The organism is Pleionea sediminis, assembly GCF_007570825.1.
Classification (GTDB): Bacteria; Pseudomonadota; Gammaproteobacteria; order Enterobacterales; family Kangiellaceae; genus Pleionea; species Pleionea sediminis.
This window is the reverse complement of the sequence record NZ_SUNB01000001.1, coordinates 807,401-1,038,086: the sequence shown is the minus strand read 5'-3', so window position 1 is coordinate 1,038,086 and position 230,686 is coordinate 807,401. Positions and strand designations below refer to the sequence as shown.

Sequence of the window (230,686 nt, the reverse complement as noted above, 5' to 3'; positions counted from 1 at the left end):
TAATGAGAGGGATTTGTGATTTTTCTTTCCATTTATCTAATGCTTTTTGAATGTCTCGTGTCACTTGATCTTTCGTTTTACCGAAAGGGCGCCGAACATTAATAAAGACTTCCAATTCATTTTTATCATTAAATTTAACTTGAGTTGGAGAGAGAGTCATTGGACCCATGAAAGTATGTGTATAAGCTAGGTTACCAAATTTTTTGCCTTCAATTCCAACGCCAACAAGTTCATTTAGGTATTTAATAGCAAACGCAGGTGCTGAGTCTGCCCAATTAACCACTTTAAGTGATTCGGCTAGAATATTAACCGCATTTATTCCATGTTGTGGAGTGGACGAATGCGCTGCCTTTCCTTTCACCGATATGATAATGCTGTCGTCAATCGCGGTGGTTTCAAATTGAATGGGATATTGTCGCAGTTGATATCGAATATCAGCCAATTGAGTTGATGTTATACCTGTGACTTCTGCAATCGCATCTTCTGGAATCTGACTTCGAAAAGCACCTCCCTTAAAGCTTAAAACAGCCGGACCGTTTGTCTTCTCACTTTTAGAAAATGTTGGAAAAGCAACGTTTATATGGCTCCAGGCTTTTTCCGCTATAACAACAGGGTAATCGGAGTCAAAGGCGATATTAACCGGTGCAGGTTCATAGGTTTTTAAAAATTCTTTTAATGGCTCCCAGTCAGATTCTTCAGCCATATAAATGAGTAATTCTACTTTGCCTTTTAGTGGATAGCCTTTATCTTTAATCGCTTTCATTGCATACAATGCTGCAGCGATAGGTCCTTTATCATCTTCTGTACCACGACCAATTAATTTGTCGGGTGCTGATTCTCGGTCAAGACTGAATGGATTTTTTTTCCATTTGGCTGGATTTGCTGGTTGAACATCGCCGTGAGTAATTAGTCCTAAAACTTTTTCACCTTGGCCAAGAGATATCGTAACAACATAGCCATGGTCTTCGGTTTCCAATCCGAGAGACTGTGCTTTTGTTTTTAACCACTTGCGAAAGTTTATAAAGTTTTTATCTTGCAAATAAGGCACTGCAGGGTCGGCAACGGTTTTGAAACTAATCATTTCGGCTAGCGCATTTTCTGCGGCAAGAAGATACTCTTTTGCTGCATACTCTGATGCTTTTTTCGCTTGAGGAGAAACTTTAGAAGTCGCAAGTGGACTCACGGCGATAATGATAAAAAGTAGGATAATTCGCATAGTTTTTATTGTCAGTGATCGATCCAGTTTAAGGAGTGTTTAGCTACTGGTTCCCAGTTTTGATTCGGAGCCTGAAACCATATTTCGAATATTTTGATGATGTCGAAATACCAGCAATACACACATTAATAACAAAAAAATAAATTGTTTAGGAAAAAAATACCAAGCGTAGAATGGAACCGTCAATGCGGTAATGAGCGCTGATAGGGAAGATATTCGAAACGCCCAGGCGCAAATGAACCAGCAAAGTGCAGAATACATTCCGAGTTGCCAGTTCATAACCATGATGACACCGAAAAAAGTAGCGACACCTTTTCCGCCTTGAAATCGAAAAAAAACGGGAAACAAGTGACCAATAAAAGCTGCAAGTCCGACTAAACCAACGACGTAAATCGGTTGCTCAAGAATGACTGTCGCGGCTACCGGGGCTGCCCCTTTTAAGCTATCGCCAAGCAGGGTGAGAAAGGCTGCTTTTTTGCCGCCAATACGCAATACATTGGTGGCACCTGGATTTCCTGAACCGGAATCTCTAGGATCTCCAAAGCCAAAAAGTTGGCAGATAAGGATGGCGCTGGAGACTGAACCCAGTAAATAGGCTGCAATAATCAAAGAAAAAGCCAGCGCATCCATGAATTTGAGTTAAATGATTGTATAATGCCGCTAGCATTACATTGCGTTGAACAGAAAGCAAGTCAACAATTAACGATAAGGCAACCAATGGATATTGTATTTATAGAAGATCTTGCCGTAGAGACGGTGATAGGTATTTACGATTGGGAGCGGAAAATACGACAAAAAGTTGTATTTAACATTGAGATGGGTACTGACATAAAGCCAGCCGCTACAACTGATACTATTGACGAAGCGTTGGATTACAAAGCCGTCGCGAAGCGAGTAATTAGTTTTGTTGAGCAAAGTGATTTTCAGTTGGTTGAAACCATGGCTGAACGTGTCGCTGAAATTATATTAACAGAATTTGATGTTCGCTGGCTAAGCTTGAAGTTAAGTAAACCAGGTGCAGTTAGAGGTTCGAAAGCCGTGGGCGTAAAGATTGAGCGGAGCAAGTAAAAATGCCGCAAATTTTTGCCAGTATTGGCACCAATCAAGCTCGCGAAACGAATCTAAAATTAGCCATGGATTGTTTGTATGAGACTTTTGGTAAATTAACAATTTCTCCTGTGTACCAAAGTCAGGCTGTCGGATTTTCAGGAGAAGATTTTTTTAATTTGGTGGTAGGGTTTGATTCTGGCGAGTCGATAGAAACGATTAACCAGTATTTCAAGCAAATAGAGAAGCTGGGTGGTCGCGATCACTCTTCCCCAAAATTCAGTGACCGTACATTAGATATCGACCTTTTAAACTACGGCTATGAGGTATGTGATTTACCGATAAGGTTGCCTCGAGAAGAGATATTGCACCATGCTTTTGTTCTTCAGCCATTAAACGACATTGCACCTGATTGGATACACCCTGTTGCTCTAAAAAGCGTGAAGGAATTATGGTCGAGGTTTAGTGATTCCTCTCAAAAACTGTTTCATATACCGGACCCTATTGAAATGAGTTCATACAAGTCATGAAAAAGACGGCGATGATTACCGGCGGAGCAATTCGAATCGGCCGAGCATTAGCTGAGGCTTGTGTCGTTCATCAATATCAATTAATCATTCTTTATAACTCTTCGCAGCAAGAAGCATTAGAGTTTTCAAAGCATTTAAAAAGCTCAAACATTAATCATCACCTTATGCAGTGCGATCTCTCATTACAGGATCAGGTCGTTAATGTGTTTGAAAATATTCCCGATGATTTTAAACCTGTCGACCTACTTATTAATTCAGCTTCCGTTTTTCCTGAGACTGATGATTGGGATAACATTTATGAAAATTGGGAAAGTATCTTGGCGATTAATAGTTTTGCACCACTTGCTTTATGTCAGCAGTTTGCTCAGCAGGCGAAAGCAGAACAAGATTATCAGATTATCAATTTGCTCGATGCCCGATTAAATCACGTTCAAGTAGAGCGACTTGTTTATCGATGGTCGAAACAGCTTCTTAAACATATGACTCTGGATTTAGCAAAAACATTGTCTCCTAAAATTCGAGTCAATGGTATTGCCCCTGGTGCTATTCTTCCTCCTCCAGGCAAAGGAAAAGATCATTTGAATCGATTGGCAGATTCAATACCCCTTAAAAAGACAGGTAGTGTAGAGCAATTAAAACGGGCGGTAGATTATTTAATCTCACAAACTTTTGTTACTGGTGAGATACTAACAATTGATGGTGGCGAGTTTTTGTAACTCGCTCAGTTGGTGGGGGCTCTTATGTTGAATCAATCGCAATATCATGCCTTGATTGCAAATCAGGTAAAAGAGCTCGACTTACCGATGCCTGATGATGAAGAAATAGAGTTTAGTTTTCAAAATTATTTGTACCTTGCAGAAAAAATTAAGGCATCAAGCGATGGTTTAGTCGCATTTTCTGATTTCGTGCAAGGGGCGCTCTATAATGTTCACTCGGGTTATTACACCACTGGTAAGGATCTCCTCGGGGCCAAGGGTGACTTTGTAACCGCTCCTGAAATATCTGAGATCTTTGCAAAGGCGGTGGGAAAACATCTGCAACCCGCTTTAAAAGCAACTGGAGGGAAGCTGATTGAGTTTGGCGCAGGCAGTGGCAAGCTGGCAGCGCAACTTTTGCAAATGTATAGCGACGATATTTGCGAGTATCAAATTATTGATGTATCGCCAGCTCTAAAAGAAATGCAGGTAGAAACATTGCGCAGTCAGCCATTTGCCCTGTCTGATGAGGTTTTAAGTAAGATAAGTTGGCGAAAGGGTTTTCCTGAGGTCGAGCTCGAAGGGGTTATTTTGGCAAATGAATTACTCGATGCAATTCCGGCTCATCGTTTTCGTTTTGCTGAGGGGGTATTTCAAGAGGAAGCCGTTGCCTTAAATGATATGGGGCAGTTCGAGCGGCAGTGGACTTCTCAACTTTCAACTGAATTATCGGATTGGTTATCTTTACACCGGAGTAAAGTGGCTTGGGAAGATAATGTCATTTATGAGGCTGCTCCGTGGCGCAGCGGATGGCTTAAATCTGTCGCTAACAGTTTGTCGAAAGGTATGTTGTTGTTTATCGACTACGGTTATGTGGCCAGTGATTTCTTTAACCCAAACCGTGCCCTTGGCAGTTTACAGTGTTTTTATCGGCATCGGCATCATGACCGTTATTGGTATTTAACCGGCTTACAAGATATTACGACTCACGTTAATTTTTCTGAGTTGTGTCATTCCGCAGAAGCTGCTTCTCTCAATCTGGTTTCATTTTGTTCTCAAACTGATTTCATACTATCTTCAGGTATTTTGAGCCAAGTCGAGCAGTCGGAAAACACAGCTGAAAGAATAAAGCATTCGCAAGCTATTCAACAGCTTATGATGCCTGGACAAATGGGAGAGGTGGTAAAGGCGATTGCTTTTGAGCGAAACATCGGCCAAAATGCCGCTCCGCTAATGTCCAAACAACGGAATTCGAGGTTATAGATGCATTGGTTAAAGGCGTTTTTTGTTGTCTCATTGTTGTGGATTGTTCCATCTTCAATGAATGCCGCAGAGCCACTCGACTGGAAAACTCATGGCTTAATCGCTCTAACCATCGCTATTTGTCTTTCAGTAGGATTGATTTGGAAAAATAAAGAATTGGATACCGCGCCTGCTCGTATCATGGCGTTTGGTGTTTACTTTTGGGTTATAATTTTTTCACAAGCGATTCTTTATGGGTTGTACTACGGATTTGTTCGTTAATTAATATTGATTGAAAAATGAGCTGGTAAAATGGATTGGATTGAAATAATTTTTCTTGCATTAATTCAGGGATTGACGGAATTTTTACCGGTTTCTAGTTCTGCCCACTTAATACTTCCTTCGCAAATTTTAGGCTGGTCTGATCAAGGGCTTGCTTTTGATATTGCGTTACACATGGGAACCTTAACGGCGGTTGTCATTTATTTTCGTGAAGAATTAATCCGTATGACAGCGTCATTTTTTCGGACGGGGTTTTCGCAAAATATGGAAAAAGATGCCAAGCTTGCTTGGGCTGTCATTTGGGGTACTGTGCCGGTTGGTATTTTGGGATTAATATTCAGTTTGTTAGATGTGGTCGATAACTATTTAAGATCGGTATCTGTCATCGCAACAACGACCATTGTTTTCGCGTTGTTACTTTGGTGGGTAGAAAAAAATGTAAAGCATAAGCGAGACGAATACGATATAACCTGGAAAGATATTCTTATCGTGGGTTGCGCACAGGCCTTAGCGCTGATTCCAGGGACCAGTCGCAGTGGGGCGACTATTATGGCCGGATTATGGTTAGGTTTAACTCGAACGGCTGCCGCCCGATTTTCATTTTTATTATCGATACCGGTCATTGTGCTTTCAGGAGGCCTAACTACTCTTAAGCTCGCTCAACAGCCAGAGCCTGTTATGTGGGGAGAGCTTGCTGCTGGATTTGCTATAGCCGCAGTAAGTGCATTTACCTGTATTCACTTCTTCTTAAAGCTCATCGATAAAATTGGCATGATGCCTTTTGTGTGGTATCGCTTGGCGCTAGGATTAGCCTTGATCGGTTTAATTATTTGGGCTTGATCCTTTAAGAATTAAATCAGTTCAAGTGAAATTATTTTAAGCTTTGGCTTTTTGTCCTGACGTTTTGTACTTGAATCGCTACGAATCTAGTTCGATTCTATTTAGTCTTAAGAACTGAGATTTAAAGTCTCCATTGGCTTGGAACTGTGAGAGTTTGAACTCATTACTGTTTTATTTGAATGGGTTTGCTAAAGTTACAGGTATCTTTTTCTTATTAATCAATGGTTATGCAAATTACAGAAGCTGAGCTGGCAGTACTGAATTGTCCCAAAACAAATAGCCCTCTATCTTTGTCTGAGGGGCAACTCGTATCCGAAAAAGATTCTGTCCACTATCCAATAATTAATGATGTTCCCTGGCTGTTAAAAAATCCGCTTCATTCAATGGTTGACTGGACCATTAAACTTAATCACTTTAATCAAGTGCTGACTGACGAAATTCGAGTGTTGGTAAATGAAATTAAAAAGTCGAGCGGAGAAACGGCGAGGCGGTTGACGTTACTGTGTGAAGGGAAAGTACGTTTTCAACAGCAGGTAACGCAATTGGTAGCGCCAATTTTAAAGGCAAAAGTGGCCAGCAAACCGATATATGATGCGCTCAGTGATCGTGCTCCTCATACTCAGAATTTATTAAGTTATGAAGCCAATTTATATCGCGATTGGGTTTGGGGTGGTGAGGAAAATAATGAATCTTTAGATATCATTAAAAAGGTTATCGACGAACAATCAATCAACAACATACTGGTACTGGGAGCTGGTTCATGTCGTTTAGCTTATGATCTTCACTGTTCATTGACGCCTAAATTAACTCTCGCAAATGACATTAATCCACTACTTCTTTTTGCGGCGAAGGAGATTCTTTGGGGCGATGGCCTTACTATTGAGGAATTTCCTCTCCATCCTAAAGCCATTGATTCTGTGGTAGTTACTCACGAAATTGAAAGTATTAAAGACACGCCAGATAATTTTTCTTTGTTATTTAGTGATGCGACTAAGCCAGCAATAAAAGCGGCTTCTATGGATACTGTAGTCACGCCTTGGCTTATTGATATTCAACCCTTTGAATTGAGCCAGTTTTTAGCAGCGGTTAATCATTATTTACCTCGGGGCGGTCAATGGATTAACTTTGGTAGCTTAGTGTTCAACCAAAATCGAGATGCTTTGTGTTACTCCATCGACGAAATTAAAGACGTAGCTCTTAAAGCTGGGTTTGAGATCGAGGATATTAAACAGAATACAATTCCCTATTTAAAATCGCCGTATAACGCGGGCTATCGTATGGAAACGGTATGGAGCTGGCGAGCGGTTAAAGTAAAAGAAGTTCAGCTAAAGAAGGAGCTCGAAAATTTACCAGACTGGCTTATTGATATCGAGAAGCCAGTTCCAAATAACCGAACTTTTCAGTCCTTTGCTTTTAGTCATCAGTTGTATTTAGATATTGCTTCAAAAGTTGATGGTAAGAAATCCATTAAAGATATTGCCAAAAAGTTTGCAAAGGAGCGTTCGATAGAGCCAAATGAAGCGACTTCGATGATTAAAGATTTTTATCTAAAAATTATTCGTGAAAGTCATTAACGCTTAACTTGTTGGGCCCGCTTTTTTATAATGTGAGGGGCATAACTTTTAAATTCGATAGATTTTTTTTTGCTACAAGCACCGGCGCCCATCATGATTGGGTTATCAAATTCATCCAGTGGATCATCTTCGGGGACTGAGTAGCAATTTCCATCAATGCGCACCATTTGCTGACCGCCGATAGATTGAAACTCTCGATATCGGTGTGAGTCAATTTCGGAGCGTATGTGTTCTAATAGCTCGTTATTTCTCTTTTCATCTTCACGTCGCCGAATTTTATCGACTAGTTCTGAATCGAAAATATTGCTGGTGTCTATTCTATCGTTTGAGTTTATCGACGGTTCATTGATGGTTAAAGGATGATTTTCTATATGTTGATTCGCATGTGCTTTTAAGTTGCTATAGATATCCAAACCAATAGTGGTACTTTGTGCTTTTGATACAGAAATAACGCCGTTGTTATCTGTGGGTACCTCTTTAGGACTGGATGTTAGAGTCGAGTTGATGGGCTTTTGAGTTCTTGTCGGCTGAGTATCTGGCTCAGCTTTTTGCTCAGTTGAGGGGACGACAAAGTCTGTTTTTTTCGGAGCGACAGTTTGAGTGTTTTTGGGTACTTCTTTTGATTGTGTTTCGTTCAGTGAACTTTTGGGTTGATGCTCAGTTTTATGACGGGTTAATTGAATATGAATTTGATTATCACTTTGTATTGTTAATTTAGGAGTAAGTTTTTGATTCCAGAGGAAAATTAATAGTAATCCATGCAGCACAAGCGAGCAAGTAGTCGCTAGCCATAGAACATTATGCTTGTGGAATGAATTCGTTAAAGTCACTTATCAAAGTTTAATCAAGAGTGTGGCCATGGTATGACCGACAAAGTCTCAATAAGTTCTAAAATTAACCGGCTTCAAAAAGAGGTACATTGAGAAAGCTCGCCAAAGTTTCTGCATTCTTTCTTATTTTTTCTCGGTTTCCATGATCGATAACATTTAAGCGATTGCCATCCACTAAAATCAAATTGAGTTCGTAGCTGTAATAGGATGATTTATCGCCGCGAATGTATTCGCTAAGAACTTGAATGCCAGCAATATCAGATAGTGCCACGCTTTCTTTTTGAGCTTTTAAACCGGAGAAAGAGTGAAACTGTTGCCTTCCTTTCCAATAAGCATTTGCTCCTTTATCGAAAACTCGAGGTATTGACATAAAGTAATACATGACAATTCCTGATACAAAGAAAACGCTACCTATTAAAGTAGGGATAATCTCTTTTGATTCCATATAGAACATAATACCAACCGCGGCACCAATGAGTGAGAAAAGTGAGCAAAACAAAGTACCGCCAATGGATATTTTAAACTCAAGTCTACGAGGTGTTGTTTGAACGAGGCGATGTGTGCCGAAGTTGGTACCACCCGATTTTATGGGTGTCCAGTCCAGAGTTCTGGCTGTTAATTTAATATCATCGGATTCTATTTTATCAAAGAGATCCTTTTCTCCATCTATATCACGAGTTATTTGTTTGCTTGATAATTTTTTTTTATTTTTAAGATGCTTTGAAATTCCAGCAAGGACAATTCCAAAAATGAACACAAAAGGTGAGTTTTGTTTTATAAATGAGGTAATGTCCTCTCCGAGAAATTCAGTGACTGGTTTAAAAGGGATATTAACAAAAAAGGCTATCGCGAATATCGACAAACCGATAAATTCAAGTATTTGAAAAACTTTTCTGTTCTTGTTATCCGACATGAGGTATACGTGCTGTTTTTTAATTAACTTATTTATAAATAAGTGTAAAGAAGCTCATTTAATTTTCATGCTTCGAGTTTTTAATAAAGTGCTTTGCTTTCTGGACGCGTTCCTGGTGGATTCGTTCACCCACTTGCTTTCCTTTAAATCCTCTCTCAATAATTGCTTTTGTATCGATATCTTGTGTGGCTTCCCTAAGATCGCTTAAAAAGGTTTTTTGCGGATAGTCTCGAGACTCAAAGCCTGTGCGGCCTTTAAAATCCGCTTCACAGGCAAGTAACAAATGTTCGAATCGATCACTGTGGGTGTAAGCTCCCGCTTTTTCGAAAAACTTAATAATTGTTTTGGGGGACAGCTCAAAAGCTTTGTGACTGTGCAGATGATACTCAGATGTAAGGCATGCTAATTGATTGAGTTTTTTAGGAACTCGTAATCGCTCGCAAAGACTTTTAATGACATCGATACCGGCTTTTTCATGGCCTTTATGACTTGGCCATTCTTCTGCTGGTGTTAATCCTTTGCCTAAGTCATGACACAAGGCTGCGAACCGAACATCGATGGAGTCAGACAGAAGAGCTGCTTGATCAAGTACCATCATGGTGTGGATCCCTGTATCGATTTCTGGATGCCACTTTTCTGGATTTGGTATTCCCCATAAGCGATCGAGTTCGGGGAAAAAACAAGAAAGTGCATGCGTGTCGTGTAAAACCTCAAAGTAGACAGCGGGTGACTTTTCTAATAACGCTTTTTCCGTTTCTTTCCAAACTCGTTCAGGAGTTAAAGTATTGAGTTCTCCCGATTGAGCAAGTTGCTGCATTAATTTAAGTGTTTCATCGGCAATGGTAAATCCCAAGGAGGCGTAACGCGCTGCGAATCTCGCAACACGTAAAACTCTTAGTGGATCTTCGACAAATGCGTCGGATACATGGCGTAGTACTTTATCTTCAATGTCTTTTTGCCCATTGAACGGGTCAATCAAAGTACCGTCTTCGGCTTTAGCAATCGCATTTATTGTAAGATCGCGGCGCTCGAGATCTTGTTCAAGAGTGACGTCTGGCGCGAAATAACAATCAAAGCCGTGATAGCCCTGGCCTGTTTTTCGTTCTGTGCGAGCAAGTGCGTATTCGTCTTTGGTTTCTGGATGCAAAAAAACGGGAAAATCTTTTCCGACTTGTTGATAGCCGTCTTTTTTAAGCTCTTCGGGAGTGGCTCCAACAACAACCCAATCGCGATCAACGACAGGGCGATTGAGTAATTCATCGCGAACTGAGCCACCGACCAGATAAATATCCATAAGGTCTTTAATTTACCAACCGAATACTAATGGGGTAGCGGTACATTATTCCATCATTCGCTTTTACTCCGGCAATTATGAGCATAATAAGCCAGAAAATGAGTAGAACTGGAAAAAGAACAATACCTATAAAAACAAACATTAATACGATACAAATGACAGATGCGATTGCCATTGTGATGTTAAAGTTAAGCGCCTCTCGACCATGAAAGTCGATGTAGGCTGATTCATGTTTCTTCATAAGCCACATCACCAGAGGGCCTATAATTGAGCCGAATGGAATAATTAGACCGGCAAAAGCTGCAAAATGACAAAACATGGCAAATTGCTTTTCATCATAGGTAGGTTGGGGTTGCTCAATATGTCCGTAGCCAGACTGGTGTGGTTCTTCACTATCAGGTCTTTCTGTTTCCATAATAAAGGCTCCATAAGATTATGATATATTGAAAGTTTACCCAACGAATGTCATTTCGTCAGCTAGATATCGCTGATTATCTGATCAAGTCTGTAACTAATCCCTTTTCAATTGTGCTGTGCTTGCATAAGATAGGCGCGTAGATAAATACGGACGGATCAATGTACGAAAAATTCTTTGGGTTAAAGGCGCGTCCTTTTTCTATTGCTCCAGACCCTCGATTCTTATTCATGAGTCAGCGCCACAAAGAGGCTTTGGCACACTTAGCTTATGGCATTCGGCACGGCGCTGGCTTCGTATTGCTGACTGGTGAAGTTGGGACGGGCAAAACAACCATTTGCCGACAAGTATTGAGAAAGCTGCCGGAAAACACTCGATTAGCCTTTATCCTTAATCCAATGCTCAACGCGATGGAGTTACTGGCTACTTTGTGTGATGAGCTGGGAGTGGATTATGATGCAAGTGAGTATTCACTAAAACAGCTAACGGATAACTTGACTCAATTTTTGCTGCAGTGCTACCAAGACGAAATCAACGTCGTCTTAATGATCGATGAAGCGCAAAATTTAGCTCCCGAAGTACTCGAACAAATTCGCTTGTTAACTAACCTCGAGACGGATCAACGCAAACTATTGCAAATAATTTTGGTGGGGCAACCCGAGCTACAGTCACTATTAGCGAAACAGGAGCTTAGGCAGCTTTCGCAGCGTGTCACCGCTCGCTATCACCTTAGACCGTTAAACGAGGAAGAAACGCAATCATACATTCATCATCGACTCCGAATCGCTGGAACTCAGAGAGCTTTGTTTAGTAAACAAGCGATTAAGTCGGCGTTTCGCAATTCTGACGGTATTCCCAGGCTCATTAATAATATTTGCGATAGAGCAATGATGGCGGCTTTCGCCGAAGAAAAAAACACCGTGGCCGAGAAACATGTCAAAGTGGCTGCGGCCGAGTCGTTACCGCCTGACCGTGATGTTGTCTCGGCAACACCATGGTTTCGCTCTAAATTAGCGATGAGCGCGAGCTTTTTTATTGTTTTAGCTGCAGGCTATTGGGTTGGTCAAATTTCAGGTGGTGAGCCTCCCAAAACCACTGAGCCACAAGCGCAGTCTAAGCCTGTTATTGAAACGAAACAAACACTAGCCAGTGAAATATCTTCGGACAGTAAGTCAGATAAAGCGCCAGAAGCAGAAAAAGAGCCAGCAGAACAACTTAATTTAAGTGATCGTAACGCTTTATTTGCATCATTAGTTGGCGACTCGAAATTTGATGAATTTGGTTATGTTTCACAAGCTCAGTTAGCCGATCGTTGGCAGTTACCCTACGATCGCTTACGCGATGGTGATTTTTGTCGCTATGTTGCTGATTACCGATTGAAATGTGAATCGGGATCTTCCAGCTGGTTTGAGCTTAAAGAACTTAACCGTCCCGTGAATTTATTATTGGAAAACAATGATGGAGACCAAAGTTGGTTAACCTTACATGCGATTGAAAGCGATCAAGCAGAAATTGAGTCGAGCCTTGGACGGCGGTGGGTCAAACTTGATTGGATATTATCTTTATGGAATCGCGAGTATTTGATGCTTTGGCAAGCTCCTCCGGGATATTCAAAACCGATCTCTTTTGGCGATAGAGGCGATGGTGTAAAGTGGTTAGCTCAGCGCATGGCATTTGTATTTAGTGACGAAAGCCTTAAGAACAGTCAGGTTTTTGATAAGACAATGAAAGACTTACTCGTCGACTTTCAAACTCGTCATGGGCTAAAAGCCGATGGTATCGCTGGTATGAATACATTGATTCAATTGAACTCATCAACAACCAAAGATATTCCAAAACTAAAATAGCAACGAAGGCAACAAAAGATGTCCATTTTGTTAAACGCACTGAATAAGGCAAAACAAAGCGATGATGAGTCTGGTGAGATCGAATCTTTAATCGACTCTCCGATTGATGAGTCTCAACAAAGCGAGGGAACTTCAGTTAGTAAACTGCATGGACTTTTAATTGTTTTATTAGCAATAATTGTCATTTTGTTGGGAAGCATAGTGTATTTACTTATAGATAATCGTTCTGTTTCAGAAAGTAATCAAAATTCAGCTCAAAATATTGATAGAATAATTCAGCCACAAACAGAACAAGTCCCGTCATCTAATAATCCGATAGAACAAAATGCAACGAATAATCTAAATGCTGATGAGTTGAATAACTCATCTCAAGCAAATAGCAATGAGTTTGCTGAATTAACTGAAAGCCCAAAAGGAAGCTCCAAATCTATAAATTCAGAACACTCAGATACAGGCTCATCTGTATCTGAAGAGCGAGAGTACTTCGAAGCTTACAAACCTGAAAGACAGGAAAGAAAAACTCAGCCTAAAACAGCTCGTACAGAACAATCTGAAGCCAAAACTTCAGACTCTTCTAATCATCCTAGTCCCAAATCTATCGAGCCTCGAGATGTATCTTCTGAACTTAATACCAACCTGCCTATCAAGACCGTCGAGCAACTAACTCGTGTTGAACTTATGATGATTGATGAAATAAAAGTTGGAGCACATGTGTACTCCGAAGACTCGGAGCAGCGATTTATTTTTGTTTCTGGTGAGTTGACTCAAGAGGGCGACAAAATCATTAATAGTTGGAAGCTAGAGGCGATAGAGCCAGAAACCATTATCGTAAATAATGGAATCCTGCGCGTTCGATTAAAACCTTAACTTTAATAAGATAACTTTTTGACGCCTATCTTTTTCTCTTTCAGTAAATATTATAAAAATATCTTCATTCTAATCTAATTACTATTGTTGAGTTGAAAAGTAAGCTTTGACGCAGGCTTAGTTTATTCGTTATCTTTACCCAATAATTAATATATCCTTTTCACCGTAAACCAAAATAACAAGGTGACTTTTATGAAAGCGCTTAAAATTCTAACCATTACTCTAATTGCACTGGTTGTAGGTATTATTGTTGTTGGCTTGGCATTGTCTTCGACTTATAACGTATCAAGAAGTATTGTTATTGAAGCATCTCCGGCCGAAGTTTTTTCTAATGTAGCCAATTTTAAGCAATGGAAACACTGGGGTGTCTGGTTTCAGCGTGATCCAGATATGATACTGACTTACTCGGGAGAGCCTGCTTCTATTGGACATAAATCGGTCTGGAAAAGTGATACCCAAGGAAACGGAGAAATGAAGCTCACAGCAATTGAAAAAAATAAGGCGCTTGAATATGACCTCTATTTTCCGGATATTGAAATGAGCTCGAAGGGTTCGATGGTTATTTCTAGCGTTGATAATGGAACGAAAGTTACTTGGGCTGATTCTGGCGACGTTGGATATGACATTGTTGGACGTTACTTTATTTTATTTATTGAAGATATGTTGGGGCCAGATTTTGAACAAGGGCTGAAAAACCTAAAAGAGCGAGTAGAAGCATCTAAAAACTAATAAACGAGTTAGTTTTAAGAAACTTGCTGTCGGAGCGGTGAAAAGTCGATGATTTTTTCTGCGGGAAGAGGCTTACTAAAATAATACCCTTGAATTTCATCGCAGCCATACTCAATTAGATAATCGAGCTGCTCTTTGGTTTCTACACCTTCGGCAATTACGGTGAGTCCTAAATGCTTTGCTAAATGAATTACCGTCTGAATTATAGAGCGGTCTGCGTTGTTTGATGTAATGTTATCAACAAAAGATTTATCGATTTTCAATTTATCTAAAGAGAATGACTTTAGATATGAAAGTGAAGAATATCCTGTACCAAAGTCATCGATAGACAATTTGATATTTTGCTGGTGCAATTGATTTAAAATGCCAATGGAATTATCGACATCATGCATTAGCACGCCTTCTGTGATTTCGAGTTCTAAATTTTGCGGTGGTAAATTATTTTTACTGAGTGCAGTTTCTAAAGTGTGCAAAAAGTTGTGATGCAGAAATTGTAAGGGCGATATATTTACTGCGCAAACAATATCTGAGATACCTTGATCAAGCCACTGACGAGTTTGGCGGCAAGCTTCATCGATTATCCATTCTCCGATTTCAATGATTAATCCACTTTGTTCCGCGACTGGAATAAATTCTGCGGGAGAAATTAGACCTTTATCTGGATGTTCCCAACGCAATAGAGCTTCAACGCCTTTTAATTTTCCGGTAGTACTTTCTACTTTGGGCTGATAGAGCAGATAGAATTGATGTTTGTTTTGAGCGACTCGTAAATCAACTTCCATATCAAGCCATTGACGTTCTTTCTCTGCCATTGAGATATCAAACTCCAAACATTGGTTGCCACCCGAACGACGAGCAATTGTGTAGGCATTGTCTGCGTTTGGGACTAATTTCGAAATGTTATCACTATGAAGTGGATAGTAAGCGGCCCCAAAAGTAAGATGAAGATAAAAATGACCGTGCGTATTAGCAATGAACTTAAGCATTGAGCTTTGTATGTCATCAACAATTTTTTGCGTCCATGCCCGTATATTACTGTCTTGTTTTCTCTCTTGTATCAGTAACACGAATTTTGCACCAGTAAATCGATAGAGTCGAAATATGGGGGCGTTTTCTGGAAGTATATGAACACATTCAAATATACGATCTCTTATTGAAAGTATAATTTGGTCGCCAACTTTAAATCCGTGTGATGCTGTTACTTGGCTAAAACGATCGATCCCAATAACAACCGTTGCGATTGGATAATTAGGATATTCCGCTGCCCACTCATCAAGGTCGGTTTCCATTTTTCTACGATTAGGTAACTCAGTTAAAGGATCATTAAACGCGAGATAGGCGAGTTCTTTTTCAGCTTTTCTTCGATGGGTAATATCTTCAAGGTACAAGGTAAATGTAGAGAAATTATCTTGTTTATGCAGTGAAGCTAAAAAATATTTTTCATCTATGTTCATTTGCCATGTTTTATAGTTCTTATTTTCTTTATCCAGTTCAAAAATAATCTTCTCAAACTCAGCAAATGAAATAGCATGGTCTATTTTATGTTCCAATTCTTTCCAGGCTGGGTTTTTGTAATCAATATCGCCATTAGGATATATACTCGCTACAGGATTGGGATTTTGCTCTAAAAATAGGGCCAGTCGTTTCTTTTCTTTTGCTTCTTTTAGCTGAGTTCGAATTTGTACTCCTCCAAAGAGCATAAAAGATACGATAACAACTGAGAAGCCAAGTACAAATGTTGACATGTTATTTAATGTTTGTGAGCTCTTTTTCTGGCTAATTGCGACTTGATGTTTTATATCGTTAGATAGCTCAACAAGAAAAGAGCGAGCTTCATTGCCAATGGAGGTCATTTTTTTTAATAACCTTCGAGCAGTATCATATTTCTGAGGGTAGGGTTGCTCTAACATTGTTATTCGCAGTTTGTCGGCGATATCCTTGAATTGAATATGAGCATGACTTATTTTAATAATCGTCTCTTCAGGTAAACCATGATTCTCAATGTTGTTTAGGTTTTGGTTAAACTTGGAATAGTTAGCTTTCAGGTTTTGACTGTAATCTTGTAAATTTTCAGCAGAGTAAAATTCATAGAGTATTCTCTCGTGCTCCGTAAATGATTGCCCTAATTCGTAGACACTTTGTAGCAACGGCACGTGCATTTGGAGAAGTTCTTTATTATTTGAGTCTACTTTCTCACTTTGCCTGAAAATAAGAAACGACAAAGTCGCTCCCATAAGGGCAACAAATATAAATACAGTAATGAGATTAAAGCCAGACTTATTCATTCACCGGTTATCAAATTTCGATTTAAAATCAATCAGTTTGATAAAGTATAGTGTTTTTAGTTCAAGTTGCTAACCGGAAGAACATTTGCGCCAAAGAGAAGTGTTTTTGCGGTCTCCATAGGCGCTGTATTAGCGAGAATTTTGGGGTGAATGTAGGTGATAATCTTATATATATCAGCTAGTTAAGGTATATGCGTTGTCTCTTACTAGCGGTCTGGGTAATCGGTTTTTTATTCGATTATTAACAACTTTGCCGAAACCGAGAGGTATTGACCGGTAAGTTAGCAAACATTCGCCCTTATCAGGTAATTGTTGTACTGAAATATCTTTCCCTTGCGAGTAGTCTTTTGCCTGACAGGAGTTGAGCTCAACCAATTGTTTACTGAACTCATGACCATAAACGATAGCAAAATCATGCAACGATTTAATGGTGTTTTTATGCAGTTCGGCGACTTTGAAACCTGCTCGCTCCACTTTAAGCGCACTAATAATTTTTGTCGCTCCTTCGGGAAAATACCAAATAACATTCTCTCGAATCCAAAGTCCATCTTTTAAACCTTGAAGTGAAAAGCCGAAGTGGTTTTGGAAATAAGATTCAATTTGTTGATAAACTTTCTTAGTCAGTTTTGAATAGGGCCAATTTTTTGGAAGTTTCTCAGACGTTGCACTCGATTGGTTCGCTCGCTTTTTTTGAAATGCAGCAACGAAAAAGCCTTCACTGTCATAAATGTGTGGAAACACATGTAAGTATCCTTCAGGAGTAACGCAGCTTTGGGCGCCTGGAAATAGCGTTTCAAGAGAAACGATAGATACAAGCTCTGGAAACTCTTGTAAGAGATAGTTACATATAAATTGATTTTCTTCTTTTGACAATGTGCACGTTGAATAAACGAGAACACCACCTTCGGCTAATGCATTAAAAGCACTAACGATCAATTTTTGTTGGACTGATGCCAGCGTTTTTAGCGCATCCAAGCTCCAATTTTGTAAAGCATCAGGATCTTTGCGAATAGTTCCTTCTCCCCCACAAGGAGTATCCAGTAAAATTGCGTCAAATTTCTCGGGAAGTTTTTCACCAAAAACAGCTGCATCATAATGTGTGAGGCAGGCATTACCAACGCCACAACGTAGAATGTTTGCGTGCAATACTTTAAGTCGACTGGATGCAAGTTCATTGGCAACCAAGGTGCACTCTGGAGCAATGTAATTAGCAATTTGCGTTGTTTTTGAACCAGGAGCTGCTGCCATATCTAACACAAAATTAGCGTTACTTAATGCTAATCGCATTGCTGTCGGTGGTAACATAGAGCTGGCTTCTTGAATATAATATAAACCTTGTAGGTGCTCGACATAATTACCCAAAGAAACGTCTTCAAGTTCTTTCGGTAGGTCAACCCAAAATCCTTCTGGGCACCAGGGAATTGATTTTAATTGCCAGCCAATGGATGACGCCCATTGTGAAAACTTATCAACAGATATCTTTTGGGTGTTAACGCGAATAGACTTTCTCAGCGGTGTTTTGCATGAATGAATAAAAGCTTCGACTTCAGATTTATCGAGTGACTGACTTAAAAGATGGTTGATGAAGTTATCTGGTATCTGGGTCATTAGACAGTGTTTTTACTTTAACAGTTAAGCCAAGATTTGGCCTTTTCTAAGTTTGCACGATAGAGCTCATCGGCTCTTATTCTAGCTCTTTCGATGTCTTCAGGTGTGAGATTGCGTTCAGCTCGCTTTAATTGCCTTTTTGCTTGCGCATAATTATGAATGTAAGTTTCGGCATTCTGGTAGCATCCTATTTTTTTTAACGCTAAATCAAATTGTGCCCACGACCAGGATTCTTCCCAGTTATCCGTTTTTTCGAGTTCTCGATGCAACGTTTGTATTGAATAAGGATCTCCGAACTCGGATGCTTTGGCGAACCAATGTTGCGGTGTTTTAAGTTTATCCTTAAAGTCATCAGGTAAATCTTTGCAGCCTTTTTTTAAACAGAAAGCCATGGACTTATAGGTCTGAGGATTTTGGTTTTGTAGTTCCAAAAATGCATTGACGCCTTGTTGAACATCTTTCGGATCGTCACTAGCCAACAGAGCTTGGCTTAATCCCATAAGTGATTTTTCATTATTATGTTTGTCATGATATTGCTTTACCAACTCAGTCGCTTCTTCTTTATCAATTTTGCCCATTTTTCCTATCAGTTGCGCCATAGGATTTTTGTTGAGTTTAAGTAATTCTTCGCGTCTCGCATCTAAGTCTAATGCTGTTGCCACTCGCATATCATTGCAAGTCTGCAGGGTACGATCGGTATAGTTAATTCTTCGTAATTGGTATTCTTGAAAAAATTGCTGCTCTTCTTCGTTAAACTCTTCGGGCAATCCCTGATTTTCCTCTTGAATTCTTTTTAAGTACGTTTGATCATACTTTAATGAAGCGCAACTGACTTCGAGTAATTCGAGTGCAATTAAATTATCAGGGTTACCTGGATCTGCGGATAAAATACTGGCTGCTCCAAGCAAGTCTCCATTTTTAATCATTGATCGAACGTTTTCGGGTAATTCAAGTTGTTTTAACACTCGATCGAGAATCCTAAAGCTATTTATCTCTAAATCATCAATATTAATGAGTTTTACTTGTTCAATCATAAGTTCTTCGACAGATTCGGTGGTCTCTGCCGTATTATTACTTGGCGACGATATTTTACTTTTTGCCTTAACTTTAGCGCTTTCATTGGATTGTGGTGAATTTTCGATTACAGCTGAGCTTTCATTACCATCATTGGGCTCATCACCTGAATTTAAGTGATAAAAATAAAAAACGAGAATTGCTATTAAACTGCTGTAAATAAAAAGTTTTTTCATTAATGGCTGTTATTTTCCAAGGGTAATACACAGTATTATAATAAACGTCTGCCTATTTAAAACAGGGTAATCACCCAAAAGACACTAAATGAACGATAAAGTTTAAATTAAATGATTAAATGGCTGTATCAGTACCGATTCTCCTTTGTCCATCGGACCTTGTTCAGGTGCAAGAACAATAAAACAATTGGCTCGACTCATGGAGGTTAGGACACCAGAGCTTTGGGGGCCTGTTGTTGTAACGAAGACTTCTCCTGCCTGATTTGTCGTAAAGTAACCTCTTTGAAAATCTTTTCGTCCGGGCTTTTTGCGAATAGGGGATTCGAGTGTTGCTCTAATCACGTGTAAAGATGTGGGTTTTTTCCCCTGCATTTTTTCAATCATAGGTGTCGCCAAGAGATAAAGCGTTGCTAGAGCGGAAACTGGGTTTCCGGGTAAGCCAATAAAGTGCGCGCGATTCAGTTTGCCATAAGCAAATGGTTTTCCTGGTTTAACGGCTACTTTCCATAGTTCCAAGCGTCCCATCGATTCAATGATCGATTTTAAGTAATCGGCTTCACCCACTGAAACCCCGCCGGATGTGATGATGATATCTGACCATTTATCAGCTTCCATGAGGGCGTGTTCAATTGCTTTGGGCTCGTCGGGAAGATTGCCAACATCTCGCATTTCGACCCCTAATTTTTTTAGTAAAGATAAAACGGTATAGCGATTGCTATCGTAAATTTGGCCCGGCCGCAGAGGGATGCCTTGCTGAACCAGCTCGTCACCCGTTGAAAATACAGCAACTCGAAGAGGGCGAATAACAGGAACCGATTGCATACCCAGCGAAGCCAATAACCCAATATCGGCAGCGCCTAAAGATTGACCTTTGGGTAATACTTTGTCTTCCTTTTTTATGTCATTGCCTGCTATTCGGATATTGTCTCCAACAGTTGGAGTTGAGTGAAAGACGATGCTTTCTCCGAGTTTAGCGGTACCTGATTGTGATGTGTTTTCCTGCATAATGACACAATCGGAGCCTTCTGGAATAACAGCGCCGGTCATAATTCGAACACATTCTCCCTCAGTTACAGCTTTGTTGTAAGGGGAGCCAGCAAAAGCTTTGCCTACCATTTTTAATGTTTTTGAGTTATTCAGGCTGCTTGCTTTTAGTGCGTATCCATCCATTGCAGAATTAGCAAAACTTGGCACATCAATTGGTGAAAGTATCGATTCTGAGAGAACTCGTCCGAGAGAGTCTAGTAAAGGAACACTTTCGGTGTCTCTAATTGGTACGACCTTTTGCAGCAAGGTTGTCAAAGCTTCTTCAAATGAAATCAGATTGGCGTGAGAGCAGTTATCAAGAGACGACATTAAAAATCAACCATTTAGATAAATCTCGGATGAGTTTAGCAAAAATTTTATTTCCATATCATTGTTTGTAATGGAGAAATTTCCTGAATAGAGTCTACAATCGTTCCAGGTAAACTATTGCTTTACGTTTCGATGAGCGGCAAACTACTCGCCCTGTAAATGAACTGATTCTATTGTTCCGTCTCAATTGTGGATTATTAAAGTTTGGACGGTGAGGTAAGGGCTATCGTGTCGCTAGATAATCTTTTAAAAAATAATACAGATTGGGCAGAAAAGATGGTCGCTGAAGATGAAAATTTTTTCAAGCGATTATCAAAGCAGCAAAAGCCAGAATATTTATGGATTGGCTGTTCCGACAGTCGTGTTCCTGCCAATCAGATTGTTGGGCTTGCCCCCGGAGAACTATTCGTTCACCGAAATATTGCGAATGTTGTTGTTCATACTGACTTCAACTGTATGTCTGTTGTGCAATTCGCGGTGGAAGTTTTGAAAGTAAAACACATTATTATATGCGGACATTACGGTTGCGGCGGTGTGCGCGCAGCATTAGGCGATAATGAGGTTGGACTGGTCGATAGTTGGCTTAGAAATATTCGAGATATATATTTCAACAATGAGAAGAAGTTAGAGAACTTATCTGAGCGAGAAAAAGTCAACCGCTTATGCGAATTAAACGTTGTGACACAAGTATTTAATGTCGCCAAAACCAAAATGGCTCAGCATGCATGGGATCGTGGTCAAGAGTTATCGATTCATGGCTGGATATATGACATTGAAGATGGCTTGATTAAAGACTTGGACGTCACGCAGCGCAATCGCCAAAATCTTCACAAAATCTATCATATTTTCGAAACCACGTCTTCGACCCGACCCGATATTCCCTTCAGCCCCGTTGAGTTTAATAAAAAGTAATTGAGACGATGGCCTGCTTATAAGGTTTGTAAGCAGGTATATTCCACTATTCCTACTCTGAGATTTGTCTGTTCAAAAATAGAGCGTTAAGTTAACTGTTAGTAAATCAATTCGGTAAATTTGAGATAGATCAAATCTGTTTTTGGTTAATTGTCTAAGATTATATTTTACTATTAGATAACAGCAAAAAATCGATGTTTAATTTTCGCGGCCATAACCAGTCCTCGTTGTTTTCGTCAAAAGCTCTGTTAGATCGACTGGGCTTTTTGTTACGAGCAAAACTTTGGGCTCAAATACTCGTTGGCATGTTCCTCGGTATATTTATCGGGCTTCTATTGTCCCCATCCGGTGGCGCTCTAATAAATGAAACGCATGCATTACTGGCTTCTGAATGGTTAGCTCTGCCTGGTCGTATATTTTTGGCAATGATTCAAATGATTGTTGTTCCTTTAGTGATTGCTTCGATTGTGTTAGGAATTACCAGCAGTGGCGACGGTGAGTTTGTAAAGAAAGCGGGATATAGAATTGCTCCTTATTTTGTCAGTACGACAATTGTTGCTGTCCTGATTGGTTTTGGTGTTGCTGTTCTCATTGAACCGGGAGCCTTTTTGAATCAGGAGCTCATTCGGAAAACTTTGTCTGATGAGGGCGTAAATCTTGCGTTGGCTTCTTCTCAAACCCTGGATGCGGTATCGGTTCCTCAGAGAATCGTTGAGTTAATACCTTCAAATCCAACGCAAACGATTGCTGATAGGGCGATGTTTCAAATTGTTATTTTAGCGATCATTATGGCTTTAGCTGTCTTGGCAATTCCACGTGATAAAAGCCGGCCGGTACTTGAGCTTTTGTCATCTCTACAAGAAATTGCAATGAAAGTCGTTGCCTGGGCTATGTTGTTAGCTCCGTTTGCTGTATTTGGTTTGATGGCCGAAATTAGTATTAAAGTCGGCGTGGATGCTATTTTGGGGATGGGGGTTTACATCGCGACTGTATTATCAGGATTAATTTTGTTACTGATTTTTTATTTGCTGATGGCGTTTTTCGTTTCACAAAAGCGACCTTTGGAATTTTTGAGCGCCATAAGAGAGGCTCAGTTACTGGCCTTTTCTACCTCAAGTTCGGCAGCCGTTATGCCTCTGTCTATCAAAACTGCCCAAGATAATTTAAAGGTCGATCCTCAAGTGGCTAAGATTATTATTCCTTTAGGAGCGACGATTAATATGGATGGTACTGCTTTATACCAAGTGGTTGCTGCTGTATTTCTAACTCAAGTGTTTGGTATTGACCTTTCTGGCACTCAATTTTTCTTATTGGTTGTCACTACCGTTGGGGCATCGATAGGAGCACCTAGTACACCCGGTGTCGGAATTGTTGTTTTAGCTTCCATACTCACTTCTATCGGAGTCCCGGCAACAGGTATTGCATTAATTATTGGCGTCGACCGAATTCTTGATATGTGTCGAACTACCTTAAACGTAACGGGGGATTTAACAGCGTGCGTTGTAATGCATCGTTGGCTAGGCAACTAATCCGAATAAGCGCTTTTTGTAACCCTATTAGTGGACTCTAATTTTCATTATCGGATAGCGAGTGCGACACGTTCGTAAACACAATATTGATGGGTGTCCATTCAGCAACACGTTAATTATCTTTGTATTTTTTTATTCTTCGGTTTTTTAGTGCTGCATGTCGGCTTTGATGATTAAACTGTAAACTTCACTTAGTATAAGATCCGACCAGTTTGTGTTGGTTGATTTATAGTCAGTTCGGTTAATATTACCGGTAAAAATAAGACTCTCGTTACAAAAAGAAACAAATCGGGATTCATCTAAGGGGAATTCTACTCGTATAATACCAGCCTATTACTACGACTTTGCTCAAGTAGCGAAGAAAGAATTAACACAAAGAGTGGACCGACTATGAAACATCTGATTAGCAAAATGTTATCTGCCGCGATGGTCATTTCTGCAGGGACTGCGCTACCTGTCGAAGTTGATGCTGGCGTTTCTAAAAAGCCTGTTATTGTAAGCCCAAGTGATGAAAGAAGTTACGAAGCTTTAAAACTAGAGAATGGTATTACAGTTTTGTTGGTATCTGATCCAACGGTTGATAAATCTGCTGCGGCATTGAGTGTTGGCGTAGGTTTATTGCATGACCCCATGACTCAGCAAGGTATGGCTCATTATTTAGAGCATATGCTCTTTTTAGGTACCGAGCGATTCCCCGATCCTAAAAGCTATAATGAATTTATGACGAAGAATGGTGGTTCTTCAAATGCATATACCTGGTTAGACATAACTAACTACATGTTTCAGGTGAATAACGGTGCATACGAAGAAGCTCTCGATCGATTTTCTGATTTCTTTAAATCTCCAAAATTATATCCCGAATACACTGACAAAGAGAAAAATGCAGTAAATGCAGAATGGTCGATGCGACGTGAAATGGATTTTTTCGGTATTTTCAAACTTAATCGTTCAATGATGGGTGATCACCCTGCCAATCGTTTTTTAATTGGTAACCTTGAAACATTAAGTGATAAAGAAAACGCGAAGTTACATCCTAAGACGGTAGAGTTTTACAATAATTATTATTCTGCCAATATCATGAAAGTTGCTTTGGTCAGCAACTTGCCAATTAAAGACATGAAAGAATTGGCAACCAAATATTTTTCAACAATCAAAAACAAAAAAATCGATAAGCCAAGCGTTAATGATAAAATTGATTTTGAGCAACTGGCTGGAAAGCGAATTCACTATGTGCCAAATGAAGATGTGAAGCGTCTCGTACTTGATTTTACCATTGAAAATAATATGGATGATTTTCGAGTCAAACCGAATTCCTACCTCGGTTATTTGATTGGAAGTGAAATGCCAGGAACACCATCTTATGCATTAAAAAAAGAAGGTTTAATTTCAAGTCTAAATGCAGGTGCATCGCCTAATCAGTATGGTAATTATGGTCAGTTTTCAATTAGCATTGATTTAACTGATAAAGGAATGAAGAAGCGAGAAGAGATCACTCACTTAGTTATGTCATACATTGACAAAATTAAAAAAGAAGGTGTCGATTCTAAATACTTTAAAGAAATTCAAACTTCGCTCAACAATCAATTCCGATTTTTAGAAAAAGGTAATGCTTTTGGGTATGTTTCCCAGCTTGCAGGTCAAATGCAAAACTATCCAGTGCATGAAGTCATTAGTGCGCCCTATACTTACCAAGCGTTCAACTCTAAAGCAATTCAACAAGTATTGAATCAAATGACAGCGGAACGTTTGCGTATTTGGTACATCAGTAAAGAAGAGCCATCAGATAAGAGCATGCATTTTTACGATGGTAAATACAAAATTACCGATATTCCAGAAGCTGAAATTAAGTCATGGAATAAGAAGCCCCAATTTGCTTTATCGTTACCCAAAGTAAATACACTTTTACCAGAGTCGTTTAATATTAAGACTGCAAATTTGGATCTTGAAAAACCGACGATTGCTCATGACAAGAATGGTATTAAAGTATGGCAGTACCCTTCTCAAAAATTTAAAAATCAACCGAAAGGTGTTTTGAGAATTTACATCAACAATCCATCGCGTCAAAAGGATATCGAGTCTCAAGTTCTACTTTCGCTCTGGACTGATATGTATAGCTTACAGCAAAGTGCATTAGCGACAGAAGCATCAATTGCTGGAATGAATATGAACTTGAGAAATGCAAATGGATTAGAATTAATTATTAGTGGATTTACGGATAAGCAACCTGAGCTTCTTAAGAAAAGTTTAAAAGCGTTGACATTTGACATTGATGCTACGAGTTTTTCTCAAGCGGTAGACCGTTATGTTAGAAACTTATCTAATCAAGAAAAGCAATTTCCTATCTATCAACTGTCTGGAAAAATGAACTCTTTGATTACGAGTTATGGCGCGAGGAATGATGACTTGATTGCTGCTGCTAAAAAACTAAAGCCGCAAGACTTGTCGGTGTTTATGGAAAATGTAATGGCGAATAACAACATTCGTACATTTGCGTTCGGTAATTACAATAAAAGAGACATACAGTACGTTGTTAAGCAAATTGAAGGGGTTTTACCTGAGCATCGAAAAGTTGTTGAATATACTCGCACTAAATTTTGGCAGCCTCAAAAAGGTGATGTTTTGACAATGAAAGAAGATCTAGAAGTAGCTGACGTTGCTGTACTCGATCTTCATGTTCATCCTGAGCCGAGTCTTAAGCAAGAAGCGCGTGCGCGAGTTTTAAGTGGTCACTTAAGTACCAATACTTTCAGAACTCTGAGAACCGAAGAGCAGTTGGCGTATGCTGTTGCTGGATTGACACGTCAAATTAAAGACTTTACTGCTGTGGGATTTGCGATTCAAACACCGGTTAAGAGTGTGGAAGAGATGCAAGCTCGTTTCGACTCATTCAAAACAGAGTATCAAGAAATATTAGGTAAGCTTAAGGAAGATGAGTTTGCTAAACTCAAGCAAAGTGTATTAATTTCTCTGAAAGAAGAACCTAAGAACTTATCTGAAGAACAATCTCCAATGGTTAGTGATTGGTATGAAGAGAATTGGAAGTTCGATACACGAGAAAAACTTATCGCTGAAGTTGAAAAGGTGACTCTAGACGATATTAAGGCCTTTTATAAAGAAACAATTGGAAATCCAGAGGCTGCTCGAGTATCGATTCAGTTAAGAGGTTCCAAATATAAAAATAAGCCGTTCGCTAAGGTAAAAGGAGAAACTGAAGTTAGTGATTTAGCTAAGTTCCATGACTCTGCGACTTATCAGCAGTAGAGCTTGAATTTTAAACACTAAAAGCCGGCTAAGAGCCGGCTTTTTTGTTATCATATTAAAACATTAGTACATTCAGGTGGCGCCTTTTATGGGGTTTATTCGAAATCTTTTGGTAGCTCTTTTAATTATCGTTACTTACTCGTCATTCGGATTTTCACTAGATCCTGAGAAAAGTGTGATTAAAGACGATGAGACAGTTATTTTTTTCAATACCGAGGGTTACTATTCAGAGCAGAATCAAACTTGGGCATTGCCGATCCATGGTTGGATTTTTGAACCAGCTGATTCTACGGCTCGCACGTTTTTTATAAAAAACGTGCTTGAAATTAAATACAATTTAAAAGCTTCAGAAATTCATGAAGAAAATTTAACTGAGCGATTAACGTTTTTAATGGCTGATAATGAGCGGGGGAAGTCAATTTCCATTAATCTGTGTGGTAAAATATTCGAGCTCTCAGAGTCGAAAGAAAATGGACATTTTAAGCAGCTTATTCATTTAGACCGTAAATATGTGAATGAATGTGAAAATAGCTCTAAAATTGAGTATTTTGCAATCGCGCAAGATCATCGTGTTTTGGGAGGTGAGACCAGGTTACTCGAAAATTCTGGGTTTTCTATCATTTCAGATATTGATGACACAATTAAACAAACTCAAGTTACCGAGCGGAAGGAGCTCATTAAAAATACGTTTTTTGAAGATTTCGATATTATTGAAGGAATGAATAGTGTTTATCGATGGTTTGCAGATGAGGGTGTTGCTCTCCATTTTGTTTCTTCAAGTCCGTGGCAGCTTTATCCTGCACTGTCAAATATGACAGCAGAGTTTGGATTTCCTTGGGCAACATTTTCTTTGAAAAGTATTCGGTTCCGTGATTCGTCGATAATGAATTTGTTTAAGCCGGGTACAGAAACTAAGCCAGCGCAAATCGCAAACATACTCAGTAAATATCCTAAGCGGAAGTTTATTCTTATTGGGGACAGTGGGGAAAAAGATCCAGAAGTCTATGGCGAGATGATGCGCAAGTATCCAGAACAAGTTGTTGCTTCTGCTATAAGAAATATAGGTGGTGACTCAATTGACAATAGCAGGCTTTTGTCTGCTTTTGATGGAGTCAGCACTGATCGTTATTTACTGTTTGAACAGCCGAGTCAATTGAAAGCTTGGTTTTCAAAAATTAAAAAGACAACTAATTAAATAATTTCAGTTACAAGTAAGCTATATAGGTTTGAATAATTATGAATAGAAAAACATTAATTAATCTTCATCTAATCTCCGCATCATTTTTTGCTCCTGTATTAGTAATAATAGGTCTTTCTGGCGGATTATATCTTTTAGATATAAAAGGAGAAAATGTCGAGACGATTGTTTATAGTGGCGACAATTTTAATATCGATTTTTCTGCCGATGATCGAAATAAAGAAACTGAGAGGGTATTAAAGGCTGCAGGAATTGAACACTCTTTTGATTACACTCGTGGGAATAGTGATCTCACAATTACTCGACCTACTTCGCAAACTCACTTTATGCTTGAATTAAAGAACAGTGAGTTGGTAATAACTAAAAGAGAGCCTAGTTTAATCCGTAGTTTGATTGAACTGCACAAAGGACATGGTCCAACAGAGTTTAAGTGGTTCCAAAAGTTTGTTTCGCTAGCTCTACTTTTCATTTTAATTAGTGGATTATTTTTAGGATTAACATCTCCAATGCTCAGAAACAAAACAATCGTTATATCTGGTGCGGGAGTGGTTTCTGTCATTATTTTAGCCATGTTATAAAAATTAAGGGAGTGGCCAGCGAGATTCGAGATCTTCAGATTGCCTCAGATACTCTTCTATTGATTTAAGTTTTGCAATAGTTGGTTGCTCCATTTCTTCAATTTTGAACTCCAAGCCATACTGGTTACCTGTTTCCATTTCATGTCGATAGCGAATAGTCGCTGGAATATTCATAATTTCGACCGGTGATTCATTATCTAGGGTAAATGACACAAAGCAAATATTTGTCTCTGGCAGTCGAATATGAGAGTAAACGGCCATCCCTGAATTATTAAAGTTAACCGAGATCATTTCATATGCAACATCATCAATAATGATCGTGCTATTCGAAAACTGATCTGAACATAATAGCCTGGGAAATTTCCGCTTCTCATTTTGCATAGGTTAAGTCTCCTGATCGAGCTTTAAGTTTTTATGTAGAAAGTCTCCAATGTCGATACCATAAGTACCGTTCGGTATTTCTTTTGCAATGTTATATAAATTTCCGTCACAATCTTTTGGGCGTTGTTCGAGTTGAATAATCGTTTTTTGAACCGTTTTTTTATCTGACCGTCTTAAAAGTAAAACTCTAGGTCTGAGTTTATGTTCCAGACTCGATGAAATAACAATGCCTATTTCTCCATTGGACATTTCAACAATTGAGCCTGGCGGATACACTCCTATAAACCTGACAAACTCCAAAGCAAGTTGTTCATTAAATTGAAGGTTTCGATTTTTATAAATAATATCAAGCGCATTCATTGAGGAACGTGCACTGTCGTAAATTCTGCTACTGGTTATGGCATCGTAAGCATCTGCAATACTAATAAGTTGCGCATAATAGGGTATTTTCGATGGTTCTAAGCCAATAGGGTATCCATTACCATCCATTCTCTCATGGTGACAGTAAGCGACATCAATAACGTTCATATCATGATCGGGCACTGACATTAATAAATCACGACCAAAAGTTGTATGAAGTTTCATTATTTCCATTTCTTCGTCAGTGAAACGTCCCGGCTTATTTAGGATTTCGTCAGGAATCTTTGCCTTTCCAACATCGTGTAACATTCCACACAAGCCGATGTTTTCAATGTGTTTTTCGTCTAGTCCTAAAAATTTTGCAAAAGCGATCGACAAAATACAGACATTAATTGAATGTTCGGCAGTGTAATCGTCTTTATTTTTAATTCGAGTTAACCAGATTAGCGCGTTGTGATTTCTAAATATCGAGTCAATGACGTCATTAACAACTTCTCGGCATTCATCCATATCAATGTTTCGATTTAAGCGGACACCGTCAATGATACTTTGTACTGCTGATTTGGCATATTTAAAACATAATCTGGCTTGAGAAAATTCTTGTTCAACAGTACAGGTATTTGTATAAGACTTTCTGTGTTTTAGATCGGGAATTTCTGGTACTTTAAGGGGAGGAAGTGTCGGAGTGACATCAAGAGTGCTTTTTCTCGCACTCAGTCCCATTTGAGCAATACGCCTTTCGCCCTCTGTTGCTTTGGTTGCGAAAGTTCTTGTTTCAACATAAACGTAGCGGCATTGTTTGGCTAAAGCGTCGATATCTTCCTGCGAGGTAATTAAAAAACCTTGTAAAAGAAAACTGGTTTCTTCCCAAGGTTTATCTAATCGGCAAACGTACATGCCAACTTTGAGATCGGCAATTTTTACCTTCAGCTCACTCAGTTCAACCGACATATCATACCTAGACCAGCCATTGTTAATAAATTATAGATGATTACTACTCTCTCTCCAGTTGCTAACTAATTTATCAATGTTGCGCTGCATTGCTCTTGTGAGATGTCTGCTGTAGAATTCGCCCTCCATTCAAGGCAAGTGAGCCTAAAGTTTCGAAAGAATGCCGTTGGATTCTCCATTATTGGCAAAAACAAACTACCTTTTGGATAGAGCCTATCTTTATACAGGCAAACGCATTAATTCAGGTTACAAATTACAAGTAGGGTTAATATGCTTTTAAAATCAACCAAAGCTGACTGGGTTGGAAATTTACGCGGAGACATTTTGGCTGGGCTTGTGGTGGCCCTTGCATTAATTCCGGAAGCTATCGCATTTTCCATCATTGCAGGAGTCGATCCAAAGGTCGGTTTGTACGCGTCTTTTTGTATTGCCGTCATAATTGCCTTCATTGGTGGCCGGCCAGGGATGATTTCTGCTGCGACCGGCGCTATGGCCTTATTGATGGTGACGCTGGTAAAAAATCATGGGCTTGAGTACTTGCTCGCTGCGACTTTACTTACGGGCGTACTGCAAATCATTGCTGGATATTTGAAGCTTGGCAGTCTCATGAGTTTTGTCTCTCGCTCTGTGGTGACAGGATTTGTGAATGCATTGGCGATACTGATATTTATGGCTCAATTGCCAGAGCTGACTGGTGCTAGTGTTACTTGGCACGTTTATGCAATGACGGCTGTAGGACTTGGCATTATTTATCTTTTTCCCTACATTCCCGTTATTGGCAAGATGATACCTTCTCCTTTGGTTTGTATTTTGTCATGTACCGCTTTTGCAATGATTGTTGGACTCGATATTCGAACCGTTGGTGATATGGGAGAGTTGCCCGATACTTTGCCAATATTCTTATGGCCTGACGTGCCAATGACCTTTGAAACCTTATCCATTATTTTTCCTTATTCTGCAGCACTTGCTGTTGTGGGTTTGCTCGAATCTTTGATGACTGCGACGATTGTGGACGATTTAACGGATACGCCAAGTGATAAGAATCGGGAGTGTAAAGGTCAGGGCATTGCCAATATTGGTGCTGGCCTTCTAGGTGGTATGGCTGGGTGTGCCATGATTGGTCAATCGGTTATTAACGTAAAATCCGGAGGCCGAGGGCGCTTGTCTACTTTGATTGCGGGTAGTGTATTATTAATTCTCGTTGTCTTTTTAAATGATTGGGTGGCTCAAATTCCAATGGCAGCACTTGTTGCAGTAATGATCATGGTTTCAATTGGTACATTCGACTGGCGTTCCATTCGAAATCTGAAAGATCATCCTCTGTCAACTAATATCGTGATGATTTCAACGGTTGTCGTTGTTGTTTATACCCATAATTTAGCTTATGGTGTCTTCGTCGGTGTCTTGCTTGCGGCGTTGTTTTTTGCGAACAAAGTTAGTCATTTTATGTATTTTGAAAAGTTACTTGATGAAGATTCTAGTACGCGCACATACAAAGTTCATGGACAAGTATTTTTTAATTCTTCGAGTAAGTTTATCGAACAATTTAACTTTAAAGAGGCTGTGTCTAAAGTTATTATTGATTTAAGTCGAGCACACTTCTGGGATATTTCGGCGGTTTATGCGCTGGATATGGCGGTTGTTAAATTCAGGCGCGAAGGTGCAGAAGTTCAAGTCATTGGATTGAATGAAGCGAGTGAAACTATTGTTGACCGATTTGGCGTTCACGATAAGCCTGAAGAACTTGAGCGTGTTTTGGGAGGACATTAATGAAAGAACAAAAACAATATATTTTGTCGTGCATCGATGGTTCGAAATACAGCGAGGCTGTTTGTGATTATTCATCCTGGATCGCGAATAAGGTAGATGCACCGCTAACATTTCTGCATACGATTGAACATACCAAAGTGCCTGCAGTCGCAGACCTAACAGGGGCTATTGGATTAGGCGCATCCGAAGATTTACTCAATGAACTAACCGAAGTTGAGCAAAACCGTTCTCGCTTACTCATTGAAAAAGGCAACATCATGCTAAAGGCAGCCAAGAAAAAGGCTGTAGAGAGTGGTGTTAGTCATGTTGAAATTAGACAACGGCATGGTGCGCTTGCTGAATCGTTAGTTGAGCTTGAAGATGAAATAAGAGTACTCGTTGTTGGTATTCGAGGTGAGCAACATGAAGGTGATGAGTCGGGAGTCGGTACTCAGTTAGAAACAACGATTCGTTCACTTCATAAGCCAATATTAGTCGTTAATAAAAGTTTTTCGACTCCCCAAAAAATTATGTTAGCTTACAACGGTAGCAGTGCATCTAGAAAAGCGTTGTCGATGGTCGGTACCAGTCCGGCCTTTAAAGATGCAATATGTCATTTGGTTTATGTTGGAGATGCCGATCAATCAATTGATACTCTATTGGATGAAGCTAAAAAAGAATTAGAAAATAGTGATATTGAAGTAACGACTGTTAAGCTCGAAGGAGAAATTGATGAGGCGTTAGCTAAGTATCAATTAGAGCAAGACATTGATCTTACTGTAATGGGCGCATTTAGTCATAGTCGAGTTAGAGGTTTTCTTTTAGGTAGCTTCACCGAAAAAATGCTGGAAAAAACGAAGCGTCCTTTATTGCTTTTACGCTAGTTCACAACGATTAATCATAATAAAAATGGCGCGAAAACTCGCGCCATTTTTGTTTCGTTGTTTTGTTAAAGTTTTATAATTTAAAAGCGAACCCTGCTTGTACGTAGGTTCCTAATGTTTGAACTCCATTTTCATTATTCCAAACAGCCGGTACAAAGTTTTCTTCATCAAATATATTTCGAATGCCCAGTTGCAATGTCCATTTTTTAGAGGGAGACCAATCGAGAGTAACATCGGTTGCAAAGTAATCGTCAAGATCATTTGGTGCTGGAACATTGTTAGAGATAGGTCCTTCTTTCGCGTCTTGATGAATACGATTCGTGACAAACAAGTCCAGGTTTTCTTCTTCAAAACGATAACCAAAGTTCAAATTAAATATTTTTTCTGGAAATGCAGCATAATCAACGTTTCCTGTCGCAGAGATTGATTCACTGCTCACAAAAGATGCGCTTAGATCCCAGCGCCAATTGCCGGAGCTTCCTCGATAAGTTATTTCTAATCCATCAGATTCATTTTCACCAACGTTGTTATACTCTGCAGTAAAGTCAGGATCGGTGGTTGGTGTTAAAATGATTCCATTGGTCCATTCACTTTCAAAATAAGTGACGTTAAGTTTCCAGCTGTCGGACTGATACATGTAAACCAGTTCGGTGGTTTCAATAACTTCAGGTTCTAAGTCGGGATTTCCTTTAAAACCACCGGCACCCAGTAATTCTGTAACGATAGGAGCTCGGAAAGCTTCACCGTACAATAGTTTCAATGCTTGTTTTTCTGTAGGCAAAAATATAACGCCGAATCGCGGGGAAGTTTGATTTCCAAAATCAGAGTATTTATCGTACCGACCACCGTAGACTATTTGAAGACGATCATCGATTAATTTAGTTTTAGCCGAAACAACTAAGCCTTTAACGTCACGATCAAATCCCGCAATAATATCTGGAGCAACGAAAATTATGGTCCGGTCTGTTCCACTAGCGGTAAGATAAGTTTGGCTTTTTGACACTTCATTCTTTTTATAATCAATACCAACAGCCCATTGAGTATTTAATGGATTTGTTGGTTGCTTAACTAGAACGCTTACACCAGACACTTCCTCAACACCAACAGAAAGAGAACCTGCTCCACCAAAACCTGGTAAAAGCGAAGTATCTGTAAATTGTTCTACTCGACTTTCCCATAGATAAGCTTTACCTTCCAATGTAATTTCGTTGTCGAAATTAGCTTCGAAATCACCTTTGAGAGCGACCAGTCTATCTTTACCATCGGTAATGTCGGTGTTTAAGAAAATACTGCCGAAGGGGCTTTGGCTTTGTCCACCACTAACACTTTCAATTGAGTCATGTGATTTTAAGTAGATGCCATAATTTGTTTTGAAAGTATCGCTTATTGGAACGCTAATTTTGAATACACCCATGTAAGCATCATATGCGTTAGCACGACTTGATGTTTGAACGGTTGTCGTTCCAGGAACTGTATAAGAATAGGGGATATCTTGATCAGACTGATCAATCGTTGTTATTGAAGCATTTATCGCTATATCGCCCAGTATTGATGTATGGTTGGCGTTGCCTTCCACAAACCCTTCGCTGGAAGCTTGTAACCAAAAATCAGTGTTATTTTCTTTTGATTGATAAGTTTTCATGGAGATTACCCCATGGAAAGCGTCTGAACCATAGAGCGCTGAGCCCGGTCCACGAATCATTTCTATTCGATCCAAGCTAGAAACCGTAAAGCCACGAATATCGTACAAGGCTGAACCTGTTCTTAAATTGTTCATCGGTATGCCATCAAGCACTGTCGCGATACCTCGGACGGATAAGTTTGATGCATAACCGCGAATAGCTACTGCAGAGCCACCCCAAGGCACTGGGTAAATCATTGTACTTGGTAGGTGACCGATAGCATCGCTCACACTTTCGGCACCATAGTCGCGCCACTGGCTTTTTAGAATTGCTTCAACCGTAGAGCCGGACTCCAATTCTGTTTCTTTAAAATTGGAAGCGACGGTTACCTCGATGTTTAAGAGATCCTCCAGAGAAATATCACCGATACCTTCGTCTTCAGAAGCGAAGCTACAAGTACTTCCAAGAATGCATAATAGACAAGCTGTAGATAGTTTTGAGAGACGGAATGTCTTTGAGTTTACGGGTTCAGAATTATTACGAAATAATGTTTCTTCTTGGCTGACGTTCATCGGAATTTTTCCTTTCATTTAGAGGTTCTTATTCTCTAAAATATAGTCAACTCTTTGATTTTAGCTAATAATTAGCCTAAATCTATTGAGGGGTATCTCTTTGTGAGAATTTTTTTTTGCGAATTATAAGCGTATAGATAACCCTGCTTGAAAATAAGTGCCCAGAGTTCGAATTCCATTTTCATTGTTCCAAACTGCGGGTAAGTAATTTTCTTTATCGAAAATATTGCGAATACCGACCTGAATTGACCATTGATTGGAAACCTTCCACTCGAGCGTGACGTCAGTATTGTAAAAATTCTTTAAGGGTCTTGGGTTTGGGACATTATCTGAAATTGGTCCTTCTTTGGCGTCTTGATGTATTCGATTTGTGACATATAAATCGAGATTTTGTTTTTCAAACGTATACCCAAAATTAATATTGAAAATATTCTCTGGAAAGGCGACATAGTCGATATTCCCAGTCGCTGTAATGGCTTTGCTATTCACCATTGATGCACTGAGGTCCCAACGCCAGTTCTCTAAACTTCCACGATAAGTGACTTCTACACCGTTCGATTCATTTTCACCAACGTTGTTATACTCAGCAGTAAAGTCAGGGTCGGTGGTTGGTGTTAAAATGATGCCATTGGTCCATTCACTTTCAAAATAGGTCAGGTTAAGCTTCCAGCTATCAGACTGGAACATATAAACTAGCTCTGTGGTTTCAATGACTTCGGGTTCTAAACCCGGATTTCCCTTAAACCCTCCAGCACCTAGCAATTCGCTTGATATTGGTGCTCGAAAAGCTTCACCGTATAATAATTTGAGTGCTGACTTTTCAGTGGGCAAATAGATTATTCCAAAACGAGGTGAAGTTTGGTTTCCGAAGTTTGAATAAGTGTCATACCGACCTCCGTAAACTATTTGAATACGATCATCCACCAACTTTGTTTTTGCTGAGACCACTAAGCCTGTCACGTCACGATCGAACCCAGTTTGGGGAGGAGGAACAGCAAAAACAATTGTGCGATCTTCGCCGCTTTCGGTCAGAAAATTTTGGCTTTTATCAAATTTATTTTTTTTGTAATCAATGCCAATGGCCCATTGAGTCTTCAAGGGGTTGGTTGGTTGTTTTACAAGAAAGCTGACGCCTGAGACTTCTTCTTTTCCAAGACCTAGAGAACCACGACCATCAAATCCGGGCAGTAGAGAAGTATCTGTATACTGTTTGACACTACTCTTCCATAAGTAGGCTTTTCCCTCGAATGTTATTTCATTTGCAAAGTTAACTTCAAAATCACCTTTTAGGGCAATAAGTCGGTCTTTGCCATCGGTGACATCAGTATCTAAAAAGATACTACCAAAAGGTGACTGACTTTGGCCACCGGAGACACTTTCAATGGAGTCATGGGATTTTACATACAAGCCGTAGTTTGTTTCAAAAGTGTTGCTAATGGGAACACTAATTTTGAAAATACCCGTATAAGCATCATATGCATTTGCTCGTGCTGAAGTTTCTACTGTGTTAGTACCCGGAATGGTATAGGAGTAAGGAATATCTTGGGCTGACTGGTCAATTGTGGTAACTGATGCATTTATCGCTACATCTCCAACTATAGATGTATGATTAACGTTGCTTTCCACGAATCCTTCACTGGAAGTGTGTATCCAAATATCCGTATTGTCTTCTTTTGATTGATAAGATTTCATCGAAATAACGCCATGGAAAGCATCTGAGCCATAGAGAGCAGAGCCAGGGCCTCGAATCATTTCTATCCGATCCAAGCTGGAAACAGAATAGCCTCGAATATCGTATAAAGCTGAACCTGTCCTCAGGTTATTCATGGGAATACCATCGAGAACAGTTGCGATTCCACGAACAGATAAATTAGACGCGAAACCTCTAATGGCTACGGCAGATCCTCCCCATGTGGTTGGATATATCATGGTGCCAGGAAGGTGACTGAGAGCATCGCTCACATTTTCTGCGCCATAGTCTTGCCATTGTGACTTTAAAATGACATCCACCGTTGAGCCTGAAATAAGTTGTGATTCCTTAAAGTTTGATGACACCGTTACTTTTATATTCAACAGCTCGTGCAGCTCTAAACTAAAAAGTTCTTCGTCTTCAAGCTGATCATCTGCCGACACTGGAAAAGTATATAAACTAATGAAAAATATGGGGAAAATGGTTTTAAAGTATTTTTTAGAAGAATATTTATTAGAGAGTATTTTAACTATTGGTGTTAGGTTAAGCATTGAATTTCTAGCAATTAGTTGCAACTGTTTAAAACTATAGCAAAGAGAGCGGATTTTGAGGTTGATCTGGTTGCTATTTATCGGTTGATGGATATGATGTTTACATTGAATCGCGCTTTTAAAATTTTAAATAAGTTCAGAAGATTAAATAAACAATGAATAAAGATACAGTAAAAGGTTTAATGAAGGCATTTCATGAGGCTCCTTCCGGAGAGCTTGCGAGGATTATTGTTTCTTCTTTAGTGGAATTAAACGAACCTAAGGAAGCGGTTAGCTTTTATAATAATTCAGAAAGTCTTTTTACGAGTTCTACGAAACTTTCTATTGCTGATCTAATGATACAAAAAGAACTCCATGAATTTGCTTTAGTATTCTTGGACACCTCATTGGCAGGACACTTGATTAAACGAGCTGAGTGCTATTTATGGTTAGAGCAATTAGAGGAAGCAAAGTCGGCTTATCAGCAAGCTGTTGCTCAAGACGATTCGTTGGTATCCGCAGTATTGGCTCGACAGCTTGGATTGATGAACACGGAGCAAGAGCGACCGAAATTAAAAGTCGTTGAAAAAAGCGATGTTGCTTCGATTACTGATTTAAACCGTTATAAGCAAGAGACAACCGATTTCTCTGATGTTGTTGGCCTGGCTGATATTAAAAAGCAAATTAACAAGAAAATAATTTTGCCTTTTCAAAAGCCATCTTTGTTTCAGAAGTTTAAAAAGAAGGTAGGTGGCGGTGTTTTATTGTATGGTCCACCTGGTTGCGGAAAAACATTGTTGGCAAGAGCTACTGCAGGTGAATGTAAAGCCAAGTTTTTTAACATTGAGATCTCTGATGTACTTGATATGTATATCGGCGAATCAGAGCAAAAGCTTCACGCAATATTTGAAAAAGCCAGAGAAGACACACCCAGTGTTTTATTTTTTGATGAAATAGAAGCTTTGGCTGGCAAGCGCGAACATTCAAGAAATAGCTCTACGGCAAATATTGTCAGTCAGTTTTTAACTGAATTAGACGGATTTGCGCAAAATAATCATGGCGTTTTGGTATTGGCTTCAACCAACGTTCCATGGGCAGTTGATGCTGCGTTCTTGCGTCCCGGACGATTTGATAGAATGTTTTTTGTGCCTCCCCCAGATCGTTCCGCCAGACAAGCTATTCTGGAGCATCATATGAAAGATCGCCCTTGCGAATCTGGTATTAAATACGGTGCAATAGCAGAAAAAGCGAAAGGATTTTCAGGTGCTGACCTACATAACCTCGTTGAAATGGCTGCGGATGAAGCCATTGATGAGGCCATTGAGTCGGGTGAAGATTCTGTGATCACACAACAACACTTTTCCGAAGCACTTAAAGATTCTCGAGCAACGACCATCGAATGGTTAACAACCGCTCGGAACTATGCAAGATATGCTAATGATGGCGGACGTTATGATGACGTTTTGAATTTTCTTAAAAAACACGGTCGTTAATTCTATGTCTACCTATGAAATTATTGATGAGCCTAAAGTAAAAGCGTCTTCACATCTTGTTGTGAATCCAATCGTTATTTTGTTGGCAGCAATGATTGTTCCGATGTTTTTGACTATTCCATTTTTTGGAAGATGGTGGTTACCATTTGTGTGGCTAATGTTTAATGGCTATATCTTGGGAAGTCCTACTCTTATTAAGGAAATTATTCTATCTTTAGTTGGTTTAGTTTCATTGTATTTAGTCTTTGAACTGTCGGCGTATCTTAAACAGATTGAGCCATTTTTAAGCTTTGAATCGTTCTTTTATTATGTAAGAATTATTTTATATGGTGTCTTTTTCTTGTTTCTTTATTTAGTCGTTTTTAGGCAGATAATTCCCTTTGAAATATTTTTATACATGAAGAAAAAGTATTAATGAATAACGATTACAAATACTCGATAGCTGTTGAGCATGCCCATCGTGGTCAGGTTGGTTCTGCAATAGAAATTCTAAAAGAGTTGCTGGCCGATGATCCTAACTGTGCTGAATATCATGGATTACTTGCTTCATGTTTATTGATGCAAAAGAGAATATATGCCGCTGAATACGAGTTAAAGCTAGCTCTTCAGATAAATCCTCAGCAAGCTGACTTATTTGTCCTTATGGCTCGTATTGTTTTCTTAAAAAATAAAATAAATGAAGCCATCGACCATTGTAATCGAGCTTTAGAGCTAGATATTCATAATCTTGAGGCGTATTTGTTAAAAAGCTCTTTATTGCGATTACAAGGTAACACAAAAAAAGCGAAAGAATATATCGACCGAGCGGCAAACTTGTTTCCTAATTCGTCTTCGATTGCCTGTGCTTACGCTGATTATTTTCTTGATTCTGGTCAGTTACAAGAAGCAGAAAAATATACAGTGGAAGCACTTTCGATGAATGCTCAAAGCCATGAAGCTAATCTCTTGATGGGCAAAATAAAACTCAAACAAGGTGAGCTACATGAGGCTGAGTATCATGCAAAGTTTATTATTCGAGATGATCCATCGTCGGAAGAAGCACTCAAGCTTTTTTGTGATATTAAAATGCGTAAAAGTATTTTATTGGGTGTTTGGTGGCGCTTTAATTCTAAAATGGCAACGCTTTCGAATATCAAAGCTTCAATAATTTTAATTGCAGGCTTTTTATTTTTTAATCTAGGTGCGCAAGTTTTAGAGGACTTAGGTTATCCAACGGCTTCTGTAGTAACCTCTTTTGCATGGATTGGATTGGTAGTTTACTCGTGGGTAGGTATTCCGGTGTACTACAAAAAATTAGAAAAAGAGCTAAAGGCATTTCAATTTAACTCTGACTTTTAGTTGTTTATCGGGTCATCTTTTTTACGAAAACAACAACGAAGAGAGCAAGGGTAAAACTACCAACAAAGGCTTCTAAAGCGGCGAGTGCTCTAGCAATTCCTATTGGTGCTAGATCGCCGTAGCCTAATGTCGTAAAAGTAACAACACTGAAGTACAAGCTGCTTAAAAATATTTTGAAATTCTGCCACACAGTTAAATCGGGGTTAAAAGCTAATGAGTCGCCACTAAATGATAACCCAAGTAAGAAATATAGGACCGCAAAAGTTAGAATTGTTGCCAGCGAAAATACAATAACTCGAATAGGCTTTTCGCCATAGCCACAAAAAATATCGACTATCTTTGATATAATTCTTCGAGGGGAGCTTCTTGGCATTTGCTTTCGTCGCATAATCATCTCTTTTTGAAAGAAGTGACCCGCCATTTCGAATAATCCTTGTCGCTCAGCTGTTTTTCTTAAATTTCTGTATATCTCTTCTGACTGTTCATAGTAATCAAGCTTTTCTTTTTTGTTGTTTGCTTTCTTTGCTTGTTTTTCCTGAAATATCTCTTTGCCCCAATTGACATGCTCTATCTTGGCATTTTCAAAATTGGTTCCCAAAAGATTACAGTTTGATAGATTGGCGCAATGTAAGTTTGCATGAGAAAAATTTGCTTTCATTAGTGAAGATCCAGACAGGTCAAGCATGAAGCAATGGGCGTTTTTAAAGTTGGCACGATAGAGATCAGAGTTCTTTAATTGATAACCATAGTTTTTTTTGTGGCGAACTAAATCGATACCTTCCAGGTTACAACGTGCTAGCTTGAATGCAGACATTGGTACGCCAAGACGAGCTCGAGCCTCGAGTTTAGATTTCAAATCAGGTAGGTCTTTCAGGTTATTCGATTGCCATTCTGAGTCGTCTGGCTGATCAATGATTTCTCTGGGCGCAATGTCCATTGTCGGTGCCTCCAGAGATAATCATAGCGTATATTTTTTGAAATGTTAGTCTCGTTTACTCAATGGAAAAATACAGATTATCGGGCGTTGATTCTTACTCTCCGTCTTTTTGTGTTCGCTCGTGAAGAGACCAAAGATGGGTAACCTGCTCAACTTCATCTTCTGTCAAAGGCGCGTAACCTCGACCAAATGGCCAACCATATCCCCATCTAAATCTTGTTGGCCAATGCGGGCTGCCACCCACCCTAACACCGGCAAGCATTAATTTAGCTATTTTAGGCTCTCCGACTGATTCGACACATTGTTTTAACTTGATATCGGCTGCTTTACGTTCGGCTTTTGTACCGCCTGCCCAATAGGCTCTATCGTGCTCAGTGCAGCAATTGAGCCATAATTTTTGTTGTTCGAATGTTCCATCTGGAAACATGGAGCACCCATCACTGGTAAAGGGTGATAATGACTCGCTTTCTGCGAAGGTTAATGTCGAAAACAATAGCAATAGGTAAAACAAGAAGCGTGACATACTGGTCCTAATATTTCTGAATTTAACTATTCTAATGTGTTATTTTCTTAAGTAAAGGATCCCTCTAGCTCGGATCTATTTTTCTTCATTTTAATGAGTTAAATTAACTAATTATTCTAAAAAAAAGTGTCTTGAATTACATTTGGTCTAAATACTCCAGAAAGTATTTAACGTCATATTTAATTCATCAACCAACGAAAGTTGATAAATGCTCGTCGTGGCTCTCCTACAAAATAGCGATATTGTCCAAAGGCATAATCGGCTCGATCAGCATAATTAACATCTGTTGCATTCAAAATATTTAAAGTGAGCTCTAATTTGTCATTGATGCGCCATTGAGCATTGAATGTTAATAAAGTGTGTCCAGGATAAGAGTGCGTATTTTCTGGGTTCAGATAATAATCACTAATGTGCTGTAATTGACCTTGAAACGTTAGATTGTGGGTCGGTAACCATAACAATGTTACGGAATTTAAATATTCAGGAGCAGTATCGATGTCATTACCGCTAATTTCGCTACTCGTTAGCTGATTAGAATTGCTATATTTATGATGAGCGCTTGTGCCTGCTGACTGAAAGATCCAATTTGAGTTAAAATTAATACGTAAAGCCCACTCAATACCATAGTGTTTTGTTTTTGCATCATAAACCCATTCTCTTTCGGTGTTTTGATAAATGACGTTGGACTTTTGCATGTGATAAGTGGCAACTTTCAGGGAAGCATTTTCCCATGACTGACGAATTCCCCATTCAAAACTGCGGACGTTTTCAGACTCTAGTTCGGCTGTTGTTTGACCGTTTTGTAAACGGTACAATTCTGTCGCTTGTGGTAATCGAAATCCAAAGTCGTATTTTAGGTATTGAGTGAGGTCGCTTGAATGTTCCCATCGGTATGAAATGCTATATGAGGGATCGAGAAAGGAATCGTGTCTATCTGCTGGTCGAGTATAACGACAACCACCAAAGTCACACTCTGTTCCATCATCACGCGTTCTTCCTGTTAACATTCGATTATCGTAATCAAACTTTATATAATCTAACCGGAGATTCGTTTTGAGCGTTTGTTCTTCATTGACTTCAAAATTTAGCCCTGAAAAAACGCCAAAAAAATGAGTGTTTATCTGGTAGTCATAGTGTTTGCCTTGAGGTAATACGGCGTCAAGAAAGTCTGAGCCAGAATCGGTTTCACTTTCTTGTATTTGTTTTAGGTAAGCGCTTGTTATTTCACTATCAATGCCAAATTGTAATGAAGTTCTTTCCGTAAGTTGGTTGTAAAAGTCACTAGTGAATCCAATGCTGTCATGGCCATTTTTTTCTACAGGTTGGCCGGGTAAAAAGTGCATTAAAAATGACATTGTATTGTGTCGCACATAAGGTGTGAATATCCAGTTGTTATTATTCTTTGATGTAATCTTACTCTGAATTCGGTAAGAATTTGCTTTACGAAAAGCGTCTGGAAACTGATTTATATATCGAGCTGAATCTGCCCTGTAAGCATTTTCTCCCAGTTGTAGATATCCGGCAGTATCTTGATCTAACACACTGCTAGTCAATATAGTGTGTATATCTAGAGTGTTAGATGAATGTTTTAGTTCTGCCTGAGCTTTCTGCTGCTTGTATCCCGAACTTTCTTTGACACCTGAGTCGTACATACTACTCAGTTTTATGGCATAGTTATCGGCCGAGTGATTCACAGATAAATCATGATATCCAAAGTCGCCAAAAGTCGCTTCTAAAGAGGTATCAGAAGTTCTATTATTAATCAGCTCTGAGGTTGATACATTAATAACACCATGAATAGCACCACTGCCGTAATAAGCTGAGTGAGTGCCTCGTATTACTTCTATTTGCGAAGCTTGTTCAAAATAACTATCAAATAGCTGATTGACATTACAAAAGCCTTTTCCGCGTAATGGAATTGAGTTTTCCATCATTATAAACTCAGCACAGGATCCTGGGCCGGTGAGTACTGGTGAGCGTATTGCGGTCAAGTGCTCTTGACCATTTCCTTTACTAAGCCAGAAGCCTGGCACGTTGGAAGATAGCGTATTGAAATGCTTGGGTTTCAACAGGGACACTTCGAGGCTATCGATTAATGATATGGCACTGGTTGTTTCACTATCAATTGATGATATTCTTTTACTGGTGATAACTATTTTGTTTGATGTTTCATCATCATTATTGTTTGAGCCAAAAATGCTGAGTGAAGTATGCAATAACAGAAAACAGATAAATTTAGGAGTACTCTTCATTTGTATTTGCAAGTATAAGTTGTTATTAATTATTTTATTGGGTCGATGATAACAAACTAATTACTTGACAACATCTTTAGAGAATAAATTTATTTTTTAAAAAAATGAGTTGATATTATGCGAATATTGAAAACTGAGTATACTGATCAAGTTGAAGCATTACTGAATCGTTCTCAATTACCGACTTTAGACCTTCAGGAGAAAGAGAACATTATTTTAATAGGTGCGTTCGAAAACGAAACGGTTGTAGGTGTAATTGGGCTGGAAATCTACCAACATGAAGGCGTACTTAGATCGCTCGCAGTGAAACCTGAATGTCGTGGACAAAATATTGCGGGAGCCTTATTGTCTGAGCTGTATATCGAAGCGCACAACAATAATGTTCAACGTTTGTTTTTGTTAACAACGACAGCAGAGAGGTACTTTTCAAAACAAGGCTTTTACTATGTTGAGCGAGATGAAGTGCCTGAAAAAATTAAACAGTCGTCTCAATTTTTATCTATTTGTCCTGCTTCAGCTAAGTGTCTAGTGAGGGACCTGTCTTCTAAACAATAATCCCTCACTAAACAGTTAACTTTTTAATTAGTACAAAGTTAATTTAATAACTCAGAAGTTCTTAACTTTTTCTATGAGCTGTACATCGCTCAATTGAGAAGTTTTGAGTTGCTCAATGATTTTAATTGCTTTGTCATTTTGTCCGCTAGCTTTCAATAATTGACTTAATCTAAAGGATGCCCACTGTTTGCTCGGTAATTTATCACTGAGCTCCAGTGTTAAATATTGATTGAAAGCAGATATTCCAATATCATACTTTGAGTCACTAATTACTGATGTTCGACCAATTTGGTAAATACTGGCTTTCCAATAGAGAGCGTTGCTTTCAGTTTGTGGTTGTTTAACTATCGACTGAAATCCGATAAATGCATCACCGAATAACTCATTCGACTGTAAAATCATTGCGCTACGAAATTTTACTTTTGCCGAAACATCCTGCGCTTTTAGCAGGTCGAGGGCTATTTGATTTGCATGTTTCTTTTTGTCGGTTTTTTCGTAAAACTTCAATTTTGTCAATTGTCCTTCTTCTCGTGAGAGAGCATTAATTTTGCTAATTAATTTTTTGGCATTTTCTTCTGAGCCACCTGCTATCGAGGGAGCTTCGAGATAAAAGTTAAACAAACCTTTGTACGCCAATAAATGTGAATCATCTTGTTTGATTGCCTGAATGAAGGCATTCTCTGCGTCTTCAGCATATCCGAGCGCTGTAAAGATGGAAGCATTCGTAGCCTGTCGAGAACTCATTCTGCCGAACCAATAGTATTCTTCAGCTGAGTTAGGTTTTAATTCCAGCGATTGCTCGAAATAGTCTTCTGAGAGGTCCAAATCATTTTGTTCATATGCAATACGTGCTAAATAAAATAATGCTTTGTTATTTTGATTGTCTGATTCAAGTGCTTTTTGCCAAATCTCTTTGCTTTCTTCTAGCTTTCCTTGTTCAAAAAACTCCTCTCCCTTTGTAGAACCATGGGCAGACAATGCGAAAGTAATGAATATGAAACTATAGGTGATGATTTTTAATGATCTCATAGTTGCTCTCCTTGAATATTGAACTGTTTTCTGTATTTCTTTTTGAAGATTGCGATGCTGGTGACCCCGATCACACCCGGCAAAATCCAGGGTATTAATTGGAGATTGCCTGTAAGAATTTCGCTAAGCCAATGTCTTCCACCAGCAGCAAAAAATGCGGTGTAGGTTCCTATTCCTGCACCAATGATTGAACTCATATGTTCAATTATCCACTCTTTGGGTTTTATTGACTTCTTGAAAATATAATGAAAATTATTGAAAGAGGTAGTCACTGAAATCATGCCAAAAATTATCAACAAAGGTTTACTAAGATAAATGCCCTTAGCTAAGACTAAAGCGCTAAGCACTCCAAGGATCGCATTAATTACGATATTGCCAGGCGTATAAAGTAACGATCTGTCTGCTTTCGCTTTCAAAACATTTGTCGAGTGTAGAACACTGGCAAAAACAAGTATCGACAATAGCAATAGAAACTCTGTGTTCAACCGATGTTGAGCTATCAAGCGCTCTATTGTTTCGGGGGCAATGCTTTGACCAGGGTAACGAATGTAAATGGGGTCGTACCAAACGATGGTGCACATTAAAACTCCACTCACTGAGACAGCATACATGCAAGAATTAAAAATCTTTCCGGCTTTTTTGTGCAATTGGCTACCCTTTCGTGCAGCAACCGGTAGCCAGAATACAAATAGCGCGATGGCGCCTAATAAAATATGGACATAGAGTGCTGATTTGTGAATAACAAGCATAGGGCTCTCCCTGGTGAAAACGATAAGTTTTGTAGGTTGAGCCTATGTTAATCGATGGAATTTCATTGCGCGTGTGCCAGTGGTCATCAAAATTGATCGTGACTTTTGGCCTATTGGCTAATTTAACAGGCTTTGTCATACTATTGTCTGACTCTTCTTAAGTAACAAGTGACGCATGTATACTCGAAAATCAGTTATAAAATCGTTGGATGCTGGTGATATTGCTGCGCTAGTGACTTGGACTGTGATTTTTGGGCTGTGTGTGGTGCTTATGCCTGAAATTTCGGTTGATAAAAGAGTTCCATTTTATATCTACGCCCCTTTTTTTATAATCTATGCAGTTTGTTTTGTATATTCAACACGACAGGATGGACTTTGGGGAATCACTCCTAAAAGGCGACTTTTGGGAATAATCGTAATGCTCATATCCGCCTTTATTATTGGATACTTACTAGCATTCGACTTTTTAGCCATTTTAACCATAATTTGGGCCGCCGTTTTAGCCCATTTCTTAAAACCTCTGTTGGCAACAGCCGTTACTCTCATTGTAGTTTTCACATGGTTTGCGATGATGAGTTACCTCCAAAATGAACTTATGTGGATACATGCGATTTTGTACGGTACATTTCATATGTTCGCATTACTATTGGCGTCGTCTAACCAAAGGGAAAGAGAGATTGCCAACGAGCTCAAGTCTAAAAACGATCAGCTTGTAGCGACTCAGCATTTATTGACCGAAGCATCAAAGCAAACAGAGCGCACTCGAATTGCTCGAGATTTACATGATTTACTAGGACATCACTTAACAGCGTTATCAATTAAACTTCAAGTCGCCTCAAGAATTACTGAAGGAGAGGCGAAGCGTCATGTTGATGAATGCCATAATATAACCAAGTTACTGCTAAGTGATGTTAGAGAAGCTGTTGATACTTTGAGACATTCACAATACATCAATTTTGAAGAGTCAATTCGACTATTAGTGGAAAATGTACCTAAACTAAATATTCACTTATCCATAGTTGATGAGTTATCTATTGAAAATATCAAAAGTGCGCAAACTCTGTTTCGCTGTATTCAGGAGGCAATAACCAATAGTTTAAAGCATAGTGGTGCAACAAACTTATGGATAAAAATAGATAAAGAAGATGGTAATATTGTCTCAGAGATTTATGATGATGGCGTTGTCGATAATAGCTTCGAAAGAGGTAATGGTTTGAAAGGTATGGAAGAGCGAGTATCGCTTGTTAATGGTAATATCATTTTTTCTACGAAAAATAGCGCTCTTAAATACTTAATTCAGTTACCGGTATAATCCATGACGATTCGTATACTATTGGTTGATGATCAAAAATTAATCCGAGATGGCATTAAAAGTTTATTACAGTTGAGTGATAAAGTTAATGTTGTCGGAGAGTGTTCCGACGGAACTCAAGTCGCTAATGCATTGAACCGATTTAATCCAGATGTAATATTACTCGATTTATCGATGCCAGAAATGGATGGTATTGCGACTCTCGAATATTTAAGTCAGCAAGATAGCTCTCCTCCAGCTTTAATACTAACAACATTTGATGATCATGAATTGGTATTAAAAAGCTTAAAGCTAGGCGCGAAAGGCTTTTTGTTAAAGGACATTTCTCTTGAATCTTTAATAGAAGCCATCGAAACGGTTCATTCTGGAGATTCGTTTATTCAACCTGCAATTACTGAAAATTTATTAAAAAACACACCGGAAACTTCGGAGTGTTTTTCTGCACCAGATATACTTGAACCATTGAGTGCGAGAGAGCTTGAAGTTCTAAGACTAATTGCGAGTGGTTATTCGAACAAAGAGATTGCGGGAGCACTTCATAAGTCAGAAGGAACCATAAAAAATCATGTTTCCAATTTGTTATCAAAACTTGGTGTTAGAGATCGTACGCGCGCGGTCTTGCTTGCTATTGAAAAAGGAATATTGAGATAGGCGAGCTTTAATCTCTGAGGATGCTTCAATTTGGCAGCTCAATCTCTTTGAACTAGACTATTAAGTTCAAGGTAAGGGGGTATCCATGAAAAGTGCACCTAAGCATAAAAAAGAGCGAGAGCGACTGGAAGCCCTAAAAGAATACGATATATTAGATACTCTTCCAGAACAAAATTTTGATGATTTAACCAAACTTGCAGCGACTATATGCGATACCGATATTGCTCTTGTGAGCCTGGTTGGTGATGGCCGCCAATGGTTCAAATCTCGATATGGACTAGATGCTGAAGAAACAGAAAGAGATATTGCTTTTTGCTCTCATGCGATTAATCAAGTGAGCATATTTGAAGTTTTTGATGCACTTAAAGATGAACGCTTTCACGACAATCCTTTAGTGACGGGTGATCCGAATATTCGGTTTTATGCCGGCTCTCAGCTGTATTCTGACGATGGATATCCTCTAGGTACCTTGTGTGTTATTGATTCAAAACCTAAAAAACTGACTGACTCACAGCGTAATGCACTACAAGCACTTGCTCGTCAAGTTATGAGCCAATTAGAGCTAAGAAAAAGTTTGATGAAGACAGAAGCTTTATATAAAAAGTTAAAAGAGAAAAATAGTGAGCTAGAAAAATTAGAAAAACACAGAACAGATTTTATCAACCATATGAGTCATGAGATTCGTACTCCTTTAAATGCAATCCTAGGATTTAGTCGTATTTTAAGCCAAGAAAATAAGAGAGAAGATTTTGATAATACGGTTAGTCAAAAAGAAATGATAGACGCATTGAAATCATCAGCTGAAAACTTAAGTGAAATTGTCAATCATGTGCTTGACCTATCTCGTTTGGAAGCAGGGAAAATGAGGAAGGAGGAAAATGATTTTTCAATAAAAAATTTAGTGCATGATATTATTAGAATGAACTCTGAACGCGCAAAAGAAAAGGCGTTAAAGCTAGATTATGAAGTGTCAACTGAATTACCTTTAATTATTAAAACGGATAAAACAAAGCTCTTGCAGGTACTCACTAACCTAATAGGTAATGCAATAAAGTTTACTCCTTCTGGCGGGGAAGTTGATGTAAAAGTAAGAAGGAAAAATGAATTGATTTGTTTCTCTGTTCAAGACAGTGGAATTGGTATTTCTTCTGAAAACCTGGACAAAATATTCGAGCCTTTTCAGCAGATCGAAAATAGTCAAGCAGAATACTACGTGGGTTCTGGACTCGGACTGTCTATCTGTAAGCAAGTTGTAGACTTTTTAGGAGGCTCTATTAATGTTGAAAGTCAATTGAATAAAGGAACTTGTTTTGAATTAGAAATACCATTAGTGGTAGGCGATACCAATCTAAGTGAAGTAGATACTATCTCTGAAAAACTGGATCTCAGCGATAAGACTGCTTTTGTCGTCGAAGATAACAAAGTGAATCAACTGGTTCTTTCTGCAATGCTCTCTAAAAGTAATTTGCGGCTTGAGTTTGTAGAAACGATAGAGAGTGCACTAGAAAAAGTATCCAATATTGAACCCGATATTATTTTTGTTGATATCCGTTTACCCGACGGTGACGGCTTTTCTTTAATAGAACAGTTGCAGGGATTTGAAAAGTTAGTCGATGTGCCAATTGTCATTTTATCTGGCGACGTTACTAAAGATAGTTACATGAAGGCAAATGCTCTCGGTGTTGTCGATTTTTTAGAAAAGCCAATTGATGAGAAGCGTTTGTTTTTTATTCTCGAGAAGTCATTAGTTAATTAGATCTTTTATATTTTCGATATTCACTGCTGGTAATGGGGCGTAAGTTATCGAAATCTTGATCTTCGTAAGGTTTTGCCCAGCGACGCTTTTGAATTAATATTAATACACGTCGCCGAGCAGTGTCTGACAGTTTGTTCCAGTTTGCTATTTCGTCCATGTGACGATAACAGCCTATACAGATGTCATTTGTATTGAGCTTACAAGTAGAGCGGCAAGGACTTCTTAAGGTTTTTTTAGCACTCAACTTCTATTCTCTCGCACTAGTTCCAGGCTGATCGTTTTTTGCGGCTTATTCTTCCAAAAATAACGCCAATAACGACGCCTACGACAACGGTTAGGCCACCAGCAAAAAACCACTCTTGTAAATAACGGTCATTCATGCGTCTATTTTGTTGTTCTAATGTTGAGTTTTTTGTTTGTAGCTCACTGATTTCTTGTTGCAGAGATTGATTTTTTTCAATTAAATTAGACGCAGAATCGAGTTGTTGCTGCAATTTTGCCATTTCGGCTGAATGCTGCTTTTTTTGGTTTTCAATGGTTAATAACGCTTTTGATAGTTGATCTTGAGTTTCAACTAATTTGATTCGAGCACCTTTTTGATCGGTAATGAATCGTTCGAGGGTCCATCCTTCTCGGCCTTTATCATCTCGAACTTTTATAAATCCATTTTCAGGTTCGTCGTCCAAGACTGTTACCGAAGTGCCCGCTGGAAGGTAATAAATTATTCGATATTCATTGGTCGCACCACTTCGAACGGCGGTACTTAAATTGTCAGTAACATAGGCTGTACGCTCAGCAAAGCTGAATGTAGATACCAAAATGGTCAGGGAAAGCAGATTTATTTTTATTAAACTCACTAAAGCGTCTCCTTTTGCACGGGTGGTAGCATTGTAAGGCAATCGCTCAGCGCTGAACAGAGGCCAAGTTTTAGCAAACTGTGACAGGGTTTGAATTAAAGAGCCGAAGGTTGGAAGCGAGAAGAGCCTCTCGAAAGAGGCTCTTGGTAATAGCTCTGGGACTACAGAAGAATTGTTTTCAGAATTAAGAAGAATACAACGGCTAAGAAAGCACCAATGGGTAAGGTAACAACCCAACTGATAAAGATACTTCTTACGACACCGAGATTTAGTGCTGCGATACCTTTGGCCATGCCTACCCCGAGTACTGCGCCTACGAGAGTTTGCGTAGTTGAAATAGGTAATCCAGTACCGGAAGCCAAAACGACAGTGGTCGCTGCGGCTAGCTCTGCGGCAAAGCCGCGGCTTGGTGTAAGGTGCGTGATGCCTTTTCCGATCGTTGCCATGACGCGAGTACCAAAGATGGCTAAACCTGCGACAATACCAAGTCCCCCAAGCGGAAGAATCCACCAAGCAAGTTGAGCTTTTGGAACGATGACACCATCGTTTGCGATAACACTTTGAATTGCGGCAAGAGGTCCAATGGCATTAGCCACATCGTTTGAACCATGAGCAAAAGCCATACAACAAGCAGTAACTACCATGAGAACAGCAAATATTTTTTCGACGTTGGTAAAGTGCATATCTTTGTCGGCGCTAGGCTCAATTTTTACTCGACGTACAAAAAGTGAACCAATTATGGCAACCGCAACAGCAATTAATGCTGCGTAGACATAAGATTCGGTGGCAGAAATATTTAAAGTGCCGTCTTTCACAATATGTTTCAGGCCTTTCTTGATTGTTACCAACGCGAGAACAAATCCTGCAAGCCCCATGTAGATCGGAACGTATTTTTTTGCGTTTTCAACAGGATTATCGGTGTCGAAAATTAATTTTTGTGCACTCATAAAAATGAGGTAAGCGATAATGCCTGAAATTGCTGGCGTGACAATCCAACTGCCAACAATACCGCCGACTTTGCCCCAGCTCACCGCATCCATTCCAACACCAACGACAGCAAAGCCGATGATGGCACCGACAATGGAATGAGTTGTCGACACTGGCCAGCCTTTAGCTGATGCGATGGCAAGCCAGGTACCTGCTGCTAAGAGTGCTGAGATCATACCCAACACTAAGATTTCTGGGTGTGGGATAAATGGTGCTGAATCGATAATACCTTTACGAATGGTGGAGGTAACTTCTCCGCCTGCTAAATAGGCTCCGGCGAATTCAAAAATTGCGGCGATAATAATGGCTTGTTTTACTGTTATCGCTTTTGAACCGACAGAAGTCCCCATGGCATTGGCTACATCATTTGCACCGATTCCCCAGGCCATAAAAAAGCCGACCAATGCGGCAAAAACCAGGAGCATAACCTGGTAGTTATTAATTAATTCCATAGATGTACCTACTGATATTTTTATCTAATAATTTTGATTTTTAAATTTATTTTCTGGCGAGCATGAGCTCGAGATCAGAACCGACACGTTCAGCTCGATCGCCCAAGTCTCCAATCCAGTCAATGATTTTGTAGAGGAAAATAACATTCACTGGTGGTAGATCGGCTTCAAGCACGAAGAGTTCGCGACGAACTTGTCGTTGTAAGGTGTCGGTGTCGTTTTCGATAACATCGAGCTCTGAAATCATATCGGCAACAAGACTTGCCTCTCTCCCTCTAAAACCAGTTTCAACTAATTCATCAAGTTCATGAATGGCTTTGTGGGCTTGTTGGGAAGCATCAATACAACGTTCGAGGTATTTTTTAAAACTGCCTTGTAGCTGCTCAGGAATTTCCATTTTGCGGCCGGTCATCAGGCCTGCAATATCTTTGGCTTTGTTGGCGAGTTTATCTTGTGCGGTTACTAATCCTAGTAAATCAGTACGCGCGACAGGTAAAAATATTCCATCGCGCAATTTGAGGCGAATTTCTTTTTTGAGGTCGTCGGCCTCATTTTCGAGATCGCTTATCTTTTGTTGAATTTCTTCAACTTTCGTCCAATCTTTCGCGTAAACCGCAGCTAGGAAAGGTTTGAGCTCACTGACACACTCATGAACCTTATCTATGTGGTCTTGCATAGGGCGAAAAGGAGACGCTGCAAATAGGTCGCTAATTAAACTCATGTCAGTCTCATTACATTTTTGTGAAAGAAATATTAAAGCCGCGATTGTAAAATCCTGCGGAACCAATGTCCACTTGATCCAGCATTTGTCGGAAAGCTGGCAAAAAAGCCCGATATATCGCGCCATAGCCGAACTGCGATATGCTTAAATTTGTGCGTGACAGCGTTATTTTAGCTCGGTACACTATTTTTTGTTGGAAATCATTGGAATAGACGTCTGGATGGCTAATGAAATTGAAGTAAAGTTGATTGCCGAGCAAAAGCTCGTGAAGTCATTACTCGATGCCTCATTCGATGATGTAAAAGTCGATAAATGGACGAAAACTGACTTAAAAAATACTTATTTCGATACTGAAAACTTTAAGTTACGAGAGTTAAAGATTGGTCTTCGAATTCGCAATGATGGCGAAAGACTTATTCAGACTGTAAAAGCTTCTGGACGTGCGATTGGCGGATTGCATGAGCGAAATGAATCTGAAACAGAGCTCGATGAATTCAAAACTGATATAGAGAAGGTTGAAGATCCTTATCTGAAAATTTTATTAGAAGAAGCATTAGAAGATGGCGGTGAGTTAGAGCCTGTCTTCATCACTAATTTTTCCCGCCATAAAACACTGTTTCATTATGATGATGGTACAGAGATTGAAGTTGCCCTGGATATTGGGCATATTTTTTATGAAGATGATTCGAGTCCCATTTCTGAAGTTGAGTTAGAGCTCGTTACTGGTAATCCACGTCACTTATTTCGCTTAAGTAGAGAGCTGATCTCCAATTACGGATTCTCTATTAGTAATGCCAGCAAAGCGCGTCGTGGGTATTCATTGTGCTCATCGCTTCCCGTTAATCATCGAAAAATGTCAGTGATCGAATTGAGTCAGGGAACTACCGCTGAAAAAGCCTTTGAAATAATCTGTTATTCAGGATTAAAACACTGGCAGTATTATGAACAATTTCTCGATTCTTCCATGGCTCCCGAATCGATTTTACAGATGTATCGCGCTCTACTTTATGTGCAGCATGTGTATCAAATTTTTGGCAGTTTAATACCGCGGCATGCGACGGCTGACCTGCGATCAAATTGGCATTATGTTGCTGAGTTTATGGAGAAGATTGTTGATATTGCCCGCGAGAGGCATCATCTAAATCAAATGCTCAAAGAAGAACTGGCAACTGAAGAAGAATTAAAAGAAGTTATTGCATCCAACAAAGCGGATCTTAACGATGCAATTGAGAAATTTAAAAAGCTGCAGCTTTCATCTCGATATAATTTAGTTATGTTAGGAATTTCAGAATGGCTCTTTTTTAAAGAATGGCGCGAGTTCATTGAAGAGGGAAAGCGAGAACAATTAAAAGAACCGATAATTGATTTTGCAAAAGCACAACTAGAGCACACATTAAAGGATCTCAAAAGGGAACTTGGTCCGAAAAATAAACTAGAAATAGATGATTACTTCGAACGCTTTGAAGGTTTACGTAAAGCTCTCGATCTTGGTTTGTTTTTTGGTGGATTATTTGATTCCAAAAAACGGCAAAAATATCGGCAGCCTTGGTTGGATCTGATGGCCGGTACTCGTGAACTGGCATACTATCAATACGTGGTAAAGTGTTTTAAAGTTCATGGCATCCGCTCTGAAGAAGAATGTGCAAGATGGTTTGATAAGCGTGTCGAGGCGATCTTAGAAGCAATGGAATTGACACGCAAAGCTATGTTTAAAGCACGCCCCTACTGGTTAATCTAGACGAATTCAAATGACTCAATGGACCGTATTAAAATTTGGTGGTAGCAGTGTTGCTGATCCTAACTTATGGTCGACTATTGCGCGACAGGTTAGTCTGCAATTAAATCAAGATTGCCGCCCTATACTTGTTTTGTCGGCTTTAAAAAATGTATCCAATTTATTAGAAGCCTTATTGCACCAGGCATTGGCGGGTGTTCATCAAAATGCTATCTATCATCTTAAAGAACTGCATTATGGGTTTGCATCACAACTCGGTGTTGATGTCGACCTACAACTGGCACAATTATTTGATCAATTGTCTGCAGACTGTGAGCAAATTTATCAGTCGAAAGAAATTTCACCTGAGTATCATGCGCGTGTGGTTAGTGTTGGTGAGTTATTGTCGACGACTATCGGAGCTGAATACTTAAGACAATATGGACTAAATGCTGAATTAATAGATGTTCGAGAATATTTAAAAACAGAAGACAAGTCTGGCAATGATCCTTGGCATCATTTTACCAGCAACGAAGGAATTTATGAGTTGAATCTTGCAATGCAAGAGCAACTGAAAACACGATCTAAAATATTGGTGACTCAAGGTTTTATTGCTTCTGATCAGTTGGGTCGAACGGTCTTATTAGGTAGAGAAGGGTCGGATACATCAGCAAGCTATTTGGCAGCGATGTTGGGCGCAAATAAAATTGAAATTTGGACCGATGTGCCTGGTGTATTCAGTTTTAATCCACGTATTATTCCTGAAGCTTTGCAAATAATGCATATGGATTATGCTCAAGCTGAACTATTGGCTGCTGCGGGAGCAAAAGTTTTGCACCCCAGAGCAATTCGTCCAGCTCGTGAAAATGGTATTCCTATTGCGGTACGTTGCAGTCAATTATCTGAGCATCCAGGGACTTTTATTTCTGAGAAAGCAGCCCATTGCAGCCAGGTTCTCGCTATGGCGCTCACTTCAAATGTCATTTGTGTCAAAAGTGATAAGCAATCACAAGATCACATCGAAAAATTGTTGTCGCCGATGGGGTTTGATCGGCTCAATATTTTATCTGAGAGCACCAATGTTGGTCTCTACGTTTTCACTCACACTGATTTACAACAGCCCTCGGGAGGCCAGTTGGTCGGGAAACTTGATTCAAATGAAATTTTAATCAACGAGAAGTTGTCTGCCATAACGCTCGTTGGAAGTATTGATTCAACTCAATGGATTGAAGAAGTTATCAAGTATTGTGATACTCAGTATCATCAAAAGTTCCTGAAGTATCTTCCTGAGCCTGATGCGGGCCAATTAACAATACTGGTTGAGACACATGATGAAACTTTGTTTTGCCAGCAATTACACCGTGGCATGATTGAAGAGAATCATACGGACGTTTGTTTTAGTGTTTCCTGGTCTCAATTTGTTTGATGGGCAACATCGTATTTCGCAAGCCAGTTCACCCTAACTTTTCTGAGGCTGCTAGACTTATCAGTAGTCTTACTGGAGGTTGTTATGCGATTATTTTATATTTTTTCGATAGTTACATTGGTTTTCTCATCGAACGTGTTAGCTAAAGAAAAGCAAAAAGATAAACAGAAGAAATTGCCGCCAGGATTACAAAAGAAAGTAGAGAGAGGTCAACCGCTCCCACCTGGCTGGCAGAAAAAGCTGAAGCGCGGTGACATTCTTGGTAACGATATCTATCGTCGTGGTGAAATTGTGGTGCCATTGGATGACCGAGGTCGAGTTACCCTATCGGTTGACGGTACGCTTATTCGTTTGTATCAAAATACAAGAGAGATTATCGATATTCTATCTCACAAGTAAGTTTCTACTTTCCCAAAAAATACTCTTGAGAGCGAATGCCGTATAGGGTTGTCACTCAACATTCATAAAAATGCAACAAATAAAAGACGAGAAGACTCTAAACTAAAATAATGGAGTCTTCTCATCGTACCCCATTTCATCCTCCTGAGCGATCGGCCTCGCTTCAATCTTTAATACGCCACAAATTGCCTGAGCTAGTAGAGTTAGAGCGATTGTTGGCTGAGTTTAATTCGCAAATTACTCATCGCGTTTTAGGGAATGTGACTTACCAGGAGCATTCTTTACCTATTTATGCCATTGATCTCGGGACCCATGATGCTAATAAACCACGATTACTAATTTGTGGAGGTGTGCACGGTGTTGAGCGAATAGGTACGCATGTTGTTTTGGCTCTTTGTCGAGTTTGGTTTCGTCGTATGCAATGGGAAAAGTCTTTACTGGAATGTTTTCGACAAATCTCGGTAACTTTTATTCCTATTGTTAATCCTGTCGGAATGTTACTAGGGCGGCGCTCGAATGGAAACGGTGTCGACTTGATGCGTAATGCGCCAATCGATGCAGAAGATGCTCCATTTATGGTAAGTGGGCAAAGAATATCATCATGGTTACCTTGGTATCGAGGTAAGAATAATGAATTCGAATTAGAAAACAAATTGATCGAAAATGAGGTTCAGCGCTTAACCCAAGAAACGCCATTATTACTTAGTTTAGATTGTCATTCAGGTTACGGTGTTTCCGATCGAATATGGTTTCCTTATGCGTATCGTCGTCGGCCAATGAACGATATTGCTCCTGTAGTTGCTTTAAAATTACTGTGGGAATCTTCTTACCCTAATCACCGATATGTTTTTGAACCACAATCAAATAACTATTTAACTCATGGCGATATCTGGGATTATTTCTATAAAAAATATGGACGAAACAGAGCACTCTTTTTACCATTGACTCTTGAAATGGGATCATGGAACTGGGTGCGTAAAAGACCGTTGCAATTACTTAAATTTGAAGGACTATTCAATCCTTTAGTTCCTCATCGACAACAAAGAACATTAAGGCGGCATTTGCCATTAATGGATTTTTTAAGGCACGCCGTTAATAGTTTTGAAAACTGGGTTCCTAACCCCGATGAAAAACGATCGTTGACTCAAATGGCGCATAGTCTTTGGTACAAAGATATTTAGTCTCCCATTATCGCAACATTGGAACTCTTTAACTTCAACAGCTCACGCATTGTCACTCAAACGTATTAAATCCTTCATAAAGCTGTCATTGTAATTTTCGAGAATTGCCATATACCGATAAAGTGAGGTAAAGCTATGTTACATCGAGTTGTTGTTACTGGTATGGGTACGGTCTCTCCTGTAGGAAATACACTTCAAGAAAACTGGAACTCAATTTTAAACGGACGTTCGGGCATTAGTACCATCAATAAGTTTGATACCGAAAAATTTCCGGTCAAAATTGCTGGTGAAGTTAATATTGATATTGCTGAAAGACTGCAGGACAAAAACGCCAAGCGTTTAGATCCATTTATTCAATATGCATTGATAGCCGCAGAAGAAGCCATTGAACATGCTGGTATCCGGAATAAGAAAGATGTCGGTGTGGTGATTGGTTCTGGACAGGGTGGTATTAGTAATATCGAAAAAGAACATACCAAATTATCTAAGGGGCAACTTAAACGGTTAACACCTTACTTTATTCCATCGTCGGTTATTGGTATGGCCGCCGGTTATGTGTCTTCTCACTTCAGTTTTATTGGTCCAAATTACGGTGTAACCTCAGCATGCGCAACATCAGCACACGCGATTATTGATGCTGTAAGAATGATAGCGCTCGGTGAAGTGGATACCGTTGTTACCGGTGGTTCCGAAGCGACAATTACGCCGCTTTCTTTGGCTGGCTTTTCTCGACTTAATGCTTTGTGTTTAGAAGAAAATCCTCTCCAGGCTTCAAGACCTTTCGATTTAAATAGAAGTGGATTCGTTTCTGGCGAAGGTGCAGGAATTCTGGTTCTAGAAAGTTACGAATCTGCAATAAAACGAAATGCGACGATTTATGGCGAGATAAAAGGTTATGGTGCAACCTCTGATGCTTATCACATAACGGCTCCTTGTCCCGAGGCGACTGGGCAAGCAACAGCAATGGGTAAAGCATTAGCTATGGCAGGCGTTAATCCTGACCAGATTGATTATATTAATGCTCACGGTACGTCAACCAAGCTTAACGACAAGATTGAAACCAAAGCAATTAAGAAAGTATTTGCTGAATCGGCAAGAAGTGTCTCCATAAGTTCAACGAAATCAATGACCGGTCATCTGCTTGGAGCGGCAGGTGTCGTTGAGACAATTTATTGCCTCATGTCTCTACATGATAATGCGATTCCTCCAACCATCAATTTGAATGAACAGGATCCAGATTGCGATCTTGATTACACACCCAATAAGATGAAGCGTAAAAATGTGGATTGGTGTCTTTCAAATTCCTTTGGTTTTGGAGGAACTAATGCGTCATTGGTTTTAAAGAAAGTGGCTTAGCTATTATTGCTTTATCGCTTAATGCCAAGATGAATTGTCTTTTTTCTGTGAGAGTTTAGTTTACATTGAAATGGAGTTTGACATGACTTCGAATCATAAAAGTGGCTGGTATCGAGCTTTGTTTTTATCCGATATTCATCTTGGATACAAAGACTGTAAAGCAGAGTATCTATTAAACCTTTTGGATAATGTGCAATGCGATATTCTTTATCTTGTTGGCGATATTGTCGATCTATGGTCACTTAAGCGAAAGCTGTATTGGCCGAAAGAACATCACCAATTGTTGTACCGCTTACTTAATTTACCCAGAGAGGGAACTCGAGTCGTCTATATTCCGGGAAATCATGATGAAGCGATGCGTGATTTAACGCATTTGACGATGAACGAGATAGAAATTCATCATGATTATTTTCACGAAACGGTTAATGGACATAAATTATTGTTAATTCATGGCGATGCATTTGATAGTGCTGTTTGTGGTGCTCCGATAATGGGGTGGATTGGCGATAGAATGTATGACTTTTTATTATTTTTAAACCGTTGGTTTAACCGAGCGCGACGTCTGATTGGATTGCGTTACTGGTCTTTATCCTCGTTTATAAAAAAAAGAGTGAATGGTGCTCAGCATTTTATAGAACGATTTGTTGATGTAACATCCAGATTTGCTTCTAAAAAAGGATTTGATGGTGTCATTTGTGGACACATACATCAAGCTGAGCTCATTCAAACGCCAAATGGTTTATATGCAAACTGCGGTGATTGGATAGAAAACTGTACCTTTCTTGTTGAAAACCAAATGGGAGATATTGAGTTACAGTACTGGGCAGATCATCAAGAAAAACTGAGTGTCCACAGATTAAAACCTTCCACAGCGCTAAATAAAAAGGCGGCTTAGTTTAGGTTGTAGCTGTCTATGTAGGGAATTTGTATCTGCTATTTTTTAATCAGTGTCATTAAATTGAAATGTGTTTATCAAAAAAATGTCAAGTAACGGAGTTAAGCTTAGGCAAGTTAGATAAAAGAGAATCCGTATGTTTACTGTCGATGACTTTATTAAGAAACGCTTCCCGCAAATTACAGAGAAGCCTGTTGTATTTAAAGCCGTTACAGGTGTTTTACGGTATTTACTGCATGAAAAGGAATTTCGTGAATTTGAGGCAAGCTATCCGCATCTTGATGGATTAGATTTTGTAGAGAGCGTCTTAGATTACTTTAATTTTAGTTACAGCATTTCTCATCGCGACCGTGAAAGAATTCCTGCCCAAGGTCGAGTTGTTATTGTATCTAATCACCCAATAGGTTCACTCGATGGATTAGCGCTTATTCGGCTGGTGAGTGAAATACGCGGTGATGTGAAAATTGTAGCTAATGAAATGTTGATGACTTTAAAACCTCTACACAGCGTTATGTTACCTGTTAATAATATGAACGGTAAAACTCCAAAGCAGAATTTTCAGGCAATTAATGAACATTTAGAAAATGAAGGGGCGGTTATCATATTTCCTGCAGGTGAAGTATCGAGAATGAGTTTTTCTGGTGTGAAAGACGGTCCATGGCGTTCTGGTTTTTTAGCGATGGCTTCGATGGCGAAGGCGCCGGTAGTACCTTTATTTGTTGATGCGAGAAACTCAATTGCATTTTATCTGGCATCAATGGTTTACAAGCCATTAGCAACTGTTTTACTAGTAAAAGAGATGATGAAGCAAGCCAGAAAAACCGTCACTGTGCGTGTTGGAAATCCTATTCCATTTTCGAATTACGATAAATTACCAACCGATAAAAAGGAAACGAGTAAGTTATTTCGCAAACACTTATATCGAATCGCAGCAAATAAAACACCAATTTTTGAAACTGAGTTAGCGATTGCGCATCCTGAGAACCCAACCACTCTCTATGAGTCTCTAAATAAATTTCCACTATTGGGTGAAACTCCTGATGGGAAATTAATTTATTTATGCTCTGAATTAAATGACTCCCCGATACTGCGTGAAATCGGTCGATTACGCGAAATTTCATTTAGAGCCGTGGGAGAGGGAAGCGGGTTAAAGCGAGATACTGACAAATATGACCGCTATTACTTTCATCTTGTCTTGTGGGATAAAGAAGCTTTTGAAATTGTTGGGGCCTATCGTTTTTGTTCAACGAAAAAGGTTATTGAAACCTACGGTAAAGAAGGACTTTATACTCATACGCTATTCGATTTTCAATCAGAGATGGATGAATATTTAGACGAAGCACTGGAGCTTGGTCGTAGTTTTGTTCAACCGAAGTACTGGGGAAAGCGCTCACTCGATTACTTATGGTTTGGAATAGGCGCCTTTATTAAGCAAAATCCTCATTTTAGATATCTTTTTGGTCCGGTGAGCATGAGTGATCAATTTCCAAAGCCGGCTAAAGATTTGATGATTTATTTTTATAAACTTTATTTCTCATCAAAAAAATGTGCGGCGCAGTCAAAAAATCCGTACAGCCTTGAAGCTGAAACACTGGAAGCTCTTAAAGGTAATTTTGTCGGAAACGATTATAAAGCTGATTTTGCTCAATTAAAGTCGTTACTTGCCAATATGGGTGTATCTATACCGACGTTATATAAACAGTACAGTGAGCTCTGTGAACCCGGAGGGGTTCGTTTTTTAGATTTTGGCACTGATCCCGACTTCCAAGGCTGCGTTGATGGATTGGTTTTAGTTGATATTCATCAGTTAAAAGAAAAGAAAAAAAAGCGGTACTTGACTGATAAATAGAAGAGTTACTATGAGAGGCAATTTTGAAGAGTAAGTCGACAGATAAAAAAGTTGCTTTCTCCTTTCTTTCTTCGAGCTCTAAACTGGATAAGTTAAACGATAAGAAAGAAGCAAAAAGAGTTTCTGAGAGAGTCGGTGGAAGTAAAAACAGCATGGATGCTTTTCTCAATTTCTATTACTTACCTGATTAAACATTATATTCTGCTTAAATTATAAATTGGTCACGTAAGTGTCATATTTACGCGCTAGTGTTTGCCAATCTCGAATTAATAATACAAAGTCAGAAAAAGGTAAATCTAATGAATAATACGCTGTTTAAAGTATCGATCGTTAGCGCTTGTGTCGCTCTCGGCGTTGGTTGTTCAAGCGATGGTGAGGACGGTGAAAATGGTAACAACGGATTAAACTCGCTTGTATTACAAACAAGCTTGTCTATCGGTAATGATAACTGTCCCAATGGTGGTACTCGAATCGATTCTGGGATTGATACTAACAGCAACGGTGTTTTAGACGTTGACGAGATAACAAGCACATCTTACAACTGTAATAGTGTCGCATCACAACTTATTCAGCTCGAACAGATAGGTCGCTTTGCTGATGACTTAACTCCGTTTGATGAGTCTGCTGCTGAGATTGTTGCTTATGATAGTGATACCCAAAAATTGTTTGTTGTTAATGCTAATATTGGTGCCGTCGATATTCTCGATTTATCCGATCCAACGACTCCTGTTAAATCAGGTTCTTTAACGGCTTCAGAAAATTGGCCGGAAGCGGGTGAGGTCAATAGTGTTGCGGTAGCTAATGGCATAATTTTGCTAGCCGTTGCCAACGATGATGATATGGCATCTGGTAAAGTACAAGCCTATCGTGCAACCGATAATTCATTTTTGAGTCAAGCGGATGTTGGCGTACTTCCAGATAATGTTGTGTTTGCTCCAAATGGCACTACTGCCCTTGTTGCAAATGAAGGTGAGCCTGCTGATGATTATTCTCAAGATCCTGAAGGTTCTGTTTCTATTGTTGATGTGTCAAACCCAGAAAGTATTACAGTAACGCAAGTTTCTTTTACTGATTTTAATATTGGTGGAGAACGACACGATGAACTGCCTGAATCTTTACGTATCTTTGGAAATAAAAACCGCACAGCGCTTTCAGTTTCTGGATTTACCGATACGGACCCAGCTCAACTGACAGTGAGCGATGCTTCTACTGTAATGGCTGGCCATTGGTTTACTTTAGCGAGTGAAGAAGGTGACCCAATTCCTTATCAAGTTGCAAGTGTATCTGGAAATACCATTACACTAACAACTGATTTTGATGGAGACTCCGAAGTTGACTCTTCAGGAACAGATGGCTTAACGGTCTATTTACACGATGGTCAGTCTTCGGTTGCAGAAGATTTGGAGCCTGAATACATTGCAGTAGCACCTAATGGTGAAAAAGCCTGGGTAACGTTACAAGAAAATAACGCCGTTGCCATTATTGATATTGCCTCTGCAAGTGTCGATGCTATTGTCAATCTGGGTGTTAAGAACCACAATTTACCAGGTAACGGTTTAGATGCCAGCGATAAAGATGATGCCATCAATATTCAGAATCACAATCTTTACGGAATGTATATGCCGGATACGATTGCTTCTTTCGAGCAAGCTGGAGCTACATTTTATGTTACAGCTAACGAAGGTGATGCACGAGAGTATGATGGTTATGTCGAGGAAATTAAATTTGGTCAGGCGTCCTTTGAAGTTGGCGTAGTACCTGATACATCTCCTTTTAGCGACAATAACTTGCTTGGCAGGTTAAGAACATCATTAGCGAATGATACAGATGGTGATGGAGACCTTGATCTTGCGCATGCTTATGGTGCTCGTTCATTTAGCATTTGGTCTCAAGATGGTTCATTAGTATTCGATAGCGGTGATGACTTTGAAGTGAAAACGGCAGAATATTTAGGATTAAATTTTAATAATGACAATGACGAAAATGATGGTGACAGTCGTTCAGACAATAAAGGACCTGAGCCAGAAGCGTTAACTGTTGCTACTTTCAATGGTCATCATTATGCATTTATTGGTCTTGAACGAGTTGGTGGAATTATGGTTTACGAAATAACTAATCCGGCAAGTCCTGTATTTATGCAGTACATTAACAATCGAAACTTTTCTTACGATATGTCTTTGATTGAAGATGGTATTGAACCTGCTCATGCTGCTGGTGACTTAGGACCTGAAGGTATGACGGTAATTTCTGCAAGTGATAGTCCAACAGGTAAACCGTTGCTGGTTGTCGCAAACGAAGTGAGTGGAACCACAACGATTTATCAAATAAGCATCGATCAATAGTATCCATGCGAAATTACAAAGGGGGCTTAAGTCCCCTTTGTTTTTTTTTATACTTAGCAATTGTTGTTGCCAATTAAGAACAAAGTTTCGTCTTTTCTAATTAAAGTATTGTTCTAAGATAGAGCTGTAAATATCGCGTAGTGATACTAAATCATTAACAGAAACGCATTCGTTATACTGATGAATGGTGCTGTTGCAGACGCCAAGTTCATAAACTTCACACCCTAAAGTTGCGGCGAACCTTCCATCGGAAGTACCACCGGAAGTCGATAGTTTGGGATAGTGTCCAGTTGATTTAAATACAGATTTCTCTAATACGGGTAATAGTGATTGTTCATAATTTAAATGATGGGTCATATAAGGAGCACAGGGTCTTTCCCAGGTTAACTGATAGCTAACCGCTTGGCTTTCTAATATGTTTTCAATGATGTCATTGAGTGTTTTCTCACACCAGTGATGACTATATCGAATATTAAAATGAATTTCACAAAACTTCGGGCTAACGTTATCGGTAAAATCACCTGAGTCAATATGAGTAATTTGTAAGCTTGTACCGGGAAAATCGATGCTCCCCTCATCCCATTCAATACTGGTAAGTGATTGAATGACATTACCCATTTGATGGACAGGATTTTTTATATGGTGAGGGTAAGCAACATGGCCGACTTTTCCTAACAATTTTAAGCTACCCGATATCGCACCTCGTCGGCCAATTTTTATGGTATCACCGGTTTGTTTTTGGGCTGTTGGCTCTCCGACAAGGCAAGCATCAAGTTGAATACTTTCCTGTTTTAAATATTCAATGATCGCCCGAGTACCATATTCTGCTTCGCCTTCTTCATCGGAAGTAATCAACCAATAAAATTTACCTTCGGAAAAATCAAAACCAGACTCTAAATATTGTTTTGTTGCGTCAAGCATACAAGCGATACCGCTTTTCATATCTGCAGCACCACGACCATAGATATGGTTATTATGAAACTGAGCTGAAAAAGGAGGGAATAACCATTGCTCGCTATCTCCCTCTGGAACTACATCGGTATGACCTAAGAATGCCAATGATTTAGAGCCTTCACCAATTTGTGCAATTAGATTCGTAATTCCATTCAGTTTAAATAGTTGACATTGAAATCCCATTGGTTCGAGTTGTTCAATTAACCAAGGAATACAGCCACCGTCATTGGGGGTAACGGAAGGCTTCTGAATCAACTCTTGGGTAAATCGTAACAGTCTTAAAGAGTTCGTTTTTGATCGTGAAATGGGGACGATGTTTGATGTCATAATCCCGTCACCTTTTTAATATTAGCAATGATCAAGAGACTAGTTGTCAACTGTGACAGTTTTTAAACATTCATATGAAGTTAATATGACATGATTTAAATTTGAGCAGCAATATACCGTGTACAGCTTCTACCTAAAGCTTCTAAATTGTATCCACCTTCTAAAAATGAGATAAGGCGTCCGTGACAATGCTTTTTTGCCAGAGACGTCAGCTCAGTACCAAAATACTCATAGTCTGAATCTTCAAAGTTTAGACTTGCTAAAGGGTCTTCGGAATGTGCATCAAAACCGGCAGAAACCAGAATTAAGTCCGGTTCAAGTTGATTAACTCGAGGGATTACATCCTTTTCCCAAACTCTTCGTATATCATTACTTCCAGTACCGGCCGGTAACGGGATATTGTGAATGTTGTCTGCGCTTGCTGGAATTCCCGTACCAGGATAAAGAGGGTGTTGAAAGGTCGAAATTAAATTTATCGAAGAATGATTGGCTACGATATCTTCAGTGCCATTTCCATGGTGAACATCAAAATCTATAATGACCACTCTTTTGTAAGCAAACTCCTTAACCGCTAACAAAGCCGTGACGGCAATAGTATTGAAGATACAAAACCCCATGGGGCGGTCTCGTTCGGCGTGGTGCCCGGGAGGACGGACTGCGCAAAAATAGCGGTGACTCTGATCATCTGGATTATTGTTAATATGTTTTAAAGCGGTTACCCCAGAACCCAGTGCGAAATAGGCGGCCTCGAGACTTGATGAGTTCATTTGAGTATCGCCATCTAAAAAAGCGTAACCTTTTGAGGGTGATTTTTTCACGATAGAAGTTACTGTATTATCACTATGAGCAAGTTTTGCGATATCTTCATTTGCTGGTAGTGGCGTTATATGAGTTAACTTTTCCCAAATATGCGCCTGTTTTAGGTATTCTTCAATTGCGCTTAATCGAGCGGGAGACTCTGGGTGAGTCGGCCCCATCTCGTGTTTTTTGCAATAAGGGTGTGATATAAAGTACATAGTATTAACCGTTAAGTTTATTTACTTTATGCAAAGACGAACGCTTATTAAAACTGGAGTAACTTCTGGCATAGTTATGGCTGGAGCAGTCTCTGGCTGGTCGTTATTAAAATCACCCTCAGCTAACGATTTTCAATCACTCCAGTCTATCTCCGAATTTATTGATCTATTGCCAGAAAATTTAATCATCGAATCCAAAGGTGTATGGACTCCTTATCAAGTTATGGCTCATATTCGTCAAAGTATCCAGTTTTCTATTTCTGGATTTCCTGAAGTTAAGTCTGAACTATTTCAAAACACCTTAGGCATTCTAGCATTTCATATATTTGATGCAAAAGGCGCTTCGACCCATGGATTATCAACACCCATTCCTGGGGCTCAGAAGATATCTCCTGATGGCGATGTTATAAATGAAATTAAGCTGTTATCAAAAGATATTAAAGCATTTTTATTAATGAATGAATTTAAGCCTCATTTTGCCTATGGAAAATTGAATATTGAAAACTATCAAAAAGCACATCTTTTTCATATTAATGAACATTTTGAAGAGCTTGATTTTAAAACTTAAATAATAGTTGAATTAGTTCCTAAGCCATACTTAATTTTATTTTCTGATTCTATTAGCGAGTATTAATACGGCCATTAAGTAGGCTCGATCTTTCTTTCAATATACAAAGGCCGTTCCCTAGCTGGAATAGAGCCTCTTTGCTATTTATGAACTTAAAGTCTTAACCAAGGTAGTACTATTTGGAATTTGAGCAATAATGTCCTACCATTTTTTACAGCAATTATTAATTGTTATTTTGCTCATAAAAGAGAGTATTGAACGTGCAGAAGAAAATAAAAGACATGCTCATTTATGCAGCATTATGCGGTCACTTTATGGCGGAAGCGACTCAAGATTTAGATTTAGCAATAACGTTAGACTCGGTATCTAACGTAGATGGTGGTCTTGCTCAAAGTACAGAAACACTGATCAATATTGACTTAATCTATGCGAATCAATTTAGTGAAGATATAGATGGCTTTATTTATGTTATTGCTGATTATGGTGGTGATCCGAGTGTCAATATTGGTGATGCTCAAGTAACAGATAATATTGAATCTGCTGATACGACTAAAATTTACGAAGCTTGGATGCGTTATAAACTGAATGAAAGTTATAGCTTTACTTTCGGACTTCACGACTACAACTCGAAGTTTTATACGATTGAGAGTTCAAGCTCTCTAATCAATTCGTCTTTTGGAATTGGTCCTGATACATCTCAGGTAGGTCCTTCAATATTTTCAACGACGGCTTTGGGATTGATTTCTTCGTTTGAGACGTCATCAAATTATTGGCACCTAGGTATTTATGATGGTGTGCCTGGTGATCCAGATGATGAAAGCGGAACTCATATTAAACTTGGTGGCAATGATGGCGTTTTTACTGGCTTCGAATGGGGAGTTTTGAGTTCAGAAAAATTTCTGAAACTCGGTTTTGGCGCTTGGTATCATACGGCTAAAGTTATTAGTCCAATCGATGGAACTGCATTTGATAGAAATAGCGGAGCTTATGTAATTGCTGAGTCAAAAATGTCGAAGGATGCCTCTTGGTTTTTTCAGCTTGGCTCAGCCAAACCGTCAAAAAATATTGTTGATAAATATTTAGGGCTTGGAATAACGTTTAATGGCGTTTACAAAAGAAGGGATAAGTTAAGTGTTGGCTTAGCACATGCTAAGCCAACGAGTAAAGTTCTCGTTCTTGCTAAATCAGAATCCGCAATTGAATTAACTTATCAATTACCACTTAATAATGGAGTGATATTGCAGCCAGACATTCAATACATTCTAAACCCTGGCTTTTCCAGTGATATTGACAACGCCATCGTTTTTACTTTTCGTTTTATTTACCAAAAGGCGTTTTAAAAAAGATACTGTGAAACGCTAGTCTCGTTATTCTGTGTTGCTTAAGCGCTAGCAAGACCGTGCAAACTTTCCATTAGCATTGATTGTAGTAAAATAGACATATCTTGAAAGTTAGTAACATCAATTTCAAACACCGCCGCATTGTATCCCGTCATAGTAACCGTTTCATTGTATTTTCGAGTATCTATTGGTATGTCAGGGGATGGATTAACTAGTCCAATAGCAATACTTTTTGTTGACAAAAAATCGTGATGCTTGAGTAATAAATCTTCTAAGTATTTTTCTGGTGACTCTCTGTCAGTAGAAACGAAAATTAGAACACCTAATGCGTTATTTTCCCATTTGGGTTTTAATAATTTGAGTTGGGTTTCAGATTCAACTCGAAGTAAATGAACTTTTTGACCATTGTCAAAGTTGATTTTACCATAATGAAAAATGTGCATTGCTGCGACATCATTATCACTACTTGATTGCTTTATTAGTCGCGACTGTTTCATACTATCATCGTGAGTTAAAGTTTTGACGGCTGTGTTTTTTGACTCGATATCATCACCTAAAAAGACGATATATTCATTCGCTTGACTCATAAGCTCACTCCTTGGTTGATATCTTGTGGTGATTCTGTTTGAGGCTTGTTGACTTTACCGAATAGTTTGTGAAGCAGCGATTGTTTTTCTGGTGAATTGCTTTTTGATTCTGGTTCGAACAAAGTATCACTTTGTCGCTTGCTGTTGTTTGCGAGCCCCAAAGTGTGGCAAGCTGTAAAAAATGCTAGAACAAAGCGCAACTCAATCTTCAGTTGTTTAGCAATTTCAACCATCGTTTTATGTGAGTTTTTCATCATTGCTGCGATTGCAATGGCATGAGGGATAGGATGAAGTCGAGTTAAGTTTGGCCATTCTGAAATATGTACCGGTTTACGAATATCAATATTCTTAGGGATTTTTCCACGAGATGTCCAGAGGCTTAATTTCCATAAAAATGCATCCCATGACCACTGAGTAATTTCGTTGGCATGCTCTCGCAATATGGTTTGAAACTTATCTCCCTTATTACCACCTTTAATAATTTTTACAGTGCTAGTTTCACGAAGCTCCATGAGGCATATAGGTCTAAGAACACTTTCTTTTGCAAAGGTATAGATCTTTTTTTCATCCGGATCGATAATTATTCGAGCATTTAAATTGGTTAGGTCGAGCATTTTCTTTTCATAGCTGGTTCGTTTCATTGCTTTGAGAATAGATCCCATAAGATATCGATCTGGATCGAAAACTATTTTCATTACAGAATGAGGGTTATTTTCGTCAAAGCTCTTATGGCTTTCACCACCAACCAGGCAGGTTAGTTGAGGTGATCTTAATTGACTTTGAGATGGATCGTAAGAAGTGGTATTCGAGTCTAGAGTAGCTTCTTTATTCATCTTTTCAAGAAGTAGGGGTCTCAAGTCAATCATAGTTTTTTTGGTGCAATAGTGCTTTGTGAGGCTCTCTAATGTCTTTTTTAAATAGTTGAATTCAAGCGGTTTTTGCAAAGAAATAACTTGATGGTCATTTCTATTGAGGTCTCTTTTCGATAGCAAAATAAAAGGTGTGTAAGGAAGTTTTAGCTTTAAATGGCTTAGTCGGGTTGCTCCTACGACATCATGGTCGGCAATTATTATTTTAGCCGATTCAATCGATGTCGATACTTCAAAATTAGAAGCGCATTTTTCATCAAAGAATGATTTGAAAGAGTCAAGACTGCGGCTATCAAAGCCCTCTAAATAAACAGACACTTTTACTTGTTGCATAATTTTTTCCTCAAATTACAGTACAAATATCGCCTCGTCGCGATGTATGTAACTTTTCCATGTAACGACTTTATTAGTTCTCAAAAGCAATAATCAATGAAGTTGGAGTATAGTCAAAAAATGTACAAAAAAGAGACAAAGGTATAATAACCTCGATTTTTTCAGATATAGCTCACACAAGTAGCTACCCCTTTCTGAGATGAAGATCAGCAAAAGTTATAAAGTTATTTTTTTTTATTCATTTTTTTATCCAATTACGCAGCATTTATCTCAAAATATAATTTATTAATGTTTTAGTGAATGAAAAATATTGTTTGAGCAGTTTGGTCTTAAGAAAAGTAGAAAGATCATTTGCGAGCTTTTGTGCATTGGCTTGAATTACTCTCAGTGCTCTGGTTTTTACAAAGAAAGGTAATTGGTCTATATCTAATTTTGGCGTTTAAAAAGGTGACAACCTATGTTTATGGTTCGCTTGTTATACATTAGTAAGACAAATGGCGGGTTTAATTCAGATGGAATTGAATCGATATTAGCGAGTGCTCGCAAAAATAATGAAAAGATGGATGTGACGGGAATGTTATGTTTTAGCCATAAATACTTCATGCAGTGTCTGGAAGGTGATAGGGATAATGTTAATAAGATCTATCATCAAATTGCTAATGATGAAAGGCATTCTGATATTGTGATTCTTCAGTACAGTGAAATATTCACCAGGGATTTTTCTGAGTGGTCTATGGGTTATGTGCCAGATACTTCTATTACAAAAGAGTTGAACTTAAAATATTCAAATACGGCAGAGTTTCAACCTTACTTAATGGCGGGAGAAAGTGCGCATCAGTTTTTGCTGAGTTTGCGAGACAGTTTGCCAAGCATCTAATAGAGAAAATCTAGTGTTTCTGTATTACGATTATGTAAAATATATCAATTGTTGCTTTGACGGAAATTGGTATTTAGCATTGTGATATTGGTCCTAAGTCTTTTTTGTTACCGTTTAAATATTTATCGAGAATATCTTCAGAGGATAATAAGCGTCGATAAATACAATATAGCTTTTAAAGCTTCTTCATCAGTAGATTTAGGTTTTTTTGACTAATGCTTTAAAATATTAGAAGATCTTTGGAACCGGTGTGTTCAAATAAGTGCACACGGCCCTAATTAATAAAAACTCGCTTTTATGAACCTGTCCGTCACTGGTAATGGAGTGGGCAATGGCTTCTACAACGGGTTGTTTAAGCAAAGGATTAAGTCTGGATAACTTCTTTAATGCTTTATGAAACTGATTAGCATTGAAATTACTTTTTGAATAGTTTGCATTTTTGATTCCAAAAGTGAGACATAAATTTTTAAGAGTCGCTTCTTTATCGTGATTGGAAGCTTGAGTCTGATTAATGAATTCCGATAGCACCAGAGTGATTTCCTCATACACATCTTGATATCGAGTAATTGACTTTTTGAAGGGTGTGTCCTTTTCTAATATTCGGATACATAGTGCGTAGATAACATATTCGCTGAGCGATACATTTTTATCGATGTCAACTAAGCGCTTACAATTACTAAGAAATAACTTTTTATCCGCATCCTCCTGGTTGGTCAATCGAGGTATGGCTAGCTCCAGTAACATATATTGATCGGAAGCTTCGATCTGTGCCATTTGAGGTAAAAGGTTTATTGATTGATTAAGAGTTTTTTCATCCATCCACTTAAAGGCCATTTCAATAATTTCTGATCTTGGCATTGTGTTATTGATAATGATAAGACAGTAGACAAGATGATGTGGAGCAAAATCGTTGTCTAGACCGCGAGCAATGAGTTTTAACTTTTTGGACAATAGAATTAATTGTGCATGAGCTTTATCGATAGATGCCGCATTAATATGGCCTACCTCATGACAAATCTCTTTTGAACTAAATGATTGCTCTACCATGGAGCTGGATACCGAGAGTGCATCATCGATGATTTTACGATGTTCCTCAGAATTTTCGCTCTCTAATTCAGGTTGAGGTTTTGACTCTATTGGTTTAAGTTTCGGTGGAGTAAAGCGAGGGTTGACTTGTTGAATTCGTTTATCAATAGGGGGATGAGTAGAAAGAATATTCTTGAAAAAAGCTATTTTATGTGAGGACTCAAAGCACAGGTGACTCAGTTCTTCTGCTGATTTGGATTCGAGTAACGAACCGTAACTATCAAATTGAATTTTGTATAAGGCATTGCTGATACCTACATTATCTCTTGTGTATTGAACGGCGGATGCATCAGCTAAAAACTCCCTTTGCCGAGAGATAGCTGCTTTAATTAATCGTCCAAAAAACAATCCAATATATCCAGCGAATACCAGCGCAAAACCAATGAGAGCCGCTCTACCATCGGTTCTCCTACTTGAGCGAGAACGAGCTCCAGTCCGAGTTAAAAACTCACCAGCTTGACCGATAACCAAGATACCCGCAAGTACACCAATAAGATAAATATTAAGTTTCATATCACCATTGAATATGTGACTAAACTCATGTGCAATAACTCCTTGCAGCTCTTGCCGGTCGAGTTTTTCAAGGCAGCCTTGTGTAACGACTAAGACAGCATTATGAGGTTCTGTTCCTGCAACAAAAGCGTTGATCGACTGCTCGTGTTTCATCACAAAAAGGCTTGGCATAATTATTCCAGAAGCAATGGACATCTCTTCCACAACGTTGATAAATTGTTTTTCCTGTGGATTTGAAGTGTCCAAACGAACATGTGTTGCATTTGCCATTCTAACGGCTTGAATACCACCACCCGATTTTAGCTGGTACCATCGAATCAAACTGGTTATTCCAATCGCGCCTATAATGACAGAAGTGATTGATATACTAATGGGGTGATGCCAATATTCATTGATTGGCATGCATTGAGCTTGAAAAAAGCAAACTGCAAAGAACAGCGAAAAATTAACAAGTGCTACGATCCCGATGACCGCAAAGATAAAGAAAGTCACCAGCTTTTTAGTTTGTTTTCGTGCTTTTTGCTGGTGTTCAAAAAAGTTCATATTCGGTTATTTATCCGAATTTAAAAGGAGACTTTGACTGCTTTCTTGACGTCAATTTCTTCTACTTCAAACAGCTGAGCCGCGGAGAAGTTAAAGCCACCTGAAATTATATTGTTGGGGAACTGTTCTCGATAAGTGTTATAAAACATCACAGAGTCGTTGTAAGCTTGACGGGCAAAAGCAACCTTATTTTCTGTTGTGGTCAACTCTTCCATTAATTGCGACATGGTTTGATTGGCCTTTAAGTCGGGATAATTTTCCATCAGTGCAAATAGCTTACCCATAGCACCTGTCAAGGCGGCTTCAGCCCCCATTAAAGATTGAATGGAAAGAGCATCGGCAGGATCGTCTGCCGCCTGTTTTGAAGCAGATACGGCTTGAGTTCTGGCAGAGATGACGGATTCTAATGTTTCCTTTTCGTGCGCCATGTATCCTTTGGCAGTTTCCACTAAGTTTGGAATTAAATCATGTCGTCTTGTTAACTGGACATCTATTTGAGCAAATGCGTTTTTAAAACGATTTTTCAAACTCACCAGTTTATTGTAAATCGCAATAATATAAACAAATAATAAAACGATTATTCCTAGAGCAACCCATTCCATAATGGTCTCCTGTTAATTTAAAGTTTACTGATTGAGCTTATCAATCTCTTTGCGCAAATTCTCACTGGGATCGGTGACTATTTTCTCCAGTGTTTTAACCCGTTCTTCCAACTCACTAATTCGCTTCAGCTCTTCATCGAGCCGTTTGTTAGTTTCATTGGTGCTGCTTTTTGAGTCAATATAGTGCTTAATAACTTGTGCCCCCATGACTATCAGGGTAATCATTGCTATCCATTTAAATAAGTCCATTATTGTATCTCCATGAGTTAAAAGATGAATTCTGGAGAACCTTATCGGTTCACGTTATAGTAATAATATCAATAAATTAACCACTCGGACGACGATAGTGTCAAACAGTGATCTGGCTAATATAGAGTTTAGTACGCAAGTCGGTAATTTTCTTACTCCTTTGGCTGAATCTGCTTGGGAGCCGATCGTAAAACTGCACGCTGACGCTATCGATAAATTACCGGGGCAGGTCAAGACGGCATTCATTAAAGCCTGTGCGCTGAGTCCCTTTGTTGCCGAGTGTTTGCTTCGTGAGTTTGATTACTTATCTCATTGGTGCTTGCAAAACTCGCTCGAATCCCAATTGGATTACAAGTCAATTGAAGAACTTATCAATGAAGACTTAGTCGGTTTAACTTCTGATATTCCGGTAAAACAAGTGCTGCGGCGTTGGCGTACTCGACTTTTTGGCTTAATTGCAATCCGGCGCTTAAATCGATTAACGACCATAGAGCAAGAATTGGCAGATATTTCTCATCTATCGGACAAACTGATCCTTGCCGCCTATCATTGGCTTTATCCACAATTTTGTCTGCAGTGGGGCTACCCAAAAAATGAAGCTGGTATTGATATGCCTTTGTTGATTGTTGCCATGGGCAAGTTTGGCGGTTATGAGCTGAACTTTTCATCTGATATCGATCTTATTTTTTATTATCCAGAAGATGGGCAATCACAAGGTGCTCAACGATCGTTAGAATTGCATACTTTCTACATTCGACTTGGTCAGCGGTTGATAAATCTACTAGGCGAGGTTACTCGTGATGGCTATGTTTTTCGAGTTGATATGCGACTAAGGCCTTATGGCGAAGATGGTCCATTAGCGATGAGTTTTGCTGCTGCAGAGGATTATTATCAAGAGCAGGGCAGAGAGTGGGAACGATTCGCCATGATCAAAGCGAGGGTTATAAATGCGGATAATCCTTTTGCTGACGAATTCTATCAATTGATAAAGCCTTTTGTTTATCGTCGTTATATCGACTTTGGTGTTTTAGAGTCTATTCGCAATTTAAAATCTAAAATTGAAACCGAAATTCGGCGTCGTGGATTGGCCGACAATATTAAGCTGGGCTCAGGCGGTATTCGTGAAGCGGAATTTATTGTTCAGTCATTGCAGCTCATCCGCGGTGGTAGAGTGAGAAATTTGCAAGAGCGTAGTTTTATTCAGGCACTTCAACAATTAGTTGACTTAGAAATGATAAACGAAGCTATTGCTGGTGAATTATTAAATGCTTATTTGTTTTTACGCGAAGTAGAGCACATATTACAGCAAATCAATGATCAACAAACGCAACAGTTACCTCAGTCAGAGGTTGATCAGGCTCGTTTAACTGCGGCAATGTCATTTAAAAGTTATGCTGAGCTACTTGAACAGCTTAAGGTTCATCAATCGATAGTCGCAAGAGAGTTTTCCGCTGTATTTCACGCTGATGAAGACGAGGCTGTAGAAATTAAACAGTTTTCATTGGATGTGATTGAGAAAGACGACTTTCAACATTGGTATAAAGAACACAAAACAGAACAACTCGAGTTGATGGTAAAAAAACTTAGAGAGTTTGTTAATGCTTCGTATTTTCAGCAATTATCATCGAAAGGAAAAAGTCGTGTTGAAGCCCTTCTGCCTAAATTTTTGTTTTCACTAGCAACAGAAGAGCTGCCCGCAGTAACCCTTGAGCGAGTTTTAGTATTACTTCGTTCGATTATACGACGAACAGCTTATTTGGTGTTGCTCGAAGAAAACCCACCCGTTCTCGACCATTTAATAAAACTATGCGGGCAAAGCCAGTGGGTTAGTGAACAATTGGCGGAACACCCGTTGCTGTTAGATGAATTGTTGTACCCGGCAAGTCTATATCAGCCATTAATGAAAGCCGATCTAAAGCTCGAATTACGACAGCAACTAATGAGAATTGAACCTGAAGATGAAGAGCAACAACAAGAACAGCTTCGTATCTTTAAGCAAACACACGAGTTGAGAGTTGCGGCAGCGGTACTGAACAAAACAATTGATGTTAAAAATGCTAGTCGATATTTAAGCCAAATAGCCAATGCAATTTTAGACAGCGTTTTAATTTTGGCGTGGAAAAAATTGTGTAAGCGATACGGTGTACCTTCGGTAGAAGGCGCTAGTTATGATAACTTGAAAGGTTTTTCTGTTATTGCTTATGGTAAGTTTGGGGGAGAGGAACTCGGTTTTGGATCGGACCTTGATTTGGTATTTTTGTACGATGCCGATCCCGAGGGTATGACTCAGTCGGATAAACCACAAACAAATAATCAATTCTTTACTCGACTGGCACAACGAATTATTCACTCTTTAAATATTCGAACCATGTCTGGTGTATTGTATGAAGTTGACATGCGTTTACGACCCTCGGGCAGTTCAGGGTTGCTGGTTAGCCTGATACAAGCTTTTCAAGACTATCAAATCAATGATGCCTGGACGTGGGAACATCAAGCTCTAACTCGGGCTCGAGCGGTGGTTGGCGATCGCAAGATTCGAGATTGGTTTGCAAGCTTTCGCTTATCGATAATTGAAAAAGAAAGAGATAAAATATCGATTCGCAAAGACGTTATTAAAATGCGTAAAAAGATGCGTCAGGCCTTAGATAAAAGTACAGTAGGAAACCTTGATTTTAAACAATGCTCTGGAGGCATGGTTGATATAGAATTTATCGTTCAGTATTTGTTATTGATTAATGGGTGTATGAATAAAGGTGAGCCGTGGTCGAGTCGGACGACTCGACAGTACGATCGACTCGCTGAGCTAAATATTATTGAGCCGACAATGGCAACTGAATTAATAATGGCCTATCGCTATTATCGTGAATTGAACAATTTGTTGGTTTTAAGTGGGAAACCTAAATTAGTTAAGGCTGAATCTATCGAGAATCAACGAGAGAGAGTGCGATATTATTGGTCGCAAGTGTTTGGGAATGATGAATCGTAGTTTGACCAGTCGAAATAAATATTGTTGATACTATTACTGGAGTAAATATGACCGATCAAGTACAGACAGTTAACAGTTCAAACGAAAATGAGAAAGCATCTAATCAGATTATTCAGATAAAGCCAAGTCAGTTACCTTTGTGTTGTCCATTACCTGATTCAGATTTGTGGAATATGCACCCCAGAGTTTATTTAGAAATTGAGAAAGTGGGTAAGATCAAGTGCCCTTATTGTGGCGCGATTTATCAGTTAGAGGACCAGGCTTGATTAAAAAACTGGTTTTAAAATGGAGTTTTTGGGCTTCTAATCATTCTGGATATAAAAGTCTAAAGGCTCTGTTTCAGGAAGTTATGATTTCACAGCAGTCGACCAAGCGGATTTGGTTCGATAGCTTAATGGTCTGCCTAGTTTTGATGAGTGTTACTGTATTAATTATTCAAGTGAGGTATACCCTTGGAGAGTGGACGCTCTGGTTTGAAGTATTTGTAGTTAGTATTTTTATCATTGAGTACTTAATTCGCTTTTGGATTTGTAGCGACGTGCATGAAATAGTCGTTGAGCAAATGGAGAATGCTCAGAAAGCGAATGTTCCAATAAATTGGCAAGAGATTTATCGTCTGATATTTCTTGAAAAATGGCGCTATATATCCAGTCCTCTTGCCATTATTGATTTACTTGCGATAGTCCCAGTTTATCGTCCTTTAAGATTTTTACGGGTGTTTTTACTATTTCGTTTATTTAAGCTGTTTCGATATTCGCGAACCATCTCTGAGTTTGCCAAGGTCTTGGAAGAAAAACGCTTCGAACTTCATACTCTTTTACTGTTTGTTGCAATAATTATCATGATTTCGGGCGCCGCTTTATATGTATTTGAAGGTGGTAAAGACAACTCCCAGATTACCAATTTATTCGATGCTTTTTATTGGTCCTTAGTCACTGTTTCAACGGTTGGTTATGGCGATATTACTCCAGTGACTGTCGAAGGTCGGGTCGTTACTATGGTTTTAATAGTTTCTGGCGTTGGAGTGGTGGCGTTTTTTACATCAACCGTTGTCGCTGCCTTTAACTCTAAGTTGTCTGAGATACAAGATAATCGCATTCTTTCTGAAATAGAGAAGCTGTCTAATTATTCACTCATTTGTGGATATGGTCGTATAGGAGCGATTGTTGCTGAAAAGCTATCAAAGTTGAAAAAAAATGTGGTCATCTTAGAGGAGAATTCCGAGAAAATTTCACGAGCGCGAAAAAACGGACTCTTGGCTTTACAGGGTGATGCCTCAAGTTCTGAAGTTTTGTCTCAACTAAGCATAACGGAAAAAGTAGAGCATGTTGTTTGTTTGACCAACGATGATGTCATTAATCTTTATATTACGTTATCACTACGGCAATTGAATCCGTCGGTATCAATTATTGCACGAGTAAATTTACCTGAAAATAAAGTAAAAATGAGCACTGCCGGTGCTACTAAAGTTATCAGTCCCAATGAAATAACGGCGATTGTGAGTCGGGAATTTGCCGGTCAGCCGGTAGCTTTTGATGCAATACGCGATATTATGAGCGGCTCTGAAGGAATAGGTATTGAAACGATTACTGTAAATCATGATTCTCGCTTAATTGGTCGGTCTTTAACCGATGTAGACTGCAGAGAATTTAAATTAGTTTTGGTTGGGATTGTTGTCGATACAAGCGTAGAAGGACAAGATATCTTTAATGTTGGCGAGTATAAATTTTTGTTTAATCCTGATGAATCTTACTCGCTGCAAGAGAATGATCGTTTAGTCGTTGTTGGTCATTATCAAAGCGCTGCCTATTTTATGGAGTATTGGATGTGACACTTTCAATTGCGATATTTGGATGTGGTGAAAGTGGCTTGGAGGTTGCTCGTGCGTTGAGCCGGGATGGGCACGAAGTGGTTTTGTTCGATCATTGTTTTGAGAGAGTAGAAAAAGCCACCGTTAAGGGATTCAATGCAAAATTAGCGAGTTACGAAAAAGATGAAGACTTGCGACTGGCGGGTGTCGGATCGACAGTCAATCTTTTGTTTGCATTGTTGAATCAAGATTCTGAAAATGTCTTTTTGTGTTTGTCGGCACGGGCAATTGATTCGTCGTTAAGAATTATGGCGATTTCTGAATATCCAGACGCTCAGGATCGTTTGCTAGCAGCAGGTGCCAATAAAGTGATTGATCCCTATTTATTGTCTGCTAACAAGGTTGTTCAAATGATGACCCAACCTTTGGTTTCTGAGATGCTTGAACATACTCTATTGGGTCAGCAAGACCTGGAGTTAGCCGAGCTCATTGTACCGAAAAACTCTCCTGTCATTGGTAAAAAGGTGTCCGAGTTGGGTTTAAGTAAAAAATTTAACTTAGTATTGATTGGATTATTAGACTGGGAAGTCAGTAATCAGCTTATATTTATCTCTGATGAGAATGAACATTATTTAGATGATGGAGATGTTCTCATTGTGGTCGGACATGATGAACAAATTAATGCTCTAAGGAATGCTCTTGTAGCGTATAAGTAGCTTAAGCAGAATAAAATATTGCGATATAGTGTTTACAATCAGAAACATTTCATCATACCCACTAACATTATTTATAGGATAATAGCGAGTAGCAAAATTCCTTTCCAAATGAAGTGAAGCAAAAATATTTTGAAAGTTGCTGCATAACTTATTTCCAGTTGGGGAACTTATGACTCAAAGCAAAGCGACATTTATAGGCATACTTGCCATTGTTACGGTAGCCTTCGGACTGATTGTGATGTTCAAAATGCGTCCTGAACCTCCTAAAAAGCCGGTGAATCCTGTAGCTCCATTAGTTGAGGCAATTTTACCAGCGTCTGAATCTCACCAGTTTATTGTTAAAAGCCACGGTGTTGTTCAGCCTCGAACTGAAACAACACTTGTGTCAGAGGTGGCTGGATTGGTTGAATCGGTTTCGGATAAATTTTTTGTTGGAGGGTATTTTCAGCAAGGAGAATTATTGCTCAAGATAGATCCTACAGATTATGTTGTGGCTGTTGAGCAAGCGAAAGCTCGATTAATTAGTGCGGAAGCGCAATTTGCTCAAGAAAAAGCTAGGGCGGAGCAAGCGCAGAAAGAATGGGACTTATCCGGACGAAGTCGAACCAAGGCTCCTGCTCTTGCCTTGCGGGAACCCTTTCTTTTAGAGGCAAAAGCGAATTTGCAATCGGCACAAGCCGATTTAAAAAAGGCGGAGCAAAAATTAGCACGAACGGTTATTCGAGCACCCTACAACGGAATGGTGAAAGAAAAACGAGCTGATGTTGGTCAGTTTGTATCAATGGGAACAGCTCTTGGCGTAACTTTTGCGACCGACTATGCTGAAGTTCGATTACCGCTGACCGATGAAGATTTAGCATTCATTAACGTACCAAACTTTAGAGAGCAAGCTGATAATGAAAAACCACGCGTTGAGTTGACTGCAAAATATGCGGGAGAGATGATAGCTTGGCAAGCCGTGCTGGATCGAATGGAAGGCGTTGTTGATCAAACCTCTCGTGTTCACTATGCGGTTGCCAGAATTAATGACCCTTATGGGATTCAGCCTGAGGCCATTCATTCAAATCCTCTGAAAGTGGGAGCTTTTGTCACCGCACATATTAAAGGTATTGAATTCAGGAATGTCATTAAAATACCACGCAATGCCTTTCGTGATCTTGATAAAGTGATCGTTGCCGATAAAGACAGGCAACTCCAAGTTAGAGAGCTCGAAATTATTCGCGCGGAAGCAGACTTTGTTTATATTAAAGATGGATTAGAGCAAGGGGATCAAGTTGTTATCACATCGATAGAGTCTCCGGTGCAAGGAATGAAGTTACGAGTTGAGGGCGATCCTGAGCCTGAGTTAGCGCCTGATGAAGCGCTAGCAAAGTCTGTTGATTCAATTAAGCCACGTCAATAAGGTGGGAGATAATAAAATGACTCAACCATCGACACAAAAAGAAACAGGGATCATCGCATGGTTTGTGCACAATTCTGTGGCTGCAAATCTATTAATGTTGTTTCTTATCTTAGGCGGCATTTTTTCGTATGGCATGATGACCAAACGAATGCAGCCCGATATTCAACCCAATGTTGTAAATATTAATATTCCTTACCTTGGAGCGGCACCGCAAGAAGTTGAAGATGGCGTCATTATTAAAGTTGAAGAGGCGATTCAGGATATCAATGGAATTAAGAGAATTAACTCTTTTGCCAGAGAAGGAATGGGGACCGTTTCGGTCACGCTTGAAAATGATACTGACATTGACGAAGCACTTAATGAAATAAAAATTCAGGTCGATTCAATATCGACTCTGCCAGGTGAAACAGAAAAACCATTAATTTCTAAAGCAGAGTTTTCGGCCGATGTACTTTGGTTAAGTGTCCATGGAAACATGGATCGAAGAACTCGACAAACCATCGCGCGAGAAGTACGCGATGAAATAATGTTGCTGCCCGATGTAAATAAAGCTGAAGTCATGGGCAATCGACCTTATGAAATATCAGTTGAAGTATCCGATGCTCAATTACGAAAATATGATTTAACGATGAGCGATATATCGCGAGCTATTCGTAATTATTCCATTGATTTACCGGGGGGAACGATAAAGACAGACGGCGGTGATATTCGATTACGAACTAAAGGGCAGGCATACACTGGCTTCGAATTTTCTCAAATTGTACTTCGAACAAATCCAGATGGAACCCGACTGATACTCAGTGATATTGCTCGAATAAACGATGGATTTATCGAGTCGAACGAATACGCCAGATTTAACGGTGAGCCAGCAACCGTTATTCGAGTTAAATCGTTAGGCGAACAAAATGATCTCGATATCGCAGAGGCTGTTCGAGACTATATGAAGCAAAAAAATGAGACACTGCCAGCAGGGGCAAAGATTGATATTTGGGGCGATGGTTCGGTTTATCTGCAAGAACGCCTCGACATGATGTTTTGGAACATGTTCATGGGGGTTATCTTAGTCTTTACGCTGCTCACTTTATTTTTGCGATTCAAGGTTGCGCTCTGGGTACTCGTTGGAATACCGATTTGTTTCTTCGGTGCGTTTTTGTTTATGGATAAAGTTGGACCTTTCGCAACCAATATTAATTTCTTGAGTCTGTTTGGATTAATTCTAGTGCTCGGAATTGTGGTTGATGATGCCATTATTATTGGTGAAAGTATTTATTCCGAAATAAAAGAGCATGGGCATTCTAAAGAAAATGTTATTCGCGGTGCTAAGCGTGTGGCGATGCCCGCTACTTTTGGTGTATTAACAACCATAGCTGCATTTATGCCAATGCTGACTTTGGATTTTGTATTCGCCCCGTTTTTTGAAGCAATAGCCGTGGTAGTAATATTGTGTCTGGCTTTTTCTTTGGTTGAGTCAAAGTGGATTCTTCCAGCCCATTTGGCTCATATGAAGTACACGCCTTACGATGAGGCCAAGTCGACAAAACTGCAAAAAGTTCAGCATGCGATTCGGCAAAGCATGGAGGACTTTGCAAAAAATAAATATCAGCCTTTTTTAGCAAAAGTCATAAAACATCGATTTTTAACAATGGTGATCTTTACCTGTGTACTGGTGTTTTCTGTTGGACTGATGTTTTCTGGATGGTTAAAGGTTGAAGCATTTCCTCGCGTTGCTGGCGATTTTGTCCAAGCACAATTTAGTTTGAATGAAGGAAGTCCTCCTTCACAACGTGATGCTTTAATTAATCGCATGGAAAAAGCCGTTAATGCAACGAACAAGAAGCTCAGCGACAATCAAAATGATGGGCAGCCCGTATTGCAGCATGTTTTATCCTACACTAATGGTGATGTTGGTGGCGGGATGTTTATTGAGTTGGTTCGATCTGATGCACGCGAAGTTACTGCGGTTGATTTTGAAAAGCTACTGCGTGAAGAGATCGGGACGGTTGCGGGAGTTAAAGAGTTACGCATCATGTCTCAAATGGGTGCGGGTGGTGACGCGAGTATTAGTTTCCGCTTAGTTGGCTCAAATTATGAGAACCTCGAAAAAGCGTCTTTGGATCTACAAGATAAGTTAGAAGAATATGACGGCGTATTTGATATTCGAACATCTTATAGTTCTGGAAATAAGGAAATTGAGCTTGAGTTATTACCCGGTGCAGAGACTTTAGGTATATCACTCAGTGATCTTGGGCGTCAGGTGAGACAGGCGTTTTATGGTGAAGAAGCGCAGCGTATTCAGCGTGGCAAAGATGAAGTAAAAGTGATGGTTCGATATCCTGAAAGCGAGCGTCGCTCAATTGCCGATTTAGAAAATATGCGAGTAAGAACGCCGACCGGAGATTGGGTGCCTTTTTCATCAATTGCAACCATTGAGTTGGTTGAAGGTTACTCAACTATTCAGCGAGAAGATCGTAAGCGAGCAATTTCTGTTATGGCTGATTTCGATCCGAATAAGATTCAATCGCGACAGGTTATTAGCGACATTAATGAAACTTTTATTCCTGAGTTGGTTTCTAAATATCCTGGCGTAAGTTCTGAGCCAAGTGGTCAAAGTAAAGAAGTTGGCGAAATGCTTAAAGAGTTAGGCATGTCGATGGCAATTGCGGGAGCTTTAATTTATGTGTTAATTGCCATACCACTAAAATCTTATTTACAACCATTGATGGTGATGTCGGTTATTCCATTTGGCTTGATTGGCGCTATCGTGGGGCATTTAATTTTTGGAAAGAGTTTCAGCATGATGTCAGGGTTTGGACTGATTGCATTATCGGGCGTTGTGGTTAACGACAGCTTGATCATGGTGGAATTTGTAAATCGTGCCAGAAAGGAAGGATTACGATTAGCTGATGCCGTATTGCAGGCAGGAGTGAAACGATTTCGAGCAATTTGCTTAACGTCGCTGACAACCTTTTTTGGCCTATTCCCCATTATGTTTGAAACCAGTTTGCAGGCTCAAATAATTATCCCGATGGCTATCTCTTTGGCTTTTGGTATATTGTTTGCAACCGTCATTACTTTATTATTAATTCCTGCGCTCTATATCTTTCTGGAAGATGTAAAAACGGGCGCCAGACGAATGCTATTTCCTTTTAAACCATCGAGGGATTTAGCATCTGATAAAGCGAGTTAACAATGTAAGAAGAAGCTTTTTCCTAAAGACCTACTATTTCGGTTATTGAACTAAAGAATAAAAGGTGCCTTTCTGTATTTTTGGATAGGCGCTTTTTTATTAATTATCTTTGAGTTACTCTGGCTTTTTTCTTTCGGGGGAGTTTTTTAATGAGCAATGAATGTCGCGTTGAAGCGATTTCAATTTATCCGGTCAAGTCACTAAAAGGCATTTCAGTTAGCGAGGCAGTACTGACTACCAAAGGATTTCAATACGACCGTCATTGGATGATTGTAAACCCCAAAGGTCACTTTTTAACACAAAGACAGTGTGCAAGAATGGCCTTGATCCATACCGAATTAAATTCTGAGACGCTGAGATTGAGTAATCCTGAAACGGAAACACCGCTTGATATTTCTTTATTAAATCACCAATACTCCGAGCCTTTAAATGGACGCATATGGAAAAATGACGTGAACATTGTTGATGCCGGAGATACTGCATCGCGTTGGTTGACCGATGTACTCAAAACTCCTTGGCCAGTACGCCTGGTGAAAATGGCCGATGGATTTGAACGCATTGTTGATCAAAGCGATAAATTAAGTAGTGGAAACACCGAGGTAACGACCGAGTTTGCTGACGGTTATCCTTATTTAATTGCTAATCAGGCGTCATTGGATGCTGTTAATCAAAAGCTTGATTCGCCAATTAAAATGAATCGCTTTCGTCCCAATATTGTTATTAGTGGGTTGAGTGCATTTGAAGAGCATAATGTTGAGGCTATTATGTCAGATGGAATTGAATTTTCACTAAGATATCCTTGCGAGCGCTGCGTAATTACAACCATCGATCAGTCAACAGCGATTGCTTCTGAAAGTCGCTCACCGTTAAAAGAGCTCATTGAAATTAATCCGATGCCAAATAAGTCTGCCGCTGCTTTTGGAGAAAATGCAGAGTTAATCGCTGGTATTGGGAAGAAGCTCAGAGTCGGTGATGTTTTTAAGATAAAGGAGTGATTGATACCAAAAAAAAAGGCGGTTGGGGTAACCGCCGTAAAACTCACTCGCTTCCAGAGTGATTTTCTAAATTAAATATACGCGGTTATTAATTAACTGGATCTTTCCGGCATCAGTTTTTGGCTATCAATGGATTTATATCGACTTTTTGAAACCTTCATGTGTCGCTTTAAATCCCAGGTTAGTATAGAACTTTAGTGCGTCAGGGCGTTGTTTGTCAGAAGTTAATTGTATGATTTTACAGCCCTTTGTTTTTGCTTCTTGGGTGGCGTAATCCAAAAGCATTTTACCCAGGCCTTTGCCGCGGTATTCTTTGTGAATTCGTACGCCTTCAACCTGGCAGCGCCAAGTGCCAATGTGTGTGAGATATGGAATAAACGTTATTTGTAGCATCCCGATGACACGATTTTCTACAGTTGCGACAATGAGTTGGTTGTTGGGATCCTGCCTTATTGCTTTAAAACTTTCGACGTATCTTTGATTGATGGGATGCGAGATATCTTCTCGTTGAGTGCCCAGTGGGTCATCTGCAAGAAGGTGAATAAGTGCTTCTAAATCGCCGCTTTCTGCGGTACGAAACAGGATCTCCATGATATTTCCTAAACTGTGGTGCTAATCGCACATTGAGCTATTGACCTTGTTGGCAGATAGCATTACTTTTTCGCGGTACATTATTGCTAATGCGATAACGCAAAAACAATTATTTAAATGGAAACTGTATGAGTCAATTGGAACAATTAAAATCGATGACCACCGTAGTTGCTGATACGGGCGATTTTTCTGCTATCTCTGCTTTTAAGCCTGAGGATACAACAACTAATCCTTCACTAATACTGAAAGCCGTGTCGAATGAACGCTTTCGACCTTTGCTACAAGAAGCCATTGAAATGGCTAATCAAGAATCGAATGAAAGTCTATCGCTGGTCGAATCGGCCTGTGATTATCTAAGCGTTTTAATTGGTAAAAAGCTGATTGAGCAAATACCTGGAAGAAATTCGACTGAGGTGAATGCTCGCCTTTCTTTTGATCGTGATGCAACAATCACTAAAGCAAAGCGCATTATTGAGTTGTATGAAAATTTGGGTGTATCCCGGGATAGAGTGTTAATTAAAATTGCTTCAACCTGGGAAGGAATACAGGCCGCTCGTCAGCTTGAAAAAGATAATATTCAGTGTAATTTAACACTCTTATTCAATTTTGCGCAGGCAAGAGCGTGTGCCGAAGCGGGCGTGTTTTTGATTTCTCCCTTTGTGGGAAGAATCCTTGATTGGTACAAAGCAAAAACGGGTCGCGATAATCTCTCAATAAAGGATGATCCCGGTGTTGCATCGGTAACGCGAATATATAACTACTACAAAGAGTTGAATTACAGCACCATCGTAATGGGCGCAAGTTTTCGTAGTAAAGAGCAAGTTTTGGCATTGGCAGGCTGCGATAAATTAACCATCGCACCAACATTACTTGATGAGCTTGCCAAGTCGAGAGAATCTTTTGAAATACGTTTGGTGGCAAAATTAGGTGATGAAATCCGGCCTGAGCCAATGACTGAACAAGAGTTTCGCTGGCAAATGGTCGAGGATGCAATGGCAACAGAAAAGCTGGCAGAGGGAATTCGTGCGTTTGCTGCGGATCAAAAACAGCTAGAGTCGCTAATGGCAGAAGAGCTGGCGAAGCATTAATTTCTGCTTAATAATACGACGTCTTTTTCTGGAAAGTCTGCTGTTAGCGACCAATGCTCAGCAATCCATTCAAAAGTCGATCGACTGAAAAATCGTATATGGGTTGGATCATTTTTGTAATGCCACTGCTTAAATGCATCCAGCTCAGTCACTCTTTTCGTCATTATGGCGATTAGTCCAGAGGATTTATCCAGCATTTGTAGCCAGTGTAGAATGGTGTCGTGCGTATTTACGATATGTTCGATAACTTCGGTACAAGTGATAAAGTCGTAGGTATGTTGAAAGACCGACTCATCCGGCGCATAAAAGATATCAAAAACACTCATTTGCCGCTCGTGATGACTAAGGAAGTGAGCAAGTGCTGGCGCTGGACCACAGCCATAATCAAGTCCACAACTGCCTTTTGGGGTTCGTTGCAAAATATGCTGATAGGTGCGAGACAGGAACTTTAGATACCCTGGATCATCGAGGGTATTTTCATGTTTATCGTACTCAGCCTTCTCGTCTGCTGCGCTGAGGAGGTATTCCTCGGGGACAAAGACTAAGTCACAGCAAGGGCAGTGTAAATAACAGCGAACCTTGTCTTCCCAGTAGTCGCAGATTCTGTCATTTAAACAGAGTGGGCAAGTGGTCATAGGATTACGCAAAACCTTTGATGATTGTCTATATTGTTGATAATAATAATTAAATTGAAAGTATCTCATAGATTATACCGATGGCTGAATCTTCTCACTCAATTTCATCACTTTTGCAACCCTATCTGGAGTCGCAATTGCCCATATTGAGTGATTTGGAGTCATTAAGCGCTGCTGTGAAAGACTCTAAAAGTGCGACTGGCGACATTTTTAAATTGGCTCGCTTCGACCCTGTTTTTTGCCTGTACGCACAAAAGCTGGCAGGCGAGCGTCAGGCTGGTAAAGCAGGAGAAATTGTCGGGCTCGAACACGCTTTGAGCATGATTGGCGTTGATGGCGTTGCTCAGCTCGTGCCTAAGTTACAAGTGATGCCCAACGATGGCGCTGAGCATTGCAGGCAGGTTTTAGCTGAAGCATTATTGGCTTCTGAAATAGCAGAGCAATTGGCGAAAGTTCGTGGTGGAAATGTTAAGGAAGCCGCCGCATCTGCTCTGTTTGCTCGTGCTTCTGAATGGATCACGTATTGGCAAACGCCCGAAAAATTTAAAGAGTTAACGCGAGCTATTTATTCCGACCCTTTTAATTTTGAAGTTCATAGTGAAAATTTGCTTGGATATCGCCAATCTGAGTTACAGCTTGCCCTGGCTGAGAACTTTTTTATGCCTTCAATCAGTGGGCGAGCGGCAAAATTTAATTTCCTTGCTGTTGTCCGTGAGTTGTTAAGGGCTATAAAGCTTTTTCGATCAGATGATTTATTGCTTGAAGAATGCAGTAGAGAACTAAGGTTTCATCTAGGTGGAACTGAGTTATTGCCTGTGATTGCGAATCGGTTATCGCAAATATTATGCATGCCTTGGCTGCAGAATAGCTGGGGACGTTGGATTGACATTGCAGCCATCCATTGCCACAAAAAAATAAATGAAGTCGAACAGATTGTTATTCAAAGTTGCCGCAAGCTTCACCGGTTCGGAATCGAGTTTCCAATTGCGCGACCTGGATGTGCTTTGGTCAAAATACCTGGAGCTCCGCCCCATAAAAGCCAAAAAACGCAAGACGCATCTGGTGAGAAAGAAAAGAAAGAAACTTTTAAGCCGACACCTCTACGCCGAAGAAAAGAAGCAAAATATACTGGACATCATATCGCGCACATTCGTGGCTTATACAGAAAGTTAATCGATTCACCCAAGATTTTTGAAACTCCACGCAAAGTCGTCGAGGATACGCTCCAGTTACTTATTGATAAGTCACCATTAGAAAGAGTGTCTTTTATGGTCATTGGTAAAGATGGGGATACCATAAAATCTCTTCTATCCTTAGTAAAAGATAATTCTGAACCGGCACCTGTTATAAAAACACAATTATCAAAAACTAAAGTTTGGCAAAAGTTTACCGCTAAGCCGGTCTTCTTAACCTTTTCACGCTTAAAGCACGATAAATTTTGGTCTCAGCTACCAGAGGCTATTGTTAATGATGAGCGAGTGGATGTCTTTTTACTGAATTCGATTTTATATAACGGGCGAGTTAGAGCTTTTTTATACGCTGATATGGCTTTAACTCAGCGTAAATTACCTGAAGAACTCGTTAACGATTTTAAGCGTATTGCGAGTGGGCTGGGTAGTGCGTTACGCTCTTTGTCTTGATGACTTCAACAACTGGTGAACATTGAGAGAGTTTCGATCGTTTATTCGAGCGTACATTAATAATCCAACGAAGCGTTGGCAGCAGCTAATTGTCGGAGTGGGCACATTTTTTTTCGGTGTTTTTCTACTTTACTTATCAGCAACCCTCACTTGGCAGTGGCTTTTTTATGTTGGAGCGGGATTAATGATCGCAGGAGTGTTAATAACCTTACCTGCTTATCTAAGTTTGTTGTTTTGGCGCCTAACGAATATCAAAACAAATAAGGGGCAATCAAAGAAATGAAGATATTTATTACAGGCATCAGTGGATTAATCGGTCGGCATTTGGCTCAAACTTTTAAGACATTGGGTCATAGTGTATCTGGATTGACGCGCGACATTGACAGTGCTGCTAAAACATTACCTCCAACGGTATCTCTGGTTAGCTCGTTGCAAGATGCTTCAGACTTTATGCCTGACGTTGTAATTAATTTAGCGGGAGAACCTATTGCCGATAAACGCTGGTCAAAAAAGCGTAAACAAGCTATTCGAGAGTCTCGAATTAATTTAACGCGTGATTTAGTGCAATGGATGAGTGAGCTTGAACAGTCGCCCGATGTCTTTATTTCTGGCTCTGCAATCGGATACTACGGTCGGCAAGGTGATAATGAAGTTGACGAAAGCTCTGCGCCTCATGATGAATTTACTCATCAGCTGTGTCGCGAGTGGGAAGCTGAAGCAATGAAGGCAGAATCTTTTACTCGAGTATGCATTATTCGCACTGGACTGGTGGTTACAGGAGAGGGTGGTTTTCTAGACAAAATGAAGTTACCTTTTTCTCTAGGTCTTGGAGGGCGACTAGGAAATGGAAAACAGTTTATGAGCTGGATCCATTTGCATGACATGATATCGGGTATCGAGTTTTTAATTGAAAAAAGTGAGTTGTCAGGTGTTTTTAATTTTACGGCGCCTAATCCTGTAACCAATCAAACATTTACAAAAACCTTAGGGCGAGTGATTGGTAGGCCTACTGTGTTCCCTGTACCGGGATTTGTTTTGCGCATAATGCTCGGAGAAATGAGTGATTTGTTGCTGACCGGTCAGCGAGTAAAGCCGAAGCGATTGAGTGCGTCGGGTTATGAGTTTCAATACCATGAATTGGAAGATGCATTGAAAGAAGCGTTCAAGCGTTAACATTGGGTGTCAACCAATGCACCCAGATAAAGTGCATTGGTGTTAGAGTCTCTGGAAGAAAGTGTATTAATAGTAGGGGTTTTCACCTTCAGAGTGTTCTGTAATATCGCGAACACCTTTTAATTCAGGGATTTTTTCAATTAGTGATTTTTCGATGCCTTCTTTGAGAGTGACGTCGACCATGCCGCAACCCTGACATCCACCTCCGAATTGCAGAATCGCGTAACCTTCTTTGGTGAATTCAACCAAGTTAACTTTGCCGCCGTGGTTCGCTAACTGTGGATTAATCTCAGATTCAATAATGTAAATTAATCGATCTTCGACAGGAGCATCATCAGCCACTTTCCGGACTTTAGCATTAGGGGCTTTGAGTGTTAATTGACCGCCCATTTTGTCGGTTTGGTAATCGATTAAAGCGTCTTCGAGATAAGGCTCTGACTCTTTATCGATAAATGCAGAAAACCCTTCATAAGAGAATTCGACATCTGTTTCTTCGACAGCGTCTTTGGGGCAATATGAAACACCGCATTCTGCGTGTGGAGTTCCTGGATTAACCACAAATACTCTAATGTTAACGTTCGGATCGTCTTGCTGACTGAGCAGTTTGCGAAAATGTTCTTGAGCTGACGGTGTAATATCTATCATGTTCATTCAGTTTTCCTAAGAGCTTGGGCAAGATTTTAACAGATTGTGCGTACTTCTCTAAATGATTGCGCTTAATTTTCTTGAATATGTGTCTAATCCTTTAATAGTCTTAGTTGTTGTAAGGTTTCTATAATGCGAAAAGCATAATAATTTGCTATAAGGGTCTATCGTTTTTATCTGAGTTTAACTACATGAAGATTTTGGTTTGTTTCGTTTTATTTTTTTCGATTCAATGGGTTTCTGCAGATGAGTTATCACTAGATTATTATCTGTCGAAGGAGCTGGTTTTTGATGTCGATACCTCCTATAACCCTGATATTCCAACTCCTGAATCTGTTTTAGGGTATCAAGTTGGCGATTGGCATGTGCGCCCTGAACAAATTGCTGAGTACATGTACGCGCTCGCTTCAACTTCGAAACGTGTCTGGATTGAAGAGATTGGACGAACCTGGGAAAAGCGACCTTTATTGTTAGTCGGCTTTTCCAGCGAAAAAAATATTAATCGGATCGATGCGATTCAGAAATTGCAAGAGGATGTAAAAAAACGCCCAAATGATCAGCCTGCAGTTGTTTGGATGGGCTACAGCGTACATGGAGACGAAGCGAGTGGTTCAAATACGGCTTTATTGTTAGCCTACTATTTGGCTGCAGCTCAAGGAGAAAAAGTTCAACAGATTCTCAACGATACCGTGATTCTCATTGATCCTATGCTCAACCCAGATGGATTGGCTCGATTTAGTACTTATGTCAATTCACGGAAAAGTTATCAAACCGTTACTGATCCTAAAGATGTTGAACACAATCAACCATGGCCTGAAGGAAGAACCAATCATTATTGGTTTGATTTAAATCGAGATTGGCTGTTAGTTCAGCATCCTGAGTCTAGAGCTCGAATAAATTACTTTCATCAATGGAAACCTTTGGTATTAACCGATTTTCACGAAATGGGAAGTAATAGTACTTATTTTTTTCAACCGGGGGTTCCTAGTCGCAATCATCCGTTAACACCAGAAAAAAACTTTAATTTGACGGCACTGATCGCAAAATACCATGGTGAAATATTTGATAAAATTGGATCCGATTATTATTCGAAAGAGTCATTCGACGATTTTTACTATGGAAAAGGCTCAACCTATCCAGATATTAACGGTTCGATCGGTATTTTATTTGAGCAGGCTAGTGCTGCGGGGCATGCAATTGATACAGTAAATGGTCAACTCACGTTTCCCTTTGCCATTCGAAATCATTTAGCGGCTTCTTTTTCTACCATAAAAGCAGTGTACTCGGAGAAAAAAAAATTAAAGGATTATCAGAAAAACTTTTTTAGTGCGGCAGAAGAAGAGGCTGATGATTACATGTTCAAAGGTTTCGTCTTTGATGCAGATGGCGACAACACACGATTAAATGCATTTGTTGAACTTTTAGAGAAACACGGAATTAATGTTCATCAGTTAAGTCGGGATTTGCGTGTGAATAACAAACTATTTAAGTCGAAAGAGGCTTATATCCTTCCAACCAAGCAGCAACAGTTTCGACTCATTCGAGCCATGTTTGAAACGCGTACTAAGTTTAATGACAACACATTTTATGATGTCTCCAGTTGGACATTACCTTTAGCGTTTAACCTGCGATACTCTGGATTAGATAGTGGAGATTATAATTCACGGTTATTAGGTAAAAAGGGATTACGTAATGGAGAGCAATCGGGCTTATTGATCAATGATAAAACAATTGCATTAGCGATTGATTGGCGAGATTTTGATGCTGCAAAGTTAGTTTATCGTTTACAAGCTGAAGGCCTAAGACTTCGTGTTGCCACTCAAAGTACGGAGTTGTTAACCTTATCTGGGCGTCAGTCATTTAAAGAGGGCACGGTCTTTTTAGTTATTGGGAATCAATCGATTGATCGAAAGTCGTTGGAATTTATAGTTGATGATGTTTTAAAAAGTACGGTTGTCTCGATTTCACAGGTTACCTCTGGGTTGGCTTTGAAAGGAATTGATTTAGGAAGTCCATCGATGAAGCCACTTACACTACCTCGTCCATTGCTTGTTGTTGGTGACGGAGTTTATTCCTACGAAGCGGGAGAGGTCTGGCATCTATTTGACCAGCGAGTGAGCTTGCCTTTAACCAAAGTATCGCAAGCAAGTTTAGAGCACATTGAACTTAATGATTATACTCATCTCTATTTCGTTTCTGGAAGATACGACTTTTCAAGAAACCTGGAGGAAAAAATTGAACAGTGGGTTGAGAAAGGCGGACAATTGGTGGTATCTCGTACGGCAGGCCGTTGGCTTGCTGAACAATCTTGGTCGCCAATAGAATACATCGACGATGAAGATAACAGTAGCAATAAAATGAATTATTCACAAAGAGATCGATTTTTGGCGGATAAATATATAGGTGGTGCTATTTTTAAAATTCAAGTTGATCAATCACACCCTTTAGGTTTCGGACTTCACTCGGCAGAAATCCCTGTGTTTAGAAAAGGGGGCGATATTTATCGAGTTAAAGAAGATCCTTTTAAGACGGTAGCATCTTACTCTAGTTCACCCTTAGTATCTGGGTATTCATCGGAAGACAATCAAAAGAAAATAGCCAATTCGCCTTCGATTGTTGCGGCCCGAAAAGGAAAGGGCACCATTATTTTCTATGTCGATAACATGAACTTTAGAGCATTTTGGTGGGGAACGAGTAAGTTATTCTTAAACAGTTTATATTTTGGTTACTCATTTCAATCGGATAATGGCGAATAAATATTAAAATAAGAGAATAAATAGATGAGATTTACTATTCTAGTCACTTTTTTGTTTCTGACATTTGGATTCGCTAATGCGGCGTCAATATCGAAATTCACACAATCGATGGAGCATCGAAAGGGTTTTTTTGATATTTATTATGATAGCTCAAAAGCCAATGTATTTTTAAAAACTCGTCGATTTGATAAGCCATTTTTATTAATGACCAGCTTACCTTATGGATTGGGGTCAAATGATATTGGTCTTGATCGAGGTCTTCAAGGTGGCGCGAAATTAGTTGAACTCAGAAAAGTCGGACAAAGAGTATTTTTGATCGAAAAAAATACTAACTATGTTGCTGTCACTGATAATGATGCAGAGCGACGTTCCGTAGAAGAGGCTTTTGCAGAATCTATTATTGCAGGGTTTGATATTGTAGCGTCCGACAAAAAAAGTGTACTGATTGATGTCACCCCGTTTTTACTGTCCGATCGGATGGGGGTCGCAGAACGAATCGAGTCAACGCAACAAGGTAACTTTTCACTGCAAAAGAATTTGTCTTCGGTAGATCCTGAGGTAATTAAGTCCTTTCCAAAAAATACAGAGCTGCAGTCTATTTTAACGTTTTCTGGTAGCAAAGCTGGCAATTACCTTCGAGAAGTATCTCCGAATAATAACTATTTTACCTTACGTCAAAGATTGTCTTTTATCGAACTACCTGAGAGTGATTTTGAATCAAGAGAATTTCATCCTTTTTCAGGTTTTTGGACGATGGGTCATCGCAATTATGCGGCTGGTCTTTTGGAACCTATGGATGTCCGTTTTATTCCACGACACAAGTTAAAGAAAAAAAATCCTGAGCTAGCGGTAAGTGAGCCCGTCGAACCTATTGTTTATTATGTTGATAGTGGAGCCCCAGAAAAAATTCGTAATGCTTTGATCGAAGGTGCTTTGTGGTGGAATCAGGCATTTGAAGCTGCCGGATACAAAAATGCGTTTCAAGTGAAGGTTATGCCTAAAAACATGGACCCTATGGATGTTCGGTACAATGTTATTCTTTGGGTTCATCGAGCAACGCGTGGCTGGTCCTATGGTGCCAGTATAACGGATCCTAGAACTGGTGAAATTATAAAAGGTCATGTAACTTTGGGGTCACTAAGAGTTCGTCAGGATTTATTAATTGCGAAAGGTCTAACTTCACCTTTTGAATCAGAGCCAGATTTAGAGCGACAGCAAGCAATGGCATTAAATCGTATCAAGCAACTGTCTGCTCATGAAGTGGGACACACTCTCGGTATTGCGCATAATTTTGCAGCGAGTGTCCATAACCGCGCGTCTGTCATGGATTATCCACACCCGCTTGTTCAATTGAATGATGGAAAGTTAGTATTAAATGATGCTTATGACTTAGGCATTGGTGAATGGGATAAGCAAGTTATTAAGTATGGGTACAGTGAGTTTTCCAGTAAGAACCACTCTAACGAGCTGGATAAAATTATTCGAGAATCAAAAGCGATGGGATTAGAGTTTGTTGGTGACTCCGATGCAAGACCTGTAGGTGGTATTCATCCTGCTGGACATTTGTGGGATAACGGAAAAGATCCTGTTGATGAACTTTATCGATTGATTGAAGTTCGTAAATTTGCGTTAGATAACTTTGATAAGCAGGTTATTGCTGATGGCGTTCCCTATTCTGAAATAGAAGAAGCATTAGTTCCGATATTTAACTTGCATCGCTACCAGGTTGAAGCTGCTGCTAAGCTTATAGCTGGTCGACATTATTCATATTCCGTAAAAGGTGAAGATGATGTTGAGTATAAATTGGTTCCGAAAAAGGAACAGAGAGAAGCGTTAAATCTTCTACTAAAAACCATGTCTCCAGAATTTTTAACGGTATCTCAAAGAGTTTTGGATTTAATTCCACCAAAGGCATACGGTTATAGTAAAACCAGAGAAAGCTTTAAAGGTAGTACAGGACTTGTTTTAGACCCGATTGCTATGGCTGAAGCGGCTGCCAATCATTCGCTTAATTATCTTCTTAATTTAGAACGTATGGCCCGTCTGTCTCAACAGTCAATCCATAACAATTTAACTTTAGAAGAAGTCTTATTAGAACTGAGTGAACAAACCATAAAAAGTGAGCATGAGAATCAATATGAGAAGAAAATTAACATGCGTGTTTCGTCCGCATATCTTTCTCGTTTGCTTAATATAATGGAGCAAGGTTCAACACCAATGGAGGTTTTAGCCGATGTCGTAGGCGAAGTTGAACGCCTTCGTAGTTGGTTAAATCGTAAAGTTGAACATACTCGAGCTTCAGATAGTGATTATGGTTATTATCACGCTCTATTAAAGATTATAGAAGCTCGACATAAGCGTTTTGAACGAGAATTTAGTCCAACTGAGTTACCACCAGGATCTCCGATTGGAGCGTAACTAAGTGTTGCCCAATTTGTTTTGGAAAATTGGGCAACTGAGAAAAATATTTGTAATAAGTTAACTCTCCATAAGACTTATTCTCTTTACGAAGAAGCTATCATTATTATGACTGAAACTAAGCCATTGGCCGACTCCGCTAAGAATTATTTTAGAGTGTCAGGCGTTATTTCTTTTTGTTTTCTGTTTGTCGTGTCTGTTGTTGCATCGGTTATCTTTTTTCTATCATCTTGGACCGTACCATCAGTCTGGTTTGTTCTGATTTGGTTTGTCGCAATATTGATTCTCGCTGTTTGGATGATTGGAATTTATCCTGCAAAGAAATTTGAGAAGACCCGCTGGAGATTCGATGAGCAAGGGCTCTTTATCTATCAAGGAATATGGTGGAAAGTCCAATATGCTGTGCCAAGAAGTCGTGTTCAACATATTGATGTTACGCAAGGCCCCATTCAACGTAGTTTTAACATCGCGCAGTTAATTCTGCACACCGCGGGAACAATTAATGCATCGGTCTCGTTAACCGGTCTCAGTCATGAGAAAGCGGTTGAAATTCGAGACGAACTCTTGTTTCAAGAAAAGCATGATGCGGTATAACGGGATTTATTATGGAAAATGAAAAACGGCTTCATCCGTTATCTTGGCTATTTATTATTATTGAAATAGTTAAGCAGTTCTTCTTTCCTTTAATATTCGCATTGTTTGCTGGTGGTTCCGACAATTATCAGTTAGTGACGCTAATTTTTATAGTCCCTGGTGTTGTATTTGCGATAATTCAATATTGGGTATACCGCTATTCATTGAAAGAGCATGAAATTGTCATTCGTGAAGGTGTTTTTGTAAAGAATGTACGACATGTTAAATATGAACGTATTCAAAATGTCAATCTATCGCGAAATCCTCTTCATCGCTTATTTAATGTTGCACAGCTAGAGCTTGAATCCGCGAGTGGTGGAAAACCAGAGGCTGTAATGCGAGTTATTTCGTTACCTGCGGTGGAAGAGATTCGTCAAAAAGTACTCTCCGCGAAAGCCGCCGTGCAAGACTCTGATTCAAAAGATGACTTGGAAAAGCCTTCGGTCAATGAAGATACTGAACGTTCAATTTTAAGTTTGCCTCTTTCTGAGCTTATTAAAGCAGGAGTAATTTCAAATAAAGGAATGTTAGTGGTGGCCGCTGTGTTTGGTGTTGCGGGGCAAACGGGCTCGCTAGAGCGATTCTTTGATACGATGGAATCAAGAATGAATGTTTGGTTTGATAGTGTTCAAATCGATTTCAATAACCCTGTCAGTATTGTTGTATTGAGTATTTTAGGAATCGTCTCATTTATAATACTTATTCGTATTCTCTCGATTGCTTTTATGGTCGTGACTTATTATGGATTTGAGTTAAAGAAAGCGAACGATAAACTATTAGCTCAGTACGGATTAGTTACGCACTTTAATGCCACGGTGCCAGAACAACGAATTCAGTTAGTTTCGGTTGAAGAAAACATGTTGCATCGATACTTTGCTCGTTCAGCAGTACGAATTGCGACTGCTGGAGGAAATGCAAATCAAGGTGGTAAGTCATTGAAATGGATTGCGCCAATTATCAATTCCGATCAACTCAATAAGTTTGTTGGAGCTATTCAGCCAGATATTTCAACTGAGGTAGACAGTTGGCAGAAAGTGGAATTTTCGGGCTGGAAACGCATCACCAGAGTGTATATTATTTTGTTGAGTATTATTGTTGCATTATTATCCATTAAGATTGGATGGCATTCGTTGTGGTTCATAACGTTATCGATATTTATTGTTGTGTATGCTCAAAAAACGGTAGCATCCATGCGATATGGGTTTTCGACTAATGCGTTGTTTTATGAAAGTGGATGGCTGGTAAAACGAAGAACATTTGTTCCAATCAGTAAAATACAATCGATAGAATTAAAACAAACGCCGTTTGATCGTCGAGTCGGGATGGCGAGCTTACTGGTTGATATTGCTGGATTAGATCTAGGCCGACACAGTATTTCAATTCGTTTTTTGAAAAAGTCTACGGCAAATGAGTTGATGTCAAAACTCTACACAAACGTGAGTAATACTGTTTATCGATGGAAGTGATCGATTCGAATTAGTTTAGAGATTATTCTTCTTAGGTGCGGTCAGCCCTTTAAAGTGTCTTGATTGTATGATTGCAATGGATTGTTGCAACAAAAAGGGAGGTCGCAATTCTTTTACTTTAGAGCGCGCCATTCCTTGGCTATTGTATATCTCCGATTTTACACTCTAAATAAAGGGTGAGTTACTTAGTTGCTCAAAAGTGCTCCTATTACTACACCGAAGGCAATGTCTTCCCAGTCTGCTCGGAAGTGCCAATGTGGGCAGTAGTGATCATGATAATGGACATCTAAATAATCGTAGTAGTAGTCATACACCCATACCGGATAGTGAGTTGACAATCGAATGTAATGATCTCGATAAGGTCGATAGTAGTACCCATGTCTGTGATAACGAGAATAGTGATGACCGTGTCTGTATCTTTCACGCCAGTTGTGTAAACGGTTACGATGCCAGCTGTGTCGATGCTTATCGTAATGTCTGTATTTCTTCACCGTATTTCTTTGGTGTGAATTTCTCCAATCACGTCGATGTTCTCTTGCATGATGGCGCCCTTTTCGATCGCCTCGATGAGAATCGTGTCGGCGTAGATCTCGTCGGTCGTTGTGTCTCACTACGTGATCATGTCGAGTATTTGAGCGATGCGTTGCTTCGCGTGGTTTCACACTGTGAGGCTTTTCATGATGTCGCGTGCTACTCGAATGATTTGAATGACGACTCGGCTTTTCTGTTCTGGTTTGAACCGCTGGCTTTTCACGCACATCGCTCCGAACTGTCCGCGTATGCGATTGTCGGCTTGAAGAGTGCCGATCACTCCGGTGCGATTGTCGATGCGACCGATGCTGATTTGCCTTCGGTTTATGCTGTTGCGATTTGACTGAGCGAGAATTTTGTCGATGTTCACTGTCCCTCGCTTCGGCGGCCGGAAGTGATAGCGCACTTGCTAATATCGCTGAGATTACAAGGCTGTACGTTTTCATGGGACATTCCTCTTTATTTCCATGTTAACGACTATAGTAGTGTGTATAAACTGAACGAAGACTGAACCTTTTAAAATTTAAAATAAAAGGCCGAAATAGAGTGTTTTTATGGTTTTCTAGTAACTAAAAGCTATTTCAAAAATGCTGGAAACAACCCATAATTATAGCGAATACCGATAAATAACCATCGAGAACAAGGAAAACAGTGGCTATGGTCCAAGAATTTGCACGTATAAAACGATTGCCTCCCTATGTGTTCAATGTTATTGGTGAGTTAAAGCAAGCGGCCAGAGCCAGAGGCGAAGATATTATTGATCTCAGTATGGGAAATCCAGATCAACCGACACCTCAGCACATCGTTGACAAAATGGTAGAGGCTTCTCAGGATCCGCGTACACATCGATACTCACAGTCAAAGGGCATTCCAAGATTAAGGAAAGCTATTTGTGATTGGTATGATCGTCATTTTAATGTTGAGCTGGATCCTGAATCCGAAGCGATCGTCACTATTGGCTCCAAAGAAGGTTTAGCCCATTTAGCCCTTGCAACCATGGAGCGCGGAGATTCTGTGATTGTGCCTAATCCTGCGTATCCTATTCATCCCTATGGATTCGTTATAGCAGGGGCAGAAATCCTTCACGTTCCCCTCACCAATCGCGAGGAGTTTTTTGCGGGTGTTGAGAAAACACTTCGCATGACCTGGCCGAAGCCCAAAATGTTATTGCTGAACTTTCCTGCAAATCCAACCACCGACACGGTTGATCTTAGTTTCTTTGAACGCGTCATTGCCATTGCGAAAGAGCATGATATTTGGGTCGTTCAAGATCTTGCCTACCACGATATTGTTTTTGATGGATATAAAGCTCCTTCAATATTGCAAGTCGAAGGAGCAAGAGATGTTGCCGTTGAGTTCTATTCGCTATCTAAGAGTTACAATATGCCGGGCTGGCGATTAGGGTTCTGCTGCGGGAATCCGACGCTTATACATGCTCTCGCGCGGTTAAAGTCTTATCTTGATTACGGAATATTTACGCCTCTTCAAGTTGCTGGTATCGCTGCACTGGAAGGACCGCAAGATTGTGTTGAAGAAATTCGATTGCGTTATAAATCTCGTCGGGATGTATTATGCGATGGCCTTAATCGTATAGGTTGGTCGGTAGAAAAGCCTAAAGCGACTATGTTTGTCTGGGCTCCAATTCCTGAGCCATACCAATCGATGGGGTCATTAGAATTTGCAAAGTGGTTGCTCAAAGAAGCGAAAGTAGCGGTATCACCAGGTATTGGATTTGGTGAATATGGAGATAAATTTGTTCGACTGGCACTCATTGAGAATGAACAAAGAATCAAACAAGCCCTCAAAGGCATCAAAAAAACATTTTCTCAAGCATGAACTGATCCAGGTCAATATTAAAAAATAATTCATTGTTAGAATGATTTACCAAGGTTAATCAGTTAACAGGTGTTTTATGTCTGAATCAAGAGATGATTTGTTGGCGAAAAAACGCGAATTAGAAGCTCGAGTTGAGTCAATTAAAAAAGACTTTAAACAGGGCCTTGATGCAGACGCTGAAGAGCGTGCTCAACAGTTAGAAAATGCCGAAGTATTGAACGCCTTAATGGAACAGGCTATGAAAGAGTTGCAGTTGATTAACTCAAAGCTGAATTCCAAAGTTTGATGTTTTTTTCATAACGACTGTCTCAAATTTGTCTTTTTTGACAGCGGTGAACAGTGTTCACCGCTTTTTTTATCACTTAAATAGCAATTCTGTTTATTATCGGTTTTCGTAGAGTGGCAGTAGGTAGTGGTAAAATGTCGTATCACGCCGATAGCCTTTAGCCTCGTAGACTTTCTGTGCAGCCAGGTTTCTTTGCTCTGTTGAAAGCTTTACCAGTATTGCACCGCTCTCAATCGCCATTTGTTTCGCCGCATCTAACAAAGCAAAGCCAACGCCCATACGGCGCGCGTTCGACCGAACATACAAATCGTTCATTGTCCAAATTTGCTTCAAGTATACGGAAGAAAAACCGGGATAAAGATGAATAAAGCCAGCAGGAGCTCCCTCCAACTCAGCAATAAACGCGATAGACTCTTTATTTTCGAAGCGTTGACTTAAAAATTCGAAGCAAGCTTCTTGATTATCAGCTTGTTTATAAAACTGCCGATATTCATTAAACAGTTCCGCTAATGCCGTAATATCAGCTTTTGAAGCCTGATAAATATTAAGTTGTTCGTTCATAAGAATTTTAGGTTACACTCTCTATATATCGATATTGTTATCTTATCGCGCAATTGATACATGTTAATGACGGTCATACTAGCTTCAGATTAATGAGCCAACAACTTTCTTTCGAAAAGCTCGTTGAGAGCAAAATAATTAGAGAACAGCAAGACCTGGTGGCACGTCGCCATCGGCTGGCTTTGTTGTGCTTTGAAGATGATAATTTAACCTCATTTTTAGAATCAAATACAGTAAAACTCGTTAATTTTCTCAAAGATCAAGGTTCGTCACAAAAAGTACTCTGTGTTACTGAGTTTGATATGCCATGCTTTGAAATTTTATCGCCGAAACGGTATCAAAAAGCGTTAGGTCAGGAATGGGATATTATTGTTCTGGATATTACAAAAGGAATTAGCGCGAGTGTTATCGCTAGTTTGTCAGGTGCATTAAAGGCCGGTGGCTTATTGTTTATCGTTGGTCGATCACAACAAAGTTGGCTCAATCAAAACAACGAAGAATCTTATCGATTATTTGGCGATTATCCTGCATATCAAAGTCGATTTTTTGAGCGGCTAATTCATTTATCTCCGGAAAAGCGTGGTTTAATAGATTGGAATAGAAGCCATATTGAATTGCCTGACCATCAAAGTGAGATCTTAAATCAAGCAGAAGCGCCTATTTATAAAGAACAAGACATTGCAATTAAAAAAATTATTCAGGTTTTTACTGGCCATCCAAAACGACCATTAATCATAACTGCGGATCGAGGAAGAGGAAAAAGTTCTGCTTTGGGAATTGCTGCTGCTCAATTAGTAAATGAGCGACAAAAGCGATTAGTGGTTGTGGCAATGCATCAAGGTTCCATTGAACCCGTAATGAACTGGTTTCATAAACTAGTAAAGCCAGAGCACCGGCATTTATTAACTTTCATGCCACCTGATGAGCTTTTGATAAGTTTAAAAAAGAAATGCCTTGATATTGATGGTGTTCTCGTTGACGAAGCTGCTGTGATTCCTTCAAATATCTTGTTTCAAATCTCTAATAGTATAAATCGTATTGTTTTTTCGACTACGATCCATGGTTATGAGGGATCCGGTCGAGGCTTTAATATTCGATTTAAATCAAAGCTTCTCGAATTAATGCCACAAACAAAGGAGTATCAACTTACACAAGCGATTCGTTGGAATGAAGGCGACCCTTTAGAAATGTGGACGTTTGATACATTAATACTCAAATATCAGGTTAACTTGATTAGCTATGAGGAAAGTAATCTTAAATGGATTTGGGTAAAAGAAGGAGAAGCGATACCGGAAGAGTATATTGAAACGTCCTTTGGTCTACTTGTTGACTCTCATTATCAAACAACTCCCGATGATCTCAGGCAGTTTCTTGATCATCCTGCACGGCAACTCCTCGTTGCTGTTAGCGTTTCAGAAAATAAAGTCGATGTGCTCGGGGTTTGTTTGATTTTAACAGAAGGTGGTAACTCCGAGAAAATAACAACTGATATTATAAAGGGAAAAAGGCGACTTCGTGGTCAACTCGTCGCTCAGACATTGGCTCGTTATTCAGGATGCTCAAAATGGTCAAGTGATTTAAGTTGGCGAGTTCAACGTATCGCGGTGGCGGCTTCTTGTCGTGATAAAGGAATTGGCTCTCAAATTATCCGGCGAATTGAACAGCAGGCATCAGTTAGTAATATTTCATTTCTATCGACCAGCTTTGCTGCAACTGACGATTTAATTCCGTTTTGGCGTTCTTTAGATTTTATTCCTGTTAAATTAGGGTATTCATATGATAAAAGCTCTGGTGCCCACAGCCTTATCATGCTCAAATTAGTTAATCATTTTTGTAATAGAGATGAAATTACAGAAAGGTTTTACAGTCATACTCATCAATTATTGGCAAGTGTATTCAAAAACCTTTCTACTTTAGTAGTTATCGAGTTATTAACAGGTATCCATCAGAAAATAGGTTTGTATATCGATAACAATAGAATCTATCGTTTTATAAATGGTGAAATTCAATTGTTTGACGCAACTTTAGAGCTCTCTGATTTAATCCACTTTTCATTATATGATGGTAATTTCGATCAAGAAGAAAGATATGCTGTTGAAGGACTTATCGCGAAACTCTGGCAAAATTGCTCTTCGAATGAATGGTGTGAGTCGTTTAACGCTTCAGGAAAAAAGGAAGAAGAGCGTATGTTAAGAGAGTTTGCTCGTCGCTTAATCAAAAAGGTACAAAGCAGTGAATGATGTTATTGATGAATTAAGAGAAAAAAATGAAGACCGATTTGGAAGTATTGAACTTCCTGATCTTGATTTGATAGTTGAAATTGAAGAGCAACTGTTAATTTCATTGCCCATTGAATTTAAGGAGTATTTGCTGTCATTAAGTGATGTCGTTTTCGGAAAAATCGAACCTGTAACGATTTCTGATCCAAATATGCATTCGTTTTTACCTGAAATTGCATCACAAGCATGGAATCAAGGCGTTCCAAGGCATTTAATTCCAATTTGTGAATATAATGGACAATACTTTGTTGTCGAGCAGGATGGCGTTGTAAAGTATTGGTTAGACGGTGAGTTGAGCGACAATGAGTGGGATTCAGTCTGGCACTGGATTGAAGATGTATGGTTGCTTCAAAATTTACCCTAGTGAACTTAGGTCTCCTAACATGATAAAATCGTTAATTACAAATTATAATTTTTTCTTGTGAATCGTTTTTCTTCTTGCTCATAATGCTATCTGTATGATCAAGAATTTCTTCGACAGAGTATTGAAGTTCAAGTTCACAAAGACCGAAGGTTACAGAAAGCTTTATTTCGTGTTCTTTAAAAATAATAACTTCCATATTTATTTGAGCAACGACTTTTTCTATGGCTTGCTTAGTGCCGTTTATATCTGTGTTTGGAAACATCAAGGCAAATTTGTCTCCTTCCCAGCGACCGACAAAATCTTGAGTGCGAAATCCTCTTTTAAGAATTGAAGAAAGCCTAGTGATCATCATGTCTCCACAGGTCTGTCCTAGAGAGTCATTGAGCTCTTTTAATCCATCGATGTTGGCCAGCATAAATGTAACTGGTAAGCTAGATCGTTTGGCAACAGAGATTTGATATTTTGCGAAATTGGTAAACGCGCGACGATTGTAAATGCCAGTATGTTGGTCAATTAGTGCAGACTGTTCCAGTTCGTTGTTTGTAATTGTATTATTTAAAGCAATGCTTGTGTAGTTCGCAATGGTTTCAATAAAATTGATGTCTTTCTCTTTGAAGCTATTTTTTTTATCGGATTGAATAAATACACAACCGATAACATGTTCTTGATTTGATTTTAGCGGGATTACAACTAACTCTTCCTGAAACTCAAAGATTTCTTGATAATTTCTTGAGTTAGAGTACTCTTCAAACTCTGCTTTAGATGTGATATGGATAGTTTTATTAAATCGTACACTATTCGCAATTATGTCTTTTTCGGGGTCCAAGCTGGTATAGATTGTTTCAAATTGCTTGCCGTGCTTAATAGATTTTTCAAACCTTATTCTTCCTTTATTGTACTCGCAAACACCAATTGCAAAAACTGAAATGTTAAACGACCGATTTAAGTTGTGATAAGTGCTTTTTACGAGCTCATAAATATTAAGAATGGACGTTATTTCTTTCCCAAGTGATGCTAATAATCGAACATCTTGGGTTCTCTTTTCTACTTCTTCTTCTAGGATTTTATTGTATCTCTTGTATCGGCTCGTCTTGTAATAAAAGATAGAAGTGATAATTATAATGACAACCAAAGCAACGAGTATTTCAAACCAGATGGTTTCATACCAATGAGCAAGAATAATCACATCAAGTGAGTTAATTGGGCCTACTTTTCCTGTCGCTGAACGGCTATGAATATTGAACACATATCTACCTGGATTTAAGTTTGTGTATTTAATTAGTCGATCTGATATGTCAGTTTCTATCCAATAATCATCAAAGCCATCAAGTTTGTAAAAGAAAGATAGTTTTCTAGGGTGAGAGTGTAACGTTGTTGTAAACCTTAAGGCAAAGTCTCTCTCGTCTGGAGGTATAATCAATTTTTCTGTATAAGATATATTTTTATTGAATTGAGAGTGAGCACTAGGACGTTTAGGTTTACCTTTTAATAAAAGCTCATTAATTACCGTAGGGTAAGATCGATGAGTATTCTTTATATATTCTTGATGAATAGCCGAAAAACCTTTTGGCCCCAGAAATACTATTCGACCTTCGTCGCTAAGGAAAAACTCACCAATGTAATATTGATTAAGAGCTCCTTCGTCTTGACCAAAAAATTGATGTGTATTTGTCGACGGATCATAGCGAATTAGACCTTTCTCACTTCCCATCCAAAGATGTCCATATTTATCTTCAATAGGCCCAGTCAAGGTTTCTGAAGGTAAACCATCCTGTTTTCCGATTGAAGTGTAGATAAACTCGATGCCTTCTTGAGTAATCTCATGAAGTCCACCGGGAGTCGTCATCCATATTCTGCCATCTCTTGCTTTTAGGTAGCCGCTAACTATTGTGTTTTTAAGGCCGGGATGTGTTTCTGATGTATGAGTTTTTACCTCACCATTGAATATATTTACTCGATAGACATTTTGTGAGTCTCCGAAGAGCATAGTGTTTTTATTGATTTGCTTAAAATATGGGACGGTAGACGAGTCGAAGTGATAAAGAATGTTTTCCAAGTTTTCATCTAAAACAAATACACCAGCTTTGGTGGAACTTAACCATAATCGATTATTAGAATCAAAACTCCCTGTATACCAAAGCAGATTTTTGAGCTCGTCAGGTAACTCTATTTTTCGTTTAACAAGATTGTCTGATAACTCATAGATTGCATTAGTAATTAGGTAAGTTGTGCCGGTGTTGTAATTAATAGCGAAGGTCGAATAAATAGATTCTGGGTTTATTACACTTAAGTCATACTTTTTCGCAACATTGTCATTAAAATCAATTTTGAATACATTACTTTCGTTTGAAAGCCAAAAATCAGAATCTAACCCTTTGTCAACACCTTTAATAACGCTAGTTTTCTTATCTAAATCATTAATAAAGAAAGTATCTACGGGGGTTTGTTCCGGATCATATCGATATAGACCACTGGACCAAGTGCCGACCCATAGTATTTTATTATTATCTTGAAAGAGAGATATAATAATGTTATTTAGCCCCGGGCTTTCATTTAGGCATTGAAGACTCTCTCCATTGCTGAGCTTCAATAAACAGATACCTTTTCCGGTACCTATCCATAATCTTCCCTGTTCATCTTCAAACAAAGATGCGACATAATTAGATGATAGCTTTTTAGTTTTTGATCGGGATGTATAGTGCCTTGTTTCATTTGTTTGAGGGTTGAAATAGAATAACCCGCGTTTTTCAGTGCCTAACCAGAGACCATTGTCTCGACTAGCAAGAATTTGTGTGACAATAAGATCGCCTTTTATGTATTTTCTGATAGAGGAATGCTCAATTAAACTATTGTTGTCGACGCGACTCAATCCACTAACCGTAGAAACCCATATATTACCCAGCCGATCTTCGGTTATATCAAGAACATTATTTGATGATGAGGTTCTGGAACTAGTATTTGAGAAGATTTGTTGCCAAGTATCGTTTTTGTAAAGATTGAGACCTTGATTGGTAGCGACCCAAATACGATTTTTAGAATCGATGAGTATTCTATTTATGTGATTATGGGAGATGGAGTCTTGCTCTTCGGCTTGAATGTGTCGAAAACTTTGGGTTTCAAGATTGTAAACACTGATCCCTTTAATTGTTCCGACCCAAAGGTCTTTCTTCTTTTTATCAAAAGCTAAACTAGTGACTAAGTTGTTAATTAACCCATTATCAAGCCCAGTGCTGGCATCCCATTTGTCGTATCCGTAGGCGTCAATTTTTAATAATCCCGATTGAGTGCCAACCCATATAAAATTATTGTCATCATTAACAACGGCATTAATTGTTAGCTCAAGGTCGTGAATGCCTTTGACGGGATCAAACTGAAATTCATTCGATTCTAAGTTAATAGGAAAAGAAGACTGTGGAAGCGTTAAGCTAGCGCTTTGCCCTAACAGTGAGAAACAAATAAGCAAAAAACAAATTAACTTTGTTGTCATTTTAACTGCTTTGAAAAGTCGCAATTCGTAAAGCGCCTCTATCTTTTCTTTAATATTTAATCGCACAAATCATTGAAATCGTGAAGAGATCATTCTTTCATTTGGAGCTGATAGGTACATTTACAAGATGTTTTAAGTTATTGTTTATGATTTAGAATCAAAGACTTCCGTAGTTTAAAGTTAGTGTCAACAAGAATGCTTGTCAAATATTGTTCCGGTGATTTTGCGGTGCGACATGAGTCTTGGGTTTGGGACGCCGTAATATTGGTTATATGCCCGGTGAGAGAGGTTTGAAGCTCAAGAACTGTGTTCAATTCTTGGGCGAGATGCTGAAAAGTTTAATCAAGATTAGATTTGAAACAAATCATATGCTTTGTCGTCGATAGGAGCTGTGTGATCAAAAAATTAAGATAGAAATCCAGCATCCAGAAGACTTCTTTCCAAAACAACCGGTTTAACTGTAGGGTCCCGGTATCAATATGATTTTTGAGTCTTTTTTCACGGCGCGAGTCTGCCATATAATGAGTCTTGCAGACAACGAAATTATTAGTCTGACTATTATAATAACCAAATGAAATAACGGCTGTTGATGTCAACCGCAGGACAGCCAACATGAGCCTGTTAATTGATGTCGTGAATTGATGTGCGTCAATTGAGATTTCTTAGAAATCATTGCTATTATTAAGTAATTCATCGCGATTGAAAATTAGAATGAATCATTCTCCTTCATGTCATTACAAAGAAACGTTGCGCCTAGCTGGATGCTTTGATATCGAGACTCTAAATGAAGAGTTCAAAAATATATTGGCAAAAATATTTCCACAGCATGTTATTGAAATAGAACTTCGTAAAGATTCTTTCTACTTAAAAAACACTAAAAAGTTGGAAATAATAGAACAAGAAGATATTGGTGAAGGGCGATTTCGGATAATTTGTCAAGGTACTCCGATAGGGTTTATTACGGCGGAACGGCCTTTGGAAGAACAGGATGAATGTGCTCTACTGGAAATGTTGAATGTCTATTTTAACCTAGTAAACCATATTGCATTATCGCGAGTTGATCCTTTAACCGGAGTTAGAAATCGACAAGCGTTTACACAAGACTTGCAGAAATTGAGCAAAAGTAGCTCAGTATTCGGTCGACGTAAGTTTGATTACCCACAGTTTTTGGCATTGCTCGATATTGATAATTTTAAGCTTATTAATGACCAGTTTGGGCATTTAATTGGTGATGAAGTTTTAGTTATTTTTGGACAAAAACTACAGACTGTTTTTCGCGATCAAGATTCTTGTTATCGTTATGGAGGAGAGGAGTTCGCCGTTATTCTAAATCACTCAGAAGCTTTTAGTATTCGGAGCATTTTAGAGCGGTTTAGAGCCAGTATTGAATCTTCGAGATTTCCAAGGGTTAATAAGGTAACCGTAAGTATCGGATATTCTATTATTCCGCCCGGATTTATCCCAAGTGATCTTATGGACCGTGCAGATCGTGCTTTATACTATTCGAAGAAAAATGGTCGCAATCAGGTGAATGATTTTGTTGAGTTGATGACGCAGGGGAAAATTAAAGAGGTTAAGTCGAGTGGAATTGAATTTCTTTAGTTGTAAGTTTTAAATTTTTATTCATGCTAGGCAGTTTACTCAGGCTTATTCAAAAACAACAATTTTTTTATTATTATGTTCCTTACCTCGAGCGATAGCATCTGCAGCATTACCCATTATTTCTTCAACAGTAATCTGATGTACTAGCTCACAAATTCCAAAGCGTAGATTAATTTCATATTCCTTCTCTTTGTAAATAAATACCTCATCTTTTATTTGGCAGTTCATTTTGTCGATAGCAACTTGAGCTCCTATTGCATCAGTATTTGGAAACATAAGAGCAAATTTTTCACCTTCCCAGCGAGCAATTAAATCTTGAGCCCTAAAACCTCGCTTCAAAATGCTGGCCACACGTGTAAGCACCATATTGCCACATGCTTGACCAGAATTATCGTTGATAAGCTGTAAGTTATCGATATCCGCTTGTACAAATGTGATGGGCAGGCCAGAGCGCTTAGCAACCGCAATTTGGTATGATCCTATATTTATAAATGCTCTTTTATTGTATATACCTGTTAATTTATCCGTTAAAGCTGCTTGCTCAAGGGAGCGGTAAGCTAAAGTATTATCCAGGGCAATACTTGTATAATTAGCTATGGTTTGAATAAATTGCATATCTTTGTCGGTGTAAGCATCCTTCTCTTTAGCTTGGACTGTTATACAGCCAATAACATGATTTTGGTTAGACTTAAGGGGGAGGTAAACGACAGTTTCCATTAGGTCACCAACAAAATCTTTTGGATCTTCATCAATGTATCTAAATCGCTCATCTGCTTGCTTAATGTGAATCGCTCGATTGTATCTCACACAGCAAGCGGCGACTTGATTAAAAGGATTAAGTTCTCTGTAATAAGTTGCTAATCGTTTACCAGATTCCACAGACTTATCAAAGCGAATTCGATTTTGGTTGTACTCACAAACACCAATCGCTAAAGCTTCTACTTTAATCGATTTACTTAAGTGGAAATATAAGTGTTCCAAAATATCATGAATATCGAGGAGGGAGCTAATATCCTGACCTATCATGGCGAGAATTTTTACGTCTTGAGTTCTTCTTTCTACCTCCTTCTCAAGCTCACGATTATTTTTTTCAACTCGGTACATTCGGAGTCTGTGCCAACCAAAAACCAAGGCTGCTATAAATAACAGCAAAGTGATTTTAAATAGCAATGTCTCATACCAAAAAGCTTGGACCATAATTTTAACAGTCTTAATTTCACTCATAATTCCAGAGCCAGAAACGCTGTGTATCTCAAATCGATAGTTTCCGGGAGGGATGTTGGTATACTTGATTTTTCGGTTATCCGCCGTAGTTTTCAGCCAGTATTCATCAAAGCCGACAAGACGGTAAAAAAAGTTAACGCGCTTTGGTTGTGCATGATAGGTCGTAGAAAAGAAAAGCGAAAAGTCTCTGTGTTCCGGCGGTAATAGAAGCGTATCGTTGTAGGGCATTGTGGTGCTTAAAATACTATTGTCTATTGCCTGAATCTCTCCTCGTAACATTAAGTCATTAATAACAACAGGATAAGGTTTTCGGCTATCCACAATTTTTGACTGATCGATTATTGATATACCATCAGGGCTTTGAAAAAGTAAGCGGCCATCGGAGTCTGTAAAATATTGGCCAATGTAATATTGCGAAAATGCGCCCTGACTTTTTTCAAACTGTTGATGTGTTTTTGAGCTTGGGTTAAAGCGTATTAAACCTTCCACGCTACCGAGCCATAATTGACCTGCATTATCTTCTAAAGGGCCGGTTATTACATCTGTTGGCAAGCCATCATCTGTGGTATAAGGAATATACTTTATTGAATTATTTTGTCTTATTATTTTATGAAGTCCACCAGAAGTTCCTATCCATTCCTGACCCTCTCGCGTCTTCGCATAGCCTGTAACATTTGAGTGCTTGAGACCTTGATGAGACTCTGTTGAATGAGTTGTAACTTTCCACGAATCGATATCCACCCAAAAAATATTGGATGCGCCGCCAAATAGCATTGTCGATTCATCTGTCTGACTAAAGTAAGTGATCGTAGTTGATGGGATTTCTTTTATGATTTCTTTAAAGTCAGGACTTAGAACATAAACCCCGGCTCTTCTTGAGCTTAACCAGAGTCGATTTTTTCGATCAAAATAAGCTGTGTACCAAAGTAGACTTTCTATCTTTTGGGGTAACGGAATTGTGGTGTAGTTATCTAAGTCATTAAGTTTATACAATCGATCAATAAGAATATAGCTTTCATTTTTTTGATAGTTAACGACTGGAACAACATAAGCCGCTTTTTTATTAAGTTTGTTAATTGAGTACTTCAAGATTCTTTTTTCGTTTGGGCGAAAGCGAAATACATAGTTTGGATTTGATGACCAAAATTCATCATTATTACCTTTGACTAGGCTTTTTATAACATCATCTTCAATCTTGAGTTGATCAAGAGTTACTTTGCCGAGCGGAGTTTGATAAGGATTATGTTTAAAGAGTCCTGATGACCAGGTTCCGGCCCAAATAATACCAAGTTGATCCTGATATACTGAACGGACAATATTGTTCATCTTGTCATTTCGACTCATGCGAATAAAGTTATTATCCGCTCTGTTATATAAGCTCAACCCTTGGCTAGTTGCGACCCAAAGTCGCCGTCGATCATCGATGAGTAATGACAAAATGTAATCTGATTGAAGTGAGTTTTCAGATTGTGACGATAAGAACTGCTGGCTTTTGTTGTTTTTCGTGTCAAATAAAATCAGGCCCAGTTGTTCTGTACCTAACCAAATATGGTTTTCAGAATCGATAGATAAACTGGTGATTATGTTACCTAAACTGGAGAACTGCTCTGTTGGATTGTATCTAGTAATCGTATTATCTTTGAACTTGTTTAAGCCATCTTGTGTTGCAATCCAGAGGTTTCCCTCTGTATCTTCAACAATGTCGAAAATATTATCGTTGGAAAGTGAGTTTTTATTGTCTGGTGAATGTGAAAAGTGAAAAACTTTATTATTGTGAAGCATGCTAAGCCCAGTTTGTGAGCCAATCCAGACACGCTGCTGACTATCGATAAAAACTCTATTAATAAATTCACCGTTGAGTCCAATTTCGGGGGGGCCATCACTGTAGTGAGCGATAAAGGATTCGGTACGAAGGTCCAGGACACTGATGCCTTTTCTTGTGCCAACCCAGAGGTGCTTTTTTGTTGAATCAAATGCAAGTGAAGTGACAAAATTATTTATGAGAGTATTTTCTTTGGTTGAAGAGACCCATTTTCGAGCGCCATAGGCATCTATTCGAATCAGACCACCCTGTGTCCCAACCCATAGAAAATGGTTGTCATCACTTACCATGGCATTAATGGTTAAATCCAGGCCATCAACGCCGGTGAGTTCATCGAATTGGATATCGATGGTATCTATGTCGAAAGGCAAAGAGTCGTATTTAAGAGTCGCAGCTTGGAGAAAACTGTTAAAAGCCAGAAAACTGATAATTATGGAACTAAAAACTCTCACTCAGTTTCCTCACTGATTCTTGGCATCTTTAATACCGGTGTTATTCTCGAGGTCACTTCCTGGGCCTACCTGACTGACAGTACACGCCTAAACTGCTTTGGCTGAATTCAAGTAGCGGTGAAGGCCTGTTTTCTGTGGTCTACGTTAGCTTTGAGCGTGTTCTTCAACTTATTGAAAATTAAAGCTTTTGTCTACTACTGCTCTTATATAAATTTAGTGCTGAAAGGCCCAAAAGTCAAAATTCGCTAAAAATGAACCAATTGGCAGCGAATGAGAGTAACTTCTTGAAAAATAGGGTGGGTTTCGCTACATTCTTTGCCGCGAAAAGCAAGGAAGGTATCGGATGGTGGCTCAAAAATTTCAACTTCAAGATTTATGCATTGAGTATACTCACGGCGTTAAAAATAAACCGACATTTGTTTTTGTTCATGGCAATACGCAGAATAGCAGTTGCGGTAAGGGACTCATTCAGTTTTTTAACTCACTGGGACACAGCACGCTTTGTTATGACTTGCCGGGACATGGTAAATCTGACTGGAAAGACTATGAGTATCATTTCGATGATCTTGTTTTATTAAACCATTCCATCCTTAGCCATTATGACATTGAGAACTCTATCTTGTGTGGTCACTCTTTAGGGGGAATGATACAAGCCGCGACTATTACTCGGTTTAATTATCGGCCAGTCAGCTTGATTTTATGCGGTTCATTAGATGCTAATCCGGTTGATGTGGTTAATGATAAATATTCAGAATTGAAAGAGCGAATGTCGAGTTATTTATCTGAATACATTAAATCGGGTTCGAGCTTGTTCAAGAAGCAGAAGTTTTACGACTACTTTGAAAACCGTCAGCTTGATGATGCTTTTATTGAAATCATTAATCGTCGCTATAATCATCCTGATGCCAGTAAAATAAACTTAATGACCTTGTCTGGATTTAATGTTCGAAAAGATTTATCGAGTTTACATTTACCTATTTTAATAATTCACGGTAAGAATGAAACGGTTATACCTGACTTTTTAATTGAAGATATGGCCAGCCATTATCAAAATGTTGAAGTGGAGTGGATACAAGATGCTGGTCACAATGCTTTTTATCAAAAACATGAGTTGACATTGAATATATTAAAACGTCAATACGCATTTATTGTTCAAACTGAATAACCGTCTTCGAAATAACTCATCTTGATACCTGTAGTAAAGTTTCAAGCTAAGTAGCCTTCTTTGAAGGTTGGATATTTGAATCGATATCCTTGTTGAAGGATTTTCTGATTTCTACAGCGTTTTCCTTGATTGTTAGTTTCGAGTTGTAATACTTTTGGAGTCGGTACTTTGTATTGTTTTGCAATCCACTTTCCAACTTCATACAGCGGTGTTGGAGAATGGTCACTGCACAAATACAGCGATTTTAGCTCTTTTTGATTGGCGTGCTCATCGATTAAAAATGAAAGAATGCCGACACAATCGTCTTCATGTATTCGGTTCGTGTAAAGTTTGGGAGTTGCTTGAAGCCCCGAACCCTTTTGTATTTTTTTTATTAGCCTATCTCTTGTATTTCCGTAAATTCCAGAAAACCTGACAATCGTCGAGTTTTCGTAGGTTGAGAGCAAATTTTCGGTTTCTAATAGAATTTGACCCTTTCTAGAAGTTGGCTGAGTTTCACTTTCTTCATCGATCCATTCCCCCTTGCACTGACCATAAACGCGAGTCGAACTAACATAGATAACGTATGGCTGAGTTTCCTGTTTGGATAAATACCTCATCAAATTATTCACGCTTTCATAATAATGCTTTTGATAAGATTCATCCGTCATTTCATCTGGACTCAATGTAATTACAACGTAATCTAATCTGTCAGGAATTGCTGTCAGTTGTTTAGTTATCGATAAATCGAGATAAATTAAAGGAATCTTGGAATCAATCTTCTGGCGTTTTATACCAATAACATCATCCTTTTTGGCAATTCGAAGCGCAGCGAGTTGTTGTGCTAGTGCGCCATATCCCGCAAGTAGTATTCGACTCATATTATGTCTTCTTGTGATTTGCTTTTGTTCTATATCTGTTGTGCTCAAGTGCACCGAAAAAAGGCTTCGTATTAATCAAGGTGCATGATTGCACGATTATGGTGCGTAAAATGGCGCTGAGGGCCTTAAACACACCGGTTTCATAAACAAAAAAATTTGGCACATTGTCTGCAGAGACCCTGTAACTGTTCAAATTAAATTAAAAATAACACAGATAAGGGGATAGTTATGAAATTGGTTGCGGCAATTATTAAGCCGTTTAAGCTCGATGATGTTCGTACTGCTCTAAATGATGCGGGCATTTCGGGCTTGACGGTTACTGAAGTAAAGGGGTTTGGTCGTCAACGCGGTCATACTGAGCTTTACCGTGGCGCAGAGTATACCGTAGATTTTTTACCCAAAGTTAAAATTGAAGTCGCTGTTCCAGACGACAAAGTGGATGAAATTGTTGAATCCATTATTGATCATTCAAAGACTGGAAAAATTGGCGATGGAAAAATATTTGTTTCTTCGCTGGATAATGTTGTCCGAATAAGAACTGGTGAAATTGGCGACGAAGCAATTTAAAGGTAGGGGTAAATAATAATGAACGAATTAAAGTACGCTTTAGATACTTTTTATTTTCTTGTTTCAGGGGCTCTTGTTATGTGGATGGCCGCAGGCTTTGCGATGCTTGAGGCGGGGTTGGTCCGATCTAAAAACACGACTGAAATTTTAGCTAAGAATGTCGCACTATTTGCGATTGCTTGTACCATGTATTTATTGTTTGGTTATGCGATTATGTATGGCAGCACTGAAGGCGGTTGGTTGCCTAATTTTGGAGCTTTGTTAGGCGCTGAGCATACAGCGGATGCGGTTAATCAGGGTAAAGCTGATCATTCACTCTATTCTGATTTTTTCTTCCAGGTTGTGTTTGTAGCAACAGCAATGTCAATTGTTTCTGGTGCTGTCGCCGAGCGTATGAAGCTAGTTGCATTCTTGATCTTTTGTGTCGTATTAACGGGTTTCATTTATCCTGTTGAAGGGTACTGGAAATGGGGAAGTGGATTCTTACACACTATGGGATTCCAAGATTTTGCTGGTTCAGGTGTAGTGCATATGGCAGGAGCAGCAGCGGCTTTAGCTGGCGTTATATTACTCGGACCGCGAAAAGGTAAATACGACGCTAAGGGTAATGCTAAAGGTATTCCAGGAGCAAACTTACCTTTGGCGACATTAGGAACTTTTATACTTTGGTTAGGTTGGTTCGGATTTAATGGTGGTTCGCAGCTCTTAATTTCTGATGTTGATAATGCCAATGCGGTTGCTAAAATTTTCGTTAATACCAATGCAGCAGCTGCTGGTGGTGTGATTGCTGTATTTATTTATACGAAGTTGGTTTTCAGAAAGGCAGATTTAACGCTTATTTTAAATGGCGCATTAGCGGGATTGGTTGCAATTACCGCTGAACCGTTAACGCCTTCTCCTTGGGCGGCAACGTTGATAGGTGCCGTTGGTGGTGTTATAGCAACTTTATCTGTTGGAATGCTTGATAAGTTTAAGATAGACGATCCGGTAGGAGCCATTTCTGTCCATGGTACCGTGGGTGTATTTGGGTGTCTTGTGGTTCCGTTGACTAATAATGGTGAAAACGTCAATTTTGTGAACCAAATTATAGGTGTTGTCACTATTTTTGCTTGGGTATTCATTACTTCCTTTATTGTTTGGTTTGTATTGAAGAAAGTTATGGGAATTCGAGTGACGGAAGAAGAAGAGTATATCGGCTTGGATAAAGTGGATTGTGGTTTAGAAGCATATCCTGAATTTGCAACGGTAAGCTCTTCAAACGGTGGAAGCTGAATCAGCAAATAATTTGTGAGTGAGTAAGGCCAGCATTTGCTGGCCTTTTTTGTTATTGCTTTATTTTGCCTATAATAGGGATGATTTAAATTAAGGTGGACGGTATTTTTGACTCGCAAAAAATTTTTACTTATTTATCTCATTGCTATGATTCCCACATATCTCTACCGTTTGGGGTTAATGCAATCCCTAATCCAAGAATCGGGTTATGCGATGAGTAATGATGAGTTATTTGAAAAAGCCTTAATGGTGCAGGTTTTGTTAACCATTTCTTATCTAATCATGTGCATTGGGACTTACCTTAGAGGTCGAAAAGTTGGCAAATCTTTTATAGTGATATTTCCATCAATCGGTGCTTTGTTTGATATTCTCATTGTTATTGTTCCCTTTGTACCTACAATAATGAACTTAATGACGCTATTTGTCGGCGCACAAAGATCTCCCTCAGAATTTATTAGTTTGGCTAAGGAAAAAGAAGCTCAATTAAATTCAAGTCAACGTTGATATTTATTGTTTATCGACGGATTGGCTGCATTGAGATAATTGTGTAATACTAAGAAACCTGAGATCGATAGCGATAAGGATTCCTTTGTAATATGTCTGATTCTTTTGAAGCCAATAACCAGCCTTATGCTTTTGAAGTTGAAAAAGATAAAGTTTACTTTTGGTGTGCCTGCGGTCGTAGCAAAAACCAACCATTTTGTGATGGTTCGCATAAAGGAACGGGTATTTCACCTTTGAAATATGTTGCAACAGCTACTCGCCGAGTTTTCTTCTGTGGTTGTAAAAAAACTAGCAACTCACCATTGTGCGATGGCACGCATAATAAGCAATAATATTTTTATTTATGCTGCTTTTTCTGGTTGCAGCTTCTGAAAAGCTGAGGTGATTGATTGGTCCAACGTTTGAATGCTCGAGTAAAGGAGCTTTGTTCTGAAAAACCAAGAATACCAGCAATTGTAATTAGTGGAAGTTGATTACTTTTTATTAATTCAATCGCTAACTCTTGTTTACAGTTATCAATAAGCTCTCGATAAGTTAAGCCGTCGTTACTTAAGTATCGCTGTAAAGTCCTTTTTGAAATCTTCAATTGCTGAGCAATATGCTCCATAGAGACATTGCTTTGATACAGGTTTGCTCTTATCAAGTGCTTTACGCGTTTTTCAAAAGACATTGATAAAGAATTTATTTCATTAACTGAGTTTTCAGCTTCGTTTATTAATGCATTAAATACTTTTCTTTGTGCTTGAGCAAGAGGTAATGAGAGCCATTTAGTGTCAAACTCAATGGCATTTTCCGTTTGATTAAATATAACCGGACAATTAAAAAAATCTGAATAACTCTTTTGTAATGATTTTGCTTTACGATGAGAAAACGTAATTTGATTAATAGGTACATCCCATCCAACAATAGTGCGTCCAAAGTTTATCCATCCAGCAAAGACGGCTTCCGGAATATGAAAACTAAAATGTTCACAACTTGAATGTGGTATCCATTTGGCATGAGCAAGTGAATAAGATTTTTCAATGACTGTATGTCCTATGTCGCTAACTAAAAGCTCAAAGTTTTGCAAAGCTTTAGCTGCGTCGCCTAAGGTTTCTGCTGACATTGTAATGTAGCCAAGTAAGTTAAAAGAAGCCGTACTTGTTTTAGTTCCAAACCGCCAGCCCAGGAGGGGATCATCAGAGAGTTCTGCGGCACTGCAGATAAGGTTATTGTATTGAGCCGCAGAAATTCTTTTTTTGTCGTCTTGTAAATTATCAGGAAGGAGTCCTGCATGTGAAATGAGTTGAGTTGCTGTGAAGTCATAAATTTTCGCGCAATGGTTGATTAAGGCTCGGGCATAGCTTACTGCAACTGTTCTGTTCTTAGCTGTATTTGAGGCGTCTTTAGTCAACTCGGTTGTCATTTAAAGGCAATCCATTGTGCTTTCAATAGTTTATATTCGATTCTTGATCATAAACTATTGTGATTTTTATATGAAGAATGACCTTAATATTCCAGAAAAAACGCAACACTTCCGAAATCATTATCGTTCAGAAATTCGCTCAGAAAACTATAATGGTTGGCTTCACATTAGCTTTTCTTTGTTATCAGCAATGTTAGTTATTGTATTTTGTAGTTTTTCACTATCTAATGTTTCTAATTTTGAATGGTTAACCGTGCCTTTAACCTTTCTTTATGCGAACTTGGTTGAGTATGTCGCTCATCGATTCCCAATGCATCGGCCGATCGGTTGGATGAAGATAATTTATCAGCGTCATTCCCGCCAGCATCACCGTTTTTTTACTGACAAAGCGATGTCGTTTAAAGATAGTCGGGACTTTTGTGTGGTATTGTTTCCTCCGGCTTTAATTGTTGGCTTTTTCATCGCATTTGCGATGCCAGTTGCATTAATTATTAACTGGTTGTTGTCAGTCAATTCCGCATTATTGTTTATGATAACTGCATTTGCTTACTTTATTAACTATGAATTATTACATACTGCGTATCATGTTAATGAACGCTCATGGCTCTGGAAATTGTCCTTTATGAGGAAATTAAGAAAGCTACATTTTTATCACCACGAACCTAAATTGATGAGTCGATATAATTTCAATATAACTTATCCGATAGGTGATTGGTTGTTCGGCACCTATTACTCTGGAAATAGAGAGCAAACGAAAAACTTTAGTTCGAAGCTTTCTTCGTGATATGTATTTTAAATCTAATGACTATTTTGGACTGCTAAATCCAAATATTAGACGTAGGTTCATTTTGAAGGGTGCCCAGCTGTTCTTTGAGATTAAGTAATTGATCTTCCCAATAGCGTTGAGTATTGAACCATGGAAAATTATGTTTAAAGCTTGGGTCGTCCCACCGCTTGGCTAACCAGCTCATATAGTACAACATGCGCATCGCGCGCAAAGCTTCTACTAAATGAAGCTCTCGATCGTCAAATTCTCTAAACTCTTCATAGCCATCCAGTAAAGCGTTTTGCTGGATTGTCTTTTCTTCGTCACTTCCTGTGATGAGCATCCAAAGATCTTGAACCGATGGACCCATACGACTGTCGTCAAGATCAACGAAGTGTGGACCATCATCAGTCCACATCACATTAGATGGATGGCAATCGCCATGCAGACGGATCCGTTGAATATCTTTGAAACGAGAGAAGCGCTCAAAGCAAGCATCAACTAGTGGTAAACAGACACTATCCATCGACTCTTTTAATGCACTAGGAATGAATTGTTCTGTATCTAAAAATTCATAGCTTTGTTTCGCATAAGCTTCGGGTGTAATTGATAAGCGTTGATTAAAATTTTCTGATTCTCCTACAGAATGAATGCGTGCAATAAAACGGCCTAACCAAGTTAACGTGTCTTTATCATCCAGGTTAGGATGGCGCCCACCACGATTTTCGAAAACTGAAAAACGGAAATCTTTATAATAGTGAAGAGTTTTTTCCTGTATGGTCATAGGAGGTACCACAGGAATTTCTGCTTCTACCATCTGAAGCGAAAATTGGTGTTCTTCTAGAATTTGTTCGTCACTCCAACGCCCCGGACGGTAGAATTTGGCCACAAATCGCGTATTGTCTTCGTTTCTAAATTGATAAACTCGATTTTCATAACTATTTAAAGGGAGTAGGGCTGCCTCAGCAAAAATATCAATGCTTTCGAGTGCATCTAAAATAGTGTTTGGGTCGAGTTGATAGAAGCTATTGGGATCGGACATAAATTTATACTTTAATTGTTGACCAAGCGCGATTATTCCAAAGCCAGACATAAATGCCTGCTTGAATACCGCGATAACAAAATTGAAGAATCCAAATGGCGGTAAGCCCCAGACCAAAAACTGGACCTGCCATATAAGCCATTGGTAAGAAAATTAGCCATTGCATGATGAGCGAAACTTTAAGTGTCGCTTTTGTGGCACCTGCGCCTTGCAATGAATTCATCAAAACAATACCTAGTGCATCCAGCATTATTCCGATGCCAACTAGCTGTAAGGGTACTTTGCCAACTTCGATAGGGGCCGGCTCATGTATGAATAAACCTAACAGCAGTTCAGGTGCGATGATCATCGGTAAGCCGATAAAAAATACCACCAGCATGGCGAGTTTAACGGTATCCCATGCCCAGCGATGTGCTTCGTCGACGGAGCCTTTACCTAAAGACTGGCCGACCAGTGTTGCTGAGGAAATTCCGAAAGCAATACAGGGTAGTATGGCAACCAGGGTTAAATTCGTTATAACGTTTGCTGCGGCGAGTTCGTGAGTTCCAACTTGGCCAACAATCCAGAATAAAGTTGTAAAGCCGAGAGCGAAAAATAATTGTTGAGCAGATGACGGAACGGATATTTGAATAACCGTGAGTAGCGTTTCTTTTCGTGGTAAATGCAAACCAAAGCCGAATTCACGGGTGTGCTTTAATGCTAAGAAAGTATAGATTAATGTACCGCCGAACATTGAAATTGCGGTACCGAGTCCTGCGCCCGTCACTCCTAACTGTGGAAAACCAAACTTACCGAATATTAATAAGTAATTCAAAATAATATTCAGGCTGTGCATGATTAGTAAGGTGGTCAAATAAAAGCGAGTTTTCTTTATTGCGCTCCAGTAACCTCGATAACAGAAATTCATGCCGACAAACATAATCGCTGCCAATCTGACTTGAAGGTAATCGCTGCCATATTTAATAACTTCTGGATCGTCATTTAACCAGGTAAAAATGGTTTCAGCCTGCGTAATTAACAAAATAGATACGGGAGTTGCGATTAGAAATATGGTGAGTAGAGCGCCGTTGAGCGGGTTGGCTGCTTCATCTGTTCTGCCTTCCCCAATGCGTCGAGACACCATCGCTTGTACACCAGCTGACATGCCGATAAAAGCTGCCGCGGCTACGAAGTTGATGAAACTCGCCAGGCCAACTGCTGCCAACTGAGCGGTGCCCAGAACTCCAACCATCGCGGCATCAACAAGATTGAGAACGTTTTGCGAGATCATGCCACCAATAATGGGGAGTGCTATGGCTAATATATGTTTAAAACGTTCAGAAGATTGCACGCAGAAAAATATCTTTAAGATTTGTAGGTAATCGCTATGGTAACAGGAATTGGATGCATTACTAAGCTGGAATTTGTTTGAATTTCAGCGATTTGGCGCGTGGGCGATTACCCAGGCTTCGACAATATTGCTCCCAGCTCTCTTGAGGCATTTTGCCAACTCATTAGTTGTGCTTCCGGTGGTGAATACATCATCAACAATGGCAACATGTTCAGGTATATGAGTAGTGACTTGAAAAGCATCTCGAATATTATTTTGCCGTTGTTTCATTGAGAGTCCCGATTGAGCAAGCGTCGACTTTTTTCTTTGAATACCTTTAGTGATTACTGGCAAATTAAGCATGGAAGCGAGGTGGTTGGCAATCAGTTGAGATTGATTAAATCCTCGGTACTTTAGTCGCTTGGTATGAAGAGGGACGGGAATAATCGCTTCCGGTAATGCACGGTCGTTAAATTCAATACGTTTAAATAACTGTTTGGCAAGCCACTGACTGTACGCATGGCGTCGTCCAAACTTAAATCGGGTCAACCATTTATCAATAGGATATTGGTAGTAATAACATGATGTCAGGCGGTTAATAGCGGGCTGAGTTTTTAAGCATTTACCACAAGAGAGAGGGCTTTCCTTCTCGAAAGTAGGAATAGGTTGCGCACAAGTGATACAGCCTCGAGAATAGCTAGGAAGTCGTATAGCACAGTAATTACAAATCCAGGACTCTTGTCGGTCCAGAGCGCAAAAACATAATTGGCAATGAGTGCCAAATAATCCTGGCGTTAGGATTGAGGCAATTTGATGCATCATCGATTCTCATCCATTGAGATACTTAGTAGATCACACGGCCGATTTTATCTCAATTCAACAAGTGCTCAAAGTAGGAAAGGGAATGAATACCACGTTTTAAGATTCGTGATTGGTTGGATAAGAACTTTAAAGGAAAAAACTCTAAATTGGAGTGGTTAAATATTGCTCATTTGTTAACTCCGATAGCGTCGTATCGTTGACTGATAAAACCTTCGGAGTAAACTTTGGAGCAATATTGAAAACTGGCTTGAGAGCTTTATGAATACACTGTCTGATTTAATTTCTGGAGAAGTACGAAACAACTGGACTCAAGAGCAAGTTGAAGCCATTTTTAATTTGCCATTCAATGACTTGCTGTATGCCGCGCAGACAATTCATCGCAAGCATTTTAATCCCAATGAAGTACAAACTTCGACATTGCTCAGTATAAAAACAGGCGCTTGTCCCGAAGACTGTGCGTACTGTCCGCAAAGCGGTCATTACAATACTGGGCTTTCTAAAGAGCAATTAATGGCAATTGAAGAAGTTTTGAAAAATGCTCAAAAAGCGAAAAATACGGGCGCAACCCGTTTTTGTATGGGGGCTGCGTGGCGTTCTCCAAGAGAAAAAGATTTTCCTGTTGTATTAGAAATGATTCGCGGTGTTAAAGCGCTTGGGCTAGAAACTTGCGTTACCTTAGGGATGTTAAACGAGGCCCAGGCTCAAGAGTTAAAAGATGCAGGTCTTGATTATTATAATCACAATCTGGATACCTCTGCAGAATATTACGAGCAAATAATCACAACGCGTACTTATAAAGATCGACTCGACACTTTGCAGAATGTCCGTGATGCCGGAATTAATGTCTGCGCCGGTGGTATTGTCGGAATGGGCGAGGATAAAAGTGATCGACTCGGTTTATTAAGAGAGTTAGCCAATTTACCTGAGCATCCACAGAGTGTTCCGATTAACATGTTAGTTGCTGTGGCAGGTACGCCTTTAGAAAATGTAGAAAAGCTTGATACCTTTGAATTTATTCGAACCATTGCAACTGCACGCATTATGATGCCTAAATCTTATGTTCGGTTATCTGCGGGTCGAGAAGATATGAGTGAAGAGACGCAAGCGTTGTGTTTTAACGCTGGCGCGAACTCAATTTTTTATGGCGATACCTTATTAACAACGGCTAATCCAGAACAAAATAAGGATGAGCTTTTATTTAAAAAGTTAGGAATTGTTCCAGAGCAACGTGAAGTTACTCAACAACCAGTGGATGCCACTCAACAAGTCGGTTCTGTCGGTGGCGTTCGATTTACCAATGCAGCGCTTTAGATGAATGTTGAATACGCAAATTGGTTAAACGAAAGGTTAGAGCGTAAAAAAGAGGCATCTCTTTATCGTCAGATAAAAACATTAGATGGACCTCAGGGACCAAAAGTTACTCGTGATGGCCGTATTTTAGTTAATTTTTCCAGTAACGATTATTTGTCGATGTCACGTCGCCCAGAAGTTGTTGAGCAATTAAAGTTGGGTGCTGACAAGTTTGGTGTTGGTAGCGGAGCCTCACACTTGATCTCCGGTCATCAAGTCGCTCATGAAAAACTGCAAGATACCTTAAAAAACTGGTTGGGCTATTCTCATGTGTCTCTTTTTAGCAGTGGATATCAAGCAAATTTGGCTTTAATGCAGGCGTTATTTGATAAGCCTGACTTAATAGTGCATGACAAACTTAACCATGCCTCACTCATTGATGGTATGCGTTTAACTGATGCGACGAACAAGCGATTTATGCATTGTAACGTTAATTCACTAAAACAACAGCTTAATACGAGTTATCGATTTAAGTCTGTTATTTCAGATGGCGTTTTCAGCATGGATGGTGATATTGCCCCGCTTGATGACTATCAGCAAGCTTTGAAAGAAACAGGCGCAATCTTAATCGTTGATGATGCGCATGGACTAGGTGTTATTGGTGCATACGGTACTGGAACCAAAGGCTATTTTAATTTTTCTGAAGAAGAGCTTCCTGTTTTGATGGGAACCTTCGGTAAGGCTTTGGGAACGAGTGGTGCTTTTATTGCCACAAACAAATTGATTGGCGAAGTCATTACTCAATTCGCTCGCCCTTATATTTACACGACAGCCAGTTCTCCTGCATTAGCCTTAGCTACGCAAAAAAGTATCGAGATTATTCGAAATGATGATGAGCGACGGAGTAAGTTGATCTCAAATATTCAGCTCTTTAAATCTTTGGCAGAACTAAAGTCGATCCCGCTTATGTCTTCAGAAGCGGCGATCCAGCCGGTATTGCTTTACGAAACCGAATCATGTATCGCTTGCGCACAGTTTTTAGAGTCAAATAATATTTGGGTGGGTGCCATTCGACCACCAACAGTAAAAGAAGGTTTTGCACGATTGAGAATAACGCTAAATGCCGAACATCAAGAAAAAGATATTGAACGACTTGTGCAATTGTTGGATTCCTGGTTTAAAAGCAATGTCAGTAAAGTGAGTTGAGTTTATGGCATTAAAACCCTTTTTTGAGCAAGTTGGAGCTGGGCCCGATTTAGTCTTAATTCACGGTTGGGGAATTCATGGTGGGATCTTTGAAAATTTGTGCGAGAGCTTAGCGCCTCATTTTAGAGTTACAAATATTGACTTGCCTGGATTTGGTCGAAGTCCCTTACCGAGTGAAGATTACACGATAGATTTGTTAGCTCGGCAGGTACTGGACGTTGCGCCAGACAATGCTCATTATCTGGGATGGTCGATGGGTGGATTGATTGCGAGCTACATTGCGGCTCATCATTCTGGTCGAGTTAACAAGTTAATTACGGTGGCGAGTAATCCACGATTTATTAACGATTCTGACTGGCCTCATGCAATGCAAGAAAAAGTTCTTGATAATTTTGTGAGTTTATTAGAAGAAGACTATGAGTCAACTTTGATTCGTTTTTTGGCAATTCAAACTTTAGGCAGTGAAACGCAAAAAAAGGATATTCAATCTTTGAGAAATACCGTTTTTCTTCATGGACATCCCGCTAAAGCAGCTTTACGCGGTGGTTTGAATATTTTAAAGGAAGTAGACTTACGTGAAGTGTTGAGAAATGTTGAGCATGATACATTACGAATTTATGGTCGCTTAGATGGATTGGTGCCTGTTAAAGCTGCAGAGCGAATTGCCGAACTATTACCTGAAAGTAAAGAAGTTATTTTTCGAAAAGCCAGCCACGCTCCTTTCTTGTCGCATCGAGAAGAGTTTACAGAAGAAGTATTGAGTTTTTTAAAGAAGTGAAGTATGGAAAAAGTCTGTTTGAACAAACAAGCTGTCGCAAGTAATTTTTCGAAAGCTGCAGCGAATTATGATGACTTTGCGTTTATTCAACGTGAGATAGGAGACCGATTATTTGAGCGGTTAGAGCTCATGAGGATTTCTCCTGATTTGATAGTTGATGTTGGCTGTGGAACTGGAAATTACACACGAAAATTAAAAGAGCGCTTCAAGAAATCTAAAGTGTATGGCGTTGATATTGCGGAAGGAATGATTCTACAAGCTGAGCGCTTTCAAGGATGGTTTGATAAAGTTAAATATCAAGTCGCAGATATGGATGAATTACCTTTTGAAGACCAATCAGTAGACTTACTATTTTCAAATTTAGCATTGCAATGGAGTGAGAATTTAGATAAGACGTTTCAAGAGTTTGCTCGAGTGATAAAGCCATCCGGGTTAATATTGTTCACGACTCTTGGACCAGATACTTTAACCGAACTAAAGCAAGCTTGGCATTCGGTTGATGATAAGAATCATGTTAATGACTTCATTGATATGCATGATATTGGTGATGTAATGATTCGAAGTGGTATCGCTCAACCGGTGATGGATATGGAAAAACTAACTTTTACCTATGAATCGGTAAAAGCAGTCGTTCAGGATTTAAAAGGAATTGGTGCGCAAAATGTTAATCAAGATAGACACAGCGGGTTGATGAGTAAGGGGAAATGGCAAAGTATGATCGATTGCTATCGCAATAACTTCTCTCAAAACAATCTTTTTCCAGCAACTTATGAAGCAATTTATGGTCATGGTTGGGGGGCAAAAGCTAAAAATCATTCTTCTAGTGATACATTTAAAATATCGATCAGTTAAATAGGGCTTTTGCTTTGAGTCAATATTATTTTATAACTGGAACAGATACTGAAGTCGGAAAGACTTATGTTACCACACTGCTTGCTAGAACAGTAGGTGAACTCGGGTATCGAGTTGCATGTTATAAACCTGTTGCTTCAGGCGGTGTTTATCAAGATGGACAGCTGCGTAATGAAGACGGTGTCGCTTTATGGCAGGCTGCGAATTCTTCTCAATCGTATAAAGAAGTAAACCCGTTTTGCTTTGAACAAGCTATAGCTCCTCATATTGCAGCAAAAGAAAAGGGGCAAAAAGTTACGCTAGAAATGGTGAAAAAACACGCTTGCTTTCCGAATAGTGATTGTGTATTCATCGAAGGAGCCGGTGGCTTTTTAGTTCCGTTAAATGAAAGTGAAAGCTTCTCTGAAATTCCGTTAACAATTAACTCAAAAATTATTCTTGTAGTCGGAATGCGTCTTGGCTGTATAAACCATGCTTTGTTAACTTTAGAAAGTATTAGGAGTCGAGGTTTAGAAATTGCTGGATGGATCGCAAACCAAGTTGATAAAAACATGGAAGCGTTCGAAGATAATTTAGTGACGCTCAAAAATATGATTCCGGAAGCTTACTTAGGAATGGTTAATTATCAAGGGACTCGTATTAAAGGTTTGCCTGAAAAATTTTTAATGAGTTAAGTAATTATTCAATAAAAAAGCCCGGTAGATAGAATCTACCGGGCTTTTGAATAGTAACGAATTAATTAAAATTCGTATTTTGCTTCAATGAAGACTTCTCGACCAATCGCATTGTAGTGCGAAGAGTTGAAATAAGGCCAGCTTGTATTGCCCTCTTCAACATAAGGTTTTTTATCCGTTAAGTTGTTAACAATGAAATCAATGGTTAAATCCATTGTTGGCATGTAAGACAGCGAGAAGTTGTAGGTTGTCCAGTCATCTAAGCGTTTTAATAGCTGTACTTGGCTATTGGTGCTACCAATTCTATTGAACAACATACTGGTTCTAAAGTCGCCCATCAACCAAGAGAAACCACCTCTCCATCGACTACGTAAGTCGTTATTAAAGGGGTCATCACGCCAATCTCTTTCTACTTCACTAAATTCCGTTAACTGTCTTTCACTTTTCAGAACAATGGTGTGATTAGTATGGAATGACCATAAGCCAAAACTATCAGTATTTAAGTTGTACTTAATACTGGTATCCATACCGAGCTGTCTTGAGTATGAGGTGTTAACTGGATTAAGAGAAATGCTCTCTAGTTCAAACGTATTTGGGTCACGAGTTATCCTACTGTTGATATCATCACACACAGCCGCGGGTAGCGTATCTGGCTCTAATAAACAGGTAACTTCACCGCGCATAAGTTCAGTCACATCGAGAGGTTGAACTAAGTCATCAACTTCAATTTCGTATAAGTCAACAGAGAAAGATAAATCTTCTGTTGGTTCGTATACGACACCGAGAGACATTGTGTTGCCGGTTTCTTCTTCAAGCTCAAGAACGCCATTGCTGACACCTTGAATATTCACCGTTTGAGCGAAGAAAGGATCAAATACATTGATGAAGAATCCGCCTTCTCCAGCATAAACGTAATGCATGTCTGGCGCACGGAAGTTGCTGGTTGCCGTTGCGCGCAATAGTAGAGATTCGATCGGTCGATACTCAAATCCGATGTTGTAAGTGAATGCGCCACCAACGTCAGTATCGTCGTCATAACTATCGTAACGTCCGGCAAGTGTCATATCTAACGTTTCATGTAAAGGCCAGCGTGTTTCAATACCAAGAGCGTATCTATCTCGCTCACCGCTACCTTCTGTGCCCGTTAAACCAAACCAGCCACCAGTTAACGTGCGAGGATCAAGTTCGATTTCGTATTCTTTCTTTCCATACTCTGCGATTGCCGCAAACTGTACATAATCATCGCCGAGTTCAAAAAGATCGCCTGTTAGGGTGAAGCTAAGGGTTGTAACCGAGCTATCTTTATTATCTTTGTTAGTTCCTGTTATTTGATCGATTTCCGCTGGGGTTAATGGTGTTACAAATCGATTAAGATCAAAGTTTGGGTTTTCATACAAATCGATGATATCGCCACCGAAGTTAAAATTTTCAACAATAAGAGAACCTAAATAAAAAGATTCAACCGCTTCTGTTTCAAATCTTGTTGAGGAGTCAGAGCTTTCTTGAAAGCTGTGAGAGAGTACTAACTCAAAATCATATTCTAAGTTAATTAGGCCACTGTATCCGATTTTGATATCTGCGCCTTGCTCTTCGTGGTCAACCCACGAGTCTATTTCTGGGAAGTTGCGGAAAAACGGTGCGTGATATCCGTTGATTAGAAAGTCAACTTGATCAATGACTGTAACGACATTGTTATCGCCAGAGCTCCAGAAAAGCTCACCGGAGTTACTCTTCGCTTGAATGTCCCACAAGTGAACTTCAGTAAAGAATTGACTGTAGTCGCCGATTTCCATACTAAAGCGACCGAACAAGTTGACTCTGTCTCGTTCGTTTCTCAGGCTTCTGTGGGTATCTTGAAAATCAGTACAGCGACCAATGTCGAGTTCATTGCCTCCACCGTCGACAAAAGGCGTATAACCATAACCAAAAGAATCACACATACTTTGATTACCGTAGTTAATAAAACCATCACCATTTTCATCTCGAAAATCGACAGGATTTAACGTCGTGTAGGTAAACTTTTCTCCGATATAAGGTCTGTCTGCACCAGTTATTGGATCAACGCCATAATATTCGAAGGACCATAAGGCATCGTATCCGTCGCCTTCGGTGCCGCCATAATATTGAGCTCGTGTTGATGCTCCGCCGCCGCGCTCCGTATCACCTAGGCGAATACCAGCAAAGTGCGAGTCAAGGCTCTTTTTAGTAATGATATTGACAACACCGGCCATTGCGTCAGAACCGTAGATAGCTGACGCTCCGCCCGCCATTACTTCCACGCGCTCTATCATAGCCATTGGGAATTGTGACAAGTTAACGAAGTTACTGCTGCCATCGTAAGGTGATGGGTAGTCAGCGACACGTCGTCCATCAAGAAGAATTAGAGTTCGACCAGGCCCTAAGCCACGTAAATTGAGAGCTTGAGCGTTAGGTTGGAAGCCTCGTGTAAACTGTTCTCCAGTAAAGGCGCCTGTTTGCGAGGTAAAAGAGTTTAGAGCTTCGTACAAGGTGGTAAAACCTTGTTGCTGCATTTCATCGGCAGTCATACTAACGACGGTTGCAGCTCCCTCGGATTCTGTTCGGCTAATACGAGAGCCGGTGATGATTATTTTTTCTTTATCTGCACCTTCTTCTTCTGCTTTAACCGTTGAAACAAGTGACGTTGCAACAAGAGAAGGGAATAGTACAGCGCGAACAGCTTTATACAAACTTGATTTGGTCTCGACCATAAGTTACCTCTGCCAGACTGGATGATTGTGTGAATCGGTTAACATTAAATCTCGGGTGGCGATTTTATCGGTTGAAGCAGCTTTGTCAAGAAAATCAGACAATAAAACCGAATAAATTTTATCCATTTGAGAGCATTTTAGTAAAATATTACCGAAAAAACCAAGTTTTTAATGATAAATTGACCTAAAAATTAATAAGTTATAGCGCTTTTGAGACTTTTGTTTTGAGATTATTGTTTGTTTTTTGCTCCTTTTACAATTTTCTTTACATCTTGTAATAGCTTTTGGGCATCAAAAAGGATGCCATCTTTTATCGTATAGCGAATTCCTTTGGTACGAGTGGGACGATTATTTTCGTCAAGTTTAAAGTGTCCAGTACCATACAACACTTTAAAGTTACGCAAAGGGTTTTCTTTCAAAATGACTAAGTCGGCTAATTTTCCAACCTCAATGGAGCCTAATTGACTGTCTATATTGAGCACCTCGGCGCCGTTGATAGTTGCCGATTTTAAGACTTCCAAAGGATGAAAACCGGCTTCTTGCAGCAGCTCGAGCTCCCGAATGTAGCCAAACCCATAAACTTTATAAATAAAACCAGAGTCTGAGCCCGTGGTGACACGGCCTCCATGATTTTTGAAGTCGTTAACAAAGGTCATCCAGCGTTTAAAGTTATTTTTCCAGTTAATCTCTTCCTCTGTTGTCCAATCGAACCAGTAAGAACCGTGAGAGTAACGGCTTGGTTCAAAGAACTCCCATAAAGACGGCAGAGTGTATTCTTTATGCCAAATAGCCTGGCGTTCCCGCATTAAATCTCGGTTAGCTTCATAAATTGTGAAAGTAGGGTTAAGTGTGAAATCGAGTTTGATTAATTCGTCTCTAACGCTATTCCATTTCTTTGAACCCGGACTTGCGGCTTGTAACCATAATTTTCCTGCTTCGCTGAATCTGTGCTGTTCGTTTTGATAGTTGTAGTCGAGCCGGTAATTTTGGATAACCTGATCTTCAAACATCGCCTCTGGTAAGCCGTACCAGTGTTCCATGCTGGTTAACCCCATTTTCGCACTAATAAGGGCATTCATGCGTACCACATCCAATTGAGCGTGATGCATTGTCGTTGTCATACCATGTTTTTTCGCTTCTTTGATTGCCGTACGAATAAATTCTGGACGATCGCCGAAGAACTTTATGCCAACAGCGCCTTGATCGGCTATGTCATTAACCCAATCTCGAACTTCACTAACAGAGGTAAAGTTGTTCTTACGTCCAGCACCAAAGTTCGCGTAAGGAAAAATTCTAGGAGAAGCGATTCGGTTTTCATCGCTCCATTTTTTATGTCTTAACGTCCAGTCAAGGCCGTTAAAACTCCCTGGTTCACGAATAGTTGTGATGCCATGTGCTAGCCATAGCTTTAAAACGTACTCGGCGGGTGTTCCCTGGGCTTTTCCTCCTATATGGCCATGTAGATCGATGAATCCTGGTAATACATAGTGGCCAGTTAAATCGAGTTCTTTAGCGTTTCTCTTCGCTACCGGGCGTTTGCTTTTAATCGGGACACCTGGGTAACCAACTTTAGCAATCTGGGTTATTTTGTTTTTCTCGATAACAATATCAACAGGTCCTACTGGAGGAGAGCCATGGCCTGGAATCATAGTCACGCTGCGTAATATCAGTTGTTGAAAGGGCCCCTCTCCTTGTTTTCTCTGAGGGGCGTCCGGAATACTTGCATATATTGAGACACAGCTAAAAGCTATGATTAGTAACGTTTTAATTGGCATCTTGCTATTCTTTTTTTTTAAGTAGTTCAACGTTACGGGAAATAAAAAAAGTTCTCAACTTATAGGAAGAGAACTTTTCTAAAATGTCGTTGAATCATCTTTTCATAGAATTAGTCAGAAACAGGCTTAGTCTCTATTGCCTTTAAACCTATGCTGTTTAAACTTCTGTTTTAATAGTTCCATTTTTGCAAATTGCTCTTTCGTTAGTTGCTCTTCGACGAGTAATCGCGACTTGGCCTTCATTATCATAAGTTCTGCCTTCTTTTCTGCGGCTTCAAGAGACAATGAACGAACAGATTCTTCATCAATTGGCGATGCGTTTAATGCTTGATGTATTGATTTTTTAATTGTCTTGAGTTCTTTGTGGATAGGCTCGGCACTGCTTTTCTGACTTTCATGTATTGCTTCAATAGCGGATACCTGATCGTCAGTCAGTTCTAGCTTCTCCTTCATTATCTCAAATTTGTGGTGCTCATGATGAGGGCCCGCAAAAGATAAGCTTGTAAATAGTAAAAAAAGAGCACTAAGTGATAGTTGAGTGAAATGTTTCATAGTGTTTTCCTCATTGATTGACACACAATTTTAGTTTATCGCCTGTAATGAAAAGTAGGGTTATGGCAATGTAAAGATTGTGTAAAGAAAACGAGAACTGATATTTTTGTCTACTCAATGACCCCAACTTATTTTAAACTGATACTTAGTCGTAATTCAAAGAGTTAAATTTGTTTGCAGGCCAGGTAGTAGTAATCATGCATAAAATTTTATTAGTAGATGATGATGAAGAGCTTTGTGAGCTCCTTTCTGAATTCTTAAGTCAAGAAGGTTTTACCGTCGAAATGGTTCACGATGGCGGTGCTGTATCCACAATGCTGAATAACCATCAATTCGATCTCATCGTTTTAGATGTCATGCTACCGACAAAATCAGGGTTTGAGGTTTTAAAAGAACTGAGTGTAAAGAAAAAAACTCCAGTGCTTATGTTGACTGCAAAAGGTGATGAAATTGATCGAATCCTTGGACTTGAGTTGGGAGCTGATGATTATCTTTCTAAACCTTGTAATCCTCGAGAATTAACCGCTCGTATTCGAAGTATTATTCGTCGAGTTGAAGCTCTCCCGCCTTCTCTTCAACTTGATCAAGAAGAAAGTAGTCGCCTTTATGCTGACATCAAAGTTATTCCATCAAAACGTCAGGTATTTCTTGGAGACTCTGAAGTTGAGCTAACGGGTACTGAGTATGAAATATTGATGTTATTGCTGGATAATGTCGGTGCTTTAGTGACTCGTGAGTCAATCAGTGAGCAATGTTTGGGGCGTCGACTTATGGCATTTGATAGAAGTATTGATATGCATATCAGTCATGTCCGAAAAAAACTTGGTGTGTCACCAGATAATAAAGAGCGTATCAAGACTATTCGAGGTGTTGGATATCAGTATGTGGCCATTTAGTCGTTTTTCATTATTTTGGAAAATATTTACTTGGTTTTGGATGGTTATGATCGTTATGGTCATCGTCTCTATATTCAGCTGGATTTTATTAAAGGATTCAGTATCCTTTCATCCTGCAGACAATAAAATGAAAGCGATTATCGATAAATTGGCTTATGTAATTGAATCGGATGCAGCTGATTTTAGAAAGGAAAGAATCATTCGCCGACTACTTAGAAATTTTGCACCACCACCGCACCATATTGAAGAATCTGGATTCCAGTCCTTTTATTTGGTTAATGAGAATGAAGAGTTGCGCTCGGGAAAAGAGCCCCCCGAAGCGATAAAGGCTCTTTTAATAAATAAAAATGAAGTCTCGGTTGCTACGCATGGTGAGTTTATCTACATTGGGCCTCAAAAAGTTGTACTTGATGGAACTTCTTACTCATTGTTCGTATCACAATTTATAGGGCGGTTCAAAGGACGTTTAATTTATTATTTTGTAAATAATATAAGTCCTTGGTTCTTTCTAATTTATTTGATAGTGAGTTCTCTTTTATGCTTTTTACTTGCATGGTCCATTTCTCGTCCGATTAAATTACTTCAGGCGATTACCCATAAAGTTGCAAGTGGTCAGTCAATATCTGCAGTCGAACTTCTGGGTAATAGAAATGATGAGTTTTATCACTTGGCGAGTGACTTTGATGTAATGTCTGAAAAAGTAATGGCAACAATATCGACGCAAAAGCAATTATTATCTGATATTTCTCATGAACTTCGCTCGCCTTTAGCCCGAATGCAAATTACATTAGGATTGCTGGAAAAAAAAGAGGGAGAAAAATCTAGTGAATACATTCAACGACTTGAAAAAGAGTGCTCTCGTATTGATGAGATGTTAGAGCAATTGTTAAATATTGCTGCGTTAGAGCGAGGTCAAGTACACGAGTCTTCAGTTGTCATTGATATTGACTCTATGCTTGAAGACATCATTAAAGATGCTGCTTTTGAAGCAAGCGAAAAAGAAGTAAACATCAATAGTCATCTAGAATCTGCCGTTCGTATCAATGGATACTTTCAACTGTTATACAGTGCAATCGAAAATATTATTCGTAACGCAATTCGTTATTCAGAAAATAACTCTTCTATCAAAATAGTTAGTCAATTAAATGTAGGCACTGTTTTAATTCAGGTCGAGGACAATGGGCCTGGAGTTGAGCCGGAAAGTCTTTCTAAAATATTCGATCCTTTTTATCGCACAGACTCTGCTCGAACAAGGGAAAAAGGTGGGGCAGGTATAGGGTTAGCAATTGCAGCTCGAGCAATACAAGTGCATAAGGGATTGATTACAGCAGAGAATAAAGAACCTCATGGGCTGAGAGTAAATGTTTCAATTCCAATATCTAAAGAAAGTTAACTATTCAATACTATTGCTATCTATAGCTTCTGTTCGCTCTTTCAGTTTTTGATATTGAAAGGCTGCAATTAATAAAACGATTCCAATAACAATAAAGCTAATCACCTTTTCTATCATGGAAAAATCGCGCATGTCATAAAGGAAAATCTTCAATAAACTTAAAATGAATAACCCTAAGCCTAGTTTTTCAAGAGATTTTAACCATGGCCGTCGGATGATAAATAATAGAGTTATGGAATGAAGTATAAGCGTTACACTTAATATTGGGCCATAAATATGACCAGCAATTGAATTAATAATCATTAAATAACAGAAAACAACGGTTATCTGGTAGCACCAAAGCGAGACGGGTAAAGTTTGGTGTTGTCCTAAAGTCATACTTCGATAGTGATGTGGTCGATGTAGCATGTATCCTAATAATGCTGTCACGAATACGGCTATTGAAAGATCAGTGGGACTGTCGGTTATTGCTCCCAGAAGTATTAAAGAAAGAGTAAAAAGCCAACCCAATCTTAACTGATGTCCAAAATGTTTAATTTTTTTGTGTCTTAACGGTATTAGTTTTTGCCATAAGAAAACCACAGAAAAGAAATATAAAGCCAAACTTAAAAAAACATAGGACAGCTTCTCTGTTAAAGAAAAAACAATAACCGACAATAGTATTGGTGCTAGATAGTAGCTCATGGTTACTGTTTTTGGGTAAAATGGTAAGGCTGATACGTTAAATCTTTTACCAAATGGGCTTTTAACATCGGTCGAGCACTTTTTTTGGTAGCTTCGACATAGCTTAATTACTAAAGTAAAGAATGTAATTCCAAGAAGTAGCGCAATCAAATTAGAAACGTTTGGAACCGGCTCTATTATTAACCAGCTAGCGGCTGTCGCTATCGAAGCGATAAAGACAATAAGTAATAGCTCTAGTCCTAATAACCAATGTTTTACTTGCCAGTAAATAATACTTACACCAATAGTTGATAGCCAAGTGAAAACACCAAACCATTCTGGAATACGACGGAATAGACTTGGTAAAGCAATAATAGGAAGCAAAATCCAAAAGGATAATTTTATTGCATTCATCATTTTAGCGAGACTTCCATTCCTTAGTTTATTTTGATAGTAGCTAGGTAGTAACCAGCAACAGGAGAAAAATATAATTCCGTTCAATTTTAGCTGCCAAGACCATTGACTAAACCGTAGTGTCCCCGTGTCCGCAATATTTATCGATAAAAGCAGAAAACTTAATCCAAAAGAAATAAAGGCAAGGTAATGTGAAAAGGCTAGTCGGTGTTTCGAGTGTCTATTGACTAAAATAAATGCAGGACCTAATGGTGCGACTGCCAATAAAAAGGGAATGTACAAATGGATTAAAGCTAAGGTCGCTCCTAATACCCACAGGGAAACCCATTCTTTCAAGCAGTAACAAACAACCCCTTCTTGCTCTGGCCACTCGCCTTTCAGCCATTTAGGGATAGCTATTATAGCTTGCGCCGCCACGCCCATTGCAGCGAGGTAAGTAAGTTGAGGGATGATGTTATTTAAATCTGGGTTAAACCACCATTGAAATAATGTCCAAGCATTAAGGACCAAAGAGACGATTAATGCAATGTATGCTTCAATGCGAATAATTCTTTGTTTATAAATAAAGCCGAGAATAAATAGTAGAATACCTTCAATCGCCCAAATAACACCGCTGCCATCAGCGCCCAATAATGCAAGCGCCGATAGCCCAATTAAAACTCCTGCATGTAATACGCTTAATGTGAGTTCAAAAATACGCTTTTTGAGCAAACTAAAAAGAGCTATCCCTGAGAAGAAAGAGCCCATTAATAGATATGGTAAGAAAGGCGTACTCTGATTAAACAACTGATACCATTGCCAATTAATTAATACATAAACTATCAAGTTAGTGCTCAATAGCGACAGTAATTTTGCATCTAGTTTTTGACGAGCAGAGAAGTAAATCGCCATAGCATAGAGAAGAAAGAATCCATGAATTAATGCGATAAAGCCAATTTGGCTGGCAGCGTTAGTAACGAGCTGATATTCAAGTGAAGCTGAGGTAGCGATTATGGTTAATATGGTAAGAGAGCGTAGATGAAGATTTCTTGCTAAAACTAAAGATGCAATATTTAAAATGAAAAGATAACCTGTATAAGTTAAGGAGAGCACCTGTGGTGCTCCGGATAACCAGGGTAAAAAGACTCCACCTAACAAAGCTATGTTTGACAGAATGCTGGCGTTAAAACGAAAGCAAAGCCCAAAACCGATAGCCGTTATGAGAGCAAAAATACTAAAGGCCGTAATAGGTGAAACTAAGTTAAAGTATGGGCCAATAAAATAACTGCATAGAAAAGCAATAAGTAGTCCCAGCCCAGCAAGTGCGCTCGCGAAGCCTTTAATACTTGGCTTCTTCCGATGTATAAAGTCCGATAATAATAAGACTGCCAGGGCTAAGACATATCCACTCCCAACCCGTAGGCCTGGTGTCAGGTTAAGAAAGGTTAATTGCAAGAGAAAGCCGAGTCCAATGACTAAAATTGTGATTCCAGATGCAGTGAATAGGAATAAAGGCGCTTTGCCTTTTGTCTTGTAATCGTGATAAGTATCAATTACCTTGTGCCACAGGATACCAATCTGCCAATGATGAACGACTAATTCGATCATCCAGTTTAACGCGAATGCTAAAGGCGAAGGTTTTTGGGATGCTTTGGATTGAGTCGAAAGTGTTTCATGCTTTGGTGACTGTTCAGTTTGATTGGCATTTTCCGCTGCTTGATAGGTTTCTGCCGAGTTTGACATTTTCTCGGATGGTTGAGCTGTTATCTGATTTGGTTGTGTCTCTGAATTTGCGTGTTTTTGACTGGTTGTGTCAGGTGAAGTCGCTACATCATTTGTTAGGGATTCCCAATTCACATCGAGTGATAAGTCTTCACTGTGTTGTTCAATGTCTTTCTTTGCATACTCCTCAAGTAATCTGAGACGGTTCTCTAACGCATCCATTTGATGTAAGAATGTCCGGCGCATGATATTTAGTTCATGGCGGACTTTATCGATTTTATCTATCATTTAAAGTTCGGTTCCATCGTTACGATCCTTAGGCCTTTTAATAACTCTATGAAAGGGATACTTCATACGTCAAGTTTGTATGGTAATACCTTGATAAACTTATCGATTTTTCAAGTGAGATGGCAGAGGGGATGGTTATGTGATACCAAACACCATTGGTCACCTGGCAATCGATACTGTCTAATGCCATGTGAATAATAAGTCCGAGTCCAATTAAACGAGTTTTGGGAATAAAGCAGGCAACGAAATAGAACACAATAGGAATGATTGTATGTAATGGATGGAAGCCAATACTACATCGATTTGGATCATAAATTGGATTAGCCAATAAATGATCCATATCAACGACCATAGTGACAATCATTATTAGATAGGCGAACCAAAACCTTTTTCGGAAAAATAGGCCTGCCACAACGCCAGGAACAATAAAATGGAGAAAAATGTGGAACACTTCGAGAATGCTTTTTAATCTTTTAAATTGTCATATAACTTTAACATAAGCCAATAAAACTCAGTAGTGTCGCTTGGTTAACTTAACTAGAATTAAGGTGAGAGAGCATATTTTTGTTTAATCTTTGAGTGAAACTTAATTAAGTGATTCACTTGGACTATCTCATAAAAAATCTCTGATTATCGATCGCAAAAATGACAGATGAAAGTCACTTTTGTTAACCCCTTGTGTCATCTTTATTAAATAAATATGACGTATCCCAATGTCATATTTTTGAAACTTTTGATCTCTACTCTGCGAACCTGCACAAGATAAATGCTGTATCGATCCATTTGGAGATGACAATGAAATTTAAAAAAATATTAACAGCCAGCGCAGTGGCGAGTGCGTTGGTTTTAGCGGGTTGTACTGGGGATATCGAGATTAAAGAAGGGGATGAGGTGGTTGTTGTGAATCCCGACAATCCTGATCCTGATACGAGTAACTGTCCTGATTTTGCTACCGAAGCTTCGGCAATTGGTTCTTTCTCAAACGTCTGTACTATCGATGCAGATTACACATTCACTGCAAATACTACATTAACTAACGACACTTTATGGGTTCTTCAAGGACGCACAGCCGTCGGTAATGACAATACCGATTCTGCAATGTTAACTATCGAAGCAGGAACAACCATCATTGGACAAAGTGGTGATGACTTTTTAGTGGTTCGTCGTGGCTCTCAAATTGCGGCAAATGGAACTTTGGCTCAACCCATTATTATGACATCACGAGAAGATGTAGCCGGTGAAGAAACGGGTATTGGCCAATGGGGAGGAGTCGTTCTTCTTGGTAATGCGCCAGTTAACTTGTGTGATGGCGACGGAGATTTAGTTGCTGAAGCTGATGAGCTTGCAAACTGTGGTATTAGCGCTGAAGGTGATGCCGGCCTTTACGGTGGCGACAATCCAAATGACGATTCAGGTAACTTAAATTACGTTATCGTAAAACACGCGGGTAATGCTTTGTCTGCGGGTGACGAACTTAATGGTATTACATTTGCCGGTGTCGGTGACGGTACGGAAGTTGACTTTATTCAAGTTCACGAAAATCTTGATGATGGAATCGAGTTTTTTGGTGGAACCGTCAATGTTAAACACGTTGTTCTTACTTCGAATGGTGACGATAGTCTAGACTGGGCCTTTGGCTGGACTGGACGAGCACAACACGTTTACATTCAGCATTCTGAAACGGCTGCCAATCGCGGCTTTGAGTCTGACAATAGCGAAGACTTTCCATTAACTTCTCCTGTTTCAAATCCCATGGTCTCCAATATAACTATCGTAGGAGCTAATGAGCCTAACGGAGATTCTGAAGGTATTTTATTACGGCACGGTACTGCTGGGCGACTACACAATGTAGTCGTAACTGGACCTTCCGGTATGGGCGAGTGTTTAGAAGTGGATAGCTTTGAAGAAACTCGCGATAACGCAGAAGCTGGCGACTTAATCATGACCAATTCTGCGATTGCTTGTGATAATGGTGAAAACTTTAAAGGCAACGCAACATCAACTCAAACAACTGAAGAATGGTTCCTAGCGCAGTCGGGAAATATGGCGTTCAACGGATCGGCTTCATTGAATTTGGATCCAAATGGTTATGAGCCTTTAGCAGGCTCACCATTATTAGGAGCTGGAATTGATGCTTCAACCGTTGACGCATGGTTTGATTCAACGGATTACATCGGTGCATTCGATGGAACAAGCGATTGGACAGAAGGTTGGGCTGTAGGTGTTTCGGGTGGCTTCCCTGCTAATATCGATAACGCTTTCGAAAAAGGATTAGCGACCGATGCTTCTTCTGAATTCCCTGAAATTACAGATAAGCCAGTGTATCGATTGAATGAAAACGTTGTGTTTACCGAAGATACAACTTTAACCAACAATGCGCACTGGATTTTAAATGGTCGAACGGCAGTTGGTAACGATAATGCAGATCAAACAACTCTTTACGTTCAACAAGGTACCTATCTTATTGGTGAAACTGGCGATGACTTCTTAGTTGTACGTCGAGGATCAAAAATTGAAGCCGTTGGTACAGTTGGTGCGCCAATTATTATGACTTCAATTCAAGATGTAACCGGTGAAGAAACAGGCATTGGTCAATGGGGTGGACTAGTACTTTTAGGTAATGCGCCATCAAATCTTTGTGATGGTAATGGTGACAATACTGCCGACGAAACTGAACTCGCTAACTGTGGTATTGCTGCCGAGGGTGACGCAGGTCTTTATGGTGGTAATGATCCAGAAGACAACTCAGGAACTTTAAAGTTTGTTGTTGTTAAGCATGCTGGTAAAGCACTTGCTGCTGGTGATGAGCTCAATGGTATTTCATTTGCTGGTGTTGGTCGTGGTACTACCGTTGACTATATCCAAGTACACGAAAATCTTGATGATGGTGTTGAGTTCTTTGGCGGAACCGTTGATGTAAAACATGTTGTGTTAACTGGCAATGGTGATGATAGTTTCGACTGGGCGTTTGGCTGGACTGGGCGTGCACAATTCGTTTACATCCAACATAACGATACCTTGGCAAATCGAGGATTCGAGTCTGATAACAGCGAAGATTTCCCGTCTGCTGAGCCATTAACCACACCGACGGTTGCTAATGTAACAATTATCGGTAATAACGCACCAAGCGAAGATTCAGAAGGTGTGTTACTACGTCACGGTACAGCGGGTCTTTTACGTAACTTCTTAATTACTGGTCCAGCAGGAATGGGCGAGTGTTTAGAAGTAGATAGCTTTGCAGAAACGCGCGCAAATGCAGAAGACGGCTCTTTAGCAATGACGCACTCTATCGTTGCTTGTGAGAATGGTGAAAACTTTAAAGGTACAGCTACAACTTCAGGTGCTACAACAGAACAATGGTTCTTAGGTCAAACTGGAAATTCTGCTTTCGATAATGTTGAAGCGCTTAACTTACTGGCGGATGGATTTACTCCTCGCTCTGGTTCTCCTTTGTTAGGCAGTGGATATGATTTATCGGCTGACGATGATTGGTTCCAGTCAACCGATTACATTGGTGCGTTCGATGGTGCGAACAACTGGATGGAAGGTTGGACTTACGGAGTTAACTCTGGAATTCCTGCGAATATTCCTTCAGCTTCTGATCGTGGATTAGCAACCGATGCTTCTTCACAATTTCCAGCAATTACAGACAAGCCTGTCTATAAGTTTGCTGCAGACACCACAATCACTCAAGACACTGTTTTAACGAACGATAAACACTGGGTTCTTCAAGGTCGAACGGCAGTTGGTAATGATAATGCTGACAGTGCAACGCTTTACATTGAACCAGGTACCGTTATTTTTGGTGAAGTTGGTGATGACTTTTTAGTCGCACGTCGAGGTTCAAAAATTGAAGCTTTAGGTAGTGCTACAGCACCAATCATTATGACTTCAGTGCAAGACGTTACTGGTGAAGCAACTACAGTTGGCCAATGGGGCGGCTTAGTTCTGCTTGGTAATGCTCCGGTTAATTTATGTGACGGAAATGGTGATGGCGATACTTCAAGTTCTGAATTAGAGAGCTGTGGTATTGCTGCAGAGGGTGATGCTGGTGTGTATGGTGGAAACGACCCAGAAGATAACTCTGGAACCCTTCGGTACGTTGTTGTTAAGTACGCTGGTAAAGCACTTGCTGCAGGTGATGAACTTAACGGTATTTCGTTTGCCGGTGTTGGCCGAGGAACAACCGTCGATTACATACAAGTTCATAAGAACCTAGATGATGGTGTTGAGTTCTTCGGTGGAACGGTTGATGTTAAACACCTTGTATTAACTGCAAACGGCGATGACAGTTTTGACTGGGCTTTCGGTTGGATCGGTCGAGCACAGTACGTGTTAATTAAACATGATGCTGCATTTGTAAACCGAGGAATCGAAGGAGATAACTCAGAAGATTTTCCTGGTACTGCTCCGGTAACTGATCCAATTGTTGCAAACTTCACCATTATTGGTGCTGCTAGCTCTGATTCTGAAGGCGTATTGCTTCGTCACGGAACGGCTGGCGAACTATATAACTTTGTCATTACAGGTCCTGGAGGGATGGGTGAATGTCTTGAAGTTGACAGTTTTACAGAGACTCAAGCGAATGCAGAATCTGGTGACCTTACCATGGAGAACTCTGTCGTTGCTTGTGAAAACGGAGAAAACTTTAAAGGAATGGCAACTTCGACTTTAACAACCGAAGATTGGTTCTTAGGACAAACAGGTAATGCAACTGCAGCGACTATGGCTGATGTTGTCAATGGTTATACAACGGTTTCAGCTAATGCAGCTCGTGACATGAATGCTGTTGACTCATGGTTTGACAGTGTTGATTTTGTTGGAGCGGTAAACGCTGATAACGATTGGACCGCTGGCTGGATTACCGTAGGCCTGGCAGACTAAATCAAAAATTTTGAAGTAAAAAAGGTAAGGTGCATTTGCATCTTACCTTTCTTTGTAACAGTCAATCAGTTCATCAAATAAAAATCTCTATTTAGAAGGTTAAAGATGGCTGTATGGAGTTAACCATGTTTAATACAAAAGTTAATAAAGTTTCTCGTGCAGTATATTTTGCATTAGTAACAGGGGTTTCGATTAATGCTTTTGCTCAGCAGGAGCAAACTGAGTCTGACGAGGCAATAGAAGAAGTTGTTGTCGAAGCGAGTCGACTTCAAGGATCGGCTCAAGCGGTAATTGAAGAACGAAAGTCACAAGCGTTTGTTGCTGATATTATGGGCTCTGAACAAATCTCTCGAACGGGAGATAGCGATGCGGCGGCAGCGCTTCGCCGTGTTACAGGTTTGACCCTTGTCGATGGTAAATTTATTTATGTTCGCGGACTGGGTGAGCGATACTCGAGTACGCAATTAAATGGAATGCAAGTTCCAAGTCCTGATCCAACAAGAACGGTTATGCCCTTGGATTTATTTCCCTCGTCGATTATTGAAAGTTTGAACGTTCAAAAATCTTTTTCGCCTGATATGCCTGCTCACTTTGGTGGCGGGAATGTTGATATACGGACAAAGTCTCTTCCGCAGGAAGAAGTCTTTAAAGTGAGTGGGGAATTAGGCTGGAATTCAAATCAATCATCCACTCCTTGGTATGACGGTGGCAGCGGCTCGCGTGACTCTGTCGGTACAGATGACGGTACTCGAGCGCTACCAGGAGAGCTTAGTCAATTATTGAATAATGATGGTGTTGATGGCTTATCTCAAGAAGAAGCTGTGTCATTAATGAGTTCTTTAAATCGTAATTACAGTGCTAATTATGAGTCGGTCGATCCCAATTATGGATTTGGAATTACCTACGGTAACAGTTACGACTTAAACGATGACTTTCGGTTTGGTTTTTTAGCGACTGGAGCCTATAAAAACAAATGGAAAGTTTCTAATGAAAGAAACGTGAATAACTTAGCTCGTTCGGGTGGTGAAATTCGAATTAATGAATTTGCCGATGGTCACTCAACAGAGCATAACGTGCGCGTTAGTTCGATGATCAACTTCGGTTTGGAATATGGTTATAACCACAAACTTGAGTTTAACAATATATATCTTCGTGACACGCGGGATCGTTTGCGAGACCGGTTGTTTGAGTCAACCAATACGATCAATGAGCCAGAGGAAGAGCGTAGAAAAGTTGATGTATTGTATGAAGAGCGGGAGCTCTACTCTCAACAATTAAAAGGCCTTCACAATTTTCCTGAGTTTAATAACTTAGGCGTTGACTGGTATTTCAGTGACAACCGAACAATGCGTGAAGCCCCTGGTGCCTTTGAGACGACCTTTCGCGTTGACATCTCAGACAACGGATCGAGAACTGAACAGATTGCTCGTGACTCAAATACTACTTATGGTTGGCAGTTTTTGAAAGATGATGGCGAAAGTTACGGTTTTGATGTTTCTTTGCCTTTTGGTGGCAGTGACTATAACTTGCTATTAAAAGCCGGTGCAGACTTTAATAAAAAGGAACGTCAGGCTACCGCGGTCACTTTAGATATTCAAAATTTTGCGATTCCAAATCAATTTCTGCAAGGGTCGGATTACAGCGATATTTTCTCTACGAGCAATATTAACGATCCGTTATTTGATATTGATTTTGAAGATACGACTTCGGACGGTGATAAGTATGCTGCTGCAACAATGTCTGATGCGGCCTATTTTATGGTAGACTATGAGATGGGACAGAACTGGCGTTTTACCGGTGGGTTCCGTTGGGAAGATTTCCGCCAGGTATCAATTCCATTTCAACCTCACACCGACTTCTTCTCCGTTGAAGACGAAGAAATCCAAGGTTTGATCTTTAAAGAAGATGATATATTCACCTCGTTGGCAGCAACTTACATTGTTGACTCAGAAACTCAGTGGCGATTCAATTACTCAGAAACCGCTATTCGACCTGATATTCGTGATATATCGACGACTTTCTATATTGATCCTTTAACTGAGTTTTTGGTTCGTGGTTCAACTTCATTGCAAAGTTCTAGTGTCAGTAATTTTGATGTTCGCTGGGAATGGTATATGCCTACTGGTGAAAATCTTTCTGTCGCATTCTTCGCTAAAGATATTGACCGGCCTATAGAGCAAATAGAATTGCCTAGTGCAACAGAAGGTGCGCCACAACTTCTTACTGCAAATGCTGAGTCTGGCGAACTTTTCGGTATTGAAGTTGAGTTTATGAAAGATCTTTCATTTATTGGTGACGATTATGCAAACTTCTTTGTTAATGGAAACGTAACGTTATCCGACTCAGAAGTAGATATCGGACTCAATAGCGCAGGTGTTAGTTTGTTTGAGCAACAACTAGCGGAAGCGTTAAACACTGACCAAAGTGTTACGGAAGTTATCACAAATAACAAGCGCCGACTTATCGGTCACTCAGAGTGGGTAGTTAACCTTCAACTCGGGTGGGATTCTCTTGACAACAATCACTCTGTGACATTAGTTTATAATGTTTTCGGCCCCCGAATTATTATTCCTGGTGTAAATGGATTTGAAGATGGCGAAGAAGAGTCTTTCAATTCTCTTGACGCAGTTTATACCTGGTATGCAACTTATGACAGTACCGTCAAGGTCCGCATTAAAAACATTCTTGATGAGGAAAAAGAAATTGTTCAAGAAGGTGTAACGATTTTAAGAGAAGATCCTGGTACCGAAGTTTCAGTGAGTTTTTCTACAAATTTTTAAAGGCTAGTTCGAGAGAGAGTTCGTTTAATGACTCTCTCTTTTTTCAAACAAGTAATTGTTATTCATCATTAAAGTCATTTTTGTGACAATTATGTGTCATTTTGGTTGCGTTATTTTTAATCGAGATGTCACAAAGCGTTCATATATCCGTCACATTCCAGCCTTATCATCGCCGTCAGATAACGGAAATCTCGTTATCTATTAGCGGTGCTTTGAGGATTTTACTTACATCTACTGGTTGAGTGCTTAGGAACTAATTTACTTTCCCAGTTATGAAGTTTCACTCAGAAAAAGCTACACCTCCGGTAGGTGTAAGTAAAATCCTCTAACGAATCGTTCTTTTTGGGATTCGCCAATTTTTATGGCGCTCAGGTATTCGACCTGAAATTAATGTGTAAGTTATGTATTGGGAGTGAAACATGATCAAACTATCCGCTTTGTTTGTCGGATTGCTTGCTGCATCTTCAGTGTTTTCTCAAACACTTGAACCTGTTATTGAGAAAAGCTCAAAGATTAATGAGCTTGCAGCCAAGTCGCAAAAGAAAATTGATTCAATTAGCGATCAAATCGACGATAAACTTCAAAAGTTTAAATCTGTGAACAAAGAAACTGAAGGGTTAAAAATATATAACGCTCAGCTTCGTAAGCAGATTGAAAATCAGATTAAAGAAATGGAGCAACTTAATGCTTCTATCGATAAAGTTAGTATCATTGAGCGACAAATTACGCCATTGATGCTACGAATGATTAGTGGTTTGGAAGAGTTTATAAGTTTAGATATTCCTTTCCAAAAAGAAAAGCGAATGGATCGCGTTGATAGACTCAAGTCTACCATGGATAGAGCAGACGTATCTGTTTCTGAAAAATTTCGACAAGTGCTCGAAGCTTATCAAATTGAGCTTGATTATGGCCGTACCTTGAACGCTTACGAAGGGCTGTACCCTATTAATGGTGAAGAGCAACCTGTTAACTTTTTACGTGTTGGTCGCGTTGCTTTGATTTATCAGACAAAAGATAAGAAAACTCAAGGTATTTGGAATCAGCGTGCGGGTGAATGGCAGGCTTTAGATAGTAGCTATTCAACCAAGATATCAAACGGTATAAAAATGGCTCGTGAGCAGATGGCTCCCGATATGCTAACCGTTCCCGTATTTTCTGCAGAATAAAGTTAGGTGGTTGAAATAATGAAACAGTTAATTCGAATATTAGTATTGAGTCTGACTGCATCTACAGTTTTCGCTGCAGAGAAGCTCGACTTAGATACATTACTAAAAAAACTTGAGCAGGGTACTTACAAGCAGTCTCAAGAAAATACTCAACGAGAAAAAGCTTTTATTAATAAGCGAGCTCAACAAGATCAATTGTTAGGGCAAGCGATTATCGAGCGAGATGGAGCGTTAGCGCAGTCTGAGACTCTGGAAACAGAGTACGAGAAGAATGAAGCTCAGCTTGCCGACTTAAATACTGCTTTAGATGCACGAATGGGGTCATTGAAAGAATTATTTGGCGTGCTTCAACAAGTCGCTGGCGATGCTTCTAGTAAAATCGATAATTCATTAGTTTCAATTCAGTATCCAGGAAGAGCTGAGTTTTTGAGCAATCTAGCTCAAGAGATGGGCTCATCATCAAAGTTAGCTTCAATTGAAGAAATTGAGCGTGTTTGGTTTGAAATGCAACGAGAAATTATTGAATCTGGAAAAGTTGCTCGGTTTCAAATAGAAGTCATTCCAACCAATGGTCCAAAGCAAACACAAGAAGTAGTTCGTGTTGGAACGTTCAATATTGTTAGTAATGGTGAGTATCTTTCATACGATCCTGAGTCTAAGTCCGTTGTTGCGCTAGCGAGTCAGCCGTCGAGTCGTTTTACGTCGACTACAGAAGATTTACAAAACGCACAAGGAGAGTTGGTTGGTGTTGCTATTGATCCTACTGCTGGAAGAATTTTAGAGTTACTAATTCAGTCTGCAACTACTGAAGAGCAAGTTCATCAAGGTGGTCTTCCTGGTTACATAATTCTTGCACTTGGTTTGATTGCATTATTAATTGCGTTAGAGCGATTTGTTTCTCTCTTTATCGTTGAGAAGAAAGTTAAGCAGCAATTAAAAAGCGACACGATTAATGAGAATAATCCTTTAGGTAGAATACTTAAAGTTAAAGAGAAATACCCAAGTGTTGCGGTTGATACTTTAGAGCTAAAGTTAAGCGAGGCAATCTTAAAGGAACTTCCAAAAATCACGCGTAGCATTACATTCATTAAAATTATTTCTGTTGTTGCTCCGTTGCTTGGTTTATTAGGTACGGTTACGGGTATGATCATTACCTTCCAAAAGATCACTCTTTTTGGCGCAGGTGATCCCACTATAATGGCAGGAGGTATTTCTCAAGCTCTAGTAACAACGGTACTTGGTCTGGTTGTCGCAATTCCGACAGTTCTGCTTTACACCTGGTTGAATACACGCAGTAAAAATATCGTTCATATCTTGCAAGAACAAAGCGCAGGCATTATTGCCGAGCGCGCGGAGCAAGGAGCTTAACGGTGAATTTTATTGCTGAGTCTATAGATGGTATTCGAGCTTTTTTCGAAACCGGAGGACCGGTACTCACTTATATTGGTGTTCTAATTTTCTTTATGTGGATTTTTATTATAGAACGCCTTTCATACATGTGGTTTGGGTACCGTACGTACCGAAAGCAAGTGGTTAATGCTTGGAAAGTGCGATCCGATCGAGAGTCTTGGAATGCAGAGCAAATTCGCATCGCCATGATCTCTCGAGCTCGATTGAGTTTGAATAAATCCTTGCCGACGATTCAGGCTATGGTCGCTCTATGCCCATTACTGGGATTGCTGGGTACGGTTACCGGAATGATTGAAGTGTTTAATGTTATGACGTTATCGGGTACGGGAAATGCGCGCTCTATGGCATCGGGTGTTTCAAAAGCGACTATTCCTACAATGGCTGGAATGGTAGGTGCTTTACCAGGTGTATTTGCTGTGAGTTATTTAAAACGTACTGCGAAACGAGAAACAGAATTACTCGAAGATAAGTTAATACTTGATCATTAAATTGATATTTAACTTATTTTCTAGAGGAGATGGTTATGCGACAACCTTTTGCGAAAATTTTTGAAGAAGACGAAGATTCTGAAATTAATATGACGCCGATGTTAGACGTTGTATTTATTATGTTGATATTTTTTATTGTTACTGCGTCCTTTGTAAAGGAATCAGGAATTGAAGTTAATCGGCCAGAGGCGAAAACCGCTCAATCGAAAGAAAAAGCAAACATATTGGTAGCGATTAGCCCAATGAATGAAATTTGGATCGATAAACGCCGAATTGATCCAGAGCGTGTACAAGCCAATATCGAGAGATTACATGCAGAAAACCCTCAGGGGTCGGTTGTTATTCAGGCCGATAAAAAGGCGACAACAGAAGTTCTGGTAAAGGTAATGGATGCTGCTCGAGCAGCGGGCGTTTTTGATGTCTCACTGGCAGCGGAGAACTGATTACTATGAGATACATCAACGCAGTTATTATAGCTTTAGTAGTTACTGCGGCGTTGTTCTTCACCATGAGAGCACTTATTGAAAGTGGTGATCTTGAACTAGAGGAGGCGCCAGAAAAGCGCAATCTAGAATTCGTTGAAATTCAGAAAGACGAATCGGTTCAAAAGAAAGAACGAAAGCCTAAGAAGCCGCCAAAGCCAGAAGAGCCGCCACCGGATATGCCGCAACCAGAGATGGATCAGTCCGACATGGTGGACTCATCTGAAAGCTTTGCGTTTGCTCCTGATATCGGTGCAAATAATCAACTACAACAAGGTATGTCACTCAATGCAAGTGATGCCGAATATTTGCCTATCGTCAAAGTCGCTCCTGTTTATCCAAGGCGTGCTCTTTCTCGAGGCATTGAGGGGTATGTCATTTTAGAATTCACAGTAACTCCAAAAGGTACTGTATCAAATCCTAAAGTGGTTGAAGCTGAGCCCGAGGGGATATTTAATCGTGCTGCGATTGATGCAGCTATGAAGTTTAAATACAAACCTCGAATGGTTGAAGGTAAAGCGGTTTCTGTGCCTGGCGTACAAAACCAAATTACTTTCAAAATAAGTCGATAGCGGGGTGATTTATGAACTTTGGTTTAACTAATAAGCTATTCGTCAGAATAATTGTTTTGTCGATGTTTGCTTACGGATTACCGGTTGTAACTAATATGGTGGGTATCACTGAGTATGCGGGAATGACTTACTCAGCAGAAAAGAAAAAACGCCGAACACCTGCTTTAAGGCAAAGAGTTTATGCTCAATTGAGTCAAGCTCAGAAGTTAGCTGACGAGAAGAAAACACAGGAAGGAATCGAAATACTTCAAAAAATGGAAAATCGAATTGATGAGCTTAATTCGTATGAGTCAGCCATGGTGTATAACTTTAAAGCGTTTATTCATTATGGCGAAAGTCACATGAACCAAGCGATAAATTCTTTTAAGAAGGTTATAGAGCAGAAGCCTATTCCAGAGGCTTTAGAAAAATCTACTTTGTATGCATTAGCACAATTGAGCATGCAGCAAGAAAAGTTTGACGATTCGATAATGTATATTAATCGATGGTCAACATTGAATGAAGGAAGTGATGCGAATAGTGAATCTTTGTTGGCTAATGCTTTTTATGCCAAAAAAGATTATAAAAAATCACTAAAACACATCGATAAAGCTATTTCGTTAGCGAAGGGTTCTGGAAAAAATCCCAATGAGAATATACTAATTCTTAAAAGGGCTACTCACTACGAATTAAAACAACCTAAAAAAGTAACTGAGGTGTCAGAAGACCTAGTTCGTCTTTATCCAAAACCGAAATACTGGATTGAGTTGGGTAATATGTATGGAGAAATTGGTGCAGAAGAAAAACAACTGGCCGTTATGGAGGCTGCATATCAGCAAGGTTTTGTGACTGAGGCAAAAGAATTAAAAAGTCTTGCTCAATTATATTATCTTAATGGTGCACCTTACAAAGCAGGCCAATTAATGGGAAAAGCACTCAAGGAAGAAAAGTTAGAAAGCAATGTCAAAAATTTGGATTTTCTAGCTCAGGCTTGGATGGTTGCAAAGGAGTTTGATAAAGCCATTCCTGTTCTAAAGGAAGCTGCGAAACTGTCTTCAGATGGTAATGCTTATGCTCGACTTGCCGAAGTGTTTGTTAATATGGAGCGTTGGCACGAGACAATCCAATACGGTGAAAAAGCATTTGCAAAAGGAGAGTTAAAACATCCCGGAAATGTCAGCATTGCACTTGGGATGGCGCATTTCAATTTAAAGAACTTTGATGAGTCAAACCATCATTTTGCTAATGCAAAGGGACACAATAAAGTGAAGAAGATGGCTGAGCAATGGATGAAGTACGTATCGAAAGAAAAGAATAAGTGGGCACAGCTAGAAGCCAGTCTGAAGAGTTCGGAAGTATTATAATAATTATAAGCATACACTCCCAATTTTCCCAAGGCCCGAAAGGGCCTTTTTTTTTTAGCAGTCACCGCGTTTCAGATGTGCGTACTCTTTACTCGAAGCTTTTTGTATTATCATAACTTTTTCTGATTGCTCCATAATTTCCCAGTTGCCCAAATAATTGTTCTCTATTTTAATTGTTGTGTCTTGAAGAATGTATTGAAAGAATTTTTCTTGATGAGAGGCATTGCCAATATTTGATAGATAAACCACAGATACTTGATTTTGGTTTTTGAAATTCCATTGTGCAGACTTGGACAGATTTAGATTACCGCCCATTGTTTTACTCATTCCAGTTTGACACCATTTGCCAAGAATGCTTTCGGAAACCGAAACTGCTTTTTTGCTCTCGGATTCGTAAATAATTTTTTCTTCTTTGGCAGAATCAGGGCAGGGGCTGTCTTGAAAACTCAATTTGCCGTTATCAAGTTGACACTTAAATATTTCACTGGCCTGTGTTGATGTGGTGAGTAGAGTATGACCTAACAAAAGGAAAACCGTATACAACTCCATTTTGTACTTTGAAGCCATAGTAGCGTACGCCTTAAACAAATATCGCTGAATCCAAATTATAGAGCACTTAAGGTACTCTGTGTCCATGTTCAGCTCATACTAATTTAAGACTCGCTAGCACGCTATTTTTTCAAACCTGGCATGAGGTGAAAGCACATTGACTGACTTTATCTGGTTGATTTCGATTTTCAATTGACAGCCGTCAGAGTCGAGAATTAAAAACTCTCTGTCATCAATGATTCGAATATCGATTGCTTTTCCGTTAATTTCAGCATGCTCTTTAGAGATGATATTTAAATCATATCGATACATGCATGCGATCTCAAAATAGTCGTGAGTCGAACAATCAACCAATGGTTTCATAGGAGGCCCTCTCGTGTCTGTGATCAATCGCCGATTATTGCAAAAATGGAATAATCGTATCTCCAGTATAGAAAAAATATAAGAAACCGTGAAAATCTCGGGTAAAAAAAGAATTTTATATTGATTAAAACAATAAAAAACGGTTTGGAATTGGTATTTGCTATAAAAATAGAGCCTAATTGTGATTCCCTGTAAAAGTTCTAATTTACTAATGTTGTTGAAGCCCTTTTTTGTTCAAGAGTCGCGATTTGAGTTTGTTGCCACAGTGAATCTACGAGTGCATTGTAGTTATTCAAATCACCGTAGACTAACCACTCAACAATGGCTTTTGCTGTATTTGGTAGGTTAAATTTTTTGGTTTGATGATTTAGTAGCCAGGCACTTAGTTCTTCATGATTAAACTGCTTACTAACTGATGCGAGCCCCAGTTCTTGAAGTGCTTTTGCATTAGAGCGTTGTTCCATTTGACCACCTACAGGTTGCACTAATAGCTTTTTTCCGAGCTGTAAAGTTTCACTAGGAAGTTCGAAGCCGGCACCACAGATTACACCTGAGGTTTTCTGGAGTTCTTTTTTAAAGCTCTCTGTTGATAGTGCTCGGACATGAATGTTTCCTTCGTCAAATGCATTTTCTACAGGGTGATAAATATAAAATTGATAGTCAGTAAACGGCTTAAGTAATGCTATTAATCGCTGCAAAGACTGAAAAGGAAAGTAAACTAAAATGTGATTTTCGACAGTTGACTCAGCAAATTGATGATTAATAATTGGAGGTAAAATAGGGCTATTAAAGTGATGCCAATGAACACCAATAGGGTGATCGACAGGTGCAAACCACTTCATTACCAGATCGGTAAATAGGTTGTTTCCCTCTTTAGGTATATTGTATAAAAACGAGGATTGATGCGAAATTCCAATTGAAAGCCTTTTCTGGCGTCTGGCAGCCCATGCAGAAATAGGTTCAAAGTCATTAATAACGTAATCGTAATCAGTTAAGTCTAAACTTTTTACATCGTTGAAAAATTTCCGAAATTGAAGTTGCATTGCTGTTTTGGTGTAATTGATACTGCCATTTTCAATGACAAAAGTCAGTCCACGGAAACTACGATAGTTACCAAAACATTCCATATCAAAATAATCAAAGTCAGGCCGTCCTGAAAATACCCAGTCTACCGAAATATCTTTCTTTTTGAACTCTTCAGCCATAACTCGCGCTCGAGTTATATGACCATTCCCTGTTCCCTGAACACCATATAAAATCTTCATTAAAGATACAGTCTCACATTAGAAATGCTTGTTGAATTAATTTTACGGACGATATTGCACTTAATGTTCCTAACAGAATACCAGCTAAAATATCGCCAGGGTAATGAACACCAAGCAATACTCTGGAAATTCCAATTAAACTTGCCCAAATAAAAAACGCAGCTGCGTATGGAGGGTAGAATTGAAAAATCAGAGTTGCAAAAACAAAAGCTGCAGCGGTGTGTCCGGAAGGAAAGCTGAATTTATCAGATGGTTCGATTAAGGCTGTAAAGTCCTGAAGTTTTTGTTGCGGACGATTACGTTTAATTTTGTTTTTAAGTAATAAATACAACAAAACATCAATAGAATAAGCAAGGGCAGCGGTAGCGAAAAATGACGTTCCGTTTTGTTGATCAATTAATAAAATTGAAACTGCTGCAACAAAATAAAGAATACCATCGCCACTGCGAGAAATATTGCGAACCAAACGGTAGTAGGTGCAACCTTGTTTTAAGTTAATCCAAAGAAAAGCTTTTGTGTCTAAACTATGGATTCTTTCAAAAAATGTATTCATAATTTGCACTGCGTCTTATCGGTAGACATTAGTAAATTTGAGTCTTAAACGTGTCATTAACATGACGTCTTTTTGAAATTTCCATGACAAGCAAGGTTGTGCGCAATGGGAAAGCCCGGAAAAACAGGTATTTCGCGTATCATTGATGCGTTTTTCTATTCTATGAAAGGACTTAAGGCTGCATGGAAACACGAAGCTGCTTTTCGTCAGGAAGTGCTTCTAGCACTGATCCTCATTCCATCATCATTTTGGTTAGCACAAACTCATATTGAATTGATATTGCTGATCTCTAGTGTCTTTTGGGTTTTATTTGCTGAGTTGGCAAATTCTGCGATTGAGGCGGTGGTCGATAGAACCGGTGCTGAGCGCCATGTTTTGTCGGGTCGGGCGAAAGACATAGGCTCTGCATTTGTATTTGTTAGTCTATTGCTGCTAGCCATTGTTTGGGGAATTATCGCTTATAATCGATTTTTAGCATAAAACGTATTTAAAGATCAAAAGGATATTAAAAATTAGCAAATAAAATTCAATATGAGCTAAATATTGCCGATATAACTCATGAGAAGGTGAAGCTGCATCAATCAGAATGAGTTTTATTCTTCTGAGTACTAAATGAGTTTAGAGGTATACATGCAAATAGATGGTCTTTCCGCTGCACTAGGCGGATTTCAAAATGCTGTTAATAGAGCTGGAGAAGCAGCTCAAGAAATAGCTTCTTCCAGTACTAAAAAGGAAGGAACACAAGATCTCGTCAAACCCCTTGTGGAACTTCAAGTTGCTGAGCGTGATGCTGAAGCAAATGCTAAGTCAATTGAAACTCAAAATAAGGTTTTAGGTAGCATAATTGATGTAAAGGCTTGAGAGCTCTTACGTCAATGGCCTGTTTGAGGGTCAATTGCAGTAGGTAATGGCGTGGTTATAAATCCAGCTCCGGTCGCTTTACCGGTCAATACAGCTAATCTTCCGACAGAAGCGGTTCAAAAAGAAGCGCGTCTGGCTGAGCGCGTGCCCGAAGCCAAAGCTCCCACTGAGAATGTTAAGTTAAAACCTTCAGCCGAAGATGCCCAGCAAGTAAGGCCCAATGATAATCGAAATAATGATGTTTCGGCAGAACGCCAGGTTCAGGAGAAAGGGAGTGATGGAAATAATGAAGGTAATAGCGGAAATCGAGAAGGGCGTGAAGAAAGCTCTGAGAGGCGTCAAAGGGAAGAAGTTGAACAGCGAGAGCAGCAAGAATTAACAAAACTTAAGCAAACTGATCGAGAAGTTCGAGCTCACGAAGCGGCTCACGCATCTGTTGGTGGTCAGTATGCTGGAGCTCCATCATATACTTTTCAGCGTGGTCCCGATGGGAGACGTTATGCTGTTGGTGGTGAAGTTCCGATCGATACTTCACGAGTTTCAGGTGATCCTGCTGCAACAATCGAGAAGATGCAGCAAGTTCGGCGCGCTGCATTAGCCCCAGCCGATCCATCTTCAACCGATTTACGTGTTGCTGCTCAGGCGACTGCAGTTGAAGCTGATGCCAGAGCGGATTTGCTCAAAGAGCAACAAGCGAAAGCCGAGACTCGAAGTAGTAGTAAAGAGCGTTTCGAAGGTCGTTTGCGTAATTTGGGCGTTGTCGACTCAACAGAGCGCGGTGACAACTTAAGTGTTGTCGCTTAAAAAGATCACCTCGAGTTCCCTTTCCGATTCATTGCTATAAACTTACCTTTTTTTCATGCATTTGTTAATGAAATCTCGTATAGTTCTGACAAAAATTAAGTCTGGGTGGTTTCATTGCGTTCTGGGGAGTCAGTTCGCCCGTTTTTAAAATGGGCGGGTGGTAAATATCGTTTAATTGATCGTATTTCTAAGCAGTTGCCAGAAGGCAAAAGGCTGATTGAGCCGTTCTTGGGTTCTGGTGCAGTTTTTTTAAATACGGAATATGAGCGCTATTTATTGGCTGATATAAATCCAGATCTCATACTTCTTTACCAAACCTTGAAAGACGAAGGTGAAGTCTTTATCGATTATTGCCAGAGTTTCTTCACTCCAAGATACAATCAGGCAAATCGATATTATGAATTACGTGAAGAATTCAATGATATAGATGCATCCGAACGAAAAGCAGCGCTTTTTCTCTACTTCAATCGTCACGGATACAATGGACTTTGTCGTTATAATTTAAAAGGAGGCTTTAATGTGCCCTTTGGGCGTTATAAGAAGCCTTATTTCCCTCGAAATGAAATGCGTTTTTTCGCAAAAAAATCGCGACGAGCTACTTTCGTATGTCAGGACTTCGAAAAGGTCATGCTTCGGGCAAGAAAAAATCACGTCGTTTATTGCGATCCGCCCTATGTTCCTGTATCTCCGACAGCTTATTTTACGAGCTATGCAAAACATGGGTTTTCTTTGCACGATCAAGAGCGATTAGCGTTCCAGGCAAAAAGGTTGTCTGATCGTGATGTCACCGTTGTTGTCTCAAACCATGAGAATGAAATTACCAGGGCAATGTATCAAGGGGCTAAGATCGTCAGTTTTCCAGTCAAACGGACGATAAGTTGTAATGGCAGCAAACGTCGCAATGCAGATGAACTATTGGCCATTTTCAATTAAATCCATCTCCACACTCGCCATTAGTTAATTATTACCTACATAAAATTCATTAAATTAACTCGACAGTAGTTTTAATACCATTATGAGATAACTGCGTACTTTTAATGATATATCGGTCTGAGATGGCGTGGTATGGTTAATGAAGTGCTCTAATTGCCTGATAAATAAACAAAGTTTTCGCTTAGATGTGCAGAATTCGGACTTTGCAGACCGTAATTAGGGGAAAATTCACATTATATCGAATATACTGGTTTGTATATAATGAAACGGTTCACAATTATCAACATTAGTTTTGAATGTAGCTCCATTAGGGACGATCCGTGTCTTATAATGAATATCAACATCGAACATCTTCTCATCGAGAGATGAAGATAGAGCAAGGAGAACTTGAAAGTGAAAGTCGTAGCTACTCACCGTCTCGCAGAAGCTAAAGAGAAGTTTCCGGCTTCCAAGACAGCTCTGGATGGCTGGTATCGGATCATGAATTTCACTGAGTTTCAGTCCGACATTGCTTTACGTCGAACATTCGCTGAAATACGCAACTCAGGAAATGAATACTGGTTTCTAGTGCCTGGAACAACTTTGCTACTCAAAGCGATTATAAATTTTTCGGCTCAGGTCGCCATGGTCAAAGATGTGCGTCCTGGGGTGATGTAATTAATAGCTGAAGGAATAAGTGACATGAACGAAAAACTGCAAACTGCCATAGAACATTGGGATGCTGTGGCGCCATTAATCCAGCGTCCTGACTCGGAGCGTGATTACGAAACGCTCATTAACCAAATGGAAGAGGCAATGAACCTCACTGGTCAAGAAGTGACTAGCCCATTAAATGGTTTAATTGAAGGAATGGCTCACGCCGCTCAGCAATACGAAGAGAAATTCCTTGTTAATGAAGTGGGCAGTGGTGTGTCTGCTCTTAAGTACTTAATGAAAGTACATAAGATTAAACAGTCTGATTTAAAAGAAGTTGGAAGCCAAGGTGTTGTTTCTGAAATTCTTAATGGAAAGCGCTCATTAACAGTGAGACACATTCGAGCACTGTCTCGTCGTTTTTCAATCAGCCCAAATGCTTTTTTGGAGCCATAGAGGCTTCAAAGAGAGTCATTACTTCAGTTTAAAAGAACCTCAATGCATTTCTCGTGTTGAGGTTTTTTATTGCTAATTTAGTCTTCTTTGATAATTTCTCTTCAAGATTTTTGCTGAGTAATCAATTTTAAGTCACTGTAGGTTATTCTACATGAAGTCTTTTATGGCTTGATATTGAGTTAATCTGGCTTCTTTGCTCATAGGTTTGAGCCTTACTCTGATAAACTTTAGTAGATAAAAAAGAATTTAAAGAATTTTCTGGAAGTAAGCTTAACCAGTTATAAGACTTATGGTGAGCAGTTAAAAGCCTGCTGGTGCATTGTTTAGTAACAACAGGCTTTTGATAAACTGAACTTGGTCGAGGGTTAATTTTTTAACTTAATCTAATGTCTTTAGCACAAAGCTACCGGGAGCATCTTCAATTGCCTTGAGTTTTCCATTTTCATTGTCTCGAGCTGCTATTTTGCTACCGCCTAATTCGGTTAACCAATTCATCCAATGCGGCCACCACGAACCTTCTTTTTGTTCTGCTGTTTCTAACCATTCTTCTGCAGGCTTCTTGGTATCTGAGTTAATGAAGTAACTGTATTTTCCTGAGTTTGCCGGATTAATTACGCCTGCTACATGCCCAGAGCCAGCCAATACAAACTCATTTTTACCAGAGAGAATCTGCGCACCTAAAAAGGTACTTTTCCATAGCGCGATGTGATCTTTTTGAGCCGATAGAAAATAACAAGGAATATCAATTTTTCGAAGATCGATTTCAACACCATCAATGGAAATACCGCCAGGATCTTTTAGTTTATTCTCCAAATACATATTTTTAAGATAAAAGCTGTGCATTGCGGCAGGTAAGTTCGTTGCATCTGAATTCCAGTAGAGTAAATCGAAAGCAGGGGGTTCTTTGCCCAATAGGTAGTTATTAACATGATAAGACCAGTGAAGGTCATTTTCTCTTAACATGTTATAAGCCATAGCGAGAGCTCTTCCATCTAAAATGCCTTCGCTCTCCATTTGTTGATCAAGAATATCGAGCTGTTCTTGAGATAAGAAGCATCCTAATTCTCCAGGATATTCAAAATCGAGTAGGGTAGTCAGGAATGTGGCTGAATTAACCCGTTTATCATTTTTCGATTTTAGGAGAGCTAAGCTAGTACCCAGCAATGTTCCACCCAAGCAATAACCAAGAGTGTTAATTGAAGATTGACCGGTTTGCTGTTCTACGGCATCAAGCGCTTCGATAACGCCAAGTTTTACATACTCTTCAAATCCCATGTCAGCATGAGACTTATCTGGATTCACCCAAGAAATCATAAAGACTGTTTGACCTTGGTCAACGGCCCATTTTACCAACGAATTTTCTTGTTTGAGGTCGAGAATATAATATTTGTTTATCCAGGGCGGAACTATCAATAGTGGCTTTTCACTGACCTTGTCTGTGGTAGGCGTATATTGAATTAATTGCATTAAATCATTTTGGTAAATGACCTTACCATCAGTAATTGCCAGGTTTTCTCCAGGTTTGAAAGCATTAAGGTCTGTCATGCGAATGTTTTGCAAACCTTTTCCTCGCTTCATATCTTCTAGATAGTTGTGCAAACCCTTGACTAGATTCATGCCTCCTGTCTTCTGTGTTTCAAGCAGAGCGACAGGATTTGTCATCAAGTAATTGCTTGGAGCAATGGCGGATAACCATTGGCGGACATAAAAAAGTATGCGTTGGCTTTTGTCTTCATCATGAGGAAGAATATCTGAGAACAAGCTCATCGTTGCTTCTGAAAACTGGAGGTATATGTCTTTTAACTCTTTAAATCCCGGCTTTTGCCAAGCGTCATCATTGAAACGACGGTCTCTTTCTTTTCCTTCTGAAGGTGAGTTTATTGAAGCTAGAGCTTCGATCATGGCTTTTTGAAAAGCTTGTAGGCGATCAGGTTGCTGCATTAAAAGAGCCAGTGCTTCGCCAATCTCTTGGTTCATCAGTGTTTGGCGTTGCATGTCAAACCAAAGACGTTGAGCATTCTTTTGCATTAGTTCGCCAGCTTCTATCATTTGCTGACCTAACTGTTCGATTGAGCTGAAAAATTCTTCTTGGTTATTATTCGATGACATGTTTTCCCCTCACTCTTCGGAGTTAGTTCTGAGTAAGTCTGCTATGTTGCAATGCGAAAATGTCATTTTTACGTCATTTTGCTGCGAAATAATAGTGTCGCGATAAAAAATTACAGATATTCGCTCATAAAAATAAATTAACGCGATATTTATTAATGAGTTATCGCAAGAAGTTGATGCTAATTATTGCATTTTCAAATTGTTTATAAAATATTCTTTGAATGATTATTGCGCTGCACAAAGTTTTTGTCTATGCTGTATTGCAGCAAAACCAATAATGTTAAAAAGACAAGGGAGAGATCGATATGTTCGCACAAGCAATAAGCAGTTTTAATGAGCAAAGCAAAGCATTTGTTGAACCACTTCTTGAGTTCAATCAATTGGCTTTGTCTCAAGCTCAAAAGTTAGGTGAAAAGCAGTTAGAGTTACTTAACGAGTACTCAAAAATCGGTTTGAGCCAACTGGACAAAGCAGCAAAAATCCAGTCGATCGACGATTTCAAAGGTATTGCAGAAGAGCAATTGAAAGCTTCTGCAGAGCTTTCAGAAAAAGTAATGAAAGATGCACAATCGATGATTTCTGTAGGTCAAGAAATGTCAATTGAATGGAAAGATTTTATGGAAAAGCGCCTTTCAACTTTCTCTGCTCCAGTTAAGTCAAAAGCAGTTAAAAAGTAATTTCCCGGTTGTAGGTTATGCTGAAGCGCCAACTTTAAGAAGTTGGCGTTTTCGTTTCTAGACTCTTAAAGATGCTCTAGTTCAAGGATTTGTATTCTTCTATTACCGAGCTTACATACCACATAATGCCAAGAACAAAGGCAGCCACCATGATGATCCCAATAAATATATACTCAGGCGCACTGCCATTTTCAAAGTCTTGTTCTCTTTTTTTCTCGCTTTGAACGCCAAACATGGCGGCTAATACACTTTGTATGACCCCGAATATACCGGGTTTTTGTTTGGCTGTGGGCTTAGGATTTTGTTTCGGTTTTTCTTCCATCACAGTAGGTTATAAGGGTTAGGTGATGTTGATTATAACGCTACTGATCGGAATTTGTAGGCTTGAGTATTGTAACTAGTGAAATAACTCGATGATATCTTGGAAATGCAAGCTGCCAAGCTTGTGATGCTTCACGATTTTTTCAAACCAGTTGGCATCCTTTTTCTTTTCATCTTCAATTTTCGCAAGACGAGTTTCCTCGTCAATCATTTCTAATTTTTCCTCTAGTTGAAGATCTTTTAAGCATTGGCTTGCTGGTTGCTCATCAAGACCGCTTTCGCTGCTCTCGATCGAGCTTTCTGCAAATGACGCTGCAGACAGCGAGAGGCCGATAAAAACAACCAGAGATTTAAGCAATTGACTTAAACTGTTCATAAATACCTCCTCTCTATAACATTAATCTCAATAAGTGTAACTGATTGTAGCTCAAAAATCGATCTAAAAATTTAGCTTGTTTTGTGAAAGCTGGTCCGACTTTAGGTTTATTTGTTTAAATATTTTCACCATTTCTAAGGCTAGTTCAGTCGCCTGGCTGGCGTTCAGCCTTGGATCTACCAGTGTTCGGTAAGCTCTGTTCAAGTCATTCTCGGAAACAGAGCAAACTCCGCCGATACATTCTGTTACATTTTCGCCAGTTAATTCTAAGTGAATGCCTCCCAAAACGCTTTCATGGCTCTTATGAATTTCGAGGCTTTGCCTAACTTCAGAAACTATGTCAGTCAGATGACGAGTTTTAATTCCTTTCTTAGTCACTCTGGTATTTCCATGCATAGGATCACAAACCCAAGTTACGGCGTAATTCCTATCTTTGATGCATTCTATTAAAGGCGGTAATAGTTTGGCAACTTTATCACTGCCCAATCGAGTTATCAGTGTTATACGTCCAGCCGAATTTTCTGGGTTTAATCGCTCTATAATATTACTGAGCCACTTTTGGGTCATTCTCGGACCAACTTTAATCGCAATCGGATTTTCGATGCCACGAAGGTATTCAATATGCGCAGAGTCTGGTTTTGCAGTGCGCATGCCCACCCATGGCATGTGAGTTGAAAGATTGAACCACTTGTTCCCAACTTTACGAGTAAGTGCTTGCTCATAGTGTAGGTGCAGTGCCTCATGGCAGGTGTAAAATGAATCGAGTGATTTTGATAAGCCAGGAGATAGAGCTTTCAACATAGAAAATGAGTGTCTGACAGCCTCAATTGTCTTTTCATATTCTGGTTTTTGGCGTAAAGAAGCCATTGCATCTGATTGCCATCGTTCAGGCTCGCAGAATCGATCTATCTGCTCTTTATTATTCGTTCGAATGTAGTTAAGTGTGAGTGACGCTAAACTGTATCCTTTTAGAAGCCGCTCTGGATCGGGCTCTCGTTTAATTGGGCAGAAGAGGACTTCATTTATTAAGTCACCGCGATAACTTGGCAAACTAGTGCCGTCTATCGTTTCTGTATGAGCCGAGCGAGGCTTTGCATACTGTCCCGCCATCCTACCGATTCGGACGACAGGTTGACCTAGCCCGTACATCATCAGAAGGCTCATTTGGGTGATAAGTTGCAGTTTGCGATTAATAGATGCCTGATTACAGTCGATAAAGGACTCCGCACAGTCACCGCCTTGCAATAAGAAAACATCTCCTATGGCTGCTTTAGCTGTTAGTTCGCGAAGCTCTAAAACTTCACTAGCACTAACCAATGGAGGCAGCAAACTGAGCTCTTCAATTGTTTTGTTCAACTGCTGTTTATCTGGATAATCAGCTTGTTGCTCTTGAGGCATAGATTGCCAAGATGTCGGAGTCCACATGGTAATTTTAAATTTACAATCGTTAACTGATCTTACTCAGGGTACCGAAAAAAGCAATCGCTCTGTGAGACTTGAACCATAATTGGTCTAATTTAGGCGTTAACGATAAAAGCTGGTGACGTCTTCAATATCGAGTATTGCTACCAGACTTTGCATTGTTTGCTCAAATTCAAGTGCTTTTTTGGATGAATTTGTTCTAATCTCTTTGAGTTCTTCACTAAATTCATCAAGTTTTATATAGGGGGGAGGTAAAAACTGAGCCATTAAAATACGCGAGTTTTTATCCTTTCGTGAACGTAAAATAAACTTCGCTATTTCTCGAGTATCTTTCATATCTTGTTCGGCTGTAATCGACAATGATTTATCCTCTGAGTTGGCAGGTGGAAAAGTCACAAATAGTCGAGTCGACAGCTTTTTTGTGAGTTGCCCCCGACGACTCAGATTTCCTTTGAGAATTGAGGCAAAAAACACTTCCTGATTCAAAGAAGAAAAGTCGAAGCTATCATTTGTTTTGAAACGCCACAAAAGTTCGTTTGCGTTTTCAGTCGCTGCAGCACAATCGACAGAAAAACGTCCGCCAGGAAATCGCCTTAAAAACAGCGGAATACCGTGCAAATATGCACTTATTAGTGACTCCACCATTTCTGACACTAAAGTAAACTCTAAATCTTCGATACATTCACTGAGTTTCGATTTATTGGCATTTATTAATCGGGTAAAAAACTTTTCTCCGTGATGATCCCTTATATTAAAGTCTCGTTTTAAACTGATGGACTTTTGATGCGGGTGCCACTGAATAATTCGATAGGATAGCTCAGTTAATTTAGCTGACTTTTTCGCAATCTTCTGCATTTCAGGTAGCGCAATCTTTATCATTTGATTGACTTCGAGTGCTGTTGGAATAGACTGTACATTTTTAACTTTGAGGCGAATGCCAGAGGGCGAAAAGTCAATACTTTCAGCTTCAAAAGTTTGTTTATCGGCTTTAATTGTTACTGGAGTTGAATATTTATAGCGATTTTCTGTTCGCTCATTTCTATAACCAAGTTGCCACACCCTTTCTGGTTCTTTGGTCACGAGGTAGTCTTTTAATTGGTCTAATTTTTCATTGGACTCATTGAGACGACTGTCTTGATTAACTTTTTCTTCAATGAGCGAGAAGTAAGCAATGTGAGTTACTTTTTCCCACTTCTTAATAATTTCATCGCATGAAGGAGGGTCGACTTCGTTGAGAGGATTAAGTATGGAAGTTAAAGTTCGTAAATCTTGAGTGTTAACGGATTGCAGTGAGACGTGAATTCGAGCGATTAATTGACTTAAGCTACCAACCGATAAAAATGTATCAAATAAATCCTGCTTTATTAGAACATCTCGATTTGCACAGTAAATCAACTGTTCCTTTTTTCCTCGTACTAAAAAAGTCTCGATTAACAAAGATTGATCTTTAATATCTTTTTTTATCAAATAAGGTAATTGACTTGTAATGGCACCTAATAAAGATTTTTTTATTTCACCATGCTCTCCTATTCGAATGGCCGTGTAGTAAGACTGTGCTCCTTTTTTAGATAACCCTAATAAGCTGTTAGCGATTGGCGCAGCTGCAGTATAAATTCTTTCATAAGCTCGTGCATATAATGAGAGTAACTTGTCTTCGAGCTCAATTTTATAACGTGAACGATGCGATTGGATAAAATCGATAAGAAATGAATTAAACGACTCATTATCGGATTGATCGCGCCTTGCTAATCGAAGTTGAACTCTTCCATGATGATCCTTTTCTTGAGCTATAAGTCGATAGTCGACTTTTCCAAAATCGACAGATTTTTGCTTCTCTATTGCTATAAATTTAATTCGAACTTCAACGCCTGCTTCTAACGCTTCAATATTGGTAACTAAGCTGACTTTAATTCCGGTGACTGAAATATCGCTGGTTTTACCCGTAACTTCGCGATCGCCAGGTAAAAAAACTTGTACATCAGAGCTGTAGTTTAATCGATTTTCCTTTCGTTGACTTCGGTAACCAAATGGAATGAGTTGAATGCTGGAGTCTGCTGGAATATCTGTAACTTCCGACTCGGTTTCCTCTTTTGGAGCCTCTTGATTTATGCTTTTCTCTGATTTTTGGAGAGGTAGAGCATTGGCTTGAGGTTTTTGAAACAATGCATCTTTAGGGCCACTCTTTTTCTTGGCGAGCTCTTTTGCTTTTTGCGCTGCAATTCTCTCTCTCGCTTCTCGCTCGGACCTCGCTTTATGGGTGTGCTCGGCTGATTGAACTTTTTCAAATACGCCAACGGTATATTTTCCATCGAAGCGTGCTGCTTCTATTTCAAATATTTCGATACATTTTTCATCCATGTAATGAACTAAGCCCTGGAATTCATACGCCTCGCACTCGGCTGGCACTTTGCCGCGCATATCGATTGCAATGTTACAAGGCGTTGCTAAGCGTCGCATTTCCATTCGGCTTAGAAATGCAGCTGTATCTGAACCTGGTTTTACTTCTTCTTCAACAAGCTGTTTCCCATGCCGGCCCATGCTCTTATAATGAGTAACAATCGTTTTTTTGTCTTTTTCAGGCAAAAACTCCACCTCGATGTCTACGTAATCTCAATACAGATTAAGTGTAGTGCATTTGAAATGAATTTAGAGACCAATAAAGAGCAATTATGGCTAAAAGTAAAACTCAGTTCGTGTGTAATAGTTGTGGTTCTGCGCACCCTAAATGGGCTGGACAATGTGCGGACTGTGGTGAATGGAACACGTTGGTTGAGAATGCTGTAGAAGCCAAGTCTGCTCGTTCAGAGCGATTTGCAGGTTATGCTGGTGAACAGTCTAGAGTACAGAAAATGTCAGAGGTCAATTTACAGGAAGTGCCTCGGGTGGGAACTCAATTGTCTGAACTGGATCGGGTGTTGGGAGGAGGATTAGTTCCTGGATCGGTGATTTTAATTGGTGGTGATCCAGGAATTGGTAAATCTACCATCCTTTTGCAGGCAATGTGTTTACTTAGTCAACAGTTGCCGACTCTATATGTCACGGGCGAAGAGTCATTGCAGCAGGTCACTATGCGGGCCCATCGTTTAGAGCTTGATGGCACTGAATTGAAGCTTCTTACCGAAACTCAGGTTGAGTCTATTTTGGCGAAAGCAAAATTAGAAAAGCCCAAAATTATGGTGGTTGACTCTATTCAAACTATCTATACCGAACAGTTGCAATCCGCACCGGGTGGTGTTGCTCAAGTTAGAGAGAGCGCTGCGGTATTAGTGAGATACGCAAAGCAGAATAACGTCGCTTTATTTATGGTTGGGCATGTCACCAAAGATGGTGCGCTTGCGGGACCGAGAGTACTAGAGCATATGGTGGATGCGGTTTTGTACTTTGAAGGTGAAAGAGATGGTCGATACCGAATTCTAAGAGCTGTTAAGAACCGGTTTGGCGCGGTTAATGAATTGGGGGTTTTTGCTATGACAGAACTTGGTTTGAAAGAAGTTAAAAACCCGTCCGCGATCTTTTTATCTCGATTTGAGCAAAAGGTTGCTGGTAGCGTCGTTATGGTAACTTGGGAGGGGTCTCGTCCAATGCTAGTTGAAGTTCAAGCGTTGGTTGATGAATCTCATTTAGGTAATCCCCGACGAGTTACAGTTGGTCTGGAGCAAAATAGACTGTCGATGTTATTGGCAGTTTTGAGTCGTCATGGTGGCGTTGCAACGCACGACCAAGATGTTTTTGTGAATGTTGTTGGTGGCGTTCGTGTTATGGAAACCAGTGCCGATTTAGCATTATTAAGTGCGGTTATTTCTAGTTTACGAAATAAGCCGCTAGATCAAGATTTGATAATTTTCGGAGAGATTGGTTTAGCAGGAGAAATAAGACCGGTGCCAAATGGTCAGGAGCGATTAAAAGAAGCATCAAAGCATGGGTTTAAGCGTGCAATTATTCCAGAAGGAAATAGACCGAAAACAAAAATTGCTGATATGGAGGTTATTGGGGTTAAACGGTTGGATGATGCATTGCAAAATATTTTTTCTTAATCATCCGTGCATGAGAGATTCAAGATCCCGTTGCAGAAGCTCGGGATCACCTGAATTCAGTTCTACAATCTTTCTTAAGTGACTCACACTTTCGATATCAATATTTTCGCATTGCAGACCTAGTTTATTTTGATTGATATGTGCAATGGAAATCGCCATTTTAACAAAATGCTCTTTGTCACCCAGATCAAAACTAAGAGCTCCTTTTGAGTCTAAAGTAAAAGAATGTGGATCGGATAACATCACCAGGGCGCCATTCAAAGATAGATCAACTATCTCACATAGCGCTTTAATCCCATTGATTTCCAGCTGAGCGTTGCGGTCGTAATTCACTCTTTGAAAATGTCGTCTATCGGACTGTTCATTCATTTGGTTTGGAAAGGTTCGTGTAACACATTTATAAATGTAGCAAATTCAGTCAATCGAGTAAAAGATGATCTGGATCATAAATGCTGTTAGATTAGTTTCAGTAGAATTGTTAAACAATAGCATTAATCGCAATAGTTAAATCCGCTATAAGAATTTAATATCAGGAGCATAAATGGGACTTGCGATAAAGAATGAGACCTTTAGTGAGAGCGATTATTTAAATTTTTCACAACGGCTTTACCAGTCGCTCGAGGTATTAAAGCTTCAATTGCAAGATCCTAGTTTTGGTAAAGCTCCTCATAAAATTGGTGCAGAACTTGAAAATTACATTGTCGATATGAATGGCAATGCACTATCGATTAACCAAGATATTATTCAAGCATCGAAAACTCAAAATTTTACAGTGGAACTGAATAAATTCAATTTAGAAATTAATTTTGACCCACTGGATCTTGATGCAAATGCATTTAGTAGTTTACAAGCTCAAATGGAATATTATCTTGGTAAGCTAAGGCGTTCAGCTGCCAACTTTGACGCGCGAATCATTCCCATTGGTATATTGCCGACATTGCAAAATAGAGATCTAAGTTCTGACTCTATGACTGACATTGCGAGATATCGAGCTTTATCGAACCAACTTTATAAAATGCGCGGTGAGCATTTTAAAGTAAATATTCATGGCGATGATGAATTGTTTTTAACATGTGACCATGTTGCTCTCGAGGGAGCCAATACATCATTTCAATTTCACTTAATGTGTGAGCTGGATGAGTTTGCTAATGTTTTTAATGCCGTTCAGTTAACAACACCTTTGGTAATTGCAGTAGCTGCAAACTCTCCCATGTTATTACAAAAAAAGTTGTGGGATGAGACTCGAATAGCTTTGTTTAAACAGTCTATTGATAGCCGCTTAAGAAATACGGTTGAATGGCGACAACCGTCTCGAGTTTCATTTGGGCATGGTTGGGTTCGCGATGGTCCTTGGGAGTTGTTCGCTGAATCGGTAGCTTTATATCCTCCCATATTTGCAATATTATCCGAGGAGAATCCTTTGGGTGTATTTAATCAAGGCGGAACACCAAAGCATGAAGAATTAGCATTGCATATGGGGACCACTTGGCCTTGGAATCGTCCTGTGTATTGTCCATCGGATGGAGGACATGTTCGTATAGAAATGCGATCTTTACCTGCTGGACCAACAAATCGTGACATGGTGGCTAATGTTGCATTTGCGACGGGATTAGCTATGGGATTGAAAGATAGTATTCGTGATTTTCTTGCTGTTATGCCATTTCGTTTTGCTGAATATAACTTTTATAGAGCAGCACAAAAAGGGTTGGATGCGCAGATTGTATGGACGGACCCCAAAAAACATCAAGCGAAAGAAATGTCTATAATAGAAGTGTTATGGGCTATGTTACCTGTAGCTAAGAGAGGGCTTGAGCTTCTGGGGATAGCTGAAGACGAAAGTGATTATTATTTATCAATTATTGCTAAGCGTCTAGAAAATCAAGTGACAGGTGCGCGTTGGCAAAAGCAAATCTTTGAAAATCTATGTAGCAAGCACAGTAAAGAAGATGCATGTCGCCTAATGTTTGAAAGATATATTGAATTTCAGTTATCCGACTTACCTGTTAGTGAGTGGGCAATCAATTATTAAGATGACTTTTCTTAAACAAAAGAGCAATGGTTCGGTTTATGCTCAAAATTATTAATGCTGAACAGTTGAAGATTCCGGACTCTCCACAAAGATGGCTTGAGCAGTTAGACACATCTACAATTATTGAGTTCAAAGGGCAGAACTCTTCAGAGTGGCGCGTTTTAAGTGTGTTAATTCATGGTAATGAGCCATCTGGTTTTTTTGCTGTTTTTGAGTTTTTAAAAAATCAATTACGCCCAACCGTCAATCTCGCGATAATCATTTCTTCAGTTCGAGCGGCACGTCATCCTCCTTATTTTACTCATCGATTCGTACCTGGTGAATTTGATCTTAACCGGCGTTTCGGTGTTTCTTTAACGTCAGAAAAGGTTCACGACGGAGTGACTGAGCTGGCGACGGAAATCATTCATTACATCCAGTCTAAGTCACCTTCACTCATTGTCGATTTGCACAATACGTCAGGAAATGGGCCCGAATTTGCTGTTTCTGTTTCTGATGACTTGAGCATCAAACAATTAGCCTCTGTTTTCACTAAAACCATGGTGATAACCCATTTAGTGGTCGGATCTTTGATGGAGCAAAATTTTAATTGTCCGATAGTTACTATTGAATGCGGTGGTGCTCAAAACTCACGTTCCCATAAAATTGCTTATCAGGGATTGGTTGATTTTGCTCAAATGGAAAGTATGCCTGTATTAGATGAGCCGATCTTTGAAACCTATTATCATCCATTTCGTATTGAAGCTCGAAGTGGCGTTTCATTAGATTATGGTGAATATCATAATCGAGATGTTGATATTACTTTGCGGCAAGATATTGAGCGATTTAACTTCACAGAAATTGAAGCTGGAACAGAACTCGGGTGGATTAATCGAACTTTAACGGATTGTATTCAGGCGAAAAGTGAGTCTGGAGAGGATGTTGTCAATTCGTTGTTTTCGGTCAAAGACTTAAAAATTATTGCAAAACGACCGATGAAGTTGTTTATGGCCACTTGCCGGGCTGACATTGCCGTGAGTGATTGCTTGTTCTATTCCGTCAATTTGTGAGTAGACACAAAATACCTTCATAAGATAAAAGCTAAACTCGACTTGCAATTCATTGGTAGGGTGGTTTTTACTTATTATCTTCGGTAAAATCTATTAATGATCATCTAATAATCTTTTCGCTGAATTAATGAATTTACCCAGTATTAAGCAACTGCAATATTTACTGGCTGTGCATAAAGAACAAAACTTTAATCGCGCGGCTGAATACTGTCATATCAGTCAATCGACGTTATCTGTGGCCATCAATAATCTAGAAGAGTTAGTTGGACAACAGTTAATTGAGCGTGATAATCGGAAACTCATGTTTACTGCGTTGGGTGAGCTTGTCGTGGAGCAGGCTCGAATGATTCTCGACCAGTGTCATAACATGATGAAATTAATCGAAGCGGATGGTGATGTGATGGCGGGCGATGTTCGGCTTGGCTGTATACCAACAATTGCCCCGTTTTTATTACCGCGACTAGCAAAAGCGAGTCGTGATCAATATCCCAGCTTAAGATTGAGACTTGTCGAGGACACGACAGCACAGCTGTTAAGTTTGCTCGAGAAAGGTGAGGTTGACGTCGCTATTTTAGCGTTGCCTATTGATACAGGCTCATTTCATGTGATGCAGGTTGGACAAGATAGATTTAAACTGGTTGCGCACAAAGATTTAGCTGCGAAGTTAAAGAATTTGAAAAGTTTTGATGAACTTCCTGATCGTAGTTTAATGCTTCTGGAAAAGGAGCACTGTTTGCGCGGTCATGCTTTAGAAGCTTGTCGGCTCTCTAATACCGAAAAAATACATCGTTTCGAAGCAACGAGCTTAACGACTTTGGTGACAATGCTAGAGGATGGCGAGGGTATCAGCTTTTTGCCCGATATGGCGATCGAGGCGGGTTTACTAAAGAATACCAATTTAGTTGCGTTGCAAATGCCTTTTGAAAATGCAGAGCGGCAAATAGGTTTTATTTGGCGTAAAACCAGCTTTAGAGCTCAGTGTTATCGCAACCTAGGCGTGCTAGCTGAAACTCTTTTAAATGTTTAATTAAGCGAAAGTGGGAGATTACTCAATGCGCTTTGTTGTCGCTTTGCTGGGCGGTGCACTAGCTGTACTTTTAATTACTTTGATTGCTCTTGGGATATATTCAATGTTTCCCAACGATGATGATCTCATTCCCGTAACGCCAATAGATCTGGACAAGGTGGTATTGGAAACGGACTATACATTAGAAGGCTTGCAGTGTAAGTGCAAATCTGAGCAATTAGAGTTTGAACGGCAAGTTACCCCTTCTGGACTTGGTTGTAAGGCATCTATTCTATCAGTTCGCCAGTTGAAGGAGCTGCCTGAGTGCGATATTGATCCAAAGCGAGATAATACTAAATCACTTTAATCAAAGCTCTGAGCCAAAAAGACTCTTAAATATTCGCTCTCTTTTGCATATGTTTCGGTTTTAAATTAATCTTGTTATACAAGCCGGAAGGATGTTATTGAGTGAACTTAAAACAACTATTTATTAAACTCTGTAATATAGGTGTTTCCAGTGACAAGTCTGATGATGAAAATAGAAAGGTTTTCATCGTTAATTTGTTCTGTATGGTGGGGTTGGCTACCACTGCAATTATGGGGGGAACTGCGCTGGTTAATGGCAACTTGCCATTAGGCCTTTCTTTGATGGTTTCATCCCTGGTTTTTCTTTTTGGATTTGTTTTTCAATATCGAAGCGGCAATACACTGATTTCTTCGGTTATTATTGTTTACGCACTCATGATTCTTTTGGTGTATCTTGTTGCGGCGGGTGGTGTTAATAACACTGGTCCTCTCTGGATTTTTATGTTTGCACCAGTCACGCTTTACATACACGGACTTAAACGTGGCTCGCGAGATATCATATTATTTCTTGTTCTTATTTCTCTGATTATGTTTATCCCCGGAAATCCGCTACTGGTTGCAGAGTACTCGCAAGAATTTAAACTACGATTAGTCTACTCTTTTTTAACGATTACATTCCTTTCTGCAATTTACGAATATTCCAGAGCAAAAGCCTATTCTAATTTAGTCGAAGTTAGTGAAAGATATGAAGAGCTATCAAAAATAGATCCTTTAACTCAATTGTCTAATCGAAGAGATGCGCTCAATGTTTTAAGTTACGAAGTCGACCGGTCTGAAAGGGAGGGCGATATCGTATCTGTCGCCTTTCTTGATCTTGATTATTTTAAACAAATTAATGATAACTTTGGACATGATGCTGGTGATCAAGTTTTGATTAAGGTTTCTGAACTTTTGCTCGACTCTGTTAGAAAGCAAGATACTGTTGCTCGATGGGGTGGTGAAGAATTCTTTTTAATCTTTCCAAGAACTTCATTAAGTGATGCTTATATTATCGCAGAGAAGTTACGGGAAATTATCGCTGAATTTCCGTTTAGCTATAAAGAGCACGCGTTTACAATTACAACTTCGGTTGGAATAAGTGAAATAAATCCGGGCAATGATGTTGAAGCTCAAATTGATTTGGCGGATCAATCTTTATATCAGGCGAAAGCCTTAGGGCGAAACCGAGTAGAGCCCAGTTTGAGAAAAAGCGTTGCTAGTTGACAATAACAAAAGAGGAATCACTTTATGTCAAATGAAGGTTACCACGAACCGATTGAGGAATTGTCGGATGAAACTCGTGACATGCATCGAGCGATCACATCGTTAATGGAAGAGCTTGAAGCCGTTGATTGGTATAATCAGCGTATGGATGCATGTAAAGATAAGGAGTTGAAAGCAATTTTAAAACATAACAGAGATGAAGAAAAAGAACATGCAGCAATGGTATTGGAATGGATTCGTCGGCGCGATCCTAAGTTGGACGAAGAATTAAAAGATTACCTTTTTAAAGATGGAAAAATAGGTCATTAATAAGTAATTATATTTAATCATAGCTTTAAAACAGAAGTCGTTAAGAAGGTAAGTTGCATTGGAAGATTTAGTACAAGCTAAAGAATGGTTTGCTGGATGGGGAACTCTTGCTTTAATTAATGCGGTTCTCGCGCAAGGTAAAAACCGGAGTGGTCTAAATTGGTTCCTGATATCTTTATTGCTCGGGCCTTTTGCTACATTATGTTTGGCTCTCATAGAGAAGCTGCCTAAAAAGATAGATTAAATAAAAAAGCGCCAACTGGCGCTTTTTTATTGAGATAAGTTGCTTAGTCGTTACTCAACTTTTTGTACTTTATTCGATGTGGTTGGTCTGCATCAGAACCAAGACGTCTTTTACGATCGGCTTCGTAATCGGCATAATTACCTTCAAACCAAACCGTCTCGCTGTTGCCTTCGAACGCTAGAATGTGTGTTGCAATTCGATCCAGGAACCAGCGGTCATGGGAAATAACAACGGCACAACCTGGAAATGCTAATAATGCTTCTTCGAGTGCTCGCAATGTTTCAACATCTAAATCATTGGTCGGCTCATCGAGCAATAAAACGTTACCACCACTTCTGAGTAACTTTGCTAAATGTACACGATTTCTCTCACCACCCGATAAATCTTTAATAAATTTTTGTTGATCGCTGCCTTTAAAGTTAAAGCGTCCAACATAGGCACGTGAGGGTACTGTGTAGTTGCCGACGGTGATGTTATCTGAGCCGTCAGAAATTTCCTGCCAAACCGTTTTCTCTCCGTCTAATGCGTCGCGTGATTGATCGACATAGGCGAGTTCGACGGTTTCGCCAATACTAATTTCACCAGCATCTGGAGATTCTTGGCCCATAAGCATTTTGAACAAAGTTGATTTACCCGCACCATTTGGCCCAATAATGCCAACAATTCCACCTTGAGGTAAGCGGAAGTTCAAGTCGGTATATAAAACTTTATCGCCAAAGTTTTTTTGTACGCCTTTAGCCTCAATGACGTGAGTTCCAAGTCGTGGCCCAGGCGGAATATAAAGGTCTTGAGTTTCGTTTCGTTTTTGAAACTCTTGAGAGGACAGCTCTTCGAATCGTGACATACGGGCTTTACTTTTTGCTTGACGGCCTTTTGCATTCGATCGCACCCACTCTAATTCTTCTTTCATTGCTTTGCGGTGAGCGGTTTCTTGTTTTTCTTCCATTTCGAGGCGATTTTCTTTTTGCTCCAGCCAGGAAGAATAATTGCCTTCCCATGGAATGCCGTGTCCTCTGTCGAGCTCTAGAATCCAGCCTGCTGCGTTATCGAGAAAATATCGATCATGGGTAACAGCAACCACGGTTCCCGTAAAGTCGTGTAGGAAGCGCTCTAACCAAGCGACGGACTCAGCATCGAGATGGTTGGTTGGTTCGTCCAATAACAACATATCTGGTTTTGATAAGAGCAATTTACATAATGCAACTCGACGCTTCTCACCACCTGAAAGATGTTTTACTTCTGCATCCCACGGCGGCAATCTGAGTGCTTCTGCGGCGCGTTCAAGAGTGCGCTCGATTTCCCAACCGTTAGCGGCTTCAATTTTGTCTTGCAGCTCAGCTTGCTTGGACAAAAGTTTGTCAAAGTCAGCATCGGGATCGCCAAAAGCGTTACTCACTTCTTCAAATTCTTTTAACCACTCTTTGACCTCTCCAAGACCTTGCTCAACATTGCCTTTCACATCGAGGTTTTCATCCAATTGTGGTTCTTGCGGTAAGTAGCCTATGTTGATGCCGGGTTGCGGTCTGGCTTCTCCGTCGAACTCATTATCGACGCCAGCCATTATTCTTAGAACGGTTGATTTCCCTGCTCCGTTAAGTCCGAGAACACCGATTTTGGCGCCAGGAAAAAACGATAGAGAAATGTCTTTAATAATCGTTTTGTTGGGTGGAACAACTTTGCTCACCCGGTTCATTGTATAAATGTATTGTGCCATGGCTTCACATTTGTTTGTCTTAAAGTTGGCCGATTCTAACAGTAAATGACAAAAATTGTGAGAACTCAGCGTGTTTTCTTTTAATGATATTTGCGATGGTAAATACGAATTTAAGTACAAGTTGTTATACAGGTTGATAACATTTAATAGAGTAGTTTTTAGTTAATGCTGTTTTTGTCTTGTACTAAAATCACTCGTCGAGTAATTTAAGCAATTATTCAAATCAAGTAATCGTTTAAGTTCAAGTTGCATATTGAATATTTAACGAAAAATGGCTCGTTAAGGTGTTATGACAGAACACGCACATACACATCATCATTCAAATAATGAGAGTGCGCTGAAAAAAGCGTTTTTTATTATTTTAACGTTTATGTTTGTCGAAGCTGCAGGTGGTATTTGGTCGGGCAGTTTGGCCTTGCTTGCCGATGCGGGACACATGTTGACTGATGCCGCGGCTTTAGCAATGGCTTGGATGGCTTTTGTTGTGGGGCGGCAACCTCCTGATAAAAAACATTCGTATGGTCATCAACGGTATCAAGTTCTCGCTGCATTTGTGAATGGCTTATTTTTGTTATGCATTGTAGTGTGGATTGCTTATGAAGCATTCGAAAGGTTTCAAAATCCGCGCACAATAGATGTTCCTGTGATGCTGAGTATTGCTGTGCTTGGGCTAATAGTTAACATGGTCACTTTTAAAATGTTGCATTCTGGTGAGTCCGATAATCTCAATATTCGTGGTGCACTGTTGCATGTCATTGGTGACTTGCTGGGATCGGTAGCTGCGATTATTGCCGGAGTTGCCATTTATCTATTCGGCTGGCTATGGGTTGATCCCGCATTATCTCTTGTTGTTGCTGCTTTGATTTCGCGCAGTGGCGTTGTTCTGATTAGAGACTCTGTGCATATTTTATTGGAGGGAGTGCCGCAACATATTGATGTGGAAGAAGTGCGCGCGCACATTCAATCGGCAAATCCTGAAATTGAAAATGTTCATCATGTGCATACTTGGAGTCTGAATAATGAGCAAATTCTAATGACAATGCATGTTAGAATTCACGATAATATAGAGGTGGATGGCGATAAATTGTTAAAAACTATCCATCGAATGTTAGAAGAACGATATAAAGTTACTCATGCGACTGTACAGGTTGAGCAAAATTTTTGCAGTAGTCAGTTAGAGCAGGCATAAAGAACCAATAATCCTAAGTACCGAATGAAAATATCCAAATTGTTTTTGAACTATTTAGCTAGCTTGGCAGGAGTCTTTTTATTGACTTCCTGTGCGACTTACCGACCTTCGAACACAAATAACCTGTGTGAAATATTTCGAGGTGAAACCGACTGGTATGAGGCGGCTGTTGAGTCCAATGAAACTTTTGGTACGCCAATATGGGTTATGATGGCAATTATGCATCAGGAATCTCGATTTCAACATGATGTGAGAGCTCCGCGAGATTATTTATTGTGGGTTATTCCATGGGGCTACAAATCGTCGGCTTATGGATTCGCGCAGGCAAAAGATGAAGTTTGGGGAGAGTTTCGCGAAGAGTTTGACTCTGGTGCCGATCGAGATGATTTTTATGATGCGATTCATTTTATTGGGTGGTACACACACAAAACCCAACGCCGATTGAATATTTCCAAGTGGGATGCCTATAACCAATATCTTGCTTATCATGAGGGACGAGGGGGCTACAGTCGCAAAACCTATGAAAAAAAATCTTGGTTGATGAAAGTGGCAAACAAAGTAAAACGACAAGCTGGAATTTATAACGATCAATTAAAATCTTGCAAAGAAGAACTCGACGATGCTATCGATGGTTGGTTTTAGAAACAACGCAAGGCGTTGACTTCAAAACTAAAACTTAAAGTCATAATTGCCCTTGTCTAGATTTAAATAGACCGCAAATAGATCTCTGATCTCAAAAAGGGACTCTTCAATCATGTCTGGGATGACACGAGTGTACATATCGAGATCGACAATAGCATTGAGGGAAGTATCGGTTTTAGTGGCTTCACGAAGACGCCCACCAATACCCTGATTTACTGTACTAATATTGTCATAGATTTTATTCAAACCGCGCAGACTCCAATCCGCAGGTTGGTCATTTTGATCTTTGAAATATTGTGCCAGTAAATACATAGACACTACGCGGTAGATTGTCTCTTTTTCGTCGGAAAGAGGTAAATGAAACCGAGCCATGGGACGAAAATATGCAGTGTGAGGGCAACCACTCGTCGCCATAACCAAACCAATGAATGCGGTCATCGCTTTTTGTGCATTCGTGGTTTGAGATACCATGCGTTGCGAATTCTTTACTTGGACTTTTACCTTATCGAAAGATTGCAATTTATCGAACATTTGAGTGTATTTAGATAAGTGCTTGGCCACTGGGCAGTGAGGAACTTCCGTTGGTTTGAGTGGACAATTAGAACATTGTTTGTAGCGAAGTTTGGTCCACTCTGGGAGATTCTTATTGTCACCTTCTTTCAACACGAGAGAGTTTTCATCGAGTTGCAAACCTACTGTTTCAATATCATTGTCTGCCAATTGAAATCGGTAGATGATGTTGTAGTAGCTCATGGGAATTCCTCGAAAAATTGGCTTGTATTCAATTGCCTGCGCTCAATTGAATACTGACGGTGAAAATAAGCCATTGTTAAAGTTTAGTCGAAGCGCTGAGAATATGCTGAGGATTAAGGCGAACTACTTCACTAATCCGGCTAAAAAAGCATCACATATAACAACGAACAGAAGAATTTCAATTCGTGCTATCAATTATTTCAATCGGGACTAATTAATTCGAATAAGCGGACGACATTAAGTTTTGGTTTGGGTAAAATGCGTGCAAAGTCCAAACCTTGAATTGAAAAGAGAAGTTGTCCATGAGCATGTTACAAAACACATCATCGATCGCCGAGTATGATCCCGAAATTTGGAAAGCGATAGAAGATGAGCGTGCGCGACAAGAAGCGCATATTGAGCTTATCGCCTCCGAAAACTATACCAGTAGCCGAGTAATGGCAGCTCAGGGGTCTTGCCTGACCAACAAATATGCCGAAGGGTATCCTCATAAGCGGTACTATGGTGGGTGTGAGTATGTGGATGTTGCAGAAGATATAGCGATTGAGCGATTGAAGCAGTTATTTGGTGCTGATTATGCCAACGTGCAACCACACTCTGGTTCACAAGCCAATTCAGCCGTTTACATGGCCTTATTAAAGCCAGGTGATACCGTGTTGGGTATGAGCTTATCTGATGGCGGCCATTTAACGCATGGTTCACCAGTTAACTTTTCGGGCAAAATTTATAAAGCAGTTCAATATCCAGTCAACGATGAAGGCTATATCGATTATGAGCAGGTTGAAGCCTTAGCAAAAGAACACCAACCCAAAATGATTGTGGCTGGTTTTTCTGCATATTCTCGAACGGTCGACTGGGCTCGTTTTCGTAAGATTGCAGATGAAGTCGGTGCTTATTTAATGGTTGATATGGCGCATGTTGCTGGATTGGTTGCCGCTGGTTTGTATCCTAATCCTGTCCCGCATGCAGATGTTGTGACATCGACAACTCATAAAACTCTGGCGGGGCCAAGAGGTGGAATTATTTTGGCAAGAAGTAACCCTGATTTGGAAAAGAAGTTTAATTCTTCTGTTTTTCCGGGGAATCAGGGTGGACCATTAATGCACGTCATCGCGGCAAAAGCGATAGCATTTAAAGAAGCTCTGGGTGATGAGTTTAAAGAAACACAAAAGCAGGTTATTAAAAACTCTCAAGCAATGGTGAAAGTGATCATCGAGCGAGGATACAAAATCGTTTCAGGCGGTACCGATAATCACTTGTTCTTGATGGACTTAATTGATAAAGATATCACGGGCAAAGACGCTGAAGCGGCATTGGGCAAAGCTCATATAACGGTTAACAAAAACACCGTGCCAAATGAGCCGCGCTCTCCATTTGTTACCAGTGGATTGAGAATGGGTACTCCAGCAATCACTACTCGCGGTTTTAAAGAGCAAGAAGCTGCCATGCTAGCTGGCTGGATTTGTGATATTCTCGACGACATCAATAACGAAGAAGTCATTCAGCAAGTTAAAGACAAAGTCGCTAAACTTACCGCTGAATTTCCAGTTTATAAAAACTAGGCTGTGTTCGGGCGTCTTGGGGCGCCCTTAGTTACAACCCCAATACTGAGGAATATCATGCACTGCCCATTTTGCTCCCATTCGGATACCAAGGTGATCGATTCTCGTTTAGTTAGCGAAGGTGGTCAGGTTCGTCGTCGAAGAGAATGCGCGGCATGTGGCGAGCGATTTACCACATTTGAATCTGCCGAATTGATGATGCCGCGTGTTGTGAAGAGCGATGGTTCTCGCCAACCGTTTGATGAAGACAAGCTTAGAGCTGGCATTATGCGAGCTGTTGAAAAACGCCCGGTAAGTGTTGAATCTCTAGAGAAAGCAATTCTGCAAATTAAATCAACATTACGTGCTACAGGCGAACGCGAAATCGAGGCGAAGCTGCTGGGAGAGTTAGTCATGGAAGCTCTTAAAGAACTCGACCAAGTGGCTTATGTTCGGTTTGCGTCGGTCTACCGTCGATTTAAAGACGTTAAGCAGTTCAGTGATGAGATCAACAAACTCAACTCTTCTAATTAATTATTAACTCCGCGAAACGGCATTTTTATGGCTGAATTTTCTGCATTCGACGCGAACATTATGGCGCATGCTTTGCGGTTAGCGGAGAAAGGCATCTTTTTAGCTCGCCCCAATCCTCGAGTGGGCTGTGTCATCGTTAAAGATGAGCAAATTATCGGTGAAGGTTTTCATCAGGCTTTTGGCGAAGCACACGCAGAGGTCAATGCTTTACGTCAGGCCGGAGACGGTGCTAAAGGCGCTACGGCTTATGTCACGTTAGAACCTTGCGCTCATCATGGTAAAACACCTCCCTGTGCACAAGCTCTAATTGATGCTGGAATCTCCGAGGTTATTTGTGCCATGCGCGATCCAAATCCGCGCGTTGATGGTGGCGGCTTTCACATGTTGAAACAAGCCGGCATTGCTGTGAAATATGGATTAATGACGCAAGAAGCTGAGTTACTTAATCCGGGATTTATTAAACGTATGACTCAACGCAAACCTTGGGTTCGAGTGAAAGTTGCTATAAGTGTCGATGGTCGAACGGCCATGGCCAGCGGAGAGAGTCAGTGGATCACCGGAGAACAGTCTCGGAGGGATGTACAGCGATTACGTGCCAGACACGATGCGATAATTACCGGCAGCGGCACTTTGGCACTCGACAATCCATCGATGAATGTTCGTCTCAATGAGTTGGGTGAAGAATTTGAAAAAAAAGCTTTCTCGGCTTTTCGACAACCAGTACGTATTCTTATTGATCGACAAGCTCGTGCGAATCTATCACAACGCTTCTTTTCTATTGAGTCGCCCATCTGGTGGGTTGGCGATAAACATCCCGATGTTAATCTGCCTGAGCATGTTGAACGTAAACAGGTGCCTGGCAGTGGAAAAGAGTTTTTAAGCCAGTTATTAACTTTATGCGCAACAAACGAGTGCAATGAAGTGCTAGTGGAAGCTGGAAGTATTCTTGCAGCCGAATTTATTAAGGCGCAGCTAGTGGACGAACTTATCATTTATATGGCGCCAAAACTGATGGGCAGTCAGGCTCGTCCGATGGCTCTGTTGCCATTTGACACAATGGAGCAAGCTTTGACGCTGTCGCTCAGTGACTGTCGCCATTTTGGTGACGATATTCGTTTAACTTATCGGTTTAAAAGTTAGATTTTATCGACCATTATCGAAAGAGAAATTTGAATGTTTACAGGTATTATTGAGGCTGTCGGTTCCATCGAGAGCATTGAGTCAAAAGGTGGCGATAAACGATTCAAAATTGCTACGGGTAAACTGGATATGAATGATGTTGCCTTGGGTGATTCAATCGCTTGCAACGGAGTCTGTCTGACGGTTATTGATTTTGGCACTCATTTTTTTCAAGCCGATGTATCCGGCGAAACTATCGCATTGACCGGATTTAAAAACTATCAAGCGGGACAACCATTGAACTTGGAAAAAGCATTAACGCCTACCACTCGCTTAGGAGGTCATCTGGTCAGCGGTCATGTTGATGGCATTGGAAAAGTTGTCAATCGCTGGGAAGATGCTCGGTCTGTTCGATTTGTCATTGAAGCGCCTCAAGAGCTGGCTCGTTATATTGCACATAAAGGCTCCATTACCGTCGATGGAATCAGCTTGACCGTTAACAAAGTCAATGGCAATCAGTTTGAACTTAATATTGTGCCGCATACGTTACAAGAGACTATCATGTCAAACTACCAGGTCGGTACTGAGATTAATCTGGAGGTTGATCAAATCGCACGGTATTTAGAGCGACTGATTCAATATTCAGGCGATAGCGCCGGCGAAATAAGCAAAGATTTGTTAGCAAAGTCTGGATTTATTAAATAATCGGCTCGAAGGCTGGTATAATCGTGCCCCTTATTTCACACCCTAACCAAAAAAACGGCGATTTTAATGGCATTAAGTACAATTCCTGAACTGATTGAAGACATTCGCCAGGGCAAGATGGTTATATTGATGGACGACGAAGATCGTGAAAACGAAGGCGATCTCATTATGGCTGGAAGCCTGGTACGCCCGGAAGATATCAACTTTATGGCACGTTATGGCCGCGGACTCATTTGCCTGACTTTGACGCGAGAACGTTGTCAGCAGCTGAATCTTTCTCTTATGGTTCAGCAAAATGGTGCTCAGTTTTCTACTGCATTCACAACGTCTATCGAAGCAGCCGAAGGTGTTACGACCGGAATTTCTGCCGCAGATAGGGCGCGTACGATTCAAGCGGCGGTAGCAGCAGAAGCCAAACCATCCGATCTTGTTCAACCGGGTCATATATTTCCGCTCATGGCACAGCCCGGTGGTGTGCTTAATCGAGCGGGTCATACAGAAGCTGGTTGTGATTTGGCAAAGCTCGCGGGACTTGATCCTTATGCGGTAATTGTTGAAATTTTAAACGAAGACGGTACTATGGCGCGCCGACCTGATTTAGAGGTTTTTGCTAAAGAACATAACCTCAAGATGGGTACTATCGCTGATTTAATAGAGTATCGGACTTTAAACGAAAAAACGGTAGATAAAATTAGCGAATGTGAGTGGCCAACGCCCTACGGGGACTTTCGTTTACACACCTATCAAGATTCAATTGATGAGGGTGTTCATTTCGCATTAGTTAAAGGCGAAGTTGAAGAAAATAAACCAACGATGGTTCGAGTGCATGTTGCAAACGTATTAACCGATTTATTGCACAAGCAGCGCGGCAAATTATCCAGCTGGACATTAAATCGGGCAATTGAGCGAATTGCGAAAGAAGGTAACGGCGTTATCGTTATCATCGATAATCAGGAAACTAAATCGTCACTGTTAAATCGACTTAATCGATATCAACAAGAAGATACTGGTGTCGAGTCACCTCGTGCAGATGATAGTGCTGCTTTACGAAATGTGGGTGTTGGCTCGCAGATCTTGGCTGATTTGGGGGTTCATCAGATGCGTTTGTTGAGCCCAGAAAAGAAATATCATGCGCTATCTGGATTTAAACTCGAAGTCGTTGAGTACATCGAAGATACAGAACAGTAATTTTAGCACTAAGAGGGTTTCCTCAGTCTAAAATTGAAAGTTAAAAAGTTTAAGCGGAAACCGCTCATAAATAGGAACATTTTATGAAAACTTATGAAGGCCAATTAATTGCCGGAAAATCCAAGTTTGCGATTCTGGTTGCGCGTTTTAACAGCTTCATTGTTGAAAGCTTGTTAGAAGGTGCTATTGATACTTTGAAACGTCACGGTGTAGACGAAAAAAATATTGAAATATACCGAGTTCCCGGTGCTTTTGAAATGCCGATAGCTGCTAAGCGAATTGCTGCCAAAAAACAGCACGATGCCATCATTGCTCTTGGCGCCGTTATTCGAGGTGGAACACCTCATTTTGATTACGTCGCTGGAGAATGTACTAAGGGATTGGCTCAAGTTTCTTTAGATGCCGATGTTCCTGTTTCTTTTGGTGTACTGACTGTCGATAGTATCGAGCAAGCAATCGAGCGAGCAGGTACAAAAGCGGGTAACAAAGGTGGTGAAGCGGCAATTACTGCGCTTGAGATGGTTAATTTGTTCGAGAGTTTGAATTAATGGCGTTGAAACCATCACAAAGACGTAAAGCACGGCATTATGGTGTGCAAGCTATCTATCAATGGCAAATGTCTGGCTCTGAATTGGCAGACATAGAGAATCAATTTATCGAAACCATGAATACCAATAAGGTCGAGGTACCTTATTTTCTGGAGTTAGTTCGTGGTGTATTAACGGGCTTGACCAATTTCGATCAAGAAATAGCGAAACACATTGATCGTGAAGTTGAAGATATTGACCCGGTTGAGCGTGCAATTTTACGACTAGCGGTTTGGGAGTTGTCAGAGCGACAAGACATCCCTTATCGAGTGGTCATAAACGAGGCTTTAGAGTTGGCGAAAGTTTTTGGCGCAGAAGATGGACACAAATATGTGAATGGTGTTCTGGATAAAGCTGCTAGAAATTTGCGACCACTCGAACTTCGAAAATAAGGATATCTATGGCGTTATCTGAGTTCAATTTAATTGAGCGTTTTTTCGTGCGCGATAATCCCCAGCGAAAAGATGTTGTATTAGGAATTGGCGATGATTGTGCTTTGCTAAACGTACCCGAAGGGCAAAGTTTAGCGGTTTCAATGGACACATTGGTCGAAGGCGTTCATTTTTTGCATGAAACCGCAGCTGCTGATGTAGCTGCAAAAGCAATGGCTGTTAATCTAAGTGATTTAGCAGCGATGGGCGCAGAGCCAGCGTGGATTACTCTATCTTTATCCATACCAAAAATCGATTTGGGCTGGTTACAAGCCTTTTCTGATAGTCTGCATGAGCTGTTGGTTCATTATGGTTTACAGGTTGTTGGTGGTGATACAACTCGCGGACCCTTATCGATTACTATGCAAGTGCATGGATTTGTTCCCGAAAATGTTGCTTTGCGTCGCTCTGGTGCTGAAGCTGGCGATGTCGTTTGCGTTACTGGTACGTTGGGTGATGCATCGCTCGGTTTGCAAGTTGCTGAACATCAGTTGGCTGCGCATGGGGAATATCGAGATAGTTTGCTCGACAAATTTTATCGCCCCCAAGCGAAAGTTGCTGCTGGTATTGCACTCAGAAGTCGGGCGACTGCTGCGATTGATATTTCAGACGGACTCGTTGCCGACCTTGGACACATTTGTAAAGCCAGCCAGGTTGGCGCGGTTATTTCTGCAGAAAAGCTTCCAATATCCGAGGCAGCTAAAAAAGTAACGAATCCCGATCGCGTTTTAGAATGTGCACTAACCGGCGGCGAAGATTATGAATTGTGCTTTACGATAAAAGAAGATGACGTCAGTAAAGTGCGTTCTGCTTTAGAAACGGTGGGTGTTGCTTGCTATGAAATTGGTCGAGTAACCGGCAAAAGTGATGTTCGTGTTTTTAAAGATGGCGAGCAAATTACACTGACAAAAAGTGGCTTTGATCATTTTGCTGCAGCATAAGTGTATGCTGAAACTAAGTTGAGATAGATTTTAATGTCTTTGACCAACAAACAAATTTTATTGAATCCCATTTATTGTTTGGCATTTGGACTCGGCACTGGATTGTCTCCTAAAGCACCGGGGACTGTAGGCACTGTCATCGCAATTCCGCTTTTTTGGGCGATAGCTCATTGGCCGATTTGGGCAATGTTGTTATTGATAGTTGCAATGACACTCATTGGGATCTATTTGTGTGGAGAAACGGCCCGAGCACTGCATATGCACGACCATCCCGGGATAGTTTGGGACGAAATTGTTGGTTATTTGATAGCGATGCTGCCTTTGTCTGGTGATTGGCGAGCCATTATCCTCGGATTTGTTTTATTCCGTTTTTTCGATATTGTTAAGCCATGGCCAATTGGAGCAATTGATAAGGCGGTAAAAGGTGGGTTGGGTATTATGCTCGACGACATCATTGCTGGATTAATGGCTGCATTAGTCGGTGGGTTAGCATGGCATTACGCAAGTGTTTATCAAATCTTATTTTAATTCTTTTCGTTAGTTTAAGTGTTAACGCTGAAGAGTTATCGATTCATGTTCAGGGACTTTTTAAGAATACGGCCATTGTAAAAATTAATGGTGTTGATCGTGTCTTGAAAGTGGGAAAAGTCTCGCCTGAAGGTGTCGAGTTGCGTTCCGCTAATTCTCGTGAAGCCATCATTCTGTTTAAAGGCAAAGAGCGCCGATTAACCATGGGGTCATCAGCGTCTATTGGATTCAATGCTGCTAGTGAGGAAGAGAAAGATGTGGTATCGAGTAAAATGGTCACTCTTTCTCGTCAGCTAGATGGAATGTTTCATGCCAGTGGAACTATCAACGGAACTTCTGTTAATTTTTTGGTCGACACAGGCGCTTCTACAATTGCGATGAACCATCTAACGGCAAATCGAATTGGTATTCCGTATAGAGTTAAAGGTAATGAAATTTCTGTTGTTACTGCATCTGGAGTTGTTGAGGCCTATCGAGTTTACTTGGATAAAGTGCGGATTGGTGATTTAGTAGTGAATAATATTGAAGGTGCTGTACTTGTTGGTGAGCAACCGGACAAAGTTTTACTTGGTATGTCTTTCCTTAACAAATTTAAAATGCAGCAAAATGGCAATCAATTGGTTATTGAAACAAACTAATTCAAATTAAGAGAGTCTGTTAATTTAAAAAATAGAAATTTCGAGTGCCCCGGTTAGACGTTCAAGCAGTTCAAATCCTGCCAACGAGTTTCCCGTTTTATTGAGTTCTGGCGACCAAACACACAAACTAAACTTCCCCGGATAGATGGCTACAATTCCACCTCCAACACCGCTTTTTCCTGGTAATCCGACACGAAATGCGAACTCCCCAGCTTCATCATAAAGCCCACAGGTTACTAGCAAAGCATTAATTCTTTTACATTGTTTCGTTGTGATTAATGCTTTTCCAGTGAGAGTTTTTCCTTTATTGGCTAAAGGTAATGTCGCACGTGCAAGGTCGACACAGCTCATTTCAATGGCGCAATGGTGGGCGTAACTTTCTAAAACTTTCTCGACAGAGTTTTCGAAGTTATCAAAAGCTTTCATCAGATATGCCATTGCAGCATTACGAGCTCCATGTTTTATTTCAGAAATGGCAACCCGGTGATTTACTTTAATCGAATTATTATGGGAAAGTTCTTTTAAGAGTGATAGTAATTGAAAGTTGGGTGTTGAACAGCGGGACTCCAGCTGGTCACAAATTTTAAGTGCTCCAGCATTAATAAAAGGATTTCTAGGGATACCGTGTTCAGACTCCAGTTGAACTAAAGAGTTAAAGCGTAAACCGGAAGGATCACGTCTCACCCCTTTCCAGATTGCTTCGCCATAAATCTTCATTGCTTGAATTAAAGTGAATAACTTACTGATACTTTGAATGGAAAATGGTATATCGGCATCACCTGCTTTAAAAACTTTGCCATCGAGATCGGCGATGGCAACTCCTAGTTGATTAGGATTAATATTGGCTAGCGCTGGAATATAGTTTGCCACCTGTCCTTTTCCAATTGAAGGTAAGGTTGCTTGGAGTGTTTCATTCAATACTTTAGAGAGATTATCCATATATCGATGATAAACTTTTTTGTAAATGAATACTCAATTCAATTTATATAGAAGAGTAGAGTCGTGATATTTTTGATAATGATTTATCTGTGAAATTCTGTATTAGTCAGTATAGTTCAAGATTGAAATTTATCTGTTTGAGCTGCTGAAGAGAGTCGTTAATCGTCTAGAGATAATAAGGAAATTTAAATAGCTAACAAGTGAATCGCGGCGATATATCGGCCGCGTCTTCTCTTAACAAATAATCATAGTCGCTGTTTTAAATCGACGTTGCTTTTAATCTAAAATCGAGCGTATTGTCATAAATAATTTATCGGCAGTTAAACCTGAGCGTTCTAGTAAGTCGGCAGGATCGCCATGTTCGATAAAACGATCTGGTATACCAAAGTTTTTAACTTTCACAGAGAGTTGTTGTTGAGCTATAAATTCATTGACGGCGCTTCCTGCTCCGCCCATAACTGCATTTTCTTCAAGTGTAATAAACCAATCATGGGACTCTGCCAGTTCTTCGAGAATAGACGTATCGAGTGGTTTTATAAAGCGCATATCAACCAATGTTGCATCGAGTTCTTCGGCTACTTTTTGGGCTTCTGTTAAAAGCGCACCAAAATTTAAAAGTGCGACTCTTTGACCTTTTCTTATTGTTCTTGAGCATCCGATTTCTATCGTTGAGAAATCTTCTTCAACGTTGATGCCCGGTCCAGTACCACGAGGGTAACGAACAGCAACAGGGCCTTCATAATGATAACCTGTTGTTAACATTTTTCGGCATTCTTGTTCGTCGCTCGCGGCCATAACAATCATGTTAGGAATACAACGTAAATAACTGAGATCGTACGCGCCATGATGTGTTGCACCGTCGCCGCCAACAAGTCCACCACGATCAATGGCAAAAAGCACGTCCAGATTTTGAATGGCGACATCGTGAATGAGTTGGTCGTAAGCTCGTTGTAAAAATGATGAGTAAATAGCAACGACAGGCTTACTTCCCTCGCACGCAAGTCCCGCAGCTAAAGTAACCGCGTGTTGTTCAGCAATACCGACATCAAAATAGCGTTCTTTGTATTGCCGGGAAAATTCAATTAAGTCTGACCCTTCTCTCATTGCAGGAGTAATTCCAACCAAGCGCTCATCTTGCGCTGCCATGTCACAAAGCCATTGGCCGAATATATTAGAGTAAGTTAATTTTTTCTTGCCTGATGGTAGCTTATTATCTTTTGGATCAAAAATAGGAACGCCGTGGTAAGCAATAGGGTCGTTTTCCGCCGGAGCGTAGCCTTTTCCTTTTCGCGTCACGATATGTAAGAACTGCGGGCCTTTAAGATTTTTCATATTTCCTAATGTATCCAGAAGTACATCAAGGTTATGACCGTCGATCGGGCCAATATAGTTGAAGCCAAGTTCTTCAAATAAGGTGCCCGGTAGCATCATGCCTTTCATATGTTCTTCGACACGGTGCGCCCATTCTGAAATTGCAGGCATGTTTTGCAGAACCTTTTTGCCACCTTCTCGAATAGATGAATAAAATTTACCGGATAATATTTTTGCTAAATAATTATTCAATCCGCCGACATTCTCAGAAATTGACATATCATTGTCGTTGAGAATAACTAGCATGTTCACATCACAGTCGGCTGCGTGATTCATGGCTTCAAACGCCATACCGGCTGTCATAGCTCCATCACCAATGACCGCAATAGCCTGGCGATTCTCGCCTTTCTGTTTTGCTGCTAATGCCATTCCGAGAGCCGCGCTGATTGACGTACTTGAGTGGCCAACCCCGAAAGTATCGTACTCGCTTTCACTACGCACCGGAAATGGGTGTAAGCCATCAGTTTGACGAATGGTTTCAAGTTGATCTCGCCGCCCGGTCAAAACTTTATGTGGGTAAGCTTGGTGGCCAACATCCCAAACAATGCGGTCATCGGGAGTGTTGTATAGATAATGCAGCGCAACAGTAAGCTCTACTGTTCCAAGTCCTGCTGCAAAATGGCCGCCGCATCGACTAATGGTGTCGATAAGGTATTGTCTTAACTCGTTGGCAACAACTTTCAGGTCATCTGTATCTAGCTGGCGCAAATCCTCAGGCGAGTTAATATTAGCCAAAATGGGATAGTTGCTTAAAATTGCATTCATTCGGGATGAAAACTCCTGATCCAGGCAATGTTCAATCATTACCGGTCCCGTTCGATTATATGTTGGGCGAACTTTCGTAAAAGCTCGCTATTATACGGCAACTTAGCCAAGGCTTCTAACGCTAGTTGATATTGCTTGTAGGCATGTTCTTTAGCGCCCTCAAGACCTAACAGAGATGGATAAGTAACTTTATTGGCTGCAACATCTGAACCCTGCGGCTTACCCAGAATTTCGGTATCGCTTTCAATATCAAGGATATCGTCTCTAATTTGAAATGCCAGACCAATCGCCTTACTGTACTCTTTGAGCGCCAATATTTCTTTTTCTGTCTTTTTTTCGCTACCGAAATACCCCATCAAAACAGAGGCTTCGATTAGTGCTCCTGTTTTCATGAGATGCATTTGTTCCAATTTATCAAGCGCTAAGGTTTTTCCAGTTGATGCTAAATCAATCGCTTGACCCCCACCCATACCTAGCGAGCCAGATGCGAGCGAGAGTGTCGAGAGCATTTTTAATTTATTGTCAGGGCTAATCTGTGGCGATTGGTCGTTGATTAAGACATCGAAAGCCAATGTTTGTAATGCATCGCCGCATAAAACGGCTGTCGCTTCACCAAATTGTATGTGGCAAGTGGGTAATCCTCGTCTCAGGTCATCATCGTCCATACAGGGTAAATCATCGTGGACTAATGAGTATGCATGGATGAGTTCGACTGCTGCGGCTGCATTATCTAGGGACTCAGGATTGGCTCCACACATCAATCCTGTCGCATAGACTAATAATGGGCGCGTTCTCTTGCCCGGATTTAATGCACTATAGCGCATCGCCTCATGCAGTTGTGTCGGTTGCAAGTCGTTTGAAGGAATCAGCGTATTTATATGGTGTTCAACACGTTCCCGAAAATACGGTTTAAACTGCTCAAAATCCATAATTAATCAGCGTCTTCATCTTCGTTGATGTCGACATCTAAATCGACAAGCTCTTGTTGTTCAGATAAAACCTGAATGCGCTGCTTTGCTTTTTCCAGCAGTTGTTGGCAGTTTTTAGTTAGTTTTACGCCTTGCTCAAACTGTTTCAATGCGTCCTCTAAAGGCAAGTCGCCTTCTTCCATCGCTTCGACAATCGTTTCGAGCTCTTGAAGTTGAGATTCGAAGGTCTTTGCTGATTGTTTTTTAGTCGCCATAATTGCTGTTGACCGTTCAGTCTGGTTTTCTGTGGCGGTATTCTCTCTCAATTTTTGGTTGAAGAAAACTCTCAAACGCCAAACCCCCAGTTTGAGATTAAGTATGAATGATTATTCTTGATGAAAAGGGCATAAATTTTCATTTGAACTCTCACTTTTACCCTATTTTTCATATGGATAATTGAAACTTGGTAAATAGAGACTAACCTTTTTAGAGTAGAAAAATAATTTCTTGTTGAGGTTTCTTCCGAGTGGATATCGCAACCATCGTTGGTTTGTTTGGTGCTGTCAGTATAGTCGGACTGGCCATGACTCTTGCGGGAGGCTTTGGTCAGTTTATTGATGTACCCTCTTTACTGGTGGTTCTAATCGGTTCTCATCTAGTCGTTTTAGGGCAGTTCCCTCTTGGAGACTTTCTCAGTGCTGCCAAGGCTGGCATGAAAACGATTATGTTCAAAGCGCCTAATTATCAGGACATTATTGCCAAAATTGTTGAACTCGCTGACCTTTCTCGTAAAGGTGGTTTGCTCTCACTTGAAGGTGCCGAAGTTGAGGACACCTTTCTAAAGAAAGGAGTAAATTTGCTCGTCGATGGGCATGATGGAGAAGTGGTTAAGTCCATTCTTGAAAAAGATGTACTTATGGCTTCGCAAAGACATGAAGTTGGAGCTGCTGTCTTTCGTGCTCTGGCTGGTGTGGCCCCGGCAATGGGAATGATAGGAACATTGATCGGTCTAGTCGCCATGTTAGGGAACATGGACGACCCAAAATCTATCGGTCCTGCTATGGCGGTAGCGCTCTTAACGACGCTCTATGGGGCTATGATCGCGAATATGATGGCGACACCGATTGCTGACAAACTTGAATTGCGAGATTCGCAGGAAAAGTTTGCTCGTAAGTTGATGATTGATGGGCTGCTGGGGATTCAAGCAGGACAAAATCCACGCGTCATCGAGCAAGTATTGCTGGGATACTTGGCTGAGGGTCAAAGACCAACAGCGGAAGAGTAGATAAGTCCATGTCATCTGATAACGAAGAATGTAAATGCCCTCCGCCTGGATTGCCCCAGTATATGGGGACTTTCGCTGACTTGATGGCGCTTTTAATGTGCTTTTTCGTTTTGTTATTGGCATTTTCCGAAATGGATGTCTTGAAATTCAAGCAAATAGCTGGGTCAATGAAATACGCGTTTGGTGTGCAAAATAAAGTGGAGGTTAAGGATATTCCTAAGGGTACCAGCGTAATTGCTCAAGAGTTTTCTCCCGGTAAGCCGGTACCTACGATGATAGAAGCTATCATGCAGCAAACGATTGAGATTACCAAAGAAACGCTGGAATTTGATGAGTCGACATCAAAAGATCCGGATGAGGGTGAGGGGCCTGAAGACAATCGAGGAGAAGGAGTTAGTCCGGATTTATTTAAAATAATGCAGGAAGCGTCAGAAGAACTGGCTAAAGGAATTGCCATACGAATGTCGGCAGAGTTGGACAGTGGGCAAATTGAGGTCCTTGCGAAAGATAATGTGGTGGTTATTCGCATTCGTGAAAGTGGTTCATTTCCGTCAGGATCTGCACGAGTAAAACCTGAATTTACAAAAGTGCTCGATAAGATAGCTGAAATTCTAGCGGAGACGACAGGAGAAATTCGTGTCGCTGGACACACTGATAATGTACCGATTGATACTGAGAGATTTCGTTCAAATTGGGAATTATCTGGCGCGCGTGCAGGCAGTGTCGTTAGAGAATTAATTCGTGGTGGTACACTTGAACGAGATAGATTTGTGATTAATGGTTACGCAGATACTCGCCCTTTAGCGTCGAATGACAACGCCCTCGGACGGGCAAAAAACCGACGTGTTGAAATTATTATTGTGCAAGGCAAATTACCGGATGGCCGAATCTTGGAGGTTGATGGTGAAAAAGCAACGGGTACAATTGAGCAAGAAAATTAACATGCTGTTAGCATTGTTAGCATTTATGATTTGAGATACCCATTAGCGGTTGCCCAAGCTCTTATCTCGACCAAGTCAAATTCCCATTCTTTGTTGAGGCCACCATGTTGTAAAACAGGCATTCCTTCTTTAATCCAACTGTCGAGCTGAGCACGATTGATGTCCAGCATCAATGAAAGTTGGTATTTTCCGACGACTCGATCCTGCCACTGTGATTTACGATTGGATTCACCTTTATTATGATTTCTGCGTTTAGCTTGTCTTAGATAGTTGGATGATCTCATTGTATTGCCTTTTAACTTATTTCTATAAACGAATAGTCTAAAAAAAAGACAATTTCCAGCGCGATCAACTAAGCTATTGAAGAGTCAAGTGATTTAAATAAACATCAAGTTACAAGCTAAATTAGCTTCACAACCTAACGTAATATGAATTAGAGATTATTAGCGTTAGAATGCATTTTGAAATGTCTCTAATGGAGCCGGACTTGCAGCTGAATAACACTGTCATCAATGTCGTTAATCTTTCTACTCATTACCGAGATCGGAAGATTTTGGACAACATAAACTTCGATGTTCGTCGTGGTGAAGTGATGGTTATCATGGGCTCGAGTGGATCGGGAAAGAGTACGTTATTACGTACTATGTTGGGTTTAACAATGCCAACGGAAGGCGAGATTAATATCATGGGCGTGGATGTTTGCAATGCAAGTCGAAATGAACTGTATAAGTTGCGACGAAGTATTGGTGTCGCATTTCAAGGTGGCGCACTTTTTGGCAATCTATCGCTGATTGAAAATGTATCTCTACCGTTGCTTGAACATACCAACCTGGATATTAATACTGTCAAAATTATGAGTCGTATGAAACTGGATATGATGAATTTATCTGGGTTCGATTCATTAATGCCGGCCGAATTATCTGGCGGTATGGTTAAGCGAGCAGCATTAGCTCGTGCTGTTATTATGGATCCTGAGTTATTGTTTTTTGATGAGCCATCGGCGGGGCTTGATCCGGTTGTTGCAGCAGAGTTAGATGAATACATTTTGGAGTTAAAATCAGCATTAGATATGTCGATTGTCGTTATTACTCATGAGCTCGAAAGTGCTCTTAGAATTGCTGATAGAATAACCATTCTTGATAAAGGGGAAGTTGTGGTTTGCGGGTCGGTAGAAGAAGTTAAACAAAGCAAACTTGAGAAAGTTCAAAACTTATTGAATCGTCGACCATCTCGTGAACAATTATCCCCTGATGAATATTTAGATGTGTTAACTCGAGCACAAGCTGCTAAACCTCATCGAGGCCACATTAATGATTAACGCCGTAAGCCAACTTGGTATTCGTTTTATCGATGCTTGTGAGCACATTGGACATTTAACTCTTTTCATGTTCAACGTATTGCGCAAAATGTTTTCACCGCCTTTCCGTTATCGTGCAGTATTGAAAGAATTTTATTTAATTGGTGCAAAATCCGTTTTTGTTATTGTTCTTGCCAGCTTAACTGTCGGTTTAGTGTTGGGCTTACGACTATATTTTGAATTTGAACAGTTTGGCGTCACAGAGAGATTAGGCAGTGTTGTTGCGTTGAGTATGATCACTGAAATGGGACCTGTGTTTACGTCACTTTTAATTATCGGTCGCTCTGGTTCTGCTATGTGTGCCGAAATTGGCATTATGAGAAGCGATGAGCAGCTTGATGCACTGGAGTGCATGGCAATTGATCCCTATAAATTTTTAATGGTTCCCAAGTTTTGGGCAACTTTAATGACTGTTCCTTTATTAGTGGCTATTGCCGATGTGGTCGGAATCTTTGGTGGGTATATCGCCAGTGTTGTCATGTTTGATGTTGCTTCCGGCTCCTATTTGCAAAGTATGTATGGATCGGTTGGCTGGCACGATTTAAACATTGGACTCGTAAAATCGATTATTTTCGCTCTGATTATCGTGAGTGTATCGACTGGAAAAGGATTTATTCTGCATTTGGATAAGAAAGGTTCTTACGGTGCAGAAGGTGTTAGCCGAGTCACAACACAAGCCGTAGTTATGGCGTCGGTGACTATTTTATTTGCTGATTATTTGATTTCTGCTTTTATGGTGTAGATTTTTATGAGTAAGTTTAAGCTCGAATTTTTTGTTGGATTATTTGTCATTTCAGGATTAATTGCCGTTAGTTACATGGCGATTAAAATGGGTGATATTGGGTTGCTGGAAGAACAAGATCACTATGAATTGTCGGGACGATTTACTAATGTGTCCGGGCTTAAAGAAGGAGCAGCCGTTGAAATGGCGGGCGTTAAAGTTGGTCGGGTGGTTGCTATAGAGTTCGATAAAGAACGGTTTGAGGCCATCGTAACCATGGAAATTCCCAATGGAATTCAACTTACCACCGATTCTGTTGCGTCAATTAGAACTTCGGGCATAATTGGTGACAAGTTTGTGAAGGTAACCACAGGTGGAGAAGAGGGAATGCTTGAGCCTGGTGATGAGTTTGAGCAAACAGAGTCATCTCTAAATATTGAAGAGCTGGTCAGCAAATTTGTATTTTCAACGTCGAGCGGTGAATAATATTATCGATCAAAAGTTGTAAAAATATTGAGCAATCGATTGTGCCTTTGAGGCAGAATCTATAGTAAAATAGCGCCACTAGGCGCTTTTTTTGTGCAAGCCTTAAACAAAATATTTAAGTAATAGCATTTAACTACAGATAATCGGAATAAATGAATGAGCGATACACCGGACAAACCGAAGCATTTTATTCGCCAAATTATTGATGGTGATTTAGAGTCGGGAAAACACTCTCGTGTTGGTACCAGATTTCCTCCTGAGCCTAATGGATTTCTCCATGTAGGGCATGCAAAAGCAATTTGCTTAAATTTTGGTCTGGCGCAAGATTATCAAGGACAATGTAATCTTCGATTTGATGACACCAATCCGGCAAAAGAAGAAGAGCGATACGCCAAAGCGATTGAAGAAGATGTGCATTGGCTTGGATTTGAGTGGAATGGGGATATTCGTCATGCGTCAGATTATTTCGATCAATTGTATGTATTTGCGAAAGAGCTCATTGAAAAAGGTTTAGCATATGTTGATGAATTGTCTCCGGAAGATATTCGGGAATATCGAGGTACTTTTGAAGTGCCTGGTAAAAATAGTCCTTATCGCGAAAGACCAATAAAAGAAAGTCTTGAGTTGTTTGAGAGAATGAAAGCCGGAGAATTTGAAGATGGAAAAATGTGTCTTCGAGCTAAAATTAATATGGCTTCACCAAACATAAATATGCGTGATCCGGTTATTTATCGAATCAAGCATCAGCATCATCATCGTACTGGCGATAAATGGTGTATCTATCCAATGTACGATTTCACACATTGTATTTCGGATGCTCTAGAAGGTATCACACACTCACTGTGTACTTTGGAGTTTGAAGATCATCGTCCTTTGTATGACTGGGTTTTGGATAATATCAGTATTGATTGCCACCCACAGCAAATTGAGTTCTCTCGTCTCAATTTGGAGCACACAGTGACGAGTAAACGAAAATTAAACCAACTCGTTGCGGACGGTCATGTTGATGGTTGGGATGATCCCAGAATGCCGACTATTTCTGGTATGCGTCGTCGAGGTTTTACTCCAGAATCTATTCGTGACATGTGTGATCGAATCGGGATCACGAAAAAAGTTAATACGACAGAAATGGGCGTATTGGAAAATTGTGTTCGTGAGGATTTGGACAAAAACGCCCAACGCGTAATGGTAGTGTTAGATCCTGTAAAAGTTGTTATTACTAATTATCCAGATGATAAAGTTGAAGAATTAACAGCTCCAAATCATCCCAAAGAAGATATGGGAACTCGCACCATTTATATGTCAAAAGAAGTGTTTATTGATCGTGCGGATTTTCGTGAAGAAGCTAATAAAAAATATAAGCGCTTAGTTTTGGGTAAAAGTGTTCGGTTGCGTAATAGCTATGTGATTACCGCGACCGATGTTGTTAAAAATGAAAAAGGTGACATCCTCGAAATTCATTGCGAGTACGATCCAGATACGCTTGGTAAAAATCCCGAAGGTCAAAAACCAAAAGGGGTTATTCACTGGGTATCGTCTTCTCACTCATTGCCAGCAACTGTTCGTTTGTATGATCGGTTGTTTAATGTTCCAAACCCTGGTTCTGAGGAGAATTTAGTGAGTACATTAAATCCAGAGTCTTTAAAAGTTATTGATGGTGCTCGTGTCGAAATGAGTTTGAAAACAGTGGCACCGGAAACACGCTTTCAATTTGAGAGAGAAGGTTACTTTTGCTCCGATCGATATGATTGTAAAGAAGGAAGCTTAGTGTTTAATCGAACGGTAACTTTACGTGATTCGTGGGCTAAAATTGAGAACAAAGGCTAGAGTGTTTGAGTTATTTGAAGATTACCATTCAAGGCGGCTATTTATAGCCGCCTTTTTTGTAATTCGAATCTTGAAATAGATTGCTACATATATTGGGTGTTTATCAGCTTTTTAATTGCTAAGGTCTAAGGGTCGATAAAATTTATTGGACGCCATATGCAGCCTAAATTATTGTGTTTATTCTTTGTATTAATGATATTGACTGTCCCTACTTTAGCCAAGAAGTGGAGTTGGCCAGAAAAGCCCGAAAATCTGAAAGTTTTACCTAATGAATGGTCTGGAGAGCGGCTGAAACCAATAATGATTGGTTTTACTCGATCGTTGGGAGTTCGGTGTTCTCATTGTCATGTTGGAGAAGACGGGAAGTCGCTCGCAACTTATGATTTTGCTTCTGATGAAAACCCAAACAAGGAGCGTGCCAGAGAAATGCTAAGAATGTTAAACAGCATTAACGGTCACTTGAACAAAATCCAGCCCAGTGGCGAGAAAGTGAATGTCTGGTGTCATACTTGCCATCAGGGAAAAGCTCGACCAATGACTCTTGCAGAAGCACTTCGTGAAAAGTTTCAAGAAAAAAATGCAGCTGAGACTCTTGATTACTATCAGCAGTTAAAAGATAAGTATTTTGGTAGAGGAGCTTATGATTTTGGTTCTACGAGAGTATTTAACGAAGTGGGCTACTCTGCGTTAAAGGAAGGTGACGTCAATTCTGCACTCGTATTTTTCAAGAAAAATACCGAGCTTTTTCCTACCTTTTTTAACGTTTGGGATAGTTATGCCGAAGCATTACTAAAGTCAGGTAATCGTGATAAATCTTTGTTTTATTATAAAAAGTCGCTTGAACTGAATCCTAAAAACAAAAATGCAAAAAGAATGATAGAAAAAATCAGTTCTGAAAATGACGACTAATTACTATTTTGTAGAGTAAGCAATATATGCGAATGCAAGCCCGAAGTACCAATTGTCATTTCGCTTCACCAATGGACTGTTCGCAAATTCAGCGTCTGACAAGGTTCGATATCGAAAAAATGCACCAGCCCAGTATTTTCCTCGACGATTAGTGATACCAAATAACCCTTGATAACCACCACTTCCTGCATTCGCTTTGTACTCAGGACGATCCGTAGTAGCGAATTCCAGAGGGACACCGTAGTAATAATTATTAAACTTTTGTGAATGATAAAAATAGCTGGCTGATGAAATAAATCGCCAGGTTGACTCTTCTGTATGAATCAACTTTTCGAACCTAAGGGTAGGAGCAAATTCCCAGCCAACATAATCGAGTTTTGTAAAGTCGGTAGCGACGCCAACATGTAGCGGTAGCTTTAAAAAGAGGCGTTGGTCATGCTCTGTAAAAAAACGATAATTTATCGAAGGGCCGCCAAGAGCTACCCAATCGAGGTCGGGCATATTTTCTCTAGCTCGATTCTCTTCACTATCTAGCGGTAGTGTTCCACCGAAACTGATGTCTAAGTCCCAATTTTTGGTTTGCTTCAAGTGACGTTTAAGGCCTTCTCGATTTAGCGATACTTTATCGCTTTGATAGACAAAGAAAGGAAAAGGGACAATATAAAAATTGCTTTGGTCGCTGCCCGCGTAGTGAGGCACATCAACCATAGATAAGCCTCCACCAACCTCTACAAACTCGGCATTTTGAGCTGATTTTGCTTCATCGGAGGCAGCCAGAGAGAAAGATATGGCACTTACCATTAAATAAGTTAAGGTTTTTATTATTTTTGTTAGCAACTCAAGCATTTCACTAGTACCAAATTCGATTTATATAATACTGTATAATGCCCGAAGGCGTTTTTACAGAGATTTCGTCGTCTCGTTGTTTTTTTATAAGTGCACGGGCGAGAGGTGAGTCAATGCTAATAAAGCGCTCATCAAAGTCAAATTCATCGGAGCCGACAATGCGAAATATTTTAATTGTGCCTGCTTTGTCTTCGAGTTCGACCCAGGCTGAAAAATAAACACGAGATTGATCGCCAGGCTTATGCTCTACGACCTGAATTTCGCTCGTTCGTTTCTGTAAATAGCGAATGCGCCGATCCATCTCTCTGAGCTGCTTTTTCCTGTAAATGTATTCTGCATTCTCAGAACGATCGCCTTCTGCTGCTGCTGCCGCTAAAGCTTTTGTCACTGCGGGTCGTTTGTTTTTCCAAAGATCAGACAACTCGTTACGGAGTCGCGTTGCTCCCTCTGGTGTTATAACGTTTGATCGTTTCATGGTTTACTGCAAAGAAAATCAAAGGCGTTATGTTACTCGAGAGCGACAGAAGTTGAAAGCGTCTTTGTTATGAGGCTCGCAAAGTGACAGTGCTTTTATAGAGCGAAATGGATAGCAAGAATTAAGGCCGCAGTGTAAGTTTCTGGTTTACACTGCAGTTTTATACTCAAGCAACTTCTTGTGACCGATTACTTGGACCTTTAATTTCAAATCCTTTCTTAATTAAAAGGTTTTGTTCTTTATCCACTCTTAAACATTCTGCATGTTCATTTGTTGGTAATAGTACTTCTCCACAGTTTGCGCAACCTGTGACATGCATGCGTCCTTTTGCGAAGATTACCCATTGGTGATTATTAGACATATCATTGCTCACTTTTATGAAAAGTTTGATAAGTTTAGACTAGAGTTAGATATAGTCCATTAAGTTAAAATTACGAGTTAATGTAGGTATTTTCTCATTACCCTGTGAGAAGATTCACAGCCAAAATGAGATTATCGCAAGTGTTTCGCTATCGTAGTTTTTAAAATGTTGATTGATAAATCAGTAGATACAAGACATGTCGTTTAATACTGTTTTATTTTTAAGTGTTTATAAAAATAATGTATTGAATCTATATGTTTTAAAGTGATTATAGCGGTCATGTTTATAATCATATAAAAGTTAAAAATAGGGTTTGCTAAAAATGATGAATTAGAGAGTGGGTTCTATAATTGAGATGTTTTAATTTAAAGGTTACAGCTCCAGAAAAGAGAATATGAAGTCAGGATTTCCTCAAATTAATAATAAACTTCAAGCATACGTCAGTCGTTTTTCAGAGGCGGTTTCTTCGAGTTCGTCAACGGAGCGACAAGCATCGATAGAAGACTCTGAGTTATGGCAGCGGTTTCTAAGTAAAGGCCGTCAATACATTCAACAAGAGGTATCCTCTGAAGACGGTATTAAGCAGTCTCCACATCTCTATATTTTTAATCAACTCGTTGAGTTATTAACGTCGCAAATCTTGCCATTTGTTAAGTTAAGTCAAAAGCAAGAACGTTTTGTAACAACATTTCATGTCTGGTTTGTCCGGTTTTGGTTGGAGTACTCCAAATCGGGCAATTTTCCTTTCGAATTTCAAATGGTCATTGAGTTTATGTGTCGAGTACTTAAACCTTATGATCTGAATGCTGGCAGAACTTTTGAGAACTTAGTAGAGGAATTCGCAACTTGCTTTGAAAAAAGCGTTCAATCATCGGGTGACGCAGCGTCTCTACAAAAACTTCAGCAAAGTCTGACCAAAAAGTTTCAGGAGTTTAAGCAAAAGGTTCGTCCGTTTGAAGAACGGGTCATAGCTTTTGAAAAGCAGCAAGTTACTAATGAGACGGCGAATCAAAAAGCCAAAAAGTTGATTTTAAAAAAAGCATCAGAAGCCGAGTTACCTGACTGGGTCTATCAATTTTTGTTCGAGCATTGGCAACGTTATTTCCATTTGAATTTATTAAAAGAAGATGATGAGTCAAGTACCATAAAAAATGGTGAGCGAGTTTTAGAGCGCCTAATTAAAGTGTTGTCATATCGGAGCTTCGAAGATGTTCAACAGGCTATTGGTTCGGAAATAGCTCCGGTATGGAGTGATATAAGAGAGCTATTCAATAAAATCGTTATCGATGAAAGCATCTTAGATGGCTTTCTGGAGCAGTTAGAAGGCTTTCACTTAGCAATACTGGAAGGACGAGAAAATGACTGTTTGTGGATCACCGTTGAATCGTTAGACAGTGACGAAGAGCAAGGTGGGCAACGGTTATCGAGCACTCTCGCTCAGTTTAAATTGGGAAGCTGGTTTTTGTATAACAAGCAAGGGCAGCAATATCGTTGCTATGTTGCTCATAGAGATACCAATACAGGGCACGTTGTATTTGTAAACTATTCTGGAGCTCGAGTTGAAGGATTAAATGTCAATGTTCTAGAAGATGCTCTGGAGAAGAAGCGGTTAATTCCAATTTCACTGGAAAGCGAGCTGGATCACCGAATTTCCGATTTGGGGCAATATATCGAGCAGCAAACACAAATTATCGACAAGCAAATTGAAGAGCGAAATAAAGTCGAGCTAAAAAAACAAGTAATGGCTCGTTTGGAAAAGTCGAAACAGCAACGGATGCAAGCTCGTCAGTCGAGAGAAGATGCTGAGCGAAGGGCACGAGAAAAACAGGAGCAATTAAACAGACAGGAAAAAATTAAACAATTAACTTTAGAACTTCAATCATTAACTCCCGGATCGACTTATATCGATCACCAAAATAATGAACAAATCATTCAATTTGTTTTAAGACTCAAACACTCAGGAAAATTGGTCTTTGTCGATAAATCAGGTGTTAAAGCAGCTCAATGGAGCCCAGAGGAAATGGCGACGTTAGTCACTGATGGTCAAGTTGAATTGTTAGCGAGTCGTCAATCAAACGAGCAGACGATGGAGCAGATTGTGGCTGCACAACGAATGAAGAGACAAGAAACGGCGGAAAAATCATGACTGAAGATAGACGTGTAGATAATCGTATTGAGCGTTCAGCCAGTGTGAACTTTGAAGTTCGATTTAAAGATAATCACGGAAAGCCGATAAAAATTGCATGCCGTTCTCTCGATATTTCTAAAAGTGGCTTGAGAGTAACCATGGAAGAAGCTCTTCCGGTGGGGTTTATCACCGAATTATGTGTTGAAAACAGTAATGGAAAGCTGATGCTTTTATTTGCTGAGGTTCGGTGGTGTCGTAAAGAAGAGGATGCTTATCAGTGCGGATTTGAACTGCTCGACGCAGAAACTTCAGATTTGGGGCACTGGATAATGGATAACTAAAAAATGTAATAATTATTATATAAAATGGATTTATATATCTAAAGGACTCTAAAAATGAGATTTAAATGAACTTTTGATTGTAAAATAGTTCAGTATTCGATAAATTTGATTAGATTGTGACCACTGTCACAGGATTAGTTCTGCTGAAACCACGACTAAATTTTAGTCCTCAGGTAGAATTAGCCGTTCTTAAAGATTCTGTTCAAATAACCCTTAAATGATTGGAAACGCGTAATGCAGCTTAGTTTTGACCAGGTGCATCCAGAGCTCAAACAATACTTTATGGAATTGTTTTCTGCTATTGCACCTGAAAAGTCAACCAACATAGAGTCGCTTTGCATCGAACTTGTCCAAGACGACAAGTTATGGCAGGGGCTTGCTGCTGTGCCAGGAGATCAACCTCTGGTATCGGACGCACTGAAAAGTCAACACCCTCATCTAAGGGTTTTTAATGCGTTATCGCGCTCTCTTATAGGCCAGCTTTTACCTTGTGAATCATTGAAAAAAAAGCACCCGGAGTTTTTACGTCAATTCCATTTATGGTTGATCCGAGGTTGGCTCCAGCAATTCGCGAAAAACTCCTATCTTACTCAGTTTCAGGCAACTTTTGATTTTGTCGTAAGGGTTATGAAACCTTATGACGATCATGCTGGAAGACCTTTTGATAAATTGGTGGAGTGTTATCTTGACCATATTAGGTTGGCAAGCATGGAGGAGTTGAGTGAGGTCGAAACAGAAAAGCTCCACAATCAGTTGATTTGCGAATTTCAGGACTTTCAGAAAAGTATCAAATTATTTGAACAACGAATTGTTAAATCTGAAATGCAGTTAGCTGCAAACCGTTCGGCTAGTGAGGAAGCAACTAAAAAACTGGAGAGCATTACTTCAGGTGAGTCTCTGCCTGATTGGGCACACACTTTTGTTTTCGAACATTGGCATCGCTTTTTTCATCTTCAAATGCTTAAGTCTGGTGAAAAATCCATTGCTTGGGGTGAAGCGTTGTTGCAAGAGCTTCTGGAGCAATTTCAACTAAAGAGTGATTCGGAACGATCGAATATTGATGAAGCGGATTTAACGTCGCTACGGAAAAATATTCGAAGCTTATTATCTGAGACAGTTGTCGATCAGGCATCGGTACTTGAGTTTCTACGTAATTTGAAGGCCTATCACGAAGAGCTTTTGAGTGGCAGTCATTCACAGCAAAAGTGGACTAAAGTTAGCTCGTTAGATTTTGTCTCTTACACTACTGATGCTTCTGGACCCGAACCCTGGGATAAATCGGTTCTTCTGGATGATAGTCCTGTTATAGAAGATGAGCGCGCTATTTTAGCGAAATGTAAGCCAGGGATGTGGATGATTTTTAGTCGTAATGGTTCAGAGTATCATTGCCGCATAGCTCATAGAGACTTCAAGTTAGGTCAGGTAATTTTGGTTAACTATTCTGGAGCTAAGGTGGCTTCTCTTGAGGTTAGCCAGCTAGTTGAGGCCTTTAAAGAACATTGGCTATCGTCGTTAGAGATGGGAAGCCAACTTGATAGTGCTCTCAACAAGATTGTTGAATACTTAAGGTCGCAGTCTGAGTTGATTCGAAAGCAAAAGGAAGCAAAGTACCAAGAAGAAGAGCGCCGCAAGCTCTCTCAGAAAAGAGTCGAAACTCAAGCTCGAGACCAGGCTCGCGAACAAAAACGGTTGTCGTTGCTCGAAGAGTATCGCGAGAAAGTAGAAACGATGAGCCCCGGCACAACATTTTCTTGGAAGCAAATGCCTAATCAAGAGCTTCGATTTATGCTTCGCCTCAAAGTATCAGGCAAATTTGTGTTTGCCGATAAGCGAGGTAATAAGGTGGCAGAGTGGCAACCTGATGAATTGTCCGAGTTATGGGCTAATGGCGAAATCAAGAAAATCGGCAGTAAAGACTACGCTGATATGGGCATGGAGCACATTGTTGCGGTTCAACGGTCCAGAAAGCAATCTATCGAATAATTTTTACTCAGTCTGGCAATCTTTAATTCTTTCCCTCCTTAGCCGAAACCAATTAAAAAATTTCATTGAACTGACTTAGATCAATTGCAAAATTCGCAAAATTGGATAATAATGAGAACAATTCTTATTTACTATCTGGTTCCGTTTTACTATGACGCTTAAAGATCTCAAGCCAGGGCAAAAAGGCATTGTTGAAAACCTTTGTGACGCCAATCCTTCGTTGATGAGTCGTGTCATGGCACTAGGTATTGTACCTGGTGAAGAGCTAGAAGTTTTGAGAAAAGCTCCTCTAGGCGATCCGATGCAAGTTAAAGCCGGTGGCAGTTATATTAGTATTCGCCGTGCAGACTGTTCCATTATCGATGTTGCTTTAATCGCTTAATGGTTTTGCTTGCCCTCAATTCATTTCAATCCAATCGAATTAATCCAAAATGAAAGTTGCACTCGTTGGAAATCCCAACTGCGGTAAAACAACAATATTCAATCGCTTAACGGGTTCTCGCCAAAAAGTTGGAAATTGGCCTGGCGTAACCGTTGAAAAAAAATCAGGTTCTTTACGGTTTAAAAGCACAGTGGTAGAAGTCATTGACTTGCCGGGTCTCTATAATTTGGAACAGATAGAGCCTGGTAAAGATGAACAAATCGCTGCTCAATACTTATTGTCGAATGATAGTGACCTGATCGTTAATATTCTCGATGGCGCCAATCTTAGACGAAACTTAGTACTCACTTCGCAATTGGCCGAGCTATCGACACCGATGATTGTTGTTGTCAACATGGTTGATGTCGCAGAACAAAAAGGTGTTGAGCTTGATTTAGAGTTACTAGCAAGTCGTTTGAATGTTCGTGTATTGGCTGTTGTAGGATCCACCGGTACGGGAATTGATGTTTTAAAAAACGAAATAGAGCTCTTTTTAAACGCACAAAAAGACGTCGAGTCTGTAGTAAAAGAAGCTGAAGCAACTTGTACTTTTGGTGGCGAGCACGATCAATTGATTGGTCGTAGCACTCAACGTTATAAAATGGTCAGAGAGCTGACAGATAGTGTTGTCCGGATGATTCCGGGCAAATCGGATAAAACAGAAGCCATTGACCGGGTTGTACTTAATCGATGGTTGGGCGTACCTATTTTCCTTTTCATGATGTACTTGATGTTTACTGTAGCAGTAAATTTCGGTGCAGTTTTCATCGACTTTTTTGACATATTATTCGGTGCCTTTTTAGTTGATGGCCTTGGGCAGTTGCTTAATGGGCTTGGTTCACCGGAGTGGCTAACGGTTATTCTTGCTAACGGAATTGGTGGCGGTATTCAACTTGTTGCTACTTTTATCCCTGTCATTGGCATTTTGTATTTGTGTTTGTCGATTTTAGAAGACAGTGGTTATTTGTCGAGAGCTGCTTTTGTCGTTGATCGATTGATGGCGAAGATTGGCTTGCCAGGCAATGCATTTGTGCCTCTTATTGTTGGGTTTGGTTGTAATGTTCCCGCTGTGATGGCTGCGCGAACAATGAATCGTGAGTCGGACCGTCTGTTAACCATTGTCATGGCTCCTTTTATGTCATGCGGTGCGCGCTTAACCGTCTATGCATTATTTGCGGCTGCATTTTTCCCAACGAATGGTGCCAATATCGTTTTTGCTCTTTATTTGATGGGAATTCTGGTAGCTGTGTTTACGGGATGGTTGTTTCGCAAACAAGTCTTTGCAGCGAAAGCTTCGCCTTCTTTTATTGAAATGCCCGCATATCACTTACCCGTTTGGCGAAATATTGTGATCACCAGTTGGCATCGATTGAAAAGCTTTATTGTCAGAGCTGGTAAAACGATTGTTATCGTCGTGACCTTATTAAGCTTTTTAAATTCCATCGGAACAGACGGAAGCTTTGGTAATGAGAACAGTAAAAAATCAGTATTAAGTTACATTGGTCAAACAATTACACCTGCTTTCGAACCTCTCGGTTTAAAAGAAGAAAATTGGCCAGCAACCGTTGGCATCTTTACTGGAATGTTTGCGAAAGAAGCAATTGTTGGAACACTCGATGCTTTATATTCTGAGTCAGAGTCGCAAGGGAATGAGTTGGATCTTTGGGGTTCTACTAAAGAAGCGGTGCAATCTATCTCAGATAATTTTGTTGGGTTGGTTGATGCACTGGGTGACCCCCTAGGATTATCCAGCGTTGCCGATGCAGAGACGGTCGCCGCTGATCAAGAATTACAACAGAAAACATTGACTCAAATGGCGAGCTTATTTAATGGGCAGCTGGGTGCGTTTTGTTACTTGGTTCTAATTCTTCTTTACACTCCCTGTGTTGCAGTTCTTGGTGCTATTAAGCGAGAGGCTGGCGGGCTTTGGATGTGGACTGTCATTGGTTGGACGACGTTTCTGGCTTATTCACTTTCGACAACAATATATCAAGTGGCTCATTGGTCAAATCGGCCAGTGTTTGCTTCTTTATGGATTGGTTTCATGATTTTAGGTTGGGTTGTGTTTGTCGTTTCATTGAAGCATATTGGCAAGCGCATGCGAACTGATGACGTGTTTGTCGTTAATTTAAGTTAATGATTCAAGGTCGATTTGTTCGACCTTGAATTTTTGAGTATTAATCGTTATCACTGTCCATTAATTGAATGATGAATGGAATGCCCGGAAATAATTCTATATGCATTTCCATAGTCCAACCATCCAGCGCCTGACTGATTTCTCCTAAAGTTACTTCAGAAAAATTTGATTTAGCATTGAATTTCATTGTTATTTCCTTCTCCTCTCCAGCAGGAACGGAAAAACCTTCTATCGCAACTTTGCTGACTTGCTTTGAATTTTTAAAGATATATATTTGGCTATTTTCAAAAGCCATATCGTATTCTGTAGGATTATCAATCGTCAGGTTGAACTTCAGATCGCCGATAGAGTCCCCGGTAAGCATGCTTCCCAGCGACTTAAAATTGAAGTCGAATGAATCAAAATCAATCGCGTATTCTGCTTTTAGTATTTGCGATTTGTGGTGCATTGATTGTATTAGTCGGGAGTGGAATACCAGGCCGGATATCAAACCTAGAGTCATTATTAAGTAGCCTAAAATTTTAGTTGAGGTGGCAACGTTAATAACTTGTGTATTTTCCTTTAAAAGATGGCTTCCAATTGCTGTACCTGCGGGTATTGAAATTGCAATAAAAAATAAGTTTAAAATAAATAATGCGATTGAAATTTCAAGCAAGTTGAGTGTTTCAATAGATAAAATCCATTGGCTAATTACAATCGCCGGTAAACTAAAGAGCAAGCCAAAAAGGAGCGTGCATATCAGATTTCTGAATAAAAGTTTGTTTATTTTTGAGTATTTGACTCTGTGTCGTTGTAATGTAGGCGAAATAATATCTAAGCCGAAAGTATAGAATAAGAAAAAATAACTAAGAGAAACAGAGATTACTTCAGTCCAAAAATAGGGATAGTAGCCGATCCATAAAATGATCATCTGTGCTGTTAAATAGAAAAGGAACAATCGCGTTTCTTCGATACCTTGTAACCAGAGAGGAAATTCCTGATATGGTCCATTTGGGTAACCTTGTTCTTTCTCGAAAACTGCTGAATATTTCTCTTTTATAGGGAATAAAAAAATGGATGCAATAACTAGTGAACCACTGAGAATGGCATTGCCAAGAACTTGTTTCGACTGTGATTCGAAGAAAAATGAATAGAGTTTTTCCGATAAAGAGTGCCATGATTCCGGAAACAAATAATCTAAAATAGCTTGTTTCATAGAGCTTTGATTCTCCAATAAAACATAACCAAATAGGGCAAAAATACTCAGTCCAACTAAAAGATAGATTAATAGTAAAAGCGAAGACCGCTTTTTGTGTTGAAATAAGGTTGCAGGACTCTCTATGAGACCCACTTTGAACTGTTTTACTAAATTCATAATGTCCGCTTAATCGACTCGTATATCTCCGATATTATCAAAATCTTCGGCATTCACTCTACATCCAGTCTTAAAATATTAATTTCAGTTACAAAAAAACGTTGTATGAGTAAATTAGTCTATTATTTGAGGTAGCTATTTTACTCATTGGGGGTGTTTTTTGGCTCATTTTTTTAGCCATTCAAAGTTTATATACCGACTGGTAATGAGCTTATTTACAATGGCCGTTTTATCAGTCGGATACGTCCTGAACTCCTATATCAGTGAGGTTGAAGACTCCGAGTTCAGAAATAATGTTATTGAAAAAGCAAATGAACTTCGTATCCAGTTGGAGGATGCACTAGTCGCTGAACTACTATTAGTGAAAGGTGTGCGTATCGTCATAATGGCTGAGCCAAATATGTCTCAAAAGCGTTTTACGGAGGTGGTTAAGCCATTATTTAAAGATTCACGTGCAATAAGAAACATCGGTGCAGCGCCGGATATGGTCATCAGCATGATTTTTCCGCTCAAAGGAAATGAAGCAGCCTTGGGTTTCAATTATTTAGAGTCAAGTCAGCAGGTTGATGCCGCTGTAAAAGCGAAAGAAACAGGCGACGTCGTTATGACGGGCCCTTTAGAGTTGGTTCAAGGTGGACTGGGAATTATTGCCCGTCTGCCGGTTTATGTCGAAATCAATAATAAAAGAGTTTTTTGGGGATTAATATCTGTTGTTCTCGATGTCGATAAAATATTCAGGTTGGTAGAACTTAATACTCTGCTTGATGAATTCAATATAGCACTGCAAGGGACTAATGGATTAGGTAAAGGGGGTGAGTTTTTCTATGGTAACGATTCAATTCTAAAAACAAATCCTGTTTCAGTTCCGGTAAAATTTCCGGGCGGCTCTTGGCATATTTATATGTCTCCTAAATCAGATTGGCACGAAAAGGGAGGATTATTTCAAGCTGTCACAATGACAATTCTCGTAATAAGTGCGCTTGTAATTTTTTCTGTTTGGTTGATTGGAAGTAATACTTTAAAACGTAAGAAAAGTGAAGAGAGGTTGCGGGCATTATTTGATTTGTCTCCTATAGGAATTGCATTAAACGAGTTTGATACTGGGCGATTTATTGAACTTAACGATGCACTGGTTCGGCCAACAGGTTACACGCGAGAAGAGCTTTTAAATATTGACTATTGGGCTTTAACGCCAAAGGATTTTTTAGATCAAGAAAAAATGATGTTAAGTCGTTTAAAGCAATATGGACGATATGGTCCCTACGAAAAAGAATATGTGACGAAAGATGGCAATGCGTATCCTGTTTTATTAAATGGCGTTTTATTTACTGATACTAGTGGTAAAAAATTTGTATGGTCAATTGTCGAAGACCTTTCGCAGCGTAGAGCTTATGAAGCTGCTCTGAAAGAAAATGCCGACCAGTTAGAGTTGATTATAGACAGTACTGGCGTCGGTATTTGGGACTGGTACGTTCAAACAGGAGAGGTAACCTTTAATGAACGATGGGCTGAAATGATTGGTTATACGCTTGAAGATTTAGAACCTATAACCATTGATACGTGGCTAAACCTCGCTCATCCGGACGATCTAAAACTTTCAGCTGAAGCTCTCGAACGACATTGGCAAGGCCAGACATCTCGATATTATTCGGAAGCGAGAATGAAACACCGAGATGGGCATTGGATTTGGGTACTGGATACAGGAAAAGTTGTCGAGTGGTATTCAGATGGTAAACCCAAAAGGATGATTGGGACTCATATTGACATTACCGAACGAAAAGATATAGAACAAAAACTTACTAAGGCAAGGGATGACGCTCATGCAGCGGCCAAAGCTAAAAGCCAATTCTTAGCGAGTATGAGTCATGAAATAAGAACGCCAATGAACGGGATCTTTGGCATGCTAAGTTTATTGAAACAAACATCGTTGACTAAAACTCAATTACATCACACGGAACTTGCTATTACTTCTGCGCAATCACTTTTACACATTATTAATGACATTTTAGATTTCTCTAAAATAGAGGCAGGGAAGTTAACTTTTGAAAATATTTCCTTTAATGCGGTCAATTTATTGAGTGATATTGTTAATGCCATGGCTTATAAAGCAGAAGAACATAGCAACCAGATTATTCTTGATACTGTAGATATTAATCATCAAATTTTAATTGGTGACCCTGGTCGAGTTCGTCAAGTAATTACTAATCTCTACTCGAATGCTTTAAAATTTACTAAAGATGGAACAATTACACTGGTCGCGAGTACAAAGCGAGTCAATGAGAGAATATTGTTTATCTTTTCCATTGAAGACAATGGTATCGGAATTGAACAGTCAAAATTACCTTTATTATTTAATGCATTTACTCAGGAGGATGCATCAACTACAAGGAGATATGGTGGAACTGGCTTAGGGTTAGCCATCGTAAAACAGCTGTGTGAATTGATGGATGGTAAGGTCGAGGTTACTAGTAAAGAAGGAGAAGGTAGTCGATTTACAATCGAATTGTTATTGGAGGAAGGTAAAGGAGTCTCTTATGATAAAGAGAAAATCCAATTTTCAAAAGTGGCTTTATTCGATAAAAATACGACTCAGGCCAATAATGTGAAAAGGCAGCTGTCACATTGGGGACTATCAGTAACTGTTATTGATTATCCAATAAAATTTGAAGAAGTAGAAAAAGTCGGAGCCGACATTTTATTTTTTGATGAGTCTTACCTCAAAAAAAGTGTTCGCGAAGAAAACTGGAAAGAAAAATTATCAAACTTAATGAATCAATGTGTTATTTTTTCCCATATTCACTCTGATTTTTCAAATAACGAAAAGAATTCAGGTCTATATTACATTTTTAAACCTATTACTCCACAAGAGTTATGGAGTGCGGTAACAGGTAAAATAGAATTCATTGGTAATACAAATAATAAAGAACAATCGAATGATGGTGACGACAAAATAGATTCAAGTCACAAGCTTTTAATTGTGGAGGACAATCCTGTAAATCAAACTGTAATTAAAGCAATTCTAAGAAAGCTTAACTTAGATTGCGAGTTACTCAACAATGGTAAAAAGGCGCTTGAGTTCATGCAAGCGAAAAAAGCTTCTGACTTTTCTCTGATCCTTATGGACTGCCAAATGCCGGAAATGGATGGATATGAAACAACACGACGTATTCGCAAAGGTGATGTAGGAGAAGAATGGGCGAGTATTCCTATTATTGCGTTAACTGCTAATGCTATGAAAGGCGACAAAGAAAAATGCATTGATGCCGGAATGAATGATTATTTGCCGAAGCCGATCAGTCTCGATGATATTCAAAAAACACTGAAAGTTTGGTTAAGCATAACAAAAGTATCGCTATAAGCTCTTTATGTAAGCAATTCAAAGTTTCTTTAATATCCATGAACTCTAATCTAAATAAACTTATTTTAATAGTCGCCTTATACTTTTGATAGACTATATGACATTGAGATAGAATAAGAGCTCTATAAAGGCACGTTTTATATATAAGGTATACTCGACTCCGAGCGATAGTATTTATTTGAGACAAAATATGATCATTCCATGGCAAGAAATCGAAACTGAAACATTAGAAAATATTGTAAGAGAACATATTCTGAGTCAGTTGGAAGACTATCAAATTGAGGCGGTCCAAATGACTCAGTGGATAGAGCAGGTCAAAGCGAAACTAAAATCTGGAGAAGCGGTCGTTGAATGGAGTGAAGCTAATGAGTCGGTAGCGATTGTTGACAAACAGAAATATTCGCAAGAAAAATCATAAAAACTGGCAGATAATAGACAATAATCTTTGACCTTTGACTTACTCAAAGGTTTAAAATTGCCGCTAATATGACTAGAATAAACGTATGATAAAGACTCGATCTCCCAAAAGTTATCTGTTATTGCTAATTGCCGTTGTAGCACTTCTGGCAGGGCAGTGCTGTGACCAAGGGATGCAATTGAATTCATTAGTAGACCATAGCACAACTAATGAGATGACTCACGATATGGACATGGGACTGGATGAAGCTAAAGGCGAAGCTCATGCCTGCTGTCCAGACAAAGACAATTCGAAAAATCAGTTTGAGCCACCTTGTTCAGACTGTGAACCTGAATGGATCATGGCCCAAAACATGCCCGATAAGCCGAACTCAGTCCTAGTTTGGTTTTTTGTCGAGTTGAAGTTTTTGGGTCAACAACATTCCTCTTATATACCCCGTCTTAAGTCGGCATCATTAAATTACCTGTCGGACAGAAATCTACTTTTGTGTCGATTTTTGATTTGATTTTCTCCTGATTGTTTTTAGGAATGCCGATTTATCGGTAATTGCTTTCAGCTATTTCATTATCAGGAAATACCCATGTTTTATCAAAAAGTAACACTTGTCGTTTTGGGGCTAGCTTTATGCCTTGCTCATGCCTTTGAGAATACTACGCAAAGGTTCAATACGTTGAATCTTGATGAAGCTATTCAAAAAGCGTTAACCGATGCTTCAGATTTAAAGCGATTGCAAGCAAAAATTAAACAAGCTGATTTTTTATCGCAGGCCGCAGATTCTTTACCAGATCCTAAAATCTCGCTCTCATTTGCCAATCTTCCTGTTGACAGTTTTGATTTTTCTCAGGAAAACATGACGCAACTAAAGTTGGGTGTTAGTCAAATGTTCCCACGTGGTGATTCCCAAGGATTAATGCAGAAATCATGGCTGCTTTTGTCAAAAGCAGACAGATATCATTTATCTGATATTCGCACAAACATAATTGCACAAGTTGAACATCGTTGGTTGGAAGCATATCGAGCACAAAAAAGTATTCAATTAATCAAAGAGAATCGATTCCTTTTTGAGCAAGCATCGAAAATTGCTGAAGCAAGTTACACCTCTGGATTATTGAAAAACCGACAACAAGATCTTATTCGAGCACAGTTGGAATTAACACGTCTGGATGACCGACTTTTTCGATTAAAGCAGCAGGCTCGTACCCAATTGCAAGCACTAAGTCGTTGGTTTGACTCTCATACAGAAAATCAGTGGGAGGTCGAGCTGGTAGAACTTAATGCATTGTCGAATCGATTTTCGACTCAGCTCTTTCTGCAATCTGATAAAGCTGATAAATACGATTGGATTCTTGAGCATCTTCAAAGACATCCTGCAGTTGCTGCATTATCCACTGAGGTATCGCAGTCAAATATTAAAGTTGCGATAGCTGAACAAGCTTATAAACCGCAATGGGGCGTTAATGCATCGTATGGATTTCGAGATGACTCGCCCGGAGGAATGGATCGCTCTGACTTTTTCTCTATCGGCGTTACATTTGATTTGCCAATTTTTACCAGTGGTCGACAGGATCCTCAATTAAAAGCAGTAAGCTATGAAGCACAAACGAAGCGATACATAAGGCAAGATAAAATTAAGAATTTGTTTGCAAATATGATGTCGACAATCGAATCATTACGTGTGCTTAATGAGCGAAAGCATTTGTTTGAAATAAAGTTGATACCACAACTTGAAGAACAGTCGGAGGCGTCATTGAAAGCATATACCAATGATGATGGCGATTTTAACGAGGTTGTTCGTTCTCGAATCGATTTATTAAATGCAAAAATTGATTATTTGAATATACGGGTTGATTTTTTTCAAGCGGTTGCCGTATGGAATTATTTTTTAACGACTGTTGATTCTAGCGGCTCAGATAATAATGAGGTGAAACAATGAAAAAGTTCCATGTAATAATCATCGTTTTGCTAATTGGTATTGCGCTTGGTTGGGGAATTAATTCTTTAATCATTTCAAGTGAATTTGGTTTACTTGAGAAAGAAGAACAGCCCCTTTATTGGGTCGCACCAATGGATCCAAACTATCGCAGAGATAAACCTGGAAAGTCACCGATGGGAATGGATTTAGTTCCGGTTTACGAAGAATCTTCGGGAAGTGATAATACTGCCGGTACAATATACATATCACCTGAAGTTGTTAATAATATCGGTGTTCGTACGGCTTCGGTTCAGCGCGAAATGCTCCATTCTGTCGTTAATACCGTCGGTTATGTTAACTACGACGAGGACCGTTTGATTCATATTCATCCTCGAGTAGAAGGATGGATAGAAATCCTTAATGTTAAAGCTGAAGGCGATCCGGTATCTAAAGGTCAGGCCTTATATCAATTGTACTCACCTGAGCTGGTTAATGCTCAAGAAGAGCTTCTGTTAGCTTTAGGACGTAATAATCAAGTCTTGATTAAAGCGGCAGAAGCAAGAATGAAAGCTCTTCAGATATCGGAGCAATTTGTTTCGAAATTAAAATCTTCTCGTCAGGTCGAACAAAATATTACGTTCTACTCTCCTCAAAATGGTGTGATAGATAATTTAAATATTAGAGAGGGGTTTTACGTAAAACCAGGGACTACTTTAATGTCTATCGGGGACCTCTCTTCTGTTTGGGTTCAGGCAGAAGTTTTCGAACGTCAGGCCGCTCACGTGAATTTAGGCGATCGTGTAACTATGTCGCTAGATTATAATCCGGGGCGAAAATGGACGGGGGAAGTTGATTATATTTATCCAGCTTTAAACGAACAAACGAGAACGGTTAAGTTACGTTTGCGCTTCGAAAATAAAGATCGTGTGCTAAAACCCAATATGTTTGCCCAGATAACGATTGAGTCACGACTTGATGATGAAGTTATCATGGTTCCTCGAGAAGCCGTCATTCGTACAGGGCGTCGCGATCGTGTTGTTCTAGCGTTAGGCGATGGAAAGTTTAAGTCACTTGAGATCAAGTTAGGACGACAGTCGGAGCAGGGATATGAGGTTTTGAGTGGATTAAAAGAAGGAGATAAGGTAGTTACATCTGCACAATTTTTAATTGATTCTGAATCAAGTAAAACTTCAGATTTTAAACGAATGTCAGTACGTGAGTCAGTCCCAGAAAAAGTTTGGGTTGAAGCTACTATCAAGCAAATAAATTTAGATTCAAATATTATAGTTGCATATCATCAGCCAATTCCAGAGTGGGATTGGCCATCAATGACAATGGAATTCATGATAGATGAGTCAGTTGATATTACGCCGTTAAACTCGGGATTAACTTTGCATTTAGAGCTTAAAAAAGAAGTGAATGATAGCGGCGAAAAGACGTATCGAATCACTGGCACTCACATTATGGACAGTCAATCAAAAAGTGACATTCAGACTGCGACAGTTGATGGCACTATTAAGCATATTGATCCTCAAGAAAAAACTGTAACCATTTTACGAGGAGCTATCGAAAAATGGGGACGACCATCTGCAACAGTCGACTTCTTGATAAGCGATGAGCTACAGATATCATCATTTGTTATCGGTCAATCTATTCGATTTACTTTTGAAATTAGAGAGGGGAAATTTATTGTTACTCAGTTGCATAGACTAGACGCTGAACAACAATAAGGTGAGGTAAAGAATATGATTGAAGCAGTTATTCGATGGTCGATCACCAATCGATTTTTAGTTCTTTTGACTTCAGTAATACTAGTTGGTGCCGGTATCTACTCTCTAAAAACAACGCCTGTTGATGCCATACCTGATTTGTCGGATGTGCAGGTAATAATTAAAACCTCCTATCCGGGACAAGCGCCTCAAGTTGTTGAAGATCAAGTGACCTATCCTTTAACAACGGCCATGTTGTCCGTACCGGGTGCAAAAACAGTAAGAGGTTTTTCATTTTTTGGTGACTCATATGTGTACGTTATTTTTGATGATGACACAGATTTGTATTGGGCTCGTTCTCGTGTTTTGGAATATTTAAGTCAGGTTGCACCGTCCCTACCTGAAAGCGCGAAACCGCAGTTGGGACCTGATGCTACAGGCGTTGGCTGGATTTATCTTTACGCCTTAGTCGATAGAACAGGTCAGCACGACATTACACAGTTGCGTAGTATACAAGACTGGTTTTTAAAGTTTGAATTGCAAACCGTTCCAGGCGTTTCTGAAGTGGCAGCTGTGGGCGGCATGGTTAAACAATACCAAGTTAAGATTGATCCCGAAAAATTAAGAGCTTATGACATTCCTCTAGCGCATATTCAAACTGCTTTGCAAAGAGCAAATCAAGAAGTTGGAGCTTCTGTCATTGAAATGGCAGAAGCTGAATATATGGTTCGTGCAACGGGTTATTTAGAAAATCAGGTCGATATAGGAAATGTACCATTAGGCGTTAATCGACAAGGAACGCCTTTGTTGTTAAAAGAAATCGCCGATATTAGCCTTGGGCCACAAATGCGCCGTGGTATTGGTGAGCTTAATGGTGAAGGAGAAACTGTTGGCGGTGTTGTTGTCATGCGATTTGGTGAGAACGCACAAGCGACGATAGATGGCGTAAAAGAAAAGTTATCGCAATTAGAAGCTGGCCTGCCGGAAGGCGTCGAAATAGTTACCGTCTACGATCGCTCTGGATTGATTGACCGAGCTGTGAAAAACTTATGGCAAAAGTTAATTGAAGAATTTATTGTAGTCGCGTTAGTTTGCCTCGCCTTTTTATTCCATGTTCGTTCTTCACTTGTTGCTATTATCAGTTTGCCCGTGGGTATTTTAGTTGCTTTTATTGTAATGCGAATTCAAGGTATTAACGCAAATATTATGTCGTTGGGGGGCATTGCTATTGCGGTTGGGGCCATGATCGATGGCGCTATTGTTATGATTGAGAATATGCATAAGCATATGGAAGATACCTCATTAACTAAAGATAACCGTTGGCAAATTGTTGCAACGTCAGCATCAGAAGTTGGTCCAGCATTATTTTTTAGTTTGCTAATTATTACTGTTAGTTTTTTACCTGTTTTTACTTTAGAGGCGCAGGAAGGGAGAATGTTTGTCCCTCTCGCTTATACCAAAACCTTCGCGATGGCGGCTGCCGCTGCACTAGCAGTAACCTTAGTACCGGTGCTAATGGGGTACTTTATTCGAGGTAAAGTGCTAGCTGAAAATAAGAACCCGCTGAATCGATATTTAACGTCCTTTTATTTACCGGCGTTAAATTGGTCCTTACGATTTCCGAAAACAACTTTATTGATAGGTCTTCTTATTTTATTGACAGGTTTTTGGCCATTGCAAAAAATTGGAAGTGAGTTTATTCCTCCTCTCGATGAGGGCGATTTGATGTATATGCCAACAACATATCCAGGAATTTCCATTGGAAAAGCTCGAGAGTTATTGCAACAAACAGACAAGTTAATTGCTACTGTACCTGAAGTGGAACATGTTTTCGGAAAAGTCGGGCGAGCAGAAACGGCTACCGATCCTGCTCCTCTAACTATGATTGAAACATTTATTCAGTTAAAACCTCGCTCTGAATGGCGCGAGGGAATGACAACTCAAAAGTTGAAAAAGGAACTGGATAAATTGGTATCCATACCCGGAGTAACCAATGCTTGGGTAATGCCTATAAAAACAAGAATTGACATGTTAGCAACGGGTATTAAAACACCCGTTGGAATAAAAGTCGCGGGACCGAGGCTTGATGTTATTCAGTCAATCGGAGAGCAGTTAGAATCCGTTTTAACCGATGTTACTGGAACTGCATCGGTGTATTCAGAACGTGTTGCTGGCGGTCGATATTTGAAAGTTGATATTCAGCGAGCTAAAGCAGCCCGATATGGACTTAATATTGCAGATGTTCAGCAAGTTATTGCAACTGCGATTGGTGGTATGAATGTGACACAAACTGTTGAGGGATTAGAACGATATCCAGTAAATATTCGTTATCCACAAGATTATCGGAATTCGCCAGAGCAACTTGCATTATTACCAGTTGTCACACCCAGTGGCCAGCGCATTGCGCTAGGTGACATTGCGAATATTTATATTGAAGATGGCCCTCCAGGAATTAAAAGTGAAAATGCTCGCATTAATGGTTGGACGCTGGTTGATATTGAAGGAGTGGATGTTGGTCATTATGTTAATGAAGCAAAACAGCATGTTGTTGAACAAATCGATTTACCGGTAGGATATTCTATTACTTGGTCGGGACAATACGAATATATGTTACGCGCAAAAGAGAAGCTAACGTATGTGATCCCATTAACCTTGGCGATTATTATCGTGTTACTTTTTCTAAACTTCAGAAATTTTACTGAAGTGCTTATTATTATGGGGACATTACCTTTATCGCTAGTAGGTAGTGTCTGGTTGATGTACGGATTGTCTTTTAATTTTTCTGTTGCAGTTGGAGTTGGTTTTATCGCGCTTGCCGGTGTCGCAGTTGAGCTTGGTGTAATTATGTTGGTTTACTTAAATCAGTCTTATGAAAGAGCTCGTAATAATGGAAGTTTATCAACTTCTACGCTTCGAAAATCGGTATTACATGGAGCTGGTTTAAGAATTCGTCCCGTTATGATGACTGCCTCGTCCATTATTATTGGTTTATTGCCTATCTTGTTTGGTGGAGGCACGGGTTCTGAAATAATGAGTCGAATCGCAGCGCCTATGGTGGGAGGTATGATTAGTGCCCTACTGCTAACTCTTTTTATTCTACCCGTGGTTTATTTTTTATGGCGTCGACGTTTTATTTGATGAGTGTAAATCATGAGTAAAAAACTTAATCTCTATTATGTCACTTTTATGACAAAACAAGTGCACACGTTATATTGTATGATAGTACGGTTTTCCTTTTTAATAATAAACTAAGAATAATAACGACATGCAAATTATTGATTATTTTGAATTATTAATCGGATTATTTCCCGCGTTGTTCGTGATTGTTATCATGTATATTTGGTCTGCAAATTATCGTGATGGTTTTTCCGCTTTGTTACGAATGATTGTCCAATTATTGCTAGTCGGATATTTACTCACTTTTTTGTTTGAAAGTGAAAACTCAATTCTCATATTAGCGGTTTTATTAACTATGGTGCTTGCATCGAGTTGGATCGCGCTGCGGACCGTAAAAGAACATCGGACAAAGCTATTAAAGCACACCATCTTTTCTGTCTTTATAGGTGGTGGGATTATTCTTACAATAATTACCCAAGGCGTATTGAGTGTTAATCCTTGGTTCGATCCGCAATATATCATTCCATTGGGCGGTATGATCTTTGCGAACGCTATGAACAGTGTCAGCTTATGCTCTGAGCGCTATTTGAGCGAGTTAAATAAAGGAGTAAGTGAAAAAAAAGCTCGAGCCACCGCTTATCAAACTTCTTTAATTCCAATAGTAAATTCATTGTTTGCTGTAGGACTAGTGTCTTTGCCGGGGATGATGACGGGACAAATATTATCCGGTGTCTCACCGCTCATTGCGGTGAGATATCAGATAATGGTGATGTGTATGGTATTTGCGTCTGCCGGGTTTGCTTCTGCTTTATTTTTAATAAGTTCGAAATCAATATATCGAACAATTAATCAAACCGACTAATCTCTGGAAATACTTCTTTTACCGCCTCGTAAAATAAATCAAGTTCTTTGTTTTGGACTCCATCGCAGTCAATAAGTCGATTAAGCTCATCCAAAAACTGTGCCTTAACAACAGGATTGTCTTTTAGGAACTTATTGATAATCTCAAAATCCTCGTGAAGTGTTACTGTAGAGGACTTTGCTGCCTTATAGAGGAAGTTAATTTTATTATTGTCCAATTTAAACTCAGACTGCATAATTTCGAAAAACATAGACTTTTCTTTATCTGACTCAAGTTTGTCCGACAGAATAATGTGCATGAGAGCAGAGGCTAATGCGCCGTGTAGCATTTCATCGTCCGGATGATCAAAGTGAGATTCTGCGCCATTGAGCGACTCAAACCAATGTTTAATAGATTCAAACATATAACAATTCTCCTAAGTCACCACTACTTATAGGTTAAGTATATTAAACTCGATCAGCAAAGACGTTGATTTGTATCAATCTTTGCTATTTGTGTTAAAGATTAAAGTTTATAGAACAAAATTGTAGCCTAAAACCTTTATTTTATCGCTGTGCGAAATGCAAAGACTTCATCTATACTGTTTTACAGTGCGGGTTTACTTAACTCAATGAAAAAATTATGAAAAATGTACCAAGTTGGTGTTGGCTTGCGTTTCTTATAAGTATTACAGGAGGTGTTAGCGCAAGCATTTCAAATAAAGAAGATCTGTTTGGCTTGAATATGGAGCAGTTACTCAATATCAAAGTCACTGCAGGCAAAAAGACTCGTGAAAATATTCGAGATACCGCGGCTTACATTACTGTTGTAACAAAAGAGGACATCGATTTATTCGGTTGGAGAAATTTAAGCGAAATTATCGATGCTTTAGCCGGCTTTATGGTTTTTAGCGATCGAATTTATGACTTTGTCGTACCTCGAGGTGCGTATCAATCGAATGATCCCAACTCACGTATTCTTTTGTTACTTAATGGGCATAGCGTTGTCGAAAACTTCGGATACTTTAATGGTCAGCTGGCTACGGTTGATGTTAACCACATAGAGCGCATAGAAGTCGTCCGTGGACCGGGTTCTGCCGTTTATGGTACCAATGCAATGTATGCTGTAATTAATGTTATCACGCGAAAAGGTAATGACTCTTATGGCATCTCTGTTGGTAGTTTTAGCGATAAAAAGATACATGGTCAAAAGTATTTTGAGTCCGGAAATTGGTTTTTAAATACGCAGCTTTCAGTAGAGCAGGGTATGGAAGAGTCAATGTTTTTTGATGAATATACTTCTGGAGTTTACCCCACGGGCGGTTTTGTCTCTGGTCGGGCCAATAGAGAGTCGAAAAAGACATTAATGGCTCGAGCAGGAAATGAAAACGTTTATGTTCAGTTATTCCATAATACTCGAAAAAAATATGTGCCAACCGGAATATTTGGCGGCAGAATTGATCAATCGGGTACTTTTTTTGAAGACGAAAATGAACACCTGGAAATTGGCTTTGAAAGTGAATTTGCAGATTATCTAAATATTGAGGGGCGCATCTTTTTTGACAATTATGAGTTTATGGGGCGTTACCTCTACTTACAAGATCCTAACGGAATTGAAGGGCCGAATTATCCATCGGAATACAACCGTATTAACAGTCGTTCCTACGGCGCTGAGTTAATAGCAGATACGAACTGGAGCCCTCACAGTCGAACGATTTATGGAATAGAAATTAAAAATTATCGAGATTACGATTTTGTATATCGATCTGAAAATGATCCATTGCAATTACTCGATATTAATTTGTCGGTAAACCCCAATGAAACTGTAAGAAGTGGTTTTTTCAGTCATGAAATTAGATTTTATCCTTCATTACGCATCGATGTAGGCGTCCATTTTGATGACTATAATTCAGTTGGGCGTTATTACAGCTTTAGAACAGCTTTATCTTATGACTTTAGTTCAAACTCCATAATACGTTTGTTATATGGTGAATCTTTTCGTGCGCCTAACAGTTGGGAATTAAATGGTGGCTTTTTTCTAAATGGAAATGAGAATTTAGAGCCAGAAACCATTCAAACCTATGAAGCGACCTTTGATAAAGTTTGGCAGAATGTATGGCAGTTACATACTTCTGTCTTTTATTATGAAACCGAAAATACAATTCGTACTAATGAATTAGAAACGTTTATAAATGGACCTGGTATTGAAGGATATGGATTCGAAGTAGAGTTGAACTATCGCAGTAATCAATGGCGCGGATATGGCAGTATTAGCTATAACGATGTACGAAACTCACTGGATGAATCTCGAGTGGCATTTTCGGCTGAAGAGAGTTTAAAACTGGGTCTTTCACATTTAATTACAGATGACTGGCATGTTTCTGTAGAGCTAAAGCATTATGGTGATCGCTTAAATCCCGCTGAAGAAGCTAATAAGCAGCCCTCGTTTACTCTAGTGAATGCGAAAGTTGGCGATTGGGTTATTGCTGGTAAGTGGAAAGTTGATTTTTCGATAAAAAATGTATTTGACGAAAGCTATGAACATCCGGCTTTTACCTCCGATTTGTCGAGCTTTTATTTAAATCAGTTTTATCCAGTCTATGACATTCCCGGAAGTGAAAGACGCTTTTGGATTAACGTTAACTCCAAGTGGTAATTAGCCTCCTATATGATCCAATAATCCTTTTAGTACTGTCGCACAATCTTTTTCAATTTTGAAATCTGCAATATCATCAGCACGAGTCTTTCCTTGATTAATTATAATTAAAGGCTTGTGTTCTTGCTTAGCGAGCTTGCAAAAACGATAGCCTGAATACACCATCAGTGAGCTACCTATCGTTATTACTCCTGAGCATTCATCAAATAACTTACTGGTAGCCAAATTCGTTGCTTTAGGTACAGTGCCGCCAAAAAAGACAACATCGGGCATAAGTGTTCCATTGCAATGGAGGCAATTGGCTATCTTCATTTGTTGCGTAAGTTCATTTTCTAAATGCGCATCACCATCGGGTGCCATTTGAACTTCTTTTGTTAGTAAAAAAGGGTTTAGCTCGATGAGTCGTTGCTGAAGATTATTGCGAGACTCATATTGCTGACATGATAAACATTTGACTCGATCCAATCGGCCATGTAAGTCGATAACCCTTTTATGGCCAGCTTTTTGATGCAATCGGTCTACATTTTGGGTAATAACGCCTTTCATCAACCCTCGTTGCTCGAGTTGAGCCAGTAAAAAATGAGTATTATTGGGTTGTGCTCTACTTACCGGCGGCCACCCAAGCGTACTTCTAGCCCAGTAACGCTTTCTCTTATCTTCATATTGAATAAATTCTTGGTGTTGAATTGGATTGCTACGTAACCAGTTTCCTTCATGGTCACGATAAGTGGGGATTCCCGAACCTAAGCTAATGCCCGCGCCCGTGATAACTAGCCAAGGTCGGTGAGTTTGGATTCGGTTAAATACTTCTCTCATAATTTTTAAAGTTTACTGATGTTGTTTAAACACCACTGAGCACGCTGAATTAATGCTTGCTGCTTGTCATGCGACATTTTATTCCAGGACATATAAATCATTCGCATTCGAGGATTATTATTAAATTTATCTTTGTGTTGTTCAATAAAGTTCCAATAAAGACTGTTGAAAGGACATGATTCCGCTTCAGTCTTTTTACTCACAGAGTAATCACAATTTTTACAGTAGTCACTCATTTTATTGATGTAACTACCGCTGGAACAATAAGGTTTCGTGGCAAGGATACCTGCATCAGCGAATTGAGTCATACCACGAGTGTTAGGCATTTCGACCCACTCTAAGGCATCGACGTAAATGCCAAGGTACCACTCATCGACCTCATCAGGGTGAATGCCGGTGAGGAGGCAAAAATTACCCGTTACCATTAATCTTTGAATATGATGAGCATAAGCATAGTCAAGAGATTGAGAGACGACTTGCTTGATGCAATTCATCTTCGTTTCTGCAGTCCAAAAATAATCGGGAAGTTGCCGGTTGGCTGATAAGTAGTTTAATGAGGCATAGTCGGGAGCGTTTGCCCAATAGATTCCGCGTACAAACTCTCTCCAGCCTACGATTTGACGCACGAAGCCTTCTATTTGTGCGAGTGAAATTGAGTCTTTGTTGTGTTCCCACGCTTCAAGCGATGTATTGATAACCTCCATTGGAGAGAGCATTTTGGAGTTTAAGGCAAAGCTTAATCGTGAATGATACAAGCTCCAGCGATACGGTGAGTTTTCCGTCATGGCGTCTTGAAACTGGCCGAAGTGAGGTAATAAGTTTTCACAGAAGAAGGCTAAGAGTTGTCGAGCTTGTTTTCGGTTGATGGGCCAAATGATTTCTGTCGAGCATTCACCCATTGTTTTCACATTATGCTTTTCGATGCGTTTTAGTATTGGCCTAACGTCATTCGTGAAAAGCAAAGGTTTGGGAATTTTCTTAAGATCATCCTTGGTAAAACTGTTTCGATTGTCATGATCATAATTCCATTTACCGCCGACGGGTTGGTTATTATCCATTAATATCTGAAATCTTTTACGAATTTTTCGGTAAAAAAATTCCATTTTCATCTTTTTTTCTTTGTCAAAATAGTCACTGATTTCGTCGTGCTGTAGTAAGAAATGTTCCGAATCAAAGCGTGTTTTTTTAACCTTGGGAAAATTTACTGATTGAAGCTGATTGGCTAAACGGTATTCATCGGGTTGTTGGTAGTGGAATTGTTCTATGTCATATTGGCGGATGATTTCTTTTAAAAGCTCAGGTAGTTCGTCAAATAAATGAGTTTCGTCAAGCGTTAAATAGATCACTTGATGACCCGATTTTGCTAGTGCAAAAGCAAATTCTTTCATTGCTGAAAAAAAGGCAAGTACTTTTTGCTTATGATGTTTTACATACGAGGTTTCTTGTTTTAGTTCTGCAATTAAATAAACAATGGAAGAGTCTTTTTGACGAAACCAGCTATGATTGGCATTCAGTTGATCGCCTAAAATGAGTCTCAATGTTGATGTACTTTTATTGAGTGTTGCACCAATACTTCTAATCGGTTTCATTACTTACTCTCTTTTGAGAAACTAGGATGTATTTTGGAACCGAGTTTACTGCTATTATTTCTGCAGCGTTTTGAGCAATATAGAACGTCGTCCCAGCATTTTGACCACTTTTTTCGCCACTCAAAAGGACGGTGGCAAACAAGACATATCTTTTTGGGTAGCTTTAATTTCTTATGCATTCGACTGTACTTTCTTTGTTGCTTTATTTTTATCTGGTCTTACATGGCGAGTTAGTATCTCTGGGATATTTTTCTTAACATCTTCTCGAGAACGAAATTGCCACAATCTCTTACGCGCTACTTTTGCCGCTTGTTCAATATCAATCATCGGAAAAGGATAGGTTTCACCGAGCTTAAAATCCATAAACTGGGCCTCTATTGGAGGTATCAACCAAGGAGTGTGAATAAACTCTATGGGGAGAGACGATAACTCTGGGCACCACTGTTTAATAAAGTCTCCCTCAGGATCTTGCTCGCGAGATTGCTTAACCGGATTGTAAAGTCGTATGGTGTTGATCCCAGTAACAGAAGCTTGCATTTGAACTTGAGGGTAGTGAATTCCCGGCTCAAAATCTAAAAAAAGACGTGCAAGAGGGATGGCGGCTTTTTGCCAATGTATATTTAAATGATGTGTGACAAAACTAACTAACATGGCTCGCATTCTAAAATTGATGTAGCCAGTATGATTCAAGCAGCGCATGCAAGCATCAACGAGAGGAAATCCAGTTGCACCTGAAAGCCATCGTTTAATATCGGAGTTGACATTGTCATCGTTACGGTATGGAAAATCTTTATAGGCAATGTTTACAGGAGTGGCTTCCATATTGGGGGCTGACTCTAGCTTTTGAATAAAATGACTGTGCCAATGCAAACGTGAACTGAATGCAGATAAAGCCGAGCGCCATCCCGGTTTATTCCAATGATTTAGTAGATAATGATAAACCTGTCGCAAACTTAAATTACCAAATGCTAAATAAGGCGACAATCTAGAGCAAAATTTCCGACTTAAACTGGGGCTCGATATTGAACCTCGGTACTTTTTCCCTCGTTCAGTGAAAAAGCTTGCTAAGATGTCGTGAGCAATATCGATGCCGCCTTTTTGAAATAAGTGCGAAGCATGACTCCAGCTTTCTGGCGCTTCAAAGTCTGGAATAAAGTCGCATTGTATTGGATTTATGCGGGTTAACTTTGAAGTGTATTGTGCTGCTCTCATCCGCTTATCCCAATCGCTGTCCCAGTTTTCTCGACTTTTAGCTCCGCGAATGACAGCCGCATATTGAGACTCATGCCATCGAATTTTATTCTGATGACACCATTGACTAACCATCTGATCTCGCTGATAAGTATTCAGTAAACCCACTTCTTGATGGCTATACAAAGTGAAACTTGAATAGTGTTGCTTTAAAAGCGTTAGCAAATCAAGCATGGGTAATGACGTTCTTTTAACGGTTGTATTGTGAGCGGTTAAATGCTGATCGAGATTATCAAGCGATTCCCATACGAATCGCCAGTGGCGTTCATCAAAATGAGGATCGTTGAGTAACATAGGCTCGAAGTTGTAGATAAAAATGATATGGTTATTTTCTTCTAAGGCATGTTGAATGGGAGAGTGATCGGCTAATCTTAAATCGCGTTTAAACCAAACAATACCGACTTTGGATGTGTTCATTTTTGCTTTTCATCCACGGTGAAAATTGGCCAGTCAGCAGCATCCACCGAATCTAGCTGGCCATCAAAAACATTTCCTCGCCATTGATTAATAAATTCTTCTTCGGGATCGTAAATCTGTTGTTGCTTTTCTTGATTGAATCGTCGGCCCCCTTTGGGGTCTGCACCAACGCCTGCAATGTATTGCCAGTTCCCCCAGTTTGAGGCGACATCATAGTCTATGAGTTGTTGTTCAAAATAAGCGGCGCCAAATCGCCAATCGATATTGAATTCATAAATTAAGGCACTGGCAGCAATTTGACGACCTCTATTCGACATAAATCCGGTTGCATTGAGTTGTTTCATACAGGCATTAACCAGCGGATAAGGTGTGTTGCCATAACACCATCTTTGAAAACGCTCGCCATAAAAGCACTGTCGACAATTTTGGTTTGTAATGCCTCCTTTTTGAAATAATTTTTCTTTGTGACAGTAGGCATACCATTGAAAATATTCACGCCATAACAATTCAAAATATATCCAGTATGTTGACTCGTTAGCTTTGTGGTTTGATTCGAAGGTACGTAATTCTTTAATAATTTGCCTGGCAGAAATGCAGCCAAGTGCTAACCAAGGCGAAAATTTCGTTGCGTAAAAATCGCCATCAAGTTTATTGCGAGTATCCTTGTAAGTTAGAGGAGCGTTACTCGAAAAAAAGTTACTAACCCGTTGCCAAGCGGCTTGTTCACCCCCTTCCATAGATGTTGTTTTTTTCTCTTTCGGTAAGGGGATTTTATTGTGTTTGCTCTCTGCTGGGATCGGTGATGGTGGTAAGTAATTGGGAGCTTGCATAGGGTTTCTCAACATACTCTCTTCTACAGTTTTTCTGAATTTTGAAAAAGTTGAAGGAAGGTGCTCAAGGTCAAATGGTAAATCATCAAGTTCAAATAGTGTGTGTGTATGACTGCCAATAAATCGAGCTTCTGTAAGTTGTTTTTTGACTCTGCTAAGAGTTTTGCGTTCATTATATCCTGGATAAACACTATGAAAGATTTCTTTAATGTTGTACATTTCATTAAGTTTTGAAAAGCTCCTTTCAGGATGATCAAATTCGACAACGAGGTGCTGACCCAATAAATTGAGTTGAGCGTTGAGTGAACTCAGACTTTCAATAAGAAAATGGTGTCTATGCGAGCCTAAAGATGCGCTATTCAGTCGGTTAGGTTTAAGCCAACTCGGATCGAAACAAAAGAGGCAAATTAACGGGAAGGAGCTGTCCGAAGCGCGTAAAGCACTGAGATTATCTCTAATTCTTAAATCATTGTTAAACCAAAGTATCGATATATCTTTCACATTTCAGCCTGTTTTCGACGGGGGTATTGAGTCGCATTTTGTATTTTTATGGATTTTGTCGACTTTATAAGTGCAGTTTACGCTCTAATACGACTTTTGGTACGTAGTACTTAGACTTAGTATGCAATATTGTCTAACTTTTATTTAACAATCGTTCATTAAAGGTCTCTTGCTGATGTCGACTACGTCTTCTACCGCAAAAATATTGGGTTGGTTGGGCGTTTTACCGTTTATTATTTCGGTTTGGTATACTTTTCAACAATCAAGTTTTCTAGGCTTTTACCCACCTTTCGTCTTCTTAGTTTACAGTGGAACTATCTTGGCTTTTTTGTCGGGTGCGTTGTGGGGGAGAATTTATGAACAAGAAAATAGAACTCAGCGTAAACGTTTATTGCTCATGTCCAACTGTTTTGCATTGCTTGCTTTTGTCGGTGTTTTGCTTTCCAACTTGTACATACCCATGGCTTTAGCTGCACTTGGATCGGGATTTTGGCTAATTTGGAGGCTTGAAGTTCTAAGTTTTAACTCGGATTGGACCAGTGAGTGGTATCTCGATCTCAGGAAGCAGTTGACATATACGGTTGTCGTTTTACATTTGCTTGAGCTAGTAATTATATGGCTGTGAATGGTATTAAGTTCTCAAACCACATCTCTCATTTTTTACGTTTGTAATTTATCAATTAAAATCGAGTTGTTTCTTTATAGATATTATCCTTCCGGTTGTAAGCCTTTCCGAGAGTAATATCCATCGTTCCAACCGGCTTCCCAACTGGCGGCGATCACATCATTTTTAAACGGGGGAGTGTGCAATGGTTTGTTGCTCATTCCGGCGCGAAATCCTTCTTCATATGCTTGTTCTATATCGATATCCCAGTCTTGGTGAACCTTAAAGAGTAAACGTAGTTTATGATGAAGCCTCTGAAATGCTTTGTTCAGTTGATCTAAGGTTAAATATGCTGACGGAACTAATATCAAACTAATAAATGTGGCAAATAGAACGCCAAATGATAAAGATACTGCCATCGGAATTAAGAATTGAGCTTGAACACTGGTCTCAAGAATGATTGGCATTAAACCCACAAAGGTGGTTAATGACGTCAGAATGATAGGGCGAAAGCGTGCGGCACCGGCTTCTTTAATGGATTCTATTATAGATACGCCCTCTCGACGTTTTTCATTAATAAAGTCTACGAGAACCAGGTTGTCATTCACAACAACGCCGCTTACGGCAATCATACCAACAAAAGACCAAAGTGTTACGTCGACGCCGGTAATCCAATGTCCGAGTAGTGAGCCCACAATACCAAAAGGAATCGCATACATCACCATGAGTGGTTGTGAGTAAGACCCAAAAAGTACAGCCATTAAAAGGTACATAATAATTAATGCAAATGAATAGCTTTGTCCCATTGATGCGAAAAATTCTTTAATTGACTTTTGTTTTCCCGTAATTCCCCAGCGCACGCCAGGGTAGTCAACCGATAAATTTGTCAATGTGGATTGCTCTAGTTGCTTCATTACTTTCGCGGCTGATGTAATGTTGTTATCAACGAATGCCGATACGGTTACCACTCTCTTTCTATCGATTCGCTGAATGGTGGGAGCTCCTGTTCCATCGGTTACCTCTGCGACATGAAGTAAAGGCGTTGTTGAACCATCGGTTAATCTTATATGCATATTTTCAAGGTGCCAGAGTGACCCTCTTGCACTATCGGGATACCGAACCATCACTTTTACTTCATCTTCTCCGCGATAAAAACTTTGTACCTCAATCCCATGAAAAGCTTGTTGTACCTGATTGCCCAGGTCATTTAATGTTAGCCCAAGATCTCGAGCTACAGGAAGTAATTGTATGGTGACTTGCTTTCTTCCGGACTGTAAGGAGTCTCTAACTTCATAAACACCGCGATGTTTAATCATTTGCGATTTAAAGTCTTCTGCTACCGTTTTCAAAGTATTTAAATTGTCTCCGTAAAAGTTGATGGCTAAATCGGGAATGGGATTATTCAAGTTTGATTCAAAGCGAAGTTCTAGTGCTCCATTTATATCACCAACTAAGTTACGCCAACGTCTAAGCAATTCTTTACCTGCAATCTTTCTTTTTTCACTGTCAACAAATTCAATTGAAACTCTGCCTTTGTGTTCTTGGTTCTGTGAGTTCGCATTTGAAGTTTTAACTCTCGGAGCAATAACCGCTAATATTTGATTGATTTGTTTCTCTCCGAACTCTTCTTCGAGCTCTTGTGATAATAAGATTGCCGCTTGCTCAATTTTATTGACCGCTTGCTGAGTTACCTCTGCAGGTGTTCCCTCTGCAAATCCTACCGACGCAACGGCGACATCGGCTTCAATTTCAGAGAAGAGGACCATTTTTAACCATCCTCCTGTTAAAAGAGAAATAGCGACAATAAAAATAGCGATAAAAGCTGTGATAGCAGCCAAGTTCCAACGCAAAACAAACGTTAAGAATGGTCGATAACATCGTTCAACGAATTTCTCGAGGCCTTCAGAGAAGAGCTTTTGATATTTGGTGTTTTTATTTTCGTAACCAGCTTGAGTAATGCGACTGTGGGCTAGATGAGCAGGTAAAATTAATAAGGATTCTACTAGTGAAAAAATAAGGGTGGAAATCACCACAATGGGTATAACCTGCATTAACTTGCCTTCTGGGCCGGGCAGGTAGAGTAGAGGAATAAAGGCTATAATCGTGGTTAGAACAGCGAAGGTGATTGGTTTAGAAACTTTTTTCGTGCCTGTTATCGCTGCGTCGACTCCGGTAAGGCCTGACCTTTGTTGTGAGAAAACGCTTTCTCCAACAATAATCGCATCATCTACAACAATACCGAGAACCAAGATAAATGCAAATAATGAAATAACATTAATTGATCCTCCAAAATTGGGTAAGAACCAAAAGGCGCCCATAAATGCAATTGGAATTCCAACGCTTACCCAAAAAGAAACACGCCAGTGTAAAAACAACATAAGGGTTAGAAATAATAAGCACAATCCTTGCAAAGCATTATTTATTAATAGTTGGGTTCGTCCCTCAAAATGTTTAGAGTCATCTTGCCAAATATACAGGGAAATACCTGGTGGTATATAGCTTGTCGGTTCTGCAACATAATTTTGAATAACTTGTGCAACATCAACGATATTTTGTTTTCCGACTCGATAGATTTCTAACGACACCGCAGGCTTACCATTGAAAGTGGCATGTGTATTTCCATACTCAAAGCCATCAACGACAGTAGCTAAGTCGGACAGCAATAAACGTCCTCCATCGGGTTTTGAGCGAAGTATAATAGAGTCGAAGCCATTCGCCGTTTCTACTTTTCCTTCGGTTTGAATTAATACATCGCCAGCTGCAGTATTCAGTGTACCGCCGGGCATATTCTGCGAAGAGTTTTTAATAATTGTTGCTACTTCGGAAAGGCTCAAGCCATATTGCTGTAACGATGATTCGGTGACTTGTACCGATACTTCATAAGGTCGAACGTTCTCCAAGTCGACTACGGAAATTAATGGACTATCGAGCAAATCATCTCTGATTCTGGAAGCGATTTTTTTTAGTACCCACTCCTCAGCATCGCCACTGATTATTAAAGTAGCAACTCGGTTTCGTACTTTGAGCTCTTTAATTATTGGACGTTGAACCTCCGGTGGAAAGCCACTCACCCCGCCAACTCTGGCTTTAACTTCTTCTAGAATAATGCGTGTATCATAACCAAAATCTACATCAAGCTGAATATTACATGAGCCTTTTTGAGCCTGAGTTGTTAAGTCAATCATGCCCTCGATATCGTAAATAGCCGACTCGATTCGTTTACAAACCGATTTCTCGACTTCAAAAGGGGATGCACCAGGATAAAGTGTTTGAATAGCTATTCTTTCTAGAGATACGTTAGGAATTAATTCCTTTTTGGTATTGGGAATCGACAAATATCCCATTACTAATATGAGAATCATTAAAACATTAGCGGCGACAGAGTTCTTAGCAAACCAAATAATTAATCGATTCATTTCAGCGTCGACTCATGTTTCTTAAAGTATCTTTTTTAGGCGACGTCTCTTCTTGTAAACTTTTATCCAACGGTTGCCCAGCGACACCTGATTGACTCCACTGAGTTGTTTGAGATGAATCATTGATGCGAACTTCCATGCCGTTTACTACATAATCCAGGTTGGTTATTACCAGTCTGTCTTCATTGCTTAATCCGTCAAGGACATATGCGTATTTAGGACCTCGATAGATAACATTGACTTCATTGACGAGCACTCGATTATTCTCATCAACTAACCAGACCTTGTTTTTTCCATGTAAAGCTTCTCTTGGTATTTCAAAAATAGCATCAAAGAACTTACCCTCAATTTCAGCTTCAACAAATAAACCGGGTTCTAAGGGCGGGCGGTTGGGATTTTGTTTATCTCTCCGATACGGATCTTTAACGTGTCCAACTAAGTAAATTAGTTGGTTTTCGTCCAATCCCCCTTCGGCATGCTTTATTTCTCCTCGCCAACGATATTCTTTATTAGCAAACTGACCAACAATTTCTACCGATGGATTACTTTCTCTGTCGAAGTCCAAGTTTTTTTTTGTTGATTCTATTTCAGCAATGTTGTCGCTCGACTCTTCCAGAGCTGGTAAAGGATTATTTGTATAAAACCAGGGTAGATCGATGAGTTTAATTTGCTTATTCGAAATGGGTAATCGAATTTCTGCTGCATCGAGTGAATAGATGCTGGCAACTAGAGCGCCGGAATTTACGTACTGACCTAGATTGATGTCGCTATGTTTAACCCTTCCTGAAAACGGTGCTTTTATCTGGGTGTTTTCCAGATGAAGTTTCGCAACCTCTAAATCTGCTTCAGCTGCAGCAAGCTTTGCTTTTGCTTCATTCAGCTGTGGAATATGCAAAGCGTAAGCCGAAGCATTTCTTTTTGCTCCTTTGCGTGCAACTTTAGCTGTCGCGCGTGCTTTTTCCAGAAATAGTTCTGCTGAAGCGACTGCACTTTGCTTTTTGGTTACTTCAAGTTTATAGCGAGTTGGATCAATGGTTAAAAGTAATTCACCTTTGTTAAAGATTCTGCCACTTTCCAGGTTATCGGATAAGTAAGTGACATGACCTTCAACCTCATTAATTAAGTTGAGTTGCGTGCGGGGCTCGACCGTTCCTCGACTGTATATTGGAATTCGTTTTGCAACTTGCTCTACTTCAATGGCTTCTATTAGTGGAGTTCTATGCTCAACTTTTTGCTTTTCTGCTTGAGGCGCCAATGATAGCAGTAACCAGCCTGTAATAATTCCTGCGAGTAAAATGACCGTAGCTATAATAAAGT

General features: G+C 39.7%; 200 protein-coding genes (2 of these 200 cut by a window edge). 125 read left to right on the top strand and 75 right to left on the bottom strand.

What is annotated here, in order from left to right; translation table 11 throughout:
* Positions 1-1,216, bottom strand: partial view of a dipeptidase gene (locus FAX86_RS04120; RefSeq protein WP_144392060.1) — the 5' portion only. It extends 284 nt beyond the left edge of the window; 1,216 of the gene's 1,500 nt are visible here — the first part of the coding sequence; it begins with the start codon at positions 1,214-1,216; the stop codon falls past the left edge of the window.
* Positions 1,217-1,255: 39 nt separating this feature from the next.
* Positions 1,256-1,846, bottom strand: a complete 591-nt coding sequence (plsY, locus tag FAX86_RS04115) for a glycerol-3-phosphate 1-O-acyltransferase PlsY (RefSeq protein ID WP_144392059.1) — start codon at positions 1,844-1,846, stop codon at positions 1,256-1,258.
* Between the two features lie 87 nt (positions 1,847-1,933).
* Here plsY and folB point away from each other — a divergent pair, with 87 nt between their 5' ends.
* The 7 genes from folB (at position 1,934) to FAX86_RS04080 (ending at position 7,426) form a co-directional block, all read left to right on the top strand.
* A complete protein-coding gene (gene folB, locus FAX86_RS04110; RefSeq protein ID WP_144393189.1) occupies positions 1,934-2,284 on the top strand; it encodes a dihydroneopterin aldolase in 351 nt (116 codons plus the stop codon).
* Between the two features lie 2 nt (positions 2,285-2,286).
* Positions 2,287-2,793: a 2-amino-4-hydroxy-6-hydroxymethyldihydropteridine diphosphokinase gene (gene folK / locus FAX86_RS04105; protein ID WP_144392058.1), complete on the top strand. Its 507-nt coding sequence runs from the start codon at positions 2,287-2,289 to the stop codon at positions 2,791-2,793.
* Entirely contained in the window at positions 2,790-3,509 is a 720-nt protein-coding gene (locus FAX86_RS04100; RefSeq protein ID WP_144392057.1) for an SDR family oxidoreductase, read from the top strand. Before folK ends, FAX86_RS04100 begins: the two co-directional genes overlap by 4 nt.
* 24 nt (positions 3,510-3,533) lie before the next feature.
* Positions 3,534-4,751 carry a class I SAM-dependent methyltransferase gene (locus FAX86_RS04095; protein ID WP_144392056.1) on the top strand — a complete coding sequence of 406 codons (1,218 nt, stop codon included), beginning with the start codon at positions 3,534-3,536 and terminating at the stop codon, positions 4,749-4,751.
* Complete coding sequence (locus FAX86_RS04090) at positions 4,752-5,012, top strand: hypothetical protein (protein WP_144392055.1); 261 nt, start codon at positions 4,752-4,754, stop codon at positions 5,010-5,012.
* Between the two features lie 30 nt (positions 5,013-5,042).
* On the top strand, positions 5,043-5,852 hold the full coding sequence (locus FAX86_RS04085; RefSeq protein ID WP_144392054.1) for an undecaprenyl-diphosphate phosphatase: 810 nt from the start codon (positions 5,043-5,045) through the stop codon (positions 5,850-5,852).
* Positions 5,853-6,079: 227 nt separating this feature from the next.
* Positions 6,080-7,426 (top strand): hypothetical protein, encoded by a 1,347-nt coding sequence (locus FAX86_RS04080; RefSeq protein WP_164503449.1) that lies wholly within the window; start codon positions 6,080-6,082, stop codon positions 7,424-7,426.
* Here the strand turns inward: FAX86_RS04080 and FAX86_RS04075 are convergent.
* The 4 genes from FAX86_RS04075 to FAX86_RS04060 all read right to left on the bottom strand — a co-directional run bounded on the left by FAX86_RS04075 (position 7,423) and on the right by FAX86_RS04060 (position 10,878).
* Complete coding sequence (locus tag FAX86_RS04075; protein WP_144392052.1) at positions 7,423-8,256, bottom strand: hypothetical protein; 834 nt, start codon at positions 8,254-8,256, stop codon at positions 7,423-7,425. The genes FAX86_RS04080 and FAX86_RS04075 overlap by 4 nt on opposite strands.
* Positions 8,257-8,320: 64 nt before the next feature.
* Positions 8,321-9,169: a hypothetical protein gene (locus tag FAX86_RS04070; protein WP_144392051.1), complete on the bottom strand. Its 849-nt coding sequence runs from the start codon at positions 9,167-9,169 to the stop codon at positions 8,321-8,323.
* 58 nt (positions 9,170-9,227) lie between these two features.
* Entirely contained in the window at positions 9,228-10,463 is a 1,236-nt protein-coding gene (locus FAX86_RS04065; RefSeq protein WP_144392050.1) for a multifunctional CCA addition/repair protein, read from the bottom strand.
* Between the two features lie 7 nt (positions 10,464-10,470).
* Complete coding sequence (locus tag FAX86_RS04060; protein WP_144392049.1) at positions 10,471-10,878, bottom strand: DUF4870 domain-containing protein; 408 nt, start codon at positions 10,876-10,878, stop codon at positions 10,471-10,473.
* Positions 10,879-11,039: 161 nt separating this feature from the next.
* Between FAX86_RS04060 and FAX86_RS04055 the strand changes: the two genes are divergently transcribed.
* The 3 genes from FAX86_RS04055 to FAX86_RS04045 all read left to right on the top strand — a co-directional run bounded on the left by FAX86_RS04055 (position 11,040) and on the right by FAX86_RS04045 (position 14,321).
* Entirely contained in the window at positions 11,040-12,725 is a 1,686-nt protein-coding gene (locus FAX86_RS04055) for an ExeA family protein (RefSeq protein WP_144392048.1), read from the top strand.
* Positions 12,726-12,743: 18 nt separating this feature from the next.
* Complete coding sequence (locus FAX86_RS04050) at positions 12,744-13,592, top strand: general secretion pathway protein GspB (RefSeq protein ID WP_144392047.1); 849 nt, start codon at positions 12,744-12,746, stop codon at positions 13,590-13,592.
* 192 nt (positions 13,593-13,784) lie between these two features.
* A complete protein-coding gene (locus tag FAX86_RS04045; RefSeq protein WP_144392046.1) occupies positions 13,785-14,321 on the top strand; it encodes an SRPBCC family protein in 537 nt (178 codons plus the stop codon).
* A gap of 14 nt (positions 14,322-14,335) precedes the next feature.
* Here the strand turns inward: FAX86_RS04045 and FAX86_RS04040 are convergent, their stop codons facing one another.
* The 4 genes from FAX86_RS04040 to moeA form a co-directional block, all read right to left on the bottom strand.
* On the bottom strand, positions 14,336-16,606 hold the full coding sequence (locus tag FAX86_RS04040; protein WP_144392045.1) for a sensor domain-containing protein: 2,271 nt from the start codon (positions 16,604-16,606) through the stop codon (positions 14,336-14,338).
* Positions 16,607-16,780: 174 nt separating this feature from the next.
* Positions 16,781-18,214: a 16S rRNA (cytosine(1407)-C(5))-methyltransferase RsmF gene (rsmF, locus tag FAX86_RS04035; RefSeq protein ID WP_144392044.1), complete on the bottom strand. Its 1,434-nt coding sequence runs from the start codon at positions 18,212-18,214 to the stop codon at positions 16,781-16,783.
* A gap of 17 nt (positions 18,215-18,231) precedes the next feature.
* Positions 18,232-19,464, bottom strand: coding sequence for a hypothetical protein (locus tag FAX86_RS04030; protein ID WP_144392043.1), 1,233 nt, complete (start codon positions 19,462-19,464; stop codon positions 18,232-18,234).
* Positions 19,465-19,566: 102 nt separating this feature from the next.
* A complete protein-coding gene (gene moeA, locus FAX86_RS04025; RefSeq protein ID WP_144392042.1) occupies positions 19,567-20,820 on the bottom strand; it encodes a molybdopterin molybdotransferase MoeA in 1,254 nt (417 codons plus the stop codon).
* Positions 20,821-21,048: 228 nt separating this feature from the next.
* Here moeA and can point away from each other — a divergent pair, with 228 nt between their 5' ends.
* From can to FAX86_RS04000, 5 genes are all read left to right on the top strand, one after another.
* The gene (gene can / locus FAX86_RS04020) at positions 21,049-21,732 is read left to right on the top strand and encodes a carbonate dehydratase (RefSeq protein WP_425467768.1); all 684 of its coding nucleotides are present in this window, start codon (positions 21,049-21,051) and stop codon (positions 21,730-21,732) included.
* A gap of 194 nt (positions 21,733-21,926) precedes the next feature.
* A complete protein-coding gene (locus FAX86_RS04015; RefSeq protein WP_144392041.1) occupies positions 21,927-23,261 on the top strand; it encodes a dicarboxylate/amino acid:cation symporter in 1,335 nt (444 codons plus the stop codon).
* A gap of 390 nt (positions 23,262-23,651) precedes the next feature.
* Positions 23,652-26,522: an insulinase family protein gene (locus FAX86_RS04010; protein WP_144392040.1), complete on the top strand. Its 2,871-nt coding sequence runs from the start codon at positions 23,652-23,654 to the stop codon at positions 26,520-26,522.
* An 88-nt stretch (positions 26,523-26,610) separates the two neighbouring features.
* Positions 26,611-27,717, top strand: coding sequence for a phosphatidate phosphatase App1 family protein (locus tag FAX86_RS04005; RefSeq protein ID WP_144392039.1), 1,107 nt, complete (start codon positions 26,611-26,613; stop codon positions 27,715-27,717).
* Between the two features lie 41 nt (positions 27,718-27,758).
* Positions 27,759-28,298 (top strand): PepSY-associated TM helix domain-containing protein, encoded by a 540-nt coding sequence (locus tag FAX86_RS04000; RefSeq protein WP_144392038.1) that lies wholly within the window; start codon positions 27,759-27,761, stop codon positions 28,296-28,298.
* A gap of 3 nt (positions 28,299-28,301) precedes the next feature.
* Here FAX86_RS04000 and FAX86_RS03995 read toward each other — a convergent pair whose 3' ends face one another.
* Together FAX86_RS03995 and FAX86_RS03990 are read right to left on the bottom strand one after the other, a co-directional pair.
* Positions 28,302-28,679 carry a PilZ domain-containing protein gene (locus tag FAX86_RS03995; protein ID WP_144392037.1) on the bottom strand — a complete coding sequence of 126 codons (378 nt, stop codon included), beginning with the start codon at positions 28,677-28,679 and terminating at the stop codon, positions 28,302-28,304.
* A 3-nt stretch (positions 28,680-28,682) separates the two neighbouring features.
* Complete coding sequence (locus tag FAX86_RS03990) at positions 28,683-29,990, bottom strand: cyclic di-GMP phosphodiesterase (protein WP_144392036.1); 1,308 nt, start codon at positions 29,988-29,990, stop codon at positions 28,683-28,685.
* A gap of 270 nt (positions 29,991-30,260) precedes the next feature.
* Here FAX86_RS03990 and FAX86_RS03985 point away from each other — a divergent pair, with 270 nt between their 5' ends.
* Together FAX86_RS03985 and FAX86_RS03980 are read left to right on the top strand one after the other, a co-directional pair.
* Positions 30,261-31,760, top strand: a complete 1,500-nt coding sequence (locus FAX86_RS03985; protein ID WP_144392035.1) for a SulP family inorganic anion transporter — start codon at positions 30,261-30,263, stop codon at positions 31,758-31,760.
* Complete coding sequence (locus FAX86_RS03980; RefSeq protein ID WP_144392034.1) at positions 31,760-32,623, top strand: universal stress protein; 864 nt, start codon at positions 31,760-31,762, stop codon at positions 32,621-32,623. The genes FAX86_RS03985 and FAX86_RS03980 overlap by 1 nt, the downstream gene beginning before the upstream one ends.
* Positions 32,624-32,696: 73 nt before the next feature.
* On the opposite strand, the gene FAX86_RS03975 is transcribed toward FAX86_RS03980, so the two are convergent.
* Positions 32,697-34,835 carry a TonB-dependent receptor plug domain-containing protein gene (locus tag FAX86_RS03975; RefSeq protein ID WP_144392033.1) on the bottom strand — a complete coding sequence of 713 codons (2,139 nt, stop codon included), beginning with the start codon at positions 34,833-34,835 and terminating at the stop codon, positions 32,697-32,699.
* Between the two features lie 105 nt (positions 34,836-34,940).
* The gene (locus FAX86_RS03970) at positions 34,941-37,058 is read right to left on the bottom strand and encodes a TonB-dependent receptor plug domain-containing protein (protein WP_144392032.1); all 2,118 of its coding nucleotides are present in this window, start codon (positions 37,056-37,058) and stop codon (positions 34,941-34,943) included.
* Positions 37,059-37,213: 155 nt separating this feature from the next.
* Between FAX86_RS03970 and FAX86_RS03965 the strand changes: the two genes are divergently transcribed.
* From FAX86_RS03965 to FAX86_RS03955, 3 genes are read left to right on the top strand one after another with little or no spacing between them, the layout of a single operon-like run.
* The gene (locus FAX86_RS03965; protein ID WP_144392031.1) at positions 37,214-38,530 is read left to right on the top strand and encodes an ATP-binding protein; all 1,317 of its coding nucleotides are present in this window, start codon (positions 37,214-37,216) and stop codon (positions 38,528-38,530) included.
* Positions 38,531-38,534: 4 nt separating this feature from the next.
* Positions 38,535-38,945, top strand: a complete 411-nt coding sequence (locus FAX86_RS03960) for a hypothetical protein (protein WP_144392030.1) — start codon at positions 38,535-38,537, stop codon at positions 38,943-38,945.
* Entirely contained in the window at positions 38,945-39,868 is a 924-nt protein-coding gene (locus FAX86_RS03955) for a tetratricopeptide repeat protein (protein WP_144392029.1), read from the top strand. Before FAX86_RS03960 ends, FAX86_RS03955 begins: the two co-directional genes overlap by 1 nt.
* Positions 39,869-39,872: 4 nt before the next feature.
* Here FAX86_RS03955 and FAX86_RS03950 read toward each other — a convergent pair whose 3' ends face one another.
* The 3 genes from FAX86_RS03950 to FAX86_RS03940 all read right to left on the bottom strand — a co-directional run bounded on the left by FAX86_RS03950 (position 39,873) and on the right by FAX86_RS03940 (position 43,580).
* Positions 39,873-40,805, bottom strand: coding sequence for an ion channel (locus tag FAX86_RS03950; RefSeq protein ID WP_205859099.1), 933 nt, complete (start codon positions 40,803-40,805; stop codon positions 39,873-39,875).
* A 94-nt stretch (positions 40,806-40,899) separates the two neighbouring features.
* Positions 40,900-41,328, bottom strand: coding sequence for a hypothetical protein (locus FAX86_RS03945; RefSeq protein ID WP_144392028.1), 429 nt, complete (start codon positions 41,326-41,328; stop codon positions 40,900-40,902).
* Positions 41,329-41,507: 179 nt separating this feature from the next.
* Positions 41,508-43,580, bottom strand: a complete 2,073-nt coding sequence (locus FAX86_RS03940) for a TonB-dependent receptor (protein WP_144392027.1) — start codon at positions 43,578-43,580, stop codon at positions 41,508-41,510.
* 117 nt (positions 43,581-43,697) lie between these two features.
* Here FAX86_RS03940 and arsN2 point away from each other — a divergent pair, with 117 nt between their 5' ends.
* Positions 43,698-44,135 carry an arsenic resistance N-acetyltransferase ArsN2 gene (gene arsN2 / locus FAX86_RS03935; RefSeq protein ID WP_144392026.1) on the top strand — a complete coding sequence of 146 codons (438 nt, stop codon included), beginning with the start codon at positions 43,698-43,700 and terminating at the stop codon, positions 44,133-44,135.
* Between the two features lie 51 nt (positions 44,136-44,186).
* Here arsN2 and FAX86_RS03930 read toward each other — a convergent pair whose 3' ends face one another.
* Positions 44,187-45,164: a tetratricopeptide repeat protein gene (locus FAX86_RS03930; protein WP_144392025.1), complete on the bottom strand. Its 978-nt coding sequence runs from the start codon at positions 45,162-45,164 to the stop codon at positions 44,187-44,189.
* The gene (locus FAX86_RS03925; protein WP_144392024.1) at positions 45,161-45,913 is read right to left on the bottom strand and encodes a DUF2306 domain-containing protein; all 753 of its coding nucleotides are present in this window, start codon (positions 45,911-45,913) and stop codon (positions 45,161-45,163) included. The genes FAX86_RS03930 and FAX86_RS03925 overlap by 4 nt, the downstream gene beginning before the upstream one ends.
* A gap of 175 nt (positions 45,914-46,088) precedes the next feature.
* On the opposite strand from FAX86_RS03925, the gene FAX86_RS03920 reads away from it, so the two are divergent.
* The 3 genes from FAX86_RS03920 (at position 46,089) to FAX86_RS03910 (ending at position 49,632) form a co-directional block, all read left to right on the top strand.
* Positions 46,089-47,225, top strand: a complete 1,137-nt coding sequence (locus FAX86_RS03920; RefSeq protein ID WP_144392023.1) for a sensor histidine kinase — start codon at positions 46,089-46,091, stop codon at positions 47,223-47,225.
* 3 nt (positions 47,226-47,228) lie between these two features.
* Positions 47,229-47,876, top strand: coding sequence for a response regulator (locus FAX86_RS03915; protein WP_144392022.1), 648 nt, complete (start codon positions 47,229-47,231; stop codon positions 47,874-47,876).
* An 85-nt stretch (positions 47,877-47,961) separates the two neighbouring features.
* Positions 47,962-49,632 (top strand): hybrid sensor histidine kinase/response regulator, encoded by a 1,671-nt coding sequence (locus tag FAX86_RS03910; protein ID WP_144392021.1) that lies wholly within the window; start codon positions 47,962-47,964, stop codon positions 49,630-49,632.
* Here the strand turns inward: FAX86_RS03910 and FAX86_RS03905 are convergent.
* The 4 genes from FAX86_RS03905 to FAX86_RS03890 all read right to left on the bottom strand — a co-directional run bounded on the left by FAX86_RS03905 (position 49,625) and on the right by FAX86_RS03890 (position 52,649).
* A complete protein-coding gene (locus tag FAX86_RS03905; RefSeq protein ID WP_144392020.1) occupies positions 49,625-49,876 on the bottom strand; it encodes a DUF1289 domain-containing protein in 252 nt (83 codons plus the stop codon). The two genes, FAX86_RS03910 and FAX86_RS03905, sit on opposite strands and share 8 nt — an antisense overlap.
* A 16-nt stretch (positions 49,877-49,892) precedes the next feature.
* Positions 49,893-50,489 carry a TIGR04211 family SH3 domain-containing protein gene (locus FAX86_RS03900; RefSeq protein WP_164503448.1) on the bottom strand — a complete coding sequence of 199 codons (597 nt, stop codon included), beginning with the start codon at positions 50,487-50,489 and terminating at the stop codon, positions 49,893-49,895.
* A 161-nt stretch (positions 50,490-50,650) separates the two neighbouring features.
* Positions 50,651-51,928, bottom strand: a complete 1,278-nt coding sequence (locus tag FAX86_RS03895; RefSeq protein WP_144392018.1) for an inorganic phosphate transporter — start codon at positions 51,926-51,928, stop codon at positions 50,651-50,653.
* A 46-nt stretch (positions 51,929-51,974) separates the two neighbouring features.
* Entirely contained in the window at positions 51,975-52,649 is a 675-nt protein-coding gene (locus FAX86_RS03890) for a TIGR00153 family protein (protein WP_144392017.1), read from the bottom strand.
* 220 nt (positions 52,650-52,869) lie between these two features.
* Here FAX86_RS03890 and FAX86_RS03885 point away from each other — a divergent pair, with 220 nt between their 5' ends.
* From FAX86_RS03885 to FAX86_RS03850, 9 genes are all read left to right on the top strand, one after another.
* The gene (locus FAX86_RS03885; protein WP_144392016.1) at positions 52,870-54,387 is read left to right on the top strand and encodes a CYTH and CHAD domain-containing protein; all 1,518 of its coding nucleotides are present in this window, start codon (positions 52,870-52,872) and stop codon (positions 54,385-54,387) included.
* A gap of 10 nt (positions 54,388-54,397) precedes the next feature.
* Entirely contained in the window at positions 54,398-55,789 is a 1,392-nt protein-coding gene (locus FAX86_RS03880; protein WP_144392015.1) for an aspartate kinase, read from the top strand.
* Between the two features lie 84 nt (positions 55,790-55,873).
* Entirely contained in the window at positions 55,874-56,188 is a 315-nt protein-coding gene (locus tag FAX86_RS03875; protein WP_144392014.1) for a hypothetical protein, read from the top strand.
* Between the two features lie 110 nt (positions 56,189-56,298).
* Positions 56,299-57,369 (top strand): DUF2817 domain-containing protein, encoded by a 1,071-nt coding sequence (locus FAX86_RS03870; RefSeq protein ID WP_144392013.1) that lies wholly within the window; start codon positions 56,299-56,301, stop codon positions 57,367-57,369.
* A gap of 135 nt (positions 57,370-57,504) precedes the next feature.
* The gene (fabF, locus tag FAX86_RS03865) at positions 57,505-58,725 is read left to right on the top strand and encodes a beta-ketoacyl-ACP synthase II (RefSeq protein WP_144392012.1); all 1,221 of its coding nucleotides are present in this window, start codon (positions 57,505-57,507) and stop codon (positions 58,723-58,725) included.
* 82 nt (positions 58,726-58,807) lie between these two features.
* Complete coding sequence (locus tag FAX86_RS03860) at positions 58,808-59,620, top strand: UDP-2,3-diacylglucosamine diphosphatase (RefSeq protein ID WP_144392011.1); 813 nt, start codon at positions 58,808-58,810, stop codon at positions 59,618-59,620.
* A gap of 136 nt (positions 59,621-59,756) precedes the next feature.
* Complete coding sequence (olsF, locus tag FAX86_RS03855) at positions 59,757-61,469, top strand: bifunctional ornithine lipid synthase OlsF (RefSeq protein ID WP_144392010.1); 1,713 nt, start codon at positions 59,757-59,759, stop codon at positions 61,467-61,469.
* A gap of 23 nt (positions 61,470-61,492) precedes the next feature.
* The gene (locus tag FAX86_RS22150) at positions 61,493-61,660 is read left to right on the top strand and encodes a hypothetical protein (RefSeq protein ID WP_164503447.1); all 168 of its coding nucleotides are present in this window, start codon (positions 61,493-61,495) and stop codon (positions 61,658-61,660) included.
* 108 nt (positions 61,661-61,768) lie between these two features.
* Positions 61,769-63,811: a choice-of-anchor I family protein gene (locus FAX86_RS03850; protein WP_144392009.1), complete on the top strand. Its 2,043-nt coding sequence runs from the start codon at positions 61,769-61,771 to the stop codon at positions 63,809-63,811.
* Positions 63,812-63,907: 96 nt separating this feature from the next.
* Here FAX86_RS03850 and dapE read toward each other — a convergent pair whose 3' ends face one another.
* Together dapE and FAX86_RS03840 are read right to left on the bottom strand one after the other, a co-directional pair.
* On the bottom strand, positions 63,908-65,092 hold the full coding sequence (gene dapE, locus FAX86_RS03845) for a succinyl-diaminopimelate desuccinylase (protein WP_144392008.1): 1,185 nt from the start codon (positions 65,090-65,092) through the stop codon (positions 63,908-63,910).
* A gap of 95 nt (positions 65,093-65,187) precedes the next feature.
* The gene (locus FAX86_RS03840) at positions 65,188-66,108 is read right to left on the bottom strand and encodes a histone deacetylase family protein (protein ID WP_144392007.1); all 921 of its coding nucleotides are present in this window, start codon (positions 66,106-66,108) and stop codon (positions 65,188-65,190) included.
* Positions 66,109-66,184: 76 nt separating this feature from the next.
* On the opposite strand from FAX86_RS03840, the gene FAX86_RS03835 reads away from it, so the two are divergent.
* Positions 66,185-66,676 carry a DUF1569 domain-containing protein gene (locus FAX86_RS03835; RefSeq protein ID WP_164503446.1) on the top strand — a complete coding sequence of 164 codons (492 nt, stop codon included), beginning with the start codon at positions 66,185-66,187 and terminating at the stop codon, positions 66,674-66,676.
* Between the two features lie 260 nt (positions 66,677-66,936).
* Complete coding sequence (locus FAX86_RS03830; protein ID WP_144392005.1) at positions 66,937-68,016, top strand: carbohydrate porin; 1,080 nt, start codon at positions 66,937-66,939, stop codon at positions 68,014-68,016.
* Positions 68,017-68,057: 41 nt separating this feature from the next.
* Here the strand turns inward: FAX86_RS03830 and FAX86_RS03825 are convergent, their stop codons facing one another.
* Positions 68,058-68,603, bottom strand: coding sequence for a hypothetical protein (locus FAX86_RS03825; protein ID WP_144392004.1), 546 nt, complete (start codon positions 68,601-68,603; stop codon positions 68,058-68,060).
* Complete coding sequence (locus FAX86_RS03820) at positions 68,600-69,805, bottom strand: hypothetical protein (RefSeq protein WP_144392003.1); 1,206 nt, start codon at positions 69,803-69,805, stop codon at positions 68,600-68,602. The genes FAX86_RS03825 and FAX86_RS03820 overlap by 4 nt, the downstream gene beginning before the upstream one ends.
* Before the next feature lie 463 nt (positions 69,806-70,268).
* Here FAX86_RS03820 and FAX86_RS03815 point away from each other — a divergent pair, with 463 nt between their 5' ends.
* Positions 70,269-70,682 carry a BLUF domain-containing protein gene (locus tag FAX86_RS03815; protein ID WP_246128494.1) on the top strand — a complete coding sequence of 138 codons (414 nt, stop codon included), beginning with the start codon at positions 70,269-70,271 and terminating at the stop codon, positions 70,680-70,682.
* Between the two features lie 228 nt (positions 70,683-70,910).
* Here FAX86_RS03815 and FAX86_RS03810 read toward each other — a convergent pair whose 3' ends face one another.
* Genes FAX86_RS03810 through FAX86_RS03800 form a run of 3 tightly spaced genes read right to left on the bottom strand, consistent with a single transcriptional unit; the run spans position 70,911 to position 73,675 of the window.
* Positions 70,911-72,824, bottom strand: coding sequence for a M48 family metallopeptidase (locus FAX86_RS03810; RefSeq protein WP_144392001.1), 1,914 nt, complete (start codon positions 72,822-72,824; stop codon positions 70,911-70,913).
* A gap of 20 nt (positions 72,825-72,844) precedes the next feature.
* Positions 72,845-73,426: a LemA family protein gene (locus tag FAX86_RS03805; RefSeq protein ID WP_144392000.1), complete on the bottom strand. Its 582-nt coding sequence runs from the start codon at positions 73,424-73,426 to the stop codon at positions 72,845-72,847.
* A 24-nt stretch (positions 73,427-73,450) separates the two neighbouring features.
* Positions 73,451-73,675: a hypothetical protein gene (locus tag FAX86_RS03800; RefSeq protein ID WP_144391999.1), complete on the bottom strand. Its 225-nt coding sequence runs from the start codon at positions 73,673-73,675 to the stop codon at positions 73,451-73,453.
* Between the two features lie 97 nt (positions 73,676-73,772).
* Between FAX86_RS03800 and glnE the strand changes: the two genes are divergently transcribed.
* From glnE to FAX86_RS03765, 7 genes are all read left to right on the top strand, one after another.
* The gene (glnE, locus tag FAX86_RS03795; RefSeq protein WP_164503445.1) at positions 73,773-76,661 is read left to right on the top strand and encodes a bifunctional [glutamate--ammonia ligase]-adenylyl-L-tyrosine phosphorylase/[glutamate--ammonia-ligase] adenylyltransferase; all 2,889 of its coding nucleotides are present in this window, start codon (positions 73,773-73,775) and stop codon (positions 76,659-76,661) included.
* 47 nt (positions 76,662-76,708) lie between these two features.
* Positions 76,709-76,927 (top strand): zinc-finger domain-containing protein, encoded by a 219-nt coding sequence (locus FAX86_RS03790; protein WP_144391997.1) that lies wholly within the window; start codon positions 76,709-76,711, stop codon positions 76,925-76,927.
* Positions 76,924-78,492: an NAD-binding protein gene (locus tag FAX86_RS03785; protein ID WP_144391996.1), complete on the top strand. Its 1,569-nt coding sequence runs from the start codon at positions 76,924-76,926 to the stop codon at positions 78,490-78,492. Before FAX86_RS03790 ends, FAX86_RS03785 begins: the two co-directional genes overlap by 4 nt.
* Complete coding sequence (locus FAX86_RS03780; RefSeq protein ID WP_164503444.1) at positions 78,489-79,187, top strand: potassium channel family protein; 699 nt, start codon at positions 78,489-78,491, stop codon at positions 79,185-79,187. Before FAX86_RS03785 ends, FAX86_RS03780 begins: the two co-directional genes overlap by 4 nt.
* Before the next feature lie 169 nt (positions 79,188-79,356).
* Complete coding sequence (locus FAX86_RS03775; protein ID WP_144391994.1) at positions 79,357-80,589, top strand: efflux RND transporter periplasmic adaptor subunit; 1,233 nt, start codon at positions 79,357-79,359, stop codon at positions 80,587-80,589.
* Positions 80,590-80,605: 16 nt separating this feature from the next.
* The gene (locus FAX86_RS03770) at positions 80,606-83,776 is read left to right on the top strand and encodes an efflux RND transporter permease subunit (protein ID WP_144391993.1); all 3,171 of its coding nucleotides are present in this window, start codon (positions 80,606-80,608) and stop codon (positions 83,774-83,776) included.
* Positions 83,777-83,925: 149 nt separating this feature from the next.
* Positions 83,926-84,771, top strand: a complete 846-nt coding sequence (locus tag FAX86_RS03765; RefSeq protein WP_144391992.1) for an MOSC domain-containing protein — start codon at positions 83,926-83,928, stop codon at positions 84,769-84,771.
* 135 nt (positions 84,772-84,906) lie between these two features.
* Here FAX86_RS03765 and FAX86_RS03760 read toward each other — a convergent pair whose 3' ends face one another.
* Positions 84,907-85,362: a GNAT family N-acetyltransferase gene (locus FAX86_RS03760; protein WP_144391991.1), complete on the bottom strand. Its 456-nt coding sequence runs from the start codon at positions 85,360-85,362 to the stop codon at positions 84,907-84,909.
* A gap of 128 nt (positions 85,363-85,490) precedes the next feature.
* On the opposite strand from FAX86_RS03760, the gene tal reads away from it, so the two are divergent.
* Positions 85,491-86,450 (top strand): transaldolase, encoded by a 960-nt coding sequence (gene tal / locus FAX86_RS03755; protein ID WP_144391990.1) that lies wholly within the window; start codon positions 85,491-85,493, stop codon positions 86,448-86,450.
* Here the strand turns inward: tal and FAX86_RS03750 are convergent.
* Positions 86,447-87,154, bottom strand: coding sequence for a class I SAM-dependent methyltransferase (locus FAX86_RS03750; protein WP_205859098.1), 708 nt, complete (start codon positions 87,152-87,154; stop codon positions 86,447-86,449). The two genes, tal and FAX86_RS03750, sit on opposite strands and share 4 nt — an antisense overlap.
* An 11-nt stretch (positions 87,155-87,165) precedes the next feature.
* On the opposite strand from FAX86_RS03750, the gene FAX86_RS03745 reads away from it, so the two are divergent.
* A complete protein-coding gene (locus FAX86_RS03745; RefSeq protein ID WP_144391989.1) occupies positions 87,166-88,725 on the top strand; it encodes an HDOD domain-containing protein in 1,560 nt (519 codons plus the stop codon).
* Between the two features lie 279 nt (positions 88,726-89,004).
* A complete protein-coding gene (locus FAX86_RS03740) occupies positions 89,005-89,898 on the top strand; it encodes a TIGR01777 family oxidoreductase (RefSeq protein ID WP_144391988.1) in 894 nt (297 codons plus the stop codon).
* 66 nt (positions 89,899-89,964) lie between these two features.
* Here the strand turns inward: FAX86_RS03740 and nfuA are convergent, their stop codons facing one another.
* The gene (gene nfuA / locus FAX86_RS03735; RefSeq protein ID WP_164503530.1) at positions 89,965-90,543 is read right to left on the bottom strand and encodes a Fe-S biogenesis protein NfuA; all 579 of its coding nucleotides are present in this window, start codon (positions 90,541-90,543) and stop codon (positions 89,965-89,967) included.
* A 191-nt stretch (positions 90,544-90,734) separates the two neighbouring features.
* On the opposite strand from nfuA, the gene FAX86_RS03730 reads away from it, so the two are divergent.
* From FAX86_RS03730 to FAX86_RS03700, 7 genes are all read left to right on the top strand, one after another.
* Positions 90,735-93,299 (top strand): M14 family zinc carboxypeptidase, encoded by a 2,565-nt coding sequence (locus tag FAX86_RS03730; protein WP_144391986.1) that lies wholly within the window; start codon positions 90,735-90,737, stop codon positions 93,297-93,299.
* Between the two features lie 24 nt (positions 93,300-93,323).
* Complete coding sequence (locus FAX86_RS03725; protein WP_144391985.1) at positions 93,324-95,717, top strand: zinc-dependent metalloprotease; 2,394 nt, start codon at positions 93,324-93,326, stop codon at positions 95,715-95,717.
* A gap of 108 nt (positions 95,718-95,825) precedes the next feature.
* Positions 95,826-96,311 (top strand): PH domain-containing protein, encoded by a 486-nt coding sequence (locus FAX86_RS03720; protein WP_144391984.1) that lies wholly within the window; start codon positions 95,826-95,828, stop codon positions 96,309-96,311.
* 11 nt (positions 96,312-96,322) lie between these two features.
* On the top strand, positions 96,323-97,816 hold the full coding sequence (locus FAX86_RS03715) for a PH domain-containing protein (RefSeq protein WP_144391983.1): 1,494 nt from the start codon (positions 96,323-96,325) through the stop codon (positions 97,814-97,816).
* A 256-nt stretch (positions 97,817-98,072) separates the two neighbouring features.
* Positions 98,073-98,690: a hypothetical protein gene (locus FAX86_RS03710; RefSeq protein ID WP_144391982.1), complete on the top strand. Its 618-nt coding sequence runs from the start codon at positions 98,073-98,075 to the stop codon at positions 98,688-98,690.
* Positions 98,691-99,004: 314 nt separating this feature from the next.
* The gene (gene alaC, locus FAX86_RS03705; protein ID WP_144391981.1) at positions 99,005-100,183 is read left to right on the top strand and encodes an alanine transaminase; all 1,179 of its coding nucleotides are present in this window, start codon (positions 99,005-99,007) and stop codon (positions 100,181-100,183) included.
* 76 nt (positions 100,184-100,259) lie between these two features.
* Positions 100,260-100,469 carry a hypothetical protein gene (locus FAX86_RS03700; RefSeq protein ID WP_144391980.1) on the top strand — a complete coding sequence of 70 codons (210 nt, stop codon included), beginning with the start codon at positions 100,260-100,262 and terminating at the stop codon, positions 100,467-100,469.
* Positions 100,470-100,565: 96 nt separating this feature from the next.
* On the opposite strand, the gene FAX86_RS03695 is transcribed toward FAX86_RS03700, so the two are convergent.
* Positions 100,566-101,030, bottom strand: a complete 465-nt coding sequence (locus tag FAX86_RS03695) for a GNAT family N-acetyltransferase (RefSeq protein WP_144391979.1) — start codon at positions 101,028-101,030, stop codon at positions 100,566-100,568.
* A gap of 92 nt (positions 101,031-101,122) precedes the next feature.
* Here FAX86_RS03695 and FAX86_RS03690 point away from each other — a divergent pair, with 92 nt between their 5' ends.
* Together FAX86_RS03690 and FAX86_RS03685 are read left to right on the top strand one after the other, a co-directional pair.
* Positions 101,123-103,270: a tRNA(Met) cytidine acetyltransferase TmcA domain-containing protein gene (locus FAX86_RS03690; RefSeq protein ID WP_144391978.1), complete on the top strand. Its 2,148-nt coding sequence runs from the start codon at positions 101,123-101,125 to the stop codon at positions 103,268-103,270.
* Positions 103,263-103,673, top strand: coding sequence for an SMI1/KNR4 family protein (locus FAX86_RS03685; RefSeq protein WP_144391977.1), 411 nt, complete (start codon positions 103,263-103,265; stop codon positions 103,671-103,673). The genes FAX86_RS03690 and FAX86_RS03685 overlap by 8 nt, the downstream gene beginning before the upstream one ends.
* 31 nt (positions 103,674-103,704) lie before the next feature.
* On the opposite strand, the gene FAX86_RS03680 is transcribed toward FAX86_RS03685, so the two are convergent.
* The gene (locus FAX86_RS03680; RefSeq protein ID WP_144391976.1) at positions 103,705-107,160 is read right to left on the bottom strand and encodes a ligand-binding sensor domain-containing diguanylate cyclase; all 3,456 of its coding nucleotides are present in this window, start codon (positions 107,158-107,160) and stop codon (positions 103,705-103,707) included.
* Positions 107,161-107,871: 711 nt separating this feature from the next.
* On the opposite strand from FAX86_RS03680, the gene FAX86_RS03675 reads away from it, so the two are divergent.
* Positions 107,872-108,762 carry a GGDEF domain-containing protein gene (locus FAX86_RS03675; RefSeq protein WP_144391975.1) on the top strand — a complete coding sequence of 297 codons (891 nt, stop codon included), beginning with the start codon at positions 107,872-107,874 and terminating at the stop codon, positions 108,760-108,762.
* Between the two features lie 45 nt (positions 108,763-108,807).
* Here the strand turns inward: FAX86_RS03675 and FAX86_RS03670 are convergent, their stop codons facing one another.
* Positions 108,808-112,260, bottom strand: coding sequence for a ligand-binding sensor domain-containing diguanylate cyclase (locus FAX86_RS03670; protein ID WP_144391974.1), 3,453 nt, complete (start codon positions 112,258-112,260; stop codon positions 108,808-108,810).
* A 343-nt stretch (positions 112,261-112,603) separates the two neighbouring features.
* Between FAX86_RS03670 and FAX86_RS03665 the strand changes: the two genes are divergently transcribed.
* Entirely contained in the window at positions 112,604-113,425 is an 822-nt protein-coding gene (locus tag FAX86_RS03665) for an alpha/beta fold hydrolase (RefSeq protein ID WP_144391973.1), read from the top strand.
* Between the two features lie 41 nt (positions 113,426-113,466).
* On the opposite strand, the gene FAX86_RS03660 is transcribed toward FAX86_RS03665, so the two are convergent.
* A complete protein-coding gene (locus tag FAX86_RS03660) occupies positions 113,467-114,285 on the bottom strand; it encodes a sugar nucleotide-binding protein (RefSeq protein WP_144391972.1) in 819 nt (272 codons plus the stop codon).
* A gap of 228 nt (positions 114,286-114,513) precedes the next feature.
* Between FAX86_RS03660 and FAX86_RS03655 the strand changes: the two genes are divergently transcribed.
* The 4 genes from FAX86_RS03655 (at position 114,514) to FAX86_RS03640 (ending at position 116,960) form a co-directional block, all read left to right on the top strand.
* On the top strand, positions 114,514-114,852 hold the full coding sequence (locus tag FAX86_RS03655) for a P-II family nitrogen regulator (protein WP_144391971.1): 339 nt from the start codon (positions 114,514-114,516) through the stop codon (positions 114,850-114,852).
* A gap of 18 nt (positions 114,853-114,870) precedes the next feature.
* Positions 114,871-116,124, top strand: coding sequence for an ammonium transporter (locus tag FAX86_RS03650; RefSeq protein ID WP_144391970.1), 1,254 nt, complete (start codon positions 114,871-114,873; stop codon positions 116,122-116,124).
* 108 nt (positions 116,125-116,232) lie between these two features.
* Positions 116,233-116,628, top strand: a complete 396-nt coding sequence (locus FAX86_RS03645) for a hypothetical protein (RefSeq protein WP_144391969.1) — start codon at positions 116,233-116,235, stop codon at positions 116,626-116,628.
* Between the two features lie 92 nt (positions 116,629-116,720).
* Positions 116,721-116,960 (top strand): CDGSH iron-sulfur domain-containing protein, encoded by a 240-nt coding sequence (locus FAX86_RS03640; RefSeq protein ID WP_144391968.1) that lies wholly within the window; start codon positions 116,721-116,723, stop codon positions 116,958-116,960.
* Positions 116,961-116,965: 5 nt separating this feature from the next.
* On the opposite strand, the gene FAX86_RS03635 is transcribed toward FAX86_RS03640, so the two are convergent.
* Positions 116,966-118,033: an AraC family transcriptional regulator gene (locus tag FAX86_RS03635; RefSeq protein ID WP_144391967.1), complete on the bottom strand. Its 1,068-nt coding sequence runs from the start codon at positions 118,031-118,033 to the stop codon at positions 116,966-116,968.
* 70 nt (positions 118,034-118,103) lie between these two features.
* Between FAX86_RS03635 and FAX86_RS03630 the strand changes: the two genes are divergently transcribed.
* The gene (locus FAX86_RS03630) at positions 118,104-118,817 is read left to right on the top strand and encodes a sterol desaturase family protein (protein WP_144391966.1); all 714 of its coding nucleotides are present in this window, start codon (positions 118,104-118,106) and stop codon (positions 118,815-118,817) included.
* A 34-nt stretch (positions 118,818-118,851) separates the two neighbouring features.
* Here the strand turns inward: FAX86_RS03630 and FAX86_RS03625 are convergent, their stop codons facing one another.
* The 3 genes from FAX86_RS03625 to FAX86_RS03615 all read right to left on the bottom strand — a co-directional run bounded on the left by FAX86_RS03625 (position 118,852) and on the right by FAX86_RS03615 (position 121,972).
* The gene (locus FAX86_RS03625) at positions 118,852-119,841 is read right to left on the bottom strand and encodes a serine/threonine protein kinase (protein WP_144393185.1); all 990 of its coding nucleotides are present in this window, start codon (positions 119,839-119,841) and stop codon (positions 118,852-118,854) included.
* A gap of 4 nt (positions 119,842-119,845) precedes the next feature.
* Positions 119,846-121,171 carry an MATE family efflux transporter gene (locus tag FAX86_RS03620; RefSeq protein WP_144391965.1) on the bottom strand — a complete coding sequence of 442 codons (1,326 nt, stop codon included), beginning with the start codon at positions 121,169-121,171 and terminating at the stop codon, positions 119,846-119,848.
* An 84-nt stretch (positions 121,172-121,255) separates the two neighbouring features.
* A complete protein-coding gene (locus tag FAX86_RS03615) occupies positions 121,256-121,972 on the bottom strand; it encodes a ComF family protein (RefSeq protein ID WP_144391964.1) in 717 nt (238 codons plus the stop codon).
* A 258-nt stretch (positions 121,973-122,230) separates the two neighbouring features.
* Between FAX86_RS03615 and bioB the strand changes: the two genes are divergently transcribed.
* The 5 genes from bioB to bioD are packed head-to-tail and all read left to right on the top strand — an operon-like array spanning position 122,231 to position 126,772.
* The gene (bioB, locus tag FAX86_RS03610) at positions 122,231-123,283 is read left to right on the top strand and encodes a biotin synthase BioB (protein ID WP_144391963.1); all 1,053 of its coding nucleotides are present in this window, start codon (positions 122,231-122,233) and stop codon (positions 123,281-123,283) included.
* Positions 123,284-124,468: an aminotransferase class I/II-fold pyridoxal phosphate-dependent enzyme gene (locus FAX86_RS03605; protein WP_144391962.1), complete on the top strand. Its 1,185-nt coding sequence runs from the start codon at positions 123,284-123,286 to the stop codon at positions 124,466-124,468. It begins immediately after the preceding gene.
* A gap of 4 nt (positions 124,469-124,472) precedes the next feature.
* Positions 124,473-125,246 (top strand): pimeloyl-ACP methyl ester esterase BioH, encoded by a 774-nt coding sequence (gene bioH / locus FAX86_RS03600; RefSeq protein WP_144391961.1) that lies wholly within the window; start codon positions 124,473-124,475, stop codon positions 125,244-125,246.
* A 3-nt stretch (positions 125,247-125,249) separates the two neighbouring features.
* Positions 125,250-126,098 carry a malonyl-ACP O-methyltransferase BioC gene (gene bioC / locus FAX86_RS03595; RefSeq protein ID WP_144391960.1) on the top strand — a complete coding sequence of 283 codons (849 nt, stop codon included), beginning with the start codon at positions 125,250-125,252 and terminating at the stop codon, positions 126,096-126,098.
* 14 nt (positions 126,099-126,112) lie between these two features.
* Positions 126,113-126,772, top strand: coding sequence for a dethiobiotin synthase (gene bioD / locus FAX86_RS03590; protein WP_144391959.1), 660 nt, complete (start codon positions 126,113-126,115; stop codon positions 126,770-126,772).
* A gap of 65 nt (positions 126,773-126,837) precedes the next feature.
* Here bioD and FAX86_RS03585 read toward each other — a convergent pair whose 3' ends face one another.
* From FAX86_RS03585 to FAX86_RS03575, 3 genes are all read right to left on the bottom strand, one after another.
* The gene (locus FAX86_RS03585; protein WP_144391958.1) at positions 126,838-129,501 is read right to left on the bottom strand and encodes a TonB-dependent receptor plug domain-containing protein; all 2,664 of its coding nucleotides are present in this window, start codon (positions 129,499-129,501) and stop codon (positions 126,838-126,840) included.
* Between the two features lie 230 nt (positions 129,502-129,731).
* Positions 129,732-131,276: an amidohydrolase family protein gene (locus FAX86_RS03580; protein ID WP_144391957.1), complete on the bottom strand. Its 1,545-nt coding sequence runs from the start codon at positions 131,274-131,276 to the stop codon at positions 129,732-129,734.
* Positions 131,277-131,402: 126 nt separating this feature from the next.
* Positions 131,403-131,828 carry a Spy/CpxP family protein refolding chaperone gene (locus FAX86_RS03575; RefSeq protein ID WP_144391956.1) on the bottom strand — a complete coding sequence of 142 codons (426 nt, stop codon included), beginning with the start codon at positions 131,826-131,828 and terminating at the stop codon, positions 131,403-131,405.
* 197 nt (positions 131,829-132,025) lie between these two features.
* Here FAX86_RS03575 and FAX86_RS03570 point away from each other — a divergent pair, with 197 nt between their 5' ends.
* Positions 132,026-132,724 carry a response regulator transcription factor gene (locus FAX86_RS03570; protein WP_144391955.1) on the top strand — a complete coding sequence of 233 codons (699 nt, stop codon included), beginning with the start codon at positions 132,026-132,028 and terminating at the stop codon, positions 132,722-132,724.
* Positions 132,711-134,117, top strand: a complete 1,407-nt coding sequence (locus FAX86_RS03565) for an ATP-binding protein (RefSeq protein ID WP_164503443.1) — start codon at positions 132,711-132,713, stop codon at positions 134,115-134,117. Before FAX86_RS03570 ends, FAX86_RS03565 begins: the two co-directional genes overlap by 14 nt.
* Here FAX86_RS03565 and FAX86_RS03560 read toward each other — a convergent pair whose 3' ends face one another.
* Both FAX86_RS03560 and FAX86_RS03555 read right to left on the bottom strand, forming a co-directional pair.
* Positions 134,118-137,183, bottom strand: a complete 3,066-nt coding sequence (locus FAX86_RS03560; RefSeq protein WP_144391953.1) for a DUF2339 domain-containing protein — start codon at positions 137,181-137,183, stop codon at positions 134,118-134,120. It lies immediately after the preceding gene.
* A 46-nt stretch (positions 137,184-137,229) separates the two neighbouring features.
* Entirely contained in the window at positions 137,230-137,634 is a 405-nt protein-coding gene (locus FAX86_RS03555) for a DUF6122 family protein (protein WP_246128493.1), read from the bottom strand.
* A gap of 344 nt (positions 137,635-137,978) precedes the next feature.
* Between FAX86_RS03555 and FAX86_RS03550 the strand changes: the two genes are divergently transcribed.
* From FAX86_RS03550 to FAX86_RS03515, 8 genes are all read left to right on the top strand, one after another.
* Positions 137,979-142,067, top strand: a complete 4,089-nt coding sequence (locus tag FAX86_RS03550; protein ID WP_144391952.1) for a hypothetical protein — start codon at positions 137,979-137,981, stop codon at positions 142,065-142,067.
* A 125-nt stretch (positions 142,068-142,192) separates the two neighbouring features.
* Positions 142,193-144,847 (top strand): TonB-dependent receptor plug domain-containing protein, encoded by a 2,655-nt coding sequence (locus FAX86_RS03545; protein ID WP_144391951.1) that lies wholly within the window; start codon positions 142,193-142,195, stop codon positions 144,845-144,847.
* 419 nt (positions 144,848-145,266) lie between these two features.
* Positions 145,267-146,013: a DUF3450 domain-containing protein gene (locus FAX86_RS03540; protein WP_144391950.1), complete on the top strand. Its 747-nt coding sequence runs from the start codon at positions 145,267-145,269 to the stop codon at positions 146,011-146,013.
* A gap of 18 nt (positions 146,014-146,031) precedes the next feature.
* The gene (locus FAX86_RS03535) at positions 146,032-147,381 is read left to right on the top strand and encodes a MotA/TolQ/ExbB proton channel family protein (protein ID WP_205859097.1); all 1,350 of its coding nucleotides are present in this window, start codon (positions 146,032-146,034) and stop codon (positions 147,379-147,381) included.
* Positions 147,382-147,383: 2 nt separating this feature from the next.
* Positions 147,384-147,911, top strand: coding sequence for a MotA/TolQ/ExbB proton channel family protein (locus tag FAX86_RS03530; protein WP_144391948.1), 528 nt, complete (start codon positions 147,384-147,386; stop codon positions 147,909-147,911).
* A 35-nt stretch (positions 147,912-147,946) separates the two neighbouring features.
* Positions 147,947-148,354, top strand: a complete 408-nt coding sequence (locus tag FAX86_RS03525) for an ExbD/TolR family protein (protein WP_144391947.1) — start codon at positions 147,947-147,949, stop codon at positions 148,352-148,354.
* A 5-nt stretch (positions 148,355-148,359) separates the two neighbouring features.
* Positions 148,360-148,965, top strand: a complete 606-nt coding sequence (locus tag FAX86_RS03520) for an energy transducer TonB (protein ID WP_144391946.1) — start codon at positions 148,360-148,362, stop codon at positions 148,963-148,965.
* Between the two features lie 11 nt (positions 148,966-148,976).
* A complete protein-coding gene (locus FAX86_RS03515) occupies positions 148,977-150,308 on the top strand; it encodes a tetratricopeptide repeat protein (protein ID WP_144391945.1) in 1,332 nt (443 codons plus the stop codon).
* 54 nt (positions 150,309-150,362) lie between these two features.
* On the opposite strand, the gene FAX86_RS03510 is transcribed toward FAX86_RS03515, so the two are convergent.
* From FAX86_RS03510 to FAX86_RS03495, 4 genes are all read right to left on the bottom strand, one after another.
* Positions 150,363-150,875 (bottom strand): DUF4124 domain-containing protein, encoded by a 513-nt coding sequence (locus FAX86_RS03510; protein ID WP_164503442.1) that lies wholly within the window; start codon positions 150,873-150,875, stop codon positions 150,363-150,365.
* A 96-nt stretch (positions 150,876-150,971) separates the two neighbouring features.
* Positions 150,972-151,220, bottom strand: coding sequence for a Rho-binding antiterminator (locus FAX86_RS03505; protein WP_144391943.1), 249 nt, complete (start codon positions 151,218-151,220; stop codon positions 150,972-150,974).
* Positions 151,221-151,420: 200 nt separating this feature from the next.
* Entirely contained in the window at positions 151,421-152,485 is a 1,065-nt protein-coding gene (locus FAX86_RS03500; protein ID WP_144391942.1) for an MJ1255/VC2487 family glycosyltransferase, read from the bottom strand.
* A gap of 13 nt (positions 152,486-152,498) precedes the next feature.
* Entirely contained in the window at positions 152,499-153,038 is a 540-nt protein-coding gene (locus tag FAX86_RS03495; protein WP_144391941.1) for a phosphatase PAP2 family protein, read from the bottom strand.
* A 105-nt stretch (positions 153,039-153,143) separates the two neighbouring features.
* On the opposite strand from FAX86_RS03495, the gene FAX86_RS03490 reads away from it, so the two are divergent.
* From FAX86_RS03490 to FAX86_RS03465, 6 genes are all read left to right on the top strand, one after another.
* On the top strand, positions 153,144-153,518 hold the full coding sequence (locus FAX86_RS03490) for a diacylglycerol kinase (protein ID WP_144391940.1): 375 nt from the start codon (positions 153,144-153,146) through the stop codon (positions 153,516-153,518).
* A gap of 132 nt (positions 153,519-153,650) precedes the next feature.
* The gene (locus FAX86_RS03485; protein WP_144391939.1) at positions 153,651-153,899 is read left to right on the top strand and encodes a hypothetical protein; all 249 of its coding nucleotides are present in this window, start codon (positions 153,651-153,653) and stop codon (positions 153,897-153,899) included.
* A gap of 51 nt (positions 153,900-153,950) precedes the next feature.
* On the top strand, positions 153,951-154,703 hold the full coding sequence (locus FAX86_RS03480; protein WP_246128492.1) for a putative metalloprotease CJM1_0395 family protein: 753 nt from the start codon (positions 153,951-153,953) through the stop codon (positions 154,701-154,703).
* A gap of 114 nt (positions 154,704-154,817) precedes the next feature.
* Positions 154,818-155,636: a Dam family site-specific DNA-(adenine-N6)-methyltransferase gene (locus FAX86_RS03475; RefSeq protein ID WP_246128491.1), complete on the top strand. Its 819-nt coding sequence runs from the start codon at positions 154,818-154,820 to the stop codon at positions 155,634-155,636.
* A gap of 393 nt (positions 155,637-156,029) precedes the next feature.
* Positions 156,030-156,293: a type II toxin-antitoxin system HigB family toxin gene (locus tag FAX86_RS03470; protein WP_144391937.1), complete on the top strand. Its 264-nt coding sequence runs from the start codon at positions 156,030-156,032 to the stop codon at positions 156,291-156,293.
* Between the two features lie 24 nt (positions 156,294-156,317).
* Positions 156,318-156,725, top strand: coding sequence for a helix-turn-helix domain-containing protein (locus FAX86_RS03465; RefSeq protein WP_144391936.1), 408 nt, complete (start codon positions 156,318-156,320; stop codon positions 156,723-156,725).
* 378 nt (positions 156,726-157,103) lie between these two features.
* Here the strand turns inward: FAX86_RS03465 and FAX86_RS03460 are convergent, their stop codons facing one another.
* Entirely contained in the window at positions 157,104-158,834 is a 1,731-nt protein-coding gene (locus FAX86_RS03460; protein ID WP_144391935.1) for a PHA/PHB synthase family protein, read from the bottom strand.
* Positions 158,835-159,139: 305 nt separating this feature from the next.
* Between FAX86_RS03460 and FAX86_RS03455 the strand changes: the two genes are divergently transcribed.
* Positions 159,140-159,511 (top strand): phasin family protein, encoded by a 372-nt coding sequence (locus tag FAX86_RS03455; RefSeq protein ID WP_144391934.1) that lies wholly within the window; start codon positions 159,140-159,142, stop codon positions 159,509-159,511.
* 76 nt (positions 159,512-159,587) lie between these two features.
* Here the strand turns inward: FAX86_RS03455 and FAX86_RS03450 are convergent, their stop codons facing one another.
* The 4 genes from FAX86_RS03450 to FAX86_RS03435 form a co-directional block, all read right to left on the bottom strand.
* Positions 159,588-159,833 carry a DUF2970 domain-containing protein gene (locus tag FAX86_RS03450; protein WP_144393183.1) on the bottom strand — a complete coding sequence of 82 codons (246 nt, stop codon included), beginning with the start codon at positions 159,831-159,833 and terminating at the stop codon, positions 159,588-159,590.
* A gap of 75 nt (positions 159,834-159,908) precedes the next feature.
* On the bottom strand, positions 159,909-160,208 hold the full coding sequence (locus tag FAX86_RS03445) for a hypothetical protein (protein ID WP_144391933.1): 300 nt from the start codon (positions 160,206-160,208) through the stop codon (positions 159,909-159,911).
* 63 nt (positions 160,209-160,271) lie between these two features.
* Entirely contained in the window at positions 160,272-161,633 is a 1,362-nt protein-coding gene (locus tag FAX86_RS03440; RefSeq protein WP_205859096.1) for a 3-deoxy-7-phosphoheptulonate synthase class II, read from the bottom strand.
* A 99-nt stretch (positions 161,634-161,732) separates the two neighbouring features.
* Positions 161,733-164,213: a PilZ domain-containing protein gene (locus FAX86_RS03435; RefSeq protein ID WP_144391931.1), complete on the bottom strand. Its 2,481-nt coding sequence runs from the start codon at positions 164,211-164,213 to the stop codon at positions 161,733-161,735.
* A gap of 86 nt (positions 164,214-164,299) precedes the next feature.
* On the opposite strand from FAX86_RS03435, the gene radA reads away from it, so the two are divergent.
* On the top strand, positions 164,300-165,664 hold the full coding sequence (radA, locus tag FAX86_RS03430) for a DNA repair protein RadA (protein WP_144391930.1): 1,365 nt from the start codon (positions 164,300-164,302) through the stop codon (positions 165,662-165,664).
* On the opposite strand, the gene FAX86_RS03425 is transcribed toward radA, so the two are convergent.
* Positions 165,665-166,033: a PilZ domain-containing protein gene (locus FAX86_RS03425; protein ID WP_144391929.1), complete on the bottom strand. Its 369-nt coding sequence runs from the start codon at positions 166,031-166,033 to the stop codon at positions 165,665-165,667.
* Positions 166,034-166,205: 172 nt separating this feature from the next.
* On the opposite strand from FAX86_RS03425, the gene FAX86_RS03420 reads away from it, so the two are divergent.
* The 7 genes from FAX86_RS03420 to FAX86_RS03390 all read left to right on the top strand — a co-directional run bounded on the left by FAX86_RS03420 (position 166,206) and on the right by FAX86_RS03390 (position 171,870).
* Positions 166,206-167,693 carry a glutamate-cysteine ligase family protein gene (locus FAX86_RS03420; RefSeq protein WP_144391928.1) on the top strand — a complete coding sequence of 496 codons (1,488 nt, stop codon included), beginning with the start codon at positions 166,206-166,208 and terminating at the stop codon, positions 167,691-167,693.
* Between the two features lie 38 nt (positions 167,694-167,731).
* Positions 167,732-168,742: a M14 family metallopeptidase gene (locus FAX86_RS03415; protein WP_144391927.1), complete on the top strand. Its 1,011-nt coding sequence runs from the start codon at positions 167,732-167,734 to the stop codon at positions 168,740-168,742.
* A 127-nt stretch (positions 168,743-168,869) separates the two neighbouring features.
* Positions 168,870-169,769: a hydrogen peroxide-inducible genes activator gene (locus tag FAX86_RS03410; protein ID WP_144391926.1), complete on the top strand. Its 900-nt coding sequence runs from the start codon at positions 168,870-168,872 to the stop codon at positions 169,767-169,769.
* 25 nt (positions 169,770-169,794) lie between these two features.
* Positions 169,795-170,115, top strand: coding sequence for a hypothetical protein (locus FAX86_RS03405; RefSeq protein WP_144391925.1), 321 nt, complete (start codon positions 169,795-169,797; stop codon positions 170,113-170,115).
* Between the two features lie 101 nt (positions 170,116-170,216).
* Positions 170,217-171,317 carry a GGDEF domain-containing protein gene (locus FAX86_RS03400; RefSeq protein ID WP_144391924.1) on the top strand — a complete coding sequence of 367 codons (1,101 nt, stop codon included), beginning with the start codon at positions 170,217-170,219 and terminating at the stop codon, positions 171,315-171,317.
* A 24-nt stretch (positions 171,318-171,341) separates the two neighbouring features.
* Complete coding sequence (locus tag FAX86_RS03395; RefSeq protein WP_144391923.1) at positions 171,342-171,626, top strand: encapsulin-associated ferritin-like protein; 285 nt, start codon at positions 171,342-171,344, stop codon at positions 171,624-171,626.
* A 58-nt stretch (positions 171,627-171,684) separates the two neighbouring features.
* Entirely contained in the window at positions 171,685-171,870 is a 186-nt protein-coding gene (locus FAX86_RS03390; protein WP_144391922.1) for a hypothetical protein, read from the top strand.
* 43 nt (positions 171,871-171,913) lie between these two features.
* Here FAX86_RS03390 and ettA read toward each other — a convergent pair whose 3' ends face one another.
* Positions 171,914-173,584, bottom strand: coding sequence for an energy-dependent translational throttle protein EttA (gene ettA, locus FAX86_RS03385; protein WP_144391921.1), 1,671 nt, complete (start codon positions 173,582-173,584; stop codon positions 171,914-171,916).
* A 289-nt stretch (positions 173,585-173,873) separates the two neighbouring features.
* Here ettA and FAX86_RS03380 point away from each other — a divergent pair, with 289 nt between their 5' ends.
* Positions 173,874-174,773, top strand: a complete 900-nt coding sequence (locus FAX86_RS03380) for a cation diffusion facilitator family transporter (protein WP_144391920.1) — start codon at positions 173,874-173,876, stop codon at positions 174,771-174,773.
* Positions 174,774-174,797: 24 nt separating this feature from the next.
* The gene (locus FAX86_RS03375; RefSeq protein WP_144391919.1) at positions 174,798-175,415 is read left to right on the top strand and encodes a transglycosylase SLT domain-containing protein; all 618 of its coding nucleotides are present in this window, start codon (positions 174,798-174,800) and stop codon (positions 175,413-175,415) included.
* Positions 175,416-175,442: 27 nt separating this feature from the next.
* Here FAX86_RS03375 and FAX86_RS03370 read toward each other — a convergent pair whose 3' ends face one another.
* Entirely contained in the window at positions 175,443-176,168 is a 726-nt protein-coding gene (locus FAX86_RS03370) for a DUF6901 family protein (RefSeq protein WP_144391918.1), read from the bottom strand.
* Positions 176,169-176,476: 308 nt separating this feature from the next.
* Here FAX86_RS03370 and glyA point away from each other — a divergent pair, with 308 nt between their 5' ends.
* From glyA to FAX86_RS03320, 10 genes are all read left to right on the top strand, one after another.
* Complete coding sequence (glyA, locus tag FAX86_RS03365) at positions 176,477-177,730, top strand: serine hydroxymethyltransferase (RefSeq protein WP_144393182.1); 1,254 nt, start codon at positions 176,477-176,479, stop codon at positions 177,728-177,730.
* Positions 177,731-177,787: 57 nt separating this feature from the next.
* The gene (gene nrdR, locus FAX86_RS03360; protein ID WP_144391917.1) at positions 177,788-178,243 is read left to right on the top strand and encodes a transcriptional regulator NrdR; all 456 of its coding nucleotides are present in this window, start codon (positions 177,788-177,790) and stop codon (positions 178,241-178,243) included.
* A gap of 27 nt (positions 178,244-178,270) precedes the next feature.
* Positions 178,271-179,383 carry a bifunctional diaminohydroxyphosphoribosylaminopyrimidine deaminase/5-amino-6-(5-phosphoribosylamino)uracil reductase RibD gene (gene ribD / locus FAX86_RS03355; RefSeq protein WP_205859095.1) on the top strand — a complete coding sequence of 371 codons (1,113 nt, stop codon included), beginning with the start codon at positions 178,271-178,273 and terminating at the stop codon, positions 179,381-179,383.
* 33 nt (positions 179,384-179,416) lie between these two features.
* Positions 179,417-180,067, top strand: a complete 651-nt coding sequence (locus FAX86_RS03350; RefSeq protein WP_144391916.1) for a riboflavin synthase — start codon at positions 179,417-179,419, stop codon at positions 180,065-180,067.
* A 66-nt stretch (positions 180,068-180,133) separates the two neighbouring features.
* A complete protein-coding gene (gene ribBA, locus FAX86_RS03345) occupies positions 180,134-181,255 on the top strand; it encodes a bifunctional 3,4-dihydroxy-2-butanone-4-phosphate synthase/GTP cyclohydrolase II (protein ID WP_144391915.1) in 1,122 nt (373 codons plus the stop codon).
* 83 nt (positions 181,256-181,338) lie between these two features.
* The gene (ribH, locus tag FAX86_RS03340; protein WP_144391914.1) at positions 181,339-181,803 is read left to right on the top strand and encodes a 6,7-dimethyl-8-ribityllumazine synthase; all 465 of its coding nucleotides are present in this window, start codon (positions 181,339-181,341) and stop codon (positions 181,801-181,803) included.
* Positions 181,803-182,234, top strand: a complete 432-nt coding sequence (gene nusB, locus FAX86_RS03335; protein ID WP_144391913.1) for a transcription antitermination factor NusB — start codon at positions 181,803-181,805, stop codon at positions 182,232-182,234. Before ribH ends, nusB begins: the two co-directional genes overlap by 1 nt.
* Before the next feature lie 8 nt (positions 182,235-182,242).
* Positions 182,243-183,214, top strand: a complete 972-nt coding sequence (thiL, locus tag FAX86_RS03330; protein ID WP_144391912.1) for a thiamine-phosphate kinase — start codon at positions 182,243-182,245, stop codon at positions 183,212-183,214.
* Between the two features lie 33 nt (positions 183,215-183,247).
* Positions 183,248-183,742, top strand: a complete 495-nt coding sequence (locus FAX86_RS03325; RefSeq protein WP_144391911.1) for a phosphatidylglycerophosphatase A family protein — start codon at positions 183,248-183,250, stop codon at positions 183,740-183,742.
* Positions 183,706-184,380, top strand: a complete 675-nt coding sequence (locus tag FAX86_RS03320) for a retropepsin-like aspartic protease family protein (RefSeq protein WP_144391910.1) — start codon at positions 183,706-183,708, stop codon at positions 184,378-184,380. Before FAX86_RS03325 ends, FAX86_RS03320 begins: the two co-directional genes overlap by 37 nt.
* Positions 184,381-184,404: 24 nt before the next feature.
* Here FAX86_RS03320 and glsB read toward each other — a convergent pair whose 3' ends face one another.
* The 4 genes from glsB to FAX86_RS03300 form a co-directional block, all read right to left on the bottom strand.
* Entirely contained in the window at positions 184,405-185,319 is a 915-nt protein-coding gene (gene glsB / locus FAX86_RS03315) for a glutaminase B (RefSeq protein ID WP_144391909.1), read from the bottom strand.
* Between the two features lie 276 nt (positions 185,320-185,595).
* A complete protein-coding gene (dxs, locus tag FAX86_RS03310) occupies positions 185,596-187,455 on the bottom strand; it encodes a 1-deoxy-D-xylulose-5-phosphate synthase (RefSeq protein WP_144393180.1) in 1,860 nt (619 codons plus the stop codon).
* 38 nt (positions 187,456-187,493) lie between these two features.
* Positions 187,494-188,384 carry a (2E,6E)-farnesyl diphosphate synthase gene (ispA, locus tag FAX86_RS03305; protein WP_144391908.1) on the bottom strand — a complete coding sequence of 297 codons (891 nt, stop codon included), beginning with the start codon at positions 188,382-188,384 and terminating at the stop codon, positions 187,494-187,496.
* 2 nt (positions 188,385-188,386) lie between these two features.
* Complete coding sequence (locus tag FAX86_RS03300; protein ID WP_144391907.1) at positions 188,387-188,638, bottom strand: exodeoxyribonuclease VII small subunit; 252 nt, start codon at positions 188,636-188,638, stop codon at positions 188,387-188,389.
* A gap of 251 nt (positions 188,639-188,889) precedes the next feature.
* On the opposite strand from FAX86_RS03300, the gene pomA reads away from it, so the two are divergent.
* The gene (gene pomA, locus FAX86_RS03295; RefSeq protein ID WP_144391906.1) at positions 188,890-189,648 is read left to right on the top strand and encodes a flagellar motor protein PomA; all 759 of its coding nucleotides are present in this window, start codon (positions 188,890-188,892) and stop codon (positions 189,646-189,648) included.
* A gap of 8 nt (positions 189,649-189,656) precedes the next feature.
* Positions 189,657-190,589 carry a flagellar motor protein MotB gene (locus FAX86_RS03290; RefSeq protein ID WP_144391905.1) on the top strand — a complete coding sequence of 311 codons (933 nt, stop codon included), beginning with the start codon at positions 189,657-189,659 and terminating at the stop codon, positions 190,587-190,589.
* A 23-nt stretch (positions 190,590-190,612) separates the two neighbouring features.
* Here the strand turns inward: FAX86_RS03290 and FAX86_RS03285 are convergent, their stop codons facing one another.
* Entirely contained in the window at positions 190,613-190,873 is a 261-nt protein-coding gene (locus FAX86_RS03285) for a terminase small subunit (protein ID WP_144391904.1), read from the bottom strand.
* A gap of 203 nt (positions 190,874-191,076) precedes the next feature.
* On the opposite strand from FAX86_RS03285, the gene FAX86_RS03280 reads away from it, so the two are divergent.
* From FAX86_RS03280 to FAX86_RS03260, 5 genes are all read left to right on the top strand, one after another.
* Positions 191,077-191,907, top strand: coding sequence for an ABC transporter ATP-binding protein (locus tag FAX86_RS03280; RefSeq protein ID WP_205859094.1), 831 nt, complete (start codon positions 191,077-191,079; stop codon positions 191,905-191,907).
* Positions 191,900-192,688, top strand: a complete 789-nt coding sequence (locus FAX86_RS03275; protein WP_144391903.1) for an MlaE family ABC transporter permease — start codon at positions 191,900-191,902, stop codon at positions 192,686-192,688. Before FAX86_RS03280 ends, FAX86_RS03275 begins: the two co-directional genes overlap by 8 nt.
* Before the next feature lie 6 nt (positions 192,689-192,694).
* Positions 192,695-193,153: an outer membrane lipid asymmetry maintenance protein MlaD gene (gene mlaD, locus FAX86_RS03270; protein WP_144391902.1), complete on the top strand. Its 459-nt coding sequence runs from the start codon at positions 192,695-192,697 to the stop codon at positions 193,151-193,153.
* A 156-nt stretch (positions 193,154-193,309) separates the two neighbouring features.
* Positions 193,310-194,980: a glutamine--tRNA ligase/YqeY domain fusion protein gene (locus FAX86_RS03265; RefSeq protein WP_144391901.1), complete on the top strand. Its 1,671-nt coding sequence runs from the start codon at positions 193,310-193,312 to the stop codon at positions 194,978-194,980.
* 156 nt (positions 194,981-195,136) lie between these two features.
* On the top strand, positions 195,137-195,889 hold the full coding sequence (locus FAX86_RS03260; protein WP_144391900.1) for a c-type cytochrome: 753 nt from the start codon (positions 195,137-195,139) through the stop codon (positions 195,887-195,889).
* Between the two features lie 3 nt (positions 195,890-195,892).
* Here FAX86_RS03260 and FAX86_RS03255 read toward each other — a convergent pair whose 3' ends face one another.
* From FAX86_RS03255 to FAX86_RS03245, 3 genes are all read right to left on the bottom strand, one after another.
* Positions 195,893-196,735 (bottom strand): MipA/OmpV family protein, encoded by an 843-nt coding sequence (locus FAX86_RS03255; protein WP_144391899.1) that lies wholly within the window; start codon positions 196,733-196,735, stop codon positions 195,893-195,895.
* A 4-nt stretch (positions 196,736-196,739) separates the two neighbouring features.
* Positions 196,740-197,210 carry a transcription elongation factor GreB gene (gene greB / locus FAX86_RS03250; RefSeq protein WP_144391898.1) on the bottom strand — a complete coding sequence of 157 codons (471 nt, stop codon included), beginning with the start codon at positions 197,208-197,210 and terminating at the stop codon, positions 196,740-196,742.
* A 166-nt stretch (positions 197,211-197,376) separates the two neighbouring features.
* Positions 197,377-197,571: a hypothetical protein gene (locus FAX86_RS03245; RefSeq protein ID WP_144391897.1), complete on the bottom strand. Its 195-nt coding sequence runs from the start codon at positions 197,569-197,571 to the stop codon at positions 197,377-197,379.
* Between the two features lie 394 nt (positions 197,572-197,965).
* On the opposite strand from FAX86_RS03245, the gene FAX86_RS03240 reads away from it, so the two are divergent.
* From FAX86_RS03240 to feoB, 5 genes are all read left to right on the top strand, one after another.
* Positions 197,966-199,717 (top strand): DUF1631 family protein, encoded by a 1,752-nt coding sequence (locus FAX86_RS03240; RefSeq protein ID WP_144391896.1) that lies wholly within the window; start codon positions 197,966-197,968, stop codon positions 199,715-199,717.
* On the top strand, positions 199,714-200,040 hold the full coding sequence (locus tag FAX86_RS03235) for a PilZ domain-containing protein (RefSeq protein WP_144391895.1): 327 nt from the start codon (positions 199,714-199,716) through the stop codon (positions 200,038-200,040). The genes FAX86_RS03240 and FAX86_RS03235 overlap by 4 nt, the downstream gene beginning before the upstream one ends.
* A 234-nt stretch (positions 200,041-200,274) precedes the next feature.
* Positions 200,275-202,023 carry a DUF1631 family protein gene (locus FAX86_RS03230; RefSeq protein ID WP_144391894.1) on the top strand — a complete coding sequence of 583 codons (1,749 nt, stop codon included), beginning with the start codon at positions 200,275-200,277 and terminating at the stop codon, positions 202,021-202,023.
* Positions 202,024-202,174: 151 nt separating this feature from the next.
* Positions 202,175-202,405: a FeoA family protein gene (locus tag FAX86_RS03225; RefSeq protein WP_144391893.1), complete on the top strand. Its 231-nt coding sequence runs from the start codon at positions 202,175-202,177 to the stop codon at positions 202,403-202,405.
* 49 nt (positions 202,406-202,454) lie between these two features.
* Positions 202,455-204,581 (top strand): ferrous iron transport protein B, encoded by a 2,127-nt coding sequence (feoB, locus tag FAX86_RS03220; protein WP_144391892.1) that lies wholly within the window; start codon positions 202,455-202,457, stop codon positions 204,579-204,581.
* Between the two features lie 40 nt (positions 204,582-204,621).
* Here feoB and FAX86_RS03215 read toward each other — a convergent pair whose 3' ends face one another.
* A complete protein-coding gene (locus FAX86_RS03215; RefSeq protein WP_144391891.1) occupies positions 204,622-205,776 on the bottom strand; it encodes a hypothetical protein in 1,155 nt (384 codons plus the stop codon).
* A gap of 379 nt (positions 205,777-206,155) precedes the next feature.
* Here FAX86_RS03215 and FAX86_RS03210 point away from each other — a divergent pair, with 379 nt between their 5' ends.
* The 7 genes from FAX86_RS03210 (at position 206,156) to FAX86_RS03180 (ending at position 217,311) form a co-directional block, all read left to right on the top strand.
* Positions 206,156-209,293, top strand: coding sequence for a PAS domain S-box protein (locus FAX86_RS03210; RefSeq protein ID WP_164503440.1), 3,138 nt, complete (start codon positions 206,156-206,158; stop codon positions 209,291-209,293).
* A gap of 190 nt (positions 209,294-209,483) precedes the next feature.
* Positions 209,484-209,711, top strand: a complete 228-nt coding sequence (locus FAX86_RS03205) for a YheU family protein (protein ID WP_144391889.1) — start codon at positions 209,484-209,486, stop codon at positions 209,709-209,711.
* A gap of 85 nt (positions 209,712-209,796) precedes the next feature.
* On the top strand, positions 209,797-210,216 hold the full coding sequence (locus tag FAX86_RS03200; RefSeq protein ID WP_144391888.1) for a hypothetical protein: 420 nt from the start codon (positions 209,797-209,799) through the stop codon (positions 210,214-210,216).
* 75 nt (positions 210,217-210,291) lie between these two features.
* Positions 210,292-211,644, top strand: coding sequence for a TolC family protein (locus FAX86_RS03195; RefSeq protein ID WP_144391887.1), 1,353 nt, complete (start codon positions 210,292-210,294; stop codon positions 211,642-211,644).
* Entirely contained in the window at positions 211,641-213,353 is a 1,713-nt protein-coding gene (locus FAX86_RS03190; RefSeq protein WP_144391886.1) for an efflux RND transporter periplasmic adaptor subunit, read from the top strand. Before FAX86_RS03195 ends, FAX86_RS03190 begins: the two co-directional genes overlap by 4 nt.
* Before the next feature lie 15 nt (positions 213,354-213,368).
* Positions 213,369-216,470 (top strand): efflux RND transporter permease subunit, encoded by a 3,102-nt coding sequence (locus tag FAX86_RS03185; RefSeq protein ID WP_144391885.1) that lies wholly within the window; start codon positions 213,369-213,371, stop codon positions 216,468-216,470.
* 127 nt (positions 216,471-216,597) lie between these two features.
* The gene (locus tag FAX86_RS03180) at positions 216,598-217,311 is read left to right on the top strand and encodes an ABC transporter permease (protein ID WP_144391884.1); all 714 of its coding nucleotides are present in this window, start codon (positions 216,598-216,600) and stop codon (positions 217,309-217,311) included.
* Here FAX86_RS03180 and FAX86_RS03175 read toward each other — a convergent pair.
* On the bottom strand, positions 217,295-217,714 hold the full coding sequence (locus FAX86_RS03175; protein WP_144391883.1) for a hypothetical protein: 420 nt from the start codon (positions 217,712-217,714) through the stop codon (positions 217,295-217,297). The two genes, FAX86_RS03180 and FAX86_RS03175, sit on opposite strands and share 17 nt — an antisense overlap.
* A 218-nt stretch (positions 217,715-217,932) precedes the next feature.
* On the opposite strand from FAX86_RS03175, the gene FAX86_RS03170 reads away from it, so the two are divergent.
* Positions 217,933-219,945 (top strand): TonB-dependent receptor plug domain-containing protein, encoded by a 2,013-nt coding sequence (locus FAX86_RS03170; RefSeq protein ID WP_144391882.1) that lies wholly within the window; start codon positions 217,933-217,935, stop codon positions 219,943-219,945.
* On the opposite strand, the gene FAX86_RS03165 is transcribed toward FAX86_RS03170, so the two are convergent.
* Genes FAX86_RS03165 through FAX86_RS03145 form a run of 5 tightly spaced genes read right to left on the bottom strand, consistent with a single transcriptional unit; the run spans position 219,946 to position 225,349 of the window.
* Entirely contained in the window at positions 219,946-220,761 is an 816-nt protein-coding gene (locus tag FAX86_RS03165) for an NAD-dependent protein deacetylase (protein ID WP_144391881.1), read from the bottom strand. It lies immediately after the preceding gene.
* 5 nt (positions 220,762-220,766) lie between these two features.
* Positions 220,767-222,350: a cryptochrome/photolyase family protein gene (locus FAX86_RS03160; protein WP_144391880.1), complete on the bottom strand. Its 1,584-nt coding sequence runs from the start codon at positions 222,348-222,350 to the stop codon at positions 220,767-220,769.
* Positions 222,350-222,529, bottom strand: coding sequence for a DUF2256 domain-containing protein (locus FAX86_RS03155; RefSeq protein ID WP_144391879.1), 180 nt, complete (start codon positions 222,527-222,529; stop codon positions 222,350-222,352). Before FAX86_RS03155 ends, FAX86_RS03160 begins: the two co-directional genes overlap by 1 nt.
* Complete coding sequence (locus FAX86_RS03150) at positions 222,522-224,018, bottom strand: cryptochrome/deoxyribodipyrimidine photo-lyase family protein (protein ID WP_144391878.1); 1,497 nt, start codon at positions 224,016-224,018, stop codon at positions 222,522-222,524. Before FAX86_RS03150 ends, FAX86_RS03155 begins: the two co-directional genes overlap by 8 nt.
* Positions 224,015-225,349 carry a DASH family cryptochrome gene (locus FAX86_RS03145; RefSeq protein ID WP_205859093.1) on the bottom strand — a complete coding sequence of 445 codons (1,335 nt, stop codon included), beginning with the start codon at positions 225,347-225,349 and terminating at the stop codon, positions 224,015-224,017. The genes FAX86_RS03150 and FAX86_RS03145 overlap by 4 nt, the downstream gene beginning before the upstream one ends.
* 175 nt (positions 225,350-225,524) lie before the next feature.
* On the opposite strand from FAX86_RS03145, the gene FAX86_RS03140 reads away from it, so the two are divergent.
* Entirely contained in the window at positions 225,525-225,974 is a 450-nt protein-coding gene (locus tag FAX86_RS03140; RefSeq protein WP_144391877.1) for a DUF3429 domain-containing protein, read from the top strand.
* A gap of 83 nt (positions 225,975-226,057) precedes the next feature.
* Here the strand turns inward: FAX86_RS03140 and FAX86_RS03135 are convergent, their stop codons facing one another.
* Together FAX86_RS03135 and FAX86_RS03130 are read right to left on the bottom strand one after the other, a co-directional pair.
* On the bottom strand, positions 226,058-229,369 hold the full coding sequence (locus FAX86_RS03135; protein WP_144391876.1) for an efflux RND transporter permease subunit: 3,312 nt from the start codon (positions 229,367-229,369) through the stop codon (positions 226,058-226,060).
* 1 nt (position 229,370) lies between these two features.
* On the bottom strand, positions 229,371-230,686 hold the 3' portion of the coding sequence (locus tag FAX86_RS03130; RefSeq protein ID WP_144391875.1) for an efflux RND transporter periplasmic adaptor subunit. The gene runs 331 nt beyond the window's last position; only the last 1,316 of its 1,647 coding nucleotides appear in the window; its start codon lies off the right edge, out of view — the gene reads right to left on this strand; the stop codon is at positions 229,371-229,373.

Excerpts from the sequence above, each read along its gene's own strand:
- FAX86_RS04055 (WP_144392048.1), top strand. The coding sequence starts at position 11,040 with ATGTACGAAAAATTCTTTGGGTTAAAGGCGCGTCCTTTTTCTATTGCT.
- FAX86_RS03415 (WP_144391927.1), top strand. The coding sequence starts at position 167,732 with ATGCTCAAAATTATTAATGCTGAACAGTTGAAGATTCCGGACTCTCCA.
- ispA (WP_144391908.1), bottom strand. The coding sequence starts at position 188,384 with ATGGATTTTGAGCAGTTTAAACCGTATTTTCGGGAACGTGTTGAACAC.
- FAX86_RS03565 (WP_164503443.1), top strand. The coding sequence starts at position 132,711 with ATGTGGCCATTTAGTCGTTTTTCATTATTTTGGAAAATATTTACTTGG.
- radA (WP_144391930.1), top strand. The coding sequence starts at position 164,300 with ATGGCTAAAAGTAAAACTCAGTTCGTGTGTAATAGTTGTGGTTCTGCG.
- FAX86_RS03940 (WP_144392027.1), bottom strand. The coding sequence starts at position 43,580 with ATGAAGAGTACTCCTAAATTTATCTGTTTTCTGTTATTGCATACTTCA.
- FAX86_RS03630 (WP_144391966.1), top strand. The coding sequence starts at position 118,104 with ATGAAGAATGACCTTAATATTCCAGAAAAAACGCAACACTTCCGAAAT.
- FAX86_RS03495 (WP_144391941.1), bottom strand. The coding sequence starts at position 153,038 with ATGAATACATTTTTTGAAAGAATCCATAGTTTAGACACAAAAGCTTTT.
- FAX86_RS03895 (WP_144392018.1), bottom strand. The coding sequence starts at position 51,928 with ATGGAATTAATTAATAACTACCAGGTTATGCTCCTGGTTTTTGCCGCA.
- FAX86_RS03260 (WP_144391900.1), top strand. The coding sequence starts at position 195,137 with ATGCAGCCTAAATTATTGTGTTTATTCTTTGTATTAATGATATTGACT.
- FAX86_RS03240 (WP_144391896.1), top strand. The coding sequence starts at position 197,966 with ATGAAGTCAGGATTTCCTCAAATTAATAATAAACTTCAAGCATACGTC.
- FAX86_RS03790 (WP_144391997.1), top strand. The coding sequence starts at position 76,709 with ATGACCGATCAAGTACAGACAGTTAACAGTTCAAACGAAAATGAGAAA.
- FAX86_RS03290 (WP_144391905.1), top strand. The coding sequence starts at position 189,657 with ATGTCATCTGATAACGAAGAATGTAAATGCCCTCCGCCTGGATTGCCC.
- FAX86_RS03150 (WP_144391878.1), bottom strand. The coding sequence starts at position 224,018 with ATGAACACATCCAAAGTCGGTATTGTTTGGTTTAAACGCGATTTAAGA.
- FAX86_RS03965 (WP_144392031.1), top strand. The coding sequence starts at position 37,214 with ATGAATAAAGATACAGTAAAAGGTTTAATGAAGGCATTTCATGAGGCT.
- FAX86_RS03880 (WP_144392015.1), top strand. The coding sequence starts at position 54,398 with ATGACTCAATGGACCGTATTAAAATTTGGTGGTAGCAGTGTTGCTGAT.
- FAX86_RS03625 (WP_144393185.1), bottom strand. The coding sequence starts at position 119,841 with ATGTCCGATCCCAATAGCTTCTATCAACTCGACCCAAACACTATTTTA.
- FAX86_RS03715 (WP_144391983.1), top strand. The coding sequence starts at position 96,323 with ATGGAAAATGAAAAACGGCTTCATCCGTTATCTTGGCTATTTATTATT.
- FAX86_RS03660 (WP_144391972.1), bottom strand. The coding sequence starts at position 114,285 with ATGAGTCGAATACTACTTGCGGGATATGGCGCACTAGCACAACAACTC.
- FAX86_RS04030 (WP_144392043.1), bottom strand. The coding sequence starts at position 19,464 with ATGAAAAAACTTTTTATTTACAGCAGTTTAATAGCAATTCTCGTTTTT.
- FAX86_RS03395 (WP_144391923.1), top strand. The coding sequence starts at position 171,342 with ATGTCAAATGAAGGTTACCACGAACCGATTGAGGAATTGTCGGATGAA.
- FAX86_RS03800 (WP_144391999.1), bottom strand. The coding sequence starts at position 73,675 with ATGGACTTATTTAAATGGATAGCAATGATTACCCTGATAGTCATGGGG.
- FAX86_RS03750 (WP_205859098.1), bottom strand. The coding sequence starts at position 87,154 with ATGAGATACTTTCAATTTAATTATTATTATCAACAATATAGACAATCA.
- FAX86_RS03180 (WP_144391884.1), top strand. The coding sequence starts at position 216,598 with ATGCAAATTATTGATTATTTTGAATTATTAATCGGATTATTTCCCGCG.
- plsY (WP_144392059.1), bottom strand. The coding sequence starts at position 1,846 with ATGGATGCGCTGGCTTTTTCTTTGATTATTGCAGCCTATTTACTGGGT.
- FAX86_RS03655 (WP_144391971.1), top strand. The coding sequence starts at position 114,514 with ATGAAATTGGTTGCGGCAATTATTAAGCCGTTTAAGCTCGATGATGTT.
- FAX86_RS03425 (WP_144391929.1), bottom strand. The coding sequence starts at position 166,033 with ATGAATGAACAGTCCGATAGACGACATTTTCAAAGAGTGAATTACGAC.
- FAX86_RS04010 (WP_144392040.1), top strand. The coding sequence starts at position 23,652 with ATGAAACATCTGATTAGCAAAATGTTATCTGCCGCGATGGTCATTTCT.
- FAX86_RS03875 (WP_144392014.1), top strand. The coding sequence starts at position 55,874 with ATGCGATTATTTTATATTTTTTCGATAGTTACATTGGTTTTCTCATCG.
- tal (WP_144391990.1), top strand. The coding sequence starts at position 85,491 with ATGAGTCAATTGGAACAATTAAAATCGATGACCACCGTAGTTGCTGAT.
- FAX86_RS03320 (WP_144391910.1), top strand. The coding sequence starts at position 183,706 with ATGGCATTACGCAAGTGTTTATCAAATCTTATTTTAATTCTTTTCGTT.
- FAX86_RS03540 (WP_144391950.1), top strand. The coding sequence starts at position 145,267 with ATGATCAAACTATCCGCTTTGTTTGTCGGATTGCTTGCTGCATCTTCA.
- FAX86_RS03695 (WP_144391979.1), bottom strand. The coding sequence starts at position 101,030 with ATGAACGAACAACTTAATATTTATCAGGCTTCAAAAGCTGATATTACG.
- FAX86_RS03745 (WP_144391989.1), top strand. The coding sequence starts at position 87,166 with ATGGCTGAATCTTCTCACTCAATTTCATCACTTTTGCAACCCTATCTG.
- FAX86_RS04080 (WP_164503449.1), top strand. The coding sequence starts at position 6,080 with ATGCAAATTACAGAAGCTGAGCTGGCAGTACTGAATTGTCCCAAAACA.
- FAX86_RS03460 (WP_144391935.1), bottom strand. The coding sequence starts at position 158,834 with ATGTCATCGAATAATAACCAAGAAGAATTTTTCAGCTCAATCGAACAG.
- FAX86_RS03515 (WP_144391945.1), top strand. The coding sequence starts at position 148,977 with ATGAACTTTGGTTTAACTAATAAGCTATTCGTCAGAATAATTGTTTTG.
- FAX86_RS03815 (WP_246128494.1), top strand. The coding sequence starts at position 70,269 with ATGGTTCGCTTGTTATACATTAGTAAGACAAATGGCGGGTTTAATTCA.
- FAX86_RS03635 (WP_144391967.1), bottom strand. The coding sequence starts at position 118,033 with ATGACAACCGAGTTGACTAAAGACGCCTCAAATACAGCTAAGAACAGA.
- FAX86_RS03730 (WP_144391986.1), top strand. The coding sequence starts at position 90,735 with ATGAAGATTTTGGTTTGTTTCGTTTTATTTTTTTCGATTCAATGGGTT.
- FAX86_RS03200 (WP_144391888.1), top strand. The coding sequence starts at position 209,797 with ATGATAAAGACTCGATCTCCCAAAAGTTATCTGTTATTGCTAATTGCC.
- FAX86_RS03175 (WP_144391883.1), bottom strand. The coding sequence starts at position 217,714 with ATGTTTGAATCTATTAAACATTGGTTTGAGTCGCTCAATGGCGCAGAA.
- FAX86_RS03170 (WP_144391882.1), top strand. The coding sequence starts at position 217,933 with ATGAAAAATGTACCAAGTTGGTGTTGGCTTGCGTTTCTTATAAGTATT.
- FAX86_RS03725 (WP_144391985.1), top strand. The coding sequence starts at position 93,324 with ATGAGATTTACTATTCTAGTCACTTTTTTGTTTCTGACATTTGGATTC.
- FAX86_RS03285 (WP_144391904.1), bottom strand. The coding sequence starts at position 190,873 with ATGAGATCATCCAACTATCTAAGACAAGCTAAACGCAGAAATCATAAT.
- FAX86_RS03500 (WP_144391942.1), bottom strand. The coding sequence starts at position 152,485 with ATGAAGATTTTATATGGTGTTCAGGGAACAGGGAATGGTCATATAACT.
- feoB (WP_144391892.1), top strand. The coding sequence starts at position 202,455 with ATGAAAGTTGCACTCGTTGGAAATCCCAACTGCGGTAAAACAACAATA.
- FAX86_RS03575 (WP_144391956.1), bottom strand. The coding sequence starts at position 131,828 with ATGAAACATTTCACTCAACTATCACTTAGTGCTCTTTTTTTACTATTT.
- FAX86_RS03185 (WP_144391885.1), top strand. The coding sequence starts at position 213,369 with ATGATTGAAGCAGTTATTCGATGGTCGATCACCAATCGATTTTTAGTT.
- FAX86_RS03825 (WP_144392004.1), bottom strand. The coding sequence starts at position 68,603 with ATGAGTCAAGCGAATGAATATATCGTCTTTTTAGGTGATGATATCGAG.
- FAX86_RS04065 (WP_144392050.1), bottom strand. The coding sequence starts at position 10,463 with ATGGATATTTATCTGGTCGGTGGCTCAGTTCGCGATGAATTACTCAAT.
- FAX86_RS03910 (WP_144392021.1), top strand. The coding sequence starts at position 47,962 with ATGAAAAGTGCACCTAAGCATAAAAAAGAGCGAGAGCGACTGGAAGCC.
- bioB (WP_144391963.1), top strand. The coding sequence starts at position 122,231 with ATGAATACACTGTCTGATTTAATTTCTGGAGAAGTACGAAACAACTGG.
- FAX86_RS03995 (WP_144392037.1), bottom strand. The coding sequence starts at position 28,679 with ATGCAAAATGAGAAGCGGAAATTTCCCAGGCTATTATGTTCAGATCAG.
- FAX86_RS03870 (WP_144392013.1), top strand. The coding sequence starts at position 56,299 with ATGGAGTCTTCTCATCGTACCCCATTTCATCCTCCTGAGCGATCGGCC.
- FAX86_RS03550 (WP_144391952.1), top strand. The coding sequence starts at position 137,979 with ATGAAATTTAAAAAAATATTAACAGCCAGCGCAGTGGCGAGTGCGTTG.
- FAX86_RS03135 (WP_144391876.1), bottom strand. The coding sequence starts at position 229,369 with ATGAATCGATTAATTATTTGGTTTGCTAAGAACTCTGTCGCCGCTAAT.
- folK (WP_144392058.1), top strand. The coding sequence starts at position 2,287 with ATGCCGCAAATTTTTGCCAGTATTGGCACCAATCAAGCTCGCGAAACG.
- FAX86_RS03560 (WP_144391953.1), bottom strand. The coding sequence starts at position 137,183 with ATGATAGATAAAATCGATAAAGTCCGCCATGAACTAAATATCATGCGC.
- FAX86_RS03810 (WP_144392001.1), bottom strand. The coding sequence starts at position 72,824 with ATGAACTTTTTTGAACACCAGCAAAAAGCACGAAAACAAACTAAAAAG.
- FAX86_RS03275 (WP_144391903.1), top strand. The coding sequence starts at position 191,900 with ATGATTAACGCCGTAAGCCAACTTGGTATTCGTTTTATCGATGCTTGT.
- FAX86_RS03155 (WP_144391879.1), bottom strand. The coding sequence starts at position 222,529 with ATGCATAAGAAATTAAAGCTACCCAAAAAGATATGTCTTGTTTGCCAC.
- FAX86_RS04095 (WP_144392056.1), top strand. The coding sequence starts at position 3,534 with ATGTTGAATCAATCGCAATATCATGCCTTGATTGCAAATCAGGTAAAA.
- FAX86_RS03445 (WP_144391933.1), bottom strand. The coding sequence starts at position 160,208 with ATGAACAGTTTAAGTCAATTGCTTAAATCTCTGGTTGTTTTTATCGGC.
- FAX86_RS04090 (WP_144392055.1), top strand. The coding sequence starts at position 4,752 with ATGCATTGGTTAAAGGCGTTTTTTGTTGTCTCATTGTTGTGGATTGTT.
- FAX86_RS03615 (WP_144391964.1), bottom strand. The coding sequence starts at position 121,972 with ATGATGCATCAAATTGCCTCAATCCTAACGCCAGGATTATTTGGCACT.
- FAX86_RS03985 (WP_144392035.1), top strand. The coding sequence starts at position 30,261 with ATGCTTTTAAAATCAACCAAAGCTGACTGGGTTGGAAATTTACGCGGA.
- FAX86_RS03190 (WP_144391886.1), top strand. The coding sequence starts at position 211,641 with ATGAAAAAGTTCCATGTAATAATCATCGTTTTGCTAATTGGTATTGCG.
- FAX86_RS03740 (WP_144391988.1), top strand. The coding sequence starts at position 89,005 with ATGAAGATATTTATTACAGGCATCAGTGGATTAATCGGTCGGCATTTG.
- alaC (WP_144391981.1), top strand. The coding sequence starts at position 99,005 with ATGGTCCAAGAATTTGCACGTATAAAACGATTGCCTCCCTATGTGTTC.
- fabF (WP_144392012.1), top strand. The coding sequence starts at position 57,505 with ATGTTACATCGAGTTGTTGTTACTGGTATGGGTACGGTCTCTCCTGTA.
- FAX86_RS03805 (WP_144392000.1), bottom strand. The coding sequence starts at position 73,426 with ATGGAATGGGTTGCTCTAGGAATAATCGTTTTATTATTTGTTTATATT.
- FAX86_RS03950 (WP_205859099.1), bottom strand. The coding sequence starts at position 40,805 with ATGGACATTGCGCCCAGAGAAATCATTGATCAGCCAGACGACTCAGAA.
- FAX86_RS03925 (WP_144392024.1), bottom strand. The coding sequence starts at position 45,913 with ATGCTTGTTATTCACAAATCAGCACTCTATGTCCATATTTTATTAGGC.
- glyA (WP_144393182.1), top strand. The coding sequence starts at position 176,477 with ATGTTACAAAACACATCATCGATCGCCGAGTATGATCCCGAAATTTGG.
- FAX86_RS03465 (WP_144391936.1), top strand. The coding sequence starts at position 156,318 with ATGAACGAAAAACTGCAAACTGCCATAGAACATTGGGATGCTGTGGCG.
- greB (WP_144391898.1), bottom strand. The coding sequence starts at position 197,210 with ATGAAACGATCAAACGTTATAACACCAGAGGGAGCAACGCGACTCCGT.
- bioC (WP_144391960.1), top strand. The coding sequence starts at position 125,250 with ATGGAAAAAGTCTGTTTGAACAAACAAGCTGTCGCAAGTAATTTTTCG.
- FAX86_RS03545 (WP_144391951.1), top strand. The coding sequence starts at position 142,193 with ATGTTTAATACAAAAGTTAATAAAGTTTCTCGTGCAGTATATTTTGCA.
- FAX86_RS03485 (WP_144391939.1), top strand. The coding sequence starts at position 153,651 with ATGAGTTTAGAGGTATACATGCAAATAGATGGTCTTTCCGCTGCACTA.
- FAX86_RS03860 (WP_144392011.1), top strand. The coding sequence starts at position 58,808 with ATGACTTCGAATCATAAAAGTGGCTGGTATCGAGCTTTGTTTTTATCC.
- FAX86_RS03265 (WP_144391901.1), top strand. The coding sequence starts at position 193,310 with ATGAGCGATACACCGGACAAACCGAAGCATTTTATTCGCCAAATTATT.
- ribBA (WP_144391915.1), top strand. The coding sequence starts at position 180,134 with ATGGCATTAAGTACAATTCCTGAACTGATTGAAGACATTCGCCAGGGC.
- FAX86_RS03650 (WP_144391970.1), top strand. The coding sequence starts at position 114,871 with ATGAACGAATTAAAGTACGCTTTAGATACTTTTTATTTTCTTGTTTCA.
- bioH (WP_144391961.1), top strand. The coding sequence starts at position 124,473 with ATGGCATTAAAACCCTTTTTTGAGCAAGTTGGAGCTGGGCCCGATTTA.
- FAX86_RS03410 (WP_144391926.1), top strand. The coding sequence starts at position 168,870 with ATGAATTTACCCAGTATTAAGCAACTGCAATATTTACTGGCTGTGCAT.
- FAX86_RS04100 (WP_144392057.1), top strand. The coding sequence starts at position 2,790 with ATGAAAAAGACGGCGATGATTACCGGCGGAGCAATTCGAATCGGCCGA.
- mlaD (WP_144391902.1), top strand. The coding sequence starts at position 192,695 with ATGAGTAAGTTTAAGCTCGAATTTTTTGTTGGATTATTTGTCATTTCA.
- FAX86_RS04085 (WP_144392054.1), top strand. The coding sequence starts at position 5,043 with ATGGATTGGATTGAAATAATTTTTCTTGCATTAATTCAGGGATTGACG.
- FAX86_RS03450 (WP_144393183.1), bottom strand. The coding sequence starts at position 159,833 with ATGGAAGAAAAACCGAAACAAAATCCTAAGCCCACAGCCAAACAAAAA.
- olsF (WP_144392010.1), top strand. The coding sequence starts at position 59,757 with ATGTTTACTGTCGATGACTTTATTAAGAAACGCTTCCCGCAAATTACA.
- FAX86_RS03760 (WP_144391991.1), bottom strand. The coding sequence starts at position 85,362 with ATGGAGATCCTGTTTCGTACCGCAGAAAGCGGCGATTTAGAAGCACTT.
- FAX86_RS03775 (WP_144391994.1), top strand. The coding sequence starts at position 79,357 with ATGACTCAAAGCAAAGCGACATTTATAGGCATACTTGCCATTGTTACG.
- nfuA (WP_164503530.1), bottom strand. The coding sequence starts at position 90,543 with ATGATAGATATTACACCGTCAGCTCAAGAACATTTTCGCAAACTGCTC.
- FAX86_RS03455 (WP_144391934.1), top strand. The coding sequence starts at position 159,140 with ATGTTCGCACAAGCAATAAGCAGTTTTAATGAGCAAAGCAAAGCATTT.
- FAX86_RS03235 (WP_144391895.1), top strand. The coding sequence starts at position 199,714 with ATGACTGAAGATAGACGTGTAGATAATCGTATTGAGCGTTCAGCCAGT.
- FAX86_RS04015 (WP_144392041.1), top strand. The coding sequence starts at position 21,927 with ATGTTTAATTTTCGCGGCCATAACCAGTCCTCGTTGTTTTCGTCAAAA.
- FAX86_RS03850 (WP_144392009.1), top strand. The coding sequence starts at position 61,769 with ATGAATAATACGCTGTTTAAAGTATCGATCGTTAGCGCTTGTGTCGCT.
- FAX86_RS03720 (WP_144391984.1), top strand. The coding sequence starts at position 95,826 with ATGACTGAAACTAAGCCATTGGCCGACTCCGCTAAGAATTATTTTAGA.
- dxs (WP_144393180.1), bottom strand. The coding sequence starts at position 187,455 with ATGAATGCAATTTTAAGCAACTATCCCATTTTGGCTAATATTAACTCG.
- FAX86_RS03165 (WP_144391881.1), bottom strand. The coding sequence starts at position 220,761 with ATGAGAGAAGTATTTAACCGAATCCAAACTCACCGACCTTGGCTAGTT.
- FAX86_RS03700 (WP_144391980.1), top strand. The coding sequence starts at position 100,260 with ATGTCTGAATCAAGAGATGATTTGTTGGCGAAAAAACGCGAATTAGAA.
- FAX86_RS03225 (WP_144391893.1), top strand. The coding sequence starts at position 202,175 with ATGACGCTTAAAGATCTCAAGCCAGGGCAAAAAGGCATTGTTGAAAAC.
- FAX86_RS04040 (WP_144392045.1), bottom strand. The coding sequence starts at position 16,606 with ATGAATAAGTCTGGCTTTAATCTCATTACTGTATTTATATTTGTTGCC.
- FAX86_RS04005 (WP_144392039.1), top strand. The coding sequence starts at position 26,611 with ATGGGGTTTATTCGAAATCTTTTGGTAGCTCTTTTAATTATCGTTACT.
- FAX86_RS03770 (WP_144391993.1), top strand. The coding sequence starts at position 80,606 with ATGACTCAACCATCGACACAAAAAGAAACAGGGATCATCGCATGGTTT.
- FAX86_RS03230 (WP_144391894.1), top strand. The coding sequence starts at position 200,275 with ATGCAGCTTAGTTTTGACCAGGTGCATCCAGAGCTCAAACAATACTTT.
- FAX86_RS03325 (WP_144391911.1), top strand. The coding sequence starts at position 183,248 with ATGTCTTTGACCAACAAACAAATTTTATTGAATCCCATTTATTGTTTG.
- FAX86_RS03505 (WP_144391943.1), bottom strand. The coding sequence starts at position 151,220 with ATGAAACCATTGGTTGATTGTTCGACTCACGACTATTTTGAGATCGCA.
- thiL (WP_144391912.1), top strand. The coding sequence starts at position 182,243 with ATGGCGTTATCTGAGTTCAATTTAATTGAGCGTTTTTTCGTGCGCGAT.
- FAX86_RS03420 (WP_144391928.1), top strand. The coding sequence starts at position 166,206 with ATGGGACTTGCGATAAAGAATGAGACCTTTAGTGAGAGCGATTATTTA.
- FAX86_RS03405 (WP_144391925.1), top strand. The coding sequence starts at position 169,795 with ATGCGCTTTGTTGTCGCTTTGCTGGGCGGTGCACTAGCTGTACTTTTA.
- FAX86_RS03605 (WP_144391962.1), top strand. The coding sequence starts at position 123,284 with ATGAATGTTGAATACGCAAATTGGTTAAACGAAAGGTTAGAGCGTAAA.
- ribD (WP_205859095.1), top strand. The coding sequence starts at position 178,271 with ATGGCTGAATTTTCTGCATTCGACGCGAACATTATGGCGCATGCTTTG.
- FAX86_RS03300 (WP_144391907.1), bottom strand. The coding sequence starts at position 188,638 with ATGGCGACTAAAAAACAATCAGCAAAGACCTTCGAATCTCAACTTCAA.
- FAX86_RS03380 (WP_144391920.1), top strand. The coding sequence starts at position 173,874 with ATGACAGAACACGCACATACACATCATCATTCAAATAATGAGAGTGCG.
- nusB (WP_144391913.1), top strand. The coding sequence starts at position 181,803 with ATGGCGTTGAAACCATCACAAAGACGTAAAGCACGGCATTATGGTGTG.
- FAX86_RS03980 (WP_144392034.1), top strand. The coding sequence starts at position 31,760 with ATGAAAGAACAAAAACAATATATTTTGTCGTGCATCGATGGTTCGAAA.
- FAX86_RS03215 (WP_144391891.1), bottom strand. The coding sequence starts at position 205,776 with ATGAAACAAGCTATTTTAGATTATTTGTTTCCGGAATCATGGCACTCT.
- ribH (WP_144391914.1), top strand. The coding sequence starts at position 181,339 with ATGAAAACTTATGAAGGCCAATTAATTGCCGGAAAATCCAAGTTTGCG.
- FAX86_RS03210 (WP_164503440.1), top strand. The coding sequence starts at position 206,156 with ATGGCCGTTTTATCAGTCGGATACGTCCTGAACTCCTATATCAGTGAG.
- FAX86_RS03665 (WP_144391973.1), top strand. The coding sequence starts at position 112,604 with ATGGTGGCTCAAAAATTTCAACTTCAAGATTTATGCATTGAGTATACT.
- dapE (WP_144392008.1), bottom strand. The coding sequence starts at position 65,092 with ATGACATCAAACATCGTCCCCATTTCACGATCAAAAACGAACTCTTTA.
- FAX86_RS04000 (WP_144392038.1), top strand. The coding sequence starts at position 27,759 with ATGAATAGAAAAACATTAATTAATCTTCATCTAATCTCCGCATCATTT.
- FAX86_RS03890 (WP_144392017.1), bottom strand. The coding sequence starts at position 52,649 with ATGAGTTTAATTAGCGACCTATTTGCAGCGTCTCCTTTTCGCCCTATG.
- rsmF (WP_144392044.1), bottom strand. The coding sequence starts at position 18,214 with ATGACCCAGATACCAGATAACTTCATCAACCATCTTTTAAGTCAGTCA.
- FAX86_RS03690 (WP_144391978.1), top strand. The coding sequence starts at position 101,123 with ATGAGCCAACAACTTTCTTTCGAAAAGCTCGTTGAGAGCAAAATAATT.
- FAX86_RS04050 (WP_144392047.1), top strand. The coding sequence starts at position 12,744 with ATGTCCATTTTGTTAAACGCACTGAATAAGGCAAAACAAAGCGATGAT.
- FAX86_RS03915 (WP_144392022.1), top strand. The coding sequence starts at position 47,229 with ATGACGATTCGTATACTATTGGTTGATGATCAAAAATTAATCCGAGAT.
- glsB (WP_144391909.1), bottom strand. The coding sequence starts at position 185,319 with ATGGATAATCTCTCTAAAGTATTGAATGAAACACTCCAAGCAACCTTA.
- FAX86_RS03990 (WP_144392036.1), bottom strand. The coding sequence starts at position 29,990 with ATGTCGGTTGAACTGAGTGAGCTGAAGGTAAAAATTGCCGATCTCAAA.
- FAX86_RS03945 (WP_144392028.1), bottom strand. The coding sequence starts at position 41,328 with ATGTCACGCTTCTTGTTTTACCTATTGCTATTGTTTTCGACATTAACC.
- ettA (WP_144391921.1), bottom strand. The coding sequence starts at position 173,584 with ATGGCACAATACATTTATACAATGAACCGGGTGAGCAAAGTTGTTCCA.
- moeA (WP_144392042.1), bottom strand. The coding sequence starts at position 20,820 with ATGTCGTCTCTTGATAACTGCTCTCACGCCAATCTGATTTCATTTGAA.
- FAX86_RS03140 (WP_144391877.1), top strand. The coding sequence starts at position 225,525 with ATGTCGACTACGTCTTCTACCGCAAAAATATTGGGTTGGTTGGGCGTT.
- FAX86_RS03580 (WP_144391957.1), bottom strand. The coding sequence starts at position 131,276 with ATGCCAATTAAAACGTTACTAATCATAGCTTTTAGCTGTGTCTCAATA.
- arsN2 (WP_144392026.1), top strand. The coding sequence starts at position 43,698 with ATGCGAATATTGAAAACTGAGTATACTGATCAAGTTGAAGCATTACTG.
- FAX86_RS04060 (WP_144392049.1), bottom strand. The coding sequence starts at position 10,878 with ATGGAAACAGAAAGACCTGATAGTGAAGAACCACACCAGTCTGGCTAC.
- FAX86_RS03835 (WP_164503446.1), top strand. The coding sequence starts at position 66,185 with ATGGCTGGAGCAGTCTCTGGCTGGTCGTTATTAAAATCACCCTCAGCT.
- FAX86_RS03920 (WP_144392023.1), top strand. The coding sequence starts at position 46,089 with ATGTATACTCGAAAATCAGTTATAAAATCGTTGGATGCTGGTGATATT.
- FAX86_RS03350 (WP_144391916.1), top strand. The coding sequence starts at position 179,417 with ATGTTTACAGGTATTATTGAGGCTGTCGGTTCCATCGAGAGCATTGAG.
- FAX86_RS03160 (WP_144391880.1), bottom strand. The coding sequence starts at position 222,350 with ATGAAACCGATTAGAAGTATTGGTGCAACACTCAATAAAAGTACATCA.
- FAX86_RS03585 (WP_144391958.1), bottom strand. The coding sequence starts at position 129,501 with ATGGTCGAGACCAAATCAAGTTTGTATAAAGCTGTTCGCGCTGTACTA.
- FAX86_RS03955 (WP_144392029.1), top strand. The coding sequence starts at position 38,945 with ATGAATAACGATTACAAATACTCGATAGCTGTTGAGCATGCCCATCGT.
- FAX86_RS03375 (WP_144391919.1), top strand. The coding sequence starts at position 174,798 with ATGAAAATATCCAAATTGTTTTTGAACTATTTAGCTAGCTTGGCAGGA.
- FAX86_RS03960 (WP_144392030.1), top strand. The coding sequence starts at position 38,535 with ATGTCTACCTATGAAATTATTGATGAGCCTAAAGTAAAAGCGTCTTCA.
- FAX86_RS03525 (WP_144391947.1), top strand. The coding sequence starts at position 147,947 with ATGCGACAACCTTTTGCGAAAATTTTTGAAGAAGACGAAGATTCTGAA.
- FAX86_RS03570 (WP_144391955.1), top strand. The coding sequence starts at position 132,026 with ATGCATAAAATTTTATTAGTAGATGATGATGAAGAGCTTTGTGAGCTC.
- FAX86_RS03535 (WP_205859097.1), top strand. The coding sequence starts at position 146,032 with ATGAAACAGTTAATTCGAATATTAGTATTGAGTCTGACTGCATCTACA.
- FAX86_RS03970 (WP_144392032.1), bottom strand. The coding sequence starts at position 37,058 with ATGCTTAACCTAACACCAATAGTTAAAATACTCTCTAATAAATATTCT.
- FAX86_RS03490 (WP_144391940.1), top strand. The coding sequence starts at position 153,144 with ATGGGAAAGCCCGGAAAAACAGGTATTTCGCGTATCATTGATGCGTTT.
- FAX86_RS03680 (WP_144391976.1), bottom strand. The coding sequence starts at position 107,160 with ATGACAACAAAGTTAATTTGTTTTTTGCTTATTTGTTTCTCACTGTTA.
- FAX86_RS03885 (WP_144392016.1), top strand. The coding sequence starts at position 52,870 with ATGGCTAATGAAATTGAAGTAAAGTTGATTGCCGAGCAAAAGCTCGTG.
- FAX86_RS03840 (WP_144392007.1), bottom strand. The coding sequence starts at position 66,108 with ATGTACTTTATATCACACCCTTATTGCAAAAAACACGAGATGGGGCCG.
- FAX86_RS03930 (WP_144392025.1), bottom strand. The coding sequence starts at position 45,164 with ATGAGATCATTAAAAATCATCACCTATAGTTTCATATTCATTACTTTC.
- FAX86_RS04070 (WP_144392051.1), bottom strand. The coding sequence starts at position 9,169 with ATGTCGGATAACAAGAACAGAAAAGTTTTTCAAATACTTGAATTTATC.
- FAX86_RS03975 (WP_144392033.1), bottom strand. The coding sequence starts at position 34,835 with ATGAAAGGAAAAATTCCGATGAACGTCAGCCAAGAAGAAACATTATTT.
- FAX86_RS03510 (WP_164503442.1), bottom strand. The coding sequence starts at position 150,875 with ATGGCTTCAAAGTACAAAATGGAGTTGTATACGGTTTTCCTTTTGTTA.
- FAX86_RS03245 (WP_144391897.1), bottom strand. The coding sequence starts at position 197,571 with ATGTCTAATAATCACCAATGGGTAATCTTCGCAAAAGGACGCATGCAT.
- FAX86_RS03370 (WP_144391918.1), bottom strand. The coding sequence starts at position 176,168 with ATGAGCTACTACAACATCATCTACCGATTTCAATTGGCAGACAATGAT.
- FAX86_RS03440 (WP_205859096.1), bottom strand. The coding sequence starts at position 161,633 with ATGTGGACTCCGACATCTTGGCAATCTATGCCTCAAGAGCAACAAGCT.
- nrdR (WP_144391917.1), top strand. The coding sequence starts at position 177,788 with ATGCACTGCCCATTTTGCTCCCATTCGGATACCAAGGTGATCGATTCT.
- FAX86_RS03820 (WP_144392003.1), bottom strand. The coding sequence starts at position 69,805 with ATGCAACAAGTAAAAGTGTCTGTTTATTTAGAGGGCTTTGATAGCCGC.
- FAX86_RS03255 (WP_144391899.1), bottom strand. The coding sequence starts at position 196,735 with ATGCTTGAGTTGCTAACAAAAATAATAAAAACCTTAACTTATTTAATG.
- FAX86_RS04045 (WP_144392046.1), top strand. The coding sequence starts at position 13,785 with ATGAAAGCGCTTAAAATTCTAACCATTACTCTAATTGCACTGGTTGTA.
- FAX86_RS03520 (WP_144391946.1), top strand. The coding sequence starts at position 148,360 with ATGAGATACATCAACGCAGTTATTATAGCTTTAGTAGTTACTGCGGCG.
- folB (WP_144393189.1), top strand. The coding sequence starts at position 1,934 with ATGGATATTGTATTTATAGAAGATCTTGCCGTAGAGACGGTGATAGGT.
- FAX86_RS03205 (WP_144391889.1), top strand. The coding sequence starts at position 209,484 with ATGATCATTCCATGGCAAGAAATCGAAACTGAAACATTAGAAAATATT.
- FAX86_RS03195 (WP_144391887.1), top strand. The coding sequence starts at position 210,292 with ATGTTTTATCAAAAAGTAACACTTGTCGTTTTGGGGCTAGCTTTATGC.
- FAX86_RS03675 (WP_144391975.1), top strand. The coding sequence starts at position 107,872 with ATGAATCATTCTCCTTCATGTCATTACAAAGAAACGTTGCGCCTAGCT.
- FAX86_RS03640 (WP_144391968.1), top strand. The coding sequence starts at position 116,721 with ATGTCTGATTCTTTTGAAGCCAATAACCAGCCTTATGCTTTTGAAGTT.
- FAX86_RS03765 (WP_144391992.1), top strand. The coding sequence starts at position 83,926 with ATGAGCAATGAATGTCGCGTTGAAGCGATTTCAATTTATCCGGTCAAG.